This window comes from Pseudomonas sp. FA117 (assembly GCF_057370475.1).
This window is the reverse complement of sequence record NZ_CM170675.1, coordinates 1,750,230-1,980,915: the sequence shown is the minus strand read 5'-3', so window position 1 is coordinate 1,980,915 and position 230,686 is coordinate 1,750,230. Positions and strand designations below refer to the sequence as shown.

At 63.6% G+C, this 230,686-nt stretch carries 188 protein-coding genes, 11 tRNA genes, 1 other RNA gene and 2 pseudogenes (2 of these 202 only partly in view); 72 read left to right on the top strand and 130 right to left on the bottom strand.

Annotation, left to right across the window (positions count from 1 at the left end; translation table 11 throughout):
- From acnA to AC1TXO_RS09230, 3 genes are all read left to right on the top strand, one after another.
- Nucleotides 1-1,990 carry the 3' portion of an aconitate hydratase AcnA gene (gene acnA, locus AC1TXO_RS09240; RefSeq protein WP_486406019.1) on the top strand. Its footprint begins 752 nt before the window's first position, so 1,990 of the gene's 2,742 nt are visible here — the last part of the coding sequence; its start codon lies beyond the left edge, outside the window; its stop codon occupies nucleotides 1,988-1,990.
- 103 nt (nucleotides 1,991-2,093) lie between these two features.
- Complete coding sequence (locus AC1TXO_RS09235; RefSeq protein WP_486406018.1) at nucleotides 2,094-2,870, top strand: CPBP family intramembrane glutamic endopeptidase; 777 nt, start codon at nucleotides 2,094-2,096, stop codon at nucleotides 2,868-2,870.
- 199 nt (nucleotides 2,871-3,069) lie between these two features.
- Nucleotides 3,070-4,635 carry a methyl-accepting chemotaxis protein gene (locus tag AC1TXO_RS09230; protein ID WP_486406017.1) on the top strand — a complete coding sequence of 522 codons (1,566 nt, stop codon included), beginning with the start codon at nucleotides 3,070-3,072 and terminating at the stop codon, nucleotides 4,633-4,635.
- An 82-nt stretch (nucleotides 4,636-4,717) separates the two neighbouring features.
- Here the strand turns inward: AC1TXO_RS09230 and AC1TXO_RS09225 are convergent, their stop codons facing one another.
- The 5 genes from AC1TXO_RS09225 to AC1TXO_RS09205 all read right to left on the bottom strand — a co-directional run bounded on the left by AC1TXO_RS09225 (nucleotide 4,718) and on the right by AC1TXO_RS09205 (nucleotide 8,068).
- The gene (locus tag AC1TXO_RS09225) at nucleotides 4,718-5,602 is read right to left on the bottom strand and encodes a pseudouridine synthase (protein ID WP_486406016.1); all 885 of its coding nucleotides are present in this window, start codon (nucleotides 5,600-5,602) and stop codon (nucleotides 4,718-4,720) included.
- A gap of 49 nt (nucleotides 5,603-5,651) precedes the next feature.
- Complete coding sequence (locus AC1TXO_RS09220; RefSeq protein WP_486406015.1) at nucleotides 5,652-5,960, bottom strand: transcriptional regulator; 309 nt, start codon at nucleotides 5,958-5,960, stop codon at nucleotides 5,652-5,654.
- A gap of 71 nt (nucleotides 5,961-6,031) precedes the next feature.
- Nucleotides 6,032-6,463, bottom strand: coding sequence for a D-Ala-D-Ala carboxypeptidase family metallohydrolase (locus AC1TXO_RS09215; RefSeq protein WP_486406014.1), 432 nt, complete (start codon nucleotides 6,461-6,463; stop codon nucleotides 6,032-6,034).
- 91 nt (nucleotides 6,464-6,554) lie between these two features.
- Complete coding sequence (locus AC1TXO_RS09210) at nucleotides 6,555-6,791, bottom strand: glutaredoxin family protein (RefSeq protein ID WP_486406013.1); 237 nt, start codon at nucleotides 6,789-6,791, stop codon at nucleotides 6,555-6,557.
- 68 nt (nucleotides 6,792-6,859) lie between these two features.
- Nucleotides 6,860-8,068 carry an ammonium transporter gene (locus AC1TXO_RS09205; protein ID WP_486406012.1) on the bottom strand — a complete coding sequence of 403 codons (1,209 nt, stop codon included), beginning with the start codon at nucleotides 8,066-8,068 and terminating at the stop codon, nucleotides 6,860-6,862.
- Nucleotides 8,069-8,378: 310 nt separating this feature from the next.
- Between AC1TXO_RS09205 and AC1TXO_RS09200 the strand changes: the two genes are divergently transcribed.
- The 6 genes from AC1TXO_RS09200 (at nucleotide 8,379) to AC1TXO_RS09175 (ending at nucleotide 15,285) form a co-directional block, all read left to right on the top strand.
- Nucleotides 8,379-8,693, top strand: a complete 315-nt coding sequence (locus AC1TXO_RS09200; RefSeq protein ID WP_486406011.1) for an ElaB/YgaM/YqjD family protein — start codon at nucleotides 8,379-8,381, stop codon at nucleotides 8,691-8,693.
- A 9-nt stretch (nucleotides 8,694-8,702) separates the two neighbouring features.
- Nucleotides 8,703-9,077, top strand: a complete 375-nt coding sequence (locus tag AC1TXO_RS09195; protein WP_486406010.1) for a phage holin family protein — start codon at nucleotides 8,703-8,705, stop codon at nucleotides 9,075-9,077.
- Nucleotides 9,074-9,403 (top strand): hypothetical protein, encoded by a 330-nt coding sequence (locus AC1TXO_RS09190; RefSeq protein ID WP_486406009.1) that lies wholly within the window; start codon nucleotides 9,074-9,076, stop codon nucleotides 9,401-9,403. The genes AC1TXO_RS09195 and AC1TXO_RS09190 overlap by 4 nt, the downstream gene beginning before the upstream one ends.
- A 75-nt stretch (nucleotides 9,404-9,478) precedes the next feature.
- On the top strand, nucleotides 9,479-10,810 hold the full coding sequence (locus AC1TXO_RS09185) for a deoxyguanosinetriphosphate triphosphohydrolase (RefSeq protein ID WP_486406008.1): 1,332 nt from the start codon (nucleotides 9,479-9,481) through the stop codon (nucleotides 10,808-10,810).
- A 267-nt stretch (nucleotides 10,811-11,077) separates the two neighbouring features.
- The gene (locus tag AC1TXO_RS09180; protein ID WP_486406007.1) at nucleotides 11,078-11,698 is read left to right on the top strand and encodes a response regulator; all 621 of its coding nucleotides are present in this window, start codon (nucleotides 11,078-11,080) and stop codon (nucleotides 11,696-11,698) included.
- A gap of 8 nt (nucleotides 11,699-11,706) precedes the next feature.
- Nucleotides 11,707-15,285: an ATP-binding protein gene (locus tag AC1TXO_RS09175; RefSeq protein ID WP_486406006.1), complete on the top strand. Its 3,579-nt coding sequence runs from the start codon at nucleotides 11,707-11,709 to the stop codon at nucleotides 15,283-15,285.
- A gap of 21 nt (nucleotides 15,286-15,306) precedes the next feature.
- Here AC1TXO_RS09175 and AC1TXO_RS09170 read toward each other — a convergent pair whose 3' ends face one another.
- Nucleotides 15,307-15,651 (bottom strand): YggL family protein, encoded by a 345-nt coding sequence (locus tag AC1TXO_RS09170; RefSeq protein WP_027919421.1) that lies wholly within the window; start codon nucleotides 15,649-15,651, stop codon nucleotides 15,307-15,309.
- 256 nt (nucleotides 15,652-15,907) lie between these two features.
- On the opposite strand from AC1TXO_RS09170, the gene dacB reads away from it, so the two are divergent.
- Entirely contained in the window at nucleotides 15,908-17,374 is a 1,467-nt protein-coding gene (gene dacB, locus AC1TXO_RS09165) for a D-alanyl-D-alanine carboxypeptidase/D-alanyl-D-alanine endopeptidase (protein ID WP_486406005.1), read from the top strand.
- Nucleotides 17,375-17,444: 70 nt separating this feature from the next.
- Here dacB and AC1TXO_RS09160 read toward each other — a convergent pair whose 3' ends face one another.
- Nucleotides 17,445-19,832, bottom strand: a complete 2,388-nt coding sequence (locus AC1TXO_RS09160) for a sensor domain-containing diguanylate cyclase (RefSeq protein ID WP_486406004.1) — start codon at nucleotides 19,830-19,832, stop codon at nucleotides 17,445-17,447.
- A gap of 94 nt (nucleotides 19,833-19,926) precedes the next feature.
- Nucleotides 19,927-22,119, bottom strand: a complete 2,193-nt coding sequence (gene rlmKL, locus AC1TXO_RS09155; RefSeq protein WP_486406003.1) for a bifunctional 23S rRNA (guanine(2069)-N(7))-methyltransferase RlmK/23S rRNA (guanine(2445)-N(2))-methyltransferase RlmL — start codon at nucleotides 22,117-22,119, stop codon at nucleotides 19,927-19,929.
- 550 nt (nucleotides 22,120-22,669) lie between these two features.
- On the opposite strand from rlmKL, the gene rmf reads away from it, so the two are divergent.
- Complete coding sequence (gene rmf, locus AC1TXO_RS09150; protein WP_079227119.1) at nucleotides 22,670-22,885, top strand: ribosome modulation factor; 216 nt, start codon at nucleotides 22,670-22,672, stop codon at nucleotides 22,883-22,885.
- 102 nt (nucleotides 22,886-22,987) lie between these two features.
- On the opposite strand, the gene AC1TXO_RS09145 is transcribed toward rmf, so the two are convergent.
- Nucleotides 22,988-24,010: a quinone-dependent dihydroorotate dehydrogenase gene (locus tag AC1TXO_RS09145; RefSeq protein WP_486406002.1), complete on the bottom strand. Its 1,023-nt coding sequence runs from the start codon at nucleotides 24,008-24,010 to the stop codon at nucleotides 22,988-22,990.
- 127 nt (nucleotides 24,011-24,137) lie between these two features.
- On the opposite strand from AC1TXO_RS09145, the gene AC1TXO_RS09140 reads away from it, so the two are divergent.
- The 4 genes from AC1TXO_RS09140 (at nucleotide 24,138) to AC1TXO_RS09125 (ending at nucleotide 29,019) form a co-directional block, all read left to right on the top strand.
- A complete protein-coding gene (locus AC1TXO_RS09140; protein WP_486406001.1) occupies nucleotides 24,138-25,352 on the top strand; it encodes a CmpA/NrtA family ABC transporter substrate-binding protein in 1,215 nt (404 codons plus the stop codon).
- A gap of 11 nt (nucleotides 25,353-25,363) precedes the next feature.
- The gene (locus AC1TXO_RS09135; protein ID WP_486406000.1) at nucleotides 25,364-25,939 is read left to right on the top strand and encodes an ANTAR domain-containing response regulator; all 576 of its coding nucleotides are present in this window, start codon (nucleotides 25,364-25,366) and stop codon (nucleotides 25,937-25,939) included.
- 193 nt (nucleotides 25,940-26,132) lie between these two features.
- Nucleotides 26,133-27,344, top strand: a complete 1,212-nt coding sequence (locus AC1TXO_RS09130; RefSeq protein ID WP_486405999.1) for a nitrate/nitrite transporter — start codon at nucleotides 26,133-26,135, stop codon at nucleotides 27,342-27,344.
- A gap of 4 nt (nucleotides 27,345-27,348) precedes the next feature.
- Nucleotides 27,349-29,019 carry a bifunctional protein-serine/threonine kinase/phosphatase gene (locus tag AC1TXO_RS09125; RefSeq protein WP_486405998.1) on the top strand — a complete coding sequence of 557 codons (1,671 nt, stop codon included), beginning with the start codon at nucleotides 27,349-27,351 and terminating at the stop codon, nucleotides 29,017-29,019.
- Between the two features lie 122 nt (nucleotides 29,020-29,141).
- Here the strand turns inward: AC1TXO_RS09125 and AC1TXO_RS09120 are convergent, their stop codons facing one another.
- From AC1TXO_RS09120 to ppsA, 8 genes are all read right to left on the bottom strand, one after another.
- Nucleotides 29,142-30,179: an OmpA family protein gene (locus AC1TXO_RS09120; RefSeq protein ID WP_486405997.1), complete on the bottom strand. Its 1,038-nt coding sequence runs from the start codon at nucleotides 30,177-30,179 to the stop codon at nucleotides 29,142-29,144.
- A 110-nt stretch (nucleotides 30,180-30,289) separates the two neighbouring features.
- A complete protein-coding gene (gene sigX / locus AC1TXO_RS09115) occupies nucleotides 30,290-30,856 on the bottom strand; it encodes an RNA polymerase sigma factor SigX (protein WP_486405996.1) in 567 nt (188 codons plus the stop codon).
- Between the two features lie 113 nt (nucleotides 30,857-30,969).
- The gene (locus tag AC1TXO_RS09110; RefSeq protein ID WP_054892469.1) at nucleotides 30,970-31,794 is read right to left on the bottom strand and encodes a mechanosensitive ion channel family protein; all 825 of its coding nucleotides are present in this window, start codon (nucleotides 31,792-31,794) and stop codon (nucleotides 30,970-30,972) included.
- Between the two features lie 2 nt (nucleotides 31,795-31,796).
- Nucleotides 31,797-32,051 (bottom strand): hypothetical protein, encoded by a 255-nt coding sequence (locus AC1TXO_RS09105; protein WP_054892470.1) that lies wholly within the window; start codon nucleotides 32,049-32,051, stop codon nucleotides 31,797-31,799.
- A 108-nt stretch (nucleotides 32,052-32,159) separates the two neighbouring features.
- Nucleotides 32,160-33,155, bottom strand: coding sequence for a zinc transporter ZntB (locus AC1TXO_RS09100; protein ID WP_486405995.1), 996 nt, complete (start codon nucleotides 33,153-33,155; stop codon nucleotides 32,160-32,162).
- A gap of 27 nt (nucleotides 33,156-33,182) precedes the next feature.
- Complete coding sequence (rraA, locus tag AC1TXO_RS09095) at nucleotides 33,183-33,674, bottom strand: ribonuclease E activity regulator RraA (protein ID WP_486405994.1); 492 nt, start codon at nucleotides 33,672-33,674, stop codon at nucleotides 33,183-33,185.
- A 201-nt stretch (nucleotides 33,675-33,875) separates the two neighbouring features.
- Nucleotides 33,876-34,838 carry an alpha/beta fold hydrolase gene (locus AC1TXO_RS09090; protein ID WP_486405993.1) on the bottom strand — a complete coding sequence of 321 codons (963 nt, stop codon included), beginning with the start codon at nucleotides 34,836-34,838 and terminating at the stop codon, nucleotides 33,876-33,878.
- 166 nt (nucleotides 34,839-35,004) lie between these two features.
- The gene (gene ppsA, locus AC1TXO_RS09085) at nucleotides 35,005-37,380 is read right to left on the bottom strand and encodes a phosphoenolpyruvate synthase (RefSeq protein ID WP_486405992.1); all 2,376 of its coding nucleotides are present in this window, start codon (nucleotides 37,378-37,380) and stop codon (nucleotides 35,005-35,007) included.
- A 181-nt stretch (nucleotides 37,381-37,561) separates the two neighbouring features.
- On the opposite strand from ppsA, the gene ppsR reads away from it, so the two are divergent.
- Complete coding sequence (gene ppsR / locus AC1TXO_RS09080; RefSeq protein ID WP_054892475.1) at nucleotides 37,562-38,380, top strand: posphoenolpyruvate synthetase regulatory kinase/phosphorylase PpsR; 819 nt, start codon at nucleotides 37,562-37,564, stop codon at nucleotides 38,378-38,380.
- A gap of 122 nt (nucleotides 38,381-38,502) precedes the next feature.
- Here the strand turns inward: ppsR and AC1TXO_RS09075 are convergent, their stop codons facing one another.
- Entirely contained in the window at nucleotides 38,503-43,368 is a 4,866-nt protein-coding gene (locus tag AC1TXO_RS09075; RefSeq protein ID WP_486405991.1) for an NAD-glutamate dehydrogenase, read from the bottom strand.
- A gap of 331 nt (nucleotides 43,369-43,699) precedes the next feature.
- Here AC1TXO_RS09075 and AC1TXO_RS09070 point away from each other — a divergent pair, with 331 nt between their 5' ends.
- Entirely contained in the window at nucleotides 43,700-44,053 is a 354-nt protein-coding gene (locus tag AC1TXO_RS09070) for a hypothetical protein (protein WP_063543983.1), read from the top strand.
- A gap of 122 nt (nucleotides 44,054-44,175) precedes the next feature.
- Here AC1TXO_RS09070 and AC1TXO_RS09065 read toward each other — a convergent pair whose 3' ends face one another.
- The 19 genes and pseudogenes from AC1TXO_RS09065 to uraH all read right to left on the bottom strand — a co-directional run bounded on the left by AC1TXO_RS09065 (nucleotide 44,176) and on the right by uraH (nucleotide 73,897).
- Nucleotides 44,176-44,568: a DUF2846 domain-containing protein gene (locus AC1TXO_RS09065; protein ID WP_486406818.1), complete on the bottom strand. Its 393-nt coding sequence runs from the start codon at nucleotides 44,566-44,568 to the stop codon at nucleotides 44,176-44,178.
- A 203-nt stretch (nucleotides 44,569-44,771) separates the two neighbouring features.
- Nucleotides 44,772-45,155, bottom strand: a complete 384-nt coding sequence (locus tag AC1TXO_RS09060) for a hypothetical protein (protein ID WP_486405990.1) — start codon at nucleotides 45,153-45,155, stop codon at nucleotides 44,772-44,774.
- Between the two features lie 1,674 nt (nucleotides 45,156-46,829).
- A complete protein-coding gene (locus AC1TXO_RS09055) occupies nucleotides 46,830-47,099 on the bottom strand; it encodes a hypothetical protein (protein WP_486405989.1) in 270 nt (89 codons plus the stop codon).
- A gap of 234 nt (nucleotides 47,100-47,333) precedes the next feature.
- Nucleotides 47,334-47,927: a hypothetical protein gene (locus AC1TXO_RS09050; RefSeq protein ID WP_486405988.1), complete on the bottom strand. Its 594-nt coding sequence runs from the start codon at nucleotides 47,925-47,927 to the stop codon at nucleotides 47,334-47,336.
- Complete coding sequence (locus AC1TXO_RS09045; RefSeq protein WP_486405987.1) at nucleotides 47,924-48,340, bottom strand: methyltransferase domain-containing protein; 417 nt, start codon at nucleotides 48,338-48,340, stop codon at nucleotides 47,924-47,926. The genes AC1TXO_RS09050 and AC1TXO_RS09045 overlap by 4 nt, the downstream gene beginning before the upstream one ends.
- A gap of 140 nt (nucleotides 48,341-48,480) precedes the next feature.
- The gene (locus AC1TXO_RS09040) at nucleotides 48,481-48,774 is read right to left on the bottom strand and encodes a hypothetical protein (RefSeq protein WP_486405986.1); all 294 of its coding nucleotides are present in this window, start codon (nucleotides 48,772-48,774) and stop codon (nucleotides 48,481-48,483) included.
- A gap of 80 nt (nucleotides 48,775-48,854) precedes the next feature.
- Nucleotides 48,855-49,739: a hypothetical protein gene (locus AC1TXO_RS09035; RefSeq protein WP_486405985.1), complete on the bottom strand. Its 885-nt coding sequence runs from the start codon at nucleotides 49,737-49,739 to the stop codon at nucleotides 48,855-48,857.
- Between the two features lie 202 nt (nucleotides 49,740-49,941).
- Nucleotides 49,942-50,178, bottom strand: a complete 237-nt coding sequence (locus AC1TXO_RS09030) for a YrhB domain-containing protein (RefSeq protein WP_486405984.1) — start codon at nucleotides 50,176-50,178, stop codon at nucleotides 49,942-49,944.
- Nucleotides 50,179-50,222: 44 nt separating this feature from the next.
- Nucleotides 50,223-50,510, bottom strand: a complete 288-nt coding sequence (locus AC1TXO_RS09025; protein ID WP_486405983.1) for a toxin glutamine deamidase domain-containing protein — start codon at nucleotides 50,508-50,510, stop codon at nucleotides 50,223-50,225.
- A 21-nt stretch (nucleotides 50,511-50,531) separates the two neighbouring features.
- Nucleotides 50,532-51,086 carry a hypothetical protein gene (locus AC1TXO_RS09020; RefSeq protein ID WP_486405982.1) on the bottom strand — a complete coding sequence of 185 codons (555 nt, stop codon included), beginning with the start codon at nucleotides 51,084-51,086 and terminating at the stop codon, nucleotides 50,532-50,534.
- Nucleotides 51,087-51,399: 313 nt separating this feature from the next.
- On the bottom strand, nucleotides 51,400-51,840 hold the full coding sequence (locus AC1TXO_RS09015; RefSeq protein WP_486405981.1) for a pentapeptide repeat-containing protein: 441 nt from the start codon (nucleotides 51,838-51,840) through the stop codon (nucleotides 51,400-51,402).
- Nucleotides 51,841-51,881: 41 nt separating this feature from the next.
- Nucleotides 51,882-55,289: pseudogene (locus tag AC1TXO_RS09010) on the bottom strand (DUF637 domain-containing protein); the annotation flags it as partial.
- Nucleotides 55,290-55,887: 598 nt separating this feature from the next.
- A complete protein-coding gene (locus AC1TXO_RS09005; protein WP_486405980.1) occupies nucleotides 55,888-56,142 on the bottom strand; it encodes a hypothetical protein in 255 nt (84 codons plus the stop codon).
- Nucleotides 56,139-59,048 (bottom strand): annotated as a pseudogene (locus AC1TXO_RS09000) (DUF637 domain-containing protein); the annotation flags it as partial. The pseudogene AC1TXO_RS09000 and the gene AC1TXO_RS09005, both read right to left, overlap by 4 nt.
- Before the next feature lie 554 nt (nucleotides 59,049-59,602).
- Entirely contained in the window at nucleotides 59,603-59,986 is a 384-nt protein-coding gene (locus tag AC1TXO_RS08995) for a hypothetical protein (RefSeq protein WP_486405979.1), read from the bottom strand.
- Nucleotides 59,987-60,138: 152 nt separating this feature from the next.
- Entirely contained in the window at nucleotides 60,139-60,669 is a 531-nt protein-coding gene (locus AC1TXO_RS08990; protein ID WP_486405978.1) for an SMI1/KNR4 family protein, read from the bottom strand.
- Between the two features lie 2 nt (nucleotides 60,670-60,671).
- A complete protein-coding gene (locus AC1TXO_RS08985; protein ID WP_486405977.1) occupies nucleotides 60,672-71,510 on the bottom strand; it encodes a two-partner secretion domain-containing protein in 10,839 nt (3,612 codons plus the stop codon).
- A gap of 89 nt (nucleotides 71,511-71,599) precedes the next feature.
- Complete coding sequence (locus AC1TXO_RS08980) at nucleotides 71,600-73,294, bottom strand: ShlB/FhaC/HecB family hemolysin secretion/activation protein (RefSeq protein WP_486405976.1); 1,695 nt, start codon at nucleotides 73,292-73,294, stop codon at nucleotides 71,600-71,602.
- 249 nt (nucleotides 73,295-73,543) lie between these two features.
- Nucleotides 73,544-73,897: a hydroxyisourate hydrolase gene (uraH, locus tag AC1TXO_RS08975; RefSeq protein WP_054893660.1), complete on the bottom strand. Its 354-nt coding sequence runs from the start codon at nucleotides 73,895-73,897 to the stop codon at nucleotides 73,544-73,546.
- 400 nt (nucleotides 73,898-74,297) lie between these two features.
- On the opposite strand from uraH, the gene puuE reads away from it, so the two are divergent.
- From puuE to AC1TXO_RS08940, 7 genes are all read left to right on the top strand, one after another.
- Nucleotides 74,298-75,224, top strand: a complete 927-nt coding sequence (puuE, locus tag AC1TXO_RS08970) for an allantoinase PuuE (protein ID WP_486405975.1) — start codon at nucleotides 74,298-74,300, stop codon at nucleotides 75,222-75,224.
- Entirely contained in the window at nucleotides 75,224-75,739 is a 516-nt protein-coding gene (gene uraD, locus AC1TXO_RS08965) for a 2-oxo-4-hydroxy-4-carboxy-5-ureidoimidazoline decarboxylase (protein ID WP_486405974.1), read from the top strand. The genes puuE and uraD overlap by 1 nt, the downstream gene beginning before the upstream one ends.
- 106 nt (nucleotides 75,740-75,845) lie before the next feature.
- Nucleotides 75,846-76,349, top strand: a complete 504-nt coding sequence (locus tag AC1TXO_RS08960; RefSeq protein ID WP_133331566.1) for an ureidoglycolate lyase — start codon at nucleotides 75,846-75,848, stop codon at nucleotides 76,347-76,349.
- Nucleotides 76,350-76,405: 56 nt separating this feature from the next.
- Entirely contained in the window at nucleotides 76,406-77,725 is a 1,320-nt protein-coding gene (locus AC1TXO_RS08955) for a urate hydroxylase PuuD (protein ID WP_486405973.1), read from the top strand.
- 191 nt (nucleotides 77,726-77,916) lie between these two features.
- On the top strand, nucleotides 77,917-79,272 hold the full coding sequence (locus AC1TXO_RS08950; protein WP_486405972.1) for a nucleobase:cation symporter-2 family protein: 1,356 nt from the start codon (nucleotides 77,917-77,919) through the stop codon (nucleotides 79,270-79,272).
- A 137-nt stretch (nucleotides 79,273-79,409) separates the two neighbouring features.
- Nucleotides 79,410-80,195, top strand: coding sequence for an outer membrane protein OmpK (locus tag AC1TXO_RS08945; protein WP_486405971.1), 786 nt, complete (start codon nucleotides 79,410-79,412; stop codon nucleotides 80,193-80,195).
- A 354-nt stretch (nucleotides 80,196-80,549) separates the two neighbouring features.
- A complete protein-coding gene (locus AC1TXO_RS08940; RefSeq protein WP_486405970.1) occupies nucleotides 80,550-81,332 on the top strand; it encodes an outer membrane protein OmpK in 783 nt (260 codons plus the stop codon).
- A gap of 81 nt (nucleotides 81,333-81,413) precedes the next feature.
- Here the strand turns inward: AC1TXO_RS08940 and AC1TXO_RS08935 are convergent, their stop codons facing one another.
- Entirely contained in the window at nucleotides 81,414-82,328 is a 915-nt protein-coding gene (locus AC1TXO_RS08935; protein ID WP_486405969.1) for a DUF808 domain-containing protein, read from the bottom strand.
- Nucleotides 82,329-82,459: 131 nt separating this feature from the next.
- Between AC1TXO_RS08935 and AC1TXO_RS08930 the strand changes: the two genes are divergently transcribed.
- Nucleotides 82,460-83,071 carry a TetR/AcrR family transcriptional regulator gene (locus AC1TXO_RS08930; protein ID WP_486405968.1) on the top strand — a complete coding sequence of 204 codons (612 nt, stop codon included), beginning with the start codon at nucleotides 82,460-82,462 and terminating at the stop codon, nucleotides 83,069-83,071.
- 42 nt (nucleotides 83,072-83,113) lie between these two features.
- Here AC1TXO_RS08930 and AC1TXO_RS08925 read toward each other — a convergent pair whose 3' ends face one another.
- On the bottom strand, nucleotides 83,114-83,554 hold the full coding sequence (locus AC1TXO_RS08925) for a GlcG/HbpS family heme-binding protein (RefSeq protein ID WP_486405967.1): 441 nt from the start codon (nucleotides 83,552-83,554) through the stop codon (nucleotides 83,114-83,116).
- Nucleotides 83,555-83,810: 256 nt separating this feature from the next.
- Between AC1TXO_RS08925 and gcl the strand changes: the two genes are divergently transcribed.
- The 8 genes from gcl to AC1TXO_RS08885 all read left to right on the top strand — a co-directional run bounded on the left by gcl (nucleotide 83,811) and on the right by AC1TXO_RS08885 (nucleotide 93,374).
- A complete protein-coding gene (gcl, locus tag AC1TXO_RS08920; RefSeq protein WP_486405966.1) occupies nucleotides 83,811-85,586 on the top strand; it encodes a glyoxylate carboligase in 1,776 nt (591 codons plus the stop codon).
- 54 nt (nucleotides 85,587-85,640) lie between these two features.
- Complete coding sequence (gene hyi, locus AC1TXO_RS08915) at nucleotides 85,641-86,423, top strand: hydroxypyruvate isomerase (RefSeq protein ID WP_486405965.1); 783 nt, start codon at nucleotides 85,641-85,643, stop codon at nucleotides 86,421-86,423.
- Nucleotides 86,424-86,575: 152 nt separating this feature from the next.
- Nucleotides 86,576-87,469 carry a 2-hydroxy-3-oxopropionate reductase gene (locus AC1TXO_RS08910; protein WP_486405964.1) on the top strand — a complete coding sequence of 298 codons (894 nt, stop codon included), beginning with the start codon at nucleotides 86,576-86,578 and terminating at the stop codon, nucleotides 87,467-87,469.
- 240 nt (nucleotides 87,470-87,709) lie between these two features.
- Nucleotides 87,710-88,984, top strand: a complete 1,275-nt coding sequence (locus AC1TXO_RS08905; RefSeq protein WP_486405963.1) for a glycerate kinase type-2 family protein — start codon at nucleotides 87,710-87,712, stop codon at nucleotides 88,982-88,984.
- The gene (gene pyk, locus AC1TXO_RS08900; RefSeq protein WP_486405962.1) at nucleotides 88,981-90,396 is read left to right on the top strand and encodes a pyruvate kinase; all 1,416 of its coding nucleotides are present in this window, start codon (nucleotides 88,981-88,983) and stop codon (nucleotides 90,394-90,396) included. The genes AC1TXO_RS08905 and pyk overlap by 4 nt, the downstream gene beginning before the upstream one ends.
- A gap of 128 nt (nucleotides 90,397-90,524) precedes the next feature.
- Nucleotides 90,525-91,400 carry an urea transporter gene (locus AC1TXO_RS08895; protein ID WP_486405961.1) on the top strand — a complete coding sequence of 292 codons (876 nt, stop codon included), beginning with the start codon at nucleotides 90,525-90,527 and terminating at the stop codon, nucleotides 91,398-91,400.
- 45 nt (nucleotides 91,401-91,445) lie between these two features.
- Entirely contained in the window at nucleotides 91,446-92,282 is an 837-nt protein-coding gene (locus tag AC1TXO_RS08890) for an ion transporter (protein WP_486405960.1), read from the top strand.
- A gap of 93 nt (nucleotides 92,283-92,375) precedes the next feature.
- Nucleotides 92,376-93,374, top strand: a complete 999-nt coding sequence (locus AC1TXO_RS08885) for a sulfate ABC transporter substrate-binding protein (RefSeq protein ID WP_486405959.1) — start codon at nucleotides 92,376-92,378, stop codon at nucleotides 93,372-93,374.
- An 81-nt stretch (nucleotides 93,375-93,455) separates the two neighbouring features.
- On the opposite strand, the gene recR is transcribed toward AC1TXO_RS08885, so the two are convergent.
- The 3 genes from recR to dnaX form a co-directional block, all read right to left on the bottom strand.
- Complete coding sequence (recR, locus tag AC1TXO_RS08880; protein ID WP_054893641.1) at nucleotides 93,456-94,058, bottom strand: recombination mediator RecR; 603 nt, start codon at nucleotides 94,056-94,058, stop codon at nucleotides 93,456-93,458.
- A gap of 83 nt (nucleotides 94,059-94,141) precedes the next feature.
- Entirely contained in the window at nucleotides 94,142-94,477 is a 336-nt protein-coding gene (locus tag AC1TXO_RS08875; protein ID WP_486405958.1) for a YbaB/EbfC family nucleoid-associated protein, read from the bottom strand.
- A 64-nt stretch (nucleotides 94,478-94,541) separates the two neighbouring features.
- Entirely contained in the window at nucleotides 94,542-96,602 is a 2,061-nt protein-coding gene (gene dnaX / locus AC1TXO_RS08870) for a DNA polymerase III subunit gamma/tau (RefSeq protein ID WP_486405957.1), read from the bottom strand.
- 132 nt (nucleotides 96,603-96,734) lie between these two features.
- Between dnaX and AC1TXO_RS08865 the strand changes: the two genes are divergently transcribed.
- Nucleotides 96,735-97,502, top strand: coding sequence for a substrate-binding periplasmic protein (locus AC1TXO_RS08865; protein WP_486405956.1), 768 nt, complete (start codon nucleotides 96,735-96,737; stop codon nucleotides 97,500-97,502).
- On the opposite strand, the gene AC1TXO_RS08860 is transcribed toward AC1TXO_RS08865, so the two are convergent.
- From AC1TXO_RS08860 to AC1TXO_RS08840, 5 genes are all read right to left on the bottom strand, one after another.
- Nucleotides 97,496-99,436: a DEAD/DEAH box helicase gene (locus AC1TXO_RS08860; protein WP_486405955.1), complete on the bottom strand. Its 1,941-nt coding sequence runs from the start codon at nucleotides 99,434-99,436 to the stop codon at nucleotides 97,496-97,498. The genes AC1TXO_RS08865 and AC1TXO_RS08860 overlap by 7 nt on opposite strands.
- Before the next feature lie 9 nt (nucleotides 99,437-99,445).
- Nucleotides 99,446-99,856 carry a hypothetical protein gene (locus AC1TXO_RS08855; protein ID WP_486405954.1) on the bottom strand — a complete coding sequence of 137 codons (411 nt, stop codon included), beginning with the start codon at nucleotides 99,854-99,856 and terminating at the stop codon, nucleotides 99,446-99,448.
- An 88-nt stretch (nucleotides 99,857-99,944) separates the two neighbouring features.
- Entirely contained in the window at nucleotides 99,945-100,565 is a 621-nt protein-coding gene (locus AC1TXO_RS08850; RefSeq protein ID WP_486405953.1) for an SH3 domain-containing protein, read from the bottom strand.
- A 1-nt stretch (nucleotide 100,566) separates the two neighbouring features.
- The gene (locus AC1TXO_RS08845; protein WP_486405952.1) at nucleotides 100,567-101,613 is read right to left on the bottom strand and encodes an N-acetylmuramidase family protein; all 1,047 of its coding nucleotides are present in this window, start codon (nucleotides 101,611-101,613) and stop codon (nucleotides 100,567-100,569) included.
- A gap of 161 nt (nucleotides 101,614-101,774) precedes the next feature.
- Nucleotides 101,775-102,200, bottom strand: coding sequence for a DoxX family protein (locus AC1TXO_RS08840; RefSeq protein ID WP_486405951.1), 426 nt, complete (start codon nucleotides 102,198-102,200; stop codon nucleotides 101,775-101,777).
- 117 nt (nucleotides 102,201-102,317) lie between these two features.
- On the opposite strand from AC1TXO_RS08840, the gene AC1TXO_RS08835 reads away from it, so the two are divergent.
- Nucleotides 102,318-102,926: a TetR/AcrR family transcriptional regulator gene (locus AC1TXO_RS08835; RefSeq protein WP_486405950.1), complete on the top strand. Its 609-nt coding sequence runs from the start codon at nucleotides 102,318-102,320 to the stop codon at nucleotides 102,924-102,926.
- Between the two features lie 85 nt (nucleotides 102,927-103,011).
- On the opposite strand, the gene ffs is transcribed toward AC1TXO_RS08835, so the two are convergent.
- From ffs to AC1TXO_RS08810, 5 genes are all read right to left on the bottom strand, one after another.
- Nucleotides 103,012-103,108, bottom strand: an RNA gene (ffs, locus tag AC1TXO_RS08830) — signal recognition particle sRNA small type.
- Between the two features lie 192 nt (nucleotides 103,109-103,300).
- Nucleotides 103,301-105,631: an NAD-dependent DNA ligase LigA gene (ligA, locus tag AC1TXO_RS08825; RefSeq protein WP_486405949.1), complete on the bottom strand. Its 2,331-nt coding sequence runs from the start codon at nucleotides 105,629-105,631 to the stop codon at nucleotides 103,301-103,303.
- A gap of 205 nt (nucleotides 105,632-105,836) precedes the next feature.
- Nucleotides 105,837-106,718: a cell division protein ZipA gene (zipA, locus tag AC1TXO_RS08820; RefSeq protein WP_486405948.1), complete on the bottom strand. Its 882-nt coding sequence runs from the start codon at nucleotides 106,716-106,718 to the stop codon at nucleotides 105,837-105,839.
- 204 nt (nucleotides 106,719-106,922) lie between these two features.
- Nucleotides 106,923-110,411 (bottom strand): chromosome segregation protein SMC, encoded by a 3,489-nt coding sequence (gene smc / locus AC1TXO_RS08815; RefSeq protein ID WP_486405947.1) that lies wholly within the window; start codon nucleotides 110,409-110,411, stop codon nucleotides 106,923-106,925.
- 3 nt (nucleotides 110,412-110,414) lie between these two features.
- Complete coding sequence (locus AC1TXO_RS08810) at nucleotides 110,415-111,074, bottom strand: GntR family transcriptional regulator (protein WP_486405946.1); 660 nt, start codon at nucleotides 111,072-111,074, stop codon at nucleotides 110,415-110,417.
- A gap of 268 nt (nucleotides 111,075-111,342) precedes the next feature.
- On the opposite strand from AC1TXO_RS08810, the gene xdhA reads away from it, so the two are divergent.
- The 4 genes from xdhA (at nucleotide 111,343) to guaD (ending at nucleotide 117,467) form a co-directional block, all read left to right on the top strand.
- Nucleotides 111,343-112,797 (top strand): xanthine dehydrogenase small subunit, encoded by a 1,455-nt coding sequence (gene xdhA / locus AC1TXO_RS08805; protein ID WP_486405945.1) that lies wholly within the window; start codon nucleotides 111,343-111,345, stop codon nucleotides 112,795-112,797.
- Nucleotides 112,790-115,189 carry a xanthine dehydrogenase molybdopterin binding subunit gene (gene xdhB / locus AC1TXO_RS08800; RefSeq protein WP_486405944.1) on the top strand — a complete coding sequence of 800 codons (2,400 nt, stop codon included), beginning with the start codon at nucleotides 112,790-112,792 and terminating at the stop codon, nucleotides 115,187-115,189. Before xdhA ends, xdhB begins: the two co-directional genes overlap by 8 nt.
- Before the next feature lie 117 nt (nucleotides 115,190-115,306).
- On the top strand, nucleotides 115,307-116,152 hold the full coding sequence (xdhC, locus tag AC1TXO_RS08795) for a xanthine dehydrogenase accessory protein XdhC (protein ID WP_486405943.1): 846 nt from the start codon (nucleotides 115,307-115,309) through the stop codon (nucleotides 116,150-116,152).
- Between the two features lie 10 nt (nucleotides 116,153-116,162).
- Entirely contained in the window at nucleotides 116,163-117,467 is a 1,305-nt protein-coding gene (gene guaD / locus AC1TXO_RS08790; RefSeq protein WP_486405942.1) for a guanine deaminase, read from the top strand.
- A 124-nt stretch (nucleotides 117,468-117,591) separates the two neighbouring features.
- Here guaD and AC1TXO_RS08785 read toward each other — a convergent pair whose 3' ends face one another.
- The gene (locus AC1TXO_RS08785) at nucleotides 117,592-118,347 is read right to left on the bottom strand and encodes a GntR family transcriptional regulator (RefSeq protein ID WP_054893625.1); all 756 of its coding nucleotides are present in this window, start codon (nucleotides 118,345-118,347) and stop codon (nucleotides 117,592-117,594) included.
- Between the two features lie 351 nt (nucleotides 118,348-118,698).
- Between AC1TXO_RS08785 and AC1TXO_RS08780 the strand changes: the two genes are divergently transcribed.
- From AC1TXO_RS08780 to AC1TXO_RS08735, 10 genes are all read left to right on the top strand, one after another.
- Complete coding sequence (locus tag AC1TXO_RS08780) at nucleotides 118,699-120,048, top strand: NCS2 family permease (protein WP_486405941.1); 1,350 nt, start codon at nucleotides 118,699-118,701, stop codon at nucleotides 120,046-120,048.
- A gap of 156 nt (nucleotides 120,049-120,204) precedes the next feature.
- Nucleotides 120,205-121,164, top strand: coding sequence for an AAA family ATPase (locus AC1TXO_RS08775; protein ID WP_054893623.1), 960 nt, complete (start codon nucleotides 120,205-120,207; stop codon nucleotides 121,162-121,164).
- A gap of 5 nt (nucleotides 121,165-121,169) precedes the next feature.
- Complete coding sequence (locus AC1TXO_RS08770) at nucleotides 121,170-122,111, top strand: DUF58 domain-containing protein (RefSeq protein ID WP_486405940.1); 942 nt, start codon at nucleotides 121,170-121,172, stop codon at nucleotides 122,109-122,111.
- Nucleotides 122,108-122,602: a DUF4381 domain-containing protein gene (locus AC1TXO_RS08765; RefSeq protein ID WP_486405939.1), complete on the top strand. Its 495-nt coding sequence runs from the start codon at nucleotides 122,108-122,110 to the stop codon at nucleotides 122,600-122,602. Before AC1TXO_RS08770 ends, AC1TXO_RS08765 begins: the two co-directional genes overlap by 4 nt.
- Complete coding sequence (locus AC1TXO_RS08760) at nucleotides 122,595-123,671, top strand: vWA domain-containing protein (RefSeq protein WP_486405938.1); 1,077 nt, start codon at nucleotides 122,595-122,597, stop codon at nucleotides 123,669-123,671. The genes AC1TXO_RS08765 and AC1TXO_RS08760 overlap by 8 nt, the downstream gene beginning before the upstream one ends.
- Nucleotides 123,668-125,392, top strand: a complete 1,725-nt coding sequence (locus AC1TXO_RS08755; RefSeq protein WP_486405937.1) for a VWA domain-containing protein — start codon at nucleotides 123,668-123,670, stop codon at nucleotides 125,390-125,392. Before AC1TXO_RS08760 ends, AC1TXO_RS08755 begins: the two co-directional genes overlap by 4 nt.
- Nucleotides 125,389-127,014 (top strand): BatD family protein, encoded by a 1,626-nt coding sequence (locus tag AC1TXO_RS08750; RefSeq protein WP_486405936.1) that lies wholly within the window; start codon nucleotides 125,389-125,391, stop codon nucleotides 127,012-127,014. The genes AC1TXO_RS08755 and AC1TXO_RS08750 overlap by 4 nt, the downstream gene beginning before the upstream one ends.
- Nucleotides 127,015-127,268: 254 nt before the next feature.
- Complete coding sequence (locus tag AC1TXO_RS08745) at nucleotides 127,269-128,507, top strand: exonuclease SbcCD subunit D C-terminal domain-containing protein (protein WP_486405935.1); 1,239 nt, start codon at nucleotides 127,269-127,271, stop codon at nucleotides 128,505-128,507.
- Nucleotides 128,504-132,148 (top strand): AAA family ATPase, encoded by a 3,645-nt coding sequence (locus AC1TXO_RS08740; RefSeq protein ID WP_486405934.1) that lies wholly within the window; start codon nucleotides 128,504-128,506, stop codon nucleotides 132,146-132,148. The genes AC1TXO_RS08745 and AC1TXO_RS08740 overlap by 4 nt, the downstream gene beginning before the upstream one ends.
- On the top strand, nucleotides 132,145-132,738 hold the full coding sequence (locus tag AC1TXO_RS08735; RefSeq protein ID WP_486405933.1) for a glutathione S-transferase N-terminal domain-containing protein: 594 nt from the start codon (nucleotides 132,145-132,147) through the stop codon (nucleotides 132,736-132,738). Before AC1TXO_RS08740 ends, AC1TXO_RS08735 begins: the two co-directional genes overlap by 4 nt.
- A gap of 126 nt (nucleotides 132,739-132,864) precedes the next feature.
- On the opposite strand, the gene AC1TXO_RS08730 is transcribed toward AC1TXO_RS08735, so the two are convergent.
- The 5 genes from AC1TXO_RS08730 to AC1TXO_RS08710 form a co-directional block, all read right to left on the bottom strand.
- Nucleotides 132,865-133,044 (bottom strand): hypothetical protein, encoded by a 180-nt coding sequence (locus tag AC1TXO_RS08730; protein ID WP_486405932.1) that lies wholly within the window; start codon nucleotides 133,042-133,044, stop codon nucleotides 132,865-132,867.
- 121 nt (nucleotides 133,045-133,165) lie between these two features.
- Complete coding sequence (locus AC1TXO_RS08725; RefSeq protein ID WP_486405931.1) at nucleotides 133,166-134,296, bottom strand: lactonase family protein; 1,131 nt, start codon at nucleotides 134,294-134,296, stop codon at nucleotides 133,166-133,168.
- Entirely contained in the window at nucleotides 134,262-134,552 is a 291-nt protein-coding gene (locus AC1TXO_RS08720; RefSeq protein ID WP_486405930.1) for a DUF5629 family protein, read from the bottom strand. The genes AC1TXO_RS08725 and AC1TXO_RS08720 overlap by 35 nt, the downstream gene beginning before the upstream one ends.
- Before the next feature lie 84 nt (nucleotides 134,553-134,636).
- The gene (locus AC1TXO_RS08715) at nucleotides 134,637-137,015 is read right to left on the bottom strand and encodes an efflux RND transporter permease subunit (protein WP_486406817.1); all 2,379 of its coding nucleotides are present in this window, start codon (nucleotides 137,013-137,015) and stop codon (nucleotides 134,637-134,639) included.
- Between the two features lie 20 nt (nucleotides 137,016-137,035).
- A complete protein-coding gene (locus AC1TXO_RS08710) occupies nucleotides 137,036-138,058 on the bottom strand; it encodes a WD40/YVTN/BNR-like repeat-containing protein (RefSeq protein ID WP_486405929.1) in 1,023 nt (340 codons plus the stop codon).
- A gap of 361 nt (nucleotides 138,059-138,419) precedes the next feature.
- Between AC1TXO_RS08710 and AC1TXO_RS08705 the strand changes: the two genes are divergently transcribed.
- The 9 genes from AC1TXO_RS08705 to AC1TXO_RS08665 all read left to right on the top strand — a co-directional run bounded on the left by AC1TXO_RS08705 (nucleotide 138,420) and on the right by AC1TXO_RS08665 (nucleotide 147,573).
- Entirely contained in the window at nucleotides 138,420-140,525 is a 2,106-nt protein-coding gene (locus tag AC1TXO_RS08705; protein WP_486405928.1) for a type VI secretion system Vgr family protein, read from the top strand.
- Nucleotides 140,522-141,097, top strand: coding sequence for a DUF4123 domain-containing protein (locus AC1TXO_RS08700; protein ID WP_486405927.1), 576 nt, complete (start codon nucleotides 140,522-140,524; stop codon nucleotides 141,095-141,097). The genes AC1TXO_RS08705 and AC1TXO_RS08700 overlap by 4 nt, the downstream gene beginning before the upstream one ends.
- A complete protein-coding gene (locus tag AC1TXO_RS08695; RefSeq protein WP_486405926.1) occupies nucleotides 141,094-141,936 on the top strand; it encodes a hypothetical protein in 843 nt (280 codons plus the stop codon). The genes AC1TXO_RS08700 and AC1TXO_RS08695 overlap by 4 nt, the downstream gene beginning before the upstream one ends.
- Nucleotides 141,929-143,812 (top strand): hypothetical protein, encoded by a 1,884-nt coding sequence (locus AC1TXO_RS08690; protein WP_486405925.1) that lies wholly within the window; start codon nucleotides 141,929-141,931, stop codon nucleotides 143,810-143,812. Before AC1TXO_RS08695 ends, AC1TXO_RS08690 begins: the two co-directional genes overlap by 8 nt.
- 1 nt (nucleotide 143,813) lies before the next feature.
- A complete protein-coding gene (locus tag AC1TXO_RS08685; RefSeq protein ID WP_486405924.1) occupies nucleotides 143,814-144,752 on the top strand; it encodes a hypothetical protein in 939 nt (312 codons plus the stop codon).
- A gap of 51 nt (nucleotides 144,753-144,803) precedes the next feature.
- A complete protein-coding gene (locus AC1TXO_RS08680) occupies nucleotides 144,804-145,094 on the top strand; it encodes a hypothetical protein (protein ID WP_486405923.1) in 291 nt (96 codons plus the stop codon).
- 42 nt (nucleotides 145,095-145,136) lie between these two features.
- The gene (locus AC1TXO_RS08675; protein WP_486405922.1) at nucleotides 145,137-146,075 is read left to right on the top strand and encodes a hypothetical protein; all 939 of its coding nucleotides are present in this window, start codon (nucleotides 145,137-145,139) and stop codon (nucleotides 146,073-146,075) included.
- A 216-nt stretch (nucleotides 146,076-146,291) separates the two neighbouring features.
- On the top strand, nucleotides 146,292-147,221 hold the full coding sequence (locus AC1TXO_RS08670) for a hypothetical protein (protein WP_486405921.1): 930 nt from the start codon (nucleotides 146,292-146,294) through the stop codon (nucleotides 147,219-147,221).
- An 82-nt stretch (nucleotides 147,222-147,303) separates the two neighbouring features.
- Nucleotides 147,304-147,573 (top strand): PAAR domain-containing protein, encoded by a 270-nt coding sequence (locus AC1TXO_RS08665; RefSeq protein ID WP_486405920.1) that lies wholly within the window; start codon nucleotides 147,304-147,306, stop codon nucleotides 147,571-147,573.
- Between the two features lie 85 nt (nucleotides 147,574-147,658).
- Here the strand turns inward: AC1TXO_RS08665 and pepN are convergent, their stop codons facing one another.
- Genes pepN through AC1TXO_RS08635 form a run of 6 tightly spaced genes read right to left on the bottom strand, consistent with a single transcriptional unit; the run spans nucleotide 147,659 to nucleotide 154,171 of the window.
- A complete protein-coding gene (gene pepN / locus AC1TXO_RS08660; protein WP_486405919.1) occupies nucleotides 147,659-150,319 on the bottom strand; it encodes an aminopeptidase N in 2,661 nt (886 codons plus the stop codon).
- Nucleotides 150,320-150,332: 13 nt separating this feature from the next.
- On the bottom strand, nucleotides 150,333-151,163 hold the full coding sequence (locus AC1TXO_RS08655) for a DUF2797 domain-containing protein (protein ID WP_486405918.1): 831 nt from the start codon (nucleotides 151,161-151,163) through the stop codon (nucleotides 150,333-150,335).
- The gene (locus AC1TXO_RS08650; protein ID WP_486405917.1) at nucleotides 151,160-151,420 is read right to left on the bottom strand and encodes a YeaC family protein; all 261 of its coding nucleotides are present in this window, start codon (nucleotides 151,418-151,420) and stop codon (nucleotides 151,160-151,162) included. Before AC1TXO_RS08650 ends, AC1TXO_RS08655 begins: the two co-directional genes overlap by 4 nt.
- Before the next feature lie 14 nt (nucleotides 151,421-151,434).
- On the bottom strand, nucleotides 151,435-152,313 hold the full coding sequence (locus AC1TXO_RS08645; protein WP_486405916.1) for a rhomboid family intramembrane serine protease: 879 nt from the start codon (nucleotides 152,311-152,313) through the stop codon (nucleotides 151,435-151,437).
- Nucleotides 152,310-153,284: a metallophosphoesterase gene (locus tag AC1TXO_RS08640; protein ID WP_486406816.1), complete on the bottom strand. Its 975-nt coding sequence runs from the start codon at nucleotides 153,282-153,284 to the stop codon at nucleotides 152,310-152,312. Before AC1TXO_RS08640 ends, AC1TXO_RS08645 begins: the two co-directional genes overlap by 4 nt.
- Nucleotides 153,281-154,171, bottom strand: a complete 891-nt coding sequence (locus AC1TXO_RS08635; RefSeq protein ID WP_375100394.1) for an NAD(+) kinase — start codon at nucleotides 154,169-154,171, stop codon at nucleotides 153,281-153,283. The genes AC1TXO_RS08640 and AC1TXO_RS08635 overlap by 4 nt, the downstream gene beginning before the upstream one ends.
- A gap of 43 nt (nucleotides 154,172-154,214) precedes the next feature.
- Here AC1TXO_RS08635 and AC1TXO_RS08630 point away from each other — a divergent pair, with 43 nt between their 5' ends.
- Nucleotides 154,215-155,204, top strand: a complete 990-nt coding sequence (locus tag AC1TXO_RS08630) for a DUF1853 family protein (protein WP_486406815.1) — start codon at nucleotides 154,215-154,217, stop codon at nucleotides 155,202-155,204.
- Nucleotides 155,205-155,355: 151 nt separating this feature from the next.
- Nucleotides 155,356-155,901 carry a cytochrome b gene (locus AC1TXO_RS08625; RefSeq protein ID WP_486405915.1) on the top strand — a complete coding sequence of 182 codons (546 nt, stop codon included), beginning with the start codon at nucleotides 155,356-155,358 and terminating at the stop codon, nucleotides 155,899-155,901.
- Here the strand turns inward: AC1TXO_RS08625 and AC1TXO_RS08620 are convergent.
- Both AC1TXO_RS08620 and AC1TXO_RS08615 read right to left on the bottom strand, forming a co-directional pair.
- A complete protein-coding gene (locus tag AC1TXO_RS08620) occupies nucleotides 155,892-156,791 on the bottom strand; it encodes a 1-aminocyclopropane-1-carboxylate deaminase/D-cysteine desulfhydrase (RefSeq protein ID WP_486405914.1) in 900 nt (299 codons plus the stop codon). The two genes, AC1TXO_RS08625 and AC1TXO_RS08620, sit on opposite strands and share 10 nt — an antisense overlap.
- 46 nt (nucleotides 156,792-156,837) lie before the next feature.
- On the bottom strand, nucleotides 156,838-158,874 hold the full coding sequence (locus AC1TXO_RS08615) for an oxidoreductase (protein WP_486405913.1): 2,037 nt from the start codon (nucleotides 158,872-158,874) through the stop codon (nucleotides 156,838-156,840).
- Nucleotides 158,875-159,061: 187 nt separating this feature from the next.
- Between AC1TXO_RS08615 and AC1TXO_RS08610 the strand changes: the two genes are divergently transcribed.
- Entirely contained in the window at nucleotides 159,062-160,180 is a 1,119-nt protein-coding gene (locus AC1TXO_RS08610) for a nitrilase-related carbon-nitrogen hydrolase (RefSeq protein ID WP_486405912.1), read from the top strand.
- Between the two features lie 4 nt (nucleotides 160,181-160,184).
- Complete coding sequence (locus AC1TXO_RS08605) at nucleotides 160,185-161,225, top strand: AraC family transcriptional regulator (protein WP_486405911.1); 1,041 nt, start codon at nucleotides 160,185-160,187, stop codon at nucleotides 161,223-161,225.
- A 238-nt stretch (nucleotides 161,226-161,463) separates the two neighbouring features.
- On the opposite strand, the gene AC1TXO_RS08600 is transcribed toward AC1TXO_RS08605, so the two are convergent.
- From AC1TXO_RS08600 to leuC, 21 genes are all read right to left on the bottom strand, one after another.
- On the bottom strand, nucleotides 161,464-162,339 hold the full coding sequence (locus AC1TXO_RS08600; protein ID WP_486405910.1) for a DUF2242 domain-containing protein: 876 nt from the start codon (nucleotides 162,337-162,339) through the stop codon (nucleotides 161,464-161,466).
- Nucleotides 162,340-162,507: 168 nt separating this feature from the next.
- Nucleotides 162,508-162,584: transfer RNA gene (locus AC1TXO_RS08595), tRNA-Asp, on the bottom strand.
- Between the two features lie 138 nt (nucleotides 162,585-162,722).
- Nucleotides 162,723-162,799: transfer RNA gene (locus tag AC1TXO_RS08590), tRNA-Asp, on the bottom strand.
- A gap of 99 nt (nucleotides 162,800-162,898) precedes the next feature.
- Nucleotides 162,899-162,975, bottom strand: a tRNA-Asp gene (locus tag AC1TXO_RS08585).
- 78 nt (nucleotides 162,976-163,053) lie between these two features.
- Nucleotides 163,054-163,129, bottom strand: a tRNA-Val gene (locus tag AC1TXO_RS08580).
- Nucleotides 163,130-163,307: 178 nt separating this feature from the next.
- Complete coding sequence (locus tag AC1TXO_RS08575) at nucleotides 163,308-164,081, bottom strand: SDR family oxidoreductase (RefSeq protein ID WP_486405909.1); 774 nt, start codon at nucleotides 164,079-164,081, stop codon at nucleotides 163,308-163,310.
- Complete coding sequence (locus AC1TXO_RS08570; protein ID WP_486405908.1) at nucleotides 164,078-165,289, bottom strand: O-succinylhomoserine sulfhydrylase; 1,212 nt, start codon at nucleotides 165,287-165,289, stop codon at nucleotides 164,078-164,080. The genes AC1TXO_RS08575 and AC1TXO_RS08570 overlap by 4 nt, the downstream gene beginning before the upstream one ends.
- A gap of 24 nt (nucleotides 165,290-165,313) precedes the next feature.
- Nucleotides 165,314-166,819 (bottom strand): amidophosphoribosyltransferase, encoded by a 1,506-nt coding sequence (gene purF / locus AC1TXO_RS08565; protein WP_486405907.1) that lies wholly within the window; start codon nucleotides 166,817-166,819, stop codon nucleotides 165,314-165,316.
- Nucleotides 166,820-166,861: 42 nt separating this feature from the next.
- The gene (locus tag AC1TXO_RS08560; protein WP_486405906.1) at nucleotides 166,862-167,416 is read right to left on the bottom strand and encodes a CvpA family protein; all 555 of its coding nucleotides are present in this window, start codon (nucleotides 167,414-167,416) and stop codon (nucleotides 166,862-166,864) included.
- Nucleotides 167,417-167,605: 189 nt separating this feature from the next.
- On the bottom strand, nucleotides 167,606-168,283 hold the full coding sequence (locus AC1TXO_RS08555; RefSeq protein WP_486405905.1) for an SPOR domain-containing protein: 678 nt from the start codon (nucleotides 168,281-168,283) through the stop codon (nucleotides 167,606-167,608).
- Nucleotides 168,267-169,574, bottom strand: a complete 1,308-nt coding sequence (folC, locus tag AC1TXO_RS08550) for a bifunctional tetrahydrofolate synthase/dihydrofolate synthase (protein WP_486405904.1) — start codon at nucleotides 169,572-169,574, stop codon at nucleotides 168,267-168,269. The genes AC1TXO_RS08555 and folC overlap by 17 nt, the downstream gene beginning before the upstream one ends.
- Nucleotides 169,574-170,467, bottom strand: coding sequence for an acetyl-CoA carboxylase, carboxyltransferase subunit beta (gene accD, locus AC1TXO_RS08545; protein ID WP_486405903.1), 894 nt, complete (start codon nucleotides 170,465-170,467; stop codon nucleotides 169,574-169,576). Before accD ends, folC begins: the two co-directional genes overlap by 1 nt.
- 253 nt (nucleotides 170,468-170,720) lie before the next feature.
- On the bottom strand, nucleotides 170,721-171,341 hold the full coding sequence (locus tag AC1TXO_RS08540) for a phosphoribosylanthranilate isomerase (RefSeq protein WP_486405902.1): 621 nt from the start codon (nucleotides 171,339-171,341) through the stop codon (nucleotides 170,721-170,723).
- Nucleotides 171,342-171,401: 60 nt separating this feature from the next.
- Nucleotides 171,402-172,256 (bottom strand): tRNA pseudouridine(38-40) synthase TruA, encoded by an 855-nt coding sequence (gene truA / locus AC1TXO_RS08535; protein ID WP_486405901.1) that lies wholly within the window; start codon nucleotides 172,254-172,256, stop codon nucleotides 171,402-171,404.
- 95 nt (nucleotides 172,257-172,351) lie between these two features.
- Entirely contained in the window at nucleotides 172,352-174,976 is a 2,625-nt protein-coding gene (locus AC1TXO_RS08530; protein WP_486405900.1) for a motility hub landmark protein FimV, read from the bottom strand.
- Between the two features lie 72 nt (nucleotides 174,977-175,048).
- The gene (locus tag AC1TXO_RS08525; protein WP_486405899.1) at nucleotides 175,049-176,053 is read right to left on the bottom strand and encodes an aspartate-semialdehyde dehydrogenase; all 1,005 of its coding nucleotides are present in this window, start codon (nucleotides 176,051-176,053) and stop codon (nucleotides 175,049-175,051) included.
- A 108-nt stretch (nucleotides 176,054-176,161) separates the two neighbouring features.
- The gene (gene asd, locus AC1TXO_RS08520) at nucleotides 176,162-177,274 is read right to left on the bottom strand and encodes an aspartate-semialdehyde dehydrogenase (RefSeq protein ID WP_402763468.1); all 1,113 of its coding nucleotides are present in this window, start codon (nucleotides 177,272-177,274) and stop codon (nucleotides 176,162-176,164) included.
- Between the two features lie 64 nt (nucleotides 177,275-177,338).
- On the bottom strand, nucleotides 177,339-178,421 hold the full coding sequence (gene leuB, locus AC1TXO_RS08515) for a 3-isopropylmalate dehydrogenase (protein ID WP_486405898.1): 1,083 nt from the start codon (nucleotides 178,419-178,421) through the stop codon (nucleotides 177,339-177,341).
- A gap of 52 nt (nucleotides 178,422-178,473) precedes the next feature.
- A complete protein-coding gene (locus tag AC1TXO_RS08510) occupies nucleotides 178,474-179,238 on the bottom strand; it encodes a class I SAM-dependent methyltransferase (protein ID WP_486405897.1) in 765 nt (254 codons plus the stop codon).
- A gap of 143 nt (nucleotides 179,239-179,381) precedes the next feature.
- A complete protein-coding gene (gene leuD, locus AC1TXO_RS08505; protein ID WP_486405896.1) occupies nucleotides 179,382-180,026 on the bottom strand; it encodes a 3-isopropylmalate dehydratase small subunit in 645 nt (214 codons plus the stop codon).
- Complete coding sequence (leuC, locus tag AC1TXO_RS08500; RefSeq protein ID WP_486405895.1) at nucleotides 180,023-181,456, bottom strand: 3-isopropylmalate dehydratase large subunit; 1,434 nt, start codon at nucleotides 181,454-181,456, stop codon at nucleotides 180,023-180,025. Before leuC ends, leuD begins: the two co-directional genes overlap by 4 nt.
- 131 nt (nucleotides 181,457-181,587) lie before the next feature.
- On the opposite strand from leuC, the gene AC1TXO_RS08495 reads away from it, so the two are divergent.
- Together AC1TXO_RS08495 and AC1TXO_RS08490 are read left to right on the top strand one after the other, a co-directional pair.
- Nucleotides 181,588-182,466, top strand: coding sequence for a LysR family transcriptional regulator (locus tag AC1TXO_RS08495; RefSeq protein WP_486405894.1), 879 nt, complete (start codon nucleotides 181,588-181,590; stop codon nucleotides 182,464-182,466).
- A gap of 60 nt (nucleotides 182,467-182,526) precedes the next feature.
- On the top strand, nucleotides 182,527-185,823 hold the full coding sequence (locus AC1TXO_RS08490) for a PAS domain S-box protein (protein ID WP_486405893.1): 3,297 nt from the start codon (nucleotides 182,527-182,529) through the stop codon (nucleotides 185,821-185,823).
- 55 nt (nucleotides 185,824-185,878) lie between these two features.
- On the opposite strand, the gene AC1TXO_RS08485 is transcribed toward AC1TXO_RS08490, so the two are convergent.
- The 12 genes from AC1TXO_RS08485 to gltX form a co-directional block, all read right to left on the bottom strand.
- Nucleotides 185,879-186,322 (bottom strand): Hsp20 family protein, encoded by a 444-nt coding sequence (locus AC1TXO_RS08485; protein WP_486405892.1) that lies wholly within the window; start codon nucleotides 186,320-186,322, stop codon nucleotides 185,879-185,881.
- 139 nt (nucleotides 186,323-186,461) lie between these two features.
- Nucleotides 186,462-187,430, bottom strand: coding sequence for a tRNA dihydrouridine synthase (locus AC1TXO_RS08480; protein ID WP_486405891.1), 969 nt, complete (start codon nucleotides 187,428-187,430; stop codon nucleotides 186,462-186,464).
- A gap of 50 nt (nucleotides 187,431-187,480) precedes the next feature.
- The gene (locus tag AC1TXO_RS08475) at nucleotides 187,481-187,915 is read right to left on the bottom strand and encodes an acyl-CoA thioesterase (RefSeq protein WP_486405890.1); all 435 of its coding nucleotides are present in this window, start codon (nucleotides 187,913-187,915) and stop codon (nucleotides 187,481-187,483) included.
- Between the two features lie 43 nt (nucleotides 187,916-187,958).
- On the bottom strand, nucleotides 187,959-188,792 hold the full coding sequence (locus AC1TXO_RS08470; protein ID WP_486405889.1) for an alpha/beta fold hydrolase: 834 nt from the start codon (nucleotides 188,790-188,792) through the stop codon (nucleotides 187,959-187,961).
- A gap of 25 nt (nucleotides 188,793-188,817) precedes the next feature.
- Nucleotides 188,818-189,357, bottom strand: coding sequence for a TetR/AcrR family transcriptional regulator (locus AC1TXO_RS08465; RefSeq protein ID WP_486405888.1), 540 nt, complete (start codon nucleotides 189,355-189,357; stop codon nucleotides 188,818-188,820).
- Nucleotides 189,358-189,521: 164 nt separating this feature from the next.
- A tRNA-Glu gene (locus tag AC1TXO_RS08460) sits at nucleotides 189,522-189,597 on the bottom strand.
- Between the two features lie 44 nt (nucleotides 189,598-189,641).
- Nucleotides 189,642-189,717 (bottom strand) — tRNA-Ala (locus AC1TXO_RS08455).
- A 67-nt stretch (nucleotides 189,718-189,784) separates the two neighbouring features.
- A tRNA-Glu gene (locus AC1TXO_RS08450) sits at nucleotides 189,785-189,860 on the bottom strand.
- Nucleotides 189,861-189,903: 43 nt separating this feature from the next.
- A tRNA-Ala gene (locus tag AC1TXO_RS08445) sits at nucleotides 189,904-189,979 on the bottom strand.
- 53 nt (nucleotides 189,980-190,032) lie between these two features.
- A tRNA-Glu gene (locus AC1TXO_RS08440) sits at nucleotides 190,033-190,108 on the bottom strand.
- 72 nt (nucleotides 190,109-190,180) lie between these two features.
- Nucleotides 190,181-190,256: transfer RNA gene (locus AC1TXO_RS08435), tRNA-Ala, on the bottom strand.
- Between the two features lie 244 nt (nucleotides 190,257-190,500).
- The gene (gltX, locus tag AC1TXO_RS08430) at nucleotides 190,501-191,982 is read right to left on the bottom strand and encodes a glutamate--tRNA ligase (RefSeq protein WP_486405887.1); all 1,482 of its coding nucleotides are present in this window, start codon (nucleotides 191,980-191,982) and stop codon (nucleotides 190,501-190,503) included.
- A 154-nt stretch (nucleotides 191,983-192,136) separates the two neighbouring features.
- On the opposite strand from gltX, the gene AC1TXO_RS08425 reads away from it, so the two are divergent.
- Nucleotides 192,137-193,210, top strand: a complete 1,074-nt coding sequence (locus tag AC1TXO_RS08425) for an HlyD family secretion protein (RefSeq protein WP_486406814.1) — start codon at nucleotides 192,137-192,139, stop codon at nucleotides 193,208-193,210.
- Entirely contained in the window at nucleotides 193,200-194,750 is a 1,551-nt protein-coding gene (locus tag AC1TXO_RS08420) for an MDR family MFS transporter (protein ID WP_486405886.1), read from the top strand. Before AC1TXO_RS08425 ends, AC1TXO_RS08420 begins: the two co-directional genes overlap by 11 nt.
- 28 nt (nucleotides 194,751-194,778) lie before the next feature.
- Here the strand turns inward: AC1TXO_RS08420 and uvrB are convergent, their stop codons facing one another.
- Nucleotides 194,779-196,794 carry an excinuclease ABC subunit UvrB gene (gene uvrB / locus AC1TXO_RS08415; protein WP_486405885.1) on the bottom strand — a complete coding sequence of 672 codons (2,016 nt, stop codon included), beginning with the start codon at nucleotides 196,792-196,794 and terminating at the stop codon, nucleotides 194,779-194,781.
- A 287-nt stretch (nucleotides 196,795-197,081) separates the two neighbouring features.
- On the opposite strand from uvrB, the gene AC1TXO_RS08410 reads away from it, so the two are divergent.
- Together AC1TXO_RS08410 and AC1TXO_RS08405 are read left to right on the top strand one after the other, a co-directional pair.
- Nucleotides 197,082-198,278: an amino acid aminotransferase gene (locus AC1TXO_RS08410; protein ID WP_486405884.1), complete on the top strand. Its 1,197-nt coding sequence runs from the start codon at nucleotides 197,082-197,084 to the stop codon at nucleotides 198,276-198,278.
- A 62-nt stretch (nucleotides 198,279-198,340) separates the two neighbouring features.
- Nucleotides 198,341-198,416, top strand: a tRNA-Asn gene (locus tag AC1TXO_RS08405).
- Nucleotides 198,417-198,490: 74 nt separating this feature from the next.
- Here the strand turns inward: AC1TXO_RS08405 and AC1TXO_RS08400 are convergent.
- The 16 genes from AC1TXO_RS08400 to AC1TXO_RS08325 all read right to left on the bottom strand — a co-directional run bounded on the left by AC1TXO_RS08400 (nucleotide 198,491) and on the right by AC1TXO_RS08325 (nucleotide 211,687).
- Entirely contained in the window at nucleotides 198,491-199,045 is a 555-nt protein-coding gene (locus tag AC1TXO_RS08400; protein WP_486405883.1) for a DUF1285 domain-containing protein, read from the bottom strand.
- A gap of 10 nt (nucleotides 199,046-199,055) precedes the next feature.
- Entirely contained in the window at nucleotides 199,056-199,661 is a 606-nt protein-coding gene (locus tag AC1TXO_RS08395; RefSeq protein ID WP_486405882.1) for a DUF4823 domain-containing protein, read from the bottom strand.
- A gap of 65 nt (nucleotides 199,662-199,726) precedes the next feature.
- A complete protein-coding gene (locus AC1TXO_RS08390; protein WP_486405881.1) occupies nucleotides 199,727-200,695 on the bottom strand; it encodes a GTP 3',8-cyclase MoaA in 969 nt (322 codons plus the stop codon).
- Nucleotides 200,696-200,825: 130 nt separating this feature from the next.
- Nucleotides 200,826-201,461, bottom strand: a complete 636-nt coding sequence (locus AC1TXO_RS08385) for a TetR/AcrR family transcriptional regulator (protein WP_486405880.1) — start codon at nucleotides 201,459-201,461, stop codon at nucleotides 200,826-200,828.
- 369 nt (nucleotides 201,462-201,830) lie between these two features.
- Nucleotides 201,831-202,613 (bottom strand): TatD family hydrolase, encoded by a 783-nt coding sequence (locus AC1TXO_RS08380; RefSeq protein WP_486405879.1) that lies wholly within the window; start codon nucleotides 202,611-202,613, stop codon nucleotides 201,831-201,833.
- 36 nt (nucleotides 202,614-202,649) lie between these two features.
- Complete coding sequence (locus tag AC1TXO_RS08375; protein WP_486405878.1) at nucleotides 202,650-203,636, bottom strand: DNA polymerase III subunit delta'; 987 nt, start codon at nucleotides 203,634-203,636, stop codon at nucleotides 202,650-202,652.
- Nucleotides 203,629-204,261 carry a dTMP kinase gene (gene tmk / locus AC1TXO_RS08370; RefSeq protein WP_486405877.1) on the bottom strand — a complete coding sequence of 211 codons (633 nt, stop codon included), beginning with the start codon at nucleotides 204,259-204,261 and terminating at the stop codon, nucleotides 203,629-203,631. Before tmk ends, AC1TXO_RS08375 begins: the two co-directional genes overlap by 8 nt.
- 9 nt (nucleotides 204,262-204,270) lie before the next feature.
- Complete coding sequence (gene mltG / locus AC1TXO_RS08365; RefSeq protein WP_486405876.1) at nucleotides 204,271-205,440, bottom strand: endolytic transglycosylase MltG; 1,170 nt, start codon at nucleotides 205,438-205,440, stop codon at nucleotides 204,271-204,273.
- Nucleotides 205,441-205,443: 3 nt separating this feature from the next.
- Nucleotides 205,444-206,265, bottom strand: coding sequence for an aminodeoxychorismate lyase (pabC, locus tag AC1TXO_RS08360; protein ID WP_486405875.1), 822 nt, complete (start codon nucleotides 206,263-206,265; stop codon nucleotides 205,444-205,446).
- The gene (gene fabF / locus AC1TXO_RS08355; RefSeq protein WP_486405874.1) at nucleotides 206,265-207,509 is read right to left on the bottom strand and encodes a beta-ketoacyl-ACP synthase II; all 1,245 of its coding nucleotides are present in this window, start codon (nucleotides 207,507-207,509) and stop codon (nucleotides 206,265-206,267) included. Before fabF ends, pabC begins: the two co-directional genes overlap by 1 nt.
- A gap of 175 nt (nucleotides 207,510-207,684) precedes the next feature.
- Entirely contained in the window at nucleotides 207,685-207,921 is a 237-nt protein-coding gene (acpP, locus tag AC1TXO_RS08350; protein WP_009685065.1) for an acyl carrier protein, read from the bottom strand.
- A gap of 204 nt (nucleotides 207,922-208,125) precedes the next feature.
- Nucleotides 208,126-208,866 carry a 3-oxoacyl-ACP reductase FabG gene (fabG, locus tag AC1TXO_RS08345; RefSeq protein ID WP_486405873.1) on the bottom strand — a complete coding sequence of 247 codons (741 nt, stop codon included), beginning with the start codon at nucleotides 208,864-208,866 and terminating at the stop codon, nucleotides 208,126-208,128.
- Nucleotides 208,867-208,883: 17 nt separating this feature from the next.
- Nucleotides 208,884-209,822, bottom strand: a complete 939-nt coding sequence (gene fabD, locus AC1TXO_RS08340) for an ACP S-malonyltransferase (protein ID WP_486405872.1) — start codon at nucleotides 209,820-209,822, stop codon at nucleotides 208,884-208,886.
- Nucleotides 209,823-209,949: 127 nt separating this feature from the next.
- Complete coding sequence (gene plsX / locus AC1TXO_RS08335) at nucleotides 209,950-210,960, bottom strand: phosphate acyltransferase PlsX (protein WP_486405871.1); 1,011 nt, start codon at nucleotides 210,958-210,960, stop codon at nucleotides 209,950-209,952.
- Nucleotides 210,961-210,963: 3 nt separating this feature from the next.
- Nucleotides 210,964-211,146, bottom strand: coding sequence for a 50S ribosomal protein L32 (gene rpmF / locus AC1TXO_RS08330; protein WP_008096416.1), 183 nt, complete (start codon nucleotides 211,144-211,146; stop codon nucleotides 210,964-210,966).
- Between the two features lie 13 nt (nucleotides 211,147-211,159).
- Entirely contained in the window at nucleotides 211,160-211,687 is a 528-nt protein-coding gene (locus tag AC1TXO_RS08325) for a YceD family protein (protein ID WP_486405870.1), read from the bottom strand.
- Nucleotides 211,688-211,782: 95 nt separating this feature from the next.
- Between AC1TXO_RS08325 and AC1TXO_RS08320 the strand changes: the two genes are divergently transcribed.
- A complete protein-coding gene (locus AC1TXO_RS08320) occupies nucleotides 211,783-212,361 on the top strand; it encodes a Maf family protein (protein WP_486405869.1) in 579 nt (192 codons plus the stop codon).
- Nucleotides 212,362-212,398: 37 nt separating this feature from the next.
- On the opposite strand, the gene AC1TXO_RS08315 is transcribed toward AC1TXO_RS08320, so the two are convergent.
- Genes AC1TXO_RS08315 through rluC form a run of 3 tightly spaced genes read right to left on the bottom strand, consistent with a single transcriptional unit; the run spans nucleotide 212,399 to nucleotide 215,037 of the window.
- Nucleotides 212,399-213,394, bottom strand: a complete 996-nt coding sequence (locus AC1TXO_RS08315; RefSeq protein WP_486405868.1) for a S49 family peptidase — start codon at nucleotides 213,392-213,394, stop codon at nucleotides 212,399-212,401.
- The gene (locus AC1TXO_RS08310; RefSeq protein ID WP_486405867.1) at nucleotides 213,387-214,091 is read right to left on the bottom strand and encodes an HAD family hydrolase; all 705 of its coding nucleotides are present in this window, start codon (nucleotides 214,089-214,091) and stop codon (nucleotides 213,387-213,389) included. The genes AC1TXO_RS08315 and AC1TXO_RS08310 overlap by 8 nt, the downstream gene beginning before the upstream one ends.
- Nucleotides 214,081-215,037 carry a 23S rRNA pseudouridine(955/2504/2580) synthase RluC gene (gene rluC / locus AC1TXO_RS08305; RefSeq protein WP_486405866.1) on the bottom strand — a complete coding sequence of 319 codons (957 nt, stop codon included), beginning with the start codon at nucleotides 215,035-215,037 and terminating at the stop codon, nucleotides 214,081-214,083. The genes AC1TXO_RS08310 and rluC overlap by 11 nt, the downstream gene beginning before the upstream one ends.
- 742 nt (nucleotides 215,038-215,779) lie before the next feature.
- On the opposite strand from rluC, the gene rne reads away from it, so the two are divergent.
- Entirely contained in the window at nucleotides 215,780-219,040 is a 3,261-nt protein-coding gene (gene rne / locus AC1TXO_RS08300) for a ribonuclease E (RefSeq protein ID WP_486405865.1), read from the top strand.
- 80 nt (nucleotides 219,041-219,120) lie between these two features.
- On the opposite strand, the gene murB is transcribed toward rne, so the two are convergent.
- The 8 genes from murB to AC1TXO_RS08260 form a co-directional block, all read right to left on the bottom strand.
- Nucleotides 219,121-220,140 (bottom strand): UDP-N-acetylmuramate dehydrogenase, encoded by a 1,020-nt coding sequence (gene murB / locus AC1TXO_RS08295; RefSeq protein ID WP_486405864.1) that lies wholly within the window; start codon nucleotides 220,138-220,140, stop codon nucleotides 219,121-219,123.
- A complete protein-coding gene (locus AC1TXO_RS08290; protein ID WP_486405863.1) occupies nucleotides 220,137-220,601 on the bottom strand; it encodes a low molecular weight protein-tyrosine-phosphatase in 465 nt (154 codons plus the stop codon). Before AC1TXO_RS08290 ends, murB begins: the two co-directional genes overlap by 4 nt.
- Nucleotides 220,601-221,365, bottom strand: a complete 765-nt coding sequence (kdsB, locus tag AC1TXO_RS08285; protein WP_486405862.1) for a 3-deoxy-manno-octulosonate cytidylyltransferase — start codon at nucleotides 221,363-221,365, stop codon at nucleotides 220,601-220,603. The genes AC1TXO_RS08290 and kdsB overlap by 1 nt, the downstream gene beginning before the upstream one ends.
- The gene (locus tag AC1TXO_RS08280) at nucleotides 221,362-221,547 is read right to left on the bottom strand and encodes a Trm112 family protein (RefSeq protein WP_486405861.1); all 186 of its coding nucleotides are present in this window, start codon (nucleotides 221,545-221,547) and stop codon (nucleotides 221,362-221,364) included. Before AC1TXO_RS08280 ends, kdsB begins: the two co-directional genes overlap by 4 nt.
- Nucleotides 221,548-221,588: 41 nt before the next feature.
- On the bottom strand, nucleotides 221,589-222,584 hold the full coding sequence (gene lpxK / locus AC1TXO_RS08275) for a tetraacyldisaccharide 4'-kinase (protein ID WP_486405860.1): 996 nt from the start codon (nucleotides 222,582-222,584) through the stop codon (nucleotides 221,589-221,591).
- Nucleotides 222,584-223,018 carry an ExbD/TolR family protein gene (locus AC1TXO_RS08270; protein WP_486405859.1) on the bottom strand — a complete coding sequence of 145 codons (435 nt, stop codon included), beginning with the start codon at nucleotides 223,016-223,018 and terminating at the stop codon, nucleotides 222,584-222,586. The genes lpxK and AC1TXO_RS08270 overlap by 1 nt, the downstream gene beginning before the upstream one ends.
- Complete coding sequence (locus tag AC1TXO_RS08265; protein WP_054893125.1) at nucleotides 223,015-223,650, bottom strand: MotA/TolQ/ExbB proton channel family protein; 636 nt, start codon at nucleotides 223,648-223,650, stop codon at nucleotides 223,015-223,017. Before AC1TXO_RS08265 ends, AC1TXO_RS08270 begins: the two co-directional genes overlap by 4 nt.
- Nucleotides 223,651-223,748: 98 nt before the next feature.
- The gene (locus tag AC1TXO_RS08260) at nucleotides 223,749-225,989 is read right to left on the bottom strand and encodes a DNA internalization-related competence protein ComEC/Rec2 (RefSeq protein ID WP_486405858.1); all 2,241 of its coding nucleotides are present in this window, start codon (nucleotides 225,987-225,989) and stop codon (nucleotides 223,749-223,751) included.
- A 142-nt stretch (nucleotides 225,990-226,131) separates the two neighbouring features.
- Here AC1TXO_RS08260 and AC1TXO_RS08255 point away from each other — a divergent pair, with 142 nt between their 5' ends.
- Nucleotides 226,132-226,758: a DUF2062 domain-containing protein gene (locus tag AC1TXO_RS08255; protein ID WP_486405857.1), complete on the top strand. Its 627-nt coding sequence runs from the start codon at nucleotides 226,132-226,134 to the stop codon at nucleotides 226,756-226,758.
- On the opposite strand, the gene AC1TXO_RS08250 is transcribed toward AC1TXO_RS08255, so the two are convergent.
- From AC1TXO_RS08250 to AC1TXO_RS08240, 3 genes are all read right to left on the bottom strand, one after another.
- Complete coding sequence (locus tag AC1TXO_RS08250) at nucleotides 226,642-227,421, bottom strand: ABC transporter permease (RefSeq protein WP_486405856.1); 780 nt, start codon at nucleotides 227,419-227,421, stop codon at nucleotides 226,642-226,644. The two genes, AC1TXO_RS08255 and AC1TXO_RS08250, sit on opposite strands and share 117 nt — an antisense overlap.
- Entirely contained in the window at nucleotides 227,418-228,350 is a 933-nt protein-coding gene (locus AC1TXO_RS08245) for an ABC transporter ATP-binding protein (protein ID WP_486405855.1), read from the bottom strand. Before AC1TXO_RS08245 ends, AC1TXO_RS08250 begins: the two co-directional genes overlap by 4 nt.
- Before the next feature lie 147 nt (nucleotides 228,351-228,497).
- Nucleotides 228,498-229,121 carry a glutathione S-transferase gene (locus tag AC1TXO_RS08240; protein WP_486405854.1) on the bottom strand — a complete coding sequence of 208 codons (624 nt, stop codon included), beginning with the start codon at nucleotides 229,119-229,121 and terminating at the stop codon, nucleotides 228,498-228,500.
- A gap of 169 nt (nucleotides 229,122-229,290) precedes the next feature.
- On the opposite strand from AC1TXO_RS08240, the gene AC1TXO_RS08235 reads away from it, so the two are divergent.
- Nucleotides 229,291-230,686 carry the 5' portion of an acyl-CoA dehydrogenase gene (locus AC1TXO_RS08235; RefSeq protein WP_486405853.1) on the top strand. Its footprint extends 1,052 nt past the window's final position, so the window shows 1,396 of its 2,448 coding nt (coding positions 1-1,396); its start codon is at nucleotides 229,291-229,293; the stop codon falls past the right edge of the window.

Below are 230,686 nucleotides of genomic sequence, written 5' to 3'. Positions count from 1 at the left end.
CTTCAAGCTCACCGGCAAGCTGCGTGAAGGCATCACCGCCACCGACCTGGTGCTGACGGTCACGCAGATGCTGCGCAAGAAAGGCGTGGTCGGCAAGTTCGTCGAATTCTATGGCGACGGCCTGGCCGACCTGCCACTGGCCGACCGCGCCACCATCGCCAACATGGCGCCTGAATATGGCGCAACCTGCGGCTTCTTCCCGGTCGACGAGGTGACCCTCGACTACCTGCGCCTGTCCGGACGCCCCAACGAGACCGTGCAACTGGTCGAGGCCTACTGCAAGGCCCAGGGCCTGTGGCGCGAGCCCGGCCAGGAGCCGCTGTTCAGCGACAGCCTGGCACTGGACATGCACGAGGTCGAGGCAAGCCTGGCCGGGCCCAAGCGCCCACAGGACCGGGTGGCGCTGTCTAAGGTCAGCCAGGCCTTCGACGGTTTCATCGAACTGCAGCCCAAGCCCCTGGCCAAGGAAGTCGGGCGCCTGGAAAGCGAAGGCGGTGGTGGCGTGGCCGTGGGCAATGCCGACCAGGCTGGCGAGATCGACTACACGCACAACGGCCAGACCCACAGGCTGCGCGACGGCGCCGTGGTAATCGCGGCCATCACCTCCTGCACCAACACCTCCAACCCCAGCGTGATGATGGCCGCAGGTCTGGTCGCCAGGAAAGCCATCGAGAAAGGCCTGACGCGCAAGCCCTGGGTCAAGAGCTCGCTGGCGCCGGGCTCGAAGGTGGTCACCGACTACTTCAAGGCGGCCGGCCTCACCCCGTACCTCGATCAGCTGGGCTTCGACCTGGTCGGCTATGGCTGCACCACCTGCATCGGCAACTCCGGTCCGCTGGACGACGCCATCGAGAAAGCCATCGGCAGCGCCGACCTGACCGTGGCCTCGGTGCTGTCGGGCAACCGCAACTTCGAAGGTCGGGTGCATCCGCTGGTGAAGACCAACTGGCTGGCCTCGCCACCGCTGGTGGTGGCCTACGCCCTGGCCGGCAGCGTGCGCGTGGACCTCACCCGTGACGCCCTGGGCACCGGCAAGGATGGCCAGCCGGTGTACCTGCGCGATATCTGGCCCAGCCAGCAGGAAATCGCCGACGCCGTGGCCAAGGTCGATACCGCCATGTTCCACAAGGAATACGCCGAGGTGTTCGCAGGCGACGCGCAATGGCAGGCCATCGAAGTACCACAGGCCGCTACCTATGTCTGGCAGGACGACTCCACCTATATCCAGCATCCGCCGTTCTTCGACGACATCGGCGGTCCGCTGCCGGAAATCGCTGACGTGCGCGGGGCACGCATCCTCGCCCTGCTCGGCGACTCGGTGACTACCGACCACATCTCCCCGGCCGGCAACATCAAGGCCGACAGCCCGGCCGGGCGCTACCTGCGCGACAAGGGCGTGGAGCCGCGCGACTTCAACTCCTACGGCTCGCGCCGGGGCAACCATGAAGTGATGATGCGCGGCACCTTCGCCAACATCCGCATTCGCAACGAGATGCTTGGCGGGGAGGAAGGTGGCAATACCCTGCACGTGCCCAGCGGCGAGAAGCTGTCGATCTACGATGCCGCCATGCGCTACCAGGCCGAAGGCACTCCCCTGGTGGTGATTGCCGGGCAGGAGTATGGCACCGGCTCCAGCCGCGACTGGGCCGCCAAGGGCACCAACCTGCTGGGGGTCAAGGCAGTGCTGGCCGAGAGCTTCGAGCGCATCCACCGCTCCAATCTGGTGGGCATGGGCGTGCTGCCCCTGCAGTTCAAGGCCGGCGACGACCGCAAGCGCCTGGGCCTGACCGGCAGCGAGCGCATCGAGATATCGGGCCTCACCGGCGCGCAGATCCGCCCGGGCATGAACCTGCAGTTGCGCATCCTGCGCGAGGACGGTCAGCAGCAGGATATCGAGGTGCTGTGCCGGATCGACACGCTCAACGAGGTCGAGTACTTCAAGTCGGGCGGGATCCTGCACTACGTGCTGCGCCAACTGATCGCCGGGTGAACCGCAGGCATCGCGGGTTCGCCCGCGATGCCCCTGCGACGTGTCCTGACGCCTTCGGGGTGAGTCGAAGCATCATATCGACTCGCCACCTGAAGGATTTCCGATGTCGCCCGCCCACTGGATCACCCTCGCCCTGCTCACCCTGGGCTACGCCCTGTCACTGTTCCACGGCCACCTGGGCCTTGCCGCCCTGCCTGCGCTGCTGGCGTTGTGCTGCACCGCACTGCTGGTGCGACGCCGTGCCGACTGGCAGCGGGCAGCCGGGCACAGCCTGTTCATTCTCCTGGCGCTCGCCCTGGCGATGCACTGGCTGCCCGGGTTCCAGGGGGCGAAAGTCATCGACAAGGTGGTGTTCAGCGAAGGCGCAGTGCCGTTTTCCATGTACCTGAACCTGGACAAGCCGCTGATCGGCTTCTGGTTGCTGCTGGCCTGCCCCTGGGTCCTGGCCCTGCGCGGGCGCGGCCTGCTGTCGAGCCTGGGACTGATCCTGCCACTGACCCTGATCGCCTGCCTGGGCGGAGCCTGGTCGCTGGGAATGATCGGCTGGGCGCCGAAGTGGCCCGACCAGGCCTGGATCTGGGCAGTGAACAACCTGCTGCTGGTCAGCCTGACCGAAGAACTGCTGTTCCGCGGCTATATCCAGGGCGGGCTGCAACGTCTGTTCAGGCACCAGGGGCTGGCGTTGATCGTGGCGGCGCTGTTGTTCGGCCTGACGCATCTGGGCGGTGGCTGGCAATGGGTCTACCTGGCCAGCCTGGCCGGTGTCGGCTATGGCCTGGCCTACCGTCTGGGCGGCCTGCCGGCGGCAGTGCTCTGTCATTTTGCGGTCAACCTGACGCACTTCGGCTTGTTCAGCTATCCCATGCTGGTACCGAGCTGAGCCATGGGTCGAAACCTGACCAAAACGTCATAAATATGTAAAAATACGTACATCCAGCGCGCAACTGCAGCGAAAATCTCGCTTGCATACATGATGGCCTTGAGCCATTTATTGCCCCAGGTCAAACAGATCAAATATTCATTCAACAAAACCCTGGGCTTGCCGATACCTGTCGAAAGCCTTGCGGATTGAGCAACCGATGCGTAACAACCAGCCGATTACCCAGAGAGAACGGACTTTCCCTGCCCAGCAGCGGTTGATCTCCACCACCAACGCCAAAGGTGTGATCACCTACTGCAACGATGACTTCATCGAAATCAGCGGTTTCTCACGCGAAGAGCTGACCGGAGCGCCGCACAACCTGGTACGTCACCCTGACGTGCCCCAGGCGGTGTTCGCCCACATGTGGCAGACCCTCAAGCAAGGGTTGCCGTGGATGGGGATCGTCAAGAACCGCTGCAAGTCGGGTGACCACTACTGGGTCAATGCCTACGTAACGCCGATCTTCGAGAACAACCAGGTGATCGGTTTCGAATCGGTACGGGTCAAGCCCACCGCCGAGCAGATCCGCCGGGCCGAGGCCCTGTACCAGCGCCTGAACCAGGGCAAGCCGGCCGTGCCACGCCGTGACAAGTGGCTGCCGGTGCTGCAGGACTGGCTGCCGTTCATCCTCATCAGCCAGGTCGGCTTCCTGATCGGCAACTGGCTCGGCCACTCCTGGGGCTTTGCCCTGGCCGCTGCCGTTTCCGTGCCATTGGGCCTGCTCGGCCTGACCTGGCAGCAGCGCGGGTTGAAGCGTCTGCTGCGCCTGGCCGAACAGACCACCTCCGATCCGCTGATCGCGCAGATGTTCACCGACAGCCGCGGCGTGCAGGCACGCCTGGAAATGGCCATGCTCAGCCAGGAGTCGCGCCTGAAGACCTGCCTGACGCGCCTGCAGGACAGTGCCGAGCACCTCAGCGAACAGGCCCGCCAGTCCGATGTGCTGGCGCACAAGAGCTCGTCGGGGCTGGAGCGCCAGCGCGTGGAGACCGAGCAGGTCGCCGCCGCCGTCAACCAGATGGCCGCCACCACGCAAGAAGTCGCCAACCATGTACAGCGCACCGCCGATGCCACCCAGGAAGCCAATCGCCTGACCAGCCAGGGTCGGCAGATTGCCGGGGAAACCCGCGAGGCCATCGAGCGGTTGTCCGCCGCCGTAGGCGAGACCGGCCAGACCGTCACTCAGTTGGCCAAGGATAGCGATGAAATCGGTGGCGTGGTCGATGTGATCAAGGGCATCGCCGACCAGACCAACCTGCTGGCACTCAACGCGGCCATCGAAGCGGCCCGCGCCGGCGAAATGGGCCGAGGTTTCGCCGTGGTGGCCGACGAGGTGCGCCAGCTGGCCCAGCGCACCGCCGAATCCACCGGGCAGATCCACAACCTGATCGCCAAGCTGCAACAGACTGCCAGCAACGCCGTGCAGACCATGGAAACCGGCCACCGCCAGGCCGAGGAAGGTGTCGAGCGGGTGATGCAGGCCGACCAGGCGCTGGTGGGCATCAGCGAGGCTGTGGCCAACATCACCGACATGGCCACGCAGATCGCCGCCGCGACCGAGGAGCAGACCGCGGTTGCCGACGAGATCAGCCGCAACATCAGCACCATCGCCGACCTGGCCGACCAGACCGCCGAGCAGGCGCAACATTCGGCACAGCTCAGCGAAGCGCTGACCAGCACGGCGGGAACGCAGTATTCGCTGGTGGAGCGGTTCAACCGCTGACCAGCGCGCCTCGGCTGCGCACACACGCCAGGCCGAGGCCATCCGTGCGGGAGCAACAAGACCGTTGCTCCCGCACTCGCGTCTACCAGTCCAGCGTCAGCCCGCTCTCGAAATAGCGCTCCTGCCCGCTCAACGGATCCTCGAAACGCAGACTCTGCGCCAGCAACTTCAAGGGCCGCTGGTAATCGTCCTCGACATCGAGCAGCCGAGGATAGAACGGATCATTGCAGATCGCGGCGCCCAACGCCGCCATATGGACCCGCAACTGATGGGTCTTGCCGGTGACCGGCGACAGTCCATAGCGCCATAGCTCACCCTTCTTCTCCAGCACTTGGGCCAGCGTCTCGCTGTTGGCCTGGCCCTGCACCTCGTGCATGCGGAAGAACGGCTCGCCATGTTCGAGCCGGCTGCGGTGCACCAACGGAAAATCCCGCTGCGGCAGTGCCGCGGCAATGGCCTGGTAGCGTTTGTCGATACGCCGCTCGGGGAACAGCCGCTGATACGCGCTGCGCGACGCTGGGTCGGCCGAGAACAGCACCAGCCCTGCCGTGTGCCGGTCGATGCGGTGCAGCGGCACCAGGTGCGGATTGTCCAGGCGCCGGATCAGCCGCCGCAGCAAGGTGTGCTCGACGTATTCGCCCGTGGGCGTAACGGGAAGAAAATGCGGTTTGTCCGCCACCACCAGATGCTCGTCACAATGCAGGATCGTCTCCTGGACCGGGATAGGCTTCTCGTTGGGCACTTCGCGGAAGTAATGCAGGCGCATGCCACGGCGATACGGCAGGTCGACCGCAATCGCCTCACCCTGGGCATCGAGTACACGACCACGGCTGATGCGGTCGAGCCATTGTTCGCGGCTGATCGCCTTGAAGTGGTCACACAGGCAATCGAGCACCGTGGCCCATTGGCCGGGCGGAAGGCACACGGTACTGGCTTGCTGGCGGGCGGGGTCGAACGGGGCGGACATGGCAGGCTCGGCATTGCGGGAGCGGGCATTATCGCCAATGCCCGCCCACTCAGCCAGCTTCGCCGGCCAGTTCGCAGCGCGACTTGAGCCAGCGCAGCACCTGCACGGCCTCCCAGCGCCCCGAGTCATACAGGGCGTAGACCATTCCCTCGTAGCCGACGACATCCAGCGGCCGGTGAAAACCGGCGCGCTGGAACAACGCCTCGATTTCGGCGAAGCAGGTATTGAAATGCACCTTGCCGAACGGGGTGCGGTCATCGGTCACCAACCCCTCCATGCGCAGTTCGAGCACCGCATCGCATACCGCTTCGGGCGGCATACGGTTGACGCTGTACTTCAGTTGCTCGACATTATGCATCGTCCCACCCTTGATACTGTATCCATATACAGCATACGAATGCTTGAGCCCTCCCGTCAATTCACGAGGGATCATTGCAACCCCGGCAAGTGACCGGTGCCCTTGCGCACCGTCAGTACCTGGCGCCGTGGGCTGTCCGGCGAGACGGCCAGGTGCACCCAGCTGTCGAACTCCAGAATCATCTGGTCGAACTGGATATCGCTGTCGCGAATGCATTCGGCAAGTTGTCGGGGAGGCATGTTCACTGCGCAGATATCGGCCGCCAGGCCTGTGCGATGCGCGCTGTTGTGCACGCCCCCCACCAGACGGTTGAGCGCATCGTTGCGAAAGCCGCTGGTTACCAGGATGGGCGATTGCGCCGCTGCGCGAACCTGTTCGAGCACCCCGCACAACAGTTGCAGATTGGCGAGCGCATGCGCATCCGGGGTATTTCCGATGCCATGTCGAACGGCGGTCTGGGAAAAAGTCAGCTCTTCGAGCGTGAAATGCGGGGTAAGGAACATGCCGGTGTCCTGACGATGGCCTGATGGAGAGCGGCATCATCGAACAGGGCACCGACCCGATGGCTGAGGGAAGCGGCTCCCACCCCGACGATCACTTGAGAAAGGCCACCACCTGCTCGGCATCGAACGGCCAGTGCAGTTCGGCGCTGCTGTCGCAGCGACGCAATACCGGGATGACCAGCCCATAACGCTCGAACAGCGCCTGGCTGTCGGCGATATCCACCAGTTCGACCAGCAGGCCGTGCTCCACCAACGGCATCAGCACGGCCTCGGCCACTTCGCACAGATGGCACCCCAATGTGCCGTACAGTTGGCATTCAGGCAGCATGGACAATTCCCGGATCGACTCAAGGGATATCCATTCTAGGCTGCTCGGCCAGCGCCTGCACCTGCGCGTCAATCCTGGCTGGTGGCACCGATGCGGTGCAGCGACAGATCCGCGCCCTGGAACTCCTCCTCATGGCTCAGGCGCAGCCCATGCACGGCCTTGACCAGTCCATAGACAGCGAATCCCCCGACCAACGCCACCAGCACGCCCGCCAGGCTGCCGAGCAACTGGCTCGCCAGGCTGACACCGCCCAGCCCGCCGAGCGCCGCCTGGCCGAAGATGCCACAGGCGATCCCACCCCATACGCCGCACAGGCCATGCAGCGGCCATACCCCCAGCACGTCGTCGACCTTCCAGCGATTCTGCGAAGCGGTGAAGCACCACACGAACAGTGCCCCCGCGACCAACCCGGTCGCCAGGGCACCCACCGGGTGCATCAGGTCGGAACCGGCACAGACGGCCACCAACCCGGCCAGCGGGCCGTTGTGCAGGAAGCCCGGGTCGTTGCGCCCGACCAGCAAGGCCGCCAGCGTGCCGCCCACCATCGCCATCAGCGAATTGATCGCAACCAGCCCGCTGACCCCTTCCAGGGTCTGGGCGCTCATGACGTTGAAGCCGAACCAGCCGATGATCAGGATCCATGACCCCAGCGCCAGGAACGGGATGCTCGACGGCGCAAAGGCCACCAGCCGCCCCTCGCGATAACGCCCACGTCGCGGGCCCAGCAGTACCACGGCAGCCAGGGCCAGCCAGCCACCCATGGCATGCACCACCACGGAACCGGCGAAGTCGTGGAACGGCGCACCGAAGCGACCCTGCAACCAGGCCTGGATCCCCAGGTTGCCATTCCACACCACCCCTTCGAAGAACGGATAGACGAACGCCACGATCAGCGCAGTGGCGCACAGTTGCGGCGCAAAGCGTGCCCGCTCGGCAATGCCGCCGGAGATGATTGCCGGGATCGCTGCGGCGAAGGTCAGCAGGAAGAAGCACTTGACCAACGCGTACCCGTGATCGCTGGCCAATTGCGCCGCCGGCTGGAAGAAGCTGACACCATAGGCGATCCAGTAGCCGATGAAGAAATACACCAGGGCCGAGACGGCGAAGTCGCTGAGGATCTTGCACAAGGCGTTGACCTGATTCTTGTGCCGCACCGTGCCGACCTCGAGGAACGCGAAGCCGGCGTGCATCGCCAGGACCAGAATCGCGCCCATGAGGATGAACAGGGTATTGGAGCCATGGACGAGTGTGTCCATCGCGCTATGGGTGTTTTCCATGAAGGGCAGACCTGCTCGAAAGTGCACCACGACAGTTCAGCAACCTTGCTCGCGCACCTGTTCGGTGCCTGCCTGGCGCCCCGTTTCGGTGGGCCGGATGTGCAGGGAGCGGTTTTTTCTCGGGTTTGTCGTGGATTGGGTTAAGGTTTATCGGTAGCGGCCAAGGCCTTGCACGCATCCGGGGCAGCGCCCCGCCGCAGTGCCCCGCGACGCGTCATGACGAAAGCAAACGCCGTACCAGCGACAGGCGGTGAACCTTCCGCCACACTCATCACTCGAAATAGCCACACACATCGACAGGGAGAGACCCATGGCCAGCAAATCGGCAAAGACTGCACAAGAGATCTTGATGGCTGACTTCCAGGCACTGGTGCGCGACACCGAGAAACTGCTCGCCGACACCGCCAACCTGGCGGGAGACCAGGCCGACGAACTGCGCGGCCAGATCCACGATCGCCTGCAGCAGGCCCGTGAAAGCCTGCAACTGACCCAGGACTCGGTCCGCGAGCGCAGCCAGGCCGCCCTGGGCAGCGCCGAGGAGTACGTTCAGGAAAACCCCTGGCAGGCCATCGGCATTGCTGCCGGCGTAGGCCTGCTGGTCGGCCTGCTCGCCAGCCGCCGCTGAGGAGGACGCATGGACAACGACGCCATCGGCACCGGCGCTTCCGGCAGACGCCTCGGCGCAGCCGTGCTGGGGCTGCTGCACAGTCACATCGAACTGTTCGGCATCGAGTTGCAGGAGCAGAAAGGGCGCACCCTGCGCCTGTTGCTGTTCGCCGGCCTTGCGCTGGTGTTCGCCCTGCTGCTGCTGACCGCGCTGTCCGGGTTGATCCTGGTGCTGTTGTGGGACAGCTACCGCCTGGCCGGCATCATCGGCCTCTGCGTGTTCTATGGCGCGGCGGCACTGTTCTGCGGCGTACGCCTGAAGGCCGCGGTGTTCGACGAGTCCTCGCCGTTCAACAGCACCCTCGAAGAACTTGCCAAGGACCGGGAGCGCCTGTTGCCATGAGCCTGCCTGAACTGCCCAACACCCGTAACCCTCGCGAATTGCGCAAGGCGTTGCTGCGCCTGCGCCTGGAAATGCATCGCCAGGAAATCCGCCACGAATCCGGCCAGCTGCTGGAGCCGGTCCGGCGCCTGCGCGGCATGGGCGCCTCGGTCCAGGATGGCCTTGGCATCAAGCACGCACCGCTATGGGGCATCGGTGCCGTGGTCGCGCTGGGCTTTCTCACCGGCAAGGGTGTGCGCAGCGGCAACCTGGCGCGCCTGCTGCGCCTGGGCGGCAGCCTGGCGCCGCTGGTGCGCCTGTTCCTGCAGAACGGTCGCCCGCGCTGAAGCGAGGCGCCTGCCGCTTGCGCAGGCGCCCTCGACACAGGAAGCTATGGCCACCACCTGACGGGAGATCGAGCCTTGGACTGGCATACCCTGCTCAACCGCGAACGCCTCGGCAAAGCCTTGTACAGCCCCGAGGAACTGGGGCGCAGCCCCTTCCACAAGGATCACGACCGCATCATCTTCTCCGGCGCCTTCCGCCGCCTGGGGCGCAAGACCCAGGTCCACCCGGTCACCAGCAACGACCACATCCACACCCGCCTGACCCACTCGCTGGAAGTCAGCTGCGTCGGCCGCTCGCTGGGCATGCGCGTCGGCGAAACCTTGCGCGGCGACCTGCCCGACTGGTGCGCGCCCAGTGACCTGGGCATGGTCGTGCAGTCGGCCTGCCTGGCCCACGATATCGGCAATCCGCCGTTCGGCCACTCCGGCGAGGATGCCATTCGCCACTGGTTCCAGCAGGCAGCAGGCCGCGGCTGGCTGGACGACATGGACGCCGACCAGCGTGCCGACTTCCTCAACTTCGAAGGCAATGCCCAGGGTTTCCGGGTGCTCACCCAACTGGAGTACCACCAGTTCGACGGCGGCACACGCCTGACCTACGCCACCCTGGGAACCTACCTCAAGTACCCGTGGAGCGCTCGCCACGCCGACGCCCTGGGCTACAAGAAACACAAGTTCGGCTGCTACCAGAGCGAGCTGGCACTGATGCAGCAGATCGCCCACAAGCTCGGCCTGCCGCAGCTCGAGGAACAACGCTGGGCCCGTCACCCGCTGGTGTACCTGATGGAGGCCGCGGACGACATCTGCTACGCGCTGATCGACCTGGAAGACGGGTTGGAGATGGAGCTGCTGCAATATGCCGAGGTCGAGGCGCTGCTGCTGGACCTGGTCGGTGACGACCTGCCCGACACCTATCGCCAACTCGGCCCCACCGACTCCCGCCGACGCAAGCTGGCGATCCTGCGGGGCAAGGCGATCGAACACCTGACCAACGCCGCCGCCCAGGCCTTCGTCGAGCAGCAACGGGCCTTGCTGGCCGGGAATCTGGCAGGGGACCTGGTCGAGCACATGCACGGACCGGCCAAGCACTGCGTGCTGCAGGCCAAGGATATCGCGCGCAAGAAGATCTTCCAGGACAAGCGCAAGACCCTGCACGAAATCGGTGCCTACACCACGCTGGAGATTCTTCTCAACGCTTTCTGCGGGGCAGCGCTGGAGCAACACGGCGGACGCACGCCATCCTTCAAGAGCCGCAGGGTGCTGGACCTGATCGGCAACCACGCCCCCGATCCGAACGGCACGTTGCACAATGCGTTCCTGCGCATGATCGACTTCATTGCCGGCATGACCGACAGCTACGCCAGCGAAATGGCTGGCCAGATGACCGGACGCTCCAGCCCACACTGAAAGAGCCGGTGGCAGGTAACGCTTGCCACTGGCTGGAAACCTCCTACAACTGCCACCTTTCACCTAAACATCCTGACAAAAAATAAATAAATACTCACGAAAGTTTAGTTGACCCTTTTGAAACCTGCGCAACCCTCCCCACGCATGTAGTCCTTATATGTAGCCTTTTTCCCATATATAGCTCCATAACTAACCTTCCATGCCCGAAGTCCGTCAACTGCGATAAGGTTTCGCCTGAAACTGACATTCTTCGCCTGGGAAGCTGCTATGAGTTCCATATTTATCGTCGACGATCACCCGGTGATTCGCCTGGCCGTGCGCATGCTGCTGGAAAATCAGAACTACAAGGTGATAGGGGAGTCCGACAATGGCGCCGACGCGTTGCAGATGATCCGCGATACCCCACCGCAGCTGGTGATTCTCGATATCAGCATTCCCAAGCTCGATGGACTTGAGGTCCTGGCCCGCTTGCAGAGCATGGGCCTGCCCCTGAAGATACTGGTGCTGACCGCACAGTCACCCGCGCTGTTCGCCATGCGCTGCATGCACTCCGGCGCAGCCGGTTTCGTCTGCAAACAAGAAGACCTTGGCGAGCTGCTCAGTGCGGTCAAGGCGGTACTCTCCGGTTACAACTACTTCCCGAGCCAGGCAATAAAGCCCAATCAGGAAATTTCAGGCAATGAGCTTAAACTTTTCCGACAAGTAAACGACAAGGAGCTCATGGTTCTTCAGCTTTTCGCACAGGGCCAGAGCAACAAGGACATTGCCAAGGGCATGTTTCTCAGCAACAAGACGGTCAGCACCTACAAAAAGCGACTGATGCAAAAGTTGCAGGTCGGCACCTTGGTCGACCTGATCGAAGTGGCCAAGCGCAATGCATTGGTCTGAGGTCGCCCATGTCGAGGTACATCGCCTGTGTGCTACTGATACTGACGAGTCTTGGCTGTCACGCCGAGCCCTCCGCTCCCGCGCCCAAACCTTTCAACCTGCTGGTACGCTCCAGCGTGGAGCCGATCCGACCGACGCTCTCCGCAGAACAACGGCAGTGGTTACAGGGCAGGACCGATCTGGTACTGGGCACCTCCCTGCCCGACAACCCACCGTTCGATGTCACCAGCGGCAACGAATACCAGGGCCTGACCGCCGAATACGCAGGCCTGATCGGCAGCGCACTCGACGTGCCGGTACGCGTGCTGCAGTTTGCCACTCGCCAGGAGGCGGTCGAAGCCCTCAAGGCCGGCCAGATCGACCTGTTGGGCAGCGCAAACGGCTATGAGGCAGCGGTCGCCGGGCTGGCACTGTCACGCCCCTATGCGGTCGACCGACCGGTGCTGGTCACGCGCGAGGATGAAACACGCGCCATGGACACAGGTCTGGCCAACCTTCGCCTGAGCGCGCTGTATCACTACCTGCCACGCCAGGACGTCCATACGCTCTACCCGCAGGCCAGCCTGAAAACCTTCGGATCGACCGCCGAAGCCCTCAATGCCGTGGCCTTCGGCCAGGCTGACGTATTTCTCGGCGACACCATCTCTACACACTTCCAGCTCAATCGCGGTCATCTCCCACGCCTGCGCATGGCCAACTTCGGCAAGCACGAGGCCGTGGGCTTCAGCTTCGCCCTGCGCAGCCGAAACCACGTGCTGATGAGCCTGGTCAACACGGTACTCGAGAGCCAGCCCGCCAACGTCGCCAATGCAATCTTCAAGCGCTGGAGCGCTGGCAGCGACCTGCTTCTCACCGACCGTCGCCTGCAGCTCAGCGCTGCAGAGAAACAGTGGCTGCACGACCACCCCAACCTGCACGTGGTGGTAAGCGATACCTCGGCCCCGCTGTCGTTCTTCGACAGCAGCGGTCACTTCCGTGACATCACCGCCGACCTGCTGGAACTGATCCGCCTGCGCACGGGGTTGCAGTTCGAAATCCAGCGCGCCAGTGGAATCGCCGAGATGATCCAGCAGGTCATCGACGGCAATGCCGACCTGATCGCCGCCCTCTCCATCGGCGCGTCCGGGCATCCCGGCCTGCTGCTGAGTCGCCCCTACCTGGAAAGCCCCTATGTCCTGGTCACACGCAGCGGTAGGCCGTTCGTCTCGCTCGAACAGCTCAAGGGCCGTCGGGTTGCCGTCACTCGCCACAGCCCGACTGCGGCCCTGCTCACGACCAGGCATCCGCAGATACGTCGCATCGAAACAGAAAGCACCTTCTACTCGATGGCCCTTCTGGGCAGTGGTGCAGTGGATGCGACCATCACCACGCTGATCGATGCCAACCATGCCGTCGCCGCCAACAGCGACCTGGTCATCCGCTCCACCATCAGCAACGAACCGGCGACCTTCTCGATCGCCAACGCCAGCCACAACCCCATCCTGGCCTCGATTCTCGACAAGGCACTGCTGAGCATCTCGCCGGAGGAACTGGGGGTCATCAACAGCCGCTGGCGCGGCTATGCGCTGCACGATGGCGGCCAATGGCGCGAGTACCAGCGCCTGGTCGTGCAGGTGGTGCTGGGTATTGGCGTTCTGTTGCTGCTTGCCCTGACCTGGAACGCCTATCTGCGGCGCCAGATACGCCAGCGACGACGGGCAGAACGTGCCCTGGGCGACCAGCTCGAGTTCATGCGCGCCCTGCTCAACGGCACGCCTCACCCGATGTATGTACGTGACCGCGAAGGCCGCCTGCAAAGCTGCAACGACAGCTACCTGGAAGCGGTCGATGCGAGCGCCGAGACGGTCATGGGCAAGCGTCTGCAGGAAAGCCTGTTCAGCAACTGCGACTACACCCGGCAGATCCATACCGATTACCTGCAGGTCATGGCCGCCGGCACCCCGCTGATCATCGACCGCCCGTTGCGCCTGAAGGACCGCGAGCTGACCATCTACCACTGGATCCTGCCTTACCGCGACTCGCTGGGTGAGGTGCAAGGCATCATCGGCGGCTGGATCGACATCAGCGAGCGGCGCAAGCTGATCCAGGACCTGCGCCTGGCCAAACAGCAGGCCGACGATGCCAACCGGGCCAAGAGCACCTTCCTGGCGACCATCAGCCACGAGATCCGCACACCGATGAATGCGGTCATCGGCATGCTCGAGCTGGCGGCCAGGCGAGCCGACCAGGGTCAGCTAGACAAGCCTTCGATCGAGGTCGCCTACCACTCGGCCAAGGACCTGCTCGGGCTGATCGGCGACATCCTCGACATCGTAAGGATAGAGTCCGGGCACCTGACGCTGGCGCCGGAACCGGTGGACCTGGCAGCGCTGATCGAATCGGTCAGGCGCGTCTTCGAGGGCCAGGCGCGGGAAAAAGGCCTGGTGCTGGAGGTCCACGTCGAGCCCTCTGCACGCTGTCACGCCCTCCTCGACCCGCTGCGCTTCAAGCAGATCCTGTCCAACCTGGTCAGCAACGCCATCAAGTTCACCGACGAAGGCCATGTGCGCATCAAGGCATCGGCCAATGGCAACGCGCGCAGCCTGCTCACCCTGGAAGTGCGCGACAGCGGCATCGGCATCCACGACGACGACCTGCAGCGCCTGTTCAATCCCTTCGTGCAGGCCAACCCGCAGAGCGAAAGCGCCCAGGCCGGCACCGGGCTGGGGCTGGCCATCTGCAAGACCTTGTGTGAAATGATGGGCGGGCAACTGGTACTGAAAAGCCTGCAGGGCGTCGGTACCCAGGTGCGCCTGCGCATGCCGCTGCAGTGCGTGGAGCCGCTTGCGAACCCGAACGTGCCGGAGCCCTGCGTCGACCGTCCCGACAAGCATCTCAGGATACTGGTGATCGACGACCACCCGGCCAACCTGCTGTTGATGGCCCAGCAGCTGTCGTTCCTCGGCTTGACCCAGCAGAGTGCCCGCGACGGCCAGGAAGGCCTGGAGAAGTGGCGCCGGGGCGAATTCGATGTGCTGATCCTGGACTGCAACATGCCACGAATGAACGGCTATCAACTGGCCGAGGCCCTGCGCAACGAGGAGCGTCGACAGGATCGCCTTCCCTGTACCATTCTCGGCTACACCGCCAATGCCCAACCGGAGGTGCGCCAGCGCTGCCTGAATGCGGGCATGGACGACTGCCTGCTCAAGCCCATCAGCCTGCGGACCCTGAGCCGCCACCTGACCGAGGTGAAACCGAGACATCGATCAGCGTCACACGACCGCTTCGACCTCGAGAGCCTTACCGGGATGATTGGCCGGAACCAGCAAGACCATTCGCTGATGCTGACCACCCTGCAGGTGAGCCTCAAGCAGGATTTCGCCCTGTTGATGGCATTGGACCCGCAACACGATACCCAGGCCATCGTCGACCAGGCGCACAAGATCCTTGGCGTGGCACGCATGCTGGATGCTCGGGGGCTGATGCACAGTTGCGAGTGCTTGCAGGACAGCGACATGCCTTTGACAGATGTCAGATTGCGGCGTCAGGCACTGGCGCGGCATATGCGCCGCGTGGAGAAGGCCCTGGCCAGCAATGCTGTCTGACCAGGGCGGGGTGACGCGGAATCAGGAAGCCGGGTTGATCGGCTTTTCCGGATACCAGGCGTCCAGCAGCGGGCTGACTTCGATGGTGGTCAGTTCGCTGCGACCCTTCAGCCAGGCCTCGACAGTGGCACGCTGCTCTTCGCTGACCGAGCCACGATTGGCCAGGCAGACCAGACCGAAGTCATCACCGCCGACATAGTCCAGACCGTTGGCATCCATGGCTTCTGCCAGGAAAGCGTCGAGGAAGGCATCGATGGCTTCGTCGGACAGGTCTTCCTTGAAACCCAGGTTCAGTTCGAAACCCAGCTCCTGGAATTCATCCACGCACAGTTTCTTGCGCAGACGACGGGAACGGTTGGTAGCCATTGAAACAATCCTCTTGAGTAATTACGGGCGGCACTTTACCAGTTTCCGTACATGAAAGGCGGATTTGTGTCGTTACAGGCTGGTGGGCAGCCTCATGGTGCAAGGCCCTTGCGCAGCCTCGCCACTGCACGCCAATGCACAGCAAGCCCCCCACAAACCGCCCGCTTGGGGCATAATGCCCACTCGATTACGCCAAGGGGCCATCATCTCTTACAGCCCCGTCTTTTTTCCCCTCGCCCGCAGGGTTACAGCACTCATGATCAAGACGCTTCGCCCACTGCTTCTCGCCGGCCTGCTGCTCCCCATCGCGCTGCCAGGCCAGGCTGCCACCGTCAACACCAGCCTGCCGCCGAAAGTGCAGCAGGCACTCAAGACCAACAAGCTGCAGGACGATGCCCTGTCGCTGGTGATGCTGCCCCTGGATGGGCCAGGCACACCGACCATCTTCAACGCCGATGTCTCGGTCAACCCGGCCTCGACCATGAAGCTGGTGACCACCTACGCCGCCCTCGAGCTGCTCGGCCCGACCTTCCAGTGGAAAACCGAGTTCTATACCGACGGCACCCTGAGCAACGGCGTGCTCAACGGCAACCTCTACCTCAAAGGCGGCGGCGATCCGAAGCTGAACATGGAAAAGCTCTGGTTGCTGATGCGTGACCTGCGCGCCAACGGCGTGCGCACCGTCACCGGCGACCTGGTGCTGGACCGCAGCCATTTCGTGCAGCCCAACCTGCCGCACTTCGACGACGACGGCGGCGACGTCAACAAGCCGTTCCTGGTCAAGCCGGACTCGCTGCTGGTCAACCTCAAGGCCCTGCGCTTCGTCGCGCGCAACGATGGCGGCAAGGTCGTGGTGTCGGTCGAGCCACCGATTGCCAGCATCCGCATCGACAACCAGGTCAAGGCCGTGGCCTCCAAGCAGTGCACCGGCGATGTGCGCTACAACCCCGTGGTGCAACCCGATGGCGGCGTGAGCGTCACGGTCAGTGGCCAGCTCGGTGATGGTTGCAACTCGCAGACCTACCTCGCCCTGCTCGACCATCCCGCGTACGCCGCCGGCGCCGTGCGTGCGATCTGGAACGAGCTTGGCGGCAGCATCCAGGGCCGCGACCGCATCGAGAACGTACCCAAGAGCGCCCGTCTGCTGGCACGGGCCTTCTCGCCGGATCTGGTCGAAGTGATCCGCGACATCAACAAATACAGCAACAACACCATGGCCCAGCAGCTGTTCCTCAGCCTGGGTGCGCAGTTCCGCACCGACGCCGACGGTGACGACGCCCGCGCTGCCCAGCGCGTGGTGCGCCAGTGGCTGGCCAAGAAAGGCATCACCGCACCCCACCTGGTGATGGAGAACGGCTCCGGCCTGTCGCGCGCTGAACGGGTCAGCACCCGCGAAATGGCCGCACTGCTGCAGGCTGCCTGGAAGAGCCCCTATGCCGCCGAGTTCATCAGTTCCATGCCGCTGGTGGGCATGGACGGCACCATGCGCAAGCGTCTCAAGCGCACCGCCATGACCGGCGAGGCGCACATCAAGACCGGCACCCTCAACACCGTGCGCGCGATTGCAGGCTTCAGCCGCGACAGCAACGGCCACACCTGGGCGGTGTCGGCGATCCTCAACGATCCCAAGCCCTGGGGCGCTTCGCAAGTGCTGGACCAAGTGCTGCTGGAGCTGTATCGCCAGCCCAAGGCCGCCAACGCAACGGTCGGCGTGACGCCCTGAAACAGCCCTTTCGCGGCACCAACACCCCTGCCGATGATCGTTGATCGTCTGCGGGGGTGATGCCGCGCGCTCAGGGCAACTCTGCCTCGACCCGGTCCCGCCCGGCCTGCTTGGCCAGGTAGACCCCGGCATCGGCGCGCAGCAACAGGGCATCGGCGCCTTCGCCGACGCGCCACCCTGCCACCCCGAAGCTCGCCGTCACCCTGCCCACCCCCTCGACCGGCACGCTGCGCACGCCCTGCCACAGTTCCAGCGCCAATCGGCGTGCCTGCTCGGCATTGCTGCCCGGGCACAGCACCATGAACTCTTCGCCGCCCAGGCGGCAGAACACGTCGGTGCGCCGCAGCCGGTGCCCGATGCGCTGGCACAGGCTGCGCAGCACATGGTCGCCGACGGCATGACCGAACTGGTCGTTGATGCATTTGAAGTGATCGATATCGAGCATGATCACCGCCAGGTCCAGGTCATCACGCTGCGCGCGCTCCAGTTCGACCTTGAGCCGCTCCTGGAAGTAGCGCCGGTTGTGGATACCGGTCAGCGCATCGGTGACCGACAACGCCCGCAACTCCTCCTCCACCCGCTTGAGGTCGGAGATGTCCGTCAGGTAGCCATGCCACAGGGTGCAGCCCTGCTCGCCGATCTCCGGGGTGGCCTCGCCGCGCACCCAGCGCAGACCGGCCCGGGGCAGGCACACGCGGTACTCCTCGCGCCACGATGTCAGGTGCTCGGCCGACTGGCGCACCGAGCGGCGCACCCGCTCCAGGTCATCGGGGTGTATCCGCTCGAACACGGTCGAGGCGTCCTGGCGCAGCACCTGCAGATCGACCTCGTAGATGTCCAGCAACCCCGCGCTGGCGTAGGGAAAGCACGAGTGGCCGTCGGCGTCCAGGCGGTACTGGTAGATCCCTCCGGGTACCTCGGCGCTGAGCTTCTCCAGTAATCGGTCGCGGGCAGCCAGGGCCTCGTGGACACGGCGGCGCTCGGTGACATCGATGCAGATCGCCAGGTAGCCCACCCACAGGCCCTGCTCGTCGAGTACGGCGGTCACCAGCATGTTGGCCAGCAACTGGCTGCCATCCTTGCGCACCAGCGTCCACTCGCCAGGCTCGCCGCCCCCCTCCTGCACGGTCTCGGCGAACATCGCCTGGCCACCGACGATCTCGCGACCATAGCGCAGGCTCAGGGCGCGGGCACGCTGGTGCAACTCATCGGGCTGGACCAGGTGCTCCAGCGTCAGGCGGCCCAAGGCCTCGCTGGCGGTGTAACCAAGCATGCGCTGGGCACCGGCGTTGAAGGTGCTGATCACCCCGCGCAGGCTGGTGGCGATGATCGCCACCTGAGTGGCGGCATCGAGCACACTGCGCAACTGGTTATGGGTCTCGCGCAGGGACTGTTCGCTCACCCGCAGCGCTGCGGTACGTTGCTCGACCAGCACCAGCGCGCGTTGGCGCTGACTGAACAGGCTGTAGAGCAAGGCGCTGAGCAGCACGCTCAGCAAACCGCCGAGTAGGATCACGGTGAACACGGCCGATGAGCGGTTGGCCTGAAGGAATGCTTCGCTGGGGCGGATGTCGAGTTGGTAGGAATGATCGGCCAGGTGCAGCAACTGGCTGCTGGACAGCGCCAGGGATGCGCTGCGGTTGCCCGAATCGTAGAGGGTCTCGTGCCCCTGGCTGCCGGACAGGTCGAGGATGCGCACCACCAGGTTGTCGTCCTGGGCGACCGGCAGGCCCTCTGCAATCAACTGGCGCATGCTCAGCAAGGCCATGACGTAGCCGGCAGGCAATCCACTGGGCGCGACCTCGGCGAACACCGGTGCGACGATCAACAACCCACGGGTGTAGGCCGGCTCGACGTCGAGCATGTCCAGCGGTGCCGATACCGCCATGCTTCCGGGCACGGTGGCGCGGTCCAGGGTGTCCTGGCGCTGGGGCTGGCTGCGCAGATCGAAACCATAGGGCTGGTCGGCCTGGTGGGTGGCCTGGGTATAGAGCACGGGATAGTGGAAGGCACGGGGCGGCGATGGCTGCCAGGCGCCTTGGGGGGTACGGTCGCGGATCTGGTAGCGGCGCCCCAGCCAGGCACTGGCCCGCCGTTCGAAGGCATTACGCTCGGCGGCTTCTACCCGCGGCGCCCAGGAGTAGGCCTGGGTGCGGTGCAACAACGGCCGGGCATAGCCATCGAATTCTTCCGGAAGGATTTCGCTGGAGTAGCTGAAGAAGCGCCGCAAGCCATCGAGACGCTGCTGTTGATCCTCGAACCGCTCGGCAATGCGGCTGTAGCGTTCACTGGCCAGCAGTTCGAAGCGCTGGCGCAGTTGCTGCTGGTAGAAGGCATGGGCCGCGAAGGCCAGGGCTGCCGTGAGCAAGCCCCCGGCCACCAGCGCGAACACGGCCACGACCCAGGCCGAAAGCGCCTCGCTGATCAGGCCGAACATCTTCGCGCGCACCCTGGACATAGAGGATTCCCATGAGGTCAGCGTCCTGCGAACTGTTCGGCCCTGAGCTGACTTATAGCTATTAGCCATCAGCGCTGCAAGGCACTTCGTCCCTTCAGCGTAGCTGCAGGCGCCAGGCCTTGTGGATCCGGTTGTTGCGGGCGAAATCCGGGTCCAGGGTCTGGGCGCTGATATCCTCCACCGCGTAGCGCTCGAGCAGGTGCTCGTCGAGCTGGAACTTGCGGAAGTTGTTGGAGAAGTACAGCACCCCGCCCGGCGCCAGGCGCGCCGTGGCCAGGTCGAGCAGGCGCACATGGTCGCGCTGCACGTCGAATACCCCTTCCATGCGCTTGGAGTTGGAGAAGGTCGGCGGATCGATGAAGATCAGGTCGTAGCTGTCCTGGGCATTTTCCAGCCATGCCATCACATCGCTCTGCTCCAGGCGGTTGCGCTCGGAGAAGCCATTGAGCGAGAGGTTGCGCCGCGCCCAGTCCAGGTAGGTCTTCGACAGGTCGACGCTGGTGGTGCTGCGCGCACCGCCCTTGGCCGCATGCACGGTGGCGGTGGCGGTGTAGCAGAACAGATTGAGGAAGCGCTTGCCGTTGGCCTCGCGCTGGATGCGCAGGCGCATCGGGCGGTGATCGAGGAACAGGCCGGTGTCCAGGTAGTCGGTCAGGTTGACCAGCAGCTTGACGCCGCCTTCGTTGACCTCCTGGAAACGCCCTTCGGTGGCCTGGCGCTCGTACTGGCGCGTGCCGCCCTGACGCTCGCGGCGCTTGAGCACCACGCGCTGCGGGTCGATACCCAGCGCCTGGGGGATTGCAGCCAGCGCATCGAGCAGGCGCGCCTGGGCCTTGTCCGGATCGACCGAACGGGGCGCTGCGTATTCCTGCACATGCACCCAATCCTGGTACAGGTCGACCGCCAGGGCGTATTCGGGCATGTCGGCATCGTACAGGCGGTAGCAGTCGATCTGCTCGCGGCGAGCCCACTTGCCCAGTTGCCTGAGGTTCTTCTGCAAGCGGTTGGCGAACATCTGCGCCCCCTCGGACAGGCGCGCCGGCTCGTGCGCCACGGCGCTCGCGGCTCGCGCATCGCCACCCTGATCGTCGGCCTGGCGACGCTCGCCGGTGACGAACTGGTCGGGCTGGACCTTGAACAGCAACAGCTTGCACGGCAACGCGCCGTTCCAGAATGCGTATTGCTTGTGGCTGCGGATGCCCATGCGCTTGCCCAGTTCCGGCGCGCCGGTGAACACTGCCGCTTCCCAGCCCATGCAGGCCTGGCGCAGGCGTTCGCCGAGGTTCTGGTAGAGGTACAGCAGGCTCGCCTCGTCACCGAGGCGCTCGCCGTAGGGCGGGTTGCTGATGACCAGGCCCTTCTGGTTCTGGTCCGGGCGCGGCTCGAAGCTGGCGACTTCGCCCTGGTAGATCTTCACCCAGTCACCCAGGCCGGCGCGCTCGACGTTGTTGCGCCCCGGCTGGATCAGCCGTGGGTCGGCCTCGTAGCCGCGAATCCACAGTGGCGGCCTGGCCAGCCCGGCCTCGGCGCGGGCCTTGGCCTCTTCATGAACCTTGCGCCACAGTGCCGGGACATGCCCCTGCCAGGCGCTGAAGCCCCAACGCTCGCGCTTGAGGTTCGGCGCGATATCGGCGGCGATCATCGCCGCTTCGACGAGGAAGGTCCCGACACCGCACATCGGGTCAGCCAGGGCGCCGCCTTCGGCAGCGATGCGCGGCCAGCCGGCGCGGATCAGCACGGCCGCCGCCAGGTTTTCCTTCAGCGGCGCGGCGCCTTGCTGCAGACGGTAGCCGCGCTGGTGCAGGCTGTGCCCGGAGAGATCGATGGACAGGATCGCCTCGCCGCGATCCAGGCGCAGGTGCACACGCAGGTCCGGGTCGATCTTGTCGACGGAGGGACGCTGGCCATCACGGTTGCGCAGTTTGTCGACGATGGCGTCCTTGACCTTGAGCGCACCGAAGTGGGTGTTGTCGATGCCCGAACCATGGCCGCTGAATTCCACTGCCAGGGTGCCATCGGCGGCCAGGTGGTCCTGCCAGTCGACGGCATGCACGCCATCATAGAGGTCATCGGCGTTCTTCATGGAGAAACGCTTGGCCACCAGCAGCACGCGGTTGGCCAGGCGCGACCAGAGGCACAGGCGATAGGCGGTTTCCATGTCGGCCGAGCCGCGGATCGCCGAGGTGTGCTCGCGCACATCGGCAAGGCCCAGGCCGCGCGCTTCTTCGGCGAGCAGCCCTTCCAGGCCTTTGGGGCAGGTGAGATAGAGTTCGAGTTGATCCGACATGTAGGTTCCAGAGCCTATGGGCTGTGTAGTGGCAGCGCGACGCATCGCCGTTGCCTGTGTTTGCCTGGATACCCTTCCATCAGGTATCCAGGTGGCCTGTCGATCATTCGACAGGCCGGGCCGCCCGACCGATACCCCCACGCCAGGTGGCGAAAGAGGCTTTGATCGTCGAGCAGTGTGAAAATTTCGTGTGACGCAGGAGTCGGTGTGACCCTTCGTCGCATTACCAGATGTTGCGTCAGTTCGGTGGCGCCAATGGCCAAATGATTTCAATCACCGGCAAACCCTGATCATAGCGGGACAAAGCCTAAACAAGGTTGAGTCGCATTTATTTACTTATCCCCTCACCCTTGGAAAGGTTACGTCCTTATGACAAATCGATCATTCACACTGTGACTCGCATTGGTTAGAACTGATCTCAGGCCGCCTCGCAACGGGACGGCACTTTCAGCTCGCCACGCCGGCAGCGAGCGCAAACCGGCAGAAAGATTCTGCCCGGCCTCGGAGAGGCCGACGGGACATTACAGTCAACAAGTGAGGGCAACACCCTATGAGAAGACTTAAGCGTGATCCGTTGGAAAGAGCATATTCACGTGGCTACCAATACGGGGTAACCGGCAAATCCCGCGAACTCTGCCCATTTACGCTGCCATCCGTTCGCCAGGCATGGATCAACGGTTGGCGTGAAGGTCGCGGCGACAACTGGGACGGCATGACCGGCACCGCTGGCATCCATAGACTCAACGAAAATCACGCCGTTGGCTGAACGAGGACACTGAATTCGAGTCACCATGCACGCCCCATCCGGGCGGCGGGCTGAGGCCCAGGGGCCCCTTCAAGGGGCCCTTTTTATTGGGTTGCTTCCTGTTTAGCGGGGCAGCGCCGCAATCGCATCCACCGCCTCGCGGATCAATGCCGGGCCTTTGTAGATGAAACCCGAATAGATCTGCACCAGGCTCGCACCGGCGGCAATCTTCTCGGCGGCATGGCGCCCCTCGGTAATCCCGCCCGCTGCGATGATCGGCAACTTGCCACCCAGTTCGCCAGACAGCACCTTGACGATGTGGGTGCTCTTCTCCAGCACCGGTGCCCCGGACAACCCACCCGCCTCGCCGCCGAACGGCAGCCCTTCGACCCCTTCGCGACCCAGCGTGGTATTGGTCGCGATCACCGCATCCATGCCCGACTCGACCAAGGCCGCTGCCACCAGCGCGGTTTCCTCGTCGCTCATGTCCGGTGCGATCTTGATCGCCAGCGGGACGCGCTTGCCGTGTTCGTTCGCCAGTTGCTCCCGACGCTCGGCCAAGGCATCGAGCAGTTGCTTGAGCGAGTCGCCGAACTGCAGGCTGCGCAGGCCCGGGGTGTTGGGCGAGCTGACGTTGACGGTGATGTAGCTGGCCTGGTCGTAGACTTTCTCGAGGCAGATCAGGTAATCGTCCTGGGCGCGCTCGACCGGCGTGTCGAAGTTCTTGCCGATGTTGATGCCCAGTACCCCGTCGTAACGCGCCGCCCGCACCCGCGCCAGCAGGTGGTCGACACCCAGGTTGTTGAAGCCCATGCGGTTGATGATCGCAGTCGCCTCGGGCAGGCGGAACAACCGTGGCTTCGGATTGCCAGGCTGCGGCCGCGGGGTGACGGTGCCGATCTCGACGAAACCGAAGCCCAGCTGGGCGAAGCCATCGATGGCAGCACCGTTCTTGTCCAGACCGGCAGCCAGCCCCACCGGGTTGGCGAAGTTCAAGCCCATGACCGTCACCGGCAGCGATGCCGGACGCTTGCACAGCAGGCCATTGAGGCCCAGGCGGCCACCGGCGCCGATCAGGTCGAGCGAGAGGTCGTGGGAGGTTTCCGGAGAGAGCTTGAACAGCAGCTGGCGGGCCAGGGTATACATGGGCGGACAGGACTCGGGGGTGAGTGAGGGGGCGATTATAGCCAGCGCGCCGCCTGCGCGACAGGGCCTTGGCACATGGGTTGCTTTCAGGCACCTGCAGCCCGATCGGTACGGGCGAGGATCTTTCGTGAATACAGCGCCCCCGACAACGCCCCTGGCCTGGGTCAACGGCAGCGATGCGCCGGAAAAGCCCAGCCTCGATATCGGCTTCATGGCCCTCACCGACTGCGCCTCGGTAGTGGTCGCCGCCACCCAAGGCTTCGCCCAGCTCCAGGGCCTGACCCTCAACCTGCACCGCCAGGCGTCCTGGGCCGGGACGCGCGACAAGCTCGCCAGCGGCGAACTGGACGCCGCCCACTGCCTGTACGGCCTGGTCTATGCCATGCAACTGGGCATGGGCGGTGCGCCGGCCAGCGACATGGCCGTGCTCATGGGGCTCAATCAGAACGCCCAGGCCATCAACCTTTCCCCCACCTTGCAAGGCAAGGGCGTGACCAGCCCCGAGGCGCTGGCGCGCCTGGTGCACCAGCATGGCGCACGCCTGACCTTCGCCCAGACCTTCCCAACCGGCACCCATGCCATGTGGCTGTATTACTGGCTGGCCAGCCAAGGCATCCATCCACTGCAGGATGTCGACAGCGTGGTGGTGCCACCGGCGCAGATGGTCGCGCACCTCAAGGCCGGGCGTATCGACGGCTTCTGTGCAGGCGAACCCTGGTCGGCGGACGCCATGGCGCAGGAGCAGGGTTTCACCCTGGCCACCAGTCAGTCGATCTGGCCCGACCACCCGGAAAAGGTCCTGGCCAGCAGCCGCGCATTCGTCGAGCAGTACCCCAACAGCGCGCGGGCGCTGATCAAGGCGGTCCTCGCCGCCAGCCGCTTCATCGAGCAGAGCCCGGAGAACCGCCGCGGTACCGCGCACCTGCTCAGTGGACGGGCCTACCTGGACACCGCAGTGGGCAACATCGAGCCGCGCCTGCTCGGCGACTACCACGACGGGCTGGGCCATCGCTGGCAGGACCGCCACGCCCTGCGCCTGTTCGACCAGGGCCGTGCCAATCTGCCGTACCTGTCCGACGGCATGTGGTTCATGACCCAGTTCCGCCGCTGGGGCCTGCTGCGTGACGACCCCGACTACCTGGCCGTGGCCACGCGGGTCCAGCAACTGGGGCTGTACCGTGAGGCGGCCCAGGCCATCGGCGTGCCCTGCAGCGAGCCACCGATGCGCAGCAGCCTGCTGATCGACGGCAGCCGCTGGGACGGCAACGACCCGCACGCCTATGCCCGCAGCTTCCGCCTGCACGCCCTGGGTGATACACCCGGCGCGCGCGTCGGCTCATGAGGATGACTGGCATGTTGCGTATCCTGCTGATCGACGACACCGAGAAGAAGGTCGGCCGCCTCAAGGCCGCGCTGATCGGCTCGGGTTTCGAAGTGATCGAGGCCGCCGGGCTGACCATCGACCTGCCGGGCTGCGTCGAAACGGTGCGGCCGGACGTGGTGCTGATCGATACCGAGTCACCCGGCCGTGACGTGATGGAGCAAGTGGTACTGGTCAGCCGCGACCAGCCCCGCCCCATCGTGCTGTTCACCGACGAACACGATCCGGGGGTAATGCGCCAGGCGATCCAGGCCGGCGTCAGTGCCTATATCGTCGAAGGCATCCAGGCAGCGCGCCTGCAACCGATCCTCGACGTCGCCATGGCCCGTTTCGAGAGCGACCAGGCGCTCAGGGCGCAGCTGCTGGCCCGCGACCAGCAGTTGGCCGAGCGCAAGCGCATCGAGCAGGCCAAGGGCCTGCTGATGAAGATGAAGGACTGCAACGAGGAACAGGCCTATACCCTGATGCGCCGCCAGGCCATGAGCCGCCAGCAGAAACTGATCCAGGTGGCCGAGCAGATCATCGCCATGTCCGAGATGCTCGGCTGAGCCATGTTGGCCCGGCTCTTGCTCTGCCAATACCTCAGGTAGCCAACGGCGGTTGCCCACCCAGGGTTCAGCCCTGTCCCGACAAAGACGTCGCTCTCCCCTCCACGTTGGTGGACCGGGTAGCGACGTCTTTTTCGTTTCCGGCCCTGCACAGCAGGGCAACCCAACCGTTGCAAGCCGCGCGAGGTGTTCAATGAATACGAGCTTCTGGAAATCCGGGCATGTGCCCACGCTGTTTGCCGCCTTCCTGTACTTCGACCTGAGCTTCATGGTCTGGTACCTGCTCGGCCCGCTGGCGGTGCAGATCGCCGCCGACCTGCAACTGAGTGCCCAGCAACGGGGCCTGATGGTGGCAACACCGATCCTGGCCGGTGCCGTATTGCGCTTCATCATGGGCATGCTGGTCGACCGCCTGTCACCCAAGACTGCCGGGCTGATCGGTCAGGTGGTGGTCATCATCGCCCTGGCCTGCGCCTGGTTCATGGGCATTCACACTTACCAACAGGCGCTGCTGCTGGGCGTGTTCCTCGGCGTTGCCGGTGCCTCGTTCGCCGTGTCGCTGCCGTTGGCGTCGCAGTGGTATCCACCCCAGCACCAGGGCAAGGCCATGGGCATCGCGGGTGCGGGCAATTCCGGCACGGTGTTCGCAGCCTTGCTGGCGCCGTTGCTGGCCGCAGGCTTCGGCTGGAACAACGTGTTCGGCTTTGCCGTCATTCCGCTGCTGATCACCCTGGTGATCTTCGCCCTGCTCGCCCGCAACGCCCCGCAACGCCCCAAGCCCAAGGCCATGGCCGACTACTTCAAGGCCCTGGGCGATCGCGACAGCTGGTGGTTCATGTTCTTCTACAGCGTGACCTTCGGTGGCTTCATCGGCCTGGCCAGCGCCCTGCCCGGCTACTTCAGCGACCAGTACGGCCTGAGCCCGATCACCGCCGGTTACTACACTGCCGCCTGCGTGTTCGCCGGCAGCCTGATGCGCCCGCTGGGCGGGGCGCTGGCCGACCGCTTCGGCGGGATCCGCACCTTGCTGGGCATGTATGGCGTCGCCGCCGTGTGCATCGCTGCCGTGGGTTTCAACCTGCCCAGTGCGGGCGCCGCCTTGGCCCTGTTCGTCAGCGCCATGCTCGGCCTGGGCGCCGGGAACGGCGCAGTCTTCCAGCTGGTGCCGCAGCGCTTTCGCCAGGAAATCGGCGTGATGACCGGCCTGATCGGCATGGCCGGCGGCATCGGTGGCTTTCTGCTGGCGGCCGGGCTTGGCGCGATCAAGCAGCACACTGGCGACTACCAGCTAGGGCTGTGGCTGTTCGCCAGCCTCGGCGTGCTGGCCTGGTTCGGCCTGCATGGGGTCAAGCGTCGCTGGCGCACCACCTGGGGCTCGGCGGCGGTGACGGCGGCACGGGTGTGAGCGCATGAGCCTGCAACTGCAGTTCGCCCAGGCCAGCGCCACCGGACCGCGCCCGGAGAACCAGGACGCTCTGCGCCTGGTCACTCCGGCAGCGGAACTGGCCGCCAGCAAGGGCTACCTGTTCGCCCTCGCCGATGGCGTCAGCCAGTGCGCCGACGGCGGCCTGGCGGCCAGGGCGACCCTGCAGGCGCTGACCCTGGACTACTACGCCACCCCTGCCACCTGGAGCGTGGCCCAGGCGCTGGACCGCCTGCTGCTGGCGCAGAACCGCTGGCTGCGCGCCCAGGGCAACGGCCAACCGCTGATGACCACGCTGACTGCCCTGGTCCTGCGCGGCAGGCGCTTCACCCTCGCCCATGTCGGCGACTGCCGCGCCTACCGCTGGCACGAGGGCCGCCTGCAATGCCTGAGCGAAGACCACGTCTGGGCTCAACCGGGCATGCAGCATGTGCTCAAACGCGCACTGGGCCTGGACCAGCACCTGCTGGTCGACTACCGCGAAGGTGAACTGCAGCCCGGCGAATGCTTCGTGCTGCTCAGCGACGGAGTCTGGTCGAGCCTGAGCGAGCAACAGATCCTCTCGACCCTGCGCGATCAGCCCGACCTGCAGGTCGCCGTCGACACCCTGGTCGCCAGCGCGCACCTGTGCGGCAGCCAGGACAACGCCAGTGCGCTCGCGGTGCGGATCGAACGCCTTGGCCCGGTCAACCTGGGCGACACCCTGGCGCAACTGCAACAGTGGCCGACACCCGCGGCCTTGCGCCCGGGCCAGCACCTCGACGGCCTGCAGGTCGAGCGCCTGCTTGCCCAGAGCCGGCAATCGCTGCTCTACCGGGTCAGGGACGCCCAGGGTCGCCGCTGGCTGCTCAAGACCTTGCCGGCGGCACGCGAGGACGACCCCGGCACCGCCCAGGGCCTGCTGCTCGAAGAGTGGTTCCTGCGCCGGGTGGCGGGCCGGCATTTTCCCGAGGTGCATGCCGCCGGCCAGCGCCAGCACCTGTACTACCTGATGCGTGAATACCCCGGCCAGACCCTTGCCAGCCTGTTCGCCGGGCACGGGCCGTTGCCGCTGAACCAGTGGCTGGAGCTGGCACGCCAGCTGTTGCAGGCCGTAGGTGCACTGCATCGGCGCAACCTGCTGCACCGCGACATCAAGCCGGAAAACCTGCACCTGGGCGAAGATGGCCAGCTGCGCCTGCTGGATTTCGGCCTGGCCTACTGCCCGGGGCTATCGGAGGACCAGCCCCATGAGCTGCCCGGCACCCCTTGCTTCATCGCCCCGGAAGCGTTCGAGGGCGCCGCGCCGTCGCCACGCCAGGACCTCTATGCCGCTGGCGTCACGCTCTATTACCTGCTGACCGGTCACTACCCCTATGGCGAGGTCGAGGCGTTCCAGCGCCCACGTTTCGGCGCCCCGGTCACCGCCGCACGCTACCGCCCCGACCTGCCCGCCTGGCTGCAGCACAATCTGGAACAGGCCGTTGCAGTGGTGCCCGAGCAACGCTTCGAAACCGCCGAGCAATGGCTGCTGCTGCTCGAACGCGGCGACCGCCAGGAGTTGGCCATGCGCCCTCGGCCCCTGCTGGAGCGCGAGCCACTGAAGGTCTGGCGAACCTTGGCGCTGTTGTCGATGCTGTTGAATCTGTTGCTGCTATACATCCTGCTTAAAGGGTAAGCCTGGGCGAACCTCTTCGCGGGCAAGCCCGCTCCCACAGATGCAGGCCCGTGCGCCACACCCAAATCCCAGGCAAAGAAAAACCCGGCCGAGGCCGGGTTTTTCATGAAGCGTCAAACCAATTACTTGGCCTGGGCTTCTACCTGAGCTTCAACGCGACGGTTGACAGCGCGACCAGCTTCGGTGGCGTTGTCAGCAACTGGACGGGTCTCACCGTAGCCAACCGAGTCAACACGGTTGGATTCGATGCCGTACTGCTGGGTCAGAACCTGCTTGACAGCATTGGCACGACGCTCGGACAGCTTCTGGTTGTAAGCGTCTGGACCTACGGAGTCAGTGTGACCTTCAACCACGGTGGTGGTTTGTGGGTACTGCTTCATGAAGTCAGCCAGGTTCTTGATGTCGCCGTAGCTGTTAGGCTTGACGACCGACTTGTCGAAGTCGAACTTCACGTCCAGCTCAACGCGGACGTTTTCAGCGGCAGCCGGGCAGCCGTCGGCGTCAACGGTGACGTTGGCCGGGGTGTCAGGGCACTTGTCGACGTTGTCGCAGACGCCGTCGTTGTCGCTGTCGGTGCAGACTTCAGCAACTGGAGCAGGAGCAGGAGCAGCGGACTGCTTCGGGCTACCGCCGAAGTTCAGGCCAACGCCGACGCTCGGTGCCCACTCGGTGTCACCTTTGTCGATGTTGTACTGGGCTTCAACGCCGGCACGGGCGTAGAACATGTCGGTGATGTACCACTTGGCACCAGCGCCCAGGTTGGCGAAGGTGGACTGGTCACGACCGCCACGGCCGGTCTGGCCCAGCGACTGGTGGGAGAAACCAGCCGATACGTACGGACGGATGGCGTCGTACGGGTTGTTGAAGTGGTAAACGGCATCCAGGGCGGTGTTCGAGCCCTTGATGTTCTTGCCGTCGTCGCCACGAGCATTGTGAACTTCGTCGTAGCCCAGACGCAGTTCAACGTCGTCGGTCAGGAAGTAACCGATCGAGCCGCCGAACAGGTTGCCGTCGTTCTTGAAGTCGCGCTGGCTGTCGAAGAACTCCTTCTTGTAGAAGATCTCGGTTTCGACGGCGCCTTGGCCTTGTGCCATAGCGCCAATCGAGGTGGCGGCTACGAGCGAACCAATGGCCAAGCCCAAGGTGTTTTTCAATTTCATCCGTTAAATCCCCATCTGGTGATAGTTAAGCAGTCCCACCAAAATCCGGGGGACAACTCGACGGCAAGTCTAGCAGACCTTGCCGATTCGTTTGAGCGATTTGCGTAGGACTAAGTTTCAGTCGAATCAGCAAATTTCTCACGAAGCTTGTCGAGCGCACGCTTGTAACGCATTTTCGTAGCGCTCAGGCCCATGTGCATGATGTCGGCGATCTCCTGAAACTCCAGCTCTGCGACAAAACGTAGCACCAGAATTTCCCGGTCGATCGGGTTCACATACACCAGCCATTTGTCCAGCCCGCCTTTTTCTTCGGGCTTCGGTGCCTTGTCCTCGGACGCCTCTTCGACGGGGTCCAGGCTCAGGGCATCCATCAGCCTTCTCTTGCGTCGCTCCTTGCGGTACTGGGTGATGCATTCGTTGTAGGTGATGCTGTAGAGCCAGGTCTTGAACTTCGATTTGCCCTCGAAGTTCTTCAGGCCGTACAACACTTTCAGCATGACCTCCTGACAGACATCGTCAGCATCCCGATCGTTCCCCAGATAACGTGCACAGACGTTGAACAGGGTCCGCTGGTAGCGCCGCATGAGTTCCTCATAGGCGCGGGTAACATGAAACAGCTCCTCATGCGAACGCGCCACCAACTCCTCGTCGGTGAGCTCGCGGGGGTCGTAACGCATGGGCGGCGAATGGACTTTATTCAAAACGGATCTGGCCGACAGTCAGGTCAATGTCGCCGCTCGGCCGCTCGGGCCGATTTTTGCGGCGGCATACATTAACAGCTTTTGTGCGGTTAGCGGCTATTGACGCGCTGCTCGAGCAGCACCCGATTGGACAGCGACACTAATTCGCCATCATCGGTAAGCAGCGTCGTCTTGACCGTGCCGATCTCTTCGATATGCCCTTCGACCTCGCCAATTCGCACCTGCTGGCCAACCTGGTACAGCTCGCGCACGTAGATACCGGCCAGAATCTGCCCGGCGATTTCCCGGCTGCCCAGGCCCATTGCCAGGGCAACGGCCAGACCAACGGTAATCAGACCGATGACGATCACGTGGTTGAGCAGGTCGGTCTTGACCTCCAACTGGCTGATCGCCACGGAGATCGCGATGATGATCACCAGGCCCTGGGCGATGCGCCCGACGCCTGCGGCATACTCCAGGCCGATACCTTCGGCGGCACCGCGCACCAGGCCGTTGACCAGTTGCGCCAGCAGCACGCCAGCCAGCAGCACCAGGGCCGCACCGAATACCTTGGGCAAGTACAGGGCGAGCATGTCGAGGGTCGCCGACACCCGCTCCAGCCCTAGCGACTCGGCAGCGGAAACCAGGAAGATCAGCAGGATGAACCAGTAGACGATCTTGCCGATCAGCGTCGAGATCGGTACCTGGATGCCGACCCGGCCGAGCATCTTCGTCAGGCCGGTGCCGCTCATCAGGCGGTCGAGGCCGAATTTGGCCAGCAGTTTGGACAGCAATGTGTCGAGCAGCTTGGCTACCACGAAACCGAGCAGCACCACGACCAGCGCGCCGAACAGGTTGGGGATGAAGTTCGCCACCTTGGTCCAAAGGGCAGTCATGGCGGTGACCAGGCTCTGGGTCCAGAGATCGAGTTCCATATTCAATCGGCCTTATCAGCTTTCTGTCTGCCAGCGGCAGGGGTACGGCGCACCGGCGCGACATGCGCCGAGCCATTGTTGACGGCGATCAGCAGCGCCTGGCTCCAGCGGCCAAGCAAGCTGAACAGATCACCCGCGCCGACCTGGCGGTTGGCGGTTTTCAGCACGCGGCCCAGGCAGGCATCGTCGTCGCGGTCGTGGCCGGAGGGCGATGCCTTGAGCAGGTCGCGCAAGGATTCTTCAAACGGATCGTGCATGGGCACCTCGCGTGATGTCTGTCAAAGACGAGGGCTCTGGCCGACGGGTCACACAGGCATGTGGGACGAATGTTTCAAAATGAGTTGTAAAAGCCATCCTGTCGCCACTCATACCCAGCGCAGGCGCCTGAACATCCACCACTGCCCTGCCGCCAGGGCCAGCACCACCAGGCAGGCGAAGAGGAATCCGTAGGGGTTCTCGGCCCCCGGAATACCGCCGACGTTGATGCCCAGCAGGCCGGTGATGAAACTCATCGGCAGGAAGATGCAGGTGATGATGCCGAAGCGGTACATGGTCCGGTTCATCCGCTCGCTGCGCCGCCGATCCTCGCCCTCGAGCACCAGCGCTGCGCGCTCGCGGGCCAGTTCCAGCTCTTCGAGGTAGCGGATCAGGCTGTTGTTCAGCTCGTTCCAGTAATCGGCATCGGCATTGGCGAACCAGCTCCACTTGCTGCGTGAAAGCTGGGCGTAGATGTCCCGCTGCGGGGCGAGGAAGCGACGCAGGCCGGCGGCACGGCGGCGGATCTGCTGCAGGCTGCCCTGGGCCGGGCTATACCGTTCGTCGGATTCCACCTTCTCTTCTTCGAGATCGACCGCCTCGGACAGGTCGCTGACCAGCGCCTGGACCTTCTCGGTCAGCAGCTCGCCCATCAGCAGCAGCAGTTCGGAGGCCGATTTCGGTCCCCTGCCCTCGTCGAGTTGCTGCAGCACCTCGTCACTGGCGCGCAGTGGCCGCAGGCGCAGCGAGATGACGCGACGGGCCTCGGCGAAGATGCGCACCGAGACCATGTCTTCCGGCTCCGCCCCAGGGTTGAGATTGACCCCGCGCAGGAACAGCAGCAGTTGCTCGTCGGCCAGCGGCAGCAGGCGCGGACGGGTGTTTTCCTCGAGCAGCAGGTCGCAGGCGAACTCGCTCAGGCCACTGTCGTGCAGCAGCCAGGTGCGGGTTTGCGGATGACTACGGTCCCAGTGCAGCCAAAGGCTTTCCTGGGCCTGCAACTGCAGGGTGTCCAGCTCGGTGCGGGCGATTGCCCGGGCACCGCCCTTGCCGTCGAGCACCAGGGCATGGACCAGCCCCCACTGCGCGTTATCTTCCTCGAACATCAAAGCTCCATCAGTGCGCGAAGCGCATCACTCCGGCATCTTCAGCGGGCTGGGCGAGACGATCACGCCATTGTTGTCGGCATAGACGTACTCGCCGGGCCGGAAGGTGACGCCGGCGAAGCTGACGACCACGTCGAGGTCGCCGATACCGCGCTTGTCGGTCTTCATCGGGTGGCTGGCCAGGGCCTGCACGCCGACATCGGTCTGCACCAGCACATCCACGTCGCGCACGCAGCCGTAGATCACCAGGCCTTCCCAGCCGTTCTTCGCGGCTTTTTCCGCGAGCATGTCGCCGAGCAGCGCACAGCGCAGGGAGCCGCCGCCGTCGACCACAAGGACCTTGCCCTTGCCGTCGAGCTCGACCTGCTCCTTGACCCGCGAATTATCCTCGAAGCACTTGATGGTGACGATCTGGCCACCGAAGGAGTCGCGGCCGCCAAAGTTGCTGAACATCGGCTCCAGCACCTGGACCAGGTCCGGGTAGGCGTCGCACAGGTCGGGCGTTACGTAATGCTGCATGGCAAGCTCCTGTCAGTCACAACGAAAGCGGGTATCGGGCAAGGCTACACCCTGGAGGCCGTTGCAGTCATCCGCGAGTTCGGTGGTGTGGCATTCGCGGGCAAGCCCGCACCCACAGCCTCCCACAACCCAGGACAGCCTCCAGGCAGTTGGCCTCTGACAGCATGTGGGAGCGGGCTTGCCCGCGAAGGGTTCGCTCACTCAACCTTCATGGACGGGCGCCTGGGTATCGCTCAACCAGCGCGCCACCAGCGGCCACACCTGCGCCTGCGCCGCCTTGCTGACCAGCATGTCGACATGGCCGAAGGCTTCGAAGCCTTCTTCACGGCCCAGGCGCAGGAACTGCTTGCGCCCATCGCCCCACTGCTCGAACAGTTTGCGACAGGCCCATACCGGATCCTGGAAATCCGCCGCGCCAGCCACTGCCAGCAGCGGCACCTCGACCTGCGCCAGGCCTGCCCACCAATCGCGGTCCTTGACCCCGAAGCGGCCGAACAGCCCGTGCCAGCGCAGGCTTTCCAGCGCCAGTCCGATCGGCTCGTCTTCCGGCCCACGCTTGAGCCGCGGGCCGGAGAGCTGGGCGAAGCGCTTGACCAGCAAGCGGGCGCCCCAGGCCACCGGCGGCACTTTCAGCGGCCAGTAGACACGGCTGACCTGGGTACCGAACAAGGCCACGCTGGCCACGTCGGCACTGTCCAGGTAGCCGCCGCCGAGCGCCGCCGCCAGCGTGGTGCCGCCCAGCGAATGGCCGACCCAGTGCGGCGCCTGCCCGGCCATTTCATGGACGAAGGCGCCGATCACCGGCAGGTCGAAACGCGCGTAGTCGGCCACGCTGTTCTGCCGCCACTGGCGGTTGCGCGGCGACAGGCCATGCCCGCGCATTTCCGGGATCCACACGTCGAAACCGGCACGCGCCAGGAACGCGCCCAGGCCGATGCCCTTGGGCGAATACCAGAAACGGCGGTTGGAGAAAGTGCCATGCAGGAGGATTACCGGCACGCCCGCAGTGGAGGGCTGATCGGCCAGGCCGAGACGGGTCAGGGCCAGTTCGACACTGGCGTCGGGGCTGTTGCCGGCCTTGATGCGGTAGACATCTTCGCAGAGGTCGCCGCGGCGCTCGGCACTGAGCAGGGCCACGGGGAAAAGGGTGCTGCTGCTTTGCATGGATTCACAGAATGAAAAGGGGAAACAGGATGGGAACTGCCACGCTGAATTCGGGCTTCAGCGCATTCACGGGCAAACCCGCTGCCACAGGGTTCGGTGGCAGCGGGTTTGCCCGCGAAAAGGTAGAGGCACGGAGCGCGTCAGGACGCGCCCCGCGCGGGTTACATCAGGCGGCGCCCTGACCTTCGGCCAGGAAGAACCAGGTCTCGAGCACCGAGTCTGGGTTCAGCGACACGCTCTCGATGCCCTGCTCCATCAGCCACTTGGCGAGGTCCGGGTGGTCCGATGGGCCCTGGCCGCAGATGCCGATGTACTTGCCGGCCTTGTTGCACGCGGCGATGGCGTTGGCCAGCAGCTTCTTGACCGCCGGATTGCGCTCGTCGAACAGGTGGGCAATGATCCCCGAGTCGCGGTCCAGGCCCAGGGTCAGCTGGGTCAGGTCGTTGGAGCCGATCGAGAAACCGTCGAAGTACTCGAGGAACTCTTCGGCGAGGATGGCGTTGGACGGCAGTTCGCACATCATGATCACGCGCAGGCCGTTGTCGCCACGGGCCAGGCCATTCTCGGCGAGCAGGTCGACGACCTGGCTGGCTTCGCCCAGGGTGCGCACGAACGGCACCATGATCTCGACGTTGGTCAGGCCCATCTCGTTGCGCACGCGCTTGAGGGCACGACACTCGAGCTCGAAGCAGTCACGGAACGACTCGCTGATGTAGCGCGAAGCACCGCGGAAGCCCAGCATCGGGTTTTCTTCTTCCGGCTCGTAGAGCTTGCCGCCGATCAGGTTGGCGTATTCGTTGGACTTGAAGTCCGACAGGCGCACGATCACCTTTTTCGGGTAGAAGGCCGCAGCCAGGGTGCTGATGCCCTCGACCAGTTTCTCGACATAGAAGCCGACCGGGTCGCTGTAGCCGGCGATGCGCTTGTCGACGCTGTCCTTGAGCTCCGGCGGCAGGCCTGCGTAGTTGAGCAGCGCCTTGGGGTGCACGCCGATCATGCGATTGATGATGAACTCCAGACGCGCCAGGCCCACGCCTTCGTTGGGCAGCTGGGCGAAGTCGAAGGCGCGGTCCGGGTTGCCGACGTTCATCATGATCTTGAACGGCAGCTCCGGCATGGCATCGACGGAGTTCTGCTTGACGTCGAAGCCCAGCTCGCCTTCGAAGATGAAGCCGGTGTCGCCTTCGGCGCAGGACACGGTCACGCCCTGGCCGTCCTTGAGCACTTGCGTCGCGTTACCGCAACCGACCACGGCCGGGATACCCAGCTCACGGGCGATGATCGCCGCATGGCAGGTGCGCCCGCCACGGTTGGTGACGATGGCGCTGGCGCGCTTCATGACCGGCTCCCAGTCCGGGTCGGTCATGTCGGAGACCAGCACGTCGCCCGGCTGCACCTTGTCCATCTCGGACACATCGTTGATCACGCGGACCTTGCCGGCGCCGATGCGCTGGCCGATGGCGCGGCCTTCGACCAGCACGGTGCCCTTCTCTTTAAGCAGGTAGCGCTCCATGACATTGGCGCTGGCGCGGCTCTTCACGGTCTCTGGGCGAGCCTGGACGATGTACAGCTTGCCGTCGTCACCGTCCTTGGCCCATTCGATGTCCATCGGGCGCTGGTAGTGCTGCTCGATGATCATCGCCTGCTTGGCAAGTTCGTTGACCTCGGCGTCGCTCAGGCAGAAGCGCGCACGCTCGGCACGGTCGACCTCGACGGTCTTGACCGAACGACCGGCCTTGGCTTCCTCGCCATAGACCATCTTGATCGCCTTGCTGCCCAGGTTGCGGCGCAGGATGGCCGGGCGGCCGGCCTGCAGGGTGTTCTTGTGCACGTAGAATTCGTCAGGGTTGACCGCACCCTGCACCACGGTTTCGCCCAGGCCGTAGGCGCCGGTGATGAACACCACGTCGCGGAAGCCCGACTCGGTGTCGAGGGTGAACATGACGCCGGCGGTGCCGGTTTCCGAGCGGACCATGCGCTGCACGCCGGCCGACAGGGCGACCAGCTTGTGGTCGAAGCCCTGGTGTACGCGGTAGGAAATGGCGCGGTCGTTGAACAGCGAGGCGAAGACTTCCTTGGCCGCGCGGATCACGTTGTCGACGCCACGGATGTTGAGGAAGGTTTCCTGCTGGCCGGCGAACGAGGCGTCCGGCAGGTCTTCGGCGGTGGCCGAGGAACGTACGGCCACGGCCATGTTGTCATTGCCGGCAGCCATTTCGGCGAAGGCGCTGCGGATTTCGGCGTCCAGGCGTGCCGGGAAATCGGCCTCCATCACCCACTGGCGGATCTGCGCGCCGGTCTTGGCCAAGGCGTTGACATCGTCGACATCCAGCGCGTCGAGCGCGGCATGGATGCGGTCGTTCAGGCCACTTTGTTCGAGAAAGTCGCGATACGCCTGAGCCGTAGTGGCAAAGCCGCCCGGCACCGATACGCCGGCACCGGCAAGATTACTGATCATCTCGCCCAGGGATGCGTTCTTGCCCCCCACATGCTCCACATCATGGACGCCGAGCTTATCGAGGGAAACTACGTACTCTACCAAGGTGATCTCTCCACTAACTGTATTGGAAAAGCTCAAGGGCGCCCGCCTGTCGACTCTGCGGCTGGGCCGGGACGCTTGTGGCCTGGACCTGGAAAATAAGTGAGAATGCCGAACGACCGCGTTCGGCAAACCGAACCTATCATATCCAGAAACATTCGGCAGCTTAAGGCCTCAGGTGCAAATGAAACGATCCGCGTTCTTCATCTCCGACGGTACCGGCATCACGGCCGAAACACTGGGCCAAAGCCTGCTGGCGCAGTTCGAAAGCATCCCGTTCGCCAAATTCACCCGGCCCTACATCGACACGCTCGACAAGGCTCGCGCCATGGTCCAGCAAATCAATGCCGCAGCCGAGCGCGACGGCGTACGCCCGATTATCTTCGACACCATCGTCAACCAGGACATCCGGGAAGTCATGGCCACGTCCAATGGCTTCATGATCGACATCTTTTCGACGTTTTTATCCCCGCTCGAGCAGGAATTGACTGCCCATTCGTCGTATTCCGTGGGCAAGTCCCACTCCATCGGCGGCAACTCCAACTACATGGAGCGCATCGAGGCGGTCAACTTCGCCCTGGACAACGACGACGGCGCCCGCACCCATTACTACGACAAGGCCGACCTGATCCTGGTGGGCGTGTCGCGCTGCGGCAAGACCCCGACCTGCCTGTACATGGCCATGCAGTTCGGTATCCGCGCCGCCAACTACCCGCTGACCGAAGACGACATGGAGCGCCTGCAGTTGCCGGCGGTGCTGAAGAAGCACCACAACAAGCTGTTCGGCCTGACCATCGACCCGGATCGCCTGACCGCCATTCGCCACGAACGCAAGCCCAACAGCCGCTACTCGAGCTTTGCCCAGTGCGAGTTCGAGGTGCGCGAGGTGGAGAACCTGTTCCGTCGCGAGAACATTCCCAACATCAACTCCACGCATTTCTCGGTGGAGGAGATTTCGGCGAAGATCCTCGTGGAGAAAGGTGTGGAGCGGCGGTTCAAGTAGGATCGGCAGTGGCCTTTTCGCGGGCAGGTCGCAGCGGCGAACCGCCGCTTCCACAGGGCCGCTGAAGACGAACAAAAAAGCCCCGGCATCGCTGCCGGGGCTTTTTCATTTCAGCGCACAGGTCAGGACGGGATCACCACCGACTGTCCGCTCAATGCCAGGTCGACCAGCTCGCGGTTGGCCACCGCGTACATCGCATAGTCAGTGCCGCTGGCATTGCGCAGGTCGTCGAGCATGGCACGCCAGCGCTCGACCATCACCCGGTGCTGCTCGGCCCACAGGGCCACACGGGCGTCCATGTCGTCCGGCGCATCGGCCATCTGCAGCACGGAAATGGTGATCGCGCGCTGCTGCAGGTCGATATCGTCGCGGAACGCCTCGCGGGCCAGGGCCTGCCAGTTGTTCTCCACCGGCAGGTTGCTGATCTCCTGCAGGTACCAGGTCAGGTCCAGCGAACTGCCCACGGCGAAGAACGCCTTGGCCACCTGCGCAGGATCATGGCCGGTGACATCCGAGGCCTCGATGATCGGCAACAGGGTGTACAGGTGGGTGGTGCCTGCGACCATGCGTGCCAGCAACTCCGGCACCCCGGCTTCGACGAAGCCCTGGTAGCGCACCTGCCAGCGTTCGCGGGTCGGGCCTTCCAGCAGTTCGTCGAGCTTGAGCCCCAGCTGGGCGATCTTCGGCCCGAAGTGGGCGGTATCGCGACCGGCATCCTGCTCGTTGCGACGGCTGCGCAGGAACCAGCGCGTCGCGCGACGGCCCAGGCGCATCAGTTCGTCCATCAGGGTCAGCTGGATCTCGGCCGGTACCTGGTAGTCCAGGGCCTCGATCTGGCGGAACCAGTGCGGCAGGTGGAAGATGTCGCGCACGATCACGTAGGCACCGGCGACGTTGGCCGGGCTCATGCCGGTGGACTCCTTCAGGCGCTGCACGAAGGTGATGCCCATGTTGTTGACCAGGTCGTTGGCGATCTGGTTGCTGACGATTTCGCGCTTGAGGCGGTGACGGCGCATGGCCTCGGCGAACTTGCTGACCAGCGACGGCGGGAATGCGGTCTCCATGTCACGGGTCAGGTAGTCGTCGTCCGGCACCAGCGACTTGAGCAACTGCTCCTTGAGGTCGATCTTGCTGTAGGAGATCAGTACCGACAGCTCGGCGCGGGTCAGGCCCTGGCCTGCGGCCAGGCGCTCGGCCAGCTGCTCTTCGCTGGGCAGGAACTCGATGGCACGGTCCAGCTTGCCACGCGACTCCAGGTCGGCCATCAGGCGCTTGTACTCGGCGATCCGCTCGCGGGCACGGCGGGCCGCCAGCGACAGGGCCTGGGTCTGCTTGTAGTTGTTGCCCAGCACCAGCGAGGAGACTTCCTCGGTCATGCTGCCCAGCAGCTGGTTGCGCTGCTTCTCGGTCATGTCGCCGGCCTGCACCACTTCGTTGAGCAGGATCTTGATGTTGACCTCGTGGTCGGAGCAGTCCACGCCACCGGCGTTGTCGATGAAGTCGGTGTTGGTGGCGCCGCCGTGCAGGCCGAACTCGACCCGGCCCAGCTGGGTCATGCCCAGGTTGCCGCCCTCGCCCACCACCTTGCAGCGCAGCTCGTTGCCGTTGACGCGCAGGGCGTCGTTGGCCTTGTCGCCGACATCGGCGTGGCTTTCGCTGCTGGCCTTGACGTAGGTGCCGATACCACCGTTCCACAGCAGGTCGACCGGCGCCTGCAGCAGCGCGTGCAGCAGTTCGGTCGGGGTCAGGCGGTCGGCTTCGATGGCGAAGCGTTCCTTCATCTGCGGGCTGATGGCAATGCTCTTGGCACTGCGCGGGAAGATCCCGCCGCCTTCGGACATGATCGCGCTGTTGTAGTCGGTCCACGCCGAACGCGGCAGTTCGAACAGGCGCTTGCGCTCGGCGAAGCTGGTGCCCGGGTCCGGGTTCGGGTCGATGAAGATGTGCAGGTGGTTGAACGCCGCCACCAGTTGCAGCTTGTCGGACATCAGCAGGCCGTTGCCGAACACGTCGCCGGCCATGTCGCCGACACCGACCACGGTGATCGGGTCTTCCTGGACATTGATGCCACGCTCGCGGAAGTGTCGCTGCACGCCGACCCAGGCGCCACGGGCAGTGATGCCCATGCCCTTGTGGTCGTAGCCGGCCGAGCCGCCGGAGGCGAAGGCATCGCCCAGCCAGAAGCCGTAGTCGTTGGCGATGCCGTTGGCGATGTCGGAGAAGGTCGCGGTGCCTTTGTCCGCTGCCACTACTAGGTAGGGGTCGTCGTCATCGTGACGGACCACGTTGGCCGGCGGCACCACGCCACCGTCCTTGAGGTTGTCGGTGATGTCGAGCAGGCCACTGATGAAGATGCGGTAGCAGGCGATACCCTCGGCGGCGATCTCGTCGCGGCCACCGCCCAGCGGCAGGCGACGCGGCAGGAAGCCACCCTTGGCGCCGACCGGCACGATCACCGAGTTCTTCACCTGCTGCGCCTTGACCAGGCCCAGCACTTCGGTGCGGTAGTCTTCCTCGCGGTCCGACCAGCGCAGGCCGCCACGGGCGACGTTGCCGAAGCGCAGGTGCACACCCTCGACCCGCGGCGAGTAGACGAAGATCTCGAACTTGGGTACCGGCTTGGGCAGCTCGGGGATCAGGCGCGGGTTGAACTTGAAGCTGAAGTACGACTTGTTCTGCCCAGCCGCGTCGGGCTGGTAGAAGTTGGTGCGCAGGGTGGCCTTGATCAGGTCCAGGTAGCGACGCAGGATGCGGTCTTCGTTGAGCACCTGGACGTCGTCCAGGGCGGTGAGGATCGCCTGCTCCAGGCGTTGCTGCTTGTCGTCCAGGTCGTCCTGGCCGAGCTTGCGCGCCAGGTAGAAGCGGGTCTTGAACAACCGGGTCAGTTCGCGGGCGATGTCGGTGTGGTTGTTCAGGGTGCTGGCGATGTAGCCCAGGTCGAAGCCCAGGCGGATCTGCTTCATGTAGCGGGCGTAGGCACGCAGCAGCGCCACGTCGCGCCACGGCAGGCCTGCGGTCAGCACCAGGCGGTTGAAGGCGTCGTTCTCGGCGTCGCCCTTGACGATGTGGATGAAGGCATCCTGCAGCGTGTCGTTGAGCTGCTGCAGGTCCAGGTTCAGGCCTTCGCTGTAGGTGAAGGCGAAGTCATGGATCCAGAACTCGCGACCGTTGGCGTGGCGCAGGCGGTACGGGAACTCACCCAGCACGCGCAGGCCAAGGTTCTCCAGGATCGGCAGCACGTCGGACAGCGCCAGCGGGGTGTCGGCGTGGTACAGCTTGCAGTGCAGCTGGCGCTCGCCCAGTTGCGTGAGCGGCTGGTAGAAGCTCATGGCCAGCGGCTTGGCCTCGGACAATGCCAGCACGTGCTGCATGTCGACCACCGCCGAGTGCGCGGCGAAGCGCTCGCGGTAACCGGCCGGGAAGCCCTTGGGGAAGTCGGCGAGGATGTTGGTGCCCTGGGCTTCGCCGAAGTTCTCCACCACCAGCGCGGAGAAGTCGTCCTGCCATGAGCGGCAGGCCTGCACCACTTCGTTTTCCAGCTGCTGCGGATCGATGTCGATGCGGTTCTTCGGGTCGACCCGCAGGATCAACTGCACGCGGGCCAGCACCGACTCGGAGAAGAAGGTCCAGAATTCGCAGTCGCTGGCCTTGAGGCGCTCCATCAGCACCTGCTGGATCTTCTGGCGCACTTCGGTGGAGTAGATTTCACGCGGCACGTAGGCCAGGCAGTAGCAGAAGCGGCCGTACGGGTCCTTGCGCAGGAACACGCGGATCTTGTTGCGCTCCTGGATCTGCACGATCGACATGGCGGTGTTGAACAGCTCGTCGATCGGGGTCTGGAACAGGTCGTCGCGTGGCAGCACCTCGAGCACCTGGGTCAGTTCCTTGCCCAGGTGCGCCTTGGGGTCGAAGTGCGAGCGGCGCTCGATCTCGGCGACTTTCCCACGGATGTACGGGATGGTGTACACGCTTTCGCCATACACCGTCGAGGTGTACAGGCCCATGAAGCGGCATTCCTTGATGACCTTGCCGTCGGCATCGATCTGGCGGATCGACACGTAGTCCGGGTAGGCCGGACGGTGCACGCGGCTCGGTTGCGAAGCCTTGGCGAAGGACAGCAGGCGCGGCTCGCGCAGGTAGGCGACGGCGTAGTCCTCGATGCGCAGGTCTTCGTTGCTCAGGCCGCTGCGCAGCACGCGCGGCAGGCCGAGGAAGGACGATTCGTCGTAGACCAGGCTGCCGCCGGCAGCGTCGGACTCGACCACGAACTCTTCGTAGCCGAGGAAGGTGAAGTGGTTGTCCAGCAGCCAGGTGAGGAAGCTCTGCACCTCGGCCTTGTCGTTCTGTGCCGGGCCGAAGGCGTTTTCGCCCACCAGCGCCAGCAGGTCGCGGACCTTGGCCTTCATCGGGTCGAAGTCGGCGACGACGACGCGCACATCGGCCAGTACCAGCTCCAGCTCGCGGGTCAGGCTGGTCAGCTCGGCGGCATTGGCGCAGCGGTCGATCTCCAGGTACATCAGCGATTCGTGGCTGACGCCTTCACCCTGGGTGCCCTTGGGCAGCAGCTCGAGCAGCTCGCCCTTCGGCCCGCGGCGGGCGCTGAGCACGGTGGTCTGCAGGGTGTGGATGCTGTAGCCGCGGCGGTTCAGCTCGGTGCGCACCGAGTCGACCAGGAACGGCAGGTCGTGATGCAGGACCTCGACCACGGTGTGCGTGGACTGCCAGCCGTGGCGCTCATAGTCGGGGTTGTAGACCCGCACCTGCGGGTTGGCCGGGTCGAAGCGCTCGATGGTGCGCCAGGCAGAGAGGGTGCAGCCGGCCAGGTCGGACAGCCGACGCTGGGTGAGTTCGTCCAGAGAGATGATGCCGAAGAACTGTTCGGCGAACAGCGCCACTTGTGGCAGGGACTGCTCGCCGATGTGCTGCGCCAGGGCCGCCTGCAGTTGATGCTGGAAGTCGGCTTTGCTGGCTGCGGTGAAAAACGCCATCTGTGGTACTCCGCTTGGGCTTTGTTATAGGTGAAGCGTCGTGTACGTGCGCCATGTACGGATCAACGATAGCCAACCCGTAGCAGGTGGACGGTAAAACCAGGGCGTAGGACGCTTCCTTCGCGTCCAGGTTCCAGGGATGGGCAGCTGCAAAGACGACTGCCGGTGGCTGTGTCTTTACGGTTGTCCATCAACTGGGCAGCTTAACGACTGAGCGGTCATCACGGCTTGCAGCGCTGCGACATATTCGGTCAAAGGGCGGTAACATTGCGTTTATGCGCAAGCCCCAGACTGGCACAATCGCATTTCATTTCCTTGAACCGAGCCGCCCATGCAACTGAAAACCGCCCTGCTCTTCGCCACCCCCTGCGATGACGAGGAAGACAACATGGCGACCCTGTGCTGCCACAGCGACAAGGGCCAGATGTTCCTGCTCACCCGTTATCCGGACGAAGACACCGTCGATCTGACGCTGGACGACGAACCGTCGACGCTGGACGGGCTGAAAGTGACCTTGAGTGCCGAGCGCCTGCTGATCGAGGTTTCACCGGGGGATCGGGATGCACTCAGGGGTGATGAATCGTTGGAGATCCTGCTTACGTCGGCCGGAAGCGATCTGGAGGAAGTGGCGCTGACGCTGCGCAATATTCTCGAGGGAACGGGGACGTTCGTTTCCGAGATCTGAGACGGCGCTCCCGTTGCGGGTTAGCCCGCACAGGGGCAAGGAAGCATCGACAGCGCACACAACAAAGGCGACCCAAGGGTCGCCTTTGTGTACTTGCCGATCAGCGCATGGATCGACAGCGCTTACTTGCTTTCCTTCGCGAGGGTGCCCAGCGATGCATCCTTGACCATGTAGCGGCCTTCAAGGTCGCTCAGCACCTTGAGGCTGTTGCGCGCCATCAGCACGCCGACTTCGACTTCCTGCTTGAGGTAGATGACCTCACCGGCCTTCGCGTTCACGGTCATCTCGGCCCAGTTCTCGGCCTTGGAGCTGATCACGTGGGTACCCGGGGTCACGTAGAAGTAGATGTATTGATTGCCACGGTTGTAGCCCATTTCCGACTCGGCTTCCTTGTTATCGAGGAAGACGTTGAAACGCACCATCATCCCGGCATTGCTCGGGCGAACCACGTAGACCAGGGCCTTGTCGGCTACTGCAGCCTTGGGCAGCGAGTAGTTGGCGACCTCCGCCTGCATCTTGTCCGCCGAGGGGGTGGAGGCGCAGCCGTAAAGCAGCGCAATGGAGAGTACGGCGGTGGCTTTGATGAGGGTTTTGATCACAAAGGCTTCCTTGCTTACGAAAGGGTGGTAGGGGCGGAATAGCGGCGGCAATATTAATTCGCCATCATCTTGGCGTCAACCTGCTGCCGTGGTGGCTGACCCGCTACACTTTACAAACGCTAATTGTTAATGCGCGTTTTTTCTCTACTACCAAGTGCTTCCATGTAAGCAGCCTTCAACGCAAGACTTACCACATGCAATGCTTCAGCCTTCAGATAAGCTAAATCCTGAGCAACCATCGCCTGGCCTGAGCCTTTTAACTTCACACGAGACTCTCCAACATATTTGGCACCCTCGACATAGACCGAGACACTGGCTTCGCACGCATAATAATCCGGACTATTCCAAGTCTTGACAAAAATGCGATTGATCTCAACGCGAGTTTTTATGTTCGCATCATCATCAGAGCCGATAGCTCGCTTGGTAAAATCGATCCAGTCAGTGACTGGAACATTGGCAAAACCTTCATACAAACCCCCATTGTAGTTGGCAGCATGCCACACTAACTTGCTGTTCTCAGAACGCTGAGAGCAGCGCTCAACGCTGGAAACTCCGATTATCGATCAATTAATTTTTTTGTTTTTTACTGCAACCAATTCAGAATCGGCCGTATAAGCGGAAAAATGCAGTTGATTTGTGACGCAGCCACTCAAAAGAAAACAAACCAGAAATATCTCCTTTCAGCCATTCAAAAAAATCACCACCCAACAACCCCATATACGTCGCGCACTCCAAACCACCACCTCTCGTTCGGGCACTATTTCGACATTTACTCCCCACCACCCCATTTGAAATATGAAGCAAGGCATATCCCAAACCAGACAGGTACCGCATAGGCCAGAAAGCCAGGAAACACACCGGAAATATCAGACCAGCCAAAAAACCACGTGTCATATTTGAAATATAAGGCTATAGCCCCTAAAAAATTTGATCCGACCCCTCCGAAGAAAAACAAAATGATCAAATAAATTAAAAGTAGTACATAAGCTTGAAACCTCGACTTGGGCTTCATTACTTGTTATCTCCTATTGACCCTATCTTGCCACCCGTAGCTTCGGAAGTCTGAGGCCCCATACGAGTTAGGTCATTGCTGAATTCTTGGCCGATGTTGCCAAGGAAACTCTACATTAACCGAGACACGATGACTCTCCCCATTCGCCTACAGAGAGCTTTCGGCAGATTTTGCTAAAGCGCGCATGAGACATACCTCTAACTTTTTTACTCTTTATCTCCGGGAGCCTTACGTTCTTTATATGCCTTTAGCCGAGACAGCGCCCATATCCCTACCGTAGCAAACACTGTGTAGATTAAAGCCCCAGGAATTAGCCGCAGAATCTCAGAGCATTCAAGCACCCAACGGCCCATCTTAAAGAAATTTATTGTCGCCCCTAAAATCACCCCACTAACACTAACCAGCATAAACATTAAAAAGCAATAGAAAAACAGCAACAGAAAAGCTTGCAAACTTGACTTCGGCCTAATCATTCACCAACTCCTAAAGGCTCCACTTTCCCTCCAGTGACCTCGAAGCAACAGATCCAGACAAATCATTTCCCACATCAACTGAGGTCCCGAAATATAGCTACCTAGACGCTACCTGCCCAGTTCTGAAACCCACTACCCCGACCAGAACCGAGCCCAGAAGTGAATACGTTGGATCCTCGCCCTTGATCAAGCCTCCAAGCAAGACCCGCCCGCGCCAATTCGATTGAACTATCCAGATCACAAAATTTCATAATCAGCCGTCATAAAAATCAACGCCCGCGACCACCCCTCATATATGACAAAACACAAATACCAACCCCAACCGGAACTGCATATGCAATCGCACCGGGAAGCACGCCAGGAACATCAGACCAACCAAAACTCCACACGCCAAAATTGTAAAAATTAATTGAAGAACCTAAAAACCTTGAAGCAACACCCACTAAAAAAAACGCGACTATTAGATATACAAATAGCAAAATGAACGCTTGCAGCCTTGACCGAGGCTTGATCACTTTCCACCTCCTAACGACCCTATCTCAAAACTTACATTTTCAGACACGCAGGCACCGACGATTCTCTCAGCCACGGCTCTTCATACTTGGGCGACGAAAATCCTTTTCCAGTAAGGTCTCGACACCGCCTGTGGCTTTAGCTTCTCTGTAACGATAGAAGGTGTCTCGCCACACAAATCAACAAGAAACATTCAAACCGCAAGCAGAGATAAATTCACGTATCGGCATATCAAGAAAGCTACTCTCCCCAACGGAAAGAAGATCTTGCAAGGTGACGACCCCTTTTTCAAAATCCAAAGAAACGTCAAAGCAATTAAACTCAAACCCCCTGAACAGAACGCTCTTTGAGCAAACGCGCTCATTAAAGGCATCGTTCAAAATAGAACGAACGCTGCCATTCAACTCTTGGGCGATAAATCGCCCCATTAGTATGCCACCACTATCCATAACCATTCCTACTAGTGCGGGAATGCAGTCTGAATCACAACTCCCCGAACATTTATTTTGATTGGCGACTGGCCCAATAGTACTCCGAGGCATGAAACACCATGTCCGCTCGCGCAGCGATTCAACTCTGTAAAAATCAATGACACTGACCTCAGTGATCTGTTTAGTTCATTTTCTTCTCAAAGCTGTTTGGTGTTCACAACCAAATACCCCGTGCTAGCACCTCGAGTGTTCTCACACATCAGGGATCTCGATGTGGAATGAGTTCGCAAATATACTCCAAGACATCCAGCCAGGCCCCGGTTCAACCTCGAGAACTCCCTCTAAGAAATATTCCTTGGAAAGAGCATCAATCCAAGAGCGGGAGCCAAACTCCTGAACAACTTCTTCACCCGTAGTGCCTTTTCGATCAGCCGTATATTCGCCAACTACCCTTTTTGAAAATATAACATTTTCAAAAACGAACCAACAACCACCAACATATTCATGCAGCGCGTACTCACTATCGGCCTTGCTGACATACTGAGCCCACTCACCAGATTCAGTACGAGCACGTAAGATACGATCGTCATTCAACTCCCACTCAACATACTCAACTCGTCTCGAAGGATCGTAAATATAGTGCCTGGGAAATATACGCTCTACGCGACCAGACTTATTTTTTTCACACTTAATAAAGCGAAAGCTATTTTTTTCTTTTAATAAATTCCCATATGGAAACGCCAACCCACCCTCAACAAAAACCCTAAGACCGCCTGATATTTCTTTCGAAACTCCATATGTGCAATTAAATATATCAAGCTCATCAAAATCAACAGAAACAATCATTTGAATTTCTCCAGAACGATGGTCTTCATGCTATCGAGATTCATAATCACACTTCCATCTGTACGAAGAAATGTTTGCCCAGAGAATCTGGAATCTAGAGATCCGGCTTGTATAACTCGCAACCCTAGAGACTCTAACGCAGAAGCGCTTGGAATTTTTCCATAAGGATTTGCAGCGTTCGCATTAATAAATATTTTCCCGCCAGGCTCTACCACACGAGCAGCCTCCGGCAAAAAGTCCATCATTGAATTAGTACCGCCCGCACTCTTTGGAATGAAGGGATTACTGGCAACAATCTCTCCCAGCGAGTTATCTCTGAAAGGAAGTTTCGTTGCATCCGCCCGAATGCCCGACTGAATATCTGGACGTATATCAACATTATTGGCAACTGGACCAATGGTACTCCGAGGCATGGGATACACACTGAGCAAGGGTTTCAGAGCCTTTCTTTGTAGTCACCACGACAAAATCAGAGGCATGTTTGAATTTTTTATCGAGCTGCTTCTAGCCTCCCCCGGTTAAAGCCTCAGCAACACTGTTACCTTTTCCACTATCAGCCTTTTATGCGCTCTAGGAACTCGACCATTGCTAGCGGATCACACTCCACAAGTTTTTCAAGTAAATCTTCTGCTGCCCAATGCAGAATCATGTCCCCTCCCCCTCCGTCCTTGCAGAGGATGAGATCACTTGACAAAGAAGAGTCAACAACATTGACTTCTCTATCGCTGAGCACCATCAGGCCGCCGTAGCCATCATAAGGAATGACCCAGTAAAAACGCTCGTTCTCTATCCAGTAAACCCCAAACACCTGTACAGGCTCTTCTCGCCCAATTTCTCGAATAATCATATTTACGTCACTCAATAGTCCTACCGGGTTGCAGCACAGGGGGCAGCTGTTGCGGCGTAGTAATTTTCATATCGTATGCTTTATCGGTTACGGAGTTGTACTGGTAGTGGATGGTTATAATTTTCTCCGCTAGGTAGACGGTGACTTACTTCCATTTTCCTCCACCCCTCACTCCGCGGAAAATCTTTATCGCCTGCTAGCTTTGTATCACGACCGGCAGATGGATTTTCTACTACTCTGTTCCACAAAGTCTGCTCGTTCAGATCTCTTGGCGCCGTTGACTGATAGCTCTTTGCTGTTGAATGCGTTGCATAGTCTGGGAGACCAGCAGAAAACTCATCGGCAGCATTTTCCCGACCATAATAATCTCTATTTAAACTAGACCTTTCAGTAACAACATTCGGGCTATATCGATCATCAGCAATAGTTGGCTTTCCGCCACTGAAACCACTAGAACCACTATCTTTCGCCCCACCTGCCACTTTCGAGTCAGCAACGACTACAGGCCCCGCCCCACCCTTGATGGCAGGAATCCCCAGTGTAGCCATCCCCAGCAGGCCGGCCACCATATTACCAGCGGCATTCCATCCATCACCATCAACCGCTTGCTTGGCACCCTGGGTAAACTGCAGCGCCCCGTTGGTCGCCGCCACCGCCCTGATCATGCTGCCAATAGAGCCTGTCAGGAAGTAGATCGCAGGATCACCCAGGTTGGCCAGGCCTTGCTGCTGTTCACCAATGCGCAGGCTGGACTTGGCATCAAGGTAGGTCTGCTCGTCGACACTGCGGTCCCGAGTCCAGGTCAGGTTTTCAACCAGTCCCATTTGGCTGCGCTGAGCATCTGCCCACGCGAGCTTGTCCTGGCTGCTACCTGCATAGGGATAGCCATAGCCCAAGGTCTGCTCACCACTGAGCAAACTGGCGACACTTGCCTGGACGGCTGCCAGGCTATGGCTGATACCCAAGCCATTTTGGGCATCCAGTTTCCTGACGGCATCCAGTCTCTCGAAGGCATAAACCTGAAGGTATGCCGCGAGCTCGACCTTCTCATCCTGGCTAACCGATACTCAGCAAAGCGACGAGCCGTTGGCTAGTGAAAATTTAATGGCACTGCCTACATATCCAGAGAAGTTTTGCTGCTGCCTCAATTACTTTCACAGTACGAAACTATCTCGGTTTCGCAATTTTGCCTTTTATGCAATCGTTCAGATAACTCTCCAGAGGCTTAGCTGTTCCGAGAACATGAAGCTCACCAGACTGCCTATCAATCAAAAACGGGGCATTCCCTGCGAGTTGGGCTGATAGCTCACCGGTTTCCAAAAACTCTTTTGACTGGTAGCAAAAATACCAGCCCTCAGCAAATTCACCTTGATATGTAATTTGCAAAAGAATTTCGGAATCCATTAAATATTCTTTTGCCTTCTTCAAGGCACATGCATAAGTTATAATCAATTGGTTCTCAATAGCTGTAGCGTCTTGAAGCCATCGAGTTTTGCCGGCTTCCCCGTCTGCCCATCAAGGAATCTAACAACACCATTCTGATTAACCACATTAAAAACATGCCCTGGCTGACCCGAACCATAATTATCCACCTGACCCTGCTCCGCTGCCAGCTTGTAGGTGGCCACTTTCACATCATCAATTGATCCCACCGAGTCCTTATTCCCACTAAACTGAATGGGATATTTTGACCAGATTACGCTGTTGAGTAAAAATGGAGCCCGCTTCAGCGGCACGCCCTGCTGCTTTTGCCCCGACTAGTTAGAATAGGAAGAGATCAGAGCCTTTGCGATTATACCTTCCGCGGTGCAACTGGATGCCAGCTCAGCCAACTCATCCATCGAGATCAAATTTGAGTTTAAGTACTTGTAAAAACCCTCTTGAAGCTCTGATTTTTTCACAGCAACAACGCCAAACTCCTCATATGCGCTTTCGAAGGCAACCCATTTGCACGCGCTATCGCATAAAGCTATTGGATAACCAACCGTTCCATCAAAAAAATTTTCAAACCTTTTACTCAACCAACGAACATCTCTCTCTAAATCGTTTCCATCTAAGGAAAAACAAGAGTTACCTAATCGCTCACCACCTGAAAACTTTATAAAAACATCTGACTTAAAACTGGAAAGGCTATTCGATACCAACCCCGAAAAAATCTCAGAAAAGCAGAGCAATGGTCTCTCAAAAAACCAAAACAGAAAGCCACCACCAATGAAAACATTCGCCGGCAAGTCTTTCTTAAAATCTATGACACCTGACATCCTATCAAGAAAAGAATTCAAATCTTTATCTTCAACGTTCAAAACAGTCACGACTACTCTCCTGAAAACCTGATTTTCGCAGTTGGTTTTTTTACCCCTTCTATAGTCAACGACGCGGACGGCTGCCCTGTGGACGTTGAAGATGGATAGAATCGATAGGTCTTCCCTCCATTAGTTAACACAGTAACTGAGCCATCCTGAGAAATTGTCTTTTTATAACCATTAGACTCAAGAGTCTTTATGGCGCTGCTCTGAGTAATGTTCGCCTCTATCTGTCCTGCACTATTCCGCGTAGCTTTCGGCAAATACTCAATCGATGTTGCTTTTGCACCAACTAATCAAAATCACTCACGCAACGGCATTATTAATCTGAAACCCTAACCGCACCAGAGCTTTCCGGAGCAAAACCTTTAGGCCAGATTGTTTTATCATTATATATTGCACCTAAAAAAATAGCACCATCTATTCTTTTTACGTCAAAATTAACATCTCGTAAATTGGAATTTGCAAAACTAGAGCCACCAACATCCGCATTTTTTAAATTAGCCATTGAAAGATCCGCCCCTGAAAAATCCGCATAAGCCGCGACGACATCTAGAAGATGGACACAACTCATCTTCGCATCAATAAAACTTGCATTCATTAGTGCCGAACCACTCAGCACAGCACCATTCAACAGAGAACAATTAAAAGAGGCATTCCTTAAGTTTGAACCTGTGAAATCAGCCTCTGTTAGATCTAAACCGTCAAAAATTGCACGATGCAATTCTAGCCCTCTTAAACTTGACTTAGCAAAACTAGTCAAGGGCAATTCCAACTCTGCGCCAGTTTCGAAAACAATAGTTATCACCTGTTCCCCCAATCTACTTGATCCACTTTCAGCTCAGACACTGGTTTGGTTTGACCGACTTTGTTAGGAGATAAGGCCCCAGGTGTCACATCTGGATTTCGACCTAATATTTTTGCTGCTATATAACGATGATTCCCATCAACGATTACATTGCCGTCCATCTTAATTGCCGGAGCAACATCACCCTTAAGAATTCGATCAACATATCTTTGCACCGCAGGTAATGACACAGCGCCTTGCGCACTAATAGCAGGATCACCCTGCAATGCTTTTTGAATAATCTCAGGGGTTACCTCTGACCCCTTCGAAACCAGAGGCTTTCCTGCCGCCCCAGTAGCTTTTGCCCCTGCAAGATAGTCCACTGCTCGCTGAACCTGCGCAAGCTCCGCACGTTCAGGTACTCCAACAGGCCTAGACCCAGCCTGTTTACCTGCAGCAGCGCCACCAACAAGCCCCAAGCGGTCCAGCGTAGGCGCCCATTCGTTCAGGACTTTACTCAGGCGCGCATAGCTGTCAATCGAGCGCTCCAATAGAGCTGTCTTGTATGTTTCGCACCTAGCCGTCGTACACTGGACAGACATCAGTGTGTCTATGCTTTGGGCGATCTGAAGCGATTTCTCCTTGGCTCTTTGAGGCCCGTAAGTATTCTGGGCATCCTCTACGTTACGCAAGCTCTCGTCGTCGTATTTCTCTTTTATCCACTTGTCCGTCTGACAGCTTTCGTCCGTACCACAGCCATTCATGTCTTTGGCAAAAGCCAGGATATCCAGGTGTTCCAGATAGTTGTATTGCGTGCCGTTCTTGGCGACCCATGCGGCTTTGTCCAACGAGCTGGCATCAGCATCCTCCTGGCTTGCCGCCGCCAGCACCCCGACGATCTGCGAGCTCATGGTCAGCAGGTTTTCATTTCCCCCAACCAGCTTGTTGAGCTGCACCACCAGCGCCTCATTCGCGCCGGCCGCCAAGGCACCCGTTTTGAAGTCACCGCCAGTGGCCTTCGACAGCAAGCCACCCACCATCGCATGGATGGCAATCTTGGGGAGGCTGCCGTTCTCGATGCCGAACTGCTTGGTGTAATCCCCCACCGCATTGAAACTGGCTGCCGCCAGCGTATTGAACAGCGCGCTTTTCAACGCATCGCTGGCACTGCCGCCCTGCCCAAGGGCCTTGCTCAGCAGCAGGGAGGTGCCATTCTGCAACGTCTGGTTGGCTGCGAACTGACCTACGCCTTTGATCGTGTTCAGTTCGGGCCCAAGGACTTTGCCCGTGACTGGGTCGGTTTTCGTTCCCGTCCAGCCATCGAAATAGGCCGCTGTCAGACCTGCAGCCACACCCGAAATGACATAGCCCTTCATCGCATCGGAGGAGGTCACATCCTTGACCACATCCCCCAGATCGCCTCGATTGTTGATGACGCTTACCGAAGCATTGGTCGCAGCGCCCGTGGCAACAGCCCCGACGGCGGCTCCAGCGACACCGCCGTTGGCCCAGGCCGCTGCGGCAGGGCCGACGACGGCCGCCATGACGATCGCAATCGCGAGCTGAGCAGCCGGCCCCAGCCCTGAATTGCTGTACTTGAACGAGTCGTGGATTTCCTTGACCTGACGCCAGTCCACGCCACCTTGTGCTTCGACCTGCTTGAGCCAGGCCAGCTTCGGGTCGGCCTTGACCATGGCATCGATGGACTCGCTCACCGTCTGCTGGTTGACCTGGCGCACATCCACATGAATCTTGCCAACAGCATTGATCACCAGGTCGCCTTTGGCGACCAGCTCGCTCTGGCGAACCGTTTCATCCGTACGGCCCTCGCCCTTCATGCTGAACCAGCCAACGTTGGACTTGCTCTTCTCGTGACTCTCCTGATGCAGGTCCTTGACCGCCTCGAACGTCACCGCACCGCCGCTGTCGATGGTCAGGTCATTACCCGAGGCGAGCTTCGCCCCCTGGTACAACTGATCACCACCGCTCTTGAGCGTCAGATCACCACCGCTGCTGACTTCGCTGCCCACCGCCTTGACGTCGGTGACTTCGTCGCGCTGGGTCTGCTTGCTGCCCCAGCCGCCTTTCTTGCTCATGTCGTACAGCGAGTACTGGCTGTCGTTGGCCGCCAGCAGCTCCAGCTTGTCGCCGGCCACCAGGTAGGCTTCTTCGCCGGCGCTGACTTTGCTCGCCACCAGGCGCAGGTCACGTCCGGCGTCGATGGCCAGGTCGCCGCCGGCCTTCACCACGGCAGACTGCTGCTCGACGTCATCCTCTTGCCGCTCGTACTTGGTCTTGCCCTTCTTGCCCTTGGCGTAGCTGTGCTCCTCGTTCGCCGCAGCAGCCAGGGTCACGTCGCGGCCGGCCTGCAGGGCCAGGTCGCGGCGTGCCTCGACTTCGCTGGCGACGATGCTCAGGTCCTGGCCTGCCGTTGCGGTGAGGTTGCCGCCTGCGCTGATCTCGCTGCCGTACTGGGTGCTGCTGGTGTCGTGGCCGCTGACACGACGGCGTTGATACTCGTGGCTGTCGACGCCTTCCTGGCTGACGATGGACAGGTCGCGACCGGCATCCAGCCTGATATCGCCACCCGCCTTGAGCACCCCACCCACGTTGCCGATATCGCGCCCGGCGGTGATGGTCAGGTCGTTCGCCGCCTCGATGCGTGCTGCAGTGTCGACCAGGTCCTTGGTCATCTGCTCACCACCGGCCCGGCCTTCCAGCCGGGTGACGCTGCGTTCGTTGATCACATCGCCGGTCAGCGCGGTCAGGCTCACTTCACGACCGGCGATGATCCCGCCCTGGGCGTTGCGGATCGAGTCGGTGGCGAGCATGTCCAGGCGCCCGCCTGCTTCGATCAGCCCGCTGTTGCTGATGTTGGTGGCGCTGGCGGCGAGGTTGTTGGTGGCACGCAGGGTGCCGACGTTGACCAGGTCGCCGCCGCTGATCAGGTTGACGTCACGGCCTTGAATCAGCGCGCCGTTAGGGGCGACGCGACCGTTGGCGTGGGCCAGGTACAGCACTGGGGCCAGTACCTTCTCGCCGTTGACCTCGACCTGCTCCATCCAGACGATGTCGTGGGTCAGCGCGGCGACCTGCTCGGCGCTGAGCGACACACCCACGCTCAGCGACAGCTTGTCCTTGCTGGCGATGGCGTTGTCCATCAGGTAGCGGAACAGTGTCTCGTCGCTGGTCATGCCGTCGATGTAGCGCTGGCCGGTGCGGGCCACCACGGCTTCGCGGATCAGGCGTTGTTCGTAGAGGCCGTCGCCCAGGCGCTTGATGGCCTGATCTGGATTGACGTTGAGCTGGCCAAGCAGGTAGTCGGAGCTCAGGAACTGCTTGAGGTCGGTGAGTACCGGATTGGTCCCGATCAGGTACTTGTGCGGCTGCGGGGTGCCAGTATTGGCCGGAACGCCCTGCACCCGCGGGTGCTCTGCGCCGCGGGCAGTGTCATGGCGGTGGAGACGGTGCTGGCGACGGTCGGGAGAGCCTGCTGGAGCGTCGGCGCGGCCACCGAGGTCATTGCCGGGAGGCTGGTGTCGCGCGCAACGATGGTCTCGGTGGAGGGCTGGGCAAGCGTGATCGGCGTGCTCGGCCCAGGCTGTGCAGTGGACCAGTGCAACCCGTCGGCGGCCCCTCCTACCTGGCTCGACGTGCCTTGGCGGGCGGCCACTTCACCGCTGCGGCTGGGCAGTTTACCCGGCCCTTGGGCCTGATCGATGGCGGCCACGCGCACGCGCGACACTTGAAGCAACCGACGGAGCTCTGAGGGCGAAACCAATCTTTGAATTTATTAAGCCCAATTGAATCAAGGGCAATAAATTTCATCTCACCTTTTCGATACGACACATTCGAAGTCTTTAGCTTTCCAAGCCCTTGAATTACATCGCCACGCTCTATTCTTGCTCCTATAAGCGAACTGATCCGACCAAATACACAATTGGCATTCTAGATAAATTTAGACCCCCACAAATTCCGCCCCTCTAAAGCCCAGACAAACCCAACACAACCACAAATTAAAAATCAGTCGCTGCGCTTTTTTTTAACCTCTGCCACCTTTGACTTCACCCATATCCCTAAAGCGACTGGAACCCCGCAAGACAATCCAACAAGAATAGACTTATGAATATCCTCCCAACCAAATACCCAATAATCAAACTTATAATAACCAATAATCGCCCCCAAAAGATGTGCCAATATGCCAATTACAAGAAAAAGCAATACAGAATACGCCAACAACATAGCCATCAATAAAAACCCAACTCTTTCCAGCTTCACTTTTTATCCCCTACAGAACTGATTTTTCCCCCGATGACTTCGGAAAACACAGAACCAACTACGTTGCCGTATATATCAGCTTCTTCTCCGACAACTGGCTTTAACTGACCAGACACTACTTGACCTCCTTTAAAACCCATCAAGCCACCCAGAGCTGCGCCCAGAAGTGAGTATGTCGGATCTTCACCCTTGATCAAACTTCCCAAATAAGACCCACCCACCCCAGCACCGAGAGTGAACCCTAACCCTCTGCCTTGAGTGGCCCCGCCAACAGTAGCAGCAATTGATGCGTCCACGTAACTAAACGGCTTATCGGTGGATAACTGATAACCGATATTCGCTCCGCCGGAAATCGCCGCACCTGATACGACACCTGCAACACCGGTTGCGGGCGCCACAACCACACCTAATGCGCCAGGAGCATAGACCCAACCGGCGACATAATCATGACCTGGGCCTTTGTACCCATCGCTTCTAGCCAAGGACTGGAGCGCATCAGAAATCTGCTCGGGTGTCTTGCCTTGCTCAGCCATATATGCTCCTAAGCTGGCAGCTTCCGCCCCCCAACTTCCCCCTGGATGTAAAAAGTCATTATAGCGCTGAGCGTTTCCAGCCACCCAACTGGCGGTTTCAGGGTTCCCATTACCCAGGGCTCCTGCCAAAACCCCAATAATCTGGGCGGTCGCCACCTTGAACTGGTCGTCCGTAGCAAACCGTGAATCGAGATACTTGCCTAGACCTGCACTTGTAGCCGCCGTGAGACCTTGCGCTGCAGCACCTGCCAGTGCCCCTGTTTTGAAGTCTCCTCCCTTGGCGGATGACAGCGCACCACCCAAGACTGCGTGCATTAGGATTTTTTGTGCAGAGCCAGGACTGACGTTGAGATAATCAGCCAAATCGCCGACCTGTTTATTACCGAAGGCCGCCGCCAAATCCAATCCTTCAGACACAGCAGCAGCCCCAAGATTATCTTTGAAGCTGCCTCCATTTATCGCTGTGTTCACACTGCCAGCGACCAAAGCATGTGTGCTGCTACGAAGGATGTTCTGGCTGACCGAATTCCAATCCAACAGACCAGAGCTATACCCTGGATTATTGATGCCATTGGCACTCAGAACCAACGGGCCGTCGGGATTCCACCCCGCAACTGCTGTGTCTATTCCACTCAAAATTCCGCTTGTCACCATCTGCGTAGCGTATCCCTTTATGGCCTTGCTGCTGGTTGCCGCTTTTAGGCCAGCACCGATGTCTCCACCACCGTTTATGGTTCCTACTGCAAAGTTACTGGCCATGGCACCTGCAAGAGGACCAAGGTAGACGCTCGCGACAATCGAAATAATCAGGGCGGGCGCTGCTCCCAGTCCTGAATTTTTGTAATCCCAGCTGTCGTGAATTTCTTTTACTACTCGCCAATCCACTTGTCCGCTGGCCTCGGCCTGCTTGATCCACGCCAGTTGGGGTTCTGCTCGGACCATTGCATCAATCGTTTGGCTGACGGTGTTTTGGTCAATTTGCTTAATATCAATATTTATTTTGCCAGCGGCCCGAATCGCCAATTCCCCCTGGGTTACCATCAAGGTCTGGCGCAGCGTCTCATCAGTACTTCCCTTGCCTTTGGCGCTGGTCCACGCCAGATCCGACTTGCTCTTCTCGTGACTCTCCTGATGCAGGTCCTTGACCGCCTCGAACGTCACCGCGCCGCCACTATCGATGGTCAGGTCATTACCCGAGGCGAGCTTCGCCCCCTGGTACAACTGATCGCCACCGCTCTTGAGCGTCAGGTCGCCACCGCTGCTGACTTCGCTGCCCACCGCCTTGACGTCGGTGACTTCGTCGCGCTGGGTCTGCTTGCTGCCCCAGCCGCCTTTCTTGCTCATGTCGTACAGCGAGTACTGGCTGTCGTTGGCCGTCAGCAGCTCCAGCTTGTCGCCGGCCACCAGGTAGGCTTCTTCGCCGGCGCTGACTTTGCTCGCCACCAGGCGCAGGTCACGTCCGGCGTCGATGGCCAGGTCGCCGCCGGCCTTCACCACGGCAGACTGCTGCTCGACGTCATCCTCTTGCCGCTCGTACTTGGTCTTGCCCTTCTTGCCCTTGGCGTAGCTGTGCTCCTCGTTCGCCGCAGCAGCCAGGGTCACGTCGCGGCCGGCCTGCAGGGCCAGGTCGCGGCGTGCCTCGACTTCGCTGGCGACGATGCTCAGATCCTGGCCTGCCGTGGCGGTGAGGTTGCCGCCTGCGCTGATCTCGCTGCCGTACTGGGTGATGCTGGTGTCGTGGCCGCTGACACGGCGGCGTTGATACTCGTGGCTGTCGACGCCTTCCTGGCTGACGATGGACAGGTCGCGACCGGCATCCAGCCTGATATCGCCACCCGCCTTGAGCACCCCACCCACGTTGCCGATATCGCGCCCGGCGGTGATGGTCAGGTCGTTCGCCGCCTCGATGCGCGCTGCGCTGTCGACCAGGTCCTTGGTCACCTGCTCACCACCGGCCCGGCCTTCCAGCCGGGTGACGCTGCGTTCGTTGATCACATCGCCGGTCAGCGCGGTCAGGCTCACTTCACGACCGGCGATGATCCCGCCCTGGGCGTTGCGGATCGAGTCGGTGGCGAGCATGTCCAGGCGCCCGCCTGCTTCGATCAGCCCGCTGTTGCTGATGTTGGTGGCGCTGGCGGCGAGGTTGTTGGTGGCACGCAGGGTGCCGACGTTGACCAGGTCGCCGCCGCTGATCAGGTTGACGTCGCGGCCTTGAATCAGCGCGCCGTTGGGGGCGACGCGACCGTTGGCGTGGGCCAGGTACAGCACCGGGGCCAGCACCTTCTCGCCGTTGACCTCGACCTGCTCCATCCAGACGATGTCGTGGGTAAGGGCGGCGACCTGCTCGGCGCTGAGCGACACGCCCACGCTCAGCGGCGGGCGATAAAACACGAACGAGCTTCCCGGACGCCTTCTGTATGTGCTCGGCCGCCTAAACCGCTGGTTCTACTTGCCGCACCCGCCATTCAGCTGATTTACCAAACGCCGAATGATGGAGGTGGTGCCGTGGCTGCCAGACCGGAGCATGGTCGAGCACCGGCTGTAGAGCGGGGCAGGATTGGGGTAAGCGATTTTCGATGAGTAGGGGCTGCTGCTTCAGGTGCAAACTGAGCATAGATTTGGCGAGAGGCGCTACTAGGCTCTGTACAAAAAGTCTGATACTCGGTGATGCCGCGTTAAAAACAGCCTTGGAATGCTCATTTACAATCCATAAACTCCGCTTCCTCGGCCGTTTCGCCTTGCCTGACCTTCGTCTAAAAAATTTTCATACACCCTAGTTTACTTCGCCGGAGGACGGAGGACGGAGGACGGAGGACGAAACCTGCGCACAAAAAAGAGCAGTTCATTCTATCTTAGGAACGCCCGTTATTTTAAAAAGATGCTAAAAAGCCATTCTCAGCAACGGCACCCCCGCACCTTGGAGCCCCCTAACTTTGCGAGGGTGCTATATAGCCCTCAGGAATATCTGGCCACTCAGGCTCAAGCAACAAATACTCGGCATCCTCGGCAATATTGTCAAAAAAACCAGACAAACTCATGGCATGAGCTCGAAGATGAATTAGAGCCGACTGAGTGGCTAGCGCATCTCCTCCACTCGACGCAAGTCTGCGTATATTTTTCGCAAGCTGTTCCATACCTTTTGCAAGCAACAGAGAAAGATCCTCATGATAACTAACCTTCAGCGCTTCCAGCTCCACCTCCGGCAACTTCTCTTGAACGATTGCAGCAAATAGCTTTCTTACCTTATTAATCTCAGAAAAATCATTCATCGCGGCGATTTCCTTTTGCTTAATAGCAATTTTCGTTTTCACCTCGTTAATCTAGCCATCGAGATGATGCACATTCCGACCATCAACTGGCGAAACCGTAGGGGAAAGAACGTTGTCACGCCCATGAGTGGACTCCAGATCATTTATGGTAGTTTGCGGGTTGTACGGAGCCTCGGAGCCTTTACCTTTTGCACCTAATCAGCAGCTGTAAAAAAATGCTTATCTAGATCAGCAGGAGGGAACTGACCAGGTAGAATCTTTGACGAAATATCCCTACTAAGAAGTTTTAAAAGGAACTCAACACAGCCACAACTGTAGACTTCTTCGTCTCCCTGATCCGAGCTATGAATAGCAACTCTCCACGAATCTGGCTGCCCCTCAACCAACCAAACAAAAGTTTCTCCATTATCTGTCACCGCCCAAGGAAGAAAAGAACCTTCCGCAGGATAATTTGGCCTTGGATAGTCCAACAAAAATTCCTGCCGCATTACAGCGTACGCGCCTAAAAAGTACTTACTTTTCTCAAAATTCAAATTTTGATTTTTAGAAAAAGGATCTAACACCCACACAAAATCGTCTACTGCTCCGCACCCGTAAATTGAAATAAATTCCTTGAAATCGTTGGGCAGCCGCAGACCTTTATCAGTTTCAAAGTTCACCCAAGCGGCTTTATCAAAGGCTCGCGGAGAGGGTGGCGGAAGAATATCAATCAGCTTATTTATCATCCTTACCTTACCCCATTTATGTTCGGGATTGATACATCAAGAGTAAAACCACCTGACCCACGAGCAGACAACGTCACACCGGTTGGCATTGGGTTTGCACCTGTATAAATAGGAATCGCCCTATAGCTTACTGTTTCACCACTCTGCACGGCACCTCTGACTTGACGCTCAAATGAGCTCATATTTGGATGATTCGCGTTGCGCTGGAAAAGTGTCACCAAATTTCTTGCATCATCACCAGCCCCTCCTAGTGAATTCGCAAGCAAATGTCCTCGCGCATGGTTAGCAGGCTGCCCCTCAAAACCTGGAGGTCGAATTGCTGGATTAGCACTCGAACCGCTTCCCAACGAACTCTCCCTGAGGACTGCTGTAACTCCCGTAGGTCGACCAAGTGAGTCGAGGTCGCCAAGAATTACGTTGCTTGGAGCATTTGCACTTGGCCTGGCGAGTGTCGAGTAGCTGCTTTCTGGTGTTGCTTTTGCATCCCCCACCCCTGGCTTAATACCACCCGACTCGCCACACGGGCCAACGTTATGAACCCAGGTTTTGAGTTTACCTACATAAAACGTATGCCCAACATCCACGGAAAGATTGAATGTCTCGCCGACTAACTTATGCAAACTTATCGAAGCAACGCGACTCGACGTGTCATTTCCAGCTCCATCAGCCAAGGACTGTAGCAAGTCTCCAGTCCTCAAGTCACCCATCGGCACAAAATCATGTCTGGCCGGTACATAGAATGGGTGACTGGGGGTCACGAACAAAGTCTCAGTCTGAACCTGACCGTCTGCGCGCGTGCTTTCCAGGGTCAACCGATAGATCGGCTGATCGTTACGGATGTGCGTCGCAGTGATCGCTGCGGCGAAGGGTTCACCCCCGTGCTCAGGCTTGGTCCAGACTATATCCCCGACCTTGAGGGTTTCAATCGCTCGGTCGCCCCCCGGAGTCGCAACCAAGGTTCCTGCTGCGAAGCAGCAAGGGCCACGCTCAGTTCCGCCAACTGCGCCCTTGCGACTTGTGACGGCCTTGACGACAGTTCGCAGCCACATCCCAAAGGTGCCGACATCCTCTGCATCAACCCCAACCCCTGCCTGCCCCGCAGCCTCTTGAGCTGCATCGGTCATCGCCTTGGTCATGGCGGTTCCGACGAGTGTCTGCATGGCCTGGTAGTTACTGAGTATCGTGGCGCCGAGCGCATACTGCTCTTTCCATCCGACTTCCTTCATGCTGCCAGCCAACAGCGCATGAGTTTTCTGGTAGTCATCCGAGAACAACTTGTACTCGCTACGGCAGGCGTCCATGTCACGGGCACACAGCCGCTCTAGTCGCTCCTGGTTTTCGATATTCAGGTCGCCATACCGCTTGCGTACATCAGCGCATGAATTGTTCGCATCACACGTCTTGAGCTCGGCGAGAAACGCCTCGACCTCTTTATGTCGAAGGAAATTGTTCTGAGTAGCCTGCTGCGCGACCCAAGCAGCCACTTGTTGATCTTTGGCATCTGCACCTAGGCCGGCAGCAACCGTCATACCGACCAATTGTGAGGTCATGCCCAATACACGGTCGTGAGCTTCACCGGGAAAGATCTTGTCCCCGACCAGTTGCACCAAAGCCTCATTCGCGCCTGCCGCCAAGGCCGCCGTGCGGAAGTCACCGCCCGCCGCCTCAGCAATCAGACCACCGACGATGGCATGCACTGCGACGCGCTTGGGCAACCCGCTGCCCATCAGACGATCTCCGACCTCATTGAAGATCGCTCCGCTCAATGCGTCCGCAGCAATCTCCAGGCCGGCCTGGACAGCGTTGTCCTTCAGGCTGCCACCGTAGACCACCGTACTCAGCGCTGCTTTGAGTGCAATGCGAGACACGATGCTGTCACCGCCCGGTGCAAGCGCCGACATCACATAACCTTTCATGGCATCACTGGAGGTCACATCCTTGACCACCGCACCGAGATTCCCACGGTTGTTTACCGCACTGGTGGCAGCGTTGGTAGCGGCAGCACTGACCACCGAGTTGGCGGCAAAACCGAGCGTTGAGTTACTTGCGGCTCCAACCGCAGATGCCCCAGCTCCCCAAGTCAGATAGGTCACGATGATTGCAATGACGAGCGAAGCTCCCGCACCCAAACCTGACTGGTCGTACTTGAAGCTGTCGTGAACCTCCTTGACTCGACGCCAGTCCACATCACCCCGAAGCTCTGCTTCCTTGAGCCACGCAAGCTTGGGGTCAGCCACGATCATGGCGTCGATACTCTGGCTGACAGTTGCCTGATCGATATGCTTGATATCAATCTTCAATCCGTCGACAGCCTTGATGGTCAAGACACCTTGCGCAACCAGCTGATTCTGTCGAAGAGTCTCGTCAGTCGTGCCACGGCCTTTCGCACTGTTCCATGCAAGATCACCCTTGGACTTCTCATGGCTTTCCTGATGCATGTCTTTGACGGCTTCAAAGGTCACTGCACCGCCACTGATGATTGCAAGATCACTTCCAGCTTCGACTTTGGCGCCTTGATAGAGCTGATCGCCACCACTGACCAGGGAGGTGCTGCCACCGCTGCTGACCTCACTGCCAACTGCTTTTACATCTGTAACTTCATCACGCTGGGTCTTGCTGCTACCCCAGTTACCCTTCTTGCTCATGTCATAGAGTGAGTAATGGCTATCGTACTCAGCCAATAGCTCAAGCTTGCCACCCGCGACCAGATAGGCGTCTTCACCCGCACTGACTTTACTGGCAACCATCTTCAGATCGTTTCCAGCCTCGACCTGTATGTCCCCTCCGGCTTTCAGACTGGCACCTACTTGACGAACATCATCCAACTGCGTTGTCGTCTTGGTCTGGCCTTTCTTGCCCTTGGCGTAGTCATGCTCCTCATTGGCCGCCGAACTCAGGAGAATGTCGTTACCTGCACTCAATGTCAGGTTGCGCCGAGCTTCAATCTCACTAGCGATGACCGAAAGATCCTGACCTGCTGTCGCGGTGATGCTTCCCCCGGCAGTTACCTCGCCTCCGTATTGGGTGATGGTTGTGTCGTAGCCACTGACTCGACGACGCTGATACTCGTGACTTTCGAGAGACTGCTGGCTGGTCAGACTGAGGTTGCGAGAGGCCTCCATATCAAGGTTCCCACCCGCCTTGACCACCCCACCCACGTTGCCGATATCGCGCCCAGCAGTGATGGTCAGGTCGTTCGCCGCCTCGATGCGTGCTGCAGTGTCGACCAGGTCCTTGGTCACATGCTCGCCACCGGCCCGGCCTTCCAGGCGGGTGACGCTGCGTTCGTTGATCACATCGCCGGTCAGCGCGGTCAGGCTCACTTCACGACCGGCGATGATCCCGCCCTGGGCGTTGCGGATCGAGTCGGTGGCGAGCATGTCCAGGCGCCCGCCTGCTTCGATCAGCCCGCTGTTGCTGATGTTGGTGGCGCTGGCGGCGAGGTTGTTGGTGGCACGCAGGGTGCCGACGTTGACCAGGTCGCCGCCGCTGATCAGGTTGACGTCACGGCCTTGAATCAGCGCGCCGTTGGGGGCGACGCGACCGTTGGCGTGGGCCAGGTACAGCACTGGCGCCAGTACCTTCTCGCCGTTGACCTCGACCTGCTCCATCCAGACGATGTCGTGGGTCAGCGCGGCGACCTGCTCGGCGCTGAGCGACACACCCACGCTCAGCGACAGCTTGTCCTTGCTGGCGATGGCGTTGTCCATCAGGTAGCGGAACAGCGTCTCGTCGCTGGTCATGCCGTCGATGTAGCGTTGACCGGTGCGGGCCACCACGGCTTCGCGGATCAGGCGTTGTTCGTAGAGGCCGTCGCCCAGGCGCTTGATGGCCTGGTCTGGATTGACGTTGAGCTGGCCGAGCAGGTAGTCGGAACTCAGGAACTGCTTGAGGTCGGTCAGGGCCGGGTTGGTCTCCACCAAGTACTTGTGCGAGGTACTCGGCACGCTGCGCTCAGGCACACCCTGGACCAGTCGAACACCCGCTGCCAGGCCATCCAGTGCCACACCGGCGCCGCTGACGGCGCCTTGGGCCGCAGCCGAGCCTTCGGCGGCCAGCGCCTGCGCCGCACGGTTGTCGGCACTGGTGGTGCTGGCCAGCGGTGAGATGAAGGTGCCACTGCCTGCTTGGGTACGGTCGGCGGTGGCGCCTAGGGCATCGCCGCTGATTGCCGCCTGGCCAGTCTGGGTGCTGATGCGGAACAGGCCGTTGCTGCCTTGCGGCAGGCTGAAGCTGGGCAGCGTGACCGGATTGACCTGACGCTGGGCAAGGTCGGGCGGCAACTGCGGGTTGAGCGCGCGCACCTGGGTCTGGGCCTGGCGTGGATCAGCCGTGGCATCGCCACGGACACCGATAGCACCGGCTCCGGCCTGGTTGACGCGTACCACGCTGTTGTCGATGCGCTGGCTGGCGTTGATGGTCACGGCGCCAGCCGACTGCACGACCGCCGGGGCAACCACGGCGCCCGCGATCGGCGTCTTGGTGTCGATGACGTCGTAGATGCTGTACTGCGGATACCCCGCAGCGGCCATGACCTCGTCGAGGGTCAGCGAGCCGGGGTTCTGGTTGAACTGGTTCTTGGCCTGGATGAACGCGTTGTACTGGCCGCGATCACGGGTATACATGCTCGCGGTGAGGTTGCGCTGCTCGCCACCCCCGGCGCCCTTGTTCTCGAACACCGCCGTGTTGATGGCAATGTCACCCGCTGCCGAAACGCTGCTGTAGTGGTTGCGGAATGCGTCACCGGAGAAGGTCAGCTTGCTGCCGGTGGTGATGAAGGCGGTGGGCGTATCGCGGTCGATGACGTCTTCCCAGCTTTCGGTTGCCGAGAAGTACAGCTCGCAGCCCTTGCCCTTGCAGCGGTCGTCGGAATAGACGTTGACGTTGCCGGCGACCAGTTTCTTGGTCGAGCTCAGGAATTCCTTGCGGTTGAGCAGCGTGTCCACCGCCAGGGTCATGTTGCCGGCGCTTTCCACGCTGCCGGAGATGTTGTCCAGCAGCACCGCGCGGGCACCGGCGTTGCCGGCAAGATCAAGGCCACCAAGGCTGTAGATATCGCCGTAGTAGTTGCTCAGGCTGCCGACGCGCAGGGTCATGTCATTGCCGCTGAACACCAGGCCGCGCTGGTTGCTCAGGCTGTTTGCGGCCAGCTTCACCGCCGCAGCGCCACCCAGGGTGCCGCGGTTTTCGAGGCTGGCGGCCGTCACCGTCAGCCCGCCCAGGGCGGTCAGGCGACCGTCGTTGCTCAGCAGGTTGCGCGCGGTCACCGCGGTGTCGGCGCCACCGGCCAAGCTGGCGGTACTGGACAGGCGGATATCGTTGGCGCCCAGCGTCAGTGCGCCAAGGCTGCTCAGGCGGCCATTGCCATCATAGTTGCCGGTCAGATCCAGTTGCAGGCTGCCATCGCTGGCCAGCAGGCCATGGTTGGTCCAGTCGCCGCCCCGGCCCTTGAGGCTCTCGACGGCCAGCAGCTTGCCGCTGGCGGTCTGGACGAAGCGGCCAATGTCCAGTTCCAGGCGCCGGGCTTGCAGCACGCTGCTGTTGGTCCAGCTGGCAGCGGCGATGCTCAGCAGGCCATCGGTGTGCAGCACGCCGCCAGCCTGGGTGACCTTGTCGGAGGCCAGGCCGAAGCTACCCTGGCCGGTGTGCAGGAGTTGCCCGCCGCTGTTGCTCAGGCCACCGATCTGCAGGTCGAGGTCCTGGTTGGCGGTGGCCAGCACGCCGTTGTCGTTGAGCAGGTTGCCCGCGACGATCAATCGACTGGTGCCGGTCTTGCCAAGGGCGCGCAGGTTGCCGCTGCGGTTGTCGAGTTCGTTGGCACGCAGTTGCAGCTCGCTCTCGCTTTCCAACTGGCCGAGGCTGTTGTACAGCGCGCCGCTGAGGCCAAAGTCGATGCGCCCGGCGCCGATCTTGCCGCTCTGGTTGAACAGTTGCTGGCCCTGCACCTTCAGCAATCCGGCGGCGTACAGGCCACCGCCGCGGTTGTCGAGCTCGGCTGTGATGATCTTGCCGTCACCGCCCAGCGCCGAAAGGTAGCCGCCCTGGTTGTTCACCTTGGCGTCGGCTGCGATGTCCACGGATTGCGCCTGGGTGGTACCACCAGCGTTGTCGAACAGGTCGCTGAAAACGCCCTTGAACAGGCCTTTGGCCGCGCTGAGCATGCCATTGCCACTGTTATCGAGGCTCGCCGCGTGCAGTTCGAGGTTGCCTGCCTGGCTCTCCAGGCGACCGCCGCGGTTGTCCAGGCGCTTGTCCAGGCGCTTGTCCAGGCGCACGTCGATATCGCCCTGACTCTTGAGCGTGCCGGCCTGGTTGTCCAGGGCAACCGCGTGGATATCGAGCTTGCCGTGCTCACTGAATAGCAGGCCATCGTTGCCGTTGAGCAGATCGCCGCTCAGGCGCAACACCAGGTTCTGCTGGCTGGCCAGATTGCCACCGTGGCTGTTGTCCAGCGTGCCCGAATCGACATGCAGCAACCCATGGCTGATCAGCTTGCCGCCTTGGTTGTCGACACGCGCGGCCTTGAGCAGCAGGTCGGCGCCACTGACCAGGCGCGCATCGTCGGTATTGAGCAGTGCATCGGCCAAGGTCAGGTCGAGCGCCGCACGGCTGACGAGCTGGCCCTTGGCGTTTTCCAGACGCTTGCCGGCGATGCTGATCGCCTGGCCATTGATCTGCCCGCCCTGGTTGTCGATGACGGTGCTGTCCTGGTCGAGCGTCAGGTCACCGGTGGCGGAAATGAGGCCGCCGCTGTTGTCGAGCCGGTCGCCGACACTGAGGGTGATGGCCTGTTCGGAGGAGACGATGCCCTTGCGGTTGTCCAGGCTGGCCGCCGTGATCTGCTGGCTGCCCTTGCTGACCAACGCGCCCTGGTCACGGTTGTCGAGGGTGCCGGTCAGGGTCACGGCAAGGTCGCCGCTCTTGCTGGACAATGTGCCTTCGCCGCTGTTGTTCAGGTCGCTGCCGGTGACCTGCAAGCCTTGAACGCCGGACATCAGGCCCTTGGTGCTGTTGTCCAGCTGTGCCGCCTCTACGATCAGCCGGCCGTCGCTGAGGATGCGGCCCTGCTGGTTGTCGATGCGCTTGGCGAGCAGGCTGAAGGATTGCTGGCTGGTGACTTCGCCAGCGCTGTTGTCGAGCTTGCCCAGGCGCTGGATGATCAGCGGGCCATTGGCACTGATCAGGCCGCGCTGGTTGGTCAGGTCGCCGCCGTTGAGGTCTAGGTCGAGTTTCTGTTCACCGATCAGACGCCCCTGGCGCTGGATCAACGCACTCACCCGCAGCAGCAGATCGCCCTTGGCGGAGATCTCGCCGCCCTCGCTGGAATCGACCTGCCCGGCCACCAGCGTCAACTCGGCATCGCTGTGGATGCGACCGCCGCGCTGAAGGGCATCGGCGCCGTTGCGCATGTCGCCCGTGGTCAGGGTCATGGCCTGCTTGCTGCTCAAGGCGCCGCCACGGTTGTCGAGGCCGTCGCTGGTGACGGTCAGCGCCGCCTGGCTGATGAGCTGGCCGCCCTGGTGGTTGTCCAGTTGTCCGGTCGTGACGGTCAGGCCGGTGTTGCCCGACAACAGGCCGCGCTCGCTGTTGAGCACGCCTGCACTGGTGACGGTCAGCGCTGCGCCAGCAGAGAGAATGCCCTGATCGTGGTTGTCGAGCTGTCCGTCGATCACGGCCTTGAGGGTCTGGCCGCTGGCCAGGGTGCCGCCGGTGAAGTTATCGAGGCTGGCAGCCTCGACGTCGAGATCGTGGCTGGCCGACAACACGCCCTTGAGGCTGTTGTCCAGAACACCGGCGATGCGCAGGGTCAGGTCCTGCGCGCTGATCAGGCGTCCGCCACGGTTGTCGAGGCTGTCGGCGATCAGACTGAAACCGTGGTTGCTGGAGATCTCTGCGTCGTTGCGGTTATCCACCGCGCCGATCTGGCGCAACAACAAGCTACCCGGCGAGCGAAGCAGGCCGCCGTCGCGGTTCACCAACTGGCCGTGCTGCAGGTCGAGGTCGATGCCGGTCCCGCTGACCAGTTGCCCGTGGTCATGCTGGTCTAGGCCGGTCAGCGTCGCATCGATCTGGCCGGAGGCACTGATGCGGCCACGGGCGCTGTTGTCGAGCTGGGTGCCGACCAGCAGCAGGCTGCCGGCACCGATGTTGCCCTTGGCGCTGTTGTCGATGGCACCGCTGCGCAACTCGGCGCGACCTGCAGCACTGATCGCGCCGGCCTGGCTGTTGTCCAGGCGGGCGGCGTTAAGCACCAGCCCGGCATCGGTCACCAGAATGCCGCCCTGGTTATCCAGGAGCCCTTGGCTGGTCAGGCCCATGGCAGCGATTGCCGAGACCTTGCCGCCCTGGCGGTTACGCAACGTGCCGGCGTTCAACGTGAGGGTGCCGTCGCTGACGATGAGGCCGGCGTCGCTGTTGTCCAACTGGCCGTCCAGGGTCAGTCCGATATGCGTGTGGCTGCTCAACCGGCCGCCGTTGTTGAGCAGTTCGGTGCCTTTCAGGCTCAGGCTGTCGTAGCCACTGAGCAGGCCCTTGTTCTGGTTCAGCAAGCGCTGGACGGTCAGGGTCAGGCCACGGTCGCCAATGACCTTGCCCGCCTGGTTGTCCAGCAGTTCGCTGGCGTCGAGCACCACCTTGCCTGCGCTGGACATCTCACCCTGCTGGTTGAGCACGCGCGCAGCGCGAATGTCGACCAGGTGGGTCGCGCCAATCCCGCCGCCGTTCTGGTTGTCGATCGTGTCGGCGGTGAGCAGCAGGCTGCCCAGGCTGGTCAGCCTGCCGCCCTGCTGGTTCAGGTTACCCAGGTGAGCTTCGAGGTCACCTTTGGCCGTGATGTTACCCAGCCGTTGATTGTCGACCTTGTCGGCGATCAGTTCGAGGCGGCCATCGCTCTGCAGGTGGCCGGCATCGCTGTTGGCGAGGCTGGCAACTTCGATGTGGGCCTTGCCCTTGGTGGTGGCTACGCCCTTGTCGCGGTTGTCGAAGTCCCCGCCGGTGACGGTCAGCGAGCGGTCGGCAAGCACCAGGCCGCCGCGGTTGTCGAGGCGTTCGCCATGCAGTGAGAGATCGCCGACGCTCGACAGCATGCCGTTGTCGCGGTTGTTCAGGGTGGCCACGTTGACGGCCAGGGTGCCGTCGCTGAGCAAGTTGCCCTTGCCGCTGTTGTCCAGGCCCACGGCTTTGAGATCGAGCAGACGCCTGGCCGAGATCAGGCCGAGGCGGTTGTCGATGTCGGCGCTGGCGACGATCAGCACGTCGCCGCCCAGCAACTGCCCGCCGCTGTTGAGCAGCCCGGCGGTGGTGATGGCGAGGCGATCGGCCTTGAGCTTGCCGCCGTTCTGGTTGTCCAGCAGCGCGCGGGTGGTCAGCCTGGCCTGCTGGTCGCTGCCGATCAGACCGTTGCCGCGGTTGTCCACCTGGGCGGCGGTGACCTGCAGATCTCCCTGGCCGACCACACGGCCGCCACGGTTGTCGAGGTTGCCGGTGATATCCACCACGGCCTGGCCCTTGCCTTGCAGCAGGCCTTGCTCACGGTTGTCGATCGCACCGCCCGTGGCTTTCAGGGTGTCGTCGGCCAGCACCTGGCCTTTGCGGTTGTCCAGCAGGCCTGCGGTCAGCGTGGTGGCGCGGCCCTTGAGGCTGCCACCCTGGTTGTCGAGCGTGGCGCTGCTGTCGATCTCGAGGTTGCGGTTGGCGACCACGCTACCGCGGTTGTGCAGGGTCTGGCCCTTGAGGCTCACGTCGCCCTGGGCGTTGCGGCTGTTGTCTGGCTCCACGCCGGCTTCGATGATGCCCTGGTTGTCGATCCGCGCGCCCTGCACGCTGATGCTGCCCTTGGCGGCGAGGCTCTGGCCGACGGTCACATCGTCGCGCACACGCACGGTGGCGCTGCCGGCGGTGTAGGTCTTGCCGGTCAACTCAGCGCTTTGCGCGGCGATCTTGAGGTCGCCGGCGCTGGAGGTCTGGGCAAGCGTCACCTTGCCGTTGGCGTCTACCTGGATATCGCCGGTGGTGGCGGCCATGTTGCCGGCCAGCTTGACGCCCACGCCCTGCTCGGTGCCGACCAGGCGGATGGTGTTGGCATACATCCCGCCCAGCGCCGAGCTGTCGATGGCCAGCAGGGGCTTTTCGCTGCCGTCATCGGCGCGCGGGGTGGCCTGCAGGGTGTCGGCCTGGACGTCGTTGCGCCCGGTGACGATGTTCAACTGCCTGGCATGCAGCTCGGTGTTGAGCTTGGCACTGCGGGTGATCAGGTCGAACTGGTCGAGGTTGGTGGCGTTGAGGGCATCGCCCTCGATGGCGATGTCGCCGCCATCGACCTGGAAGCGGTCCAGGCGCTCGCCGTCCATGATCGGCTTGCCGGTGGTAAGGGTCGCCCGTGGCGTGTTGATGAAGCCGCAGCCGTTGCAGGTGATGCCGTGGGGGTTGGCGACGATGACCCGTGCCGACTGCCCCGCCACCTCGGTGTAGCCTTGCAGGGTACTGCGGTTGCCGCCGGTGACCTGGTTGAGGATGACCTGGGCCGCCTGCCCCCTGAGATTGGGGTTGCCGACGATGATGCCGCCCAGTTGAGTCGACTGGGTCTTGCCGGTGGCGTTGTTGAGGATGAGCCCGTTGCTGCCGACGTTGTAGTCACGGAAGGTGTTGCTCGACAGGCCGCTGCCATTGGGGGTGGCGATATTGACGATCGGCACCCCGTTGCCGGCCTGGTTGACGCTGGTGTTGGCATTGGCCGCCGCATCGACGGTCAGCTGTGCAGCCGTGCTGACGATAGGGTTGAGAAACATCACGCCAGCAACGATCAGGGCGATGCACTGGTTCAGTGGGGTGCGGATATCCATGTCGAACAAACTCCAGTCGCAGCTCAGGCCAGTTGCCGGCCTGCCCCGCAAGGGGCAGCGATGTCACAGGTAATGGGTAGGGCCGACGCTCAGAAGAAGGCGTCGACGCGGAAATAGATCGGGTGCTCGCGGCGGGTCACCGCATCGGGCCGCTCCAGCGAACGGGCAAAGGTTGCACTGGCAGCGAAGTACTGGCCGCGCACATTGAACTCCAGGGCATTGCCACTCAGGCGCCCATGGTCCTTGCCGTTGCCATGCTGGCCCTTGATCACGCCGGCGTCGTAGGCGAACGCCATGCCGTATTCGCGCAACCAGGGCTGCAGCGCAGCCCAGGTGACCGGCCGACGCCAGCGCAACTGGTTGCGCCAGTAGCCGCCGCTGTCGCCGGTGAGGGTCTGATCCTTGAAGCCACGCACCGAGGTCAACCCGCCGACACTGATGCGCTGGGCGCTGTAGAGCGCGTCCTCGCTGCGCTGGCCGGTGGCCAGGCTGTCGAAGCTGAACTGCTCGCCCCACAGCTGGAACGGCTGCAGGTAGCTCAGGGTCAGGGTGTACTTGTTGTAGCGCGACACCGGTTCGTTGCCATGGGGGTCGCCTGCGCCCTGGGCGTCGAGGGCACCGATGCCCTGCTGCCAGCCGGCATCGAGGTTGACGAAGGCATTGCCGATGCGTCGGCCGTGGTTGACGCCAAGCTGACGCTCGGTGATGCGGGTGCTGGAGACATCGATCAGGGTGTCGTCAAGGTAGTTGCGCGCGCGCAAGTGGCTCACGCCGATGTTCACCGCCGTCTTGCTCAGGCTGTCGCGGTGGATCACCCGTTCGGCCTGGAACTGGTGCACGCTGTTGTCGCCGTCGAGCTTGAAGGGAAAGCCGCTGGAGGTGTCGCGGGTACGGTAGTAGTTGTGGTTGTAGCTGTAGTTGAAGGTCCACCAGCCCCACGGCAGGCTGTAGTTCAGGCCATGGCTGTCGGAATGGCGCCAATGGTCGCTGACCACATCACGCCCGCCCCTGAGGCTCAGCTGATCGGCCAGGCCCAGCGGGCTGTCCCATTCCAGCCCCAGGTTCATCTGTTGCTCGCCGCTGCTGGCATCACCATTGTTGTGGCGGCTGGCCGAGACTCGCCAGGGTTTGTCACGCTGGCCCTTGAGCTGCACGCGGCTACCGCCGACTTCCTGGCCTGGCACCAGCTCGACTTCGACCTGACGCGACGGCAAGCGACCAAGCTGGTCGACCATCTGCTCCATATCCCGCAGGTTGAGCACTTCGGAGACCTGGCCGGGAAAGGTCATGGCCATTTCCCGTGGGCTGGCGAGCGCTGAGCTGTCCAGGCCTTCCAGGCGCCCTTCGACGATGATGATCTGCAGGATGCCCGAACCCAGGTCCTGCTGCGGCAGGTAGGCACGGGTGGTCAGGTAGCCACGGTCGATGTAGTGATCGGTGATGCGCTTGAGCAGGCCGTTGAGCTCACCCACCTGCAGGCACTTGCCTTCATAGCCCTCGACCAGTGCCTGGCGTTGCCGCTCGCTGAGCAGGGTCGCACCTTGCAGCTCGACGCTGCGGATCTGGAAGCACCGCCCTTGCTCCGAGGGCGCCACAGGGGCTTGTGGGGCCTGCTTGCCGGGCAATTGCTGCAGTTCCTCAAGGCGCTTGCGCTGCTCTTGCAGAAGATTTTCCTGACGGTCACGAATCAGGTCGCGGTCGCCGGGAGACTGGAACGGGGCAGCACTAGCCAAAAGCGGCAGAAGCGCAAAGCCGGTCGCCAGCGCACGGAGGAAGAGGGGCATGCAAGTAATCCGTCACTTGAGAACTGATCGCATCACTGCGAAAGGGTGCGCAGGATACAAGAGCAGAACCGCGCCATCAATGCGCCACTTAGTGCTTTGCGACGAACGCTGATACGTTTCCGTGTTTGGAATAGCGAAGGGATGCGGGGCGGGGGGATCGGGCGGGGTTTCGGACAATTGCTACAGAATGAAAAAAGCCCGCCAGTGTGATAGCGGGCAAAGACCTACGAAGATTCTTCTAGCGCCCAATTAGCTCCCGCGATAAGTCGAATAACTGTAGGGCGAGATCAACAGCGGCACGTGATAGTGCTCCTGCCCTTCATCGATGCCGAAGCGCAGCACCACGACATCGAGAAACGCCTGGTCAGGCAGTGCAACACCCTTGGCCCGGTAGTAGTCCCCGGCGGCAAACTGCAACTGGTAGACACCGGTGCGGTAGTCATCGCCCTGCAACAAAGGCGCATCGACGCGACCATCGCTGTTGGTCAGTGCGCTGTTCACCAGCTCCAGTTGCTGGCCTTCGACACGGTACAGCTCGACCTTGATCGAGCTGCCCGGGCAGCCGTGAGCGGCATCCAGTACGTGTGTGGTCAAACGTCCCATTTGCTTGTCGCCTCTTGTCGTTTGCATGGGCAGAAAATACACGGCATGCACCAACACGAGGCTGACGAAATGCCGGAATGGGCTCATTAAGACACTTTCGATTCAGATTGTACACAATTTTTTGAACCCCGCTGCGCACCGCTCATGGCAGGCCTTCCGAGCATGAGCATTCGTCGCAAATACAGGGCCTGTGCAGCAGGCCGAGGTATTATCTGACCGATCAGGCAGGTTTCTTGCAGTGCTTTTCCAGCCTGAGTTTGAGGCGACAAGTGGGAAGAAATGCGGAAAAACGGGCTTACAAATGGACAAATAAGTTGTATACAATCACTCCATCCGGTGCCTGCGACAACCCGCCGCGGTCCGCCCACCACCCGCACCAACGTACATAAGGAAGACTGCAGTGAGCGCTGACTATCCTCGCGACCTGATCGGTTACGGCAACAACCCACCTCACCCGCAATGGCCGGGCAACGCCCGCATTGCCCTGTCTTTCGTGCTCAACTACGAAGAAGGTGGCGAGCGCAACATCCTGCACGGCGACAAGGAATCCGAAGCCTTCCTCTCTGAAATGGTCGCCGCCCAGCCGCTGCAGGGCGTGCGCAACATGAGCATGGAATCGCTCTACGAATACGGCAGCCGCGCCGGGGTGTGGCGCCTGCTCAAGATGTTCAAGGACACCGGCGTACCGCTGACCGTGTTCGCCGTGGCCATGGCCGCCCAGCGCCACCCCGACGTGATCCGCGCCATGGTCGATGCCGGCCACGAGATCTGCAGCCACGGCTACCGCTGGATCGACTACCAGTACATGGACGAGGCGCAGGAGCGCGAGCACATGCTCGAGGCCATCCGCATCCTCACCGAACTGACCGGCGAGCGCCCGCTGGGCTGGTACACCGGCCGCACCGGCCCGAACACCCGGCGCCTGGTGATGGAGGAAGGCGGCTTCCTCTACGACAGCGACACCTACGACGACGACCTGCCCTACTGGGAAGCGAACAACCCCACCGGCAAGCCGCACCTGGTCATCCCCTACACCCTGGACACCAACGACATGCGCTTCACCCAGGTGCAGGGCTTCAACTGCGGCGAGCAGTTCTTCCAGTACCTCAAGGATGCCTTCGACGTGCTTTACGAAGAAGGTGAGCACGCCCCGAAAATGCTCTCCATCGGCCTGCACTGCCGCCTGGTCGGCCGCCCCGCGCGCCTGGCCGCGCTCAAGCGCTTCGTCGAGTACGCCAAGAGCCATGAACAGGTCTGGTTCGCCCGTCGCGTGGACATTGCCCGCCACTGGCACGCCACCCATCCGTACAAGAAAGAGAACGCCTGATGACCGCTTTCAACACCCTCAAGCCCTCGACTCTCGGGCGTGATGCCTTCGTCGCCGCCTTCGCCGACATCTACGAGCACTCGCCGTGGGTTGCCGAAAAAGCCTACGACCTGGGCAACCTGGGCGAGCTGGACGAGATCGAGGTGCTGCACCAGCGCATGAGCGACATCCTGCTCAGCGCCAGCCACGCCGAGCAACTGGCGCTGATCAACGCGCACCCGGACCTGGCCGGCAAGGCGGCGGTGCAGGGCGAGCTGACCGAATCGAGCACCCACGAACAGGCCGGAGCCGGTATTCACCAGTGCACGGCCGAAGAGTTCGCCCGCTTCACCGAACTCAACGACGCCTACAAGGCAAAATTCCAGTTTCCATTCATCATGGCGGTCAAGGGCAGCAACCGTCACCAGATCCTCGCGGCCTTCGAAAAGCGCATCCACAACGATGTCGATGCCGAATTCAAGGAAGCACTGGCGCAGATCAACCTGATCGCCCTGTTCCGCCTGCTGCAGCTTTGAGGACCAGACCCGGGACTGGCCCGAGTGCGTGACGCGACCGCACCCAGGGCCTGCCCGAACGAGGTCCGCCCTACATACCGATAACGAATACAGAAGAGATAACCGCATGCGTACCCTGATGATCGAGCCCCTGACCAAAGAAGCCTTCGCCCCGTTCGGTGACGTGATCGAAACCGATGGCAGCGACCACTTCATGATCAACAACGGCTCGACCATGCGCTTCCACAAGCTCGCCACGGTCGAGACCGCCGAGCCCGAAGACAAGGCGATCATCAGCATCTTCCGCGCCGACGCGCTGGAGATGCCGTTGACCGTACGCATGCTGGAGCGCCATCCGCTGGGCAGCCAGGCTTTCATTCCGCTGCTCGGCAACCCCTTTCTGATCGTGGTCGCGCCAGTTGGCGATGCACCTGTATCAGGTTTGGTCCGAGCCTTCCGCAGCAACGGCAGGCAGGGCGTCAATTACCATCGCGGCGTCTGGCACCACCCGGTGCTGACGATCGAAAAGCGGGATGACTTCCTGGTGGTTGATCGCAGTGGTTCCGGCAACAACTGCGACGAGCATTACTTCACCGAGGAACAGATGTTGATCCTCAATCCCCACCAATAAGAAAAGGTCGGTCATCCTGGGTCTTGGCCTGTCGGTGACCGGCAGAGGTACATACTGTGGAAGCACACCTTCACGAATGGCTGAACCTGAGCATTCGCTGGGTTCACATGATCACCGGCGTGGCCTGGATCGGTGCATCGTTCTACTTCGTCTGGCTGGAGAACCACCTGAATCGAAGCAACCCGCGCGATGGGTTGTCAGGTGATCTCTGGGCCATCCATGGCGGTGGTATCTACCACCTGGAGAAATACAAGCTCGCACCACCGAAAATGCCCGAGAACCTGCACTGGTTCAAATGGGAAGCCTACTTCACCTGGATGTCCGGGATCGCCTTGCTGTGCGTGGTGTTCTACTGGAACCCAACCCTGTACCTGCTGGCACCGGGCAGCACCCTGAGCGGCGCCGAAGGCGTGGCCATCGGCATCGGTTCGCTGGTGGTCGGCTGGTTCGTCTACGACTTCCTCTGCGACTCACCACTGGGCAAGCGCCCTGCCCTGCTCGGCGCCGTGCTGTTCGTGCTGATCATCGCGGCGTGCTGGGGCTTCAGCCTGGTGTTCAGCGGGCGTGGTGCGTACCTGCACACCGGCGCGATCATCGGCACCATCATGGTCGGCAACGTGTTCCGCATCATCATGCCGGCCCAGCGCCAGCTGGTGGCAGCGATCGAGAACAACCAGACCCCCGACCCGGTACTGCCGGCCAAGGGCCTGCTGCGCTCGCGACACAACAACTACTTCACCCTGCCGGTGCTGTTCATCATGATCAGCAACCACTTCCCGAGCACCTACGGCAGCCAGTACAACTGGCTGATCCTGGCCGGGATCGCAGTGGCTGCGGTACTGATCCGTCACTATTTCAACACCCGCCACGACAGCAACAAGTACGCCTGGACCCTGCCTGTGGGTGCACTGGCGATGATCTGCCTGGCCTATGTGACCGGACCCAAGCCGCTGCCGACCTCGCCCGAGCAGGCTGCTGCGAAGATCGAGTACCAGCCGCTGCCAGCCACTGCAGTCGGCGGCAAGACCGCTGCCGAGCTGCGCGCCGAGGAAGCCGCCAAGGCTGCCCAGGCGCCCGCCGAAGCACCGGCCCAGGCCAGCGCCCAGGCAGCACCCGGCAACTTCGAGAAGATCCACGGCGTGATCCAGGAACGCTGCACCGTGTGCCATTCGTCCAAGCCGACCAGCCCACTGTTCAGCGCCGCCCCTGCCGGCGTGATGTTCGATACCCCGCAGCAGATCCAGGCCCAGGCCGCGCGCATCCAGGCGCAGGCGGTGGCCAGCCAGATCATGCCGCTGGGCAACATCACCCAGATGACCGTCGAGGAACGCAAGCTGGTCGGTGACTGGATCGCCAAGGGCGCGCCGGTCAACTGACCCCCCACCGTGGGAGCGGGCGTGCCCGCGAAGAGGCCGGTCCTGCCGGCCTCGCTTCCAATGAAACACCGCAACAAGCAAGCATCGAGCGTTCGGCCCCATCCGGGAACCCCAGGCCCTTCAAGCGAAGTGCCTGCCGCCTGGAGCCGCCCGCTTGGATCCGAGAATAAAAACAAAACTCGAGGTGCTGCATGTCCGAGTCATCCAAGGCGTACATCCCCGTTGCGCCGCCACGACAGCCCCTGCCCCTGTTCCAGCTGATCCTGGTGGGCCTGCAACATGTCCTGCTGATGTACGGCGGCGCCATCGCCGTGCCGCTGATCATCGGCCAGGCCGCCGGGCTGTCCCGTGAAGAAGTCGCCTTCCTGATCAACGCCGACCTGCTCGTGGCCGGTGTCGCTACCATCATCCAGTCGTTCGGCATCGGCCCGGTGGGCATCCGCATGCCGGTGATGATGGGTGCAAGCTTCGCCGCCGTCGGCAGCATGGTGGCCATGGCCGGCATGCCCGGTGTGGGTTTGCAAGGGATCTTCGGCGCGACCATCGCTGCCGGGTTCTTCGGCATGCTGATCGCGCCGTTCATGTCCAAGGTGGTGCGCTTCTTCCCGCCGCTGGTCACAGGCACCGTGATCACCTCCATCGGCCTGTCGCTGTTCCCGGTCGCGGTCAACTGGGCCGGTGGCGGCCAGCAGGCGGAAACCTTCGGCTCGCCGATCTACCTGATGGTCGCCGGACTGGTGCTGGCGGTGATCCTGCTGATCAATCGCTTCATGCGCGGGTTCTGGGTCAACGTCTCGGTACTGGTGGGCATGGGCCTGGGCTATGTGCTGGCCGGCTCCATCGGCATGGTCGACCTGTCGGGCCTGAACGAGGCCCCCTGGCTGCAGGTGGTCACGCCGCTGCACTTCGGCATGCCGACCTTCAGCCTCGCGCCGATCCTGTCGATGTGTCTGGTGGTGGTGATCATCTTCGTCGAGTCCACCGGCATGTTCCTGGCCCTGGGCAAAGTGACCGACCGGGAAGTGACGCCCGGCATGTTGCGTCGCGGCCTGCTGTGCGATGCCGGCGCCTCGTTCGTGGCCGGTTTCTTCAACACCTTCACCCATTCTTCCTTCGCCCAGAACATCGGCCTGGTGCAGATGACCGGCGTGCGCTGCCGCTATGTCACGGTGGTTGCCGGCGCCCTGTTGATCCTGCTCAGCCTGCTGCCCAAGGCGGCCTTCCTGATTGCCTCGATTCCGCCTGCGGTACTGGGCGGCGCATCCATCGCCATGTTCGGCATGGTCACCGCCACCGGCATCAAGATTCTCCAGGAAGCCGACATCAGCGATCGGCGCAACCAGTTGCTGGTCGCAGTCAGCGTCGGCTTCGGCCTGATCCCGGTGGTGCGTCCGGAGTTCTTCGCGCAGATGCCGCAATGGATGGAACCCATCACCCACAGCGGCATCGCCATGGCCACGCTCAGCGCCCTGGTGCTGAACCTGCTGTTCAACATCCTCGGCGGGGCCGAACGCGCGGCCCACAACGAGGCCTGTCACCCGCATTGAGTCAGCGGGCGGCGCCCTGGCCGCCCGTCTCATCCAGGCAGTGAAACGCAGTACCGGCGGCCCACGGGAGCGGGCCGTCCGGGGCGCCTGCGCGCCGAAGAAACCTCGAACAACAACAAGAACACGGGAATCAGCACATGAAGCGCACCACCTCGTCCCTGTTGCTGGGCAGCAGCCTGCTGGCCACCCTCCCCGCCTCTGCGGGGGAATGGCTGCAATGGCACGGTGAAAGCCTCACCTACCTGTACGGCAAGGACTTCAAGGTCAACCCGGACATCCAGCAGACCATCACCTTCGAGCACGCCAACAAGTGGAAGTACGGTGACACCTTCCTGTTCATCGACAAGATCTTCTACAACGGCAAGACCGACGCCAGCAAAGGCGTGAACACCTACTACGGCGAATTCAGCCCACGCCTTTCGTTCGGCAAGATCCTCGACCGCAAGCTGGCTTTCGGCCCGGTCAAGGATGTGCTGCTGGCCATGACCTACGAGCGTGGCGAGGGGCTGAACGCAGCCTACCTGATCGGCCCCGGCTTCGACCTGGACATCCCCGGCTTCAACTATTTCTACCTCAACATCTACCTGCGCAACACCGAGGGCAGTCGCCCCGGCGACAACGTCTGGCAGTTCACCCCCGGCTGGTCGTACACCATCCCCCTGGGCCGCTCCGACATTCTGATCGACGGCTACATGGACTGGGTGACCGACAACGACCAGACCCGCCGCGGCACCTACCACGCCAACCTGCACTTCAACCCACAGGTGAAATACGACCTGGGCAAGGCCCTCAACCTGGGTGCCAAGCAGTTGTATGTGGGGTTCGAGTACAGCTACTGGAAGGACAAGTACGGCATCGACAGCCGCGGCAATCTGCAGAGCAACCAGAGCGTGGCCAGTGCGCTGGTCAAGGTGCATTTCTGAGAACCTGACCGAACGCCCAATTTTGCATCACAGCGCTCCAGGACGGAGCACTTGAGGACCGGCGCGCAAGCCAGTAATCTGCGCGCCCCCTCGCTCAGGGCAGGCCGGATCCTGCCCGCGTTTACTGACCGCTCAGTCAATGAATTCGGGCGGTTGGTCGATGTTGCGCCAGCCAGAAACACCCATTTCATCCGTTCAGAACGACGTCGAGCAGGATGGTTGTGACCAACCCGGAAAGTTGGCGCAGCACTTGCCAGAGAGCTGTGGCCAACCCGAAAAAATTGACCCGAAAGACAAGAAAAGCGCCGACACGAGCGCTGACAGCAACATCCAATCAAGGGAGCGACACACGCAATGCGCATCATCAACAGCCTGATCCTCGCCGGCGGCCTGCTCGCCTGCGGCACCGGCTTCGCCGGCGACCTGCTGCAGTGGCAGACCAACAGCCTGACCTACCTGTGGGGCAAGAACTTCAAGGTCAACCCCGAGACCCAGCAGACCGTCACCTTCGAGCATGCCGATGCCTGGAAGTACGGCGACAACTTCATCTTCTTCGACAGGATCTTCTACCAGGGCAAGAAGGACGCGAACAACGGCCCGAATACCTACTACGGCGAGATCACCCCGCGCCTGTCGTTCGGCAAGATCTTCGACCAGAAGCTGGAGTTCGGCCCGGTCAAGGACGTGCTGCTGGCCATGACCTATGAGTTCGGCGAAGGCGATACCGAAGCCTACCTGATCGGTCCGGGCTTCGACCTGGCGATCCCTGGCTTCGACTACTTCCAGTTGAACTTCTACCAGCGCACCACCGATGGCAGTCGCCCGGGCGATCACGTCTGGCAGATCACGCCGGTCTGGTCCTATACCATTCCTGTAGGTTCCTCCAACGTGCTCATCGACGGCTACATGGATTGGGTGGTCGACAACGACGAGAACAGCCGTGGCAGCTACCACGCCAACCTGCACTTCAACCCACAGGTCAAATATGACCTGGGCAAGGCGTTGCACCTGGGCGAGAAGCAGCTGTACGTCGGTATCGAGTACGACTACTGGAGCGACAAGTACGGGATCAAGGACAGCGACGCCTTCACCACCGACCAGAACACCATGAGCTTCCTGGTCAAGGTGCACTTCTGATCGATTGGCACGGGGCAAGGATTTGCCCCGTGCCAGACGCAGGCTTGCAGGAGCGTTTCGTGGCGGCAATCTGCCCGGCAATCACGCCGCCGGCCGCACAGCCCGCCACAACTTGCCAACCACACTCACCACCGCCAGCACCACCGCCCCGGCTACCACTCCCAGCACGCCGTTGATCAACGCCCCGGTCAGTGCCCCGCCGCGCCCGTCGGCAAAGGCCTCGATGGCATGGTGCAACGGCGCGATGCCGTGCACGAGAATGCCACCACCGACCAGGAACATGGCCGCCGTGCCGATCACCGACAGGCTCTTCATCATGTAGGGAGCCGCACGCAGGATGCCATTGCCGACCGCCTGGGCCACGGCCGAAGCCTTGCGCGTCAGCCACAACCCCAGGTCATCGAGCTTGACGATCCCCGCCACCAGCCCGTAGACCCCCAGGGTCATGACCACGGCAATGCCCGACAGCACGATGATCTGCTGGGTCAGCGGTGCATCGGCCACCGTGCCGAGGGTAATGGCGATGATTTCGGCGGAGAGGATGAAGTCGGTGCGCACCGCGCCCTTGATCTTGTCCTTCTCGAAGGCGACCAAATCGACATTCGCATCGGCCACGGCCTCCTTGCGCGCGGTGTGTTGCGCCTGATCCTCGTCCTGGCTGTGCAGGAACTTGTGCGCCAGCTTCTCGAAGCCCTCGAAGCACAGGTAGGCACCGCCGAGCATCAGCAGGGGGGTGACCGCCCAGGGGATGAACGCGCTGATCAGCAAGGCCGCCGGCACCAGGATCGCCTTGTTCAGCAGCGACCCCTTGGCCACCGCCCAGACCACCGGAATCTCCCGCTCGGCCCGCACCCCGGTGACCTGTTGGGCGTTGAGCGCCAGGTCGTCACCCAGCACGCCTGCGGTCTTCTTCGCCGCGACCTTGGTCATCAGCGATACGTCGTCCAGCACCGTGGCGATGTCGTCGATCAACACCAGTAAGCTGCTTCCTGCCATGTCGTTGTGTTTCCAATGATTGCAAAGGACCGATTCTAGCCCAAGGCCGTTGCCTTGAGCCGCTCTCCGGGCCGGTGCTACCATGCCCGATCGCTATTAGAGGCGGCCAGTCACAGGAAGATTCATAGACCATGAGCACGATTCGCGAGCGCAACAAGGAACTGATCCTGCGCGCGGCCAGCGAGGAATTCGCCGACAAGGGCTTCGCCGCCACCAAGACCAGCGACATCGCTGCCAAGGCGGGGCTGCCCAAGCCGAATGTCTACTACTACTTCAAGTCGAAGGAAAACCTCTACCGCGAAGTTCTCGAGAGCATCATCGCGCCGATCATGCAGGCCTCCACGCCGTTCAACGCCGACGGCGATCCCAAGGACGTGCTCAGCGGCTACATCCGCTCGAAGATCCGCATCTCCCGCGACCTGCCGCACGCCTCCAAGGTGTTCGCCAGCGAGATCATGCACGGCGCCCCGCACCTCTCGCCAAGCCAGGTGGAACAGCTCAACGAGCAGGCACGGCACAACATCGAGTGCATCCAGCGCTGGATCGAGCGCGGCCAGATCGCGCCGGTCGACCCGCATCACCTGATGTTCAGCATCTGGGCGGCGACGCAGACCTACGCCGACTTCGACTGGCAGATCGCGGTGGTCACCGGCAAGGCCAAGCTGGCCGAGAGCGACTACGACGCCGCCGCCGAGACCATCATCCGCCTGGTGCTCAAAGGCTGCGAGCCCGAGGCCGCCTGAGCCGGCAACCGCAACGCAATCCCTGCAGGGGCGACCTGCCCGTCAGGCCGCCACCCCTGCGTCTGCAGTCAGCCCGACTGCTTCGATCGCACTGATCGCACACTGCTCGTCGATATCCGACGTATCCCCGCTGATCCCCAGCGCGCCCAGTACCCTGCCATCCTGAGCGCGCACCAGCACGCCACCGGGCACCGGCACCACCGGGCGCTCGCCCAGACCATTCAATGCGGCATAGAAGCCCGGGCGCTGTTGCGAGTCCAGCGCCAGCAGGCGCGAGCCCTTGCCCAGCGCCACGGCGCCCCAGGCCTTGCCTATCGCCACCTGCGGGCGCAGCAGGCTGGCACCGTCTTCACGCTGCAACGCCAGCAGATGACCGCCGGCATCGAGCACCGCCACCGTCAGCGGTGCGGCGTCGATCTTGCGCCCGGCGGCCAGAGCGGCGGCGACCAGGCTGTTGGCGACTTTCAGGGTCAATGCGTTCATGGAAAGGTCCTCTTCTTGTTGTGAGAAGCCCTGAGGGCAGTTGAAAACCGATGAACCAATAGAACACAACAAGACGATTTTTTGTATACAATATTTTTGAACCATCGTGCACGATCAGACGAAATGCCGTTTTCATCGGCTTTCTCGGCAAAGAAAATGGAGCCGATGAAAATGCATTGACCTGAGCCGCCGAGCATGAATACACTTTGGCGCAAAGCAAGTTGTATACAATTACAAAATCGATGAGGCACAAATCATGAGCAAAATGAGAGCAATCGATGCAGCCGTTCTGGTCATGCGCCGTGAAGGCGTAGAGACGGCATTCGGCATTCCCGGGGCTGCCATCAACCCGCTGTACTCGGCCCTGAAGAAAGTCGGTGGTATCGATCACGTCCTCGCTCGCCACGTCGAAGGTGCCTCGCACATGGCCGAGGGCTACACCCGCGCCAACCCGGGCAACATCGGTGTGTGCATCGGCACCTCCGGCCCTGCCGGCACCGACATGGTCACCGGCCTGTACAGCGCCTCGGCCGATTCCATCCCGATTCTCTGCATCACCGGCCAGGCGCCCCGCGCCCGTCTGCACAAGGAAGACTTCCAGGCCGTCGACATCACCAGCATCGTCAAGCCGGTGACCAAGTGGGCCACCACCGTGCTCGAGCCGGGCCAGGTGCCCTACGCCTTCCAGAAGGCCTTCCACGAAATGCGCAGCGGCCGCCCTGGCCCGGTGCTGATCGACCTGCCGTTCGACGTGCAGATGGCCGAGATCGAATTCGACATCGACGCCTACGAGCCGCTGCCGGTGCACAAGCCGCAGGCCAGCCGCATCCAGGCCGAAAAAGCCCTGGCCCTGCTCAACGACGCCGAACGCCCGCTGCTGGTCGCAGGCGGCGGCATCATCAACGCCGACGCCAGCGACAAGCTGGTGGAGTTCGCCGAGCTGACCGGCGTGCCGGTGATCCCGACCCTGATGGGCTGGGGCACCATCCCGGACGATCACGCGCTGATGGTCGGCATGGTCGGCCTGCAGACCTCGCACCGCTACGGCAACGCCACGCTGCTCAAGTCCGACCTGGTGTTCGGCATCGGCAACCGCTGGGCCAACCGCCACACCGGCTCGGTCGATGTCTACACCGAAGGCCGCAAGTTCGTACACGTCGATATCGAACCGACCCAGATCGGCCGTGTGTTCACCCCGGACCTGGGTATCGTTTCCGACGCCGGTGCCGCGCTGGATGCCTTCCTGGAAGTGGCCCGCGAATGGAAAGCCGCCGGCAAGCTCAAGTGCCGCAAGGCCTGGCTGGAAGACTGCCAGCAGCGCAAGGCCAGCCTGCAGCGCAAGACCCACTTCGACAACGTGCCGGTCAAGCCGCAGCGTGTGTATGAAGAGATGAACCAGGTGTTCGGCAAGGATACCTGCTACGTCAGCACCATCGGCCTGTCGCAGATCGCCGGCGCGCAGTTCCTGCACGTCTACAAGCCGCGTCACTGGATCAACTGCGGCCAGGCCGGCCCGCTGGGCTGGACCATCCCTGCAGCACTCGGTGTGGTCAAGGCCGATCCGAAGCGCAAGGTGGTCGCGCTGTCGGGCGACTACGACTTCCAGTTCATGATCGAGGAACTGGCCGTCGGTGCGCAGTTCAACCTGCCCTACGTCCACGTCCTGGTGAACAACGCCTACCTCGGCCTGATCCGCCAGGCACAGCGTGGCTTCGACATGGATTACTGTGTACAACTGGCGTTCGAGAACATCAACGCCACCGAAGCCGGCAACTATGGCGTGGATCACGTCGCCGTGGTCGAAGGCCTGGGCTGCAAGGCGCTGCGCGTGTTCGAACCGGGCCAGATCGCTCCTGCCCTGCTCAAGGCGCAGAAGATGGCCGAGGAGTTCCGCGTACCGGTGGTGGTCGAGGTGATTCTCGAGCGCGTCACCAACATTTCCATGGGTACCGAGATCAACGCGGTCAACGAGTTCGAAGACCTCGCCCTGGTCGGCAACGACGCGCCGACCGCCATCTCGATGCTCGACTGATTGCCGACGCCCCCGCGCAGGCTGCCGGGGGCTTTCATCTGCAAGGAGACCACCATGCCTCGCTTCGCTGCCAACCTGTCCATGCTGTTCACCGAACAGGACTTCCTGGCCCGCTTCAAGGCCGCCGCCGACGCCGGCTTCAGCGGTGTCGAATACCTCTTCCCGTACGATTTCAGCGCCAGCGAGATCAAGCAGCAGCTCGAGGCCCACGGCCTCACCCAGGTGCTGTTCAACCTGCCCGCAGGCGACTGGAGCAAAGGTGAGCGCGGCATCACCTGCCACCCGGACCGCATCGAGGAATTCCGCGCCGGCGTCGACAAGGCCATCGAGTACGCCAAGGTGCTGGGCAACACCCAGGTCAACGCCCTGGCCGGCATTCGCCCGCAGGACGCCGACTGCGCCAGCGTGCGCAAGACCTTCGTCGACAACCTGCGCTATGCCGCCGACAAGCTCCAGGCCGCCGGGATCCGCCTGGTCATGGAGATGATCAACACCCGCGACATCCCCGGCTTCTACCTGAACACCACCGCCCAGGCCCTGGAGATCCAGGCCGAGGTCGGCAGCGCCAACCTGTTCCTGCAGTACGACATCTACCACATGCAGATCATGGAAGGTGACCTGGCACGGACCATGGAAACCCACCTCAAGCAGATCAACCACATCCAGCTCGCCGACAACCCTGGCCGCCACGAGCCGGGCACCGGCGAGATCAACTACCGCTTCCTGTTCGAGCACCTGGACCGCATCGGCTACCAGGGCTGGGTGGGGGCGGAGTACAAGCCCAGGACCACCACCGAGGCGGGCCTGGGCTGGCTGAAAACCCATAACGCGGTCTAACGAACGCTTCGCCCCTGTGGGAGCGGGCTTGTCCCGCGATGGCGCCCGCCAGGACACCTCCGTCGCCTGACCTGCCGCATTCGCGGGCAAGCCCACTCCCACAGGGCGCTCAGTTCGCTTGAGATATCACAAATACAAAGAGGCACATTCTCATGGCTAAAATCGGTTTCATCGGCACCGGCATCATGGGCAAGCCCATGGCCCAGAACCTGCAGAAGGCAGGTCACAGCCTGTTCGTCTCCACCCACCACGACGCTGCGCCTGCCGAGCTGATCGCCGCAGGTGCGGTGGCCCTGGCCAACCCGAAGGAAGTGGCCCAGGAAGCCGAGTTCATCATCGTCATGGTCCCCGACACTCCACAGGTCGAGAGTGTGCTGTTCGGTGAGAACGGCGTCGCGGAAGGTGTCGGCCCGAACAAGGTGGTGATCGACATGAGCTCGATCTCGCCGACCGCCACCAAGGCCTTCGCCGAGAAGATCAAGGCCACCGGCGCCGCCTACCTGGACGCCCCGGTCTCGGGTGGTGAAGTCGGCGCCAAGGCCGCGACCCTGAGCATCATGGTCGGTGGCTGCCCGAAAGCTTTCGAGCGCGCCCTGCCACTGTTCGAAGCCATGGGCAAGAACATCACCCGCGTCGGCGGCAACGGCGATGGCCAGACCGCCAAGGTCGCCAACCAGATCATCGTCGCCCTGAATATCCAGGCCGTCAGCGAAGCGCTGCTGTTCGCCGCCAAGAACGGCGCGGATCCGGCCAAGGTGCGCGAAGCGCTGATGGGTGGCTTCGCCTCGTCGAAAATCCTCGAAGTGCATGCCGAGCGCATGATCAAGGGCACCTTCGACCCGGGCTTCCGCATCAACCTGCACCAGAAGGACCTGAACCTGGCCCTGCAGGGCGCCAAGGAACTGGGCATCAACCTGCCCAACACCTCCAATGCCCAACAGGTGTTCAACACCTGCCAGGCCCTGGGTGGCGGCAACTGGGACCACTCGGCGCTGATCAAGGGGCTGGAGCACATGGCCAACTTCTCGATTCGCGACGAAAAGTAATTTGTAAGCCTTACCGGCCTCTTCGCGGGCAAGCCCGCTCCTACGAGGGATCCACATTCCCTGAGGACTGCGCTAACCCTGTAGGAGCGGGCTTGCCCGCGAACAAGCCAACACCGCTGAACCTGCGACCACAGGCTCAGGGGTAACCCGAGCAACACCCGCCCCTGGTCCGGCCTGCACGGAGGCAGTTCCAGGGGCGTTTTCGATTCTGCAGAACAACAAGAATTTTGGGAGCCTGCCATGTCGGTCGATCCACAGAAACTCCTGCGCGAACTGTTCGACACAGCCATCGCCGCCGCCCACCCACGCCAGGTCCTCGAACCTCATCTGCCCGCCGACCGCAGCGGTCGGGTGATCGTCATCGGCGCCGGCAAGGCCGCAGCTGCCATGGCCGAGGTGGTCGAGAAAAGCTGGCAGGGCGAGGTCTCGGGCCTGGTCGTCACCCGCTACGGCCATGGCGCCAACTGCCAGAAGATCGAGGTGGTCGAAGCCGCCCACCCGGTCCCCGATGCCGCCGGCCTGGCCGTGGCCAAGCGCGTGCTGCAACTGGTCAGCAACCTCGAAGAACACGACCGCGTCATCTTCCTGCTCTCCGGCGGCGGCTCGGCCCTGCTGGCACTGCCCGCCGACGGCCTGACCCTGGCCGACAAGCAGCAGATCAACAAGGCACTGCTCAAGTCCGGCGCCACCATCGGCGAGATGAACTGCGTGCGCAAGCACCTCTCGGCAATCAAGGGCGGCCGCCTGGCCAAGGCCTGCTGGCCGGCCACCGTCTACACCTACGCCATATCCGACGTGCCGGGCGACCTGGCGACCGTCATCGCCTCCGGCCCGACCGTGGCCGACCCCAGCACCTCGGCCGATGCCCTGGCGATCCTCAAGCGCTACAACATCGAGGCGCCCAAGGCAGTCATCGACTGGCTGAACAACCCGGCATCGGAAACCGTCAAGGCCGATGACCCGGCCCTGGCGCGCAGCCACTTCACACTGATCGCCAAGCCCCAGCAGTCGCTGGAGGCCGCTGCGGTGAAAGCCCGCCAGGCCGGTTTCAGCCCGCTGATCCTCGGCGACCTTGAAGGTGAATCGCGCGAAGTGGCCAAGGTGCACGCCGGCATTACCCGCCAGGTGGTGCTGCATGGCCAGCCGCTCAAGGCCCCCTGCGTGATCCTGTCCGGCGGCGAGACCACGGTCACCGTACGCGGCAATGGCCGTGGCGGGCGCAACGCCGAGTTCCTGCTCAGCCTCACCGAAAGCCTCAAGGGCCTGCCCGGCGTGTACGCCCTGGCCGGCGACACCGACGGCATCGATGGCTCGGAGGAAAACGCCGGCGCCCTGATGACCCCGGACAGCTACGCCCGCGCCCAGGCCCTGGGGCTGTCGGCCAGTGACGAGCTGGACGACAACAACGGCTACGGCTACTTCGCCGCACTCGATGCGCTGATCGTCACCGAGCCGACCCGCACCAACGTCAACGACTTCCGCGCCATCCTGATCCTCGAGACTTCGCAATCATGACGCCCGATAAAAAAGTGAAAATCCTCGCCACCCTGGGGCCGGCGATCAACGGCATCGATGACATCCGCCAGCTGGTCGAGGCCGGGGTGAACATCTTCCGCCTCAACTTCAGCCACGGCGAACACGCCGACCACGCCCTGCGCTACCAGTGGATCCGTGAAGTCGAGCAGCAACTGAACTACCCGCTGGGCATCCTCATGGACCTGCAAGGCCCGAAACTGCGGGTCGGCCGATTTGCCGAAGGCAAGGTGCAACTGCAGCGCGGCCAGGCCCTGCGCCTGGACCTGGACAAGACCCCGGGCGACAGCCGCCGGGTCAACCTGCCGCACCCGGAAATCATCGCTGCACTGGAGCCGGGCATGGACCTGCTGCTCGACGACGGCAAGCTGCGCCTGCGGGTGACGGCCCGCCATGCGGACGCCATCGACACCGAGGTGCTGGCCGGTGGCGAGCTGTCCGACCGCAAGGGCGTCAACGTGCCGCAGGCGGTGCTGGACCTCTCCCCGCTCACCGAAAAGGACCGACGCGACCTGGCGTTCGGCCTGGAACTGGGCGTGGACTGGGTGGCGCTGTCGTTCGTCCAGCGCCCTGAAGACATCGTCGAGGCGCGCCAACTGATCGGCGACCGCGCCTACCTGATGGCCAAGATCGAGAAGCCCTCGGCGGTGGAGCAGTTGCAGGCCATCGCCGAGCTGTCCGACGCGATCATGGTCGCGCGCGGCGACCTGGGCGTCGAGGTGCCGGCCGAAAGCGTGCCGCAGATCCAGAAACGCATCATCGGCACCTGCCGCCAGCTCGGCAAGCCGGTGGTGGTGGCCACGCAGATGCTCGAATCGATGCGCTTCTCCCCGGCACCGACCCGCGCCGAAGTCACCGACGTGGCCAATGCCGTGGCCGAGGGCGCCGATGCGGTGATGCTGTCGGCCGAGACCGCCTCCGGTGACTACCCGCTGGAAGCGGTGCAGATGATGAGCAAGATCATCCGCCAGGTGGAGAACGGCCCGGACTACCAGGCGCAGCTCGACGTCGGCCGGCCCAAGGCCGAGGCCACCGTATCGGATGCCATCAGCTGCGCGATCCGGCGCATCAGCGGCATCCTGCCGGTGGCGGTGCTGGTCAACTACAGCGAGTCCGGCGCCTCGACCCTGCGCACCGCCCGCGAACGCCCACGCGCACCGATCCTCAACCTGACGCCGAACCTCAGGACCGCGCGACGCCTGAGCGTCACCTGGGGCGTGCATTCGGTGGTCAACGACCGCCTGCGCCAGGTCGACGAGATCTGCTCGACCGCGCTGGAGATCGCCCAGGCCCAAGGTATGGCCAGCCGTGGCGACACCCTGCTGATCACTGCAGGGGTACCGTTCGGCAAGCCGGGAAGCACCAACACCTTGCGCATTGAAACCTTGATCTAGAGTTTGCGGGAGCCCTTTTGCAGGAGCGTGGGCTTGCCCGCTCCTGCAAAAGCGCAAAACCCAATCCCATGGCGCACAACAGAGGCCCGAAGAGGCCCAGCGCCTTTCACTCACCTGGCCGCCTGCCCATGTACACGAAGAATTTCGTCAACCCGTGCCCCGACTGGGCCACGGCGCTGCTCAACGGCTTCAGCCAGGTATTGCTGCTGCGCGACCCCCTGTGCGGGCTGTGCTGCCTGCTGGCAATCCTGCTCACCGCACCCGATCTGGTCGGCGGGGCGCTGCTCGGCGCACTGGCCGGCCTGTTGACCGCACAGCGGCGCGGCTATGAACGCGCCGACCGCCAGGCCGGATTGTACTGCTACAACGGCGTGCTGATCGGCCTGCTGATCTGCGCGGTGCTGCCTTGGTCGGCGATCCTGCCGCCACTGATCATCGCCGCCGGTGGCCTGTCGAGCATCCTCACCCACCAGTGGCGCAAGCGCGGCGGCACCTTGCTGGTGGCCTACACCGCGCCCTTCGTGCTGCTCGGCTGGGCGCTGCTGCTGGTCATCGAGCCGGGCACCACTGACCTGGTCGAAGCCAGCCATGTGCACGGCGTGCTACGCGGGGTCGGCCAGGTGTTCCTGCTCGATGCGCCGCTGGCTGGGTTGCTGATCGCCACAGGGCTGTTCATCGCCCACCCCTACGCTGCGTGCTGGGCCTTGCTCGGTTCGGCAATCGGCGGCGGTGCCGCGCTGCTGGCCGACCAGGCGCCCGCCGCCTGGATGGGCCTGTACGGCTTCAACACGACCCTGGCCGCGCTGGCCTTCAGCCGCCACGGCGAACGCCCGTGGGTGACCCTGCTGGCCATCGCCCTGGCCTTGCTGCTGCAGGCCTTGTCCAACTTCTGGCCGCTGCCGGCGCTGACCTCGCCCTTCGTCCTGGCCTGCTGGCTGCTGCACCTGGGCAGCCACCTCGCCCGCCGTGGGCAGCAGCGCAGCGCGCAACGCTTGCACGGCTGAGGGGCAGGCCCTAGGCTCATCGGCAACGCCTAACGGAACACGCCCATGGACACCCCTTCGAGCCTGCGCGAGCGGCTCTATGTCATCGTCTTCCAGACCGACACGGTCGCCGGAAGACGCTTCGACAAGATACTCCTGCTGATCATCCTCGCCAGCCTGGTCACCGTCATCCTCGACAGCATCGACGATGTGCACCGCAACTACTCCGGCCTGCTGGCAGGCATCGAGTGGGGCTTCACGGCGATCTTCCTCGGCGAATACCTGACCCGCCTGTACTGCTCGCCCAAGCCGCTGCGCTACGCGTTCAGCTTCTACGGCCTGGTCGACCTTCTGGCGATCGTGCCGGGCATCATCGCCCTGTACTACAGCGACGCCCAGTACCTGCTGATCATCCGGGTGATCCGCATGCTGCGGATCTTCCGCGTGCTCAAGCTCAGCCCCTATCTCAAGCAGGCGCACTACCTGCTCGAGGCGCTGCGTGGCAGCAAGCAGAAGATCATCGTGTTCCTGGTCAGCGTCTCGACCCTGGTCACGGTGTTCGGCACGCTGATGTACGTGATCGAAGGCCCCGAGCATGGCTTCACCAGCATCCCCAAGGGCATCTACTGGGCCATCGTCACCCTGACCACAGTCGGCTTCGGCGACATCGTGCCCAAGACGCCGCTGGGCCAGGTGCTGTCGTCGATGGTGATGATCATCGGTTACTCGATCATCGCCGTGCCCACCGGGATCTTCACCGCCGAACTGGCCAATGCCATGCGCGGCGAACAGCTGCGTCACGATTGCCCGACCTGTGCCAAGCAGACCCATGAGCCGACCGCGGCATTCTGTTCGCGCTGCGGCAATGCGCTGTTTCCGAAGGCTATGAGCGAGCAGGCATAAGCAAAGTCTGTTTTGATCTTTAATGGCTCAAGAACCAAAGGTTATAGTTACTGGCACATTGCCAAACTTTCACTCACAACAAGGAATGCCCCTGTGAAAAAACTCTTCAGCGCCTCGCTGCTGGCCGCAGGCCTGGCCCTGGGCAACCTGGCCCAGGCCGCGCCGACCCTGCTCAACGTTTCCTACGACGTGATGCGCGATTTCTACAAGGACTACAACCCGGCGTTCCAGAAGCACTGGGAAGAAGAGCACAAGGAAAAGGTCAATGTGCAGATGTCCTTCGGCGGCTCGAGCAAGCAGGCGCGCGCGGTGATCGACGGCCTGCCGGCCGATGTCATCACCATGAACATGGCTACCGATATCAATGCCCTGGTCGACAACGGCAAGCTGGTGCCGGACAACTGGGTCAGCCGCCTGCCGAACAACAGCGCGCCGTTCACCTCGGCCACCGTGTTCATCGTGCGCAAGGGCAACCCCAAAGCGCTGAAAGACTGGCCTGACCTGCTCAAGGATGGCGTGCAGGTGATCGTGCCCAACCCCAAGACCTCGGGTAACGGCCGCTACACCTACCTCTCGGCCTGGGGCTACGTGCTCAAGCAGGGCGGCGACGAAACCAAGGCACGCGAGTTCGTCGGCAAGCTGTTCAAGCAGGCTCCGGTGCTCGACACCGGCGGTCGTGCGGCCACCACCACCTTCATGACCAACCAGATCGGCGACGTGCTGGTAACCTTCGAGAACGAAGCCGAGATGATCGCCCGCGAGTTCGGCCGCGATCAGTTCGAAGTGGTCTACCCGAGCGTGTCGGCAGAAGCCGAGCCGCCGGTGAGCGTGGTCGACAAGGTGGTGGACAGGAAGCAGACCCGCGCCGTGGCCGAGGAATACCTGAAGTACCTGTGGTCGCCGACAGCCCAGGAAATCGCCGCGCAGAACTACCTGCGCCCGCGTGATGCCACGGTTCTGGCCAAGTACACCGACCGCTTCCCGAAAGTCGACTTCCTCTCGGTGGAGAAGACCTTCGGCGACTGGCGCACCGTACAGAAGACCCACTTCAACGACGGTGGCGTGTTCGACCAGATCTACACCGACAAGTAACCGCCAGGGGCACAAGGCCGCGCCCAGCATTCCTGTGGCAGCGGCCTGGTGCCGCGATGGGCCGCAACGCGGCCCCAAGCCTTACAGCGAAATCGGCCGCCGTCCGGCAAAGGCATGCGCCAGCGTGCCGCCATCCACCAGTTCCAGCTCCCCACCCAGCGGCACGCCATGGGCGATCCGCGAGGCAGTCAGGCCCTTCTCGGCCAGCAGCTGGGCGATGTAGTGCGCTGTCGCCTCGCCTTCCACCGTGGGGTTGGTCGCCAGGATCACCTCGCTGAAGGTGCCCTGCTCCTCGATCCGCGCCATCAGTTGCGGAATCCCGATCGCCTCCGGGCCCAGGCCGTCGAGCGGCGACAGGTGGCCCTTGAGCACGAAGTAGCGACCGCGGTAGCCGGTCTGCTCCACCGCGTACACGTCCATCGGCCCTTCCACCACGCACAGCTGGGTGTCGTCGCGGCGCGGGTCGGCGCATTGCGGGCACAGCTCCTGCTCGGTCAGGGTGCGGCACTGGCGGCAGTGGCCGACGCCTTCCATGGCCTGGCTCAGGGCCTGGGCCAGGCGCGTGCCGCCGCTGCGGTCACGCTCGAGCAGCTGCAGGGCCATGCGCTGGGCGGTTTTCTGGCCAACACCGGGAAGCACGCGCAGGGCATCGATCAGTTGGCGGATCAGGGGGCTGAAACTCATGTAGGCAGGCCTGTCAGTGGTACAGAATGAAGAAGGGAGCAGCGATCAGCCGATCGTGCTCCCTGTGTGCCGCAGACGCTCGGTCAGAACGGCATCTTGAAGCCGGGCGGCAGCTGCATGCCGGCGGTCATGCTGCCCATCTTGTCCTGGCTGTTCTGCTCGATCTTGCGCACGGCGTCGTTCAGCGCGGCGGCGATCAGGTCTTCGAGCACTTCCTTGTCGTCCGGGTCGGTGGTCATCAGGCTGGCGTCGATGTTGACGCGCTTGACGTCGTGACGACCGGTCATCACCACGCTGACCAGGCCTGCACCGGACTGGCCGGTGACTTCCGCGTTGGCCAGCTCTTCCTGCATCTTGGCCATTTTTTCCTGCATCTGCTGAGCCTGCTTCATCAGGCCGGCCATGCCACCTTTCATCATGGGGAAAATCCTCGATTGGTTCGTGTGTGCGGCCGACACGGGGCCGGGCGCAGGGGTGTTCGCTTCACTGCCCGGGGCTGGCCAGGGCGGTCTCTACAGGTTCGATTGTATCGTGTCGGACCCGGGCACCGAACTGCTTGATCATCTGCTGGATGAGCGGGTCCTGCTCGATCGACACTTCGGCATCGTGCTGGCGCTCGGCACGCTTGCGTGCCGCGGCCTGGGCCGGGGTTTCCTGCTCGGGGCGGATCAGCTCGATCTGCAGGCGCAGGGTGCGCCCCAGGTGCTGGTTCAGCGCCTCGTTCAGGCGTCGTTGCTGGGTGGAGTTGAACAACGCCCCCTGCCCCGGATCCAGGTGCAGCAGCCAGTCGTCGCCTTCGGCGCTGATCAGCGTGCAGTTTGCCGCGATGTTGCCTGTCATGCCGGACACAGGCAACTGCGGGAATAATTCCAGCCATTGCAGGGCCAGGCCCGTGGCCGGCTGTGCGGCAGGCAGCGGCTCGGGCGCAGCGACCGGCTCGGCTTCCTGGACATGCTCGGCCAGCTCGTCGAGATAGCTGAACCCGGCCGGATCGGCTTCCGGCGCGTAGTAGGCGTCGTCCGGGGCATCGTCGTCGCGCTCCATGCCGACCGAGGCATAGGCCGACGGGTCGAATGGCGGCTCGTCGTAGTCCGGCTGGCCACCCTGGGGCTCAGCGGCAGCGACCACAGCTGCCGGGGCTGGGGCAGGCGCGGCGAGCGCAGGGGCAGGCTCCTCCCATGGCAAGTCGGTGACCTCTTCCTGCTCAGGCGAGGCAGCCTGCACAGGCTCGGGCGCTGGAGCAGGCTCGGGCTCAGGCACCGCAACCGCAGCGACCGGCTCGGCGACAGGTGCCTGCTCGATCACAGGCGCAGGCACGGGCGGCGCAACCGGCGCAGGCGCCGGGGCGGCAACCGATGGCTCGACGGGCGCTGGCGCAACGGCCACCGGCTTGGCTGGATCAGCTGTGGCCTGGCTGATCCCCACCGGCTTTAGCACAGGCGTCGGTGCGTCATCGGTGTCGGCCGGGCGGAACGCCAGCATGCGCAGCAGGACCATTTCGAAGCCGCCACGCGGATCCGGTGCCAGCGGCAGGTCGCGCCTGCCGATCAGGCCCATCTGGTAATAGAACTGCACATCTTCGGCGGGCAGCGCGCCCGCCAGCGCCAGCACCTTGTCGCGATCGCCCTGGCCGTTGTCCACAGCTTCCGGCAGGGCCTGGGCGATGGCCACTCGGTGCAGCACGTTGAGCATCTCGGAAAGCACGCCGTTCCAGTCCGGCCCCTGCTCGGCGAGGTCGCGCACGGCCTCGAGCAATGCCCGGGCATCGCCTTCGAGCAGCGCCTGGAGCACGCCATACACCTGGCCGTGGTCCAGCGTGCCGAGCATCGCCCGCACGTCCGCGGCCAGTACCTTGCCCTCCCCGAAGGCGATGGCCTGGTCGGTCAGGCTCATGGCGTCGCGCATCGAGCCGTCGGCCGCACGGCCGAGCAGCCACAGGGCATCTTCCTCGAACGGCACGTTCTCGGCGCCGAGCACGTGCGAGAGGTGTTCGACCACCCGCTCCGGGCTCATGTTCTTCAGCGAGAACTGCAGGCAGCGCGAGAGGATGGTCGCCGGCAGTTTCTGCGGGTCGGTGGTGGCGAGGATGAATTTGACGTAGGGTGGCGGCTCTTCCAGCGTCTTGAGCAAGGCGTTGAAGGAGTGGGTCGAGAGCATGTGCACTTCGTCGATCAGGTAGACCTTGAAGCGACCGCGGCTCGGCGCGTACTGCACGTTGTCGAGCAGTTCGCGGGTATCCTCGACCTTGGTGCGGCTGGCGGCGTCGATCTCGATCAGGTCGACGAAACGGCCTTCGTCGATTTCCCGACACACCGAACAGGTGCCGCAGGGCGTGGAGGTGATACCCGTTTCGCAGTTCAGGCACTTGGCGATGATCCGCGCGATGGTGGTCTTGCCGACCCCGCGGGTGCCGGTGAACAGGTAGGCGTGATGCAGCCGCTGGTTGTCCAGGGCGTTGATCAATGCCTTGAGCACATGGGTCTGGCCTACCATCTCGCGGAACGAGCGCGGGCGCCATTTACGTGCAAGAACCTGATAACTCATCAAAAAACCATCGCAGCCTGATCGAGCGGAAGATCGCTAATGCTAGCGGAGCGAGGGCAAAATTGCACCCTGCCCGGCTCGTCCGGACATTACCGGCTAGCGGTGAACATTCGAAGTCCAAGGAGGATAGACGTGCGGCGACTTCTCGCCATCCTGTTGCTGTGCAGTTCCAGCGGCCTGGCCGCGCAGCCGGTGCTGCGCTTTTCCGTGGCCGAGAGCTGGAGCATGCCGCTGATGCGCACCGAAGACGAGGTGCCGGTGGAAGGCATTCTCTTCGACCTGATGCAGGCGCTGGCCCGCGAGGCGCAGGTGCAGCCGCAATACCACGTGATGGCGCGCCTGCGCCTGGAGCAGGCCATGCTCGAGGGCGACATCGACGTGCGCTGCTACGTGGCCAGCGACTGGCTCGCTGAGCGGCCCGACGCATTCATCTGGAGCGTACCGCTGTTCCGCCAGCGCGACCTGCTGGTCGGACGCGCCGGTGATGCCCTGCCAGGCGGTCTGGCGCAACTGCCTGCACAGGCCATCGGCACGGTGCTGGGCTACACCTACCCTGCCCTCGATCCGCTGTTCGCGCAGCACGTGCTGCGCCGCGAAGACAGCCGCAACCAGGACCTGGCCCTGCAGAAACTGCAGGCCAGCCGCTACCGCTACGCGGTGAGCAACCAGTTGTCGCTGCAATGGTTCAACCGCCAGCAACCCCGGGAGCAGCGCCTGCGCCCGCTGGTGGTGCTGGAGGAACAGGACCTGGGGTGCCTGGTGCGCAACGACCCGGCGGTCCCGGCGCAGCGCCTGCTGCGGGCGCTGGTACGGATGAAGCAGTCCGGGGAAATCGAGCGCATCGTCGAACGCCATACCCAGCCGCCTGCCGCACAAGCGGCGGCGCCGACCGCTCAGTAGCCGTGCGACTCGCGGAATTTCTGGCCCTTGTGGTAGGCCACCCACTCGTCCACATCGTACGGCAGGTAGAGATGGCGACGCGCCCGTGACAGCGCGATGTACACCGAGCACACGCGGCTGTCGAAGGCGTAGGCGTCCTGGAACGGGTTCAGGGCCATCAGTTCCTGGGTCAGCAGCACATGGTCGAACTCCTGGCCCCCGGCATCCTGCGCCGGCATCAGCAGCAGGCTGCCGGGCTCGGCGCAGAGCCGCGCCGTCAGGCTGTTGAGTTCGGCGATCCGCAGGCCCTCCTGCAGCCGTGCCTCGACCCACAGGAATGACTCGTCGAAGCGACTATCCGCCTGCACCTGACGCCAGTCCGACGCGTGGGCGAAGTAGGCGTGCGTGTCCTGGCCATCGCTGCCGGCACCGTAGAGGTCGGCGCGGAACAGGCGCACGGCGCTGTGCATGAAGCGGGTCATCCCGGCGTTGTCGGAAAAACCCACCCGGCACTGGTTGCCGGCCAGTTGCATGGCCCATTTCATCGAGTCCCATGGCGAGGCGGTGAGCACCACGCAGCCCGCCGGCGGGACGAAGTCCAGGGGGTAGTACTCGATGCCGACATCCACGCTGCCAGCGCCTTCGAAGGCCAGCTTGGACTTCTGCGAATGCACGCCGATCAGCGGATTGATCAGCCGCTCCACCTTCGGTCCGCAGCGCACCGAGAACACGATGTCACGCTGGCGCACCTGCGGGCTGCGCCGCAGCCCGGGGCCATCGGCGCGCTGGTATTCGTCGCCCAGGGTGATCAGCACCTGACGGCCACGCTCGATGATCTGCAACAGCGGGCCGGGCATGTCCTGGCTCTCGTCGACGATCACATAGCTGTAGCGGCCTGGCACGCCAAGGCCGGCGAGGCTGGCGCGCTTGAGCAGGAGCAGGGTCGGGAAGCCGGTCTGGCGGTCCCAGGCGGGGTTGTCCTGCAGATAGGTCCACAGGCGGCTGGCATATTCGAGCAGCACCTGGGCATCGACGCGCGCCAGCGCCTGGCCGAAGTGCGGCAGGTGGCGCGCCGCCAGGCTGTGATCGCGGGATTCGCAGTAGCTCTTCAGCACTTCGAGGCAGATATCCAGGGCCTTCTCACCGTCGTAGTGACGAAAGCCGAGGATATTCAGGGTCTCGGCCAGCGCGCGCCGGGTCGGCAGGCGGGCCGCTGAGCGCGCGGGCTGGCGGGCCTGGCTGCTCGGCAGCGCCTGGACGAACTCTGCAAACGTCTTGCCGGCCTTGGAGCCCATCCCGATACGGCGGCGCAAGGCCTCGAGCTTGCCGGGCGTGCGCGCCAGCACCAGCACTCGCCCCTTGGGCAGGCAATCGATCAGCGCGCCGAGCAGGTAGCTCTTGCCGATGCCGGCATAGCCCTGCACGTGCAGGTCCTCGTCGGGGTTGGCGCGCAGCACGCGCAGCAGCTTGTCCTGCTCGCCGGTCAGCCAGCGCTCCTTGTCCACCCCGGTGATGGCCTGCTGGCTGAACGGGTTATGGCGCTGATGGCGCAAGGACCTGAAGCCTGTGTCCCAGGTGCCGTCCTCGAGCAGGTACTCGCGCCCGGCCACTTCGTCGGCACCCAGCAACTGCAGGCGCGAGCCCTTGATCACTTCGAGGCCGAAATACAGCTTGCGCGCATCGAACAACCGCCGCGCCTCGGACCCAAGCCCCACACCCGGCGAGTGCGGGCCGTGGACCGACCAGTGCAGCAGCCTGGCCAGCAGCTTTTCCGCCGCCCCCGGGTCGAGCACCTGCTCGCGCGCCTGGGACAGGTTCTGGATGACCAGCAGCGCGGCCAGCTCCGGGTCGCTCAAGCCGTCGAGGGCGGACACATCCTCGAGCAGGCCCTGGCACACCTCGAGGGTGACCGGAAGAAATACGGCGTCGGCGAAATCGTAATGTTCAGGTTGCATACGCGCAGGTCATTCGTCGGGATCGGGGTTGGCTTCGAGTTCATAGGCATAGGCACCCAGCGAGCCGGACATGCCGCCCGGATAGACCCGCCGCGCCGCATCCAGCGAAAGAGCATCAGCCTCCAGCGCACCGTCGAGCTCATGCAGCGCCAGCTCCAGCAGCTTGCGCAGGTCCTGGGCATTGCGCGCCGAGACACTCAGGCGAAAATCCAGGCCCGGGGCCTGCTCGGCCGGTTCGTCGGTAGCGCTCGCCGGCGTGGCTTCGCCGAGGATGCGTTCGTGTTCCTCTTCCATCTGGTCGAGGACTTGCGACAGTTCCAGGGTGCGCTCGGGGTGCGAGGCCATCTGGTCCTTGATCTCCAGGCGGCGCGCTTGCCAGTCGCGGATGCGCTGGCGGGTCAGATCGTCAACCTGATCCATGCTGATGACCTCTCTCAGGAATGGGTGGGCTGCGAGAGGCGCATCATAAGCCTGTTTGCCGATAAATGCAGGTGCGGCGGGCTCGTATTCAGCCCTTGGGCGCGACCAGGCGGCTGTATTGATCCTGGCTGATCCAGCCGGTGAACGCACGGTCGTTCTGGTTGATGAACTCGACCTTGGCCCAGCCGTCCTTGAACGCCAGCACGCCGACCACATCGCCCTTGACGATATAGGGCCGCTTGCTCGCGCTGCTGCCCGCCTGCTTGCGCAGGTAGGCCTTGTCGGCCGTGACCGTCAGCAGCGCGATCCAGGGTTTTTCTGCAGAGCGGCTGAGTTCGAGCCCGGTGGCGATTTCCGGCATCAGTACACTGACGCAGCCGGGATGCTCACGGCCTCGCGCCACGGTAAGGGAGACGCCGTCGCCCGTGGCCGCCAGGCTGCCGGGCAAGGCCTGGTCTTCCCAGGTGGTGAGCGCAACCGCCCCGTCGCCCTTGATCTGCCCCTTGAGGTAGAAGGTGCAATGCCTGACCACATCCTCGCCCAGGGCCTCGGAATAGTAGCCCTCCACCTGGTGATCCGGCGTGACCGCCAGCATCAGCGTGTCGTACTGCCCTGGCTTCAATGCCCCGGCACCTGCATGAACGGACGACAACAATCCCAGCAATACGCTGGCCAGGACCGTCAGTCGGCGAGAACAATTCTTTGTCATGTCACCTCTTCCCTTCAAGTGCTTCGTAAGCCTTCTTGATACGCACGTCATAGTCGCCGTAGTCCTTGCCGTTGTAACTGGCGGCCATGCCGGCGTAGTCCTTGTTCTTCGCGGCCTTGATGAACGCCGGGTTCTTGCTGCAGAAACCGAGGAAGGCCTTGAGTTGCTGTCCGGCATTGAGCTTCATTGCCGCGACGAATTCGAACACATTGGCATGCCCGCAATCGGCGAAGTTGAAACCCATGATCTGGAACATGCCCCAGGACGCCGACTTCAATGCCGCTTCCTGATCCAGCCCGAATGCGGTGGCCATGGTTTCCCAGGCCTTGGTCTGGTCCTTGTTGTTGGTTTGCCACTGCGGGCCGGCTTTCTTCTTGTACTTGTACGAGAGCAGCGGGTGGGTCTGGTCGTACTTGTGCCTGGTATAGCGCTGGAAGTGATGCCCCTCGAAGGCGATCACCGGCAGCTTCGCCGGGCCGAAGCCGGAACGGCCGCCCGACTCCACAGTGGCGAAGGCCTTGATCAGGTTGGCTGAAATCCCGTTGCCCAATTGAGTCGCGGCGTTCTGGAAGTCGCTGTCGCTGAGGGTCATGCCACCATCGCAGGTGACCTGCAGCACCATCTGCCGATTACGCCGCTCGGCCTCGATCACCGCGCGCATGCGGTCCAGGTAGTGGTTGACCGTGGCCTGCACCTGGGCGTTGCCATTGTTGGCGAAGACGTTGATGAAGCTCGGCAGGCGCAGTGCCGAGCTCAATTTCACCGGCACACGCACGGCCTCTTCGATCAGGCTGTTGAATGTGCGCCCAGCAGGATCCACCACACCGTCCGGATGGGCGTATTTGAGATGACGGAACTGGTACTGGCTGATGCGCTGCACCAACTGGCCGTCGCAACGGCCATTTTCCGGCAGCGGAAAACCCAGTCGGGGAATGATCAGGTTGAACAGGTACTGGATGCACTGAACATCGGCGGGCAAGTTTCGGGCTTTACCCGGCGTGCCGACCGAAGCACTCAAAAGACTCGGCAAACCCTGCAGGCTTTTCATTCGATGCATCCTTGCGCGTTAGCGAAGTGATATCACTTCAATATCATTCGAAGTGCCACAGTCATATTTTGAAATATATGGCTGGCGCAAACTAGCAAGGCGATTTTGCGTTGTCCAGAAGGTGACTCAGAAGCTGTGAAACAGTTACCGCCATAGTTGCATCAACTGGCACTCGCAATTGCAGCGATCAACAACCCGCCGCAAAGCGCCAAGTGCTCCAGGGCGATCTGCATGTCCGCTGTTCGCTTGGGCTCATCGAAACGCCAGAACGGGTGGCCCAGGGGGATACAGAGCAAGGTGAAGCCCGCCAGCACGAGCGCGCCCAGCCAGGCCAGCCCGCCAGGGTTGCCGATCAACAGCAGCGAACCGACCAGTTGCGTCACGATCATCGCCAGCGCCAGCACTTTCGGCGCCGGCAAGGAGGCGGCGACCACCTCCTTCACCACCGAAGAAAAATTGAAAACACCGAAGATGCCGGCGATGAGAAAGAACGACGCCAATACGACCCGCGCGATCACCAACAGCACCGGGCTTGCCAGCACCGCACCTGCCAATTCATTCATTTCGATCTCCTGGGAAAGCGGCAATGAGCGGTAATTCTCATTACCATGCGCGACGAATGCTATCCCATGACGTGGTAATTTGAAATACCACCTCGACTCAGGTCATCATGGCGCCTGGAAAACCGATGAACGAGTACACCCATGTCGACCCCCGCCCCCGTCAACGACCGTGCTGGAGAAATGCTCAAAGCGGCTACCGATCTATTTCTGGAGAAGGGCTTTGCGGGCGTTTCGATCGACGCGATCATGTCGCGCGCCGGAGGCTCGAAGCGCGATCTCTATAACGCCTTCGGCGACAAGGAAGGCTTGTTTCGCGTGGTCATCGCACGCATCTGCGGCGACATCATGACGCCGCTGCGCGCCATCCCCGCGCACGGCACCACCCTTGAACAGGCGCTGCAGTCCTTCGCCAGGACGTTCCTGACCTTCCTCCTCACCCCACGAGTGATCGCGCTGCAGCGTCTGGTGATGAGCGAAGCCCTGCGCTACCCGGACTTCGCCAGAGCCTTCGTGCAACTGGGGCCCGAGGCCGCTTACGAAACGCTGGAGCAACTGCTGCGCCAGCGGCCAGAGCATGACCAGCTGGTGATGACTTCAACCCGGGTGTGTGCGGCGGTGTTCTGTGATTCGCTGGTGGCGGACCTGCAGTTTCGCGCGGTGGCGGGCATCGAAGTCAGCGCGCAGGATATCGAGCAGCGGGTGGAGACGGCTGTCTCGGTGTTTTTGAAAGGGGTGATGCCACAGGCGTGAGGGTATCGCTCTGTCGTACGCCGGAAGGCGGCAGAGTGATTACACGATTGCTGGAAGCGGGAAGGGACTTTCAGAATGGAGGCGGCCCCACCAGCCACACCCCGGCACTCGATGTTCCCGCTGTGGCTGCTCCCTTCCGGGCCTGACCAGGTTAACGGGTAATCAATGCGGGGGGACCGGTGGGGCCACCATAACGCAGCTCATCAGGTGACGAGCCGCGCCATTGTACCGTTACGGGGGGAAGTTACAACCTTTGAAGGTAAAAAAACCATCATTTCTCAAGGACTTGTCCTTCACCCGGAAGGTTTTGGGTGTTTTTGCGGGCGCTTTCGCGGGCAAGCCCGCTCCTACAAGGGCGAGGCCGGCACTGAACATCAGACCGTGATGCCCTGCCCCGCCAGGAACGCCACGAAGGCCTCTTCGTCCAGCACCTTGACCCCCAGCTCACTGGCCTTGGCCAGCTTCGACCCGGCGCCGGGGCCGGCGACCACGCAGTGAGTCTTGCCGGACACCGAACCGGCCACTTTGGCGCCGAGGCTTTCCAGCTTGTCCTTGGCGATATCGCGGCTCATGCGCTCCAGGGTGCCGGTCAGCACCCAGGTTTGCCCGGCCAGGGGCAGGCCTTCGGTGCTTTTCTTCTCGCTGTGCCAGTGCATGCCAAAGGCCTTGAGCTGGGCCTCGATGGCGTGGGCGAGCTGCTGGTTGGCCTCGACCTTGAAGAACTCGCGCACAGCGTCGGCCTGCTTGGTGTTCAGCGCCTGGCGCAGGTCGATGCCGTCGGCGGCGATGATCTTGTCGAGGGTGCCGAGCTTGTCCACCAGCTTCTCGGCGCCGGTCGGGCCGACCGAGGGGATGTCGAGCTTGGCGATCATCCCGGCCAGGGTGGTGCTGGCAGCGAATTCCGCAGCCAGTTCGCCCTGGTCCTGCAACTGCATGCCGCTGTCGAGCAACTGCTGGATGACTTCGCGGTTGTGCGCGTCCTCGAAGAAGTTGTGGATCTCGTAGGCGACTTCCAGGCCGATGTCCGGCAGGTAGGTGAGCACCTGCGGCAGCGCCACCTGTACTCGCTCCAGGCTGCCCAGGGAGCGGGCCAGGACCTTGGCGGTCTCCTCGCCCACATCGGGGATGCCCAGGGCGAAGATGAAGCGCGCCAGCGTCGGGCGCTTGCTGGCCTCGATGGCCTCGAGCAGCTTGCGGCTGGACACTTCCGCGAAGCCCTCCAGCTCGACGACCTGCTCGAACTGCAGCTTGTACAGGTCTGCCGGCGAGCCGATCAGGCCCTCGTCGACCAGTTGCTCCACGCTTTTCTCACCCAGGCCGTCGATGTCCATCGCCCGGCGCGACACGTAGTGAATGATCGCCTGCTTGAGCTGGGCACCACAGGCAAGGCGCCCGACGCAGCGATACACCGCGCCTTCGCTGGTGGTCTCCTTGCCCTTGCTGCGCTTGACCAACTGCGTGCGCTCGACCTGCGAGCCACACACGGGGCAGGCGGTGGGCACTTCGACCGGGCGGGCGTCTTCGGGGCGGCGCTCGAGCACCACCTGCATCACCTGCGGGATCACGTCACCGGCGCGGCGCACGATCACCGTGTCGCCGATGCGCAGGCCCAGGCGGGCGATCTCGTCCATGTTGTGCAGGGTGGCGTTGGAGACCGTCACCCCGGCCACCTTGACCGGCTTGAGGCGGGCGACCGGCGTCACCGCGCCGGTGCGGCCGACCTGGAACTCGACGTCCAGCACCTCGGTGAGCTCTTCCATGGCCGGGAACTTGTGGGCAATCGCCCAACGCGGCTCACGCGCACGAAAACCCAGTTCGCGCTGGGCTGCCAGCGGGTTGACCTTGAACACCACCCCGTCGATCTCGTAGGGCAGATCGTTACGTCGGGCACCGATGTCCTGGTAATAGGCCAGGCATTCTTCGATGCCGGCCGCGTGCCTGAGCTCGGGGCTGATCGGCATGCCCCAGACCTTGAGCTGCTCGAGGATGCCGATGTGGCTGTCGCCGATGCTGGCAGAGGTCTGGCCGACGCCGTAGCAGCAGAATTCCAGCGGGCGGCTGGCGGTGATCTTCGAATCCAGTTGACGCAAGCTGCCGGCCGCAGCGTTGCGCGGGTTGGCGAAGGTCTTGCCGCCGGCCTCGGCCTGGGCGGCATTGAGCCGCTCGAAACCGGCCTTGCTCATGTACACCTCACCGCGCACCTCGAGCACTGCGGGCCAGCCGCTGCCGTGCAGCTTCAGCGGCACGTTGCGGATGGTGCGCACATTGGTGCTGATGTCTTCGCCGGTGGTGCCGTCGCCACGGGTGGCGCCCTGCACCAACTGGCCGTCGCGGTACAGCAGGCTCACCGCCAAGCCGTCGAGCTTGGGTTCGCAGCTGTAGTCGACCGCCTCGGCCTGGTCGAGCCCTTCGGCCACACGCCGCCCGAACTCGCGCAGGTCGGCTTCTTCGAAGGCGTTGCCCAGGCTGAGCATGGGGATCTCGTGACGCACCTGGGTGAAAGCGGCCAGGGCTGCGCCACCGACGCGCTGGGTCGGCGAATCGGGGGTGATCAGGTGTGGATGCTCGGCTTCCAGGGCCTTGAGCTCGTTGAACAGCCGGTCGTATTCGGCGTCGGGCACGCTCGGTTCGTCCAGCACGTAGTAGCGGTAGTTGTGCTGGTCGAGCTCGGCGCGCAGTTCGTGGATTCGGTTTTCGGCGTTCATTTTTCAGGTCTCTTGCAAAGCAAAAGAGCAGCCTGGAGATGCATGGGGTTCGGAAGCTTTATTGAATGTGCCGGCCCTTCGCGGACCAACCCGCTCCTGTACAGGGGGCGCCTGCAGGAGCGGGTTGGCCCGCGAAGGGCCGGCACAGGCAACAACTCCCGAACCGACCGGCAATCCCCAAGGGCTGCTCTTGAGTCTGGATCTATCAGCGCTTCTGGGTCAGCGCGCGGCGCTCAAACTCGACGATGCGCTGGCGATAGTGCTCGATGGTCTGGGCGGTCAGCACGCTGCGCTGATCGTCCTTGAGCTCGCCGTTGAGTTCGTGGGCCAGCTTGCGTGCGGCGGCAACCATGACGTCGAAGGCCTGCTTGGGATGACGCGGGCCGGGCAGGCCAAGGAAGAAGCTGACCGCACGGGTGCTGAAATGGTCGATGTCATCCAGGTCGAAGATGCCCGGCTTGACCGCGTTGGCCATGGAGAACAGCACCTCGCCGTGACCGGCCATGCTCTCGTGGCGGTGGAAGATGTCCATTTCGCCGAAACGCAGGCCGCTTTCCAGAATGTTCTGCAGCAACGCAGGGCCCTTGAACCCACCTTCGTCACGGGAGATGACGCTGATCACCAGCACCTCTTCGACCGGGGGCAACTCCTTGGCGGCGTTGTTGCTGGTGGCGAAACCGCTGTTGCGGTTGTTGTCGGCGCTGAAGTCGTCATCGCTGTCGGCGAACAGGTCCGGCTCTCGCGGTTCGGCAACCAGATTCAGGTCGCCCTGCTGCGACTCGGCGGCAGCAGCACGCTTGCCACGCTTGGGCGCCTTGGCCGGCTTTGGCTCGCGCTCACGGGCCGGCGCGCTCATCGACGGCAGGTCGGACTCGTCGAGCTCGGGCTCCTTGTGCGTTTCCATGACGCGCGCAGGGCCGAGCACCTCGGCGCTGCCTTCGTCGTCCGGAAGGTTGGAATAGCTGCGATCCAGACGGAATTTCAACTTGCCCTTGCCGCCGCGCATGCGGCGCCAGCCGTCGAAAAGAATACCGGCGATGACAATGATGCCGATGACGATCAGCCACTCGCGCAGACCGATTTCCATGTAATCCCGTGCCTCTATAAAAATATGCTTGAAAACAAAGGCTTCAAAGCCCTTTAACACGTGGCGCCAACTCTATGTTCTGACAGGCGTTTTACCCACGCAAAAAACGAGTGACATTAAGCTAGCACGACCAAAGGCAACTTTACACCGTCTGTCGCACGTGCAAGGCGCATTTGCCTACAGATAATGCCCAATCTTCGCGCATCAGGCGTCTACCATGGCCATCGCCTCCTCCACATCAACTGCAACAAGACGTGAACAACCGGGCTCATGCATGGTGACCCCCATCAATTGATCGGCCATTTCCATGGCAATCTTGTTATGCGTAATGTAGATGAACTGCACGGTCTCGCTCATTTCCTTCACCAGTCGGGCGTAACGTCCGACGTTGGCATCGTCCAGCGGCGCATCGACTTCATCGAGCATGCAGAACGGTGCCGGGTTCAACTTGAAGATGGCAAACACCAGCGCCAATGCGGTCAGTGCCTTCTCGCCGCCGGACAGCAGATGGATGGTGCTGTTCTTCTTGCCCGGCGGACGCGCCATGATCGTCACCCCTGTATCGAGTAGATCTTCGCCCGTCAGTTCCAGATAAGCGCTGCCACCACCGAAAACTTTTGGGAAAAGTGCCTGCAATCCGGCATTTATCTGATCAAAGGTATCCTTGAAACGGTTACGGGTTTCCTTGTCGATCTTGCGGATGACGTTCTCCAGCGTGTCCAGCGCCTCGACCAGGTCGGCGTTCTGCGCATCCAGATAACGCTTGCGCTCGGACTGCTGCTCGTATTCCTCGATCGCTGCCAGGTTGATCGCCCCCAGGCGCTGGATGCGCGCCTCGGTCTGCTCCAGCTCCTGCTCGGTGCCCTGCTCGCTGGCCTCGGGCTCGAGGGTGGCGAGCACGCCCTGCAGATCGTAGCCATCGGCGAGCAGCTGTTCCTGCAAGGTCTTGCGGCGCACATCCAGGCCCTGGGACTCCAGGCGCGACTGCTCCAGCTGCCCCCGCAGCAACTGCGCCTGCTGCTCGGCCTGGCTGCGGCGCTTCTCGACATCGCGCAGCTCGCGGTCGGCCTCGTCCATGTGCAGGCGGGCCTGGCGCATTTCCTCGTCGACGCTCATGCGTCGCTCGAGCAGTTCCTCGAGCTTGAGGCGCAGCTCTTCGAGCGGCGCCTCACCCTCTTCAAGGTTGAGGCTCAGTTGCTCCTGACGCTCGCTCAGGCGCGCGGCCTGCTGCTCCAGGCGCTCCAGGGCCTGGCGGGTGGAGTCGTGCTGGGCGCGCAACGAACCGAGGCGCACGGCCAGCTGGTGGGCGTGATCCTTGTGCTGGCGAGCCTCCTGGCGGATACGGTCGAGGCCTTCGCGCAGGGTGTCGCGACGGGCCATCAACTGCTCGCGCTGCTCGGTGTCCTGGGCCATCAGGTCCAGGGCGTCCTGCAGCACCAGGCGCGCTTCGCCCAGCTGTTCGTGCTCCAGGGCACGCTGTTCCTGAAGCTCGGCAAGTTCTTCCTGCAGGCGACGACGGCGCAGCTCCAGTTGCTCGGCGCGCGCACGCCCGGCAGACAACCCGGCCTTCAGTTCGCCGAGCTGGCGGTTTTCGTCCTGGCTGCGGCGGCGCAGTTGCTCGCGCTGTTGTTCCTGGTCGAGTTGTTGCTCGCGCAGGGCCTGCAGTTGCTGCTCGAGCTGTTCGAGCAACGCTTGCTGCTCCAGTTGCTCGTGACCGAGACGTTCGATTTCCTGGCCACGCGCAAGCACGCCGCCCTGCGCCTCCCCACCGCGACTGACCCGCAGGAAATGCCGCCCCACCCAGTAGCCATCACGGCTGACCAGGCTGTGGCCATCGTCGAGACCGGCGCGCAGCGCCAGGGCCTGCTCCAGGGAGTCGACCGGCTTGACCCGCCCCAGCCAGGGCGCCAGGTCGGTACGTCCCTCGACCTTGTCGAGCAGGCTGCCCGGCAGGCGTGCGCCCTCGCCGCTGGCCAGCAACAGGCGCAGGTCCCCCTGCTCCAGCGCGGAAAGATCGAGCGCGGCGAAGTCATCGACCAGCACCGCTTGCAGATCGGCGCCGAGCACGGTTTCCACCGCCAGCTCCCAACCCGACTCGACACGCAGCCCTTCGGCCAGCCGCGGACGGTTGTCCAGCCCCTGGCCCTGCAGCCATTCAGCCGCGCCGGCGCCCGGCTCCAGTGCTGCCTGCTGCAGCGCCTCCAGCGACGCCAGGCGACCGCCCAGGCGCTGCAGCTCACCGTGCTGTTGCTGCTGTGCCTGGGTCGCCTGCTGCAGTTGCTCGCGCAATGCCTCCAGACGCTCGACCACCTGCTGCTCCTGCACCTGCAGCTCTTCGAGCAGCAGCTCGCTGCCGGCCACCTGCTCGGACAACTCGAGCATGGCGGCATCCTGCGGGTCGGCGCCCAGTTGCTGGCTCTCTTCTGCGAGCTTGCGCTGACGCTCGGCCAGGCGCTCCAGGCTGCCCTCCAGCTGCTGCAGGCGGGCCTGCTGGACCTCGGCCTGACGCCGCGGCTCGGCCGAGCGGGTGTTGAAGTCGTCCCACTGGGCCTGCCAGCCGTGCATGCCCTGCTCCGCTTCTTCCAGGGTCGCGGCGGACTCCTCGGCAGCGGCCAGGGTCATCTCCTGCTCGGGCTCAAGCATGGCCAACTCTTCGCCCAGAGTCGCCAGCAAGGTGCGGTCGTGCCCCAGGTGCGATTCGGTTTCCAGGCGGGTGCGCTCGGCTTCCCTGAGGTCGTCCTGCAACTGGCGCAGACGCTGCTGACCATGCTGGATGCTCTGCTCGACCCGGGCGATGTCGCCGGCCACCGAATAGAAGCGCCCCTGCACCAGGTTGAAGCGCTCTGACAGCTCATGGTGCCCGTCGCGCAGGCGCTCGATGCTGGCATCGGCATTGCGCTGTTCGGCCACCAGCGCCTCGAAGGCCACCTCCTGGTCGCCGATGATGCTTTCGCGCTGGCGCACGCGCTCGTCCAGCGCACGCCAGCGCAGGGCCGCCAGGCGCGCCTTGAGCTGGCGTTCCTGGGCCTTGTATTCGCGGTACTTCTCGGCGGCCTGGGCCTGGCGATGCAGGCGTTCGAGCTGGCGCTCGAGTTCTTCGCGCAGGTCGGTCAGGCGCGCCAGGTTCTCCTGGGCGCGGCGGATGCGGTTCTCGGTCTCGCGGCGGCGCTCCTTGTACTTGGAGATGCCGGCCGCTTCCTCGATGAAGTTGCGCAGTTCCTCGGGCTTGGCTTCGATCAGCTTGGAGATCATGCCCTGCTCGATGATCGAGTAGCTGCGCGGGCCAAGGCCGGTGCCGAGGAAGATGTCGGTGATGTCGCGCCGACGGCACTTGGTGCCGTTCAGGTAATAGGTGTTCTGCGCGTCGCGGGTGACCTTGCGGCGGATGGAAATCTCGGCGTAGGCCGCGTACTCACCGACCAGCGTGTTGTCGCTGTTGTCGAACACCAGCTCGATGCTCGCCTGGCTCACCGGCTTGCGCCCGGAGGAGCCGTTGAAGATGACGTCGGTCATCGACTCGCCGCGCAGGTTCTTCGCCGAGCTCTCGCCCATCACCCAGCGCACCGCATCGATGATGTTGGATTTGCCGCAGCCGTTGGGCCCGACCACCGCCGCCATATTGCTGGGGAAATTGACCGTGGTGGGGTCGACGAACGACTTGAACCCGGCCAGGCGGATGCACTTCAGGCGCATCGGTCAGGCCCGCACCAGCGCGGCCAGCACCAGCTCGCAGCTGCGCTGGCAGTAGGCGACCAGCACCTCGCGGATGCGCGGCAGGTCACGCAGCAGCACGGCCTCGAGCAGACGGGCGAACAGTTCGACGTAGTCGTCCATGCTGGCCTGGCGCTGGTCCAGGGCCAGGTAGTAGGCGCGACTCATCGCCGGTTGCAGGTTCTCCACGGTTTCCTGCAGGTAGGGGTTGGCGGCGAAGGGATAGGCGGCGCGCATCACCGCGAAACTTTCGGCGACGAAGGCCTTGATGTCGCCATCGTTGCGCGCCTGGTGCAGGCGCTGCTGGATCTCCAGGAACGCCAGCAGGTCGGTCTCGCTGCGCCACTGCTGGGCCACGGCGTTGCCCAGCAGGATGTACAGCTCGCCCATCAGCGCGCACAGGCTGCGCACGCTGTGTTCGTCCAGTTCGGTGACGTGGGCGCCACGACGCGGCAGGATCGCCACCAGGTGACGGCGTTCGAGGATCAGCAGCGCCTCGCGCACCGAGCCGCGGCTGACATTCAGGGCCTGGGTGACCTTCTGCTCCTGGATGCGCTCGCCAGGTGCGAGCTCGCCGCGGATGATCCGCTCGGCCAGGTAGTGGGCAATTTGCTCGGAGAGGCTGTCCGGCGCCTTGAACGTCATGATTTTCCTTCGGAATCGATAACAGTGCACAAAGGCGCGATTGTAGCGCACTCGCTGGGCTTGCGCGCAGCGACACACGCGGCTTTGTGCGACCTGCGGGTCAGGCGCCGGGCCCGGCGCGATCTATGCTTGCAAAGAGGCAGGGTTGGGTGGCCGGAACCACGCATGGATAAAATCTTGACCTTTGGGTCAGAAAAATATTGACCTCAGGGTCAGCCCTTGCTTAGAGTCCGCCCAACAACAATAAAACCATTACGAGGCCTTCCCCGTGATCCAGTTTCTCGTCAACCAGGAGCTGCGCAGCGAGCACGCCCTGGACCCGAACATGACGGTGCTGCAGTACCTGCGCGAGCACCTGGGCAAACCCGGCACCAAGGAAGGCTGCGCCAGCGGCGACTGCGGCGCCTGCACCGTGGTCGTGGGCGAACTGACCCGGGACGACCAGGGCCGGCAGGGCCTGCGCTACCGCAGCCTCAATTCATGCCTGACCTTCGTGTCCGCACTGCATGGCAAGCAACTGATCAGCGTCGAGGGCCTCAAGCACCAGGGCGAGCTGCACAGCGTGCAGAAGGCCATGGCCGACTGCCATGGCTCGCAGTGCGGTTTCTGCACCCCCGGCTTCGTCATGTCGCTGTTCGCCCTGCAGAAGAACAGCAACGGTGCCGACCTGCACCAGGCCCAGGAAGCCCTGGCCGGCAACCTGTGCCGCTGCACCGGCTACCGGCCGATCCTCGACGCCGCCGAACAGAGCTGCAGCCGCCCCTGCCAGGATCAGTTCGACGCCCAGCAGGCGCAGACCATCGCCCGCCTCGAAGCCATCGCCCCGCGCCAGACCGGCGAGCTCAACAGTGGCGACAAGCGCTGCCTGGTGCCCTTGACCGTGGCCGACCTGGCCGACCTGTACAGCTCGCACCCCGAGGCGCGCCTGCTCGCTGGCGGCACCGACCTGGCCCTGGAAGTCACCCAGTTCCACAAGACCCTGCCGGTGATGATCTACGTCGGCCACGTCGCCGAGCTCAAGCGCATCGACGTGACCGCCAGCCACCTGGAAATCGGCGCCGCCACCGCGCTTACCGACTGCTACGGCGCACTGAACGCGGAGTACCCCGACTTCGGCGCCCTGCTGCACCGCTTCGCCTCGCTGCAGATCCGCAACCAGGGCACCCTGGGCGGCAACATCGGCAACGCCTCGCCGATTGGCGACTCGCCGCCCTTGCTGATTGCCCTGAACGCACAGATCGTCCTGCGCCAGGGCGAGCGCCAGCGCACCCTGGCGCTGGAGGACTATTTCATCGACTACCGCATCACTGCCCGCCAGGACAGCGAGTTCATCGAGAAGATCCTGGTGCCGCGCGCCAGCAACGACTGGCGGTTCCGCGCCTACAAGGTGTCCAAGCGCCTGGACGACGATATTTCCGCAGTGTGCGCAGCGTTCAACCTGAACATCGAGAACGGCGTGGTCGGCGGCGTACGCATCGCCTTCGGCGGCATGGCGGCGATCCCCAAGCGTGCCCGTGCCTGCGAGGCGGCGCTGCTCGGCAAGCCCTGGAACCAGGCGAGCATCGAGCGTGCCTGCCAGGCACTGGCCGAAGACTTCAGCCCGCTGACGGATTTTCGCGCCAGCAAGGAATACCGCCTGCTGACCGCACAGAACCTGCTGCGCAAGTACTTCATCGAACAGCAATCGCCGTACATCGAGACCCGGGTGACCGCTTATGTCTGACCATCACGCCGTCAAGAGCCAGGCCGAAATGGCCGAACTGTTCAGCCAGGACCTGACTACCGGAGTCGGGCGCAGCGTCAAGCACGACAGCGCCGACAAGCATGTGTCGGGCGAGGCCGTGTACATCGACGACCGCCTGGAGTTTCCCAACCAGCTGCACGTCTATGCGCGCACCGCAGACCGCGCGCACGCGCGCATCCTGCGCATCGATACCACGCCCTGCTACCAGTTCGAAGGGGTGCGTATCGCCATCACCCACGAAGACATCCCCGGACTCAAGGATATCGGCCCGGTGGTCGCCGGCGATCCGCTGCTGGCCATCGACAAGGTCGAGTTCTTCGGCCAGCCGGTACTTGCCGTGGCTGCCCGTGACCTGGACACCGCACGCCGCGCCGCCATGGCGGCGATCGTCGAGTACGAGGACCTGGAACCGGTGCTGGATGTGGTCGATGCCTTGCGCAAGAAGCATTTCGTGCTCGACAGCCACACCCACCAGCGCGGCGACTCGGCCAAGGCCCTGGCCAGCGCCCCGCATCGCCTGCAGGGCACCCTGCACATCGGCGGCCAGGAGCACTTCTACCTGGAAACCCAGATTTCTTCGGTGATGCCCACCGAAGACGGCGGCATGATCGTCTACTGCTCGACGCAGAACCCGACCGAGGTGCAGAAGCTGGTCGCCGAAGTGCTCGACGTGCCGATGAACAAGGTGGTGCTGGACATGCGCCGCATGGGCGGCGGTTTCGGCGGCAAGGAAACCCAGGCCGCCAGCCCCGCGTGCCTGTGCGCGGTGATCGCGCGCCTGACCGGCCAGCCGACCAAGATGCGCCTGCCACGGGTCGAGGACATGACCATGACCGGCAAACGCCACCCGTTCTATGTCGAGTACGACGTAGGCTTCGACGACAGCGGCCGCCTGCACGGCATCGAATTCGACCTGGCCGGCAACTGCGGCTACTCGCCTGACCTGTCCGGCTCGATCGTCGACCGCGCCATGTTCCACTCCGACAACGCCTACTACCTGGGCGATGCCACGGTGAACGGCCACCGCTGCAAGACCAACACCGCCTCGAACACCGCCTACCGTGGCTTCGGCGGGCCGCAGGGGATGGTCGCCATCGAGCAGGTGATGGACCACATCGCCCGCCACCTGGCGCTCGACCCCCTGGCAGTGCGCAAGGCCAACTACTACGGCAAGACCGAGCGCAACGTCACCCACTACTACCAGACCGTCGAGCACAACCTGCTCGAGGAAATGACCGCCGACCTGGAGGCCAGCAGCGACTACGCCGAGCGGCGCAAGTCGATCCGCCACTTCAACGAACACAGCCCGGTCCTGAAGAAGGGCCTGGCCCTGACCCCGGTGAAGTTCGGCATCTCGTTCACGGCCACCTTCCTCAACCAGGCCGGGGCCCTGATCCACATCTACACCGACGGCAGCATCCACCTCAACCACGGCGGCACCGAGATGGGCCAGGGCCTGAACACCAAGGTCGCCCAGGTAGTGGCACAGGTGTTCCAGGTCGACTTCGAGCGCATCCAGATCACCGCCACCAACACCGACAAGGTGCCCAACACCTCGCCGACCGCAGCCTCCAGCGGTGCCGACCTGAACGGCAAGGCCGCGCAGAACGCCGCCGATATCCTCAAGAAACGCCTCACCGAGTTTGCTGCCCGGCACTACCAGGTGACCGAGGAAGACGTCGAGTTCCGCAACGGCCATGTGCGCGTGCGCGACCAGTTGCTGAGCTTCGAGCAACTGGTGCAGCAGGCCTACTTCGCCCAGGTGTCGCTGTCGAGCACCGGCTTCTACCGCACGCCGAAGATCTTCTACGACCGCAGCCAGGCGCGCGGCCGACCGTTCTACTACTTCGCCTTCGGCGCCGCCTGCGTCGAAGTGATCGTCGACACCCTGACCGGCGAGTACAAGATGCTGCGCGCCGACATCCTCCACGACGTGGGCGACTCGCTGAACCCGGCGATCGACATCGGCCAGGTCGAGGGCGGCTTCATCCAGGGCATGGGCTGGCTGACCACCGAGGAACTGGTGTGGAACGCCAAGGGCAAGCTGATGACCAACGGCCCGGCCAGCTACAAGATCCCGGCGGTGGCCGACATGCCCCTGGACCTGCGGGTGAAACTGGTGGAAAACCGCAAGAACCCCGAGGACACGGTGTTCCATTCCAAGGCCGTGGGCGAGCCGCCGTTCATGCTCGGCATCGCCGCCTGGTGTGCGATCAAGGATGCGGTGGCGAGCCTCGCCGACTATCGCGTGCAACCGCACATCGACGCACCGGCCACCCCCGAGCGGGTGCTGTGGGGGTGCGAGCAGATGCGCAAGGCGGTGGTGCAACAGCAGTCGTGCGAACAAGAACTGGAAACCGTTACCCACTGACAGCGAGGAATTCCGTGGGAGCGGGCTTGCCCGCGAATACGAAGGGGGCCTTACCGCCCTCTTCGCGGGCAAGCCCGCTCCCACAAGGTCTTCAGCGTGGTTTAGAGAGGCTACATTATGCACCAATGGATCAACGCCCTCGCCGACCACCAGTCCCGCGGCGAACCCTGCATCCTGGTGACCATCATCGAGGAGCGCGGCTCGACGCCGCGCAACGCCGGCTCGAAGATGGTGGTCAGCGCCAGCAGCCTGTTCGACACCATCGGTGGCGGGCACCTGGAGTTCAAGGCGCTGGACATCGCCCGGCAGATGCTTGCCGAGCAGCGCAGCACACCGCATCTGGAACGCTTCAGCCTCGGTGCGAGCCTGGGCCAGTGCTGTGGCGGCGTCACGGTGCTGTTGTTCGAACCGATGGCGCCGGTGCAGGCGCAGATCGCCGTGTTCGGCGCGGGCCATGTCGGCCGGGCTCTGGTACCCTTGCTCGCCGCACTGCCCTGCCGGGTGCGCTGGATCGACTCGCGCGAGCAGGAATTCCCGGCGTTCATCCCCCAAGGGGTGACCAAGGTGGTCAGCGAGGAACCGGTCGACGAAGTGGCTGAACTGCCAACGGGCAGCTACTGCATCGTCATGACCCACAACCACCAGCTCGACCTGGAACTGAGCGCGGCCATCCTCAAGCGCAACGACTTCACCTGGTTCGGCCTGATCGGCTCGAAGACCAAGCGGGTCAAGTTCGAACACCGCCTGCGCGAGCGCGGCCACGACGATGCCGTGCTGGCGCGCATGCGCTGCCCCATGGGCCTGCCCGAGGTCAAAGGCAAGCTGCCCATCGAGATCGCAGTGTCCATCGCCGGCGAAATCATCGCCACCTACAACGCCTGCTTCGGCCAGCACGACGCTGCCGCCAACGCAGGCCCCATTGCCCAGTTGCTGCCGCCCTCCCGGCGCAGCCAAGCCATCTGACGAGCGCTTTATGACCGCAACCCGCAAAGCCTACCGAGCCGCCATCCTGCACAGCGTCGCCGACCCTGCCGAGGTCGGCCTGGAGGCCTCCCACGAATACTACGAAGACGGCCTGCTGGTGGTCGACGAAGGCCGCATCAGCGCCCTCGGGCACGCCGCCGATCTGCTGCCGACCCTGGACGCCGGTATCGAGGTGGTGCACTACCAGGACGCTCTGATCACCCCGGGCTTCATCGACACCCATATCCACTTCCCGCAGACCGGCATGATCGGTTCCTACGGCGAGCAGTTGCTGGACTGGCTCAACACCTACACCTTCCCCTGCGAAAAGCAGTTCGCCGACAAGGCCCATGCCGACAAGGTGGCGAAGATCTTCCTGCAGGAACTGCTGCGCAACGGCACCACCACTGCGCTGGTGTTCGGCAGCGTGCACCCCGAGTCGGTCAACGCGCTGTTCGAAGAGGCCGAGCGCCTGGACCTGCGCCTGATCGCCGGCAAGGTGATGATGGACCGCAACGCCCCCGACTACCTGACCGATACCGCCGAATCGAGCTACAGCCAGAGCAAGGCGCTGATCCAGCGCTGGCACGGCAAGGGCCGCCTGCACTATGCGGTGACTCCGCGCTTCGCCCCGACCAGCACGCCCGAGCAACTGGCCATGGCCGGACAGCTGCTCAAGGAGCACCCGGGCGTGTACCTGCACACCCACCTGTCGGAGAACCTCAAGGAGATCGACTGGGTCAAGGAGCTGTTCCCCGAACGCAAGGGCTACCTGGACGTCTACGACCACTTCGAGCTGCTGGGCGAGCGCTCGGTGTTCGCCCATGGCGTGCACCTGTGCGACGAAGAATGCCGGCGCCTGGCCGAAACCGGTTCGGCCGTGGCGTTCTGCCCGACCTCCAACCTGTTCCTGGGCAGCGGCCTGTTCAACCTGCCGCAGGCCGAGCGTTTCAAGGTCAATGTCGGGCTGGGCACCGACGTGGGCGCCGGTACCAGTTTCTCGCTGCTCAACACGCTGAACGAGGCGTACAAGGTGATGCAGCTGCAGGGCGCGCGCCTGCACCCATACAAGTCGCTGTACCTGGCGACCCTCGGCGGCGCACGCGCGCTGCGCCTGGACGACCGCATCGGCAGCCTGCGCGCCGGCAACGACGCCGACTTCGTGGTACTCGACTACAAGGCCACGCCGCTGCTGGACTACCGCATCCAGCAGTCCAACAGCATCGAGGAAACCTTGTTCGTGCTGACCACCCTGGGCGATGACCGGACCGTGCGCGAGACCTTCGCGGCGGGCCGTCGCGTGCACCAGCGCTGATGCACGAAGGGCCGCTGCGCGGCCCATCGCGGGACCAGCCCGCTCACACAGGTTTTTCTGTAGGAGCGGGCTGGTCCCGCGATGGGCTGCACAGCAGCCCTCGGTCATTCATTCAGGCAAACGATCAACCCTTGGCGGCAGCCTTGGGCTTTTTCAGCAGGTGCGAGAACACCGCATGCAGATCGTCCGAGGCGCTGTCTTCGTCGAGGTTGAGCTTGCTGTCGATGTGATCCATGTGATGCATCATCAGGCTCACCGCCTGCTCGGCATCGCGCGCCTCGATGGCGTCGATCAGTTGCATGTGCTCGTCGTAGGAGCAGTGCGAACGATTGCCGCTTTCGTACTGGGCAATGATCAGCGAGGTTTGCGACACCAGGCTGCGCTGGAAACTGACCAGCGGCGCATTGCCAGCGGCCTCGGCCAGCTTGAGATGGAATTCGCCGGAGAGGCGGATGCCGGCACCGCGATCCCCGCGCGAGAAGCTGTCGCGCTCCTCGCGAACCATCTGGCGCAATTCGTTCAGTTGCTCGCCGGTGGCGTGCTGCACTGCCAGCTCGGTGATGGCGCGCTCGACCATGCGCCGCGAGAAGAACACCTGGCGCGCCTCCTCCACCGTGGGGCTGGCCACCACCGCACCGCGGTTGGGCCGCAGCAGCACCACGCTTTCATGGGCCAGGCGCGACAGCGCACGGCGAATGATGGTGCGGCTGACGCCAAAGATCTCGCCCAGCGCTTCCTCGCTCAACTTGGTGCCCGGCGCCAGGCGCTGTTCGAGGATGGCCTCGAAAATGTGCGCATAGACGATGTCGTCCTGGGTACCGCTGCGGCCGGCCTTGGCAGTGCGCGCAGGTTTCTTCAGAGGTTGCAGCTGTTCGTTCATGGGCACTCGAGCACAAGGGATCGGCCAGTGGAACCTCGACTGTAATACCTGTCAGAGGGTGGCTGGCAAGTCCTGGGGTGAAAAAAGGGATCAAGGTATCGCCGTATTGTACACAGGCTGAGCCGTTTCTGCAGGTGGCCATTTCCCATATAGCTGTGCGGACGCACATTGTGCGCACGAAAGATAAAACATTATTTGCTTTCTTTGTACACAAAAGCATAATCCACCGAGCAACTTCCTGACCCAAAAGTCAACAAAAGGTCGGACGTCGCCCTTCCCTCGCGGAGCCACCAAGTGCATGCGCAGGACCCAGGCTCCAGAACAACAAGAAAGACTTGAGGAGTACTCGCTGTGGAAAGCCGCAAATCCGAAGCCCCAACGCTGGATCTCGCTGCCCCGCCCCGACCGGGCTGGCTGGAGCGGATCTTCAAACTCAGGCACCACGGCACGACCGTCCGGACCGAACTGATCGCCGGGGTGACGACCTTCATCACCATGGCCTACATCATCTTCGTCAACCCCAACATCATGGCCGACGCCGGCATCGATCACGGCGCCGCCTTCGTCGCCACCTGCATCGCCGCCGCCCTGGGTTGCCTGCTGATGGGCCTGTACGCCAACTGGCCGGTGGGCCTGGCACCCGGCATGGGCCTCAACGCCTTTTTCACCTACACCGTGGTCGGCACCATGGGCTACACCTGGCAGGCGGCACTGGGCGCGGTATTCGTCTCGGGTGTGCTGTTCATGTTCCTGACCCTGTCGCGGGTGCGCGAATGGCTGCTCAACAGCATTCCGGTAAGCCTGCGCCATGCCATGGGGGCCGGGGTCGGCCTGTTCCTCGGGCTGATCGGCCTGAAGACTGCAGGCATCATCGTCGACAGCCCGGCAACGCTGATCAGGCTCGGCTCGCTGCACGAGCCCGGCCCGCTGCTGGCGGCGGTGTGCTTCCTGATGATCGCGGTGCTGAGCTACCACCGGGTGTTCGGCGCCATTCTCATCAGCATCATCGCCGTGACCCTGGCCGGCTGGGGCCTGGGCCTGGTGCAGTACGGCGGGGTGTTCTCGCTGCCGCCGAGCCTGGCGCCGACCTGGATGGCCATGGATGTGGCCGGGGTGTTCAACGTCAGCATGATCAGCGTGGTGCTGGCGTTCCTCTTCGTGCACATGTTCGACACCGCAGGCACCCTGATGGGCGTGGCCCAGCGCGCCAACCTGGTGGCACCTGACGGGCGCATCGAGAACCTGTCGCGCGCCCTGAAGGCCGACAGCGCCTCCAGCGTGTTCGGCGCCGCAGTCGGCGTACCGCCGGTGACCAGCTACGTGGAAAGTGCCGCAGGTGTCGCCGCGGGCGGGCGCACCGGGCTGACCGCCGTGGTGGTCGGGCTGCTGTTCGTCGCGGCAATGTTCTTCGCCCCGCTGGCCGGGATGATCCCCGCCTATGCCACCGCCGGTGCGCTGATCTATGTGGCGATGCTGATGATGGGCAGCATGGCGCACATCAACTGGGACGAGGCCACCGACAGCATTCCGGCGATCGTCACCGCGATCATGATGCCGTTGACCTTCTCGGTGGCCGACGGCATCGCCCTGGGCTTCATCAGCTACGTGGTGCTCAAGGCCGGTACCGGCAAGTACAAGGAGATTTCCGCCAGCCTGTGGGTGCTGTGCGTGATCTTCATCGCCAAGTTCGTGTTCCTCTGAGGACCCGCCGGGCCCGTACGCGGGCCCGAATCCTGCGCGCGGAGGATTTTTCCGGCGCCCATTGGTCGCCACCCCCCTGGATGGATTAAAGTATCACCCCCTGCCCGGCAACTGCCCTCCCCCAAGCGCCCGGCCCATTTCCAGGAACCGCCGACGATGGAACACCGTGAAGCGCTGATCGCGCTGCGCACCTTTCTCTCCTCCCAGATCCTTGGCCAGGAGAAGCTGGTCGAGCGCCTGCTGATCGTCCTGCTCGCCGACGGCCACATGCTGGTCGAGGGCGCACCTGGCCTGGCCAAGACCAAGGCCATCAAGGAACTGGCCGAGGGCATCGAGGCGCAGTTCCACCGCATCCAGTTCACCCCGGACCTGCTCCCGGCCGACATCACCGGCACCGAGATCTATCGCCCGGAAACCGGCAGCTTCGTGTTCCAGCAAGGGCCGATCTTCCACAATCTGGTGCTCGCCGACGAAATCAACCGGGCCCCGGCCAAGGTGCAGTCGGCGCTGCTCGAGGCCATGGCCGAGCGACAGGTCAGCGTGGGCCGCAGCACCTACGAGCTGTCGCCGCTGTTCCTGGTCATGGCCACGCAGAACCCGATCGAGCAGGAAGGCACCTACCCATTGCCCGAAGCGCAGCTCGACCGCTTCCTGATGCACGTGAAGATCGGCTTCCCCGACGCCGCCGTCGAACGCCGGATCCTGCAGCAGGCACGCGGCGAGGCGCTGGGCGGCGAGGTCAAGCCGGAGCGCCAGGTCAGCCAGCAGGCGATCTTCGCCGCACGCAAGGAAATCCTCGGCCTGTACATGGCCGATGCGGTGGAGGAATACCTGGTGCAACTGGTGATGGCCACCCGCACCCCGGCCAAGTTCGACAGCGAACTGGCCGACTGGATCGCCTACGGCGCCAGTCCGCGCGGCTCCATCGCCCTGGACCGCTGCGCACGCGCGCATGCCTGGCTGGCCGGGCGCGACTTCGTCAGCCCCGAGGACATCCAGGCCGTGCTGTTCGACGTGCTGCGCCACCGCGTCATCCTGTCGTTCGAAGCCGAGGCAGCGGGCATCGACCAGGATCGCGTGGTCCAGCGCATCCTCGACGTCGTCGCCGTCGCCTGACCCGCATGCCCACCGCGCACCTTGCCGAACCCGGCATCCGCATCGGCCTGGCCGAACTGATCGACATGCGCCACCGCGTGCGCGAGATCCAGCTGTTCTCCCGGCCCGGCCAGCGCAGCCCGCTGGTGGGCCTGCACCACTCCAAGCTGCGCGGGCGCGGGGTCGACTTCGACCAGGTGCGCGTGTACCAGGCCGGCGACGACGTGCGCAACATCGACTGGCGCGTCACCGCACGCACCCAGGAACCGCACACCAAGCTGTTCCATGAAGAACGCGAGCGGCCGATCTTCATCATGGTCGAGCAGAGCCAGCGCCTGTTCTTCGGCTCGGGGCTGATGTTCAAGTCGGTGCTTGCGGCCCAGGCCGCGGCACTGTTCGGCTGGGCCGCGCTGGGCCACAACGACCGCATCGGCGGCCTGGTGTTCGGCGACAACGAGCACCACGAGATCAAGCCCCGGCGCAGCAAGCAGAGCCTGCTGCAACTGCTCAACCGCCTGGCCAGGGTCAACCAGTCGCTGCACACCGAGGCCCTGCCCCAGCCCGACAGCCTGGGCCTGGCCCTGCGCCGCGCGCGCGAGGTGCTGCGCCCCGGAAGCCTGGCCATCGTCATCTGCGACGAGCGGGCGCTGAGCCCGGCAGTGGAGCAGCACCTGGCGATGCTCTCGCGCCACTGCGACGTGCTGCTGATGCCGATCAGCGACCCCCTCGACCACGCCCTGCCCGCCGCCGGCCTGCTACGCTTCGCTCAACGCGGTGCGCACCTGGAGCTCGACACGCTGGACGCCAACCTGCGCCAGCTCTATCACCAGCAGGCCGAAGCGCGCATCGAACGCTGGGAGCTGCTGGCGCAGAAAATGCGCGTGGTGCTGATGCCGCTGAGCACCCAGAGCGAGATGATCGAGCAGTTGCGCGAGTACCTCAACCAGCGTCCGGGTAGCGGCCAATGAACCCGCTCGACCAACTGCAACCGCTGATCGCGCCCCCGGCCATCGGCCTGTGGCCGCCGGCGCCGGGCTGGTGGCTGCTGCTGGCGCTACTGCCGCTGCTGGGCTGGGGCATCTGGCGCCTGCGCCACTGGCGGCCGCGCCGCGGCGCCCTGCCAGCGCTCGAACAACCGCTGGACCCGGTCCGGGTCGAGGCCCTGGCCGAACTCGCCCGCCTGCCACGCCCCTACGACGGCGCACCGGCCGGCGCCTGGCTGCAGCAGATCAACGCCCTGCTCAAGCGCCTGTGCCGCATTCACTACCCCGGCGCCAACAGTCACACCCTCAACGGCCGCCAGTGGCTGGCGTTTCTCGACAACCGCTGCCCGGCCGCCGGCCTGACCCGCTGGATGGTGCTGGTCGAAGGCGCCTACAAGCCCGAGTGCAAGCTCGACGACAAGGCCATCGCCGGGCTCGCCCAGGCGGTCGAAACCTGGATTCGCAAACATGTTTGAGCTGGCCTGGCCGTGGATCTTCGCGCTGCTGCCGCTGCCGTGGCTGATGCGCCTGCTGCTGCCGGCCGCCGACAGCGGCGAGCCGGTGCTCAAGGTGGGCTTTCTCGATGAGCTCGAAGGCCTTGCCGGGCGTCGCGCCCGCCTCAACCTGCCGACCTGGCGCCAGCAGGCGCCCTTCGTGGTGATCTGGCTGCTCCTGCTGCTGGCCGCCGCGCGTCCGCAATGGCTGGGCGATCCGGTGCCGATCGCCGCCAGTGGCCGCGACCTGCTGGTGGCGGTGGACGTCTCCGGCTCGATGGACTTTCCCGACATGCAGTGGAAAGGCGACGAAATCAGCCGCCTGGACCTGGTCAAGGCACTGCTCGGCGACTTTCTCCAGGACCGCGAGGGTGACCGGGTCGGGCTGATCCTGTTCGGCAGCGAAGCCTACCTGCAGGCGCCGCTGACCTTCGACCGGCGCACCGTGCGCACCTTCCTCGACGAAGCGCAGATCGGCATCGCCGGCAAGAACACCGCCATCGGCGATGCCATCGGCCTGGCCGTCAAGCGCCTGCGCCAGCACCCGGCACAGAGCCGCGTGCTGGTGCTGGTGACCGATGGCGCCAACAACGGCGGGCAGATCCACCCGTTGACCGCTGCGCGCCTGGCCGCCCAGGAAGGCGTGCGCATCTACACCATCGGCATCGGCGCCAACCCCGATGCCAGCGGTACCCCCGGGCTGCTCGGGCTGAACCCGAGCCTGGACCTGGACGAAGCCTCGCTCAGGGACATTGCCGAGCTCACCCACGGCGCCTATTTCCGGGCCCATGACGGCGCCGAACTGGACCGCATCGGCGACACCCTCGACCAGCTCGAGCCGGTGGCCCAGCAACCGACCCAGGCGCGCACCGCCCAGGAGCTCTACGCCTGGCCACTGGCCCTGGCGCTGCTGCTCAGCGTGCTGCTGGTGATTGCCGTGCAATGGCCCGACAACCTGCTGCAACGCCTGCTGCGGCGACCGCGCTTCCTGCAGCCGCATCCCGAATGGCGCCAGCGCCTCAAGCGCCTGCGCCTGAGGAGACGGCGATGATCGAACTCTGGCCACAATGGCTACGCCCGTTCTGGCTGCTGGCCGTGCCTCTGCTCGGCTGGCTGCTGTTCAAGCTCTGGCACCGGCGCAAGCGTGCCGGACGCTGGCAGATGATCCTGCCGACGCAGTTCCACGCCGTGCTGCTCGGCGGTGGCAACGGCAGCACCAGCAAGCTGCCGTGGATCGCCCTGGGGCTGGCCTGGATGCTGGTGGTCTTCGCCCTGCTCGGCCCCAGCTGGCAGCGCCTGGAAGAAACCCGCCAGCGCCCGGCCGATCCGTTGGTGATCCTGCTCGAGCTGACGCCGCAGATGCTCGCCGAAGACGTCCAGCCCAATCGCCTGGAGCAGGCCCGGCGCAAGGTCCTGGACCTGCTCGAACACCGGCGCGAGAGCCAGACCGCGCTGATCGTCTACGCCGGGAGCGCTCACACGCTGGTGCCGCTGTCCGATGACCTGGGCACCACGCGCAACCTGCTCGAGGCGGTCGACCCGACGATCATGCCGCAGCCAGGCCAGCGCGCCGACCTGGCGGTACAGAAAGGCCTGGCGCTGCTGGCCCAGAGCGGCCTGGGCCAGGGCCGGCTGCTGCTGATCGGCAGCGCGCTGAGCGCGCAGGAGCGCCAGGGCATCGTCCAGGCCCTGGGCCGCCAAGGCCCTTCGCTGCTGATGCTCGGCGTCGGCACCGCCGAGGGCGCGCCGGTTCGCCAGGCCAGTGGCGAGTTCCTCAAGGACGACCAGGGTGGGATCCTCGTGCCACGCCTGGACAGCACCGAGCTCAAGCGCTTCGTGACCGGCACCGGCGGGCGCTACCGCCACGCCCGCATCGATGACCTCGACCTGCGCGGCCTGGGCCTGTTCGACAACCCCAGGGCACTGCGCAACGACGGCCAGACCTTGCAACTGGACAGCTGGGCCGACCAGGGTTACTGGCTGCTACTGCCGCTGTTGCTGCTGGCCGCCTGCGCCGGGCGGCGCGGCTGGCTGTTCTGCCTGCCGCTGCTGCTGGCCCTGCCGCAACCGAGCCAGGCCTTCGAATTCCAGGACCTGTGGCGCCGCCCCGACCAGCAGGGCCAGCACCTGCTGCAGCACCAGCGCCCCGCCGAGGCCGCCCAGCGCTTCGAGGATCCACAGTGGCGAGGCATGGCGCTGTACCAGGCAGGCGACTACACTGGCGCCGCCCAGGCATTTGCCCAGGGCAACAATGCCGCCGCCCACTACAATCGAGGCAATGCCCTGGCCCGTGCCGGCGAACTGGATGCCGCGCTCGATGCCTACGAGCAAGCGCTGGAGCGCCAGCCCGACCTGCAACCGGCGCTGGACAACCAGGCGCTGGTGCAGCAACTGCTGCAACAGCGCGAAGCCAAGGCCGAGGCACAGCCGGACACCAGCGATGCACAACCGACACCCGGGCGCGATAACGACGGCAACAGCAGTTCGTCCTCCAGCAGCGCCCAGGGCACGCCCGGCAACGACGAACAGAGCCAGCCCCAGGATAACAACGACAGCAGCGGCAACAGCAACAACCAGGCGTCGCCCGGCAACCAGGGCGGCGATGACGACAGCCTCACCCAGCCGCCGCAGCGGCCCGCCTCCACCAGCCTCGACGCCGAGCAGCGCCAGGCCCTGGAGCAGTGGTTGCGGGAGATTCCCGACAACCCGGCACAGTTGCTGCGCCGCAAGTTCTGGTACGAACAGCAATTGCATCAGGAACCCCAACGATGAGTCGCCTCGGCGTCTTTGTGCTCAGCCTCCTCTGGCTCACCCTGGCCCAGGCCCAACCGGCGCTGCAGGCCAGTGTCGACCGCACCCGCGTGGAAGCCGGCGAAACCCTGGAGCTCACGCTGGAAAGCCAGGACGTCACCCAGTTCGGCAAACCCGACCTGCGTGCCCTGGAGGGCGACTTCGAAGTGCGCGGCACGCGCCAGCTCAACAGCCTGCACACCCTCGACGGCGAAACCCGCGCCAGCACTCGCTGGATCATCACCCTGCTGCCCCGGCGCAGCGGCAGCCTGCAGATCCCCGAGCTGCAACTGGGCCAGTCGCGTAGCCAGGCCATCGAGCTGCAGGTGGTGCAACCTGACCCCAACCGCCCGGACAGCGCTTCGCAGGTGTACATCGAGGCCAGCCTCGACAGCCCCGAAGTCTATGTCCAGGCCCAGGCCGTGCTGACCCTGCGCATCTACCATTCGGTGTCGCTGTACGACGACAGCAGCCTGAGCCCGCTGCGTCTGGAAAACGCCAAGGTCGAGCCGCTGGGCGAGTCGCGCACCTACGAGAAGGAGATCAACGGGGTACGCCACGGCGTGATCGAGACCCGCTACGCGATCTACCCGCTGCAGAGCGGCCCCCTGCTGGTGCCGCCGCTGACCTTCACCGCCACCGCCGCCGACAGCAGCGAACAGGTCGCCGGCGGCGCCCGCAGCGGGCGTCAGGTGCAGGTCAGTTCGCTGCCGTTGAGCCTGCAGGTCAAGGCCATTCCGCCAGCCTGGCCTGCGAACCTGCCCTGGCTGCCAGCCCGCAGCCTGACGCTGGAGGAACGCTGGAATCCCGATCCGACCCGCCAGCCGACACAGATCGGCGACTCGTTGACCCGCAGCATCACCCTGCGCGCCGAAGGCCTGTCCAGCACCCAGCTGCCGCCGCTGCCCGCCACCGAGGCCCACGGCCTGCGCCGCTACCCGGACCAACCGCTGCTGCGCAATGACATCAACGAGCGCGGCATGACCGCCAACCGCGAGGAACGTGAAGCCCTGGTACCGACCCACAGCGGCAACCTGATGCTGCCGGCGCTGGAAGTCACCTGGTGGAACACCCTGGAAGATCACCTGGAGCACAGCAGCCTGCCGGCCCGTGGCATCCAGGTCGAAGACAACCCCGCGTTGAGCGCCGACACGCCGGTAGGCGACGGCTCCAGCACCTCCACCCTGCTCTGGCCGTGGCAACTGGCAACGATGATCCTGGCGCTGACCACGCTGCTGGGCTTTGCCCTGTGGTGGCGGGCACGCTCGCAGCCGGCCGTGCTGCGCGCCGCGCAAAGCGGGCCGAGCCCGCGTACGCTGCTCGACGACCTCAAGCGCGCCAGCCTGGCCAACGACCCACAGGCCACGCGCCAGGCGCTCGATGCCTGGGCGCGGCAGCAGCCCGAGACGCTGGCCGAGATGGCCGCGCGTTTCGTGCCCTTGTCCAATGCCCTGGATGGGCTCAACGGCGCGCTCTACAGCGAGGCCGGGCAACACTGGCAGGGCGCCGAGCTGTGGCGGGCGATCGGCGATATTCCTTCGGCTCAGCAGGGGTTGCCTGTGGGTGGAGATGGTGGGAGTTTGCCGCCGCTTTATCCCAAGTGATTTTTCAGGTGCTTGCCGAAAGGTTTTGGGCGCCCATGAGATCGAGCGCCGCCCGCGCGGCGCTCGATCTCATGGGCACCAAGAATCTTTCGGCAAGCACCTGTCAGCCTCTACACAACCACTTCACCTGGCAACTTCGGCAGCAACAGCAAAAGCGAACCTGCGCAGCCACTTGGGTTACCATACCCGCCCCCCGAGACCCATCTCAAGCGCAGCCCCGGCCGGTCGCTTGATTCGACACCAACAGGTCCTCCATGCGTCTGTTTCACACCTCCGACTGGCACCTGGGCCAGAGCCTCCATGGCCAGGAACGCGACTTCGAACACGCCTGCTTTTTCGACTGGCTGCTCGGCCAGCTTCGCCTGCGCCAGCCCGACGCGCTGCTGATCGCCGGTGACATCTTCGACACGGTCAACCCACCGGTCAAAGCCCAGGAGCGTCTCTACGACTTCATCGTCCAGGCCCACGAACAGCAGCCCAGGCTGGACATCGTGATGATCGCCGGCAACCACGACTCCGGCTCGCGCATCGAGCTGCCGGCAGCCTTGATGCGGCGCCTGCGCACCCATGCGCTGGGGCGGGTGCACTGGCTCGACGAAGGCCGACTCGACGCCGAACGCCTGTTGATTCCGCTGACCAACGCCCGCGGCAAGGTCGAGGCCTGGTGCCTGGCGCTGCCGTTCCTGCGCCCGGCTGAAGTCACCGGGCCGCAGCTGGGCGACGACTACCTGCAGGGCATCACCCAGGTGCACCAGCAGCTGATCGCCGCAGCCCTGGGCAAGCGCAAGAAGGACCAGGCGCTGATCGCCATCAGCCATGCGCACATGGCCGGCGGCTCGATCTCCGAAGACTCCGAGCGCAGCCTGATCATCGGCAACGCCGAAGCCCTGCCGGCGCGCCTGTTCGACAAGGCCATCAGCTATGTCGCCCTGGGCCACCTGCACAAGCCGCAGAAGGTCAACCGCGAGAACCGCATCCGCTACAGCGGCGCGCCGATCCCGCTGTCGTTCGCCGAGATCAACTACCCGCACCAGGTCCTGGAAATCGAGCTGGACGGCGCCGAGCTGGTCAGCGTCGAGCCGCGCCTGGTGCCACGCGCCGTAGCCCTGCAGCGCATGGGCCCGGCGCCGCTCGCCGAGCTGCTGGAAGCGCTCGCCGAACTGCCGGTGATCGACCTGCTCGAAGACCCCAACCGCCAGCCCTGGCTGGAAATACGGGTGCAGCTGGACGAGCCGCAACCCGACCTGCGCCAGCAAATCGAAACTGCGCTGCAGGGCAAGGCCGTGCGCCTGGTGCGCATCAGCGCCGAATACGCCGGGCGCAACACCCGGGACGATGACCAGCAGACCTTTGTCGAGCTCTCGCAGATGACCCCGCAGGACCTGTTCGGCCGCGCCTGGGAGCAGGCCTATGGCAGCCCTGTCGATGAACAGACCCTGAGCGACTTCGCCCTGCTGCTGCAGGATGTGCAACTGGAGGAGGAGCAGCCATGAAGATCCTGGCCATCCGCCTGAAGAACCTCGCCTCGCTGGCAGGCCCCATCGACATCGACTTCACCGCCGAGCCCCTGGCCAGTGCCGGACTGTTCGCCATCACTGGGCCGACCGGCGCCGGCAAGAGCACCCTGCTCGATGCCCTGTGCCTGGCACTGTTCGGCACCGTACCCCGGCTGAACGAGATCGGCCGCGAAGCCAAGGTGCCGGATGCCGACGGCGACATTCCCACCTCCGACCCGCGCAACCTGCTGCGCCGCGGCACCGGCAGCGGCTTTGCCGAGGTCGATTTCGTCGGCATCGACGCCAAGCGCTACCGCGCCCGCTGGGAAGCCAACCGCGCCCGCGACAAGGCCAACGGCAAGCTGCAGCACAGCCGCCAGAGTTTCTACGACCTCGATGGCGAGCAGCTGCTGGCCAGCGGCAAGAACGAATACAAGCAACTGGTCGAAGCCCGCCTGGGGCTGAACTTCGAGCAGTTCACCCGTGCGGTGATGCTGGCCCAGAGCGAGTTCGGCGCCTTCCTCAAGGCCGACGACCGCGAGCGCAGCGAACTGCTGGAAAAACTCACCAACACGGCGATCTACACCCGCCTGGGGCAACGCGCCTTCACCCGCTCACGCGAAGCGGGCGAAGCGCTCAAGGCCCTCGAAGAGCGGGCCAGCCACCTGCTGCCACTGGCCGCCGAGGCCCGCGCCGAGCTCGACCAGCGCCTGGAGCAGGCGCAGCAGCAGTTCAAAGCCGAACAAAACCGCGAACGGCAGCTCGAACAGCAGTTCGCCTGGCTCGGCGAGCAGCAACGCCTGCAGGCCCAACACGGCGAAGCCGGCGAAGCGCTCAAGGCCGCCGAGCACAGCAGCCAACAGCTGGATGACCAGCGTACCGACCTGCTGCGCCTGGAGCGCCTGGCACCGCAGCGTCACCAGTTCCATCGCCAGCAGGCCCTGGCCGTCCAGCTCACGCCGCTGGCCAGCGAAATTGCCGAGCAGCTTCGCCAGCAGACCGCACTGCACAGCCGCACCCACGAGCTCGAGCAGGCGCAGCTCGCCGCCCGCGACGCACTCGCACACAGCCAGGCCCAGCACGGCGAGAACGCGCCGCGCCTGCGCCAGGCCTTTGCCGCGCAGGACGGCCTCGCTCGCCTCGACCAGGACCTGGCGAAACAGCGTGCCGCCTGCGACCAGGGCGAACACGGCCTTGCCGAAGGCCAGCAGCAACTCCAGCAACTGGCGGCGAACCAACAGCGCAGCCAGGAACAACTGACCGCGATCGATGCGGCGTTGAGCGCCAGCCAGCATCTGTCCGGGCTGGCCAATGCCTGGCAGGCCTACCTGCCGCAGCTCAAGCAGGTGATGCTGATCGGCGCGCGGCTGAACAAGGGCCGTGAAGAACTGCCCGGCTTGCAGGCCCAGGCCAGCCAGGCCAATGCCCAGTTGCAAGGCCAGCGCGACAACTTCGAACTGCTGTTCCGCGAAGCCGGGGCCGAGCCCCAGGCCCTGGCCGAACAGATCGACCTGCTGGGCGGCATGCTCCAGGACAACCGCAAGCAGCAGCGTGCGGTCGAGGAGCTGTCGCGCCTGCATGGCCGAGAGATGGAACTGCGCCAGCAACTGGAAGCCCTGCGCGAGCGCCAGCAGCACGCCATGCAGCAACGCCAGCACCTGATCGCCCAGGGCACCGCGGCCAAGGCCGAGCTGGAAGCGGCAGAGCAGGCCCTGACCCTCACCCGCCAGTTGCTGGAACGTCAGCGCCTGGCACGCAACACCAGCGTCGAGGAGCTGCGCAGCCAGTTGCACGAGGGCGAACCCTGCCCGGTCTGCGGCAGCGCCGAACACCCGTTCCACCAGCCCGAGGCGCTGCTGCAGAGCCTCGGCCGCCACGACCAGGCCGAAGAAGCAACCGCGCAGAAACAGGTCGAGACCCTCAATGGCCAGTTGGTGGAGCTGCGCACCCAGTTGGGTGTGGTCAACGCCCAGCTCAAGGACTTCCAGCAGCAACAGGTGCAACTGGGCGAACAACTGCAGCCATTGGTGGCCCAGGTTCAGGCCCACAGTCTGTGGCCCGCCCTCGCCCCGCAGGACGACAAGGCGCGCAGCACCTGGCTCGACAACCAGCTGCGCCGCCTCGACGAAGAAATCGGCAAGGACGAGAAGCGCCAGAGCGCCCTGCTCGCCCTGCAGAAGGACGCTGCCCGCCTGACCCAGCAGCTGCAGGCCGCACAAGAGGCCCAGCAGCAGGCCCAACGCCACCTGGAACAGCAGCACCAGGCCCTGGCCAGCGACGAGCAGCAACTGCAACAAGGGTTGAACGACCTGGCCAGCGTGCTGCCGGACGACGTACTCAAGGCCCTGGGCGAGGATCCGACCAACGCCTTCGTCACCCTCGACCAGCAGATCAGCCAGCGCCTGCAACAGCTCGAGCAGCGCAACGACGAACAGCAGGAACAACAGGCGCGCCAGCTGCAGCTGGACAAGCTGCAGGACCAACACCAGACCCGCGCGCAGGCGCAGGAGCAGCTGCGCCAGCAAATGGCCGCACTCCAGGCCCAGCACCAACAGGCCCAGGCCGGGTTGGCCGAGCTGCTCGGCGAGCAGGCCAGCGCCGAAACCTGGCAACAGCATATGGACACCCAGCTGGAACAGGCGCGCGCACTCGAGGCCGACACCGCCCAGCGCCTGCAGGAACTGCGCACCCAAGGTGTGCAACTGGCCGGGGAGCTCAAGGCCAACGGCAATCGCCAGCAGGCGCTGGAGCAGGAACACCAGCAATTGCAGGGCGAGATCGCCCAATGGCGCGCCGAACACCCGGAACTGGACGACGCCGGCCTCGACCGCCTGCTGGCCATCGATGACGCTGGCGTCAGCGCGCTGCGCCTGCACCTGCAAAGTGCCGATAAAGCCGTCGAGCAAGCGCGCGTGCTGCTGCAGGAGCGTGAGCAGCGCCTGCAACAGCACAGCGCCGCAGCGACGGTCGAGGCGTCGGCCGAAGACCTGCAGCTGAGCCTGGGCGCGTTGCGCGAGCAACTGGTCGTGCACGAACAGCACTGCGCCGAACTGCGTGCCCAGCAGGCCGACGACCAGCGCCGCCAGCAGGCCCACCAGGCCATTGCCGAAGACATCGAACGTGCGCGCAACGAATGGCAACGCTGGGCACGCCTGAATGCCCTGATCGGCTCGGCCTCCGGCGATGTGTTCCGCAAGATCGCCCAGGGCTACAACCTCGACCTGCTGCTGCACCATGCCAACAACCAGCTGCGCCAGTTGGCCCGGCGCTATCGCCTCAAGCGTGGCGGCAGCGCCCTTGGCCTGCTGGTGCTGGACACCGAGATGGGCGACGAACTGCGCTCGGTGCATTCGCTGTCCGGTGGCGAGACCTTCCTGGTTTCGCTGGCACTGGCCCTGGGCCTGGCGTCGATGGCCTCCAGTACACTGCGCATCGAGTCGCTGTTCATCGACGAAGGGTTCGGCAGCCTCGATCCCGAGTCGCTGCAACTGGCCATGGACGCGCTCGACGGCCTGCAGGCCCAGGGCCGCAAGGTCGCGGTGATTTCCCATGTGCAGGAGATGCACGAGCGGATTCCGGTACAGATCCAGGTGCGTCGCCAGGGCAACGGCCTGAGCGATGTCGAGGTCTGTGGGTGATTCTCTACTCGTTCCGTCGCTGCCCTTGGGCCATGCGCGCGCGCCTGGCCCTGCGCTATGCCGGTTGTGACGTGCAGATTCGCGAGGTGGCGCTCAAGGACAAGCCGGCCGAGCTGCTGGCCCTGTCGCCCAAGGGCACGGTGCCGGTACTCGATACCGGGGAGCGGGTGCTGGAAGAGAGCCTGGACATCATGCGCTGGGCACTGGCGCACGACGATCCGCAGGACTGGCGGCTGCTGGCCGATCCGGCGGCGGCTGAACGGGGTGAGGCGCTGATCGCGCGCAATGACCGGGATTTCAAGGCGCAGGTGAACCTGTACAAGTACGCCGAGCGCTACCCGCAGCATCCACGCGAGCATTACCGCCAGCAGGCCGAAGCCTGGCTGGCGGAGCTCGAAGGCCTGCTCGGGAACAGGCCTTTCCTGCTGGCGGACCATCCAAGCCTGGCCGATGCCGCGTTGCTGCCTTTGCTGCGCCAGTTCGCCGGGGTCGAACCGCTATGGTTCGCCGAGGCGGCTTATCCGCGGGTGCGGTGCTGGTTGCAGGGATGGCTGGCATCGGACCTGTTCAAGGCGATCATGGCCCGCTGAAACGCTGATTGCCCAGGTTCCTGTGGGAGTAGGCTTGCTCGCGAACACCGGCGGAGTCGGTGCCATGGCACCGTGGTGACTACTTCGCAGGCAAGCCCGCTCCCACAAGAACCTGTCGTGGGGCGATCAGCTGTTGTGCTTGGCACTCAGGGCTGCGTGGAAGTTGGCACTCTGGCGCAGGTACTGCTCGGTGTAGCTGTGGGTCTCGACGGCCTTGCTGCGGCTGTCCGACTGGGCATGGGCCGGCAGCACGACGGAGGCGGAAATGGCGGAAGCGGCAATGACCGGGAAGAGATTGAAGTTCATCGGAGTGTCCTCGTCTTCGGTGTTTGACAGTGGCCCTCTTGGGCCTTGGGTCAAACTTACGCCGACGAGGCGCTTCGCTGAAATTCATTGCAGCAGTAGCGATTATCAAGCCGATTGATAGTCAGTCGAGAAACTTCAGGTCCGAAGGCGCGTCCTGGGGCAACGTCTGTACCGTCTCGCCAAGCCTGCCGCTGCGCGGATCACGACGCATGACCACGATCTGGTTGCTCTTCTGGTTGGCCACCAACAGGAAGTTGCCGCTCGGATCGAGGGCGAACTCGCGGGGATGATCGCCTTCCACGGAGCGCCGCTGCAGCAGGGTCAGGCGGCCATCCTCCTTGCCCACGGCATAGACCACGATCTGGTTGGCCGTACCGCGGTTGCTGACATACAGAAAGCGCCCGTCGGCGGACAGGTGCAGGCCACCGGACGCCCTGGCTGCAGGCTCGCTGCTGTCGGTCAGCGGCAGGCGCTGGCGTTCGAGCAAGGCGCCGTCCTGGACGTCGAACGTCACCACTTCGCCACTCATCTCCAAGGTGAGGTAGGCGTGCCGGCCCTTGGCGTCGAACAGCAAATGACGTGGTCCGCTGCCCGGCGGCAGGCTGACGAACGCAGGATCTGCCGGGCTCAGCGGCTGGTCGGTACTGGCGCCGTCGTAGCGGTAGATGAACACCTTGTCGGCGCCCAGGTCGCTGGCGTACAGGTGCCGACCGTCGGGAGACTGCACCAGCGAGTGCACATGGGCGCCGGCCTGGCGCTGTGGATCGACCTTGCTCGGGGTATGGCGCAACTGCTGCAATACCTCGGCAAGCTTGCCGTCGCGTGCCACCGCAATCGCCACCAGGCTGCCACCCGGATCGGGCGCCACCGCATAGTTGGCGACGAACAGGTAGCGCTGGTCATGGCTGAGGCTGGCATGGGTCGGCTCGTCGCCACGACTGGCGACCTGGTTGAGCAACCTGATGTCGCCCTTGGCATTCACCGCGAAGCTGCTGACGTGCCCGGCGGGCGTCTCGTTCACCGCGAACAATTGACGCTGGTCGGCCGACAGTACCAGCCAGGACGGGCTGACAGCCTTGATCACCTGCTTCGCCGGTGAGGCAATCTGGCCGCTGCGCGGGTCGAACGCATACCGGTAGATACCCTGGCTGGCGCCGTCGGTGTAGCTGCCGACCAGCAAGGTGGCAGCCTGGGCGTAAATCGACAGGCTCATCAGACTAGCGCTCAGCAGGCACTTCCAGGTCAGGTTCATCTTCGTCATCTTCCGGGGCGCGCAGCGCACTCATCAGGACCAGACGGTATTCTGCTTGGGCATCGGCGAGCAGCCAATCGTTCCCCTCTGCCCGGGCGGCGGCGATCTGCCCGGGGGTGAAGGTCCAGCGGCGCAGTTGGCGACCGTCCATGCATTCGATGCGCAGGCCGGTTTCGTCGCAGGTGAATTCGAAGGCGTGCAGGCCGTCGATCAGGAGCATGTCGCAGGTTTGCAGGGCGGTTGCGAGAGGGGGCATGTGGGCACCTTGGGATTCGAAGGTGCCCAGTATATCGCCAGGGGTGCCTGGGGGCCCAACCCGCTCCTGACGAGCCACTTGCAGTCAATGGGCGAAGATCGAACCGCCCTCCTTGCCCACCATCTTCTCCGGCTTGATCAGGAACCGCGCCAGCGCCGGCAGCAGCCACAGCGCACCGAACATGTTCCACAGCAGCATGAAGGTCAGCATCAGGCCCATGTCGGCCTGGAACTTGATCGCCGAGAAGATCCAGGTGCATACGCCGATCGCCAGGCACAGACCGGTGAACAGCACGGCCTTGCCGGTCGAGCGCAGGGTCTCGTAATAGGCTTCCTGCAGTGGCAGGCCAGCGCGCAGGAAGCTTTCCAGACGGCTGTAGATGTAGATGCCGTAGTCCACGCCGATCCCCACGCCCAGCGCCACCACCGGCAAGGTCGCGACCTTCACGCCAATGCCCATGAAGGCCATCAGGGCGTTGCCCAGTACCGAGGTCAGCACCAGCGGCAGGACGATGCACAGGGTCGCGGCAAAGGAGCGGAAGGTGATCATGCACATCACCGCCACACAGATGTACACCAGCACCAGGATGGTCAGCTCGGCCGACTTGATCACTTCGTTGGTGGCCGCCTCGATACCGGCGTTACCCGCAGCGAGAAGGAACTGCAGCCCCTCTTTGTTGTGCGCATCGGCGAAGGTCTTGGCCGCCGCCGTGACGCGTTCGAGGGTCTCGGCCTTGTGGTCGTTGAGGAACACCAGCACCGGCGCCAGCGAGCAGTCGGCGTTGTACAGGCCGTCGGCGCGGGCGATGGAGTTGTTGAGGATGTCCGGGTTGCGCGACAGGGTCTCCCATTTCAGGCTGCCCTCGTTCATGCCCTTGATCACCTGCTTGGACACGGTCACCAGGGAGATGGTCGACTGCACGCCCGGGGTGTTGTCCATGGTCCACATCAACTCGTCGATCGGCGCCATGGTCGAGTGGATCGAGCAGCTCTCGGCCGGGGTCTTGACCATGATCACCAGCACGTCGGAGCTGGTCGAGTAGTTGTTGATGATGAAGCTGTTATCCTGGTTGTAGCGCGAGTCCGGACGCAGCTCCGGCGCTCCCTGGTCGAGGTCGCCGATCTTCAGGTTCTGGCTGTACCAGAGGCCGCCGGCAAAGGCCACCAGGGCCAGGGCGATCGACACCGGCGCCACCTTGGCGCTGGCGAAATTCGACAGCAGGCGCCAGAACGGATGCTCGCAGACCGCATCCTTCTTGCTGCGGGCGATGGCCTTCTGGCTGATGCCGACGTAGCTGATCGCCACCGGCAGCAGGATCAGGTTGGTGAACACGATCACCGCGACGCCGATCGAGGCGCCGATGGCCAGCTCGCGGATCACGCCGATGTCGATGATCAGCAGGGTGATGAAGCCCACGGCATCGGCGAGGATGGCGATCATCCCCGGCAGGAACAGCTGGCGGAAGGTGCGCCGCGCGGCAGTGAGGGCGTTGTCGGCATCGCTGGACTGCAAGGCGATGCCGTTGATCTTCTGCACCCCGTGGGAGATGCCAATGGCGAAGATCAGGAACGGCACCAGCATCGAATACGGGTCCAGGCCGAAGCCGACCGCATGCATCAGCCCCAACTGCCAGACCACCGCCACCAGGGTGGTGATGAGCACGGCGATGGTGCTGCGGATGCACCAGGTGAACCAGTACAGCAGCGCCCAGGTGATGACCAGCGCGACGCCGAAGAACATCGCCACCATCACCAGGCCGTCGATCAGGTCACCGACCTTCTTGGCGAAGCCGACGATGTGAATCTGCACGTTCGGGTTCTGCGCCTGGAACTTGTCGCGGATCTTCTCCTCCAGCTGGTGGGAGAACTTCTGGTAGTCCAGCTTGGTCAGCTTGCCCGGGTCCTGCGGGTCGGGGAAGTTTTCCAGCAGCGGGATGTCGATGATGCTCGACCTGAAGTTGTTGGCCACCAGGCGCCCGACCTGGCCGGACTTGAGCACGTTGTCGCGCAGGGTGTCGAGGCTGTGTTGCGAACCGTTGTAGGTGTTGGGGATCACCTCGCCGCCGGAGAACCCTTCCTCGGTCACCTCGCTCCAGCGCACGCTGGGGCTCCACAACGACTTCAACCCGGCACGGTCGACGCCGGGGATGTAGAACACCTCGTCATGGATCTGGCGCAGGGTCTCCATGTAGTCCTTGTCGAAGATGTCGCCGTTGACCGCTTCGACCGAGATGCGCACGGTGTTGCCGAGGTTGGCCAGGTCGTTGCGGTGCTCCATCATCTGCTCGATGAAGGGATGCTCCAGCGGAATCATTTTCTCGAAACTGGTGGACGGGCGGATCTGCGTGGCCTGCCAGAACAGGAAGATGCTGACCAGCACGCACAGGGCGATGACCACGGGGCGGTTGTTGAAGATCAGCCGCTCGAGCAGGGTGGCCTTGTCGTTGTGGTGCTGCTGGTGCATGTCGAAATTCTCCGGACGGGTCATGGCTGCACCTCCTCGGCGCCTTCGGCGGTGGCCAGGTGCACGCCACCCTGCCCCACCAGCAGCAGGCCACCGTCGGCCAGGCCGCTGACACCGGCCAGGGCGATGCGGTCGGCACGGTTGTAGACCGTGAAGGTCTGGCCGTCGTCGTGGCTGCGCAGCACGCTGCCGCCATTGCCGACCACTGCCAGGCTGCCATCATCGAGAAGCGTAGCGTTTGCCAGGCCGAATTCGAGCGGGCCGCGGCCGGCGTCCAGGGCGATCGCCTGCCAGGTGTCGCCGAAGTCGGCGGAGCGGAACAGGTTGCCGCGCAGCCCGTAGGCCAGCAGGGTGCGGGCCTGGGCCGTGCCGATCACACCGAACAACGATCCCTCGTAGGGGCCTTCGACGGGCGACCAGGTCTGGCCATCGTCGCTGGAGCGGAACATGCTGCCCTGCTCACCGACGATGAACAGGCCGGCATCCTTCACCTGGGTGATGGCATTCAGGTGCAACTGGTCGGGGTTGTCCAGGCGCTCGGCGACGTCCTGCCAGTTCTGCCCACCGTCGGTGGTTTCCAGCAGCGCGCCATAGGCGCCGACGGCAAAGCCGTGCTGTGCATCGATGAAGCGCACATCGAGCAGCGGCGCTTCGCGGGAGAGGTCTTCGAACTGCTTGCTCCAGGTGGCGCCGCCGTCGGTGCTGGCGAGGATCTGCGCATCGTGGCCGACCGCCCAGCCGCGCTTGTCGTCGAGGAAGAACACGGCCGTGAGCAACTGCCGGGTCGGCACCCGGGCCTGGGTCCAGGTCTTGCCCTGGTCGTCGGAGAACAGGATGTGGCCACGGTCGCCCACCACCACCAGGCGCTTGCCGGCGTGCACGGTATCGATCAGCAGGCTCTGGCTGGCCTTGGCCGACTCCACCGAATATTCGGCGACGGCCGCGGCCTGTGCGGTGCCTGTCCATGTGCCCAGCGCCAGTAGTGCGCCGGCCGTCAATACCAAGGCTCCGCGCCTGGCATCCGCCCTCAGCCATTCCCTCATGCCCGCCCCCTGTTGTGTTCTTGTAGTGGGTCAATGCCTGCAGGTACTGCGAAAACCCTTGTTCCAGAGCCCTGCAATAGCTTTGGGCCATCCTATCGGGGAAGATCGCGCGAGCACAACGGCCGGGACGTTATGTTTTGTTAACCGCCCCATCGCTGCACGGGATACTCGGATTCTTACCCAGCGAACGCGTTCTGTTCCGTGCGCGGCGCACCGATCCGCACTAGGGAAATCTCCCACAACACTAAAGGAAGCCACTGACAAGACGCTAATTCCCTATCGCATTACGGTCTTTTCTGACTGCACCCGGACGCTTTAGCCGTTCACAGCGGCATGCACCAGAACCCGACAAGGACCGTTTATGCCAAGCCAATCCGACTTGCGCTTCACCTTCACGCCCCTGGCAGGCAACGGTGAATTCGAGGTGGTGTCGTTCACGCTCGATGAAGCCGTCAGCACGCCCTTTCAGTTGACACTCGATCTGGTCAGCCACGAAAACGACATCGAATTCGGCCATCTACTCGATAAACCAGCATTGTTCACCCTCTGGCAAGGAGCACGACCGGTACGTTACGTCCACGGCCTGGTCAGCAGCTTCAGTCAGGGTGAAAGCGGCTTTCAGCGCACCTTCTATCACGCCCGGCTCGAACCCCAACTGGCTCGCGCAAGGCTGCGCTCGAACTGGCGCATCTTCCAACACAAGACGGTCCCGCAGATACTCCAACTGATGCTCGAGCGCCAGGGCATCACGCGATTCGAAATCAGCACCGTGCTCGACCACCAGGTCCGTGAGTTCTGTGTACAGGCAGGAGAGACGGACCTCGACTTCATGGCTCGCCTCGCGGCCGAAGAGGGCTTGGTCTACCGCTTCGCCCACAGCGCCAAGCACCACACGTTGTTCATCAGTGATCGTCTGCTGTCGATGGGTACGCTTGCCCGCGGCGCTATCCAGGCTCAAGAGCAGGATCCATTCGCTGACGAGCCACCCGCCGCCTCCTATAGCGTGCTCTACCATCGCACCGGCGGCGGTGATGCGGAACAACCATGCCTGCGCAAGCTTCGCTACAGCGAGCAGGTGCGTACCGCGCGACAGGTGCAACGCGACCATACCTTCACACACCCGGCGTACCGCCAGGAGCACAGGGCCTGCGCGCCTGCCAGTCATCTCGCCCACCAATCGTCGAACTACGAACGCTTCGACTATCCCGGCCGCTACAAGCGTGACGAGGTCGGCAAGCCGTTCACCGAAACCCGCATCAGCGCCCTGCGGCATGACGCCCGCATCGCCGAAGTCGAAGGTGACGACCTGCGTCTGCAGCCGGGCCTGGGCTTCACACTCACCGATCATCCGCGGAACGACTTCAACGTCCACTGGCGGGTCATCAGCCTGACCCACACGGGCAAGCAGTTCACCAGCCTGCAGGAGGAAGCATGCGGCGCGGACCAGGGCACGCATTACCAGCACACCGCAATGCTGGTCCCGGGACTGGACGAGTGGCGCCCTGCCCTGCTGGACAAACCTCGCGTCGACGGCCCGCATATGGCCACCGTGGTCGGACCACCTGGCGAGGAGATCTATTGCGACCAATGGGGGCGCGTCAAAGTCAGCTTCCCGTGGGACCGTGAAAGCCACGACAACGAGTTCAGTTCCTGCTGGGTACGGGTATCGCAGGGTTGGGCCGGGGGCAGTTGGGGATCGATGGCCATCCCGCGCATCGGCAACGACGTGATCATCCACTACGTCAATGGCGACCCCGACCAGCCCATGATCACCGGTCGCACCTACTGCGGCACCCAGCTGCCGCCCTACGACCTGCCTGACCACAAGACGCGCATGACCATCAAGAGCCAGACCCACAAAGGCAACGGCTTCAATGAACTACGTTTCGAGGATGAACTGGGCTGCGAAGAAGTGTTCATTCATGCCCAGAGGAATATGAACACCAAGGTGCTGCATGATGACCAGCGCACCGTCGGCAACGACCAGACCACCACGACTGGCCGTGATGCGCAGTCCAGCATTGCCCGGGACGAAACAACCAGCACAGGGCGCGACCGCCGCGATCATGTGCACCAAGACAGTTTCACCACCATCGACCGCAACGCAGTACGCGACGTCGGCAATGCCAGCAAGGAAACCGTCGGCACGGACCAGCACCTCACGGTAGGGCGAAACCAGACACTCATCATCGAAGGTACTCGCACCCTCGAGGTCCGCACCGGCCAACGCTTGCTGACCCCCTCCTACATGCTCCAGGGCACCGAGCGCATCCATATTCGTGGCCCCAGCGGCAAGATCGTCTTCGATGCCGACGGCATCACCATCGAAGCGACGAATATCCGTTTCTACGGCAACGTCACCTACCAGACGCCGGCAAACGCCCAGACCGACGCGCTCGAAGCGGCGATTCGCGAGGGTTCGCCACTTATCGAGGAATGCCCCTTCGGCGAGAAGGGGGGCGCATGAGCTTTATTGCGCAGTTGCGCGAATACGGGCTCGGAACAGAGCCTGACAGAGGCCATCTGTATCTGCTCGCAGAAGCCTCCGCCCACCCAGGGTTGATAGGTCGTCTGGAGTTTCAGGGAACAAGCCACTTATGCCTCTGGCACCTGGAGCCGGGGGGCGGGCTGGAAAAGCATGCTCCGTGGCTGTTCCAGCTTACCCCCGACAGCGCTCTCGATACCTGGCTAGGTTCCGCGCACGCCGGCCTGGGCTGCACCGTGATCGAGACCGATGCAGCGATTGCAGCACTGGCGCAACACCTGCGCCGGTTCAGCAAGATCCAGCAGGGCAAAAAACGCTACTACTTGCGTCTGGGTGACCCCGAGTCGCTGAGTTTCTATGTCGAGTCACTGGCAAGGCAGCCGACTGCGCTAGCTCAGTTGTTCGATCACGGGCGTCTGCGCACGCTCTATTTCCATGACCCAAAAACCGAGTTGGCAATGGCCGCACAACTGTTGTTCGAGCAAGCAGCGGACACGTGCGAGCAGATCGGCTGCTTGGCCTGGCGTTTTCCTCGACCGAAGGGCACGCCATGAAGCTGCCGCCCCTGGAACTCGAGGCTGTACGCAAAGCCATGCTGCATGCCAACAACCGCCGCCTCTCCCGAGGCCTGCTGGCAGCGCTCGGGCCTTCGCTGGCCACGCTGCATACCCGCCCCGAACGCGTGCCGCTGCTGCTCGCCTGCGTTACCGACATACTCGAGCATACCGAAGCCTACCACCCTGGTGACTACAGCATCCTGGTCCTGCCTCATTTCCTCCTGGGACTGGGGTGGTGGAAAGACCCGGCCTGCGAGCTGCTGGCACACATCGATCAAGCCCCCGGCATGCGCCAGCACGAGCGGCTGGCCCTGTTGGCCGAGCACACTATCACCCATCGCCAGCATTTGGAGAAGCAGCTATCGCGCATGCATGACATCACCCTGTCCATGCTCGAGGCCCCAACGCAAAGCGAAGATCCCAACCAACTCTGGCACGCCCTCGGGCAATTGATGACGCTGCGTGGTATCGCATGCGAAAGGCACAAGGCCAGTTATCGTCTATACGAGGCCGATGCCTACGCCAGGTACACGCTGGCCCGGCCCTCGTACCAGGAACTCAGCGGCAACCAACTACTCGGTTACCAGCATTACGGCATGCGGATTCCGCAGCCGTCCGACGACCTGCGAAAGCTTGCCCCCCTCTCACGCCATCACGTGTTGTCGCACATCGCGCTAGCGATCACGTTCGGGCGCTTTTTCCACCATAACCCTTTGTTCAGTCCATGGGTCAAGCCACTGGATGAACTGCAATGCCCACGCGAAAGAGGCCGGCAGTTGGCCCGGGAACTGATCGCTCACCAGCAAGCACTCAAGGACGCCCTCTCGCATGCCTGAACCCCTTCCGAACCCTGGCCTGGAGCGGTTGCGCCAGGACGTACGCAACGGCGCCCTGCCCGCTCCAGCCAGTGTCTGCATTCCCTGCTCGCTCCCCGGCGCATTGTTTTCGCTCGATGGCATGGACGGTTGCGACTCGCTGCTGGGCATCCCCTCGCGCGATGGCGTTGGCCCAGGCTGGTTCCGCAACAACCCGTGGATCCGCGACCGCGCCCGCAACTACCGCGATACGTTCTTGCAACAAGTGCTGGAACACGCCGGCACGACCCTGGGCGATGCCTGGCTCGCCGAGTTCCATGCCTTTGTCAGCCGCGAAAAATTCGAACTGCTGTGCGTCGACGAGCAGATCCGGGACAACGACTTGGCGCCGCCGGTGCTCGACCATATGGGTGTCCGTACCCATGACGGGCTCGGCTTCGAACTGCAGCGCAACTTCCTGTTCCTCGCCGGCAAGCTCTATTTCGCCACATTCACCCACGCCAGCTGGGCTGAAGCTGCGCGCGAGGAATACCTCGACGACAACGGCGAGCGCCGGATCAGCCCGCCGTATACCTGGCATAACCCCACCGGCCTGTACCCCATTGCCGACGCGTGCGAGCAGTTGGCACGGCATTTCATCGAGGCCAAGGCCAGCGCGCGCTTCTGGGCGGGTGTAGCAGGCGCTGGCGAAGCCGCCCTCGGCGTGTTGGCGATGATACCGGTGGCACGTGGTATCACCGGCGGTGTCACCATGGGCCGTTATGCCTTCGCCGCCATCGAAGCCGCGCTGGCCGCCGATGCCATTGTCGATGGCAGCAGCCGCATGATCACCGGCGAAGGCTTGAGCATCGGCGAACGATTCTTCACTGACCTGGCGCGCCTGGCCAACCCCGACACCGCCGAAGCCCGCGGCAAGCAGGTGTTCATGGCCATCAACCTCGCCCTGTTGCTGCCTGCGGCCTACGGTGGTGCCCGCTGGCTGATGCATAAGGTCCGCCCCGGCAGCGTGACCACCGTGCGCCTGGACGACAGCGCCTTGAGCGAAGACGCAGTCCGATGGCTGGGCAGGCGGACAGCGGGCGAAGTCAACGTACTGGAAACCCGTATCGACCGACGCGTGGTTGACGGCGGCCTGCCAGTGCGCGCCAGCGAGCTGCATTCGGTGGAGCGCAACGCCAGCCTGGTAGGCCTGGACGTCACCGGCGGCAAGGCCGACTACCAGTACATGGCCACCACCCTGCGCGACCGCCTGGTGGCATTGATCCAGCACAGCGTCGGGCCGGTACGCATGGGCGGCAGCCTGACCCGAGTGGTCGCCGATGCCGGCGAAGAAGCGCTGGCGGCGGCGTTGGTCAGTCACTGGAAGGTCAAGCCCGAGAACATCCTCGGGCTCAGCACCCAGCCCGGCAAGGCCAGCCAGTTCGGGCTGAAGAACAGGAGCGATCAAGGCATCGACATGCTGGTGTACGTGCCGCCACCGCCGTCGATGACCGTGAGGAACCCCACTACCGGGGCCATGCGCCATCACCTCGATGGGATCAAAGGGACGGCACCGGTGGAAGAGTTGAAGTTCGAGGAAGGGACATTGTTGGTGATCGAGGTGAAGACGACGCTGGGGAAGAGTAGGACGCCTGGTTTTTTGAAGACTCAAGCCAGTGGGGGCAAACAAAACATGCAGCGAATCGAAAGCCTCATACGAAAACAGCGTCAGGGATGGGAAGAAGCTTCCTTGAAAGCAATGGACCCTGACTTCACATCAAAATTGACTGCCATCCGAAAGAGTACGCTCGAAGGCAAAGCTTTTCACATACACGCCCAAGTCTTCTTTGACCCTAAAGGCAAACCAAGCACGCTGATAGAAAACGCTAACGGCATTCAACTAAACCACTGGAATTAACATGAGAACAGAAGAAAGCTTACGATTAACAAAAAGTTTAAAAACAATAGACTCCTGGGCAAAAAACAAGCCAACTTTAAACCTCAATCACATCACAAGATACTTGGAGAGCAACGATTCATTCGGCATGGCCGCCGATGAGTTTTTCTCGAGAGGAATGGCGAAAATTGCAGATGCCATGCATAACACCCCACACTATGGATGCAAAACCAAAACAGCACAACTCGCCCAAGGAGTGCTAGAACTACTTATATCAGACGCGATAATGATTGAGCGCTTACGGGAAACCAATACAACGAGTTTTGATGACTTGGACGGCATTACCCATGTCATGTTTTGTGCGATTTCCACCGGCCAACTCAGTCTGATCGAACCCTTCCATCAAGCTGTTTTTTTCGGTTTAAACGGTGGTTACGGCGTTGGGGACGGCCACAATCTGCCCATAGGCACTACCCTACGCTATGCAGCCTTCGGCCTCACCATCATCGGCGATTGGCTCGGCAAACCACTCGATCTCGACAAACACGCTCTCCCCCGCGACCCCGCCTGGGGCCAACTGGTCGCACATTGGCGCGAACCCGATCCCGAAAAGCTCCTCCCCATCCTGCTCGACGCCTGCGATACCCATGTCGAGCGCATTGCTCTGAATTCACGCGAGGTCGACTCCGGCAATTTCGAATTCGGCTCGCCCTTCGAAGCGGTCTATCCCGCCGAAATACTCGCCATCAAGAACCTGCGCCTTTCGCTCGGTCTGAAGACTCCTTTCATCGATCACCCGTTGATGAAAAGCCCCTACGCCATGCTGACCTTGCCACCAAACACACCGTTGGAGCACGACGAACTGCTGGAGCAATTCTTGAAAGCTGCTTGCCGCTACAACCCTGAAGCCGCTCCTGAGGGGTTGTATGAAGCTGTGCGCGAAACTGGCGCGATACGTTGACGCATGCTTGGTCAATAGCCGTCGCGCCGCCGCCGGACAAAGAAGCCCTGGTTGAAGTTCGAAGAAGGAACGTTGTTGGTGATCGAGGTGAAGGCGACGCTGGGGAAGAGTAGGACGCCTGGGTTTTTGAAGACTCAAGCGCATGGAGGGGAGAAAAATTTGAAACGAATTCTTAATCTTATCAACAAGCAAGGACCAGGGTGGAACAAAGAAAACTTGAAAAATACTGATAAGTATTTCCCTATAAACTCGAAGCAATTGAGCAACAACTTATCGAAAGCAAAATATCTTATCCGCATGCACAAGTCTTCTTCAACCACAAAGGCAACGCAAATTTCTTAACCGGAAACACCAAAGGGATTCAAATCAACAATTGGAGCCGACATGAATAAAAAAACCAGACTCGCCCTGGAGAGAAACTTCAAAGCAGTGGAGTCATGGGCTATCAGCGAGCTCCCCGTCAGCACTAGCAAGCTCGCGAGTTACTTAAAGGGTGAGACCTCCATCGGCATTGCTGCGACTCAAATCTTCAAGATAGGAATGACGAATATCGGAAAATCATGCAGACACATATCCACTTACCCCTCACATACAGAGGCAAAATATTTAGCTTTGGGTGCTACAGAGCTCATTGTCGCAGATGCAATAAACATCGAACGACTACGGGTTTCTAAGCACACTGCTCTCGACGACCTAGATGGTGTAACCCATGCCATGTTTCGAGCCCTCGCCACAGGCCAGCTCAAACTGATTCCGCCTTTCTACAAAGCAGTGTTGGACGGTCTGGAAAACGGCTACGGCGTGGATGACGGCCACAATCTGCCCATAGGCACTACCCTGCGCTATGCCGCCTTCGGCCTCACCATCATCGGTGATTGGCTCGGCAAACCTCTCGACCTCGACAAACATGCTCTCCCTCGCGACCCCGCCTGGGGCCAACTGGTCGCGCACTGGCGCGAACCGGATCCCGAAAAACTCCTCCCCATCCTGCTCGACGCCTGCGATACCCACGTCGAACGCATTGCCCTGAATTCACGCGAAGTCGACTCCGGCCATTTCGAATTCGGCTCACCCTTCGAGGCCGTCTACCCCGCCGAAATCCTCGCCATCAAAAATCTGCGCCACTCCCTCGGCCTGGAGACCCCTTTCATCGATCACCCATTGATGAAAAGCCCCTACGCCATGCTGACCTTGCCGCCAAACACACCGTTGGAGCACGACGAACTGTTGGAGCAATTCATGAAAGCTGCCTGCCGCTACAACCCTGAAGCCGTTCCTGAGGGGTTGTATGAAGCTGTGCGCGAAACTGGCGCGATACGTTGACGCATGCTTGGTCCATAGCCACCGCGCCACTACCGAACGAAGAAGCCTTGGCGGCAGCGTTGATCAGCCACTGGAAGTTCAAGCCTGAGAACACCCTCGGGCTCAGCACCCAGCCCGGCAAGGCAAACCTCCACACTCAAGTTTTTGATTCCGCAGGAAACCGAGCAGGTTGTTCGGGATTAGTACTGGCGTTCAAATCAATTACTGGAACTAGACATGACTAAAGATAGACTCAGAAAAACGCTCAACCAAATTCACGCTTGGGCTAAATATGACATGCCAACTAGAGACCACATACTCAATTCGTACCTTGACGGCAGCGGAAATATAGCAATCGCCTGCAGCGAACTCTACACAATTGGCATGAACGACCTTGGAAAAGCCCTGCAATCAGAGCCGAGAAACAATACATATATTGCAACGCTTCGATTAAGCATAGGACTTTCCAAACAATTGGTTGCCAATTCAATTCTAATCAGCAGCTTCAAAGGTACTGCGAGAAATGCAATAAACGATCTGGATGGTATTACCCAGCAGATGTTCTACACGCTTGCTATTGGACAATTTGGGATGATCGTGCCTTTCCACAAAACAGTTATCACAGGGCTGGAAAACGGTTACGGCTTTCGTGATGGCCACGATCTCCCAATCGGCACCACCCTACGTTATGCAGCATTCGGCCTCACCATCATCGGCGATTGGCTAGGCAAACCTCTCGACCTCGACAAACACGCGCTCCCCCGCGACCCCGCCTGGGGCCAACTGGTCGCACACTGGCGCGAACCCGATCCCGAAAAGCTCCTCCCAATCCTGCTAGCCGCCTGCGATACCCACGTCGAACGCATTGCCCTGAATTCACGCGAAGTCGACTCCGGCAATTTCGAATTCGGCTCACCCTTCGAGGCCGTCTACCCCGCCGAAATCCTCGCCATCAAAAACCTGCGCCACTCGCTCGGCCTGAAGACTCCTTTCATCGATCACCCGTTGATGAAAAGCCCCTACGCCATGCTGACCTTGCCACCAAACACACCGTTGGATCACGACGAACTGCTGGAGCAATTCTTGAAAGCTGCCTGCCGCTACAACCCTGAAGCCGTTCCTGAGGGGTTGTATGAAGCTGTGCGCGAAACGGGCGCGATAGGTTGACGCCGAAGAAGAACACGGTGGTGAGTAAACATTCTGGAAGGGTTTTACAAAAGGGTTCCAAGGATCAAAGGAGATCTGAAGCATGAGCAGACGCGGTGCCATTCGCATGGAAGACGCCCACTCCGGAGGGGGCAGGATGATCGAGGCCAGCGGTATGCTGATCAACGGTCGTGCGCAGTGTGTACTCGGGGATCGAGCAGAGTGCCCACTGCACAGCGGGGTATTCGCACTTGTCTCAGGCGGGGACAACAGCATCGAATCAAATGGCAAACCCTTGGTGTTCGAGCCAGCCAAGCTGGACTGTGGCTGCCAGGTCAGGTCCAGTTGCTCAGCGGGATATGCCAGGCGCTGAACAGAGCATTGGCTCGAGTATTCGCCTCATCGCCGACCTACCTGCTCGCCAGGGCTCAGGTTGGTCGACGATGAGGTCAGCGTGATCAAGCCAGGCTCTTGCTCACCACCTCATACACATCGCTGGACAGCGTGCCGGACGCAAGAATCCGCTCCAGTTCGCCCTTCATCAGCGCCTGACGCGCGGCATCGTACTTGCGCCAGCGGGTCAGCGGCGCCAGTTGGCGCGAGGCGATCTGCGGGTTCAGTGCATTGAGCTCGATCACCAGGTCCGCCAGGAAGCGATAGCCCGAGCCGTCGCCGGCATGGAAGTTGACCAGGTTCTGCCCGGCGAAGGCGCCGACCAGCGCACGCACCTTGTTCGGGTTCTTCAGGGTGAAGGCCGGGTGCTGCATCAGCGCCTTGACCCGCGCCAGCCCGCCCGGAAGGCTGCTTGCCGCCTGCACGCTGAACCACTGGTCCATGACCAGGGGGTTATCTTTGAAGTGCTCGGCAAAGGCCTCCAGCGCCTTGGCGCGCTCGGCTTCGAACGGCGAGTTGACCAGCACCGCCAGCGCGGTCAGGCGCTCGGTCATGTTGTCGGCCTGCTCGAACTGCTCGAGGGTCGCTTGCAGCACTTGCGCCTTGCCGCTGAGCATCAGGTACGACAACGCGATGTTCTGCAGGCTGCGACGGGCGAAGTGCTCGGCCGCGGCTACATAAGCGGTGTTGCGCGACACCTCGCGGTTGGCCTGGTAGCGCGCCCACAGCGCATCGAACAGCTGCGTGGCGATCTGCTGGCGGGCGAACTCGCGGGCGGCGTGGATGGCGTCGACATCGGCCACCTGGCTGATCTCGGTGAGGTAGGCCTCGCCTGGCAGCGACAGCATCTCGGCGACCATGGCCGGGTCCAGCGCCTCGTTGCCCAGCACGGTGCCCAGGGCAGTGATCAGCCGTGGGTCGAGCTTGAGCGCCTCGCCGCGCTGGTGCTGGCCGATCAGTTCCTGCAGCACCTGTACCGCCAGTTGCTGGCCCGCTTCCCAGCGGTTGAAGCCGTCGCTGTCGTGCTGCATGAGGAACATCAGCTGGTCGCGGTCGTAGGGGAAGCTCAGCTTGACCGGCGCGCTGAAGCCACGCAGCAGCGACGGCAGCGGCTTGGCGGCGATGCCCTGGAAGGTGAAGGTCTGCTCGGCTTCGGTGACCGACAGCACGCGGCTGGTGGCGGCGCTGGCGGCAGTTTCACCGGCCAGTTGCAGCGGCAGGTCATTGCCCTCGGCATCGAGCAGGCCCAATGCCACCGGGATCACGAACGGCAGCTTGTCAGCCTTGTCCGGCGTCTGCGGGCAGCTCTGGCGGAAGGTCAGGCTGTAGGTCTGCGCAGCGCCATCGTAGGTTTCGCTGACCGCAAGGCGCGGCGTGCCGGCCTGGCTGTACCAACGCTTGAACTGGGTCAGGTCGACACCGTTGGCGTCTTCCATGGCCTTGATGAAGTCGTCGGTGGTCACCGCCTGGCCATCGTGACGCTCGAAATACAGGTCGCTGCCCTTGCGGAAGCCTTCGGCGCCCAGCAGCGTGCGGACCATGCCCACCACTTCGGCGCCCTTCTCGTACACGGTCAGGGTGTAGAAGTTGGAGATCTCGATGAAGCTGTCCGGCCGCACCGGGTGGGCCATGGGGCCGGCATCTTCGGCGAACTGGTGGGTGCGCAGGTAAGCGACATCCTCGATGCGCTTGACCGTGCGCGAGTTCATGTCGGCGCTGAACTCGGCATCGCGGAACACCGTGAAGCCTTCCTTGAGCGACAGTTGGAACCAGTCGCGGCAGGTCACGCGGTTGCCCGACCAGTTGTGGAAGTACTCGTGGGCGACCACCCCTTCGACACGCTGGTGCGCGGCATCGGTGGCGGTTTCGGCGCGGGCCAGCACGCAGCTCGAGTTGAAGATGTTCAGGCCCTTGTTTTCCATGGCGCCCATGTTGAAATCGTTGACCGCGACGATCATGAAGATGTCCAGGTCGTATTCACGGCCGTAGACCTCTTCGTCCCAGCGCATGGACTTCTTCAGGCTGACCATGGCGTGGTCGCACTTGTCGATGTTCTCGGGTTCGACATAGATGCGCAGGGTCACGTCGCGACCCGACTGGCGGGTGAAGCTGTCCTCGACGCACCACAGGTCGCCCGCCACCAACGCGAACAGGTAGGCCGGCTTCTTGAACGGGTCTTCCCAGGTCGCCCAGTGGCGGCCGTCTTCCGCCGGGCCGCTGCCGACCGGGTTGCCGTTCGACAGCAATACCGGGTAGCGATGCTGCTCGGCGATCACCGTGGTGGTGAAGCTGCTCATCACGTCCGGGCGATCGAGGTAGTAGGTGATTTTGCGGAAGCCTTCGGCCTCGCACTGGGTGCAGAACATCGTGCCGGACTTGTACAGCCCTTCCAGCGCGGTGTTGCTTTCCGGGTGGATCTTCACGCTGGTGTCGAGGGTGAAGCGCTCGGCCTTGGGGTAGACCGTCAGGCTGCTGTCATCGAGCTGGTAGTCAGCCGCCGTCAGCTCCTGGTCGTCCAGCGCGGCACGCTGCAGTTCCAGCTGCTGGCCATCGAGCACCAGCGCCGGCAAGCCGGCACCACGCTCGGGGTTGCGGCGCATGACCAGTTGCGCATGGACCAGGGTATGGTCCTCGAACAGCTCGAAGGTCAGGTGCGTCTCGTCGATCAGGTACTCGGGCGCCTGGTAGTCCTTGAGGTAGATCACTTGCGGTTGTTCGGTACGCATGGTGACGATCCTTTTACTGGAGCACGGCCAGCTGGTAGGCCGTGTACTTGCGAATATTGATCACGCCGGTGTCGAAGATCAGGTACTGGCCCTTGATGCCCAGCAGGGTGCCTTCCACGACCGGGTCCTTGTCGAGGTTGAAGCTGACGATCTTTTTCGGGTAGGCCTGCACCGGGTAGCGCATCTGCACCACTTCGGCATCGGGCAGCGGCTGGATCGCCTGCAGCCCGAAACGCCCCTGCAGCTCGCGCAAGCCGTCGGCGCAGGCGTCGAAGATCTGTTCGCGGACGGCCGGCAGGTCGAGCACCTCGGCATCGCCCTTGAGCAGTGCGCGCCAGTTGGTGCGGTCCGGCACCTGGCTGCGCAGCAGGTCTTCGACCAGGCCCGATTGCTGGCGGGTGGCCACGCGCATGATCGGCAGCGCCTGGCTGGCGCCCTGGTCGAGCCAGCGGGTGGGCAGCTGGGTGGCGCGGGTGATGCCGACCTTGATGCCCGACGAGTTGGCCAGGTAAACCACATGATCGGTCATGCAGAACTGCTCGCCCCACGACGGCTCGCGGCAGGTGCCGGCGTCGTAGTGGCAGCGTTCCGGGGCCATGATGCACACGTCGCACTGGGCCAGCCTGGTCATGCAGGGGTAGCAGTAGCCCTGGCTGAAGCTGGTCTTGGTGCGCTTGCCGCAATGGGTGCAGTGGATCGCACCGAGGTATTCCAGACGCAGAGACTGGCCGATCAACGGGTTGACCGGCACCTGCTGTTCACCGAGGCGAAAGCTGTACTGCACGACCGGTGCTTCGAGACGCACCGCCATCTTGCTCAGGGAGCCACGAGCGAGTTCGATCAATGTACCGAGTCCGACTTGAACAGGATGTTGGGGATCGGCGCGGATTTGGAGGCGCATTCCTGCGGCCCCATGTAGCCGGTGCGCTCTTCCTCGGGCAGGTTCTGGATTTCCCAGGCGATCACCGCCTGCAGCGACAGCTCTTTCTGCTCGGGAGTGAGCTTGCGGCCGTCGGACCATTTGCCGATTTCCACCGCCGTCTTCAGGCTCTGGTAGATCTCGGGGGTGATGTTTTCGATCATTTGCGCGAACGTGGACATGTACGTCTCCTAAATCAGGCGGACAGTTTACGCCTGGCGAGCAGTCCGCCCAAGAGGCCGGTCAGGCATCCGATGAGCAGGCCGCCGACATGGGCAGCATTGGCGATCTGGCCGAAGCCGAGCTGGCCGACCACGCCGCTCAGGCAGATCACCAGCCAGATGAGCATCATCACCAGCACGCCCCGGGGCAGGTTGAACAGGGGATCGGGCGCCAGCCACTGGTAGAGCCAGAGGTAGCCGAGCAGGCCGTAGAGCACCCCGGACAGGCCGCCGAACAGGTTCGGCCCGCCGATGAAGTGCTGCGCCAGGTTCGACACCAGGCTGAACACCAGGGTCAGCGCCAGCAGCGTCCAGGGGCCCTGGCGCAATTCGATGCGCCGCCCCAGCTCCCAGTACCACAGGCCGTTCATGGCCAGGTGCAGCACGCCGAAGTGCAGCAGCATCGGCGACACCAGCCGCCACCACTGCCCCTCGCCCAGGCTCTGGGCCAGCGGCACGAAATACAGGTAGTCGCCCTGGACCTGGTAGTCCTGGAAGGTGAACCAGCTCAGGGTCGAGAGGTTCTCGCCCAGGCCGGTCAGGCCGACCACGGCGATGCACAGCAGCAGCATGCCGGCAGTGACCTTGCAGGCGCGGGCCTGCTCCTTGAGCGACGGCCGGGCGGGCTCCGTGGCGGGCGTGTCTGCAGCCGCCAGCGTGTCACCGTCGGCATTGCCGTCGGGGTAGCGCCGATACAGCTCGAGCACCTGCGCGGCCATGGCCGGCGGCACCCAGAGCACTTGCTCGCTGCCCTCCTCGACCACCCGGTGCGGCACCTCGAGGCGCCGCAACAGGCCGACGAAGCCGCCGAGGTCGACACTCAGCGGCAGGCGCATCACTTCGATCACGTTCATTGGCTGGCCTGCGGTCGGTCGACATCGACCCACACGAACTTGTGCGGGTCGATGCGGGTTTCGTCGTCCAGGCGGTAGGCGGCGAGCTTGCCGTAGAGCACCGCGCTGTAGTCCAGGCAGGCCAGGTTGGGACGGATCGGCGCCGGATGACCGCTGCGCCAGTAATGGCCGACGAACAGCAGCGGTTCGTCTTCCGAATAGCGCAACAGGGCATTCTTCTGGCTGTGGCTGAGCGGCGCGCGGGCCACCTCCTCGGGCAGGGCATCGGGCTGAAACACGATATCGCCGTAGGTCTGCGGGTCTTCTTCCCAGAATTTGGTGCGGAAGAAGGCGCGGGTCAGGCCGTCGCCGCCGGTCAGCGTGAGGCCGTCGGGCAGGCGCATGTCGGTGCCGCGCAGCAGGCGGTTGCACACGGTCGAGGCGAAGCTGCCCGATACTGCCGAGGCCTGCACGAAATGCTCGTCGATACGACCGTCCGGATGCTGGGCGCGCAGTTGCGCGATCAGTTGATGGTCCCAGCAGGCATGCACCATGCGGAAGCGCCCGGCGTCGACGAACAGCGGCAGGCTGTAGAACCACTGGATGAAGTCATGCCAGTCGCCGGGGTGGTGAGCGAACTGGGTCAGGGTTTCGTCGATCAGGCGGGCGTGGCGCGGCGTGTGCTCGCGCACGTAGGCCTTGCCGCTGCCCGGCAGCGCCGGCGTGACCCAACCCAGGGCGTTGTATTCGTGATTGCCCATGATGCAGTGGGCCTGTCCGGCCTCGACCATGTCGTGGACGATGTGCAGTGCCTCGCGGATGCGCGGGCCGCGGTCGACGATGTCGCCGAGGAACAGCGCCTGGCGCCGCGGATGACGCCAGACGCCGCCCACGCGCTTGTAGCCAAGGGTGTCGAGCAGGCGTTCGAGAGTCAGCGCACAACCGTGAACGTCGCCGATGATGTCGAAACTGCGTGCCGGATCGAACATCAGTCGTCCCTGCCTCCCAGCCGACTGCCCCAGCCGAGCTTGGTGCGGCAGACTTCGTAGTAGTTGTGGTCCAGCGGATGGATCAGGCGCAGCTTCTGCGGCTTCTTGCTCACCGTGATGGTGTCGCCGGGGGCGCAGGTGAAGTGGTTCTGGCCGTCGCAGGAGACCTGCGGGTAGATCTGCAGGTCCTTGGACACCACGATCTTCAGTTCACTGTTGCCATCGACCACGATCGGCCGACCGGACAGGGTGTGCGGGTACATCGGCACGATGACGATGGCGTCGAGCTTGGGGTGCATGATCGGGCCGCCGGCCGACAGCGCATAGGCGGTGGAGCCCGTGGGCGTGGCGACGATCAGGCCGTCGGCCTTCTGGCTGCAGACGAACTGGCCATCGATGTAGATCTCGAACTCGATCATCCGCGTCGACTTGCCCGGGTGCAGGACCACGTCGTTGAGCGCATCGCCCTGGCCGATGGCCTCGTGATGGCGGCGCACTTCGGCCTGCAGCAGGAAGCGGTTCTCGACCAGGTAATGGCCGTCGAGCACTTCGGCGACCTTGGTTTCCAGTTCGTCGGGGCGGATGTCGGTGAGAAAGCCCAGGTTGCCGCGGTTGATGCCCAGCACCGGGATGTTGTGGCGGGCCAGCGCGCGGGCTGCGCCCAGCAGGCTGCCGTCGCCGCCGACCACGATGACCAGGTCGCAGACTTCGCCCAGCAGCTTGCGCGTGGAGGTCTGCAGGCCGTGGCCGGGCAGCACTTCGGCGATGGTGTCCTCGAGGATCACGTGCAGGTGGCGCTCGAGCAGGAACTTCTTCAGTCGGCGAATGGTGTCGAGCACCTGCGAGCTACCGAGGCGTCCGATGATACCGATATTGCGAAATTGCTCCATGGGGCTCCTGCAAGGCTCTGCGGCGGGTGACTATGCCTGGATTATGGGCGAAACGACCGGCCAGCGGCAAACCGGCTATGCTCGCAGGATGACGCCGTTCACCGACCTCCATGCCCTGCCCCGCCAGCTACGCCACCCGGCCGTGCGCGACCTGGCGTGGACGCTGCTGTCGCCACCGCTGCTGAGCGAACCACCCTGCCCGCAACGCCACCCGCTGGCGGCCAGCGGCTGGGCGGACGATCCCGCGCGACTGGTTGACTGGCTGAACGCTCTCGATCTTGAGCCACAGCCCTTGCTGGACTGGCTCGCACGCCTCGGCAGCCGGCGCCTGGGGCTGTACTACGAGCGCCTGTGGCAGTTCGCCCTGCAGCAGGCGCCCGGCATCGAGCTGCTGGCCTCCAACCTTGCGATCCGCCAGGGTCCACGGACACTGGGCGAACTGGACATCCTGCTGCGCGACCGCGAAGGCGACCATCACCTGGAGCTTGCGATCAAGCTCTATCTGGGGCCGGAGCAGGACGATGCCAGCGACCCGCTGCAGTGGCTGGGGCCCGGCTGTCACGACCGCCTGGGCAGCAAGCTTGCGCACCTGGCAGCACACCAGTTGCCGATCTCGGCGCGCCCCGAGAGCCTGCAAGCCCTGAGCCGCTTGCAGCTTGGCACGGTGCAGGCGCACCTGTGGCTGGGGGGCTATCTTTTCTATCCATGGCCTGGGCAAATCCGCTCGCCTGCCGGGGCCAACCCCGCGCACCTGCGTGGCCGTTGGCTGCATCGACGCGAGTGGGCGCAGTACGTCAGCCATCACCCTGCGGCCCGCTGGCAGCCGCTGCCGCGCCAGGCCTGGCTGGCACCTGCCCGGGTCGCCGCCGGGGATTGCCTGGACCCGAAGGGATTCGCCGCCTGGCTGTGGCGCCTGGAGGACGAGGCCGCAGCGCAACTGCTGGTGAGGCTGGAGGACGACGGCACGGGTGCCTGGCAGGAGGTGGAGCGGGTGTTTCTGGTGAGTGATCAATGGCCGCACATGCCCGGGTGATGCGCCGCAGGCGCTGACACTGGGTGACCGTCGGCGGAAAATTTCATCGAAATCACCGACCTGAAACAACGAAAAACCATCGATCGACGCGCTAAAGTCCACCGCAGGCGCCAGCAAGAGCGCCCACCCGACCTGATGACGAGGACCGACCATGGTTTCATCCACACCCGCGCCCCACTATGCGCGCCTGTCCATCACCCTGCACTGGCTGATGCTGGTGCTGCTCGCCGCGGTCTACGCCTGCATCGAGCTGCGCGGACTGTTCCCCCGGGACAGCGCCGAGCGCGACCTGATGAAGGGCCTGCACTTCATGCTCGGCCTCACGGTGTTCGTGCTGGTGTGGCTGCGCCTGGCCATGCGCCTGTCGCGCCCGACACCGCCCATCGTGCCCAGGCCACCGGCCTGGCAGACCGGTCTTTCGCACCTGGTGCACCTGCTGCTGTACCTGCTGATGATCGGCATGCCCCTGGCCGGCTGGCTGATCCTCAGCGCCGCCGGCAAGCCGATTCCGTTCTACGGCCTGGAGCTGCCGGCGCTGATCGGCCAGGACCCGGACCAGGCCAAGTTCATCAAGGGCTGGCATGAACGCGTCGGCACCTGGGGCTACTGGCTGATCGGCCTGCATGCCGTCGCCGGGCTCTATCACCACTATGTCCGCCGCGACAACACGCTGCTGCGCATGCTGCCCTACAAGTAGCCGCGACGCCCCTGCAGGCCGCCGGTGTGGACGAAGATCAGCCGACAGCCGGGCGCGAACAGCCCGGCCCTGACCTGCTCGCGCAGTGCCAGCAGGGCCTTGCCGGTGTAGAGCGCTTCGAACGGCACGCCGCAGTGCCGTTCGCTGGCCGAAATGAACTCCAGCAGCTCGTCGTCCAGCCGGGCGAAGCCGCCCCTGCTGGCTGCGTGCAGCTGGTAGCCTGAAGCCCCCGCCAGTTTCGCCACAGTGCGCTCGACACCGTGATCACGCGGTACCGCCAGGGCGCCGTGCACGGGATGCGCGCCCTGCTCGGCCAGCACCAGACCGGCCAGGGTGGTGCCGGTGCCGGCCGCCAGCCACCAGGCGGTGTAATCCGACCAGCCAACCGAGGCCAGTTGTGCACGGGCCTGCTCGACGATCTGCAGGCATCCTTGCGCACCCGCCTCGCCGCCACCGCCCTCGGGGATGCAGTGCCAGGCGGGGTAGCGGGCTTGCCAGGGCTGCCAGAACTCCGGCTCATGGCGCGCCCGGTAACCGCCATAACCCAGCCAGTGCAGCTCCATGCCCAGGGCTTGCAGATCGTGTACGGTCGGAGTGTCCTGCCGATGGCCACGCAGCAACCCGGCGGTGGCGAAACCGAAGCGGCGACCGGCCGCAGCCAGGGCATGCAGGTGATTGGAGTGATTGCCACCAAGGCTGATCAGCCCCGGCGCGCCGGCGTGTTCGGCCGCGAGCAGGTGGTGCTGCAGCTTGAACCATTTGTTGCCGCTGATCAGCGGATCAATCAGGTCAAGGCGCAGGATCGCGGCCTCGACGCCTGCCGTGTGCAGCCAGGGCAGGTCGAGGCGTTGCAGAGGGGGTTGGGGCAATGCGAACAAAGGAGGCGACATGGCGTGAGTCTAACACCCTCGCTCGATGTCGCCCCTTCGGACGGGCTTACAGTTCTGCGGCCAGGCGCGAACCCTGGTTGATCGCCCGCTTGGCATCGAGCTCCGCCGCCACGTCGGCACCGCCGATCAGGTGCACCGACTGCCCCTTGGCCAGCAGGCCTTCGTGCAGCTCGCGCAGCGGCTCCTGCCCGGCGCAGATCACCACGTTGTCCACCGCCAGCACCTGGGGTTCGCCCTCGCCGATGCGCACATGCAGGCCCTCGTCATCGATCTTCAGGTAGTCGACGCTATTGAGCATCTGCACCTGCTTGTTCTTCAGCCCCGTACGGTGGATCCAGCCGGTGGTCTTGCCCAGGCCGTCGCCGACCTTGGTCTTCTTGCGCTGCAACAGGTACACCTGGCGCGCCGGGGCATGGGGCTCGGGCTTGATGCCGGCGATGCCGCCACGCGCGCTCAGGCCGGTGTCGATGCCCCACTCCTTCCAGAACGCCTCGCGGTCCTGGCTGGTGGCCACACCCTTGTGCACCAGGTACTCGCTGACGTCAAAGCCGATACCGCCGGCGCCGATCACCGCGACCCGCTCACCCACCGGCTTGCGCTCGAGCAGCACGTCCAGGTAGCTGAGCACCTTGTCATGGCCGACCCCTGGGATATCCGGGGTGCGCGGGCTGATGCCGGTGGCCAGGATGATCTCGTCGAAACCGCCACCGGCCAGGTCCTCGACACCCACGCGGGTGTTCAGGCGCAGGGTCACGCCGCTGCTCTTGAGCTTGTTGTCGAAGTAGCGCAGGGTCTCGAAGAACTCCTCCTTGCCCGGCACGCGCTTGGCGACGTTGAACTGGCCACCGATCTGCGCACCGGCATCGAACAGCGTCACTTCGTGCCCGCGCTCGGCGGCGACCGTGGCCGCTGCCAGCCCGGCAGGCCCTGCGCCGACCACGGCGATGCGCTTCACGGCGCGCACCGGCAGGTAGTTGAGCTCGGTCTCGTGGCAGGCACGCGGGTTGACCAGGCAACTGGTCAGCTTGCCGCCGAAGGTGTGGTCCAGGCAGGCCTGGTTGCAGCCGATGCAGGTATTGATCTCGTGCGCACGGCCTTCGGCGGCCTTGTTGACGAAGTCCGGGTCGGCGAGGAAGGGCCGGGCCATGGACACCATGTCGGCATCGCCTTCGGCCAGCACCGACTCGGCCACCTCGGGGGTGTTGATGCGGTTGGTGGTGATCAGCGGGATCTGCACCGCACCGCGCAGCTTGGCGGTGACCTTGCTGAAGGCAGCGCGCGGCACTTTGGTGGCGATGGTCGGAATGCGCGCCTCGTGCCAGCCGATCCCGGTGTTGATCAGGGTTGCGCCGGCCCGCTCGATGGCCTTGGCCAACTGCACGATCTCGTTCCAGTCGCTGCCACCTTCGACCAGATCGAGCATCGACAGGCGGAAGATGATGATGAATTCACGGCCCACCGCTTCACGCACGCGGCTGACGATCTCCACTGCCAGGCGCATGCGGTTCTCGTAGCTGCCACCCCAGCGGTCGGTCCGGTGGTTGGTGTGGGCGGCGAGGAACTGGTTGATGAAGTAGCCTTCCGACCCCATGATCTCGACGCCGTCGTAGCCGGCCCGCTGGGCCAGCACCGAGCAGTTGACGAAGTCGTCGATCTGCTTCTGGATGCCCTCTTCGTCCAGTTCCTTGGGCTTGAACGGGTTGATCGGCGCCTGGATGGCGCTGGGCGCCACCTGCCGAGGGCTGTAGGCATAGCGACCGGCGTGCAGGATCTGCAGGCAGATCTTGCCGCCCGCTGCGTGCACCGCCTTGGTAACGACCCGGTGCTTGTCGGCCTCTTCATCGGTGCTGAGCTTGGCCGCACCGGAATACACCCCACCCTCGTCGTTGGGGGCGATGCCGCCGGTCACCATCAGGCCGACACCGCCGCGGGCGCGCTCGGCGAAGTAGGCAGCCATGCGCTCGAAACCACCGGGGCGCTCTTCGAGGCCGGTGTGCATCGAGCCCATCAGCGTGCGGTTGCGCAAGGTGGTGAAACCCAGGTCGAGGGGGGCCAGCAGGTGTGGGTAGCGTTCGGCAGCCATGGATGGACTCCACATGAGGCGTGATCACGGAATGCGGGCGCCTCGCATGGGCCCCGTCGTTTGTCTGCGCTCGACATTAAACAGGCGTTTGAACTGGCTCAATGATCGAAACTGACAACTTATTGATCCTGCTGCACAGCAGGTCTACCCTAGGGCGTCTCGTCGTCTCAAGGTCCCCTTCCCGCTCATGCGCAAACTCCTGGCAAGCGCCCTGGCGCTGGTGATGATCGCCGCCCTGTGCGGCTATGGCTTCTGGACCCAGCAGCGCCCTGAAGGCCATTACCTGTCCGACCTGCGCATCGAACTGGCGCTCAACCAGGGCGTGCCGGGCGCGCACGGCAACCTGCTGGGCATCGAACCACTGCTCTACCCCACCGACTACCAGAACCTGCAGCGCCTGCACCGCAAGCTCTCGGCCTACCTGGAGCAGGCCCGCGCCCAGGGCTTGCTCAACCCGCGCACGGTGGTGGTGCTGCCCGAACATATCGGCACCTGGCTCTGGGCCCGTGGCGAGAAAAAGGAGCTGTACCAGGTCACCCAGTTTCGCGAAGCCTGGCAATGGCTGGAGTTGAGCAATCCGTTGCGCTATGGCCTGGCCATGCTCGCCGCGACCGGTGACGATCGGCGCTCCGATGCCCACCTGCGCATGAAGGCGCGGCAGATGGCGGCCGACTACCAGCAACTGTTCGGCGACCTGGCCCGCGAATTCGGCGTCACGCTTGTGGCCGGCTCCATCGTCCTGCCGGCCCCCTATGTCGAAGACGGCCGGCTGAAGGTCGGCAAGGGCCCGCTGTACAACAGCAGCCTGGTGTTCGGCAGCGATGGTGCGCCGCTGGGCCAGCCACAGTTGCAGCAGTACGTCGACAGCGAAGTCCGGCGCTTCATCGATGATGGCCAGGCGCAGCCGCTGCAGGTCGTGCAGACCCCGGCCGGGCGCCTGGGCGTGCTGGTCGGCAGCGACAGTTGGTACCCGCGCAACCACGCGCAATTGAGCCGTCAGTCGGTCGAACTGATCGCCAACCCGGTGTTCCTCAGCGGCAAGGACAGCTGGCAGCAACCCTGGCGCGGCAACCGCCATCAACAGGCGGCCAACCAACTGCCACTGGGCAAGGGCGAAGTGAGCGAAGAAGCGGCCTGGCGACAGCTGACCCTGGCAGCCAACCCCCAACTACCCAGCATCAGCGTGTTCCTGCGCGGCCAGTTCTGGGAGCTGGGCAGCGACGGCCAGGGCTTTGCCAACCGCGCTGGCGAGCAACTGGCCGGTCACCCCGGCCATGGCGCTCGCCTGCTGAACCTGTGGCTGTAACGGCATGCGCCAGCCACGCGTGCGCCTGGGCGACCTGTCGGTAGGCTTCGTCCAGCCACTGGCCGAGGCGCTGAGCGAACTCGGCCACGACCCGACACCGCTGCTGCAGCGTTATGGCCTGAATGCCGCGCGCATGAGTGAGCCTTGCGCGCGGCTGTCGATCCCCCGCTACATGCATTTGGGCCATGCCGCCATCGAACTGTGCGGCGAGCCGGCGCTGGGGCTGCGCATGGGGCGCCTGAGCCGGCTGGCGCAGGCCGGCCTGGCGGGAGTGACGGCGGCACAAGCGCCGAACGTGCGCGAGGCGGCACGCACCCTGCTGCGCTTCGAACCGCTGTACGCCGCCAACTACCGGGGCAGCTCGGGCTTCATCGAGGACAACCAGGGTGCCTGGCTGCGCTTCTACTCGATCAGCCCGTACAACGCCTACAACCGCTTCGTGGTCGATTCGCTGCTGGCCGGCTGGCTCGCGCAGTTGTCGGGCCTGGCAGGCATTGCGCTGCAGGCCGAACGCATGGAGATCGAGTTCGAAGCGCCCGACTACGCGGCACGGTATCAGCCGCTGTGCAGCGTGCCCGTGCAGTTCGGCGCCACCAGCAACCAATTGCGCCTGGGACGTGCCACCCTGGAGCTTGCCAACCCGCAGCACTGCCCCAGCACCTGGCTGCACCTGTTGCAGTTGTGCGAAACAGAATTGGCACAGCGCACGCGTGTGCGCAGCCTGGGCGAGCGCATCACCCACCTGCTTGGCCCGCTGCTCAGCGGCGGGCGCGAGCCGGATCTGGAAGAAGTGTCGCGGCACCTGCAGCTACCGAGCTGGACCTTGCGCCGCAAACTGGCCGAAGAAGGGTCGAGCTTTCGTGGCTTGCTCAACGAGACACGACGCGACCTCGCCGAGACCTACATCCGCGATACGGAACTGGCCTTCGGCGAGATCGCCTATCTGCTGGGGTTTGCATCGGCCGAAGCCTTCCAGCGCGCATTCAAGCGCTGGACGGGGCTTACGCCGGGGGAGTTCCGCCGCCATCAGCGGCAGGTGGGTTAGAGCTCGGTCGCGTCTTCGGCAGGCTCTGGGGTGTCCAGCTCATACGCCTGGAATTCGAGAAGTTCTTCCTGGTAGTCGTCCATTGGCCTGCGTCCTCTTGCACTCATTTTTTCATGGGGTCTGGCCTATAACCTAAGCGGCCTGGGTGAAGGAATCATGACATCCCTATGAGTGGTAAACGTAGCAGAGGTTCGGTTCATTAACCTGTGGACGTGTGTAACACCAGATTTAACCGGATCTACAACGACGATGGCGCGGGCTCGCTGGCCGGTGCCTGCTGCTGGACCTGGATCGGGGCAGGCTCGACGGGCGGCGCGACTGGCTGCGAACCCTGGCTGTCATCGACCACCGGTGCCGCCGGCACCTCGCGGGTGGGCGCAGTGGCGGCCGCCGGTGCCGGGTCTGCCGAGGATGCTGGCGCAGCCAACGGCGTCGGCGCAGTCGAGTCGGCCTGCGGCGCAGTGCTGCTGACCGGCGCAGGCTGGGCTGCGGGCGCCAGTGCGGCGGGCTCGGGCAGCCCCAACTCCTGCGCAGGCCTCTGCTGCTTGGGAGCCTGGACTTCTGGCTCGACCTGCTTCTGCTTCCTGGGTTTGGGCAGGTAGCTTTCGACCAGCGCGAAATAACGCTCGTAGAACTGCGGCGAAGTCACGGTTTCGCTGGCCACCTTGACCATCGAATCGTCGGTGGAACCGATCGGCATCGACACCGAACCGAGGATGCCCACCCCAAGGCTGGCCGAGGTATTGGATTTTTTCAGGGTGTAGCGGTCCTGCAGGGCGTTGGCGAAAATCGTCGAGCGCTGTTCATCGCTGCTGTCGGGCGCGCAGGTGATGTTGAAGCTGATCTGCAGGTGGTTCTCGGCGTTCTGCTGGAAGCTCTTGTTGCCCGCCACCTGGCTCGCGTCGCTGCTGGTAATGATATAGCCCTGGCTCAACAGTGCCCGGCGTGCCGCCTCGCACGATCCGCCCTCAGTGACCGGGAAGCTGCGCGAGAAGGTGCCCGAGTCATCGAAGTTCTCGTGCTCGTAGATGGCTGCCTTTTTCGAAGAGCAACCGGAAACGCCCGCCAGCACCAGGGCCAGCCCGAGCGCTACAGAGACGGTAGATCTGGACATTGTGAATTCCGGGAAGAACGAATGCCGGTATTGTGCAACACATCCCTCGGTCGCTGGAACCGCTGGTCGGTGAAGAGTCTGTCAGCATTGGCAGGGCACAAACAAAAAAAGCGACCCTGAGGTCGCTTTCCTTGTGCTTAGAGGCGTTCAGTGACCTCGAGGCGAGTATGGCGCAGCGGACGGGACTCGAACCCGCGACCCCCGGCGTGACAGGCCGGTATTCTAACCGACTGAACTACCGCTGCGTATCGCACAGGCCGAGGCCTGCTTGAAACTGGGATCTGCGTGCCAGCGCAAGCGCTGGTGTTGCAGGCACAAAAAAGGCGACTTTATCATCGCCTTCGATGTCGTTTCGAAGAGTTCTAGGGCTTCGAAACAGAAGATGGCGCAGCGGACGGGACTCGAACCCGCGACCCCCGGCGTGACAGGCCGGTATTCTAACCGACTGAACTACCGCTGCGTATCTCACAGGCCGAGACCTGCTTGAAACTGGGATCTGGTCGGAAGGTCTTGCCTTCTGACCACAGACCGGTGAAGTTCACCCATCTGTTGAAGTAAGTGGCGCAGCGGACGGGACTCGAACCCGCGACCCCCGGCGTGACAGGCCGGTATTCTAACCGACTGAACTACCGCTGCGCATATGGACTTGCGTCCTGTTCCTCTCTGTTAGGAGCCTCTTTCGAAGCATCCTGGGTCAGGAACAATCTCAGGAAGTGGTGGGTGATGACGGGATCGAACCGCCGACCCTCTGCTTGTAAGGCAGATGCTCTCCCGGCTGAGCTAATCACCCTCGCGATGTTGCTTGTTGCGTTTGCTTCGCTGAGGCCGCGAAATTTACGCAGGTACCGATGCTAAGTCAATAGCCCCATTGAATTTTTTTTGAAAAAGCTGAAAAACGGACCAGGCCCCACCCAAACAGAAAAGGAGCCTTGTCGGCTCCCTTGCTGTGCAACTCGTCGTGTGTTGGTTCAGTTGTAGATCATCTTGCGGCTCATCCCGCCATCGACCACGAACTCCTGGCCGGTGACGAACCCGGCCTGGCGTGACAGCAGCCAGGCAACCAGTGCCGCGACATCCTCCACCGTCCCTACCCTGCCCGTCGGATGCTGGGCATGGTCGGCTTCGGTCAAAGGCTCGGCACGGCGCTGGGACGGGTCACGGGCATCGATCCAGCCGGGGCTGACCGCATTGACCCGGATCTCCGGCCCCAGGCTAATGGCCAGGGCATGGGTCAGCGCCAGCAGGCCACCCTTGCTCGCGGCATAGGCCTCGGTGTCCGGCTCGGACTGACGGGCTCGGGTCGAGGCCAGGTTGACGATGGCCCCGCCGTGGGCGCGCAGATAAGGCGCACAGTGCTTGGCCAACAGCATCGGGCCACTGAGGTTGACCGCCAGCACCCGGTTCCACTGCGCCAGGCTGAGGCTTTCGAGCGTGTGATTGTGCGGATTGGCGATCGCCGCATTGCACACCAGCGCGTCCAGCCGCCCGAACTGGCCCAGCACCTGCGCCACGCCGGCACTGACCTGGGCCTCGTCGGACACATCCATGGCGATGAACCAGGCATTGCTGCCCAGGGTCTTGGCCACCTTCGAGCCGCGCTCGCGATCCAGGTCGCTCAACACCACCTGCCAGCCGTCACAGATCAGCCAGGCGGCGATGCCCAGACCAATGCCGCGGGCGGCACCGGTCACCAGGGCCACCCGACCGTTATGGTCCGGCTCGCCACCTGTCCAGTCGATCACAGCGCCGCCAGCCCACGGGCAAGGTCGGCCTGCAGGTCGGCGACGTCTTCCAGGCCGACCGCCACGCGGATCAGGCTGTCACGGATACCTGCCGCTTCACGCTCCTGAGGGCTCAGACGACCATGAGAGGTGGTCGCCGGGTGGGCGATGGTGGTCTTGCTGTCGCCCAGGTTGGTGGTGATCGAAATCACCCGGGTGGCGTCGATGAAGCGCCAGGCGCCTTCTTTGCCGCCCTTGACCTCGAAGCTGACCACCGCGCCGAAGCCGCTCATCTGGCGCTTGGCCAGTTCATGCTGCGGATGGCTCGGCAGGCCGGCATAGTGCACTTTCTCCACGCCCTCCTGCTGCTCCAGCCACTGGGCCAGGGCCTGGGCGCTCTCGCAGTGCGCACGCATGCGCAGCTTGAGGGTTTCCAGGCCCTTGGTGAAGATCCAGGCGTTGAACGGGCTGAGGGTCGGGCCGGCGGTGCGCAGGAAGCCCACCACTTCTTTCATCTGCTCGGCACGACCGGCAACCACGCCGCCCATGCAACGGCCCTGGCCATCGATGAACTTGGTGGCCGAATGGAACACGATGTCGGCACCCAGTTTCAGCGGCTGCTGCAGCGCGGGAGTGCTGAAGCAGTTGTCCACCACCAGCATGGCGCCACCGGCGTGGGCGATTTCGGCCAGTGCGCCGATATCTACCAGCTCCGCCAGCGGGTTGGACGGCGACTCGACGATCAGCAGCTTGGTATTGGCCTTGATGGCCTTTTCCCAGCCCGCGAGATCGACCAGCGGCACATAGTCCACCTGCACGCCAAAGCGCTTGAAGTACTTCTCGAACAGGCTGATGGTCGAGCCAAAGACACTCTGCGACACCAGCACGTGATCGCCGGCGCTGCACAGCGACATGACCACGGCGAGGATCGCCGCCATGCCGGTGGAGGTCGCCACTGCCTGCTCGGCGCCTTCCATGGCCGCCAGACGCTCCTCGAAGGCACGCACGGTCGGATTGGTGTAGCGCGAGTAGACATTGCCCGGTGTTTCGCCGGCAAAACGCGCGGCCGCATCGGCAGCCGTGCGGAAAACATAGCTCGAGGTCAGGAACAGCGCTTCGCTGTGCTCGCCCTCAGGCGTGCGGTTCTGACCGGCGCGCACTGCCAGGGTGTCGAAGCCGACACCCTCCAGGTCGCTGTCCAGCCGACCGGCATCCCATTGATCCGTCATGCCGTTACTCCTGAAAGCCCAGAATCAGTTGTTGTACAGGTCGATGATCGCGCTGACGGCCTGGGTCTTGACCTTGGCCGCGTCGTTACGGGCCTGCTCGATACGTTCCAGGTAGGCGTCGTCGATGTCGCCGGTGACGTACTCACCGTTGAACACCGCGCAATCGAAGTGCTCGATCTTGATCTTGCCGCCACCGACCGATTCGATCAGGTCCGGGAGGTCCTGGTAGATCAGCCAGTCGGCACCGATCAACTCGGCCACCTGTTCGGTGGTACGGTTGTGGGCGATCAGTTCGTGAGCGCTCGGCATGTCGATGCCGTAGACGTTGGGGTAACGCACCGCAGGCGCCGCGGAGCAGAAGTAGACGTTTTTCGCGCCGGCTTCACGTGCCATCTGGATGATCTGCTTGCAGGTGGTGCCGCGCACGATCGAGTCGTCCACCAGCATCACGTTCTTGCCACGGAATTCCAGCTCGATGGCGTTGAGCTTCTGGCGTACCGATTTCTTGCGCGCGGCCTGGCCGGGCATGATGAAGGTACGGCCGATGTAGCGGTTCTTGACGAAGCCTTCGCGGAACTTCACGCCGAGGTGGTTGGCCAGTTCCAGGGCCGCGGTGCGGCTGGTGTCCGGAATCGGGATGACCACGTCGATGTCGTGCTCGGGACGCTCGCGGCGGATCTTCTCGGCCAGCTTCTCGCCCATGCGCAGGCGCGCCTTGTACACCGAGATGCCATCGATGATCGAATCGGGACGGGCCAGGTAGACATGCTCGAAGATGCACGGCTGCAGTTTCGGCGCATTGGCGCACTGCTTGGTGTACATCTGCCCTTCTTCGGTGATGTACACCGCTTCGCCCGGGGCCAGGTCGCGGATCAGGGTGAAGCCGAGGACGTCCAGGGCCACGCTTTCCGAGGCGATCATGTACTCGACGCCTTCGTCGGTATGACGCTGGCCGAACACCACCGGGCGGATGCCGTTGGGGTCACGGAAACCGACGATGCCGTAGCCGGTGATCATCGCCACCACGGCGTAGCCACCGACACAGCGGCTGTGCACGTGGGAAACCGCGGCGAACACGTCTTCCTCGGTCGGCTGCAGCTTGCCGCGCACGGCCAGCTCGTGGGCGAACACGTTGAGCAGCACTTCCGAGTCGGAATTGGTGTTGACGTGGCGCAGGTCGGACTCGTAGATCTCCTTGGCCAGTTGCTCGACGTTGGTCAGGTTGCCGTTGTGCGCCAGGGTGATGCCGTACGGCGAGTTGACGTAGAACGGCTGGGCCTCGGCGGAGGTGGAACTGCCCGCGGTGGGGTAGCGCACGTGGCCGATGCCCATGTGGCCGACCAGGCGCTGCATGTGGCGCTGCTGGAAGACATCGCGCACCAGGCCATTATCCTTGCGCAGGAACAACCGGCCGTCATGGCTGGTCACGATACCGGCAGCGTCCTGGCCGCGGTGCTGGAGGACCGTTAGCGCGTCATACAGCGCCTGATTGACGTTCGACTTACCGACGATACCGACGATGCCACACATGCGACGCAACCCCTACTTTGACGAAACTTGAGTGAAAAGCGCTCAGGGCCGGGATGGACCGAGCAACTGTTCCTTGAACGGAAGATCAACCGGTGAGCTGATCCCACTGGACATCCATTGACCGGCAAAACCGAGAATCAGGTTCTTCGACCAGTCGGCGACCAGCAGAAACTGTGGTATCAGGCGTGATTCCTGCCACCACGGATCCTGTTGTACCAGCCCCAGGCTGAGCAGGCCGACGGCCACCACCACCAGCAGGGCCCCGCGCGCAGCGCCGAAGGCCATGCCGAGGAAGCGATCGGTGCCGGACAGCCCGGTGACGCGGATCAGCTCGCCGACGAGGAAATTGATCATCGCCCCCACCAGCAGCGTGGCGACGAAGAGAATGGTACACCCGGCGATGATGCGTGCCGAGGGTGTCTGGATATAGCTTTCCAGGTACTGCGACAACGAACCGCCGAACATCCAGGCGACTGCGCCGGCAATGATCCAGATGAGCAGTGACAAGGCTTCCTTGACGAAGCCGCGCTTGAGACTGATCAGTGAGGAAATGGCGATGATCGCGATGATCGCCCAATCAACCCAGGTAAATGCCACGGTGCTGCCTGCAGACGTTTGAGGCGGCGTATTTTAACAGAGCAAAGGGCTTGGGGTAAGCGGAATGTCACGCCGTTGAAGGCCTGCAGCCTGACTTCCAGGACAGCTTTCCCCTGCCGGCGAGGCCAGTGGTCGCCGGGAGAAACGGCCTGCCTGGCCTGCGCGAAAACGCAGGCCAGGCCGTCACACTCAGCTGCGCTCGGGCTGGAAACGCACCACGATGCCCTTGAGGTTCTGCTGGCGGTTGATCACGTCACGCAGGCGCTCGGCCTCGGCGCGATCGATCAACGGCCCGACGAAGACCCGGTTAAGACCATCCGTCGAGCGAATGTAGGCGTTGTAGCCCTGGCTGCGCAGGGTTTTCTGCAGGTTGTCGGCACCGGCACGGTTGGACAGGCTGGCCAACTGAATCGACCAACTGACCGGCAGGCCATTGGCATCGATCTTCGACGCCGCTGCCGGCTTGGTGGCGCTGGTCGCAGGAGCCTGGGCGGCGGGCTGGGCTGCACGCGCCTCGACCTTGGCTGCGGGCGCCGTAGCCTGTGGCTTGGGTGCCGGGGCCTGGGCCGCCTGCGAGGGCGCCGGAGCGATCGGCTGGCTCGGCGCACTGACCGGCGCAGTGGACTCGTCGACGATCACCGGCGCTTGCTCGGAGGGGTCTGGCAATGCCTGCGGCTCCGGCACCTGCACCGGCTCGACCTTGACCTCGGGCAGGCTCGGCATGGCCGGTGCTTCGGGCGCTTCGACGCGCACCTGGCGCATCTCGTCCTCACGGGTGAACAGCATCGGCAGGAAGATCACCGCGAGCGCCACCAGTACCAGCGCACCGACCATGCGCTGCTTCATCCCTTTATCCAGCACTGCCATCTACTCCATCCTCCGCGACCTGCCGCTCGAGCCATTCCAGGGCCTGGCCGACACAGAAAAACGAACCGAACAGCAGGATCTGGTCATCCGCCGTTGCCTGCGCACACTGCCCTTCGAGGGCAGCGGCGACACTGGGGTAAGACTTCACCGCAGCGCCGTGGTTCGTCAAGGCAACAGCAAGTTCTTCGCCAGCGCGACTGCGCGGGGAGTCCAGCGGCGTGACCGCCCAGTGATCGACCAGCCCGTCCAGTGGAGCGATGACACCGTCGAGGTCCTTGTCGAGCAGCAGGCCGAAGACTGCCAGCCGTTTCCCGCGAACCGGGCGCGCCGCCAGGCGGCGGGCCAGGTACTCGGCGGCATGCGGGTTGTGCCCGACGTCCAGCAGCAGTTCCAGGCGCTTGCCCTGCCAGGTCAGCGTACGGCGATCGAGGCGACCGGTGACGCGCGTGTCGAGCAATGCCTGGGCAATGGTCTCGCGGTCCCAGCGCAGCCCCATCAACAGGTAGGCCTGCAGTGCCAGGGCAGCGTTTTCCATCGGCAGGTCGAGCAGCGGCAAGTCCGCCAGCTCCACCGGCGAGCCATCGGCATCCGTCCCACGCCACTGCCAGTGGCTGTCGGTGCTGGCCAGGTCGAAATCCCGACCGCGCAGCGAGAACGGGCAACCCAGCTCACGCACCTTGTCCAGCAGCGGCTGCGGTGGATCCAGATCGCCGCACAGCGCAGGCCTGCCCTGGCGGAAAATGCCCGCCTTCTCGAAGGCTACCAGCTCGCGGGTGTCGCCCAGGTAGTCGACATGATCGACACCGATGCTGGTGACCAGCGACACGTCGGCATCGATCAGGTTGACCGCATCCAGCCGGCCACCCAGGCCCACTTCGAGCACCACGGCATCCAGCGCCGACTGCCTGAACAGCCAGAACGCCGCCAGGGTGCCCATTTCGAAGTAGGTGAGGGAAATCTCGCCTCGCGCCGCCTCGACGGCGGCGAAGGCTTCGCACAGGCGCTGATCGCTGGCTTCGACGCCATCGATCAGCACCCGCTCGTTGTAACGCAGCAGGTGCGGCGAGCTGTACACGCCGACCTTGAGCCCCTGGGCACGCAGCAGCGAGGCGATGAACGCGCAGGTCGAACCCTTGCCGTTGGTGCCGGTTACCGTCACCACACGTGGCGCCAGCCGACCCAGCGCGAGCCGTGCCAGCACCTGTTGCGAACGCTCCAGGCCCATGTCGATGGCCGACGGGTGCAACTGTTCGAGGTATGCGAGCCACTCGCCCAGGGTGCGCTGGCTCATCACGCGACGACGGCCGCTTCTTTGGCCTGCTCGGGGGTCGGTTGACCGGTCATCTGCGCCAGCAGACGGGCCAGGCGCGGACGCAGGTCATGACGCGAGATGATCAGGTCGATGGCGCCATGCTCCAGCAGGAACTCGCTGCGCTGGAAGCCTTCCGGCAGTTTCTCGCGCACGGTCTGCTCGATCACGCGCGGGCCGGCAAAGCCGATCAGCGCCTTGGGTTCGCCGACAATGACATCGCCGAGCATCGCCAGGCTGGCGGACACACCACCGTAGACCGGATCGGTCAGGACCGAGATGAACGGAATGCCTTCTTCGCGCAGGCGCGCCAGCACGGCGGAGGTCTTGGCCATCTGCATCAGCGAGATCAGCGCTTCCTGCATGCGCGCGCCACCCGAAGCGGAGAAGCAGATCATCGGGCAACGGTTTTCCAGGGCATGGTTGGCGGCGCGCACGAAGCGCTCGCCGACGATGGCACCCATCGAGCCGCCCATGAAGGAGAACTCGAAGGCGCTGACCACGATCGGCATGCCCATCAGGGTGCCGCTGACCGACACCAGCGCGTCTTTTTCGCCGGTCTGTTTCTGGGCCGCGGTCAGGCGGTCCTTGTACTTCTTGCCATCACGGAATTTCAGGCGGTCGACCGGCTCCAGGTCGGCACCCAGCTCGGCACGGCCATCGGCATCGAGGAAGATGTCGATACGCTCACGGGCGCCGATACGCATGTGATGGTTGCACTTGGGGCAGACGTCGAGGGTTTTTTCCAGTTCCGGGCGATACAGCACGGCCTCGCAAGCCGGGCACTTGTGCCACAGGCCTTCCGGCACCGAGCTCTTCTTCACCTCGGAACGCATGATCGAAGGGATCAGTTTGTCTACCAACCAGTTGCTCATGCTTTATTTCTCCCGTTTCGGTCGTTGGCGGGCTTGCTGCCGCCTGCCCTGCCCCGACCCTTGAGCTCAAATTCGTGTTCGAAACGACGATGGACCGGCCCCAGGTTCTTCCTGCGCACCGCTCCACCTTCAACCTGTACGCCGACGCGCCTGGCGTCGCGTGTTCTGATGGCCGCCCCCACGGGGCCAGCCGGGCAGCACCGGGCTGCGATAGCTATGGACGATGGCACGCCGCCAACCGTCACATCCACCGTCACGCCGCGCGGACCGCGCGCATGAAGGCTTCGATCTTGCTGGCATCCTTGATGCCCTTGGCCTGCTCGACACCGCCACTGACGTCCACGGCATAGGGCCTGACCTGGGCGATGGCCTGGCCGACATTGCCCGCCGACAACCCACCCGCGAGAATGATCGGCTTGCTCAGGCGTTGCGGTACCAGCGACCAGTCGAACGCCTCGCCGGTGCCACCGGGCACTCCGGCCACATAGGTGTCGAGCAGGATGCCACGGGCGCCAGCATAATGCCGGCATGCGGCCTCCAGGTCATCTCCGGGGCGCACCCGCAGGGCCTTGATCCAGGGGCGGTGATAGCCCTCGCAATCGGCCGGTGTTTCATCGCCGTGGAACTGTAGCAGGTCCAGCGGAACGACCTCGAGGATCTCGTTCAGTTCGCAGCGCGAGGCGTTGACGAACAGCCCCACCGTGGTCACGAACGGCGGCAGCTCGCCAATGATCGCCCGCGCCTGGCGTACGTCCACCGCGCGCGGGCTCTTGGCATAGAAGACGAAGCCGATGGCATCGGCGCCGGCCTCGACCGCGGCCAGGGCATCTTCGATGCGGGTGATCCCGCAGATCTTGGTGCGAACGTTGCTCATGGAAGGCGAACCTTGAGTGATCGGTGAAAGACCGGATGTTAGCAAACGAGCTTTCGCCCGTCAGTCGGACAACGCCTCGTAGCCGGTGAGAAAGTGTGGGCCGATGTAACGCTGCGGCAAGGCGAACTCCTCCGGGTACTCGACCTGCACCAGGTACAGCCCGTAGGGGTGGGCCGTCACCCCGCCTTCGCGGCGGTTGCGCCCTTCCAGTACCTCACGGGCCCACTGCACCGGACGCTCTCCGGCACCGATGGTCATCAGCACCCCGGCAATGTTGCGCACCATGTGGTGCAGGAAAGCCGTGGCGCGCACGTCGAGCACTATCATCCGGCCATGGCGGGTGACGCGCAGGTGGTGGATGTGCTTGATCGGCGACTTGGCCTGGCACTGGCTGGCGCGAAAGGCGCTGAAGTCGTGGGTGCCGAGCAGGTGCTCGGCGGCCTCGGCCATCGCCGCGATGTCCAGCGGGCGATGGTTCCAGGTCACTTCCTCGGCCAGGTGCGCCGGGCGGATCGGATCGTTGTAGATCACGTAGCGGTAGCGCCGGGCAGTGGCCTTGAAGCGCGCATGGAAGTGCGCCGGCATCGGCCGCGCCCAGGTCACGCTGATGTCGTGCGGCAGGTTGAAGTTGGTGCCCAGGGTCCAGGCGCGCTCGTCGCGCACGGCGCTGGTGTCGAAATGCACCACCTGGCCGCAGCCGTGCACGCCGGCATCGGTACGCCCGGCGCAGACCACGCTGATCGGCGCGTTGGCGACTTTCGACAGGGCCTGCTCCAGGGCCTGCTGGACACTGGGCACGCCGCTGGCCTGACGCTGCCAGCCACGGTAGCGCGAGCCTTTGTATTCCACGCCCAGGGCGATGCGCGAGTAACCTTCGGCCGCCGACTCGGCCGGGTCGATGTCGTTGATGTCCAAGAAAACCAAACCTGTGGATGAAACGAAAAGGTGGCCATTATAACGACAACGGCAGCCCACTGGGCTGCCGTTGTCCGATCGAGGCTGCGCAGGCGTCAGACCAGGCGCGACAGCATGTCCTCGGCCTCCAGGCGCTGGGTGTCGTCACCGTCCTTGACCACTTCGTCGAGGATGTCACGGGCACCCTGGTGATCGCCCATGTCGATGTAGGCACGGGCCAGGTCCAGCTTGGTCGCCACTTCGTCGGTACCGGAGAAGAAGTCGAAGTCCAGGTCGTCCAGGGCTTCGGGCTCCAGTGCGGCGTCCTCGGCGGTGAAGTGCGGCTCCAGCGACGGCGCGGCCAGGCTCTGCGACAGTTTGTCCAGCTCGGCATTGACGTCGCTGAGCTCAGAGGCGAAATGCTTGTCGGCCGGCGACTCGTCATCCAGCGACAGCGACAGGTCGAAGTCGTCCGGCAGTTCCAGTTCGGAAATCGGGTCGAACTCGGGAATCTCGTCGAAGGCTGCCAGCTCCGCCGCCACGTCCACCGGAGCCTCTGGCTCGGCTTCAGCCACTGCCGGAGCGACTGGCTCGCCGACATCCAGGTCGAAGTCCGCCAGATCGTCGAGGCTCTGCGGCTCGGATTGGGCCTGAGCCTGGGCCAGCAGCGCCTCGAAGTCATCGTCGGCATCGCTGGCCACCGTCGGCTCGACAGCTGCTTCGGGCGCTGCCTGCGGCGCCTCGGGAGCCTCCAGCACCGGGGCATCGAGCGGATCGTCAAGGCTCAGGTCATCATCCAGGCTCAGGTCGAAGGCGCTGTCCAGGTCGTCTGCCGCAGTGGCAGGCACCTCGTCCAGTTCCGGCAGATCGTCCAGCACCGGTTCAGGTTCAGGTGCGGCCACAGGCTCGGCGGCAGCCGGCGCCTCATCGTTTTCCTGCAGCAGCTCCTGCACATACTGCTCGTCCATTTCTGCGGCCAGGGCAGCGGCTCCCAGGCCGGCAACCGCGGCAACACCGAGCATGGCCGGATAGCGCTGCTTGAGGGTCTCGACTTCACCCTGGTTCTCGGGCGTGCCGGCCAGCTCGCGCTCCTGACCGGCAAACGCGTCCTGATCGCCCTGGCGCGCATAGACTTCCATCAGCTTCAGGCGCAGGTCGCTGCGCTGCGGCTCGGCAGCCACCACGGGTTCGAGCAGGCTGGCAGCATGGTTGAGCCGGCCCTTGGCGACGCTCTCGTCGACCTCGGCCAGCAGCGCTGCATGCGCATCGGCATCGACCGGGGCGCTGGCAGGCACAGGTTTTTCCGCTGCGACCGCTGCTGCCGCCGATGCCGCCACCACGGCAGGCGACAAGGTGACGCTGGGCGCCGACACCTCGAGACCGTCGAAGCTGCTCGGCGGCAGGTCCAGATCAGGGCCGCGCTCGCCTTCCTCGGCCAGCGCACGCGCCATGCGCAAGTGCTTCTCGGCTTCCTGCTGGGCCTTGCGCTTGCGCGCCAGGAGCAACAGCAACAACAGCAGGACCAGGAACGCAGAACCGGCTACCAGTGCCAGCAGCAGCGGATTGCCCAGCAGTTGGTCGAGCGCGCTCGGCTGCTGTTGCTCGGCAGCGGCTTCAGGTGTCGGCGCTGTGTCGGCGGCGGCAGGCGCCGGCGCGACCACAGGTTCGGCAGGGGTCAGCTGGGCGTTGACCACAGGCTCGACCGGCGGCGTGGCAACCGGTGCGACCGGCTCGGCCGCGCCCTGCGCCTCGAGACGCGCCAGCTGATCGTTCTTCAGTTCGATCAGACGCTGCAGCTTGTCCAGCTGGCTCTGCAGGTCGGTCATGCGGCTCTTGAGTTCTTCGTTGTCACGACGGCTGGTATCCAGGCTTTCCTGGGCCACGGCCAGCTTGTCGTTGAGTGCCTTGGCGCCCGCAGCGCCCGCCTGGTCGGCAGGTGCGACGAGACGCAGGTTGTCGCCCTGGGCGATGCGTGCCGGGGCCGCGTCGGCGGCGCCCCGACGCGTGGCATCCAGCTGCCGCGCCCGCGGCCCCAGGCGCCGGCCTTCGCGCCAGGCAGCGTACTGCTCGGACACCTCGCGGATCGCCTCGCCCTGCGGGATGCTGCGGATCTGCTGCTGATCGGGCAGGCGCAATACCTGACCGGTCTTGAGCTGATTGATGTTGTTGCCGATGAATGCATCCGGGTTCAGCGCCTGGATGGCCAGCATGGTCTGCTGGATCGAGCCGCCGTGGGTGTTGCGTGCGGCGATCTGCCAGAGCGTGTCGCGCTGACGAGTGGTGTAGCTGGCGCTGCTCACCGCCGGCGTGACGGCGCCCTGGGCAGGCTGGGCGCTGGTCTGCTGCGGCTTGTCGAGGGCAACGTTGTAGTCACGCAGCAGCCGCCCCTGCGGCCACATCACCTGCACCAGGAACTTGACCACAGGTTCTGGCAGCGGCTTGCTGGAGGTCACCCGCAGCACGCTGCGGCCGTTGGGGTTGATCACCGGAGTAAAGGTCAGGTCCTGCAGGTAGGCGGGCAGCGTCACCCCGGCCTTGGCGAATTCCTCGGGCGGCGCCAGGCTCGGCGCCACTTCGGCAGCCGTGAGGTCGCGCACATCGAGCAACTCGATCTCGGCATCCAGCGGCTGGTTCTGCGCCGACTTGAGGGTCAACTCCCCCAGACCAAGGGCATTGGCCATGCCGGACGACAGCGCCGAGGCGGCCGCGATGGCCAGAACCAGTTTGCGAATTCGAAGCATGACCTCTTCCCTTGTATGAATCGTCCTAAAAACCTGCCAGTGGTGTAGGACAAAATTGCTGGCCAGTATCTTTTACGCCATTTTTTTAATCAACAATTGCGCCAATTGTACGGCGTTGAGAGCCGCGCCCTTGCGCACATTGTCGGTGGTCAGCCACAGGTTGAGCTGCTGATCCTCATCGATACCATGGCGTACACGACCAACATAGACCACGTCTTGGCCCACTGCGTCACCTACCGGCGTCGGATAATCGTCATTCTCCACCCGTTCGACACCCGTAGCGCCGTCCAGCGCCTCATTGACCTGATGCAGATCCACCGGTTTGCGGCTTTGCACGGCCACACTGAAGCTATCGCCGAAAAACACCGGGACTTGAACGCAGCTCACGGAAATCTTCAGTTCCGGCAGGCCCAGCAGCACGCGCAGCTCGCCGACCAGGCGCCGTTCCAGGCTGGCGTGGCCCTGCTCGTCGGTAGCGCCCACCTGGGCCAGCAGGTTGAACGCCACCTGGCGGTCGAAGAAACGTGGCTCAAGCGGCCGGGCGTTGAGCAACTCCGCCGTCTGGCGCGCCAGTTCGTTGACCGCCTCGCGCCCTTGGGACGAGATCGCCAGACAGGCCATCACCTGGACCCGCTCGATATCCAGCAGGCCCTTGAGCGGCGCCAGGGCAACCGCCAGCGCGACCGCAGCGCTGCTCGGGCTGGCCAGCAGTGCGGGCAAGGGCAGGCTGTCCACCACCTGGCCGTTGGCTTCCGGCACCAGGGCCATGGCATCGTCCCGCCCACCGGACAGGTCGATCACCGAACACCCGGCGTCAAGCGCCTTCTGCACGAAGCTGCGGCTGACCGCTGCCCCGGCGGCGAAGAACGCCAGCTTGACCTGGGCGAAATCGAAGCTGTCCACCTCGCGGACCCGCACCTTCTTGCCGGCGAACATCACACTGCTGCCCGCCGACTCCATGCTGGCCAGCAGGTGCAGGGTCGCGACCGGGAACGCCTGTTCCTCGAGAATCTGCACGAGGGTCTCACCGACGCTGCCGGTGGCGCCGACGACGGCGATATCTAGGGGTTGGCTCATGCTGTGAATCCTTCTGCTGGAACGGCGGGAGCGGCACTTTACTTGATTGAGGCACAAACAAAAAACCCGCGCTGTCTCCAGCGCGGGTTTTCGATCAGCCGGGAGCGATCAACGCTCCAGCAGGATCCGCAGCATGCGGCGCAGCGGCTCGGCGGCGCCCCACAGCAGCTGGTCACCGACGGTGAAGGCGCCCAGGTACTGGGAGCCCATGTTCAGCTTGCGCAGACGGCCGACCGGAATGTTCAGGGTGCCGGTCACGTTGGTCGGGCTCAGCTCCTGCATGCTGATCTCGCGCTGGTTAGGCACCAGCTTCACCCAAGGGTTGTGCTGGCTGATCATGCCTTCGATGTCGGCGATCGGCACGTCCTTGTTCAGCTTGATGGTCAGCGCCTGGCTGTGGCAACGCATGGCGCCGATGCGTACGCAGATGCCGTCGACCGGAATCGGGCTCTTGAAGCGACCGAGGATCTTGTTGGTCTCGGCCTGGGCTTTCCACTCCTCGCGGCTCTGGCCGTTCGGCAGTTCCTTGTCGATCCACGGGATCAGGCTGCCGGCCAGGGGGACGCCGAAGTTTTCGGTCGGGTAGGCTTCGCTGCGCATGGCCTCGGCCACCTTGCGGTCGATGTCGAGGATCGCGCTGGCCGGGTTGGCCAGGTCATCGGCCACGGCCGCGTGGGTTGCGCCCATCTGCTTGATCAGCTCGCGCATGTTCTGCGCGCCGGCACCGGAAGCGGCCTGGTAGGTCATGGCGCTCATCCACTCGACCAGACCGGCTTCGAACAGGCCGCCCAGGCCCATCAGCATCAGGCTGACGGTGCAGTTGCCGCCGATGTAGTTTTTGGTGCCCGCATCCAGCTGCTGGTCGATGACCTTGCGGTTGACCGGATCGAGGATGATGACGGCGTCGTCCTGCATGCGCAGCGACGAAGCGGCATCGATCCAGTAGCCCTGCCAGCCGGCTTCACGCAGCTTGGGGAACACCTCGTTGGTGTAGTCGCCACCCTGGCAGGTCAGGATCACGTCGAGGGTCTTGAGCTCTTCGATCGAATAAGCGTCCTTGAGCGGGGCAATATCCTTGCCTACGCTCGGACCCTGGCCGCCCACGTTGGACGTGGTGAAGAACACCGGCTCGATAAGGTCGAAGTCCTGCTCTTCCAGCATCCGCTGCATGAGCACGGAACCGACCATACCGCGCCAACCGATCAGACCTACACGTTTCATCGCAACTACACCTTTGCTAAAAAGTGGGCCGCCATCGAAGGGAAACGATGGCGGGCCAGAGAGATTACAGATTCCGCAGCGCTGCGACTACTGCGTCGCCCATTTCCTGCGTACCGACCTTGCTGCAACCGGCCGACCAGATGTCGCCAGTGCGCAGGCCCTGGTCCAGCACATGGCTGACCGCCTGCTCGATCGCCTCGGCGGCGACCTGCTGGTTGAAGCTGTAGCGCAGCATCATCGACACCGAGAGGATGGTCGCCAGCGGGTTGGCGATACCCTGGCCCGCGATGTCCGGCGCCGAGCCGTGGCACGGCTCGTACATGCCCTTGTTGTCGGCATCCAGCGAGGCAGAGGGCAGCATGCCGATGGAACCGGTCAGCATGGAAGCTTCATCCGACAGAATGTCACCGAACATGTTGTCCGTCACCACCACGTCGAACTGCTTGGGTGCACGCACCAGCTGCATCGCGGCGTTGTCGACGTACATGTGGCTCAGCTCGACGTCCGGGTAATCCTTGGCCACGTCCTCGACCACTTCGCGCCACAGCTGGCTGGACGCCAGGACGTTGGCCTTGTCCACCGAGCACAGCTTCTTGCCGCGGACACGGGCCATGTCGAAGCCGACACGGGCGATGCGGCGTACTTCGCTCTCGCTGTACGGCAAGGTGTCGTACGCCTGGCGCTCACCGCCTTCGAGTTCGCGCTGACCGCGCGGGGCACCGAAGTAGATGCCGCCGGTCAGCTCGCGGACGATGAGGATGTCCAGCCCGGAAACGATCTCGGGCTTGAGCGAGGAAGCATCGGCCAACTGCGGGTAGAGGATGGCCGGGCGCAGGTTGGCGAACAGGCCCAGCTGCGAACGGATCTTCAGCAGACCGCGCTCCGGGCGGATGTCGCGCTCGATCTTGTCCCACTTCGGCCCGCCCACGGCGCCGAGCAGCACGGCATCAGCCTTGCGCGCACGTGCGAGGGTCTCGTCGGCCAGCGGCACGCCGTGCTTGTCGATGGCCGCACCGCCGATGACATCGTGCTCCAGGGTCAGGTCCAGGCCGAACTTGTCGTTGGCCAGCTCCAGCACCTTGACGGCCTCGGCCATGATTTCCGGACCGATGCCATCACCTGGGAGAATCAGAATCTGCTTGCTCATGCTTTCCTCTATCCATTCAAGCGGCGCGGCCCGATCAGCCACGCCGGAAATTCTATCGCTCGGCCCACAGCACCAGCACATCGGTGCTGAACGAGCCATCGGCTTCGATCTGGTAATACTGCCGCACTTCCTCGCCCATCGCCTGCTGCAACTGGCGAATGGCCACGCGCATCGGCTCGGGGGTGCGCATGCGCTCGACCCACGAGGCGAACTCCAGGCGCAGGCGCTGGCGGCTGTGGCTGCGGGTGAACAACCCCGCCTCGCTGACCTGGCGCTGCCACTGGGCGGCGGAATAATCGCGCACATGGCTGGTATCGCGCAGCACCTCGACACTCTGCAGATAGGTGTCGAGCAGCGGGCTGCCCGGCGACATCACATCGATGAACGCTGCCACCCCGCCCGGCTTGAGCACCCGGCGCACTTCGCGCAGGGCCAGGCCCAGGTCGCTCCAGTGGTGCGCCGAGTAGCGGCTGAAGACGAACTCGAACGAGGCATCGGCGAAGGGCAGCCGCTCGGCGGCGCCGCGCTCGGTGACGATATTGTCCAGCCTACGTGCACTGGCGGCCTCGGCGACCACATCGAGCATCGACTGGGAAAGATCGTAAGCCACCACTTCGGCCACCAGCGGCGCCACGTGAAAACTGACATGACCGGCACCACAGCCCAGGTCCAGCACACGGGCAGCGCCCTGCCCTTGCAGCTCGGCCTGCAGCAGGGCGAATTCGCTGCCCTGGGCGTGCACTGCACTGCTGAGGTAGGCGCTGGCCTGTTCGCCGAACTGGCGCTGGACTACTTCGGTGTGGCTGGTACCAGTCATGATTGAATCCTTTTGGTTTTATTGCCTGTACCGGCCTCTTCGCGGGCAAGCCCGCTCCCACTGGTACAGCATTGCCTCAGGCCTTGTGATATCTGTAGGAGCGGGCTTGCCCGCGAAGAGGCCAGTACTGTCACCTACCTGGTTCAGGCATCCCGGAACAGCCAGGGCTGCCCGGCGCGGTGCTTGCCTTCGAAGGCCTTGATCGCATCGCTGTCCTGCAGGGTCAGGCCGATATCGTCCAGGCCGTTGAGCAGGCAATGCTTGCGGAAGGCGTCGATCTCGAAATGCAGCACCTTGCCGTCCGGGCGGGTCACGGCCTGCGCCTGCAGGTCGATGGTCAGCTGGTAGCCCGGGTTGGCCTCGACCTGCCTGAACAGCTCATCGACTTCCTCAGCGCTGAGGATGATCGGCAGCAGGCCGTTCTTGAAGCTGTTATTGAAGAAGATGTCGGCAAAGCTCGGCGCGATCACGCTGCGAAAGCCGTACTCATCCAGGGCCCAGGGTGCGTGTTCGCGGCTCGAACCACAGCCGAAGTTCTCGCGCGCCAGCAGCACGCTGGCGCCCTGGTAGCGTTCGTGGTTGAGCACGAATTCCTTGTTCAGCGGACGCTTGCTGTTGTCCTGGTAGGGCTGGCCCACATCCAGGTAGCGCCACTCGTCGAACAGGTTGGGGCCGAAGCCGGTGCGCTTGATCGACTTGAGAAACTGCTTGGGGATGATCTGGTCGGTGTCGACGTTGGCACGATCCAACGGCGCGACGAGACCGGTGTGCTGGGTAAAGGCTTTCATGCTGCGCTCCCTTGGATCAACTCGCGGACATCGATGAAGTGGCCAGTCACCGCGGCGGCGGCGGCCATGGCCGGGCTGACCAGGTGGGTACGTCCACCGGCGCCCTGGCGGCCTTCGAAGTTGCGGTTGGAGGTCGAGGCGCAGTGCTCGCCGCTTTCCAGGCGGTCCGGGTTCATCGCCAGGCACATGGAGCAGCCAGGTTCACGCCACTCGAAACCGGCCTCGAGGAAGATCTTGTCCAGGCCCTCACGCTCGGCCTGGGCCTTGACCAGGCCCGAGCCCGGCACGACGATGGCCTGCTTGATGGTGGCGGCAACCTTGCGGCCCTTGGCGATGTCCGCAGCGGCGCGCAGGTCTTCGATCCGCGAGTTGGTGCAGGAACCGATGAACACGCGGTCCAGCTGGATATCGGTGATCGCCTGGTTGGCGGTGAGGCCCATGTACTTGAGCGCGCGCTCGATCGAACCACGCTTGATCAGATCGGCCTCGGCGGCCGGATCCGGCACGCGCTGGTCGACGGCGAGCACCATTTCCGGGGAAGTGCCCCAGCTGACCTGCGGCTTGATCTGCGCAGCGTCGAGCTCGACCACGGTGTCGAACACGGCATCATCGTCGGAAACCAGGTCTTTCCAGGCTTCGACGGCACGTTTCCAGTCCTCGCCCTTGGGCGCATACGGACGGCCTTCGACATAGTCCACGGTGGTCGCATCGGTAGCCACCAGCCCGACACGGGCACCGGCTTCGATGGACATGTTGCAGATGGTCATGCGACCTTCCATCGACAGCTCGCGGATGGCGCTGCCGGCGAATTCCATGGCGTGGCCGTTGCCGCCGGCAGTGCCGATCTTGCCGATCACGGCAAGCACGATATCCTTCGCGGTGACGCCGGCAGGCAACTGGCCTTCGACGCGCACCAGCATGTTCTTCATCTTCTTGGCGACCAGGCACTGGGTGGCGAGCACGTGCTCGACTTCGGAGGTGCCGATGCCATGGGCCAGCGCGCCGAAGGCGCCATGGGTGGAGGTGTGCGAGTCGCCGCAGACCACGGTCATGCCGGGCAGGGTCGCGCCCTGCTCGGGGCTGATGACGTGGACGATGCCCTGGCGCTCGTCGTTCATCTTGAATTCGACGATGCCGTATTCGTCACAGTTCTCGTCGAGGGTCTGCACCTGCAGGCGCGACACCTGGTCGGCGATGGCTTCGATACCGCCCTTGCGCTCCGGCGTGGTCGGCACGTTGTGGTCGGGCGTGGCGATGTTGGCATCGATGCGCCATGGCTTGCGATTGGCCAGACGCAGGCCTTCGAAGGCCTGGGGCGAAGTCACCTCATGGATGATGTGACGGTCGATATAGATCAAGGACGAGCCATCGTCGCGCCGTTTGACTTCGTGCGCATCCCAGAGTTTGTCGTAGAGCGTTTTGCCAGCCATCAGACTGTTCCTCATCAGCGTCTTTCTATGCCAATAACCCCTTGGCTTGTACGGTCGATGCTATGGGGTTAGATTGAATAACTCAAATTCATAATTTTTATACTTTGGATAACCAATAGGAATTCGAACGCATGGACCTTGCCAACCTCAGCGCGTTCATCGCCATTGCCGAGACCGGCAGCTTCTCCGGTGCCGGTGAGCGCCTGCACCTGACTCAACCGGCCATCAGCAAGCGCATCGCGGGGCTGGAGCAGCAACTGGACGTACGCCTGTTCGATCGGTTGGGCCGCGAAGTCACTCTGACCGAGGCCGGACGGGCCCTGCTGCCTCGCGCCTATCAGATTCTCAATGTACTGGATGATACACGCCGTGCATTGACCAACCTGACGGGCGAAGTGACCGGTCGCCTGACCCTCGCCACCAGTCACCATATCGGCTTGCACCGCCTGCCCCCGCTACTACGGGCCTTCACCCGCCAGCACCCCTCCGTGGCGCTGGATATTCAGTTCCTGGATTCAGAAGCGGCCTACGATGAAGTGCTGCATGGTCGTGCGGAAATCGCCGTGATCACCCTGGCACCGGAGCCCCACCCTCTGATTCGTGCTGTTTCAGTGTGGGACGACGCCCTGGATTTCGTAGCCGCACCAGAACACCCCTTGGCGCTGAACGGCAGCGTCAGCCTGGCCGATGTCGCCCGTCATCCCGCCGTGTTTCCTGGCGGCAACACCTTTACCCACCACATCGTCCAGCGCCTGTTCGAAAGCCAGGGCCTGACGCCGAACATCGCCATGAGTACCAACTACCTGGAGACCATCAAGATGATGGTCTCCATCGGGCTCGCATGGAGTGTGCTGCCACGTACTATGCTCGATGAACAGGTTGCACCCATCGCCTTGCCCGGCATACAGCTGTCGCGCCAGCTAGGCTACATCCTGCACACGGAACGAACGCTGTCGAACGCGGCCAAGGCCTTCATGGCACTGCTCGACAGCCATGCAGGGTCCGCCTGACCGTTCGTCAGCCCGGCATTCATCTACAAGGACGCTTCATCCGCCAAAGGTCTGGTAACGATGCCCAAATCAGCAAACCGCTTTCCGCGCCTGCCGCGCATCCCTGCGGTCGATCCCCAGGAGTCGGAACAGGCCTGGCAGAATGCTCCGCAGTTGCTGGCCGCACTCAATGGTGCACGCCTGGGGGCCTGGCTGTGGGACATCGAAACCGGTCGGGTGAGTTGGTCACGCGGCACCCAGGCACTGTTCGGCTTCGACCCGCACCGCCCGCTGCCCGCCGATGTCGACTACCTCGACCTGCTGCCGGAAGAGGATCGCGCCCGCACCCGCCAGCTGTTCCAGGCGGTGGTCAGCGGCGAGCCGGTGGAGCAGGCCATGCGCCATCGCATCCGCTGGCCAGACGGCAGCCTGCACTGGCTGGAGATCAACGGCAGCCTCACCCATGACCGTCACGGCCGGCCGCAGATGATCGGGGTGATTCGCGAGATCACCCGCCAGCGTGACCGCGAGACGGCGCTGATCAACTCGGAAAAGCGTTTCGCCACCCTCTTCCACCTCAGCCCCAATGCCATCCTGCTGACCCGCCGCAACGACGGCATGATCTTCGAGGTCAACCAGCACTTCGAGGACATGTTCGGCTGGCCCGGCGCCCACGTGGTCGGCAAGACCAGCGTGGAACTGGGCCTGTGGGTCCACCCCGAGCAGCGCCAGCAGGTGCTCGAGGCCACCCGCAACAGCGGCAGCCCGCTGATCATGGAAGTGCAGTTCCGCGCCAGCAGCGGCAAGATTCACGATGGCATCCTGTGCACCCAGGGCATCGAGCTCGAGGGCATCACCTACCTGGTCAGCACCTTTGTCGACACCACCGAGCGCAAGCGTGCCGAGCAGGCCCTGAAAGACAGCCAGGAGCGCCTCGACCTGGCCCTGGACTCGGCGCAACTGGGCACCTGGGACTGGCACATCCCCAGCGGCATGCTCTACGGTTCGGCCCGCGCCGCGCAGTTGCACGGGCTGGACCCGGTGCCTTTCCACGAATCCTTCGAAGCCTTCTTCGAGGGTGTGCCCGAGGAGGAACGCAGCGTCATGCGCCAGGCCTACCGCAGTCTGCGCGAAGGCCCGGCGGGCAATTACCAGATCACCTACCGGGTGCAACTGGAGAACGGCGCCTCACGCTATATCGAAAGCCGTGCACGGCTGTACCGTGACGATCAGGGCAACCCGCTGCGCATGGCCGGCACCCTGCTGGACATTACCGACCAGGTCGAACGCGAGCAGCGCCTGAGCGCCTCGGAGGAGAAGTTCGCCAGTCTGTTCCAGGTCAGCCCCGACCCAATCTGCGTCACCCACCAGGACACCGGGCAGTTCATCGAGATCAACCCGGCGTTCACCCAGACCTTCGGCTGGAGCGCCGAGCAGGTCATCGGCCGCACCGCCGAGCAGATCGGCCTGTGGGCCGAGTCGTCCGAGCGTGCCCAGCGTATCGAACGGGTGATCCGCGAGCAGGCCCTCAGCAACGTTGCGGTGGTGGTCAACCACCGCAGTGGCGCCGCCTTGACCTGCGTGATCTCCAGCCGGCTGATCAGCGTCGACAACCAGCCGTGCAGCGTCACCACCCTGCGCGACATCACCCAGCAGCAGCGCGCCGAAGCGGCGCTCAAGGCCAGCGAGGAGAAGTTCGCCAAGGCCTTCCACTCCAGCCCCGACGCCATCACCATCACCGAACGCGTCTCGGGGCGCTACGTCGAGGTCAACGACGGCTTCTGCCGCCTGACCGGCTACAGCAGCGCCGAGGTGGTGGGCCGCACCGTCTTCGAACTGGGCATCTGGGCCGACGACAAGCAGCGCGCGGCGCTGCTCGGCGAACTGCGCGAGCGCGGCCGCGTGCATCACCGCGAGATGCTCGGGCGCAACAAGCGTGGAGACATCCTCACCGTCGAGGTGTCGGTGGAACCGATCAGCCTCAACGAAACCGACTGTCTGCTGCTGACCGCCCGCGATGTCAGCCAGCTGAAGAACGCTCAAGCGCAGATCCGCCACCTGGCCTACCACGACCCGCTGACCAACCTGCCCAATCGCGCCCTGCTGATGGATCGCCTGAGCCAGCAGATCGCCCTGCTCAAGCGCCACAACCTGCGCGGCGCCCTGCTCTTCCTCGACCTCGACCACTTCAAGCACATCAACGACTCGCTCGGCCATCCGGTTGGCGACACCGTACTCAAGATCATCACCGCCCGGCTCGAGGCCAGCGTCCGCCTGGAGGATACCGTGGCGCGGCTGGGCGGCGACGAGTTCGTGGTGCTGCTCAGTGGCCTGGAAGGCAGCCGCGATCAGGTCGAAGGCAAGGTTCGCGAACTGGCCGACACGCTACGCGAACTGCTGGCCGAACCGATGTCGCTGGATGGCCAGCGCCTGCAGGTGACCCCGAGCATCGGCGTGGCGCTGATTCCCGACCATGGCGCCACACCGGCCGACCTGCTCAAGCGCGCCGACATCGCCCTATACCGGGCCAAGGACTCCGGGCGCAATACCACCCAGCTGTTCCACACCACCATGCAGAAGGCCGCCAGCGAACGGCTGCGCATGGAGAACGATCTGCGCCTGGCGCTGGCTCGCGGCGAGCTGGCCTTGCACTTCCAGCCCCAGGTCGATGCCCGCGACAACCGCATCGTCGGCGCCGAAGTGCTGCTGCGCTGGCATCATCCGCAACTTGGCCAGCAACCGCCGTCGCAGTTCATCCAGGTGCTGGAGGAAAGTGGGCTGATCCTGGAAGTGGGCAGCTGGATTCTCGACGAAGCCTGCGATGCCTGCGCGCGCATGCTCGAGGACCGGTTGATCGATGCGGACGAGTTCAGCCTGTGCGTGAACATCAGCCCCAGGCAGTTCCGCCAGAACGATTTCGTCGAACGGGTGCTGCGCAGCCTGGACGACTATCGCCTGCCCCGGCGCATGCTCAAGCTGGAGATCACCGAAGGCATCGTCATCCAGAACCTGGAAGACACCATCAGCAAGATGCGCGAGCTCAAGCGCTACGGCGTGAGCTTCGCCATGGACGATTTCGGCACCGGCTACTCTTCGCTGACCTACCTCAAGCGCCTGCCCGTGGACGCGCTGAAGATCGACCAGACCTTCGTGCGCGATGCGCCCAATGATCCCAACGACGCCGAAATCGTTCGCGCCATCGTCGCCATGGCACGCAGCCTGGAGTTGGCGGTCATCGCCGAAGGTGTGGAACTGACCGAGCAGCTGGAGTTTCTCGAGCGCCAGGGCTGCCACCTGTACCAGGGCTACCTGCACAGCCGCCCACTGCCCCTCCCGGAGTTTCGCCAGATGCTGCTGGAAACGCCGGCCAACTATTGATCGCACGCAAAAAGAAAGGGCACCCGCAGGTGCCCTTTCATTCACGTCAACGTACTCAGTTCAGCGCAGGCTTTTCGCCGTTGATCGGAATGCGCTTGGCCTTGGCCTCTTCCGGTACGACGCGCAGCAGGTCGATGCTGAGCAGGCCGTTGGCCAGGCCGGCAGCCTTCACTTCGATGTGGTCGGCCAGGCGGAACGACAGCTTGAAGGCCCGCTGGGCAATGCCCTGGTGCAGGTAGGTCACTTCCTTGGTGCTGTTGTCGCGCTTGCCACCGATCACGGTCAGGACACCTTTTTCGACCTGCAGGTCGAGGTCCTGCTCCTGGAAGCCGGCGGCGGCAACCACGATGCGATATTGGTCTTCGCCATGTTTTTCCACGTTGTAGGGCGGGTAGCTGCTACCGGCCTCGTTACGTGCCGCGGATTCGAACAGGTCGTTGAAACGGTCGAAACCAACGGAATGGCGGAACAGTGGAGCGAGAGAGAAAGCGGTGGTCATGGTCATGAACTCCTGAGATTCAGCAAGTAAGTCACTACGCGACCCGACTTCGGCATCGCGTACTCAAGAGATAGGGGTGGACAAGGCGCTTTCAAGGGGTGACGAAAAAATTTTCGCTTTGCGCTGACCGACGGCCTGATCAGGCGACGCAGGCCTGGGGCGCAGGCGTGGCGCCGAGCAAGTCACTGATGCGCTGGCAGTCATCGACCCGGCGCAACTCGGCGAACAGCAACACCGCCTCGGGGTAGCTGCGCGTCAGCATGGCCAGCCATTGCTTCATCCGCCCCGGGGCGTAGCGCGGCGAGAGCTTGGCCTGGGCCTGGCGCCAGAACTCGAGCAGCAGTGGCTGCAGGTCGCTCCAGGTCATGGGCTGGTAGGCCTGCCCTGCGCGCGCGGCGGCAATCTGCAGGCCCAGGTCCGGGCGCGAGACCAGGCCACGGCCGAGCATGATGTCCTCGGCGCCACTGACCTCGCGGCAACGCCGCCAGTCGTCGACGGTCCAGATCTCGCCGTTGGCGAATACCGGCACCTTGACCACATCCTGCACCCGCGCCACCCACTCCCAATGGGCTGGCGGCTTGTAGCCCTCGGCCTTGGTCCGTGCATGCACCACCAGATGCGCAGCGCCACCTTCGGCCAGCGCCGTACCGCACTCCAGAGCGCCATCCGGGCTGTCGAAGCCCAGGCGCATCTTGGCAGTCACCGGGATCTGCGCCGGTACTGCACGACGCACTTCGCGAACGATCGCGTGAAGCAGCTCGGGCTCCTTGAGCAGCACCGCACCACCGCGCGACTTGTTCACGGTCTTGGCCGGACAGCCGAAGTTCAGGTCGATGACCGGCGCCCCCAGCTCACAGGCCAGCGCGGCGTTTTCCGCCAGGCATACCGGGTCGGAGCCCAGCAGTTGCACGCGCATCGGCACGCCTGCGGCGGTCTGTGCGCCGTGGCGCAGCTCGGGGGCGAGCTTGTCGAACGAAGATGCCGGCAGCAGGCGGTCGCAGACGCGGATGAACTCGGTCACGCACCAGTCGATACCACCCACCCGGGTCAGCACGTCGCGCAGGATGTTGTCGACCAGCCCCTCCATGGGGGCCAGGGCAATTTGCATTTCAGGGTCTCGGCGGGAAAAGCCGGCAGTCTAGCAAAAATGCCGAGCGATCAGGCGCCGATCAGCGCCGGACCATACCCCTCGATGAACTCGACCGGCATGCGCCTGGGCTTGCCGCTGGACAGCTCGATGCAGGCGAAGGTGGTCTGCGCACGCAGCAGGGTGACGCCATCGCTCGGGCGCTTGAGCTGGAAACGCCGGGTCATGCGCAGGCGCTGGTCCCAGTCGATGATCCAGGTCGCCAGTTGCAGTTCATCGTCCTCGTAGGCAGCCGCCAGGTAGTCGATTTCGTGACGCACCACGGCCATGGCCCGGTCCAGGCGACGATACTCGGCCAGGTCCAGGCCCAGGCGCTGCGAGTGGCGCCAGGCGCAGCGCTCCAGCCAGGTGACGTAGACCGCGTTGTTGGCATGCCCGAGGCCGTCGATGTCTTCGGTGCCGACGCGAAGGTCGATGATGAATGGCGCTGCCAGATCCCAGCTCATGCCCGCTCCTGTAGTCGGTGAACGGGCAGAGTGTAACGGATGCTCAGGCGCTTTGCCGCGCCGGTTGCGTGCTACGTGCCAGCAACTCCAGCACGGCCTGGCTCAGGCGCGGGTCGGCGAGCACGCGCTGATGACCACCCTCCTCCAGCAACAGCAGGCGGCTGTCGAACCAGGCCTTGTGGATCAGTTGCGCCTCACCGGCTGCGACCAACGCATCGTCAGCCGCATGCACCACCAGACCAGGCAGCTCCAGCTGGTAGCCACTGACATCCAGGCGATCGATCTGCACGCCTACATCCCGCTCGACCTGGCGGATGAACGCAGCGCGCGCCCTTGCGGGCATCCCCAGACGCCGGGCAAAGCCACGCAGCACACCCAGCAACTGCGCGGGCGCGGCGATGCTCACGGCAGCCTCGGCGCGCAAGCCCCACTGCAGCGCCAGCATGACACTGGCGCCGCCCATCGAGTGACCGATCACCGCCCGCAGCGGCGGCAGCTCCGCGGCGGCCTCGAGCAGGGCACGGGCAAACAGCACCACGTGCGCCTGCCGGCCCGGTGAGCGGCCATGGGCCGGCCCTTCAAGGGCAACGACCGTGTGCCCGGACTTCACCAGCACCTCTATCAACGCTGCGAACTGGGTGGGACGCCCCTCCCAACCGTGCATCAACAGCACGGTCGGACCTTTGCCCCAGCGCAATGCCGAGAGTCCGAAACGCAGGGTAATGCGCTCGGCAGTGGCCAGCAGGGGCAGCTCCCACTGCCGCGGCGGCAGGTCGCGCGGCGTCATGAAGGCCCGGCGCATGCGGCCGGCGACATGTTCGGGGGCCAGATGGCCAAGGGTGCCGTTGACGCTGCGAATCCAGCTCAGGGTAGTCATCGCCATGCTCCAGGGGTGCAGTTGCTCAGATGACCGCCGATTTGGCGGCCCGCAGAATACGGTCGGAAAGTTCGCTGGCACCCAGCGCACGCGCCAGCGCCAGGCCCCCCACCATCAGGGCCAGGTCGGCGAACGCCTTGTCGATGTCTTCGGGGCGATCGACCATCTGCGCCGTCATCAGCTCGAGGTGTTCGGCCAGGGTTTCGCGGAACACTTCGGGCAGGCGCTGCATCTCACCCAGCGCATTGGGCAGCGGGCAGGCATGCTCATGGGCGTCGCGGTGCTTGCGAGACAGATAGAACGCGGCAGCCAGCGCACGGCGACCGGCGCCGTCCAGGCTGGGGTCGACCTGGGCCAGCAAGGCGCGCCGCTCACCCAGCAGCTGGTTGAAGGCCTCCAGCATCAATTCCTCCTTGCTGTCGAAGTGGGCGTAGAAGCCGCCCACCGTCAACCCGGCCGCCGACATGACCTGGCCTACGCTGGGGTCGGCCGGCCCCTGTTGAATCAGCGCACTGCAGGCGGCCTCGAGGATGCGTTCCCGGGTCCTGGTCTTCTTGTCGTTCATGACCGACTCCTTGAATATGATGCCTGTAATATTATGCTCATAATATTTTATGGCAAGCAGAATCAGGCACCGTCGGTCGGGCGAAAAATGGGGGATCAGAAAAAACAAAAGGCCCATTCAATAATCGAATGAGCCTTTGAAGTCCCGTAAAACACGGGTAAAAGTGGCGTCCCCTAGGGGACTCGAACCCCTGTTACCGCCGTGAAAGGGCGGTGTCCTAGGCCACTAGACGAAGGGGACGTGAAACCTTCGTGCAGGTTTGCTCATGCAAACCCTGGCAGAATTGGTGGAGCTAAGCGGGATCGAACCGCTGACCTCCTGCATGCCATGCAGGCGCTCTCCCAGCTGAGCTATAGCCCCGAAACAAAACAAAAAGCCCATCCAACAGTCGAATGAGCCTTTCAACCCCGCAAAACGCGGGAAGAAGTGGCGTCCCCTAGGGGACTCGAACCCCTGTTACCGCCGTGAAAGGGCGGTGTCCTAGGCCACTAGACGAAGGGGACGTTGACCTTCGTGCCGACCCGCTTGCGCGAGTCGCGGCAAAATTGGTGGAGCTAAGCGGGATCGAACCGCTGACCTCCTGCATGCCATGCAGGCGCTCTCCCAGCTGAGCTATAGCCCCGGATTTCTAGCCTCGCGGCCCAGCGACATCGTGAAACATCGCTTGTGTGATACTGGCGTCCCCTAGGGGACTCGAACCCCTGTTACCGCCGTGAAAGGGCGGTGTCCTAGGCCACTAGACGAAGGGGACGAACCTTCTTGCCTTCAAGACCCGGTTGCTGGACCCGGTCTTGCTTCACGACCTTGATCGCGAAGCGGAATTTGGTGGAGCTAAGCGGGATCGAACCGCTGACCTCCTGCATGCCATGCAGGCGCTCTCCCAGCTGAGCTATAGCCCCACAATGTCGCTTTGAACCGAAACGCCGGCTGGGTGCCTGGCACTTCGTTTTCGTTCATCGCTGTGGACGGGGCGCATATTAAGATCGGATTGCAGGGCTGTCAAACGAATTCGTGAAAATAATCAAAATTTTTTTCACAGATAACAATCACTTACCGCCCTGCCCTGGCAAAACGGCAGTGTCTGCCCTTGTGGCAGCGGGTTTATCCGCTGCCACAGCCCCTGCCACAAGCATCGGGAGGCTATCAGGCGATGGTCGCCAGCAGCTTTTCCCATTCCTTGTTTTCTTTCTTCGAGACGCCGCCCAGCAACTCCAGCGCCTGGCGCAGACGATAGCGCGTGAGGTCCGGGCCGAGAATTTCCATGGCATCGAGCACCGACACCGAGCTCGCCTGGCCGGAAATCGCGGCGAACATCAGCGGCATGGCATCACGCAGCTTCAATTCCAGGGCATCGACCACCGCCTGGATGCAACCGGTGATGCGCTCTTTCTCCCACTGGCGCAGGCTTTCGAGCTTCCACAGGATCAGCTGCATGACCTGGCGCACCTGGTCGGGCGACAGTTTCTTGTGCTCGAACAGTCTGGCATCGAGCTTGAGCGCACCCTCGAAGAAGAACCCGCCCAGTGGCGCGATCTGGCTGAAGGTCTCGACCCGGCCCTGCACGTGTGGGGCGATCTTCATCATGTAGTCGCTGTTGAACGCCCACTTCTGCACGCGTGCCGCAAATTCTTCCACCGGCAGGTCGCGCAGCCACTGGCCGTTGAGCCACGACAGCTTCTCGATATCGAAGATCGGCCCGCCCAGGGAGACCCGCGACAGGTCGAAATGCTCGACCATTTCGGCCAGGGAGAACTTCTCGCGCTCGTCGGGCATCGACCAGCCCATGCGGCCCAGGTAGTTGAGCATGGCCTCGGGCATGAAGCCCATGCGCTCGTAGAAGGTGACCGAGGTCGGGTTCTTGCGCTTGGACAGCTTGGACTTGTCTGGATTGCGCAGCAGCGGCATGTAGCACAGCTTGGGTTGTTCCCAGCCGAAGTACTCGTAGAGCTTGATCAGCTTCGGCGCCGACGGCAGCCATTCTTCGCCGCGCAGCACGTGGGTGATGCCCATGAGGTGGTCGTCGACCACGTTGGCCAGGAAGTAGGTGGGCAGGCCGTCGTTCTTCATCAGCACCTGCATGTCCATGCGGTCCCACGGGATCTCGACATCGCCGCGCAGCATGTCCGGCACCACGCAGACACCTTCGCTCGGCACCTTCATGCGGATCACGTGGGGCTCGCCGGCAGCCAGGCGGCGCTGCACTTCCTCGGCACTCATCTTCAGCGCACGGCCGTCGTAGCGTGGCGTTTCACCGCGCGCCATCTGCTCGGCGCGCATCTGGTCCAGCTCCTCGGCGGTGCAGAAGCAGTAGAACGCATGGCCGGCGTCGACCAGCTGCCTGGCGTAGCGGGCATAGATCTCGCCACGCTCGCTCTGCCGGTACGGGCCGTGCGGGCCGCCGACGTCCGGGCCTTCGTTCCACTCGATGCCGAGCCAGCGCAGGGCGTCGAAGATCTGCTGTTCCGACTCGCGAGTCGAACGCAACTGGTCGGTGTCTTCGATGCGCAGGATGAACTCGCCGCCGTGCTGCTTGGCGAAGCAGTAGTTGAACAGGGCGATGTAGGCGGTGCCGACATGGGGGTCGCCGGTGGGCGATGGCGCGATACGCGTGCGAACGGTGGTCATGGACAGTCTCGGACGATAGATGAAACAAAGGCAGGATGTTAGCAGGGAGCGGGTAGCGGGCTCCAGCAATGGCGCTATCGTCACTTGTGACGGTGCGTTGCCGAGCTGTTAAATCTGCTTACATTTCTGGAACCATAGTCCCATGTCCGCCACCATGCCCGCCCAACTCAAGCGTCGCCTGCTGATCTTCCTGACCCTGGTGGTGCTGGTCGCCCTCGCCTTCCTCGGCCACTGGTATTTCAAGGGCCGCTTCTACGAGAGCACCGACAACGCCTATGTCCAGGGCGAGATCACCCGCATCTCAAGTCAGCTTGGGGCCAGGATCGACCAGGTACCGGTGGAGGACAACCAGCATGTCAGGCAGGGGGAGTTGCTGGTGCGCCTTGAGGCCTCGGACTTCGAACTGGCGCTGGAACGCGCCCGCGCCGCCCTCGCCACCCGCGAAGCCGAGCGGGTGCAGGCACAGAGCCGGCTGACCCAGCAAGGCAGCCTGATCGCCGCCGGCCAGGCGCAGGTGGCCGCCAACCAGGCCACCCTCGACCGCTCACGCCTTGACCTTGGCCGCGCCCAGGCGCTGCGCAAGCCGGGCTTCGTGTCCGAGGAACGGGTTACCACGCTGGCCGCCGAAAGCCATGTCGCCCGCTCCCAGGTGGACAAGGCCCAGGCCGACCTGCAGAGCCAGCGCCAGCAGGTCGACGCGCTGACCGCCGAACTCAAGCGTCTCGATGCCCAGATCGCCAACGCCCGTGCCGAACTGGCCCAGGCCGAACTGAACCTGACCCGCTGCGAGATCCATGCGCCGATCAGCGGCACCATCGGCCAGCGCAGCGCACGCAACGGCCAGGTGGTCCAGGCCGGTGCCTATCTGCTGTCGATCGTTCCGGACGAGGATATCTGGGTACAGGCCAACTTCAAGGAAACCCAGATCGGCAGGATGCATCCCGGGCAACGCGCCGAACTGACGTTCGACAGCTATCCGGACACGCCGATCGAAGGCCGTGTCGACAGCCTGTTCGCCGCATCCGGAGCGCAGTTCAGCCTGCTGCCCCCCGACAACGCCACCGGCAACTTCACCAAGGTGGTGCAGCGCATACCGGTCAAGCTGGTGTTCAATGCCGACAACCCTCTGCACGGCCGCATTCGCCCGGGCATGTCGGTAACCGCCACCGTCGACCTGCGCGACCGCTCGGCACAGCCGGATCGCAGCGAAGCCAACGATGGCCGGTGACACGCTGCTGCGACCTACCGCCGAGCCGACCCGGCGAGACTGGATCGCGGTGATGAGCGTGATGCTCGGCGCCTTCATGGCCGTGCTGGACATCCAGATCACCAATTCCTCGCTCAAGGATATCCAGGGCGCGCTGTCGGCCACTCTGGAGGAAGGCTCATGGATCTCCACTTCCTACCTGGTGGCGGAAATCATCATGATTCCGTTGACCGCCTGGCTGGTGCAACTGCTGTCGGCAAGGCGTCTGGCCGTGTGGGTGTCGCTGGGGTTCCTGGCCTCTTCGCTGCTGTGCTCGATGGCCTGGAACCTGGAGAGCATGATCGTGTTTCGTGCCCTGCAGGGCTTCACCGGCGGCGCACTGATCCCGCTGGCCTTCACACTGACCTTGATCAAGCTGCCCGAACATCACCGGGCCAAGGGCATGGCGATGTTTGCCATGACCGCCACCTTCGCGCCATCCATCGGCCCGACTCTGGGCGGTTGGCTCACCGAAAACTGGGGATGGGAGTACATCTTCTACATCAATGTTCCGCCGGGCCTGGTGATGATCGCCGGGCTGCTCTACGGGCTGGAGAAGAAGGATGCGCACTGGGAACTGCTCAAGAGCACCGACTACGCCGGCATCGTCACTCTGGGCGTCGGCCTGGGCTGCCTGCAGGTGTTCCTGGAGGAAGGCCATCGCAAGGACTGGCTGGAGTCGAACCTGATCGTCGGCCTGGGCAGCGTGGCCGTGCTGAGCCTGATCACCTTCGTCATCCTCCAGCTTTCGCGAAGCAATCCGCTGATCAACCTGCGCATCCTCGGCAACCGCAACTTTGGGTTGTCGAGCATCGCCAGCCTGGGCATGGGCGTGGGCCTGTATGGCTCGATCTACCTGCTGCCGCTGTACCTGGCGCAGATCCAGGGCTACAACGCCCTGCAGATCGGCGAGGTGATCATGTGGATGGGGGTGCCGCAGCTGTTCCTGATTCCGCTGGTGCCGCAACTGATGAAGGTGATCCCGCCCAAGGTGCTCTGCGCACTCGGCTTCTGCCTGTTCGGCGCCGCCAGCTTCGGCTCGGGCGTGCTCAACCCGGACTTCGCGGGGCCGCAGTTCAACCATATCCAGATCATCAGGGCCTTGGGGCAACCCATGATCATGGTGACCATCTCGCTGATCGCCACGGCCTATATCCAACCGCAGGATGCCGGCTCGGCGTCGAGCCTGTTCAACATCCTGCGCAACCTCGGGGGCGCCATCGGCATCGCCTTGCTGGCGACCCTGCTGGATGCGCGGACCAAGGTGTATTTCGACTACCTGCGCGAAGCGGTGGTGCCCGGCAACCCACAGGTGGCAGAACGGCTCGCGCAGCTCTCCGAGCGCTTGGGCAGCGACACGGCAGCGCTCGGACGCTTGAGCGAAATCACCCACCAGCAGGCGCTGATCATGGCCTACAACGACGCCTTCCACCTGGTGGGGATCGGCCTGGCGGTGAGCATGCTGGCGGTGCTGCTGACCCGCACGCTGCCGCAAGGGCTCAAGGCTGGAGAGGCCCACTGAGCGCCCTCCCGCCTGCAGCCGGGAGCGCTCAGCTGGCGATCAGCCGTGCCCGCAACTGACCGATCTCGTCGCGCAACTGGGCGGCGGCCTCGAACTCCAGGTCGCGGGCCAGCTGGAACATCTTCTCTTCCAGGACCTTGATGCGCTTGGTGATTTCGCCCGGGGTCGCCAGCTCGGCCTCGTAGCGCGCCGCCTCCTCCGCGGCCTTGGCCATGCCCTTGCGCTTCTTGCTGCGGGCGCCGGGCACCGTGGCGCCCTCGAGGATGTCGGTGATGTCCTTGACCACGCCTTTGGGGACGATGCCATTGGCCTCGTTGAAGGCGACCTGCTTGGCCCGTCGCCGCTCGGTTTCGTCGATTGCCCGCTGCATCGAGCCGGTGACCTGGTCGGCGTAGAGGATGGCCTTGCCGTTGAGGTTTCGCGCAGCACGGCCGATGGTCTGGATCAGCGAACGCTCCGAACGCAGGAAGCCTTCCTTGTCGGCGTCGAGAATGGCCACCAGCGACACCTCCGGCATGTCCAGGCCTTCACGCAGCAGGTTGATGCCCACCAGCACGTCGAAGGTTCCCAGGCGCAGGTCGCGGATGATCTCCACCCGCTCCACGGTGTCGATGTCCGAGTGCAGGTAGCGCACCCGCACGTCGTGATCGGCCAGGTAGTCGGTGAGGTCTTCGGCCATGCGCTTGGTCAGGGTCGTGGCGAGCACCCGCTCGCCGACCGCCACGCGCTTGCCGATCTCCGACAGCAGGTCGTCGACCTGGGTGAGCGCCGGACGCACCTCGACCTGCGGATCGACCAGGCCGGTGGGGCGCACCACCTGCTCGACCACCCTGCCGGCATGTTCCGCCTCGTAGGGCCCGGGCGTTGCCGAGACGAAGATGGTCTGCGGGCTGACCGACTCCCACTCGTCGAAACGCATGGGCCGGTTGTCCAGCGCCGAGGGCTGGCGAAAACCATATTCCACCAGGGTTTCCTTGCGCGAACGGTCGCCCTTGTACATGGCTCCCACCTGCGGGACGCTGACATGGGATTCGTCGATCACCAGCAGCGCATCGGCAGGAAGGTAGTCGTAGAGCGTGGGCGGCGGCGCCCCGGCCGGACGGCCGGACAGGTAGCGCGAGTAGTTCTCGATGCCGTTGCAGTAGCCCAGCTCGAGGATCATCTCCAGGTCGAAGCGTGTGCGCTGCTCCAGGCGCTGGGCTTCCACCAGCTTGTTGGCCTTGTTCAGGTATTCCAGGCGCTCGCCAAGCTCCTCCTTGATGCCATCGACCGCCTCGAGCAGGGTTTCACGCGGGGTGACGTAGTGGCTCTTGGGGTAGAAGGTGAAGCGCGGCAGCTTGCGGATCACCTCGCCGGTCAGGGGGTCGAAGGCGGCGATGTTCTCCACCTCGTCGTCGAACAGCTCGATGCGGATGGCCTCGAGGTCCGATTCGGCCGGGAAGATGTCGATCACGTCGCCCCGCACGCGGAAGGTGGCGCGGGCAAAGTCCATCTCGTTGCGGGTGTACTGCAGGTCGGCCAGGCGGCGCAACAACGCCCGCTGGTCGAGCTTGTCGCCGCGATCGACGTGCAGGACCATCTTCAGGTAGGTTTCCGGGCTGCCCAGGCCGTAGATGCAGGATACGGTGGTGACGATGATCGCATCGCGCCGCTCGAGCAGCGCCTTGGTCGCCGACAGGCGCATCTGCTCGATGTGGTCGTTGATCGAGGCGTCCTTCTCGATGAAGGTGTCCGACGATGGCACATAGGCTTCCGGCTGGTAGTAGTCGTAGTAGGAGACGAAGTACTCCACCGCGTTGTTCGGGAAGAAGGCCTTGAACTCGCCGTACAGCTGGGCAGCCAGCGTCTTGTTCGGCGCCAGCACCATGGTCGGGCGCTGCACCTGCTGGATGACGTTGGCGATGCTGAAGGTCTTGCCTGAACCGGTCACGCCGAGCAGCGTCTGGTGCGAAAGCCCCGCCTCGATCCCTTCGACCATCAGGCGGATGGCCTCGGGCTGGTCGCCGGCCGGCTGGAAGCGGGTGACGAGCTGGAATTCGGACATGACGGACCTCGTGAATGTCGCGGCAACTGTAAATTTAGCCAGTAGTCTATACGCAAAATGACGCGTCGGGGTGGCCTTCGCCCTGGCAGATGTGAACGCTCATTGCAGTGGACCGGGCAATTCGACCAATGGTCGAAAAATATTTGCGCAAAGCGCCTGAAAAGCTGCGCCAGAGTGTCGCAGTGACCGACCGGTATCACTATACTGACTCCCCGTTTGCACCGCTTCAGTGCACTGGGCTGGAGGGTGCTTCTCCTATCACTCTCCAATTCAGAGCCAAGGTAACAATGAGCCTGTTTTCCGCTGTCGAGCTGGCACCCCGCGACCCTATCCTGGGCCTCAACGAAGCATTCAACGCCGACCCACGTACCGACAAGGTCAACCTGGGCGTGGGCGTCTACTGCAATGAGGAAGGCCGCATCCCGCTGTTGCGCGCGGTGATCGAAGCCGAAACCCAGCGTGTCGCCCAACATGCCTCCCGCGGCTACCTGCCGATCGACGGTATCGCAGCCTACGACCAGGCCGTGCAGAAGCTGCTGTTCGGTGCCGAATCGCCGCTGCTGGCCGCTGGCCGCGTGGTGACCGTGCAGGCCGTCGGCGGTACTGGCGCCCTGAAGATCGGTGCCGACTTCCTCAAGCGCCTGTCGCCCAACGCCGTGGTCGCCATCAGCGACCCGAGTTGGGAAAACCACCGCGCGCTGTTCGAGACTGCCGGCTTCCCGGTGCAGAACTACCGTTACTACGACGCCCCGAGCAACGACGTCAACCGCGCCGGCATGCTCGAAGACCTGAAGGCCCTGCCCTCGGGCTCCATCGTCGTCCTGCACGCCTGCTGCCACAACCCGACCGGCGTCGACCTGTCGCTCGACGACTGGAAGAACGTGCTGGAAGTGGTCAAGGCCAAGGGCCATGTCCCGTTCCTCGACATGGCCTACCAGGGCTTTGGCGACGGCATTGCCGAAGACGCCTTCGCCGTGCGCCTGTTCGCCGAGTCGGGCCTGGACTTCTTCGTTTCCAGCTCGTTCTCCAAGTCGTTCTCGCTGTATGGCGAGCGTGTCGGCGCACTGTCGATCGTCACCGCCTCGAAAGACGAGAGCACCCGCGTGCTGTCGCAGGTCAAGCGGGTGATCCGCACCACCTACTCCAACCCGCCGACCCACGGTGCCACCATCGTCGCCACCGTGCTCAACAGCCCGGAACTGCGCCAGATGTGGGAAACCGAGCTGGGCGAGATGCGCGAACGCATCCACGGCATGCGCAAGCAGATGGTTGCGCTGTTGGCCGAATACGGTGCCAACCGTGACTTCAGCTTCGTCGGCCGTCAGGTCGGCATGTTCTCCTACTCCGGCCTGACCGTAGAACAGGTGGCACGCCTGAAAAACGACTTCGGCATCTATGCCCTGGACACCGGCCGCATCGCGGTCGCGGCACTCAACCAGAGCAACATCCACGTGGTCACCAAGGCCATCGTCGAAGTGCTGTAAGCGCTTGATTTGCCAAGGGGCAGGTTGACTTCCCCTTGGCATTCAGTAAGATACGTGCAGATTCCGCGATAGCTCAGTCGGTAGAGCAAATGACTGTTAATCATTGGGTCCCTGGTTCGAGTCCAGGTCGCGGAGCCAGATACTGAAAAACCTCCAGATGCGCAAGCACTGGAGGTTTTTTGTTGTCGGTCATTCGCGTGCGAAACAGTGGCCTACTGGCTGCGACCAATGGGGTAGAACTGCCCATGGCTCCAGACCCCCAGCCACTCCTGACCGTCGATCACCCGCGGCACCGCCAGTTCCACCAGTTGGTAGAACACGTTGCGATGGATCAGCGCCTCGAGGTTGCTGCGCATCAGCAGGTAGGGCGAAGGCTCCTGGGTCGCAGGATCGATCTCCACCCGCAGCGGATGCTCGGGCCCCGCCTCGACCTGATCCTCGACATTGCTGGTGAAACGCAGGACCTGCCCTTCACCACTGCCTTCGGCCTCCAGCAGGACAGCCACGAAAGGCGCATCATCGACACGGATACCGACCTTCTCCACCGGCGTCACCAGGAAGTAGTCGTCGCCGTCGCGGCGGATGATGGTGGAGAACAGCCGCACCATCGGCTTGCGCCCGATCGGCGTGCCCAGGTAGTACCAGGTCCCGTCGCGGGCGATGCGCATGTCGATGTCGCCGCAGAAATCGGGGTTCCACAGGTGCACGGGGGGCAAGCCCTTGCCGCTGGGGATCTGCGCCAGAAGATCGTTGGCCTTGCCCGTCATCACCTGCTCCTCAACGACTCATGCCCAGAAGGCTACGAGCGTACTCGCGCATGGGCGCCGCGAGCAAATCCTGCGGGGTGTTGTCGTGGAACGTCAACAAACCGCCACGGCTCTTGATGCGCGCCGTGTCGATCAGGTAGCGGGTGCTGGTTTCGATCAGCATCATCTGCACCACGCCGGTGTCCCAACCCAGGCGGTCGACCGCCTGTTCGTCATACCATTCATCACCATTGCCGATACGGTCGTCGGTGCGGGCGAAACGGGTGTAGAGCACATAGTGCGCCCCTACCGAGCGGGCTTCGGCGATGGCGTCCTCGAGCCCCAGTGGCGCCCTGGCGCGACGCACCAGCGGGAAGTACTCGACGAAACTCTTGAAGGCTTCCTCGGCCACGGCATTCTGTTGCGGCACCGGCCCTTTGCCCGGCGGCACGAAGGCCCCCTGGCCGATGAAAATGAAGGAGTCGGGCTGCAGACGGACCGACAGGCTGCGGGTGGTGTCGCTGTGGTCGAGCAGACCGGCATCGCTCATCTGATAGCGAACGCCCTCGCCCATGTCGCTGACTTTCATGCAGCCGCCCAACGCCATCAGCGCCAGCAGCAAGACCAGGCTACGCATCTTTCCTCCAGTGGCCGGTGACGAAAAACCGGCGAATAGCCGCCAGATGCAGCTTTTGCGCCAGCTCAGCCGCCGATCACCTTCATCACCGTCACGCCCCCGGAAAATGCCAGTTCCTGCTTGTCGGCAAGGGCCCGCACGAGCAGGCGCTGGATTGCCGGAAGCGCCTGGTGGCGGGGCTTGTCGAGCAGTTCGCCGAGGAAGTGGCGATTGCCCGAAGACAAGCAGCCATGCAGCCAGCCGGTGGAAGACAGTCGCAGGCGCGAACAGGTCCTGCAGAAAGGCACGCTTTCGTTGGCGATCACGCCAAAATACCCTTTGCCGGGGATCCGGTAGCGCAGCGCAGTGGCGTCCAGCGCTGCCGGCGCCTGCTGGAAGTCATGCTGTTCACCGATCTGCTGCAGGAGCTGTTCGAGCCCGATGAACTGCTGGACAAAGGCGTTGTTGTCACGGGCCAGGTGCCCCATGCGCATCAGTTCGATGAAACGCAACTCGTAGCCACGCGCCAGACAGTAGTCGAGCAGCGGCAGGACCTGCTCGAGGTTCTGCCCGCGCATCGGCACCATGTTGACCTTGATGCGCATGCCCGCCGCGCTCGCCTGCTCCATGCCCTGCAACACGCTCGCAAGGTCACCGCCACGGGCAATGCGGCGAAACGCAGAGGGGTCGAGGGTATCGAGGGATACGTTGAGCCGGGCAATCCCGGCACGGCGCAACAGCGGGAGCTTGCGGCTGAGCAACTGACCATTGGTGGTCAGGGCGATATCCTTCAGCCCCAGACTGCCTATTGCGTCCAGAAAGCCTTCCAGGCGCGGGCTGAGCAAAGGCTCGCCGCCGGTGATGCGCAACCGCTCGATTCCGGCAGCCTCGACCAGGTAGCCCACCGCACGGGCCAGTGCGTCGGCCGACAACTCATCCTGTGCTGCCACCAGACGCTTGCCGTCAGGTACGCAGTAGCTGCAGGCGTAGTTGCACGCGGCTGTCAGGCTGACCCGCAGATTGCGGAAACGCCTGCCTTGACGATCGACGATCATGGATGACTCCGGCATGAGAAGAAGCGAGCCGGCAAAACTTGACTCAAAGATCAGGTTTTTGCAAGCATTGCTGCCGAAGCTTTATCGAGACGCGGGTGCCGTGCCCCGGGCACAGCACCACGCAGAGGCTTCAGTTCGCCGGTTCCGGGTCGCGCTTGCGCTTGTTGCCCATGCGCACGCCGATGTCCATGAGGAACTGGAAGAAGCCTTCCTGGTCTTCCAGGACGTTGCTCCAGAACGGCGAGTGATACAGCGCGACGGCGCCGTGCACCAGCGCCCAGGCCGCGCAGTAGTGGAAGTAAGGCGGCACATCCTCGAGCTTGCCTTCACTGATCCGTCCCTTGATCAGCTGGGTGAGGCGTTCGAAGTTCGACGCACGGATGCTGTGCAGTTGCTCGACCATCTCAGGTACCTGGTTGCCCTTGACCACTTTCTCTTCGAGGCGGTCGAACAAGCGGTAGCGCTGCGGGTCGCGCATGCGGAATTCGAAATAGGCGCGCGACAGTGCTTCCTTGTCGCGGTCGACGTCGTCCGAATGCAACAGGGCATTCAAATCGCGCTCGTAGTCGAGCATCAGGCGCAGGTAGATCTCGGCCTTGGACTTGAAGTGCTTGTAGATCGTGCCTTTGCCGATACCGACAGCGTCGGCGATCATCTCGACGGTGACACTGTCTTCACCCTGTTCGAGGAACAGCTTGAGCGCCGTGTCGAGGATCTCTTGTTCGCGACGGCGAAACTCACGGACCTTACGAGGTTCTTTCTGCATAGGAAGGACTGGGATGACAATCGAAGCGGATTATTATGCCTAAGTACTGACAAATTGCACGGATCTTCCACTCATGTCTGTGTTTCACGGTGAGTGAGGCGCAGATCGCCCAGTAAAAGGCAGATCCGCCACCTGGCATGCAGCGAAGGCCCAACAGGCCCTCGGCGTATTCCAAATCTGTTTAAAAAACGATCAATCAAGGCTGGCAGAGTGCCAAAGCTGACCAATACTTGAAGTGTTGGTGCGGCGCATCCCCCCAAGTGGCGCGCCAATAAAGGCATCCAGGGACCGCGTGCCTTTGTTTTACTCCTAATGGTCTTAACCCGGATTCCTCCCCCAGAACCCGGGTTTTTTTTGCTCGCGCGCCTGTCAGGCGACCCGGGCCAGGGGGAACAGCCGCTTGAAGTTGGCAGTGGTCTGCTCGGCCAGTTGCGCGTAACCGATACCGCGCAGCGAGGCCACGTACTCGGCGACTTCCCGCACGTACTGCGGCAGGTTGGGCTTGCCGCGATACGGAATCGGCGCCAGGTACGGCGAGTCGGTCTCCACCAGCAAGCGGTCGCTCGGCACCTGGCGGGCAACGTCGCGCAGGGCATCGGCATTGCGGAAGGTGACGATTCCCGAAAGCGAGATGTAGTAACCCAGGTCCAGCGCCGCCCGGGCCATGTCCCAGTCTTCGGTGAAGCAGTGCAGCACGCCCGCCTGCGGCAAGCTGGCCTCGCGCAACAGCGCCAGGGTGTCGGCCCGCGCCGCACGGGTGTGGACGATCACCGGCTTGCCGGTCTGGCGCGAGGCCTCCAGGTGCAGACGGAACGAAGCCTGCTGCAGCTCGGCAGCCTCGGGCTCGTAGTGATAGTCGAGCCCCGTCTCGCCGATGGCGACCACGTGCGGATGCGCCAGCTCACGCAGCAGCCACTCCAGCGCAGGGGTTTCACCCGGCGCCAGGTCGAGCGGGTGCACACCCACCGAGCAGTCGACATCGCGGTACTGCTCGCTCAAGGCCTTGACCGCACCGGCGTTATCGGCGCTCACACCGATGCACAGGAAGTGCCCCACCCCCCGTTCGCGCGCGGCCTGCAGGGCAGCATCGAGCGAGCCGCCATGGGCGCTCAGGTCAAGTCGGTCAAGGTGGCAATGGGAATCTACGAGCATGGGATCACGACACAGGATAAAGGGAACGATGGGGAATCAACGGGCACCTGGCAACTGCAGCCAGTGCGCCAGCAGTGCCTCGAGCAGCAGCACGCGATTGAGGTTGGCCTTGCCCAGGACCTTCTGGCGCTGCTCGAGAATCCACGCCTGGACTTCGAGCACCCTGCCCTGCCGACTCTTCTGCGCAAGGTATTGTACGACCTTGCGCATGTCGGCCAGGCCCAGGCCTTCCTCGTCCTGGGTCAATTGATAGCGCAGGACCAGGTGTGACCAATCACAGAACCAGTCGAACAGCAGCAGCAGTGGCACGTCTTTCCAGGCCTCGGCCAGCTGGCTGGGCGTCTGCTGCTGCTTGAGCAGTTTCTTCACCCCGTCGGTGACCTGCGCACGCTGCTCGCGCACGCCTTGGGCCTGCAGGCCGAGTGCCATCAATGGCGAGCCCGCGGCCAGGGTCAGCAACTCGTCACGTTCGGCCTGCTCCAGGTCTGGCAGGGCCGTGGCCAGCCAGGCCTGACTCTGGGCACGCGTGGGTTGCGCACAGGCGACCTGCTGGCAGCGGCTCTTGATGGTCGGCAGCAGCCGGCTGGGCTGGTGGCTGACCAGCAGCAGGACGGTGTCGCCGGACGGCTCTTCGAGGCTCTTGAGCAAGGCGTTCGAGGCATTGACGTTCATCGCCTCGACCGGCTCGATCAGCACCACCTTGCGTCCACCCAGTTGCGCGGTCTGGACCACGAACGACACCAGCTCGCGGACCTGGTCGACCTTGATCGGCTTGTCGGCCTCTTCCGGCTCCAGCACGAAGTTGTCCGGATGGCTTCCGGCCTTGAGCAGCAGGCAGGACTTGCACTGGCCACAAGCATCGAGCCCCTGCGGCTGCTGGCACAGCAGGCGAGCCATCAGGCGCTCGGCCATGGCCCGCTTGCCGATGCCCTGCGGCCCGTGCAGCAGGTAGGCGTGGGCGTGCTGGCTGCGTCCGGCCAGTTGCTGCCAGAGCGCCTGCTGCCAGGGGAAGGCTTCAGCCACGGCAACGCTCCAGGATGCCCGGCAGCAGGGTGTCGATGGCGCGCTGCACCGCTTCGAGCGGCTGCGCGGCATCCAGCAGGCTGTAGCGCTGCGGCGCCTGTGCGGCACGTTGCAGGTACGCCTGGCGCACGGCTTCGAAGAAGGCCTGGCCTTCCTGCTCGAAGCGGTCCAGGCGACCGCGGGCCGCAGCACGGGCAAGACCGACCTCCACCGGCAGGTCGAAGACCAGGGTCAGGTCGGGGCGCAAGTCACCCTGGACGAAGGTTTCCAGCGTGGCGATACGCGCCACCGACAGGCCGCGGCCACCGCCCTGGTAGGCGTAGGTGGCATCGGTGAAACGGTCGCACAGTACCACCGCACCGCGGGCCAGCGCCGGGCGGATCACCTCGGCCAGGTGCTGGGCACGGGCGGCGAACATCAGCAGCAGCTCGGTATCGACCGCCATGGCTTCATCGCTGGGATCGAGCAGCAGCTCGCGAATCCGCTCGGCGAGCGGAGTACCGCCGGGTTCACGGGTCATGACCACGTCCACGCCCTGCTCGCGCAGACGCGCGGCCAGGTAATCGCGGTTGGTGCTCTTGCCCGCGCCTTCGGGGCCTTCCAGGGTGATGAACAAACCGCTCACGGGCATTCCTTACTGTTGTTCGGTGGGCGCCGGCGCATCGCCAGGCGCGGTATCTTGGGCGGGTTCGGCCGGCCCGATGCCGGGCGGCTCGCTGGACGGCGACGCATCGTCGATCGGCGCCTGCTCACCCGCAGCCTCCGGCGCACGCGGCGCCGGGCTGGAGCGATAGTCGGCACGGCGCTTGAGCTGATACTCGCGCACTGCCGTGTTGTGGTCATCCAGATCGTCGGAGAACACATGGCTGCCATCGCCGCGTGCGACGAAATACAGGCTGGTGCCAGCAGACGGATTCAGCGCGGCGTGGATCGCCTCGCGTCCGACCATGGCGATCGGGGTCGGCGGCAGACCGGTCATCGTGTAGGTGTTGTAGGGCGTGGGCGTGCGCAGGTCGGCACGGGTGATCCTGCCGTTGTAGCGCTCGCCCATGCCGTAGATCACGGTCGGGTCGGTCTGCAGCATCATGCCCAGGCCCAGTCGGCGGACGAACACCCCGGCAATCTGCCCGCGCTCCTGGGGAATACCGGTTTCCTTTTCCACCAGCGACGCCATGATCAACGCCTGGTACGGGTCGCGATACGGCAGGTCGGTGCTGCGCTGCGCCCACTCCTTGGCCAGCACTTCTTCAAGGCGCATGTAGGCCTGCTGCAGCAGTTCGACATCGCTCATGCCGCGCACGAAACGGTAGGTGTCCGGGAAGAAACGCCCCTCGGGGAAGACCCCGGCATGGCCGAGCCTGTCCATCACCTCGCTGTCGGACAGCCCGTCGAGCGTGTGCTTGACCTTCTCGTGCCTGGCCACCGCAGCGCGCACCTGGCGGAACGTCCAGCCTTCGACCAGCGTCAGGTTGTACTGCACCACATCGCCACGGCGCCAGGCATCGAACAAGGTTTCGACGGTCATACCCGGGGTCAGGCGATACTCGCCGGTGTGCAGCGCGGTACCGGCCATGTTGAAGCGCCAGTACAGACGCAACCAGAAGGCGTCGTCGAGCAGCCCTTCGCTCTGCATGCGATAGAACATGCGGTTGGGGTTGGTGCCATTGGGCACGTCGAGCAGGCGCTCTTCGGTGACGTGCAGTGGCTGCTCCAGAACCGAGTTGACCTTCCAGGCCGACCAGCCCACGGCCAGGCCGGCCAGGATCAGGGCCATTTCCAGCAGCAGCAGGAATTTGCGTCTCACGAATCAGGTATCCAGTAACGTACGGGCAACGGCCTGCAGTTTACGGGTGAGTGGCCCGGTCGGCCAGTCGAGGTTGAGCGCAGCGACACTGCGCACGGGCCAGATTCCATACACGCTGTTGCAGACGAACACTTCGTCGGCCTGCTCAAGGTCAGCTGGCAGCAGGTCTCGCACCTGGACCTCGATCCCCTGGGCGGGGGCTTCGTCCAGCAGCGCAGCGCGCATGACACCGGCCACGCCACAGTGGCTCAGGTCGGCGGTCAGCAGTACGCCATCGCGGATCAGGAACAGATTGCTGTAGACGCCTTCGATCAGATGCCCCTGCACATCGCGCATCAGGCCCTCGGCACAGGCAGGGTCCTGCCATTCGGCACGCGCCAGTACCTGTTCCAGGCGGTTGAGGTGCTTGAGACCGGCGAGCAGCGGCTGCCGGGCCAGGCGCGTCTGGCAGTCGAACAGAGCGATGCCCTGCTCGGCATTGGCTGCAGGATAGGCAGGCAGCGGGCTGCCCTGGAGAATTCTTCGGGCCGCGGCCCCGACGGCCGGCGCATAGCCACGCTGGCTGTCACCGCGAGTGACGATCAGCTTGGCCACACCCTCACCGAGCTGGCCGGCATAAGCCAGCAGTTCTTCGCGAACCTGCAACGGATCGATATCGATCGCCAGACGCTGGCAACCCAGCGCAAGCCGGTCGATATGCCGTTGCAGCAGGCTAGGCCTGCCGCCACGCACGGCGATGGTCTCGAACAGACCATCGCCGTAGGCCAGGCCGCGGTTCTGCAGGTTGACTGCAGTCGCCGGCTGGCCGTCGATCCAGCTGTGCATCAATCGGCGAACCGGCGGAATACCAGCGAACCGTTGGTGCCGCCAAAACCGAAGGAGTTGGACAGCACCACATCGATCGGCATGCTGCGCGCCTGATGCGGTACGAAGTCCAGATCGCAGCCCTCGTCCGGCTCGTCCAGGTTGATGGTCGGCGGCGCCATCTGGCTGTTGATCGCCAGTACGCTGAAGATCGCCTCCACTGCACCGGCGGCGCCCAGCAGGTGGCCGGTCATCGACTTGGTGGAGCTCACTGCCAGCTTGTAGGCATGCTCGCCGAATACCCGCTTGATCGCGGCAACTTCGGCGATGTCGCCGGCCGGCGTGGAAGTGCCATGGGCATTGATGTAGCTGACGTCTTCAGGCTGCACGCCGGCATCGCGCAGGGCGTTGACCATGCAGCGCGCAGCGCCGTCGCCGGTGTCAGGCGGCGAGGTCATGTGGAATGCATCGCCACTCATGCCAAAGCCGACCAGCTCGGCATAGATGGTCGCGCCCCGCGCCTTGGCGTGCTCGAGCTCCTCGAGCACCAGCGCACCGGCGCCGTCGGAAAGCACGAAGCCATCACGGCCTTTGTCCCAGGGACGGCTGGCACGGGTTGGCTCGTCATTGCGCGTGGACAGCGCCCGCGAAGCGCCAAAGCCGCCCATGCCCAGGCCGCAGGCGGCCATTTCGGCCCCGCCGGCGATCATCACGTCGGCTTCGCCGTAGGCGATGTTGCGCGCGGCCATGCCAATGCAGTGGGTGCCGGTGGTGCAGGCAGTGGAGATGGCGTAGTTGGGGCCCTGCAATCCCAGGTGGATCGACAGGAAGCCGGAGATCATGTTGATGATCGAACCGGGCACGAAGAACGGTGAAATCCGCCGTGGCCCCTGCTCGTGCAGGGTTCGGCTGGTGTCTTCGATGTTGGTCAGGCCGCCGATGCCCGAACCCATGGCCACGCCGATGCGCTCGCGATTGGCGTCGGTCACTTCCAGCCCGGCATTGCGCACCGCCTGGAAACCGGCTGCCAGGCCGTACTGGATGAACAGGTCAAGCTTGCGAGCTTCCTTGGCCGACAGGTACTGCTCGACCTCGAAGCCCTTCACCGAGCCGCCAAAACGGGTGGAGTAGGCACTCAGGTCCGTGTGTTCGATCGGACCGATGCCACTGCGGCCAGCCAGAATGCCCTGCCAGGTGCTTGGTACATCAGTACCCAGTGGCGACAGCATACCCATACCGGTGACCACGACGCGTCTACGCGACACAGCACTCTCCTTTTCTAATAACAGAGTCTCTTGCCATTGCATTGAACGCAGCGCAATGAAATGGCAACAGGCTCTCGATCGCCCGGGGAACGACGCAGGTGGCTCGCAAAGAAAAAACCGCACGCCGGCAAAGGCAGTGCGGTTTTTCCCGACAAGAAGCGTCGACTACAACGTCTTAAGCCTGGTGGTTCTTGACGTAGTCGATGGCAGCTTGAACGGTAGTGATCTTCTCGGCTTCTTCGTCAGGGATTTCGGTCTCGAATTCCTCTTCCAGAGCCATCACCAGCTCAACGGTGTCAAGCGAATCGGCACCCAGGTCATCGACGAAGGACTTCTCTGCAGTCACTTCTTCTTCCTTGACGCCCAGTTGCTCGGCGACGATTTTCTTGACGCGTTCTTCGATGGTGCTCATACCTAGTTTTCACTCCTAATGGACATATGTCAGGCAGCTGGCCGGTGGCTAATTTTATAGAAAGACGTTCGCTTTTCAAGCGAAACGCACCTTCAGGCTAGTCACCGCACCCGCTGCCCGGAATCTGGTTGCAGCTTTATAACGGATTTTAGGCTCGCAGTATGACTCTTTTTTTACGCAATCCGTCACATTGAGTTGCAGATGTTACATGTACATCCCGCCGTTCACCGGCACGGTAGCGCCGGTGACATAGGCTGCGCCGTCGGATGCCAGGAAGGAAACCACCTTGGCGATTTCCTCGGCCTGGCCCAGGCGGCCCAGCGGAATCTGGGTCTGCAGCGCTTCGCGCTGTGCTTCGGGCAGCTCGCGGGTCATGTCGGTATCGATGAAGCCTGGAGTCACCGAGTTCACGGTGATACCACGCGAGCCCACTTCACGCGCCAGGGCGCGGCTGAAGCCCTCGAGACCGGCCTTGGCGGCGGCGTAGTTGGCCTGGCCGGCGTTGCCCATGGCCCCGACGACCGAACCGATGCTGATGATACGACCCCAGCGCGCCTTGGTCATGCCGCGCAGCACACCCTTGGACAAACGGTAAAGGCTGTTGAGGTTGGTGTCGATGACATCGAACCATTCTTCATCTTTCATGCGCAGCATCAGGTTGTCGCGGGTGATGCCGGCGTTGTTGACCAGGATGGCCGGGGCACCGAACCGTTCCTGGATCGTGGCCAGCACGGCCGTCACCGACTCTTCGCTGGTGACGTTCAGTTCCAGGCCGGTACCGGCGATGCCGTGTTCCTTGAGGGTCTCGGCGATGCGCTCGGCACCGGAAGCGGACGTGGCGGTACCGATCACGGTCGCGCCCTGGCGGCCCAGCTCGAGGGCGATGGCCTGGCCGATGCCACGGCTGGCGCCGGTGACCAGTGCAACTTTACCTTGCAGGCTCATGCAAGTTTCTCCAGATATCAGGCCAGCGCCGCACGGGTGGCGGCGACGGCGTCAGGGGTATTGAGGTTGTAGGTGGTCACGCCGTCGGCGCAACGCTTGTTCAGGCCGGCCAGGACCTTGCCCGGACCGCATTCGACCAGGTTGACCGCACCGTTGGCAGCCAGGGCCTGCACGCACTCCACCCAACGCACCGGTTGGTACAGCTGGGCCAGCAGGTCGCGCTTGAGCGCATCGAGGTCGGCGGCAACCGCGGCGGTGACGTTCTGCACCACGGGAATCTGCGGGGCCTTCCATTCGATGGCGTTGACCGCCTCGGCGAAGCGTTCGGCAGCAGGCTTCATCAGCGCGCAGTGCGACGGCACGCTGACCGCCAGCGGCAGCGCGCGCTTGGCACCCTTGGCCTTGCACAGCTCGATGGCACGGTCGACTGCCGCCTTGTTGCCGGCGATCACCACCTGACCGGGGGAGTTGAAGTTGACCGCGCTGACCACTTCGTCTTCCGCAGCTTCGGCACAGATTTGCACCACAACGGCGTCATCCAGGCCAAGGATCGCAGCCATGGCACCATGACCTGCCGGCACGGCCTCCTGCATCAGCTGGCCACGGCGCTCGACCAGACGAACGGCGTCCTTGAGCGACAGGCTGCCGGCGGCAACCAGCGCGCTGTATTCACCCAGGCTGTGGCCGGAGACCAGCGCCGGTCGCGCGCCGCCCTCGTCCAGCCACAGGCGCCACAGGGCGATGGAGGCCGTAAGGATGGCCGGCTGGGTCTTGTCGGTTTGGTTGAGTTGTTCTTCCGGACCTTCCTGGACCAGCTTCCACAGGTCGTAGCCCAGAGCCTCGGAAGCCTCCTTGAAGGTCTCGACGATTACCGGCTTTTCAGCACCGAGCTCGGCGAGCATGCCCAGCGACTGGGAGCCTTGGCCAGGAAAGACGAATGCGAGGGATGCAGACATTGAACAAGCCCTTATGATCTTGTCGTCGGATGGTGTGCACCCTGCCATTGGCGGGGCGCGGAATCTGAAATCTTGGATGGAAACGCAGACCAAGCGGTCACATTTAACCACTTCATGGCCGATATGCCTAAGGCAACAGGTCTTCGAGGCGCCCGTGCAGGCGCTGCGGCAGGTTCTCCTGAATCTCGATCAGCGCCCGCTGGATCGCACTCTGCAAGCCCTGCACGCCCGCCGAGCCGTGGCTCTTGATGACGATACCCTGCAAGCCGAGAAAACTCGCGCCATTGTGTCGCGCCGGCGCTAGATCGGCCTGCAGGCGCCTGAGCAGCGGCATCGCCACCGCCCCGGCGGCACGGGACAACAGCCCGCCCCTGAACAGCGCCTCGATACGCGCGCCGATCATGGTTGCCAGCCCTTCGCTGGACTTGAGCAGGATATTGCCGACGAAACCATCACACACGACGACATCGGCCTCACCGCGATACAGGCCATCGCCTTCGACGAAGCCGATGTAGTTCAGCCCACGGGCACCCTGCAGCAGGCTGGCAGCCAGCTTGACCTGCTGGTTGCCCTTGATGTCTTCGGTGCCGACGTTGAGCAGCGCCACCCGCGGCCGCGGGATACCCAGCGCCTGGGCCGCCACCGAGCCCATCACGGCGAACTGGTAGAGGTTCTCGGCACTGCAGTCGACGTTGGCGCCCAGGTCTAGCAACTGACAGTACCCCGCCTGGGTCGGAATGGCCGCCACCATGGCCGGTCGATCGATACCCGGCAGGGTCTTGAGCACGAAACGCGACAAGGCCATCAACGCCCCGGTATTGCCGGCGCTCACGCAGGCCTGCGCCTTGCCGTCGCGCACCAGTTCGAGGGCCACGCGCATCGACGAATCAGGCTTGCCGCGCAGCGCCTGCGACGGGCGCTCGTCCATACCCACCACCTCGCTTGCCGCCACGATTTGCAGGCGCGCGCGATCGGCAGCCGCAAGGCCGCTGACAAGTTCTTCGAGGAGGGAGGGTTGACCGACAAGGGTCAGGTGGAGCGAGGGAGTAGCCGAAAGGCAGGCGATACTGGCCTGGACAATGCTGCGGGGACCGAAGTCCCCGCCCATTGCGTCGATCGCGATGATCTGAGCGGACAAGGATTACTCGTCAGCGCCCTTGTCGATCACTTTGCGACCACGGTATACGCCTTCTGGCGAAACGTGGTGGCGCAGGTGAACTTCACCGGTGCTCTTCTCTACGGACAGCGCGTTTTCCGACAGGGCGTCGTGCGAACGGCGCATGTCACGGGCAGAGCGGGATTTTTTGTTCTGCTGAACAGCCATAATTGATTAACTCCTAAACGTTTGGGTCACGCTTTAACTGCGCCAAGACACTGAACGGGTTGGACCGCGATACCTCGTCCTTGCTCGATTCGGGCTCGTCTGCGCCCGCCGGCTGCTGGCATTCTTCCGGATGATGAGCAGGCACGATAGGGAGTGCGAGCAGAAGCTCCTCCTCGATCAGCGCCTGCAGATCCAAAGGATCTTCGCCCAGTTCCAGCACGTCATAGCCTTTCGGCAACGACTGGGTATTCGCACCCTCCTTCACCACGGCGTAAGTACATTCGCTGTGGATCGGCAGGGTGACCAGCTCAAGACAACGCTGGCAAACCATCTTGACCTCGACGTTCAGATCGCTGTGGATAACCACAACGTGCTGCTCGTCTCGCTCAAAATCGAACTTCGCCTGCACCGTACCGACATTGTCGGAAAGCGGGTCGCAGAGTCTTTCCAAATCAGCGAGTTGCAGCGAACCTTCAAGGGTTACGCCACGATCGGCCAATTTGCGCGGGTCAACGTGAGGTGGAATCGGGTCATTCAACATAGGCGCAGCATTCTAGGGATGCCCCCCGCCCCTGTCAAAGGAAATTAGGCGGCATCACGCATGTTAGAATCGGTTCAATTGCCAAGGAGTCTACCATGCTTCCCCTGCTGCTTGCCTCAAGCTCTCCCTACCGGCGCGAACTGTTCCAGCGCCTGCGCCTGCCCTTCACCTGGGCGAGCCCCGATATAGACGAGGCACGCAAGACTGACGAGCCCGCCGTGGAGCTGGTCCGCCGCCTCGCCAGGCAAAAGGCCCAGGCACTTGCCGGCGGCCATCCGCAGCACCTGATCATCGGCTCCGACCAGGTCGCCGTGCTGGGCGAGCAGATCCTCGGCAAGCCGCACACCTTCGAGCGCGCCTGCGAGCAACTGCTGGCCGCCAGCGGCCAGCAAGTCACCTTCCTGACCGGCCTGGCCCTGCTCAACAGCGCCACGGGCCAGTGCCAGGTGGATTGCATCCCCTTCACCGTGACCCTGCGCGAACTGGATCGGGAGACCGTAGAGCGCTACGTGAAGGCCGAACAGCCGCTGGATTGCGCCGGCAGCTTCAAGGCCGAAGGGCTGGGCGTGACGCTGTTCCAGAGCACGCACGGCACCGATGCGACGAGCCTGATCGGGCTGCCGCTCATCCGCCTGGTGGACATGCTGCTCAAGGAGGGCGTGCAGACGCCCTGATGAAGAAGGGGCTGCACATGGCAGCCCCCTTGGTCATTCAGCGCAGGGAGGGCCCCTGGAAGCCCATCCACATGGCCAGATGTTCGGCCACGCTGGCACCGAGGCGTTTGGAGAAACGATCGAAAGGCGACTCCTGCACGGTGAAGTCCACCAGTTCCTTCTCGCCGACGATGTCGCGCGCCACGTAACTGGCGCTGCCCAGGCCATCGACCAGCCCCAGGGCCTTGGCCTGCTCGCCCGACCAGATCAGGCCACTGAACAGCTCGGGATGCTCCTTGTCCTTGAGGCGCTCGCCACGACCCTGCTTGACCATGGCGATGAACTGGTTGTGCGTGGTATCCAGCACACCCTGCCAGAACGCCGTCTCTTCCGGTTTCTGCGGCGAGAACGGATCGAGGAACGCCTTGTGCTCGCCGGAGGTGTAGGCGCGACGCTCGACACCGAGCTTCTCCATGGCGCCGACAAACCCGTAACCCGCCGCCGTCACTCCGATGGAGCCGACCAGGCTGGCCTTGTCGGCATAGATCTCGTCCGCCGCACTGGCGATGTAGTAGGCACCGGAAGCCCCCAGGTCGGTAATCACCGCATACAGCTTGATGGCCGGGTACTCGGTGCGCAGGCGGCGGATCTCGTCATACACATAGCCTGCCTGCACCGGACTGCCGCCCGGACTGTTGATCCGCATCACCACGGCCTTGGTCTTGGCGTCCTTGAACGCCTCGCGCAGGCTCTTGATGATGTTGTCGGCGCTGGCCGCCTCCTGATCGGCGATCACACCGCGCACTTCCACCAGCGCGGTATGGCTGGCACTGCGCGAGGCAGTGCTCTCCATGTCCATGAACGACGAGAACAGGAAAAGGATGCCGAACAGGTAGAGGAAGGTCAGCAGCTTGAAGAAAATCCCCCAGCGCCGCGCCCGACGCTGCTCCTGAACCCCCGCCAGGAGGGTCTTCTCGAGCAGCTTCCAGCTCTTGCGCTCTTCCTTGTCCTGCGCTGCGCCTTCGGATTCGGGCGCCTTCCACTCGTCAGCCATGCTCACCTACCTTGGAGTTGAAGCTGCGCGAACCAGCCAGCCACTCGCGCAACTGTGAAAAATGCTCGATGCACACCTGCGGGCCGAATTCGCTCAACGCCTGCAACGACATCGCGCCATAACCCACCGCAACCGAGTGCATGCCGGCATTGCTGGCCATCTGCAGATCGAATGCCGAATCTCCGACCATCAGCGCCCTGCCAGGTTCGACCCGGCAATGACCGAGAATCTCTTCGAGCATCAGCGGGTGGGGCTTGCCACGGGTCTCGTCGGCAGCGCGAGTGATATCGAAATACCCTTCCCAGCCATTGGCCTTGAGCACCCGATCCAGGCCACGACGCGCCTTGCCGGTGGCCACTGCCAGACGATACCCCTCGCCGCGGAAGGCTTCCAGCGATTCCACCACACCCTCGAACAGCGGCGAGGGCTGCTCGTCCAGCGCCATGTAGATATCGGCGTAGTGCTGACGGAACACCTGGACCTGATGCTCGTCCAGATGCGGGTAGAGCACCGAAATCGCCTCGCTCAGCGCCAGGCCGATGATGCCCTTGACCGCATGCTCGGCACTGGCCGCCTCACCGGCACGCTCGGCGGCGACATTCATGGCCTCGACGATGCGACCGATGGAGTCGGCCAGGGTGCCGTCCCAATCGAAGATCAGCAGGTCGTAGGGCTTTTTCGTCAGGTCAGGTCGCACTCAGGCGCTCCACGGTCTTGGCCCACATATCGTCGACCGGAGCCTCGAGCTTGAGCTCGCCGCCGTCGGGCAGCGGCACGGTCAGCGCGTAGGCATGCAGGAACAGGCGCTTGCCGCCCAGGTCGCGGATCTCGCGACTGAAATCTTCATCGCCATATTTGTTGTCGCCGGCAATCATGTGGCCAGCGTGCAGCGTATGTACGCGAATCTGGTGGGTACGGCCAGTGATCGGACGCGCCTCGACCATAGTGGCGAACTCGCCGAAGCGGCGCAGTACGCGGAACAGGGTCAGCGCTTCCTTGCCTTCGTCATCGACCTCGACCATGCGCTCGCCGGAGCGCAGGTTGCTCTTCTGCAACGGGGCGTTGACCTGCTTCTTCGAGGTCGGCCAGTGCCCGCGCACCAAGGCCATGTAGCGCTTGTCGACACCATCGCCGCGCAGGGCCGCGTGCAGGTGGCGCAGCATGCTGCGTTTCTTGGCGATCATCAGCAGGCCCGAGGTGTCACGGTCCAGGCGATGCACCAGCTCGAGCTCCTTGGCATCCGGACGCAACTGGCGCAGCGCCTCGATCACGCCGAAGCTCAGGCCGCTGCCGCCATGCACGGCGATACCGGCCGGCTTGTTCATCACGATCAGCGCCTTGTCTTCGTAGACGATCGCCGCCTCCAGGCGCTGCAACAGGCCCTGGGCGACGGGCGCAGGCTCGTCGCGCTCGGGCAACCGGACGGGCGGTACCCGTACGATGTCGCCGGCCTGCAGCTTGTATTCGGGCTTGATGCGGCCCTTGTTCACCCGCACCTCGCCCTTGCGCAGGATGCGGTAGACCAGGGTCTTGGGCACGCCCTTGAGGGCCGTGATGAGGAAGTTGTCGATGCGCTGGCCGGCAAGTTCCGGCGCGACTTCGATCAGCTGAACGCCGGAAGTCGGGGGATTATTGGTCGTCATGGCTGGATCATAACAATTTTTTATGGAATTGAAGCACTTAATCATTACTGCTATAGTCGCGAACGCCGCCAAAAGCGGTAGGTCAGTACCGCACGGTTTCGAACCGGCCCTGACCAACGCAATTCTCGAGGACGCGAGGCCGTCCGACGGGGTTTTCGCCAGTTTACCGAAATGCCTGGAATCGCCACCAGCGCCGAGCAGAGAAGAACGAAAAAAAACGACAAGTGCGGTGTCTCACCTCCCTCCTGTTCTTTTTCGCATGCCCCTGCCCCGCCTCGTCGCTTCCGTGCAGCGCCTGGCGAATGCTTCGGAAACACCAGCCTTGGACATGAATGGCGTCAGCCCAGAAACGGCGCTGGCGAAAAATGCAACCCGTTGCGGATTCAGCGCGCGGCAGCACCCGAATTATCAGGGATACGTGCAGGGTGGAGATGTACAGCCCGGACCGTGCAGCACGGCCGGCCACCGGCCCACTGTAATGGCCCGGCGAGCGGAACCGGTGTTTGCAGATGCCCCAGAGGCGTCCACGGCCCTCGGCTGATTCCTCCTCCTGACTGAGTGCGATAGGCACCGCAGCAAACAGGACGCGTCGTCGCGACAACGGCAGGCTGGGCAACCGGCTGGTGCCGAACGTCGCTGGACACGGGGGTGGTACGCCACCCTTTGCGCACCTTGGCACCGACCATGAGAAGTCGTGTGTGCCGAACGCCGTTTCCGGCAGCCCGGAAACCGACGGTACAACATGAAAAGAATGCTGATTAACGCGACTCAACCCGAAGAGTTGCGTGTAGCCCTGGTGGATGGCCAGCGCCTCTACGACCTGGATATCGAATCCGGTGCCCGTGAGCAGAAAAAGGCCAACATCTACAAGGGCAAGATCACCCGCATCGAACCCAGCCTCGAAGCCGCTTTCGTCGACTTCGGTTCCGAACGTCACGGCTTCCTGCCGCTGAAGGAAATTTCCCGCGAGTACTTCAAGAAGTCCCCTGAAGGCCGGGTGAACATCAAGGAAGTACTGAGCGAAGGCCAGGAAGTCATCGTCCAGGTCGAGAAGGAAGAACGTGGCAACAAGGGCGCCGCCCTGACCACCTTCATCAGCCTCGCCGGCCGTTACCTGGTGCTGATGCCCAACAATCCCCGCGCCGGCGGCATCTCCCGCCGCATCGAAGGCGAAGAACGCAACGAACTGCGCGAAGCCCTCAACGGCCTGACCGTACCGGGCGACATGGGCCTGATCGTGCGCACCGCCGGCCTGGGCCGCAGCAGCGAAGAAATGCAGTGGGACCTCGACTACCTGCTGCAACTGTGGACCGCCATCAAGGAAGCGTCCCAGGATCGCGTCGCCCCCTTCCTGATCTACCAGGAAAGCAACGTCATCATCCGCGCCATCCGCGACTACCTGCGCCAGGACATCGGCGAAGTGCTGATCGACAGCATCGATGCCCAGGAAGAAGCCCTGACCTTCATCCGCCAGGTGATGCCGCAGTACGCCAGCAAGGTCAAGCTGTACGAAGACAGCGTCCCGCTGTTCAACCGCTTCCAGATCGAAAGCCAGATCGAGACCGCCTTCCAGCGCGTGGTCGACCTGCCTTCCGGTGGCTCGATCGTCATCGACCCGACCGAGGCCCTGGTCTCCATCGACATCAACTCGGCGCGCGCCACCAAAGGCAGCGACATCGAGGAAACCGCCCTGCAGACCAACCTGGAAGCGGCCGAGGAAATCGCCCGCCAGCTGCGCCTGCGTGACATCGGCGGCCTGATCGTCATCGACTTCATCGACATGACCCCGGCGAAGAACCAGCGCGCCGTCGAGGAACGCGTACGCGAATGCCTCGAAGCCGACCGCGCCCGCGTCCAGGTCGGTCGCATCTCGCGCTTCGGCCTGCTGGAGATGTCGCGTCAGCGCCTGCGTCCGTCGCTGGGCGAAAGCAGCGGCATCGTCTGCCCTCGCTGCTCCGGTACCGGCATCATCCGTGACGTCGAATCGCTGTCGCTGGCGATCCTGCGCCTGATCGAGGAAGAAGCCCTGAAGGACCGTACCGCCGAGGTCCGCGCCCAGGTACCGATCCCGGTAGCCGCCTTCCTGCTCAACGAGAAACGCAACTCGATCACCAAGATCGAACTGCGCACCCGTGCACGGATCATCATCCTGCCGAACGATCACCTGGAAACCCCGCACTTCGAAGTCCAGCGCCTGCGCGACGACAATCCGGACGTGCTGAACAACCAGTCCAGCTACGAAATCGCCACCAGCGAAACCGAGGAAGCGCCGCAGCCGACCGCGACCCGCACCCTGGTTCGCCAGGAGGCCGCGGTGAAGACCGCACCGGCCCGCGCCAATGCCCCGGAACCGAGCGCAAGCGTCGAACAGGCGCCCTCCGCTCCGGCCCCGGCGCCTGTCGCCGCCCCCGAGCCGAGCCTGTTCAAGGGCCTGGTCAAGTCGCTGGTCAGCCTGTTCGCCGGCAAGGAAGAGCCTGTGGTCGCACCGGCTGCCAGCCCGGAGAAGCCTGCCGCCGAGCGCACCCAGCGCAACGAGGAGCGTCGCAACGGTCGCCAGCAGAGCCGTAACCGCAACGGCCGCCGCGACGAAGACCGCAAGCCGCGCGAAGAGCGCAGCGAGCGCGCGCCACGTGAAGAACGCAATGAGCGTGCTCCGCGTGAAGAACGCGCCCCACGTGAAGAGCGCGCACCACGCGAGGAACGTGCACCACGCCAGCCACGCGAAGACCGCCGTGGCAACCGTGGCGAAGAGCGCGTACGTGAACTGCGTGAGCCACTGGATGCTACCCCACCGGCAGAACGTGAAGAACGCCAGCCGCGTGAAGAGCGTGTAGCCCGCGAAGAACGCGCCCCGCGTGAAGAGCGTGCGCCACGCGAAGAACGTGCTCCTCGTGAAGAGCGCGCACCTCGCGAAGAACGTGCTCCACGTGAAGAACGCGCCCCGCGCGAAGAACGTGCTCCTCGTGAAGAACGTGCCCCACGCGAGGAACGCGCTCCGCGTGAAGAACGTGCGCCGCGCCCACCCCGCGAGGAGCGTCAGCCTCGCGTCGGCGAAGAAGCGGCTGAACAGGCTGCCGAGCTGGCCGAAGAGCAACTGCCGAACGAAGAATTGCTGCAGGACGAGCAGGAAGGCACCGATGGCGAGCGCCCACGCCGCCGCTCCCGTGGCCAGCGTCGTCGCAGCAATCGTCGTGAACGCCAGCGCAACGCCAACGGCGAGCTGATCGACGGCGGCGAAGAAGACGGCAGCGAGGAACAGCCGCAACAGCACCAGGCCACCGAGCTGGGTGCCGAACTGGCTGCCGGCCTGGCCGTGACTGCCGCCGTTGCCACCAGCAACATCAGCAGCGACGCCGAAGCCCAGGCCAACCAGCAGGCCGAGCGCGCCACCGCTGAAGTCTCGACTCCAGCAGTCGACAACAGCGAAGCCACCCCGTCGGTCGAGCAGGCTGAACAGGCCGAGCAGACCCAAGCTGTCGCCAAGGCCAAAGACGTGGCTGTGGCCCCAGTGGTCGAGCAGCCGCTCAGCGAGCCGGTCGCCGTGGTACAAGCGACTGCCGAACCAGTGGTCGAGGTTGCTCCACAGCCGGTGGTCGAAGAAGCCCCTGCCGTCGAGCCAGCGGTGAAGGCCGAAGCCGAAGTCGTGGAGGTTGAGGCACCGCTTCAGGCCCCGGCAGTCGAAACCGCTGAAGTCGAACAGGCTCCGGTGGTGATCGAAGCTGCTCCAGCTGCCGAGCAGCCAGCGCCGGTGATCGAAGCCCAGCCAGAAGTCGCGGTCGAGCCTGCGCCTGCAGTGGTCGAGCCAGCGCCGGTCGAGGCCCCTGTTGTCGAGGAGCCTGCCACTGTCATGCTGTCCAACGGCCGTGCGCCGAACGACCCGCGTGAAGTGCGCCGCCGCAAGCGTGAAGCCGAAGCAGCTGCCGCCGCGGCAGCCCAGGCAGCCGCTGAAGCCGCTCCGGCACTGGAAACCACCGAGAATGAGCACAAGCCTCACCACGGTTGATTCCGGTCGCTGAATGAAAAACCCCCGCCAGTGCGAACTGGCGGGGGTTTTTCTTTTGTACGTCTGTACGTCGCGAGCGGTCAGTACAGGTTCGGCTCCATCTCCAGTTCGACCCCGAACCTGTCGAGGATATCGGCCTGGATCCGCTGCGCCAACGCGTACACCTGGGCTCCACTCGCCTGCCCATGGTTGACCAGCACCAGTGACTGCAAGCGGTGCACACCGGCATCGCCTTCGCGGTAGCCTTTCCAGCCCGCCTGCTCGATCAACCAGCCGGCCGCCAGCTTGACCTGCCCTTCGGGCTGGGGATAAGCGACCAGGCTCGGATGGCGTGCCCGAATCCGTTCGGCCAGGTGCGCGGTCACCACCGGGTTCTTGAAGAAGCTTCCGGCGTTGCCCAGTTCAGCCGGATCCGGCAGCTTTTCGCGGCGGATACTGCAGATGGCATCGCTGATGGCCTGTGCCGTCACCACCTGCACGCCCTGCTCCTGCAGACGCTGGCGCACCGGCCCGTAGTCCAGATGCGCGCGCAGTGTACGACTCAGCACGAAGCGGACACGCAGGATCAGCCAGCGGCCGGGGCTGCGCTTGAACACGCTGTCGCGGTAGGCAAAGTCGCACTCGTCCAGGCTCAAATCACGCAGCTCACCGGATTCGCGGTCCAGGGCGGTCAGCCCGGCGAACACATCCTTGATCTCCACGCCGTAGGCACCGACGTTCTGCATGGGCGCCGCCCCGACCGTACCCGGAATCAGGCTCAGGTTCTCCAGGCCACACAGGCCCTGCGCCAGGCTCCATTGCACGAAGGGGTGCCAGGGCTCACCGGCCTCGGCCTCGACCACGACCCGCTCGCCGTCATCACTGAGGATGCGCCGGCCACGACTGGCCATGTGCAGGACCAGAGCCTCGACATCGCGGGTCAGCAGCAGATTGCTGCCGCCGCCGACCACCAGCACCGGCAACTGCCGTTGCGCCGCCAGTGCCAGCGCTGCACGCACTTCGCCGTCATCACGGGCCTGGGTGAAGCAGCGTGCGCTGACGTCGATGCCGAAGGTGTTGTAAGGCTTGAGCGATACCCGCTCCTGCCATTGCGCCGTCATAACCGCCCCTTGATTTCCACGACCAGTTCCCGGCACGCCGCCTCGATCAGGTCCAGGACCTGCTCGAAGCCTTCGGCGCCGCCATAGTAAGGGTCTGGCACCTCGTCCAGCGCCGCGCCATAGCGGCGCAGGAACAGGTCGAGTTCGCCACGGGCACCTTGCGGACGCAGTGCCTGCAGGTTGCCCAGATTGCTCTCGTCCATGGCCAGGATCAGGTCGTAGTCGGCAAAGTGAGCCACCTCGACCTGCTGGGCACGTTGGCTGGACAGGTCGTAGCCGCGCGTCAGGGCAGCCTGGCAGGTCCGCCGGTCGGGGGGCTCGCCCACGTGCCAGTCACCGGTGCCGGCAGAGGCGACATGCACGCGCTCGGCGAGCCCGGCTGCCTGCAACTGATGGCGCAATACGCCTTCGGCGGTGGGTGAACGGCAGATATTGCCCAGGCAGACGAACAATACGCGCATCAGGCCTCCAGCAAGCGCCGTACGCGCTCCAGGTCTTCAGGGGTGTCGACACCCACGGCAGGCGCTTCGATAGCGTCCTCGACGTGAATGCGCACGCCGTGCCACAACGCCCGCAACTGCTCCAGCGCCTCGGTCTGCTCGAGCCAGCACGGCCCCCAGCCGACGAAGTCCTGGAGGAAGCCGACACGGTAGGCATACATGCCGATATGGCGACGGTACGGCACACCCTCGGGCAGCACGTCCTGGCCGCAGGCAAAGGCATCACGTGCCCAGGGCAGCGGCGCGCGACTGAAGGTCAGGGCCAGGCCATTCTTGTCACTGACCACCTTGACCGCATTGGGGTTGAACACCGCGTGCGGCGCGTGGATGGGCTCGGCCAGGGTCGCGATGCCCGCTTCCGGGTGAGCCGCCAGGTTGGCGGCCACCTGGTCGATGATCACCGGCGGGATCAGCGGTTCGTCGCCCTGCACGTTGACCACGATGGCATCGGCCGGCAGGCCCAGGTGCGCGACCACTTCGGCCAGACGATCAGTCCCCGACTCATGGTCGGCGCGAGTCATCAGTACCTCGGCGCCGAAAGCCTGGCAGGCTTCGAAGATGCTGTCGTCGTCAGTCGCAATGACCACGCGGCCAGCCCCGCTCTTGCGTGCCTGCTCCCAGACATGCTGAACCATAGGCTTGCCGGCGATCGACAACAACGGCTTGCCCGGCAGGCGTGTGGAGCGCAGCCGGGCGGGAATCACCACGGTGAAGTTCACGCTCATTTGTCCAGGCGCTCGTCGTCGCTCAGCGTCCGTGCCTCGCTCTCCAGCATCACCGGGATGCCGTCACGGATCGGATAGGCAAGACCCGCGGCCTTGCTGATCAGCTCGGTCTTGTCGGCGCTGAGCTTGAGCGGGCTCTTGGTGATCGGGCAGGCCAGGATATCGAGCAGTTTGGTGTCCATGGAGGGGTCCTTGAGGCCAAAGGCCGGAAAGTGAAAGTGACTCAGGGCAGCAGGCGTGCCAGCTGCGCATCGAACCAGGTGACGAAGGCCGGAGAGGGTTCGGCGTCGACCGCCAGGTACCACCAGTCGTCAGCAGCGAAGCCCCGGCATTTCACCGCGTCCTTTTCGGTCATGACCAGCGGCAGCGGTGGGTCGAACGTCAGGCTCCGGGCATCGAACTGCGCATGGTCGGCGAAAGGATGCGGCACAGGCTGCCAGTTTAGCCCCAGCAGGGTGTTGAAGAAACGTTGCGGGTTGCCGATACCGGCCACTGCATGCAGGGCCTGCCCGGCGGGGAAATGGTCCAGCCCACGGCGCTGGCCGCTGCGCAGGTTGACCAGCGCACTCGGACGCAGGCCGAAGGCAAAGCCACCTTGCGGGTCGGCAGCCGCACCGTTGTGCAGAACGGCACCGACGTCGTCCAGGCGCTCGGCTGGCTCACGCAACGGCCCGGCCGGCAGGCAGCGGCCATTGCCCAGGCCGCGCGCTGCGTCGATCAGCACCAGCTCCAGGTCGCGGGCCAGGCGATAGTGCTGCATGCCGTCATCGCAGAGGATCAGGTCCAGCGGCTCGCTGGCCAACAGTGCCTGCACGGCGCGGGAACGCTCGGGGTCGATCATCAGCGGCACGCCGGTACGCTGGACGATCAGCAGCGGCTCGTCGCCAGCCTGGCCGGCCGGCTGGTCAGCCGCCACCCGCCAGGGGAAATGGGGCGGCCTGGCGCCGTAGCCACGACTGACCACGCCAACCTTGAGGCCACGGCGCCGGCAGTGTTCGATCAGCCAGAGGATCATCGGCGTCTTGCCGGTCCCGCCAACGGTGATGTTGCCCACCACGATCACCGGCACCGGGGCGCGATAACCGGGGCTTTCGCCGCTGAGGAAGCGCGCTCGCTTGCGCATCACCACGCGCCGGTACAAGGCCTCGAGCGGGCGCAACAGCGCCAGGGCCGGATGTCCCTGGTACCAGGCGGCAAGCAGACGGTCGGTGAAGGCCATCAGGGCGTCCCCGGGGCCGCCTCGACGGTGGTCATGCGCAGATGGCTGAAGCCCAGCTTGCCAGCAGCATCCATCGCAGTGATCACCGCCTGGTGCGGGGTCTTGCCGTCGGCACTGATGGCCAATGGCAAGGTGTTGTCGCCACCGGACTCGCGCTCCAGGGCTTCGGTCAGGGTGGCCAGGTCACTCCTGGGCAGCAGGTGGTTGTTGACCGAGTACACGCCGTCGGCGCTGATGGTGACCTCGACCAGCTTGCCATCCTGCGGCGACGACGGCGCGCCGCTGGCGGCCTCGGGCAGTTCGACGCGCAACTGTGTCTCGCGGGTGAAGGTGGTGGTGACCACGAAGAACAGCAGCAGCACGAACACCACATCGATCAGCGATGCCAGGTTGATGTCGACGTTCTCGCGTTGTCGATTGCGCCGGAACTTCACGCCTTGCCTCCGGCCACCTCGACCTCGCGGTCGCCCTGCAGCACCTCGACCAGCTTGATCGCTTCCTGCTCCATGCCGACCACTAGCTCATCGATGCGGCGCAGCAGGAAACGGTGGAAGAACACCGCCGGGATGCCGACCATCAGGCCGGCCGCGGTGGTCACCAGGGCCTTGGAGATGCCTCCGGCCAGTACTGCGGCGTTGGCGGTCATCTGCGAGCCCATGAAGGCGCTGAAGATGTCGATCATACCCAGCACGGTGCCCAGCAGGCCGAGCAGCGGCGCCATCGCGGCGATGGTGCCCAGGGTGCTGATGTAGCGCTCGAGTTCGTGGATGACCCGGGAGGCGGCTTCCTCGATGCACTCTTTCATGATCTCGCGGCCATGGCGGGAGTTGGCCAGGCCTGCGGCGAGGATCTCGCCCAGCGGCGAGTCGGCGCGCAGGGCCTTGAGCTTGTCACTGGTCAGTTGCTTGTCCTTGATCCACATCCACACCTGGCCGAGCAGGTGCGGCGGCGTGACGCGACTGGCGCGCAAGGTCCACAGGCGCTCGACGACGATCGCCATGGCTGCGACGGAGCTCAGAATGATCGGCAGCATCATCCAGCCGCCGGACTTGACCAATTCCCACACAGTAAGCATCCCCCTGAAAAAGGCCGCCACTCTACCATAGGCGCCGGTGGCACTCATCTGCCGAAGGTCAGCGGACCCGTGGCTGCCAGGAGGATCGCTCACGGCATCGCAACGGCAGTGACTGGCGGATCACGCCAGAAGCGCCGCTGGGCGCGCAGGCCCTCGACCCCGCCGTGCGTGCCCAGCAACAGGCGCAGAGCCCCTTCCTGCGCCGTGTCATGGATCGCCAGCCCATGCTGCCGGTAGCGCTCGATGACCTGCGGGTGCGGGTGACCGAAACCATTGTGCCGGCCGCGGGAAATCAGTACGCCGCGTGGCGCGGTTGCCCGCAGCAACGCCTCGGTGGACGAACTGCGGCTGCCATGGTGGGGCGACTGCAGCCAGTCGATGCGCGGTGCATCGGTTGCCGCCAGCCAGGCGCGCTCGGCCGCCGCCTCCATGTCGCCGGCCAGCAGCAAGCGCTCGCCCTGCGCCTCGACCAGCAGCACGCAGGATCGATCGTTGCTGCTCTTGCCCTCGGGCCAGTGCCAGAGCAAGAACGTCACTCCGTCCCATTGCCAGCGCTCGCCACTGTTGCACACCTGCGCCTGCATCGCCGCAGGCAACTCCTGCGGCTCGCCGGCAAGCACACGCACCACCGGCAGGCCGCGATGCACCGCTCCAGCGCCGCCGGCATGGTCGGCGTGGGCATGGCTGACCACCAGCAGGTCGAGTTGCGCGACGCCCAGCTTGCGCAGGGTCGGCAGCACCACACTCTCGCCCAGGTCACTGAAACCGGAGGCCGGACCGCTGTCGTAGAGCAGGCTGTGATGACGGGTGCGCAACAACACCGCCAGCCCCTGGCCGACATCCAGGTGCCACACCTCCACCTGCCCATGCGCCAGAGGCTCGCGCGGCGCCCACAGCGCCACCAGCATCAGCGCCCCCACCCCTCGCAAAGGCACACCCTGCGGTGCCAGCAACAGCAGTGCCCCCAGGCACACCAGCCCCCAACGCCAGCCAGCCAGCGGTGGCGGTAGCCAGGCCGGCTGCCACTGCGCCAGCAGGTCGAGCAGGCGAAACATCAACTCGATCAAGCCACCCGCCAGCCAAAGCAAGGCTTCGCCGACACCGGGCAGCGGCAGCAGGACCGTGCCCAGCAGGGCCAGTGGCAGCACCGCCAGGCTGACCCAGGGCACGGCCAGCAGATTGACCAGCGGCGCCGTGAGACTGACAGGCAACCCAAGCGCCAACAGTGGCGGCAACAGCCCCACGGCGATCACCCACTGGGCCCGGGTCCAGGCCTGCCAGGGCCGCCAGCCACCCAGGCGACCGCTGAAGCAGTACACCAGGGTGGCTACAGCGCCAAACGACAGCCAGAACCCGGGCAACAGGCTGGCCAGAGGCTCGATCAGCAACACGCCGGCCAGATCCAACAGCAGGGGAAAGAACGCCCCCAGGTGCCGAAAGCGCAGGCGCCAGACCAGCACGGTGGCGAGCATCAGGCAGGCGCGCTGCACGGGCACCTGGAACCCGGCCAGGGCGCCATAACCCAGTGCCGCGGCCATCGACAGGGCACAGGCCCACGGCAGCCAGGGCAATCGGCCAGGCCAGGCGCCCAGGCGGGCCAGCCCGGCAACCAGTGCGTACACCAACCCGGCCAGCAGGCCGATGTGCTGACCGGAAATCACCATCAGGTGCACGGTGCCGGTCGCCTGCAACGCCTGCCAGTCCTCCCGGGCCAGGCCCGAACCGTCACCCAGCACCAAGGCCGCCAGCACGGCTTCGCGCCCCTGCGCATCCACCGCCAGCAGGTGCTGGCGCAAGCGGTCGCGCCAGCCACCCGAAACCGAAGCCAGGCGCTCTCCGGCCTTGACCGTTCCGCTGGCGCCGATGCGCTGCGCCAGCAGCCTCGCCTCGCGGTCCGGGCCATGGGGGTTGAGCAGCCCTTGCGGCCGCCGGAGATTGACCGCCAGCCGCCAGCGCTCCCCCGCCTTGATTTCAGGCCCATCGAACCAGCTCAGTTGCACACGGCCAGGCAACGCGGCGCGCCGCGACTGCGCACCTTCCAGCTCGAAACGCACGCTGCGTCCGGACTGCGCCGGCAACCCCACCACCCGACCCTCCAGCCACAGGGTACGGCCGTCAAGCTCGGTCGCCAGCCGGTCAGCCAGTGCCGAGTGCGCCGACCAGCAGGCCCAGCTCAGTCCCAGCAGCAACCAGCCCAGCGGCCAGGCACGGCTGCACAGGCACATCAGCGCCAACACCAGCAGCAGGCACAGCCATCCGACCGACGGCAAGGCAGGCAACAGGCCCAGGCCAAGCAGCCCGAGCACCAGCGCAGTCATCCCTGTGCGCATGAAGTAGAGCTCCGCAAGCATTGATCGCCGGTCAGGCTAGGCGCAATTGCCCTGCACGCTCACTCAACAATTGTCACAAACTCTGAACGAGGCTGTTGTGGAATCAGGGCATACTCGCCCTATTCGAGCCCCGGGAGCCCACATGCCGCGCCGCCTCTTCAAACGCTACATGCCGGATCCGAGCAGCATTCGCGAACACAAGTCCTTACGTTTTTTTGGCAGGTTGCTGCACGACCCCAACCTCTGGCACCTGAATCGCCATTCGGTGGCGCGAGCCATGGGCGTGGGCTTGTTCGCGGCGCTCATTCCCATTCCCATGCAGATGCTGCTGGCCGCGGCCCTTGCGATCCCGGTGCGCGGCAACCTGCCGATCGCGGTCAGCCTGGTCTGGCTGACCAACCCGCTGACCATGCCTCCGGTGTTCTTCGTCACCTACATGACCGGCGCCTGGCTGATGCAGATTCCCCCGCGCACCCTGCCCGAGGAACTGACCTTCGAATGGATCACCGACCAGCTCTCCACCGTCTGGCAGCCCTTCCTGCTGGGGTCGGTGGTCTGCGGCGTGCTGCTCGGCGTCGCCGCCTACTTCGCCACCCTGCTCTACTGGCGCTGGTGGGTCGGTCGGCAGTGGCGCCGGCGCAAGCTCAGGGTTTCATGCACGCATGCCACGACCGCTGACCAGCAGGCGGACGCACAAGGTGTAGAGCACCGCGGTCGCCACCAGCATGAAGGTGATCGCCGTGCCAATGCTGATATCCGACACCCCTAGAATGCCGTAGCGGAACGAGTTGACCATGTGCAGCACCGGGTTGGCCAACGACACGGTCTGCCAGAACGGCGGCAGCAGGTTGATCGAGTAGAACACGCCCCCGAGGTAGGTCAGCGGCGTCAGGACGAAGGTGGGGATGATCGAGATGTCGTCGAAGTTGCGCGCGAACACCGCGTTGACGAAGCCCAGCAGCGAGAAGATGGTTGCCGTCAGCAGCACCACGACGATGGTCACGCCCAGGTGATGCACCTGCAGGTGGGTGAAGAACATCGACAGGATGGTGACGATCACGCCCACCGCCAGGCCGCGCAGCACACCGCCAAGGGTATAGCCGACGAGGATGGTGTGCGGCGAGACCGGCGACACCATCAGCTCCTCGATCGAGCGCTGGAACTTGCTGCCGAAGAAGCTCGACACCACGTTGCCGTAGGAGTTGGTGATCACCGACATCATGATCAGCCCCGGCACGATGTACTCCATGTAGGTGAAGCCGCCCATGTCGCCGATCTGCCGGCCGATCAGGTTGCCGAAGATCACGAAGTACAGAACCATGGTGATCGCCGGCGGCAGCAGCGTCTGCGGCCAGATCCGCAGGAAGCGCCGTACTTCGCGGTAGACGATGGTATTGAGGGCGACCCAGTTGGTGCGCAGTTCCACACTCATACCGCCACCTTCGACAGATTCTTTTCCACCAGGGCCACGAACAGCTCCTCGAGTCGATTGGTCTTGTTGCGCAGGCTCTGCACCTCGATGTTCTGCAGTGCCAGCTGGCCGAACAGCGCGGTGATGCCGATATCCTTTTCCACCTGCACTTCCAGGGTATGCGGCGTGATCAGCCGGCACGGATAACCCTGCAATACCGGCGCGGCAGGCAGGTCCTGTCTCAGGTCGAGGACGAAGGTCTCGACATGCAGCTTGCCCAGCAACTGGCGCATGCTGGTGTTCTCGACGATGGTGCCGTGATCGATGATGCCGATGTTACGGCACAGCTGTTCGGCTTCCTCGAGGTAGTGGGTGGTCAGGATGATGGTGATGCCTTGCTGGTTCAGCTCGGTGAGAAAGCTCCACATCGAGCGACGCAGTTCGATGTCCACACCTGCGGTCGGCTCATCGAGAATCAGCAGGCGCGGCTCGTGGATCAGCGCGCGGGCGATCATCAGGCGACGCTTCATGCCGCCGGACAACGAACGCGACTGCACGTCGCGCTTGTCCCACAGGCCCAGTTGGGTGAGGTACTGCTCGGCGCGCTCCTTGGCCAGCTTCGGCGGGATACCGTAGTAACCGGCCTGGGTGACGACGATGTCGAAGGTCTTCTCGAACTGGTTGAAGTTGAACTCCTGGGGCACCACGCCGATGCTGCGCTTGAGCGCGGCGGGCTGGCGGTCCAGGTCGTGGCCGAACACGTTGACCGTGCCGCTGGTCTTGTTCACCAGGGTCGAGAGAATGCCGATGGTGGTGGATTTGCCGGCGCCGTTGGGGCCGAGCAAGGCGAAGAAGTCACCTTCGGCGACTTCCAGGTCGATGCCCTTGAGGGCCTGGAAGCCGTTGCCGTAGGTCTTGGTCAGCTGTCTTATGGACAGGGCAGAACTCATAGCGGGTCACGTACCGAAGAAAAAGGTTCAGGACACGCCAGGTCGTATCACTGGCGCAGTGAGTAGTGCGGCCATGGTGCAAGGCCTGGCCGCACAAGTACAGTCATGTGTATCGATAGTGACTATCGAAACAGGCGGGGTGTTCGATCAGGTCAATGCGGTCATCACTGCAGCCTGATAGGCCGGGCGTGCCTTCAGGCGCTCGTACCAGGCCTTCAGGTGCGGCAGGTCGGGGCGCTCGATGGGCATCTCGAACCAGGCGTAGGCAAAGCAGCCCAGAGGGATGTCACCCATGCCGATCCGTTCGCCGGAGAGGTACGGCTGGGTGGCCAGCGCCTGGTCGGCGATCGCCAGCAACTCGCCGCACTTTTTCAGCGCCTCATCGATCGCCACCCGGTCACGCTGGTCCTCGGGCGTGCGCAGGATGCCCCAGAACAGCGGCCGGAAAGGCGCGGCGAAGGACGAGGTGGTCCAGTCCATCCACTTGTCCGCCTGGGCGCGCTGGCGCGGATTCGCCAGGTACCAGCCCTGCTCGCTGCCATATTCGGCACTGAGGTAACGCACGATGGTGTTGGACTCCCACAGCACCAGGTCGCCGTCCTCGAGCATCGGCACCAGGCCATTGGGATTGCGTTCACGGTAATGAGGCTCGTTGACCACACCGAACGCGCCACCGGCGTCGATCGATTCGAACTTCAGCCCCAACTCATGGGCGATCCACAACGCCTTGCGTACGTTGCTCGAATTCCTGCGACCCCAGATCTTCAGCATGACAGCGTCCTTATGAATGCAGAGGGTGGACAGTCTACTCCACAGTGATGGCAGCTGTACCTGAAACTCCTGCCGCCACACCCTGTCACTGTTCAGGACGGGCCATCGCTCGCATCGCGTCTAAGCTATGCGCAATGGCTCGAGCCCAAGCTTCCAAGGAGGAAGGACTATGTTGCTGTTGTGGTTGGTGGTGCTGGTGATCGGCGCCGCGTATCTCACCCATCGACGCCTGGCACCGCTGCAGATCCTCGGGATCGTTGCCGCCTACGTGCTGCTGATGGGCATCTTCGCCGACGCCCCGGGCTGGCTGCTGACCGTGATCTGGCTGGTACTGGCCGCCAAGGTCGCGCTGCTGGTGCTGCCGGCCTGGCGCCGCCAGGTGTTCACCGGGCCGATCTTCAAGTGGTTCCAGCGCACCCTGCCGCCCATGTCGCAGACCGAACGCGAGGCGATCGACGCCGGCACCGTCTGGTGGGACGGCCAGCTGTTCAGCGGCCAGCCCGACTGGAACACCCTGCTCGACTACCCGGCTCCCGGACTCACCGCCGAAGAGCAGGCCTTCATCGACGGCCCGACCGAGCAGCTCTGTGCCCTGGTCAGCGACTGGCAGATCGGCCAGGACCTCGACCTGCCGCCCGAGGCCTGGGAGCACATCAAGCAGCATGGCTTCTTTGCCCTGATCATTCCCAAGGAGTACGGCGGCAAGGGCTTCTCCGCCTACGCCCACTCCCAGGTGGCGATGAAACTCGCCACCCGCAGCGGCGACCTGGCCTCGACCGTGATGGTGCCCAACTCGCTGGGCCCTGCCGAGCTGCTGCTGCACTACGGCACAGATGAACAGCGCAACCATTACCTGCCACGCCTGGCCCGCGGCGACGAGATCCCCTGCTTCGCCCTCACCGGCCCGCTGGCCGGTTCCGATGCCGGCGCCATGCCCGACACCGGTATCGTCTGCAAAGGCCAGTGGAACGGCGAGGAGGTCATCGGCCTGCGCCTGAACTGGGAGAAGCGCTACATCACACTCGGCCCGGTCGCCACCCTTCTGGGCCTGGCCTTCAAGGCCTACGATCCGGATCACCTGCTGGGCGAGGAGGAATCACTGGGCATCAGCCTGGCGCTGATCCCCACCGACACACCGGGCGTGGAGATCGGCAAGCGCCACCTGCCCCTGGGCGCCGCCTTCATGAACGGCCCCAACAGCGGCAAGGACGTGTTCGTCCCGCTGGACTTCCTCATCGGCGGCAAGGACATGCTCGGCAAGGGCTGGATGATGCTGATGAACTGCCTGTCGGTCGGGCGCTCCATCTCGCTGCCCGCCGTCGGCACCGGCGCCGCCAAGTACACCAGCCTGGTCACCGGCCAGTACGCCCGCGTCCGCGAACAGTTCAACGTGCCGCTCGCGGCCTTCGAAGGCATCCAGGAGTCGCTGGCACGCATCGGCGGCAATGCCTGGCTGATGGACAGCGCCCGCCTGCTCACCGCCAAGGCCGTGGACCTGGGCGAAAAACCCTCGGTGCTCTCGGCCATCCTCAAGTACCACCTGACCGAACGCGGGCGCGAATGCA

Excerpts from the sequence above, each read along its gene's own strand:
- AC1TXO_RS08645 (WP_486405916.1), bottom strand. The coding sequence starts at position 152,313 with ATGAACGTGATCGAAGTGATGCGCCTGCCGCTGAGTGTCGACCTCGGC.
- AC1TXO_RS09030 (WP_486405984.1), bottom strand. The coding sequence starts at position 50,178 with ATGGATTCCGAAATTCTTTTGCAAATTACATATCAAGGTGAATTTGCT.
- AC1TXO_RS08410 (WP_486405884.1), top strand. The coding sequence starts at position 197,082 with ATGAGCCTGTTTTCCGCTGTCGAGCTGGCACCCCGCGACCCTATCCTG.
- AC1TXO_RS08525 (WP_486405899.1), bottom strand. The coding sequence starts at position 176,053 with ATGAGCCAACCCCTAGATATCGCCGTCGTCGGCGCCACCGGCAGCGTC.
- xdhB (WP_486405944.1), top strand. The coding sequence starts at position 112,790 with ATGTCTGACCATCACGCCGTCAAGAGCCAGGCCGAAATGGCCGAACTG.
- AC1TXO_RS08600 (WP_486405910.1), bottom strand. The coding sequence starts at position 162,339 with ATGTCCAGATCTACCGTCTCTGTAGCGCTCGGGCTGGCCCTGGTGCTG.
- AC1TXO_RS09170 (WP_027919421.1), bottom strand. The coding sequence starts at position 15,651 with ATGGCTACCAACCGTTCCCGTCGTCTGCGCAAGAAACTGTGCGTGGAT.
- AC1TXO_RS08280 (WP_486405861.1), bottom strand. The coding sequence starts at position 221,547 with ATGGACACCAAACTGCTCGATATCCTGGCCTGCCCGATCACCAAGAGC.
- AC1TXO_RS08890 (WP_486405960.1), top strand. The coding sequence starts at position 91,446 with ATGGACACCCCTTCGAGCCTGCGCGAGCGGCTCTATGTCATCGTCTTC.
- leuD (WP_486405896.1), bottom strand. The coding sequence starts at position 180,026 with ATGAAAGCCTTTACCCAGCACACCGGTCTCGTCGCGCCGTTGGATCGT.
- AC1TXO_RS08290 (WP_486405863.1), bottom strand. The coding sequence starts at position 220,601 with ATGCGCGTATTGTTCGTCTGCCTGGGCAATATCTGCCGTTCACCCACC.
- AC1TXO_RS08860 (WP_486405955.1), bottom strand. The coding sequence starts at position 99,436 with ATGCAACCTGAACATTACGATTTCGCCGACGCCGTATTTCTTCCGGTC.
- AC1TXO_RS09200 (WP_486406011.1), top strand. The coding sequence starts at position 8,379 with ATGGCCAGCAAATCGGCAAAGACTGCACAAGAGATCTTGATGGCTGAC.
- AC1TXO_RS08940 (WP_486405970.1), top strand. The coding sequence starts at position 80,550 with ATGCGCATCATCAACAGCCTGATCCTCGCCGGCGGCCTGCTCGCCTGC.
- AC1TXO_RS08695 (WP_486405926.1), top strand. The coding sequence starts at position 141,094 with ATGAAGCTGCCGCCCCTGGAACTCGAGGCTGTACGCAAAGCCATGCTG.
- AC1TXO_RS08950 (WP_486405972.1), top strand. The coding sequence starts at position 77,917 with ATGTCCGAGTCATCCAAGGCGTACATCCCCGTTGCGCCGCCACGACAG.
- AC1TXO_RS08250 (WP_486405856.1), bottom strand. The coding sequence starts at position 227,421 with ATGAGTGTGGAACTGCGCACCAACTGGGTCGCCCTCAATACCATCGTC.
- AC1TXO_RS09210 (WP_486406013.1), bottom strand. The coding sequence starts at position 6,791 with ATGCTGCCTGAATGCCAACTGTACGGCACATTGGGGTGCCATCTGTGC.
- uraD (WP_486405974.1), top strand. The coding sequence starts at position 75,224 with ATGACCGCTTTCAACACCCTCAAGCCCTCGACTCTCGGGCGTGATGCC.
- AC1TXO_RS09190 (WP_486406009.1), top strand. The coding sequence starts at position 9,074 with ATGAGCCTGCCTGAACTGCCCAACACCCGTAACCCTCGCGAATTGCGC.
- AC1TXO_RS08835 (WP_486405950.1), top strand. The coding sequence starts at position 102,318 with ATGTCGACCCCCGCCCCCGTCAACGACCGTGCTGGAGAAATGCTCAAA.
- pepN (WP_486405919.1), bottom strand. The coding sequence starts at position 150,319 with ATGCGTACCGAACAACCGCAAGTGATCTACCTCAAGGACTACCAGGCG.
- AC1TXO_RS08665 (WP_486405920.1), top strand. The coding sequence starts at position 147,304 with ATGAGCAGACGCGGTGCCATTCGCATGGAAGACGCCCACTCCGGAGGG.
- recR (WP_054893641.1), bottom strand. The coding sequence starts at position 94,058 with ATGAGTTTCAGCCCCCTGATCCGCCAACTGATCGATGCCCTGCGCGTG.
- AC1TXO_RS08510 (WP_486405897.1), bottom strand. The coding sequence starts at position 179,238 with ATGACTGGTACCAGCCACACCGAAGTAGTCCAGCGCCAGTTCGGCGAA.
- AC1TXO_RS08745 (WP_486405935.1), top strand. The coding sequence starts at position 127,269 with ATGCGTCTGTTTCACACCTCCGACTGGCACCTGGGCCAGAGCCTCCAT.
- AC1TXO_RS08760 (WP_486405938.1), top strand. The coding sequence starts at position 122,595 with ATGTTTGAGCTGGCCTGGCCGTGGATCTTCGCGCTGCTGCCGCTGCCG.
- AC1TXO_RS08670 (WP_486405921.1), top strand. The coding sequence starts at position 146,292 with ATGACTAAAGATAGACTCAGAAAAACGCTCAACCAAATTCACGCTTGG.
- AC1TXO_RS08255 (WP_486405857.1), top strand. The coding sequence starts at position 226,132 with ATGCCGCGCCGCCTCTTCAAACGCTACATGCCGGATCCGAGCAGCATT.
- AC1TXO_RS09050 (WP_486405988.1), bottom strand. The coding sequence starts at position 47,927 with ATGATTGTTTCTGTTGATTTTGATGAGCTTGATATATTTAATTGCACA.
- AC1TXO_RS08855 (WP_486405954.1), bottom strand. The coding sequence starts at position 99,856 with ATGGATCAGGTTGACGATCTGACCCGCCAGCGCATCCGCGACTGGCAA.
- acpP (WP_009685065.1), bottom strand. The coding sequence starts at position 207,921 with ATGAGCACCATCGAAGAACGCGTCAAGAAAATCGTCGCCGAGCAACTG.
- AC1TXO_RS08895 (WP_486405961.1), top strand. The coding sequence starts at position 90,525 with ATGTACACGAAGAATTTCGTCAACCCGTGCCCCGACTGGGCCACGGCG.
- AC1TXO_RS08905 (WP_486405963.1), top strand. The coding sequence starts at position 87,710 with ATGTCGGTCGATCCACAGAAACTCCTGCGCGAACTGTTCGACACAGCC.
- zipA (WP_486405948.1), bottom strand. The coding sequence starts at position 106,718 with ATGGAAATCGGTCTGCGCGAGTGGCTGATCGTCATCGGCATCATTGTC.
- AC1TXO_RS09070 (WP_063543983.1), top strand. The coding sequence starts at position 43,700 with ATGCAACTGAAAACCGCCCTGCTCTTCGCCACCCCCTGCGATGACGAG.
- gltX (WP_486405887.1), bottom strand. The coding sequence starts at position 191,982 with ATGACCACCGTTCGCACGCGTATCGCGCCATCGCCCACCGGCGACCCC.
- AC1TXO_RS08985 (WP_486405977.1), bottom strand. The coding sequence starts at position 71,510 with ATGGATATCCGCACCCCACTGAACCAGTGCATCGCCCTGATCGTTGCT.
- AC1TXO_RS08720 (WP_486405930.1), bottom strand. The coding sequence starts at position 134,552 with ATGCCCCCTCTCGCAACCGCCCTGCAAACCTGCGACATGCTCCTGATC.
- pyk (WP_486405962.1), top strand. The coding sequence starts at position 88,981 with ATGACGCCCGATAAAAAAGTGAAAATCCTCGCCACCCTGGGGCCGGCG.
- AC1TXO_RS09235 (WP_486406018.1), top strand. The coding sequence starts at position 2,094 with ATGTCGCCCGCCCACTGGATCACCCTCGCCCTGCTCACCCTGGGCTAC.
- uraH (WP_054893660.1), bottom strand. The coding sequence starts at position 73,897 with ATGGGACGTTTGACCACACACGTACTGGATGCCGCTCACGGCTGCCCG.
- AC1TXO_RS09065 (WP_486406818.1), bottom strand. The coding sequence starts at position 44,568 with ATGCAGGCGGAGGTCGCCAACTACTCGCTGCCCAAGGCTGCAGTAGCC.
- AC1TXO_RS08635 (WP_375100394.1), bottom strand. The coding sequence starts at position 154,171 with ATGGAGCAATTTCGCAATATCGGTATCATCGGACGCCTCGGTAGCTCG.
- AC1TXO_RS08740 (WP_486405934.1), top strand. The coding sequence starts at position 128,504 with ATGAAGATCCTGGCCATCCGCCTGAAGAACCTCGCCTCGCTGGCAGGC.
- AC1TXO_RS08675 (WP_486405922.1), top strand. The coding sequence starts at position 145,137 with ATGAATAAAAAAACCAGACTCGCCCTGGAGAGAAACTTCAAAGCAGTG.
- AC1TXO_RS08475 (WP_486405890.1), bottom strand. The coding sequence starts at position 187,915 with ATGAGCTGGGATCTGGCAGCGCCATTCATCATCGACCTTCGCGTCGGC.
- murB (WP_486405864.1), bottom strand. The coding sequence starts at position 220,140 with ATGACGGCGCAATGGCAGGAGCGGGTATCGCTCAAGCCTTACAACACC.
- accD (WP_486405903.1), bottom strand. The coding sequence starts at position 170,467 with ATGAGCAACTGGTTGGTAGACAAACTGATCCCTTCGATCATGCGTTCC.
- rluC (WP_486405866.1), bottom strand. The coding sequence starts at position 215,037 with ATGACGACCAATAATCCCCCGACTTCCGGCGTTCAGCTGATCGAAGTC.
- AC1TXO_RS08465 (WP_486405888.1), bottom strand. The coding sequence starts at position 189,357 with ATGAACGACAAGAAGACCAGGACCCGGGAACGCATCCTCGAGGCCGCC.
- AC1TXO_RS09100 (WP_486405995.1), bottom strand. The coding sequence starts at position 33,155 with ATGTTCGAGGAAGATAACGCGCAGTGGGGGCTGGTCCATGCCCTGGTG.
- AC1TXO_RS09215 (WP_486406014.1), bottom strand. The coding sequence starts at position 6,463 with ATGTTCCTTACCCCGCATTTCACGCTCGAAGAGCTGACTTTTTCCCAG.
- AC1TXO_RS08400 (WP_486405883.1), bottom strand. The coding sequence starts at position 199,045 with ATGACGGGCAAGGCCAACGATCTTCTGGCGCAGATCCCCAGCGGCAAG.
- sigX (WP_486405996.1), bottom strand. The coding sequence starts at position 30,856 with ATGCGTTACGACCCCCGCGAGCTCACCGACGAGGAGTTGGTGGCGCGT.
- AC1TXO_RS09045 (WP_486405987.1), bottom strand. The coding sequence starts at position 48,340 with ATGCCTCGGAGTACCATTGGTCCAGTTGCCAATAATGTTGATATACGT.
- AC1TXO_RS08690 (WP_486405925.1), top strand. The coding sequence starts at position 141,929 with ATGCCTGAACCCCTTCCGAACCCTGGCCTGGAGCGGTTGCGCCAGGAC.
- AC1TXO_RS08935 (WP_486405969.1), bottom strand. The coding sequence starts at position 82,328 with ATGGCAGGAAGCAGCTTACTGGTGTTGATCGACGACATCGCCACGGTG.
- AC1TXO_RS09160 (WP_486406004.1), bottom strand. The coding sequence starts at position 19,832 with ATGTCCAGGGTGCGCGCGAAGATGTTCGGCCTGATCAGCGAGGCGCTT.
- smc (WP_486405947.1), bottom strand. The coding sequence starts at position 110,411 with ATGCGCCTGAAGTGCATCCGCCTGGCCGGGTTCAAGTCGTTCGTCGAC.
- rpmF (WP_008096416.1), bottom strand. The coding sequence starts at position 211,146 with ATGGCTGTTCAGCAGAACAAAAAATCCCGCTCTGCCCGTGACATGCGC.
- AC1TXO_RS08240 (WP_486405854.1), bottom strand. The coding sequence starts at position 229,121 with ATGCTGAAGATCTGGGGTCGCAGGAATTCGAGCAACGTACGCAAGGCG.
- AC1TXO_RS09110 (WP_054892469.1), bottom strand. The coding sequence starts at position 31,794 with ATGGAACTCGATCTCTGGACCCAGAGCCTGGTCACCGCCATGACTGCC.
- AC1TXO_RS08685 (WP_486405924.1), top strand. The coding sequence starts at position 143,814 with ATGAGAACAGAAGAAAGCTTACGATTAACAAAAAGTTTAAAAACAATA.
- AC1TXO_RS08380 (WP_486405879.1), bottom strand. The coding sequence starts at position 202,613 with ATGCTCGTAGATTCCCATTGCCACCTTGACCGACTTGACCTGAGCGCC.
- AC1TXO_RS08630 (WP_486406815.1), top strand. The coding sequence starts at position 154,215 with ATGGGCGAAACGACCGGCCAGCGGCAAACCGGCTATGCTCGCAGGATG.
- AC1TXO_RS08390 (WP_486405881.1), bottom strand. The coding sequence starts at position 200,695 with ATGATCGTCGATCGTCAAGGCAGGCGTTTCCGCAATCTGCGGGTCAGC.
- AC1TXO_RS08990 (WP_486405978.1), bottom strand. The coding sequence starts at position 60,669 with ATGATAAATAAGCTGATTGATATTCTTCCGCCACCCTCTCCGCGAGCC.
- pabC (WP_486405875.1), bottom strand. The coding sequence starts at position 206,265 with ATGCACAGCTGGATCGACGGCCAGCCGGCGACTGCAGTCAACCTGCAG.
- AC1TXO_RS08770 (WP_486405940.1), top strand. The coding sequence starts at position 121,170 with ATGCCCACCGCGCACCTTGCCGAACCCGGCATCCGCATCGGCCTGGCC.
- AC1TXO_RS08555 (WP_486405905.1), bottom strand. The coding sequence starts at position 168,283 with ATGGCAGTGCTGGATAAAGGGATGAAGCAGCGCATGGTCGGTGCGCTG.
- AC1TXO_RS08650 (WP_486405917.1), bottom strand. The coding sequence starts at position 151,420 with ATGTCCACGTTCGCGCAAATGATCGAAAACATCACCCCCGAGATCTAC.
- AC1TXO_RS08785 (WP_054893625.1), bottom strand. The coding sequence starts at position 118,347 with ATGAACGAACAGCTGCAACCTCTGAAGAAACCTGCGCGCACTGCCAAG.
- AC1TXO_RS08980 (WP_486405976.1), bottom strand. The coding sequence starts at position 73,294 with ATGCCCCTCTTCCTCCGTGCGCTGGCGACCGGCTTTGCGCTTCTGCCG.
- rne (WP_486405865.1), top strand. The coding sequence starts at position 215,780 with ATGAAAAGAATGCTGATTAACGCGACTCAACCCGAAGAGTTGCGTGTA.
- AC1TXO_RS09105 (WP_054892470.1), bottom strand. The coding sequence starts at position 32,051 with ATGCACGATCCGTTTGAAGAATCCTTGCGCGACCTGCTCAAGGCATCG.
- AC1TXO_RS08385 (WP_486405880.1), bottom strand. The coding sequence starts at position 201,461 with ATGCAGAAAGAACCTCGTAAGGTCCGTGAGTTTCGCCGTCGCGAACAA.
- xdhC (WP_486405943.1), top strand. The coding sequence starts at position 115,307 with ATGCACCAATGGATCAACGCCCTCGCCGACCACCAGTCCCGCGGCGAA.
- AC1TXO_RS08490 (WP_486405893.1), top strand. The coding sequence starts at position 182,527 with ATGCCCAAATCAGCAAACCGCTTTCCGCGCCTGCCGCGCATCCCTGCG.
- purF (WP_486405907.1), bottom strand. The coding sequence starts at position 166,819 with ATGTGTGGCATCGTCGGTATCGTCGGTAAGTCGAACGTCAATCAGGCG.
- AC1TXO_RS08615 (WP_486405913.1), bottom strand. The coding sequence starts at position 158,874 with ATGGCTGCCGAACGCTACCCACACCTGCTGGCCCCCCTCGACCTGGGT.
- AC1TXO_RS09055 (WP_486405989.1), bottom strand. The coding sequence starts at position 47,099 with ATGGATAGTGGTGGCATACTAATGGGGCGATTTATCGCCCAAGAGTTG.
- AC1TXO_RS09120 (WP_486405997.1), bottom strand. The coding sequence starts at position 30,179 with ATGAAATTGAAAAACACCTTGGGCTTGGCCATTGGTTCGCTCGTAGCC.
- AC1TXO_RS08625 (WP_486405915.1), top strand. The coding sequence starts at position 155,356 with ATGGTTTCATCCACACCCGCGCCCCACTATGCGCGCCTGTCCATCACC.
- AC1TXO_RS08960 (WP_133331566.1), top strand. The coding sequence starts at position 75,846 with ATGCGTACCCTGATGATCGAGCCCCTGACCAAAGAAGCCTTCGCCCCG.
- AC1TXO_RS09130 (WP_486405999.1), top strand. The coding sequence starts at position 26,133 with ATGAATACGAGCTTCTGGAAATCCGGGCATGTGCCCACGCTGTTTGCC.
- AC1TXO_RS08315 (WP_486405868.1), bottom strand. The coding sequence starts at position 213,394 with ATGGCTGACGAGTGGAAGGCGCCCGAATCCGAAGGCGCAGCGCAGGAC.
- AC1TXO_RS08605 (WP_486405911.1), top strand. The coding sequence starts at position 160,185 with ATGCGCCAGCCACGCGTGCGCCTGGGCGACCTGTCGGTAGGCTTCGTC.
- AC1TXO_RS08775 (WP_054893623.1), top strand. The coding sequence starts at position 120,205 with ATGGAACACCGTGAAGCGCTGATCGCGCTGCGCACCTTTCTCTCCTCC.
- AC1TXO_RS08485 (WP_486405892.1), bottom strand. The coding sequence starts at position 186,322 with ATGACCACCGCTTTCTCTCTCGCTCCACTGTTCCGCCATTCCGTTGGT.
- gcl (WP_486405966.1), top strand. The coding sequence starts at position 83,811 with ATGAGCAAAATGAGAGCAATCGATGCAGCCGTTCTGGTCATGCGCCGT.
- AC1TXO_RS08850 (WP_486405953.1), bottom strand. The coding sequence starts at position 100,565 with ATGACAAAGAATTGTTCTCGCCGACTGACGGTCCTGGCCAGCGTATTG.
- lpxK (WP_486405860.1), bottom strand. The coding sequence starts at position 222,584 with ATGGCCTTCACCGACCGTCTGCTTGCCGCCTGGTACCAGGGACATCCG.
- AC1TXO_RS09075 (WP_486405991.1), bottom strand. The coding sequence starts at position 43,368 with ATGGCGTTTTTCACCGCAGCCAGCAAAGCCGACTTCCAGCATCAACTG.
- AC1TXO_RS08910 (WP_486405964.1), top strand. The coding sequence starts at position 86,576 with ATGGCTAAAATCGGTTTCATCGGCACCGGCATCATGGGCAAGCCCATG.
- rraA (WP_486405994.1), bottom strand. The coding sequence starts at position 33,674 with ATGCAGCATTACGTAACGCCCGACCTGTGCGACGCCTACCCGGACCTG.
- rlmKL (WP_486406003.1), bottom strand. The coding sequence starts at position 22,119 with ATGTCGGATCAACTCGAACTCTATCTCACCTGCCCCAAAGGCCTGGAA.
- rmf (WP_079227119.1), top strand. The coding sequence starts at position 22,670 with ATGAGAAGACTTAAGCGTGATCCGTTGGAAAGAGCATATTCACGTGGC.
- leuC (WP_486405895.1), bottom strand. The coding sequence starts at position 181,456 with ATGGCTGGCAAAACGCTCTACGACAAACTCTGGGATGCGCACGAAGTC.
- AC1TXO_RS08620 (WP_486405914.1), bottom strand. The coding sequence starts at position 156,791 with ATGTCGCCTCCTTTGTTCGCATTGCCCCAACCCCCTCTGCAACGCCTC.
- leuB (WP_486405898.1), bottom strand. The coding sequence starts at position 178,421 with ATGAGCAAGCAGATTCTGATTCTCCCAGGTGATGGCATCGGTCCGGAA.
- AC1TXO_RS08245 (WP_486405855.1), bottom strand. The coding sequence starts at position 228,350 with ATGAGTTCTGCCCTGTCCATAAGACAGCTGACCAAGACCTACGGCAAC.
- asd (WP_402763468.1), bottom strand. The coding sequence starts at position 177,274 with ATGAAACGTGTAGGTCTGATCGGTTGGCGCGGTATGGTCGGTTCCGTG.
- AC1TXO_RS08755 (WP_486405937.1), top strand. The coding sequence starts at position 123,668 with ATGATCGAACTCTGGCCACAATGGCTACGCCCGTTCTGGCTGCTGGCC.
- uvrB (WP_486405885.1), bottom strand. The coding sequence starts at position 196,794 with ATGTCCGAATTCCAGCTCGTCACCCGCTTCCAGCCGGCCGGCGACCAG.
- AC1TXO_RS09145 (WP_486406002.1), bottom strand. The coding sequence starts at position 24,010 with ATGTATACCCTGGCCCGCCAGCTGCTGTTCAAGCTCTCTCCGGAAACC.
- dnaX (WP_486405957.1), bottom strand. The coding sequence starts at position 96,602 with ATGAGTTATCAGGTTCTTGCACGTAAATGGCGCCCGCGCTCGTTCCGC.
- AC1TXO_RS08470 (WP_486405889.1), bottom strand. The coding sequence starts at position 188,792 with ATGACTACCCTGAGCTGGATTCGCAGCGTCAACGGCACCCTTGGCCAT.
- AC1TXO_RS08765 (WP_486405939.1), top strand. The coding sequence starts at position 122,108 with ATGAACCCGCTCGACCAACTGCAACCGCTGATCGCGCCCCCGGCCATC.
- ppsR (WP_054892475.1), top strand. The coding sequence starts at position 37,562 with ATGAAACGATCCGCGTTCTTCATCTCCGACGGTACCGGCATCACGGCC.
- AC1TXO_RS09230 (WP_486406017.1), top strand. The coding sequence starts at position 3,070 with ATGCGTAACAACCAGCCGATTACCCAGAGAGAACGGACTTTCCCTGCC.
- AC1TXO_RS09175 (WP_486406006.1), top strand. The coding sequence starts at position 11,707 with ATGTCGAGGTACATCGCCTGTGTGCTACTGATACTGACGAGTCTTGGC.
- AC1TXO_RS08845 (WP_486405952.1), bottom strand. The coding sequence starts at position 101,613 with ATGAAAAGCCTGCAGGGTTTGCCGAGTCTTTTGAGTGCTTCGGTCGGC.
- AC1TXO_RS09180 (WP_486406007.1), top strand. The coding sequence starts at position 11,078 with ATGAGTTCCATATTTATCGTCGACGATCACCCGGTGATTCGCCTGGCC.
- AC1TXO_RS09225 (WP_486406016.1), bottom strand. The coding sequence starts at position 5,602 with ATGTCCGCCCCGTTCGACCCCGCCCGCCAGCAAGCCAGTACCGTGTGC.
- AC1TXO_RS08725 (WP_486405931.1), bottom strand. The coding sequence starts at position 134,296 with ATGAACCTGACCTGGAAGTGCCTGCTGAGCGCTAGTCTGATGAGCCTG.
- AC1TXO_RS09040 (WP_486405986.1), bottom strand. The coding sequence starts at position 48,774 with ATGATTATTCGAGAAATTGGGCGAGAAGAGCCTGTACAGGTGTTTGGG.
- AC1TXO_RS08610 (WP_486405912.1), top strand. The coding sequence starts at position 159,062 with ATGCGCAAACTCCTGGCAAGCGCCCTGGCGCTGGTGATGATCGCCGCC.
- hyi (WP_486405965.1), top strand. The coding sequence starts at position 85,641 with ATGCCTCGCTTCGCTGCCAACCTGTCCATGCTGTTCACCGAACAGGAC.
- AC1TXO_RS09125 (WP_486405998.1), top strand. The coding sequence starts at position 27,349 with ATGAGCCTGCAACTGCAGTTCGCCCAGGCCAGCGCCACCGGACCGCGC.
- folC (WP_486405904.1), bottom strand. The coding sequence starts at position 169,574 with ATGAGCCAGCGCACCCTGGGCGAGTGGCTCGCATACCTCGAACAGTTG.
- AC1TXO_RS08260 (WP_486405858.1), bottom strand. The coding sequence starts at position 225,989 with ATGCGCACAGGGATGACTGCGCTGGTGCTCGGGCTGCTTGGCCTGGGC.
- AC1TXO_RS09205 (WP_486406012.1), bottom strand. The coding sequence starts at position 8,068 with ATGGAAAACACCCATAGCGCGATGGACACACTCGTCCATGGCTCCAAT.
- fabD (WP_486405872.1), bottom strand. The coding sequence starts at position 209,822 with ATGTCTGCATCCCTCGCATTCGTCTTTCCTGGCCAAGGCTCCCAGTCG.
- AC1TXO_RS09135 (WP_486406000.1), top strand. The coding sequence starts at position 25,364 with ATGTTGCGTATCCTGCTGATCGACGACACCGAGAAGAAGGTCGGCCGC.
- AC1TXO_RS08570 (WP_486405908.1), bottom strand. The coding sequence starts at position 165,289 with ATGACGGATCAATGGGATGCCGGTCGGCTGGACAGCGACCTGGAGGGT.
- guaD (WP_486405942.1), top strand. The coding sequence starts at position 116,163 with ATGACCGCAACCCGCAAAGCCTACCGAGCCGCCATCCTGCACAGCGTC.
- AC1TXO_RS08875 (WP_486405958.1), bottom strand. The coding sequence starts at position 94,477 with ATGATGAAAGGTGGCATGGCCGGCCTGATGAAGCAGGCTCAGCAGATG.
- AC1TXO_RS08325 (WP_486405870.1), bottom strand. The coding sequence starts at position 211,687 with ATGTTGAATGACCCGATTCCACCTCACGTTGACCCGCGCAAATTGGCC.
- AC1TXO_RS08705 (WP_486405928.1), top strand. The coding sequence starts at position 138,420 with ATGCCAAGCCAATCCGACTTGCGCTTCACCTTCACGCCCCTGGCAGGC.
- AC1TXO_RS08420 (WP_486405886.1), top strand. The coding sequence starts at position 193,200 with ATGGCCGGTGACACGCTGCTGCGACCTACCGCCGAGCCGACCCGGCGA.
- AC1TXO_RS09220 (WP_486406015.1), bottom strand. The coding sequence starts at position 5,960 with ATGCATAATGTCGAGCAACTGAAGTACAGCGTCAACCGTATGCCGCCC.
- AC1TXO_RS08495 (WP_486405894.1), top strand. The coding sequence starts at position 181,588 with ATGGACCTTGCCAACCTCAGCGCGTTCATCGCCATTGCCGAGACCGGC.
- kdsB (WP_486405862.1), bottom strand. The coding sequence starts at position 221,365 with ATGAGCGTGAACTTCACCGTGGTGATTCCCGCCCGGCTGCGCTCCACA.
- AC1TXO_RS08945 (WP_486405971.1), top strand. The coding sequence starts at position 79,410 with ATGAAGCGCACCACCTCGTCCCTGTTGCTGGGCAGCAGCCTGCTGGCC.
- AC1TXO_RS08810 (WP_486405946.1), bottom strand. The coding sequence starts at position 111,074 with ATGACGTTCAAGGCGCCGGACAGCCTCTCCGAGCAAATTGCCCACTAC.
- AC1TXO_RS09090 (WP_486405993.1), bottom strand. The coding sequence starts at position 34,838 with ATGCAAAGCAGCAGCACCCTTTTCCCCGTGGCCCTGCTCAGTGCCGAG.
- AC1TXO_RS08925 (WP_486405967.1), bottom strand. The coding sequence starts at position 83,554 with ATGAACGCATTGACCCTGAAAGTCGCCAACAGCCTGGTCGCCGCCGCT.
- AC1TXO_RS08700 (WP_486405927.1), top strand. The coding sequence starts at position 140,522 with ATGAGCTTTATTGCGCAGTTGCGCGAATACGGGCTCGGAACAGAGCCT.
- AC1TXO_RS08480 (WP_486405891.1), bottom strand. The coding sequence starts at position 187,430 with ATGCAAATTGCCCTGGCCCCCATGGAGGGGCTGGTCGACAACATCCTG.
- AC1TXO_RS08930 (WP_486405968.1), top strand. The coding sequence starts at position 82,460 with ATGAGCACGATTCGCGAGCGCAACAAGGAACTGATCCTGCGCGCGGCC.
- AC1TXO_RS08530 (WP_486405900.1), bottom strand. The coding sequence starts at position 174,976 with ATGCTTCGAATTCGCAAACTGGTTCTGGCCATCGCGGCCGCCTCGGCG.
- AC1TXO_RS08395 (WP_486405882.1), bottom strand. The coding sequence starts at position 199,661 with ATGCGTAGCCTGGTCTTGCTGCTGGCGCTGATGGCGTTGGGCGGCTGC.
- dacB (WP_486406005.1), top strand. The coding sequence starts at position 15,908 with ATGATCAAGACGCTTCGCCCACTGCTTCTCGCCGGCCTGCTGCTCCCC.
- AC1TXO_RS08425 (WP_486406814.1), top strand. The coding sequence starts at position 192,137 with ATGCCCGCCCAACTCAAGCGTCGCCTGCTGATCTTCCTGACCCTGGTG.
- AC1TXO_RS08750 (WP_486405936.1), top strand. The coding sequence starts at position 125,389 with ATGAGTCGCCTCGGCGTCTTTGTGCTCAGCCTCCTCTGGCTCACCCTG.
- AC1TXO_RS08730 (WP_486405932.1), bottom strand. The coding sequence starts at position 133,044 with ATGAACTTCAATCTCTTCCCGGTCATTGCCGCTTCCGCCATTTCCGCC.
- AC1TXO_RS08540 (WP_486405902.1), bottom strand. The coding sequence starts at position 171,341 with ATGAGCAACGTTCGCACCAAGATCTGCGGGATCACCCGCATCGAAGAT.
- fabG (WP_486405873.1), bottom strand. The coding sequence starts at position 208,866 with ATGAGCCTGCAAGGTAAAGTTGCACTGGTCACCGGCGCCAGCCGTGGC.
- ligA (WP_486405949.1), bottom strand. The coding sequence starts at position 105,631 with ATGAACGCCGAAAACCGAATCCACGAACTGCGCGCCGAGCTCGACCAG.
- AC1TXO_RS08320 (WP_486405869.1), top strand. The coding sequence starts at position 211,783 with ATGCTTCCCCTGCTGCTTGCCTCAAGCTCTCCCTACCGGCGCGAACTG.
- AC1TXO_RS09195 (WP_486406010.1), top strand. The coding sequence starts at position 8,703 with ATGGACAACGACGCCATCGGCACCGGCGCTTCCGGCAGACGCCTCGGC.
- AC1TXO_RS08710 (WP_486405929.1), bottom strand. The coding sequence starts at position 138,058 with ATGAGGGAATGGCTGAGGGCGGATGCCAGGCGCGGAGCCTTGGTATTG.
- AC1TXO_RS08715 (WP_486406817.1), bottom strand. The coding sequence starts at position 137,015 with ATGCACCAGCAGCACCACAACGACAAGGCCACCCTGCTCGAGCGGCTG.